Source organism: Variovorax sp. Varisp41, assembly GCF_047325085.1.
In the GTDB taxonomy this organism is placed as follows: Bacteria; Pseudomonadota; Gammaproteobacteria; order Burkholderiales; family Burkholderiaceae_C; genus Variovorax.
In genome coordinates this window covers 166,077-392,700 of sequence record NZ_CP168540.1, presented here as the reverse complement: position 1 = coordinate 392,700, position 226,624 = coordinate 166,077, and the positions used below count along the sequence as shown (strand labels likewise).

The window sequence follows — 226,624 nt, the reverse complement described above, 5'->3', positions numbered from 1 at the left end:
ACGTGGCGCTGCTGTCGCCGGTGGCGATGCATCCCAAGCACGGCGCGATGAGCTTCGAGCACCACGAGGCCGCGATCGCGCGCGCCATGGCCGAGCAGGCGCAGCAGCTCGTGATCCTGGCCGACCACGCCAAGATCGGCCAGGCCAGCCGCGTCACCTATGCGCGCAGCGCCGACATCGACGTGGTCGTCACCGATGCGGCCTCGCGCGACATGCCGGCGCTGCCGGCCCTGCGCCGCGCCTGCGAGCGCGTGGTGCTGGCCTGAGGCTTTGGCATCATCGCGGGATGGAAATCCAATCCCGTCCCCTGGTCATCGTCAAGCTCGGCGACACCTTCGACGCCCTGCGCGAGACGCACGGCGACTTCGAGCACTGGATCGCCGACGGCCTGGCCAGCGACACGCTGCCCATCGCCGTGATCGATCCGCGCCGCGGCGACACGCTGCCCGATCCCGCCGCCATCGCGGGCGCGGTGCTGACCGGCTCGCATGCGATGGTGTCGCACCGCGAGGACTGGAGCGAACGCACCGCCGGCTGGCTCGCGCGCGCCGTGGCGCAGGGCACGCCGGTGCTCGGCATCTGCTATGGCCACCAGTTGCTCGCGCATGCGCTCGGCGGCGAGGCCGGCGACCATCCGCGCGGCCCGGAGATCGGCACGGTCAGCGTCGTGCTCGAGGAGACCGCCGCCGCCGACCCGCTGCTGGGCGGCCTGCCGGCGCGCTTCGCGGCCCACGCGGTGCACTGGCAGAGCGCGCTGCGCCTGCCCGAGGGCGCGGTGCGGCTGGCCGGCAGCGCGCACGACCCGGTGCATGCCTTCCGCGTCGGCGACAGTGCCTGGGGCGTGCAGTTCCATCCCGAGTTCGATGCCCACGCGATGCGCGACTACATCGATCGCCTGGCCGGCCCGCTGAAGACGGCCGGGCTCGACCCCGAGGCGCTGCGCGAGCGCGTGCAGGCCACCGGCGATTGCGCGCAACTGCTCGGTCGCTTCGCGCGCATCGCCGAGGCGCGACAGGGCCTCTGAGCCTGGCCGCGCCTCAGTACTGCACGCGCAGCGACAGCGTCGCGTTGCGCGGCGACCCGTACCAGCCCTGGTTGAAGAACGCCACCTGCGAGTAGTACTTGCGGTCGGTCAGGTTGTTGATGTTGAGGGTCGCCGAGACGTTCTTGCGGATCTCGTAGCGCGCCATCAGGCTCACCAGCGCATAGCCCGACTGCGCGACCACGGTCGAGCGGTTGGCCGGCGGCGCCATGACGGTCTCGTAGGCGCGGCCCTGCCAGTTCACGCCCGCGCCCACGGTCAGCGCGCTCCAGGCGCCCGGCAGCCGGTAGCTGCTGAAGATCTTGAGCTGGCTGCGCGGATGCCCGGTGTTGATCGGCGTGCCGTTCGCGGCGCGGGCGCGGAAGTGGGTGTAGCCCGCGGAGAGGTTCCAGCCGCGCGCGATCTCGCCGCTGAGCTCGAGGTCCACGCCCTCCACCTTCGCGCCGGCCACCGCGCGGTAGGCCTGGGTGTTGGGCACGCCGCCCGCGGTCTGGCCGGCGATGGCCTCGGCCAGGTTGTCCTGGCGCGTCTGGAACAGCGCGAAGGCGCCGTTGAGCCGGCCGTCCGCATACGCGGCCTTGAGGCCTAGCTCGAAGCTCTTGCCGGTCACCGGGTCGAGGATCTCGCCGGCCGCGTCGCGGTTGTTCTGCGGCTTGAAGATGCTGGTGTAGCTGGCGTAGGCCGTGTAGGTTTCGTCGATGTCGTAGAGCAGGCCCGCGTAGGGCGTGATGCGGTCGCGGTGCTCGTACTTGCGGATGGCGCCGAAGTAGTTCTGGTCGGTCTTCCAGTTGCTCACGCGCGCGCCCACGATCAGGTGCAGCGGGTCGGCCAGCGAGAAGCGCCCCACGGCATAGGCGCCGTCCTGGCGCGCGCGCATGGTGTCGGCCTGCGAAGGAACGCTCGACCACAACGGCTCGGCGATGCGGTCGACGCGCCAGTCGAAGAAGCTGCCGATCGGCGGCTGGTTCAGCGCGCGGTACTGTGGCAGGTCGAGCCGGTCGTCGAAGCGCATCCAGCCGAGCGAGAACTCGTGGTCGCGGCCCAGCAGCCGGAACGGGCCGCCGAGCGTGGCATGGGCCGCGCGGCGCTTCAGTTCGCCGTCGTAATAGATATACGACGGCGCCACGCTCATCGCGCCGGTGAAGGCGTTGACCGCACCGCCGCGGTAGAGGTGCTTCATCATCATGTCGGTGCTGGCATGGCTGTAGGCCAGGCGCGCGGTCCAGCGGTTGGCGAAGCGGTGCGTGAGGTCGAGGAAGGCGGTGGTGGTGTCGGTCTCGGCCCGGGTCCATGTCGTGTTGCTGGCCACGGAGCGGTCGAAGTCGGTGCGCCGGCCATCGGTGTAGAACAGCGGGAAGCCGGCGCCGAAGCCGCGCGTCACGGTGTCCTGCCTGCTCAAGCCCAGCGTGAGCTCGGTGGCCGACGTCAGGTCGGCACTGAGCACGCCGTAGAAGGTGTTCGAGCGGTTGCCGAGGAAAGTGGTGTAGCTGTCGCCGTCCGAATGGGCCGCCACCAGGCGCGAGCGGATGCGCCCGTCCTGCGTGAGCGGGACCGAGATGTCGGCCTCGGCGCGCCGGAAATTCCAGCTGCCCACCGACACGCCGGCCGAGGCCGCGAACTCGCGCAGCGGCCGCTTGCGCACGAAGTTGATGGCGGCCGACGGATTGCCCGCGCCGGTCATCAGGCCGGTGGCGCCGCGCACCACCTCGAGCCGGTCGTAGATCGCGGTGTCGAGGTTGCTCTCGCCGAAGGCCCAGGGCGACAGCACCGGGCTCACGAGGCCGTCGAACTGGTAGGTGTCGATCGCGAAGCCGCGCGCCGACACCGAGAGCCGGTTGGCGTCGCTGCGCGTGATCGAGATGCCCGTGGCGCTGTTCAGCATGTCGCCCGTGGTCTGCAGGCCCTGGTCCTCGACGATCTGGCGCGTGACCACGCTGACCGATTGCGGCGTCTCGCGCGGCGAGAGCTGCAGGCCGGTCGCGGTGCGCGCGGCCTTCGTGGTGTACGAATTCGTGCCCTCGGTGGTGGGCGTGACCGCTGTGCCGGTGACCTCGATCGCGGGCAGCGCGGCACTCGATCCGGCATCGGGTGCCTGCGCCAGCGCGGACATCGAAGGCAGCGCCGCGCCGAACAGGAGGCTCAGGGAATGGCGCCGGAATGGCGCGGGGGAACGGAAGGCAGTCGGCATGGCGGCAGTGAGGACAAAGGGTTTAACGACAAATGAGAATTGTTACCATCTGGCGATGGACCGACCTATGCCGGAGCGCGGCAAAGCTATGCAGTACGCCGAAAGCACGGCTTTCCCCGCCCCCGCCGCGTCGACGCGCGCGTTCAGCGCCGCCGAGTTCGACCGGCTCGGCCGCGACGCGGGCTTCCGCTATCGCCTGCCCTACCTCTCGGGCGCGCCGCGCGACCCCGAGGCGCTGTGCATTGCCGAGGGCCGCGTCGAGACGCATGCGCTGGGCGCGGGCCTGACGCTGGCCGCCTCCGACATCGTGGTGCACCACCACTACGAGGCCACCTCGCAGGCGAGCCCGCGGTTCTCGGCCATCGTGGTGCTGCAGGGCCAGGCACGGGCCGCGCTCGGCCGCGGCGACAGCGTGCCGATGCGCACGCACGGCGGCCTCAGCGCCGCCTATGGCGACGGGCTGTCGATGACCGGCATTCACCCGGCCCGCCAGCGGCTGCGCAGCATCAACGTGTCGGCCGCACCGCTCGGCACGGGCGACGCGCAACTCGACGAACTGATCGCCGCCGCGCTGCGCTCGCCGGCCGGGCACCCGCGCCACTGGGCGGTGCCGCCGCACCTCGTGCAGGCCATCGAGCAGGTGCTCGGCGGCCGGTGGCAGGGCCCGCTGCAGGCGCTGCTGTGCCAGGGCGTGGGCCTGCAACTGCTCGCGCACGCACTGGCCGATGCGGCGCCTGCAACCCCACCGCAGCCCTCGGCGCGCGACCGCCAGTTGCTCGAACGCGTGCGCGAACGCCTGCACGACGCGCCCGAGGAACACCACACGCTCGAGGCACTGGCCCGCCTCGCCTGCATGAGCCAGAGCACGCTGCGCACCAAGTTCCGCGCCGCCTACCAATGCTCGGTCTTCGAGTGGCTGCACGAGCGCCGCATGGTGCTCGCGCGCGAGCGGCTGGCGCAGGGCCTGAGCGTGCAGGAGGCGGCGCGGCTGGTCGGCTACCGCCACGCGACCAACTTCGCGACCGCCTTCCGAAAACGCTTCGGCGTGGCGCCGAGCGGGCGCGAACGCCACTGACGACGTCCGCGCCCCGGCGTCGGAGCGCGACTACATCGGGGCCCCGGCGCTTCGGTTAAGGTTCGGCGCATTTCCGCAGTTCCAGAAGGTCCCATGAACCGCCCCGTCCCCGTGCGCAAGCACTTCTCGATGATCCGCGGCTTCCACCTCGCCGACGTCTTCACGCTCGGCAACGCGGCCTGCGGCGTGGGCGGCGTGTTCCTCGCGATGGCCTACATGGCGAGCCAGTCGCTCACCCACTTCTACTGGGCCGCCGCGCTCGCGCCCGCGGCCTTCGTGTTCGACGTGTTCGACGGCCGCATCGCGCGCTGGCGCCAGACCCATTCGGCGCTCGGGCGCGAGCTCGATTCGCTGGCCGACATCATCTCCTTCGGCGTGGCACCGGCCGCGCTGGGCTTCGCGGCCGGGCTCGACGGCGGCTGGGACTGCGTGGCGCTGGTCTACTTCGTCTGCTGCGGCGTGAGCCGGCTCGCGCGCTTCAACGTCACGGCCGAATCGCTCTCGGCCGGCGGCGACAAGGTCAAGTACTTCGAGGGCACGCCGATCCCGACCAGCGTGGTGCTGGTCGGCGTGCTCGCGTGGGCCGCCTCGCAGGGCCGCCTGGGCGACGCGCTGTGGGGCGGGGCCTGGAGCGTGGGCCCGTGGCAGCTGCATCCGATGGCGCTGCTGTTCGCGCTCTCGGGCACGCTGATGATCAGCAAGACGCTGCGCATCCCGAAGTTCTAAGCCAGACAAACCCAAGGAAGACACCCTCATGACGATGAAGCTGTATTTCGACCCGCACAGCCGCGCGCAGGTCGCCAAGTGGATGCTCGACGAGGCGGGCGTGGACTACGAGATCGTGCCCACGCTGCTGCGCGAGAAGGCGCACAAGACGCCCGAGTTCCGCCGGATCAACCCGGCCGGCAAGCTGCCGGCGCTGGTCGACGGCCGCACGCGGCTGTTCGAGAACGCGGCCATCTGCCTCTACATCGCCGAGAAGTACCCCGCGAAGAAGCTGGCACCGCCCGTGGGCACGCCCGAGCGCGGCCGCTTCCTGTCGCTGATGGTCTATTCGACCGCGCAGCTCGAGCCCGCGATGGGCGACAGCCTGCTCAGGCTGCGCAGCAACAACAGCGCGCGCGGCTGGACCGACTTCGAGGAGGCCAAGGACGCGGTCGAGCGCGAGCTCGGCGACGGCCCCTACCTGTTCGGCGCGCAGTTCACCGCGGCCGACGTGATGATCGGCTCGATGTTCATCTACCTGCGCGCCTTCGGCGGCCGCTCGAACCGGCCCCGGATCGACGCCTACGTCGAGCGGCTGCAGGCACGCCCGAAGGCCATGCGCTTCGGCTGAACGAACGAGACGTTCCGGCGCCGGCTGCCGCGCCGGCGACAGGTGGCGCGGCAGAGGCGGGCCTACGCTCGGTCCCCCGCTGTTTTCCAACGAAGGCTTCGCGCCGCACCACCATGCACAACACCAAGAGACAGGCAGCCACCCTTCCCCTTTCCCTGCTCGCCGCCGCGCTGCTGCTCGCGGGCTGCGCCAGCGCCCCGCCGCCCTCGGGGCGCGCGGTCACGATCGAGCGCACCACCTACGGCATCGCCCACGTCACCGCGCCCGACTACGAAGGCCTGGCCTTCGGCGCCGCCTACGCGCATGCGCAGGACAACGTCTGCCAGACCGCCGAGCACCTGGTGACGATGCGCGGCGAGCGTTCGCGTTTCTTCGGCGCGCAGGAGCGCGGCGCCTTCGGCCTGGGCCTGATGCCCAACGCGCAGATCGACCTGTTCGTGCGCTACCACATGGACGACGCCGCGCTCGCGCGCGCCGGTGCCACCACCGGCGCCGAGGTGCAGACCATGATGCGCGGCTACGTGGCCGGCTACAACCGCTACCTCCAGGACGCCGGCCCCAACGGACTGCCCGCGGCCTGCCGCGGCAAGCCCTGGGTGCGGCCGATGACCGCGGCCGACCTGGCGCGCGCCACCGAGCAGTCGATGATCCAGGGCGGCCTGGGCGCGCTCGCGGGCGCGGTGCTCGAGGCGAAGCCGCCCGCGCCGGGCGCGCGCACCGGCGCGGCGCCGGTGCCGCTCGACCAGGCCGTGGCCGAGATCGGCCGCCACAGCTTCAACGCCAACCCCGAGGGCGGCGAGCTCGGCTCCAACGGCTGGGCCTTCGGGCGCAACGCCACGCCCGACGGCCGCGGCCTGCTGCTGGGCAACCCGCACTTCCCGTGGACCGGCACCAACCGCTTCTGGCAGCTGCACCTGACGATCCCCGGCCGCGTCGACGTGATGGGCGCCACCGGCGGCCTGAGCCCGGTGGTGGCGATCGGCTTCAACAAGGACGTGGCCTGGACCCACACCGTGTCGACCGGCAAGCGCTTCACGCTCTACGAGCTGCAGCTCGATCCGGCCGACCCGACCGTCTACATCGTCGACGGCCAGCGTCGCCGCATGACGGCGCGCACCGTGACCCTGCCGGCGAGCGATGGCGCGCCGGCGCTGCAGCACACCTTCTACGAGAGCGAATGGGGCCCGCTGATCGCGCTGCCCAAGGCCGGCCTGGGCTGGACCGCGCAGCGCGCCTATGCGATCCGCGACGCCAACACGCTCAACGTGCGCTCGGCCGAGTCCTGGATGCGCATGGCGCAGGCGCGCAACGTGGCCGAGCTGCGCGCCGCGATGGGCAACCAGGGCATGCCGTGGATCAATACCATCGCGGCCGACCGCGACGGCAACGCGATGTACGCCGACCTCTCGGTGGTGCCCGACGTCTCGGCCGAGCAGCTGCGCGCCTGCGCGCCCTCGCCGGGCGCCGCGGCGCTGCTCAACGCAGCCGGTCTCGCGGTGCTCGACGGCTCGCGTGCCGCCTGCGCCTGGCAGCGCGATGCCACGGCCGCGTCGCCCGGCATCATCGCGCCCGTGCGCATGCCGGTCGTGGTCACGCCCGACTGGGTGCAGAACAGCAACGACAGCTACTGGCTCAGCAACCCGCGCATCGCGCCGATGGCGGGCGTGTCGCCGCTGGTCGGGCCGGTGGGCGTGCCGCAGCGGCTGCGCACGCGCAGCGGCATCCTCGAGATCGAGGGCCGGCTCGCGGGCGCCGACGGCCTGCCCGGCAACCGTATGGGCGCGGCCGAGCTGCGCAGCGTGATCTTCCGCGACCGCAACCTCGCGGGCCTGCTGGTGATGGACGACCTGCAGGCCGCCTGCGCGGCCGCCGGCGGCGCGCTCGATGCTGACCAGGCGCTGGGCTGCCGCGTGCTCGCGGCCTGGGACCGCACCAGCAACGCCGACGCGAAGGGCGCGGCGCTGTTCCGTGAGTTCTGGCGCAAGGCCAAGGACATCCCGAAGGTCTGGCGCCTGCCCTTCGACCCGGCGCAGCCGGTGACCACGCCGGCCGGCCTCGACATGGCCGCGCCCGCCACCCGCGCCGCGGTCTTCAAGGCCCTGGGCGACGCGGTCGGCATCCTGCGCACCGCGGGCTTCGCGGCCGACGTGCCGCTGGGCGTGCCGCAGTCGCGCGAGGTGCGCGGCCAGCGCATCGCGCTGCATGGCGGCGACGAGTTCGAGGGCGTGCTCAACAAGCTCGAGTCGCAGGGCCAGTCGCTGATCGACCCGAAGGGCTACCAGGTCAACTACGGCAGCAGCTACATCCAGGTGGTGGGCTTCGACGAGCGCGGGCCGGTGGCGCAGGGCCTGCTGACCTACGGCCAGAGCAGCGACCTCGCCTCGCCGCGCGCCTACGACCAGTTGCCGCTGTTCGCGGCCAAGCAGTGGCACGCGCTGCCCTTCCACCGCGCCGACATCGAGGCGCAGCGCGAGGGACGGCCGTTGCAGTTCGCCTACTGAGATCGAGCAAACCCGAGCCCGCCGCTGCGACACATGGATTGCGCAGAATCGACGCCATGTCCCAAACCAATGCCGCTCCTTCCGCCTCCGGCCACCGGCCCTCGGGCCTCGACCAGCTGATCGCCCTCGCCGCCGCGCAGCCGCTGGCGCCGGCCTGCGACCACTTCTACTTCCTGCGCCACGGCCAGACCGGCCGCAACGCGCAGCGCATCTTCCAGGCCACCGACGAGCCGCTGAGCGAGCTCGGCCTGCAGCAGGCCGCGCGCGCGGCCGAACTGCTGGCGGGCGAGCCGATCCGCACCATCGTCTGCTCCGATGCGCGGCGCGCCTTCGACACCGCGCACGCCGTGGGCAGCGCGCTCAAGCTGGTGCCCACGGCGCAGGCCGTGCTGCGCGAGCGCAACTTCGGCGCGCTGATCGGCACCTCCTCGGCCAACATCGACTGGGCCTGCGAGCCCGAGGGCGGCGAGACCCTGGCCCAGTTCGTCGCGCGCAAGCGCGCCGCGCTGGCCGAGGCCCTGGCCCAGCCCGCGCCGGTGCTGGTGGTGGCGCACGGCGGCACGCTCTATGCGCTGGCCGCGCTGCTGGGCGTGCCGGTCGACCTGGGGCTGCTGGGCAACGCGCAGCCATTGCGTTTCGACCGCAGCGGCCCCACATGGGCCGTGACGCCGCTGCTGCGGCATGCCGACGGCGACGCCGCGCTGGCCTAGGGTTCTCCGAGCGCCGCGCGCGAGCCGTCCCCACACCCCACACCAAGACCATGGAATTCAAGGACTACTACAGCGCCCTGGGCATCGAGCGCACCGCGTCGGACGACGAGGTGCGCAAGGCCTACCGCAAGCTCGCGCGCAAGTACCACCCCGACGTCAGCAAGGAGCCCGACGCCGAGCAGCGCATGCGCGACATCAACGAAGCCAAGGACGTGCTCGGCGACAAGGAGAAGCGCGCCGCCTACGACGCCCTGGCCGACCGCGTGGCGCGCGGCGGCCGCCCCGACGGCGACTTCCAGCCGCCGCCGGGCTGGGACACCGGCTTCGAGTTCCACCGCGGACCGCGCCAGGGCCCGGCCGACCATGCCGACTTCAGCGAGTTCTTCTCATCGATGTTCGGCGAGGCCGAGCGCCGCGGCGCCGCGCGGCAGAACTTCCGCGCGCGCGGCGAGGACCACCACGCCGCGATCGAGATCGCGCTCGAGGACGCCATCGGCGGCGCCGAGCGCGAGATCAGCCTGCGCTCGCAGGTGCTCGACGCGCAGGGCCAGCCGCGCTGGGAAACGCGCACCCTGAGCGTGAAGATCCCGCCCGGCGTGCACCCGGGCCAGTTCATCCGCCTCGCGGGCCAGGGCCTGCCGGGCCACGGCGGCGAGCCGGCCGGCGATCTCTACCTCGAGGTGCGCATCGCGCCGCACAAGCTCTACCGCGTCGAGGCGCGCGACCTCTACATGACCCTGCCGGTCACGCCCACCGAGGCCGCGCTCGGCGCGCAGGTCGAGGTGCCGCTGCCCGGCGGCGGCGCAGTCGAGGTCACGGTGCCGAAGCAGGCCAAGAGCGGCCTCAAGCTGCGCCTCAAGGGCCGCGGCCTCGCGGGCAAGACGCCCGGCGACCTCTACCTGCTGCTCGACATCGCGCTGCCGCCCGCCGACAGCGAGGCCGCGCGCGGCGCCTACGAGGCGCTCGCGAAGGCTTCGGCCTCGTTCAACCCACGCCAGCACCTGGGAGTCTGAGATGGCGACCGTTTCCATCACCACCACCGCCGTCGGCCAGTTGCATCCGCTGGCCGCGAGCGAACTCGCGCATGCCTGCGGTGCCGACACCGCATGGGTCGTGCAACTGGTCGAGGTCGGCATCGTGCGCATCGAGACCGAGGAGGCGCAGCCCGAGCGCTGGCGCTTCTCGAGCGCCGACCTGCAGCATGCGCTGGAGGCACGGCGGCTCGAGCGCGACTTCGGCGTCGGCCTCGATGCCGCGGCGCTGATCCTCGACCTGCAGCACGAGGTGCGCAGGCTCAAGACGGTGCTGCAGGCGCACGGCCTGCGATAGGCCCACGCGCCGCAAGGAAAAGCCACGCCGCGGCTTGACCTTGACACCGTGCGAGACCGAAGACTTCGGGCCTCTTCCACAGGAGGCCGCATGACCCCTCGCACCCTTCCATCGCCCGTCCACGCCGACACCGCGCCGCGGTTCGACCTCGAGGCCGCGCTCGCGCGCGCCGGCGTTTCGCAACGGCTGCTGCGCCAGTGCGAGGCGCGCGGCCTGATCGCCGCGACCGAGCCCCGCTACACGCACGCCCACGTCGCCGTGCTGCGCTTCGCGCGCCGTGCGCTGGCGCTGGGCTTCGCCATGGACGAGATCGAACGGCTGGTGGCGCTGTGGCGTGACGAGGAACGCACGAGCGCCGAGGTCAAGCGCCTCGCGCTGTGCCGCGCCGAGGCGCTCGATTCGCGCATCGAGGAACTGCAGGCGACGAAGCGCGTGCTCGAACGGCTCGCGGACCTGTGCCGGGGCGACCACCGGCCTGCGTGTCCGATCCTCGACGAGCTGGTCGAGATGCGGGGCTTTACCGCTACTGCATCTGCGGCAGGTTCCCGATCCGCACCAGCATCTCCGTGAACATCTGCATGTCCGCGTCGAGGTCGGGCACTTCCTTGTATTCCTTGGCGTTGTGCGCGGTGTACTTCTTGCCGGGCATCGCGGGGCCGAAGTTGATCGCGTTGGGCATCAGCTTGGCGGTGGTGCTGCCGGCCGTGGGCACGGGCTTGGCCTCCAGCCCGGTGGTGTCGCCGTAGATGTTCAGCAGCGTCGAGAGCCAGGCGCCCTTGGGATCGCGCGCCATCCAGTTGCCCTGGTCGTACTGGATCTCGGGCTTGACCTTGGCCGCATCGGCCCAGGCCTGCACCTTCGCGGCCACCTGGGCCTTGAGTTCGTCGGGCGTGCGGCCGCGCGGCATGCGCACGTTAACCGTGACCTCGACGCGGCCGTCGGCCCCCGCGCGCACGAGGTTCGGCGAGAAGGTCAGCGGGCCCATGAAGTCGTCGGCATAGCCCAGGCCCAGCTTCTCGCCGAGGTAGCCGGTGCCGTAGAGCGCATCGAGGTAGTCGACCGCCTGGCGAAAGCCGTTGGGCGCGAGCGCCAGGCCCGATTCCTTGAGGAACAGCGCGAGGCGCGGCACCGGGTTCACGCCCTCCTCGGGCCGCGAGCCGTGGGCCGAGACGCCGGTCACCTTGAGTTCGATGCTGTCGGCGCCGCGCGCGATGTCGATGGCGAACTTGCCGCCCTGGGCCTCGTACTCGCGCAGGAAGCCGGCCTTCGCGGCCTCGAGGGTCGCGGCCGCGGCGCCGAGGTCGCCGCCCTTGAGCGTGGCGGTGGCGGTCTGCGCGATCGCGTTGGCCGAGGCGGCGCCGGCCATCGCGACGATGGCGGTGACCGCGGGGTCAGCGGGCTGCGCGGGGAAGAACACCTTGAGCGCGCCCGAGCCCTTCTCGGCCACCACGGCCGGGTACTTGCTGTCGAGCACGATGTTGTAGGCCGGCAGCACAGTCTTGTTGCGGTAGTAGAGCATCGCGTCGCCGCCGGTCTCCTCGGTGGTCTCGATCATCAACCGGATGCCGCGCTCGATCGGCAGACCGCTGTCCTTGACCGCCTTCATCGCGTAGAGCACGGCGGCTATCGAGCCCTTGTCGTCGATGGTGCCGCGGCCGTAGAGGAAGTCGCCCACGCGGGTCATGGTGAAGGGATCGAGTCGGGTGCCGTCGTCGAGCACCCATTCGGACAGCACGGCGGGCACCACGTCGGCATGCGTGAGGATGCCGAACTCCTCGCTGCCGCGGCCCTCGAGGCTGACCTCGAAGATGCGGTTGTCGACGTTGCGCCAGTTCAGGCCGAAGTCCTTCGCCATCTTCTCGACCAGCCGGCCGAAATCGAGGATCGCGGGACTCTCGTGCGGCGGCACCTGCACGTTGCGCCCGGGCGGGAGCGCGACCATGGCGCCGAGGGTCGCGATCGCCGCCTGCTGGTTCCGCAGCCGGTTGTACAGGCCGAGCAGGCGCGCGATGTCGACCAGCGCATCGCCCGCGAGCGGCTGGCGCTGGCCATACGCGGACACGGCGGCGGCCAGTTCCTTGTTGGCCGGGTTCGCGGCGACGGCCTGGGCCAGGAAGGCATTGAAGTCCTTCGCGGTCTGGCCGGCCTGCCAGCGCGCGGCGAGCTGGTCGAGGGCGGGCTTCTTGAGCGTGTCGGCGAGGGCCGGGCCGCCGAGGGCGAGCACGGCGCAGCCGATGGACAGGGCGGGCAGCGAAAGGCGCGGAAGACGCGAAAGTCGCGATGGCATGAATGAGCTCCCTCGTGGCGGATACATCCGCCGACGATAGCCCAGCCTGCGGCACGAACCGCGTCGCCAAAGAAAAACCGGGCCACGCTCGTCGCGTGGCCCGGTTTCCCTAATCAATTCTCTTCAACAGAAGCGGCTTGCGCCGCCCGGCATCACAGGCCGGCTTGACGCGTCAGCGTGCGGGCTTGCGCGGGGATCACGCTGCCCGGGAACGATTCGCGGCGCAGGTTCTGGCCGGGAGCGTGGGCGGCTGCCACGGCTTCGCCACGGACCACGGCGCGGTCGGTGTTGCCGGCCACGACGGGTGCCAGGTTGGCGGTCGCGCCGTCGGCGTAGATGTTGCCTTCGCGGGCAGCGGCGGCGGCCTGGGGCGCCACGTCGGCGCGGCTGTAGCCGGAGGTCACCGAATGCACGCCTTCATAGGTTTCCGCGTGGGCGCCGGCAACGGCGATCAGCGACAGGGCGGCGGCAGCGAGGATGTTCGAGGTCTTCATGAGTGTCTTTCCTTTGGATGGTCTTCTTTTGGGTGAGACGGAGTTTGCCTCATCAAACCAGGGAAAACCCTTGCTCCAATGAATCACGGTGTTCACGAAATTGAAACAATGGCAGGGAACTTTCCTACGACGACGCCCAAATAGCTACATTCGATGCCGAATCGACGGGCTTTCCGCCCGCGGGCCGAATACCTTCCGCCTAGCGCGGCCAGGCGCGCAGCACCGCGCGGATCGCGCGCGTATCGCCGGCCTTGACCTCGGCGCGGTAGCTGCCGACCAGCGCCTCGCGCTCGCCATCGGCCTGCGCATCGCCGCGCCAGGCGGCCAGCGCGGCGATCTCCTCGTCGCCGAGCGCCGACAGCCAGACCAGCGTGAGCTGCCGCTCGAGCTCGCGCGCGACGGTCAGCAGGTTGCGCTGGCGCGTCGAGGTCACGCCGCGCGACCACAGCGAGTCGATGGCGCCCTCGAGCGTGGCCTCGGGCAGCGAGGTGAACTGGGCCGCGTTGCCGCGCGCCAGTTGCTTGACCACGGCGCTCATCAGCAGCTCGCTCGAGAAGTCGACCTCGCGCAGCTCGGCCACCGCCATGCGATCGAGCAGCCCGGTGCGCGCCGGCCCGGGCGGGTTGGCCTGCTGGCGCTTGATGAAGTCGGCGCGCGCCGCGTCGTCCATCGCGCCATAGTCGGCGCGGACCTTCGCGAGGTGCGCGACCGCGCCCAGCACCGCGGGCGACGGCGCCGCGCCACCCTGCCCGGCCGCCGCCACGGCCGCCTGCACCGCGGCCAGCGCGGCATGCGCGTCGAAGGCATGTGCCGAGGCGGCATCGAGCGCCTTGAGCGCGCCGCCCGCGATGGCCTCGTCGGCCGGATCGAGCTGCTGCCTGGCGCCGCGCGCCACGGCGCCGGGTGCGTAGGCGGCCTGGTAGCGCGCCGGCACGCCCTCGAACTGCAGCAGCGCCTGCGCGCGGTCCTGGGCCGCGGCGGGCGCGGCGGCCAGCAGCAGCGAGAGCGAGAGGCCGAGGGCCAGGGCGGCCAGGCAACGGGAGCGAAGGAACGACAGCATGGCGCGATTATTGGCGCCCACCCGGTCGGGCCGCGTCGGACGAGCGCCAGCCGGGCGCGCCGGAAAAATCGCGCCGCGCGCAGAACCGAACGCCGCCGCGAGGATCGCAATCCATCGCCGGTCACCGCCGCCCGCTAAAGTCCGCCCCGCTCCCGTTCAATGCCCACCGCGCCATGCGAACCCTCTTCCTCCTCCCGCTCCTGCTGACCACACTGCTCGCCCTCCCCGGCCATGCCCAGCCACGCGCCGAGGCCGCGCCGCGCCCGATCGCCGCGCGCGGCGCGCTCGGGGCCGACGAGCAGAACAACATCGCCGTGTTCAAGGCCGCCTCGCCCGCGGTGGTCAACATCACCTCGATCGGGCTGGAGCGCGGCCTGTTCTCGCTCAACGTGCAGCAGGTGCCGCAGGGCACGGGCACCGGCTTCGTCTGGGACACGCAGGGCCACGTCGTCACCAACTACCACGTGATCCAGAACGCGGCCGCCGCGCGCGTGACGCTGGCCGACCAGAGCAGCCACCGCGCGCAGCTGGTGGGCGTGTTCCCCGACCGCGACCTCGCGGTGCTGCGCATCGATGCGCCCGCGGCCAAGCTGCGGCCGCTGCCGCTGGGCACCAGCGCCGACCTGCAGGTGGGCCAGAAGGTCTACGCCATCGGCAATCCCTTCGGGCTCGACCAGACGCTGACCACCGGCATCGTGAGCGCGCTCAACCGCGAGATCGATTCGGTCAACCGGCGCACCATCCGCGGCGCGATCCAGACCGACGCCGCGATCAACCCCGGCAACTCGGGCGGCCCGCTGCTCGATTCGGCGGGCCGGCTGATCGGGGTCAACACCGCCATCTTCAGCCCCTCGGGCGCGAGCGCGGGCATCGGCTTCTCGATCCCCGTGGACGAGGTCAACCGCATCGTGCCGCGGCTGATCCGCGACGGCCGCTTCGTGCGGCCCGCGCTGGGCCTGACCTACGCGCCCAAGGAACTCAACAGCGCGCTCGACCTGCCGCGCGGCGTGGCGATCCTGCGCGTGCAGCCCGACAGCCCGGCCGCGCGCGCGGGCCTGCGCGCCTTCGCACGCGGCGAGCGCGGCATCGTGCCGGGCGACGTGATCACCGCGATCGACGGCGCGGCCGTCAGCAGCGCCGACGACGTGCTGACCGTGCTCGAGCGCCTGCAGCCCGGCGACGCGGTCGAGCTCACGCTGTGGCGCGCGGGCGCGACGCGGCGCCAGAAGGCCACGCTGGCGACCTCTGACGAATGAGCGCTAGGGCGTGGCGAGGCGCTGCAGCAGCTGCACGGTCGGATAGCCGTCGGCCGGCTCGCCCACGCTGCGCTGCCAGCGCCGGATCGCATCGCGCGTGGCCGGACCGAGCAGCCCGTCGGCCGTGCCCGCGCCGAAGCCGCGCGCATTGAGCGCCTGCTGCAGCGCGATCGTCTCGGCGCGCGACAGCGGCTGCAGGTCGCGCGGCCAGTCGGCGCGCACGCCGGGCCCGCCCGCGAGGCGCTGCGCCAGCAGGCCCACGCCCAGCGCATAGCTGGTTGCGTTGTTGTAGCGCAGGATGGTGCGGAAGTTCGGTCCGACCAGGAAGGCCGGCCCGCGCGCGCCGGCCGGCAGCAGGATCGAGGCATCGGCCAGCGCGGGCAGCGGCGTGGCGTCGTCCATCGCACGCACGCCTTCGGCCGCCCATTGGCTCGCGGACTGGCGCTGCTGCCCGTCGGCGCGCGCGAGGTCGAAGCCCGGCGGCAGCCGCACCTCCACGCCCCAGGGCTGGCCGGCCTGCCAGCCCGAATGCTGGAGGAAGTTCGCGGTCGAGGCCGTGACGTCGGCCATGCTGTCCCAGATGTCGCGCCGGCCGTCGCCGTCGGCATCGACCGCATGCGCGAGGAACACGGTCGGCAGGAACTGCGTCTGGCCCATCGCGCCGGCCCAGGAACCGATCATGCGGTCGCGCGGGATGTCGCCGCGCTGCAGGATCTTCAGCGCCGCCATCAGTTGCTCGCGCGCCCAGCCGGCGCGCCGGCCCTCGAAGCCCAGCGTGGCGAGCGCGTCGATGGTCGAGATGTCGCCGTAGTTGGCGCCGTAGTTGCTCTCCATGCCCCAGATCGCGACCACGATCTCGCCCGGCACGCCGTAGCGCGCGGCCACCGCATCGAGCTGGGGCCGCAGCGCCTGCAGCCGCTCCTGGCCGCGCGTCACGCGCTGGGCCGAGACGGCCGTGTCGAGGTAGTCCCAGACCGCGCGCACGAACTCGGCCTGGCTGCGGTCGCGCTCCACCACCTGCGGCAGGTAGCTCGCGCCGTCGAAGGCGCTGTGCAAGGTGGCCTCGTCGATGCCGGCGGCGCGCGCCTGGGTGCGGAACTGCGCGACCCAGCGTTCGAAGTCCTGCTGGATGCGGGCATCGTCGGCAGCGGGTGCGACCGGTGCAACGGGCGCAGGCGCGGCGGCACGTGGCGCGGCGGGTGCGGGCTGGGTCTGCGTGCGCGCGGGCGGCGGCGCGGCACAGCCCGCGATGAAGGCGGCGAGCAGCAGGCTCGCCGATGCGCGGTACGACAGGCGATGCGGTAGACGTGAAGTGGCATGAGGCATGCCCCCATTCTGACGATGCGCGCAAAGGCCCCGCGCCCGGCTGCGGCAACGACGTGCCGCGCGAGATGTCCTACGCCGCGACGCGGCCTGCGCGCGCCGGGCGGCCGATGCGCGGTGGCCACGCTGGTGGTTCCGAAGCAAGGAGCCAGCGATGCCGACCCGAAAGACCAAGGGCCTCTACGCCAACATCCACGCCAAGCAGGAGCGCATCAAGCACGGCAGCGGCGAGCACATGCGCAAGCCGGGCAGCGAGGGCGCGCCCAGCGACGAAGCCTTCGAGAAAGCCGAGAAGACTGCCCACAAGCGCAAACAGCGGCACTGAGGCCGCTGTCCGTCATCGAGCCGTGCCCGCTCAGGGCTTCTGGAACAGCTTCAGCACGCTCGAGAAATCGAGTGCGCCATGCCCAGCGAGGCTGTGTGCCGCATAGAGGTTGCGCGCGATGCCGCCCAGCGGCGTCGAGGCGCGCACGGCGGTCGCGTTCTCCTGCGCCAGGCCCAGGTCCTTGAGCATCAGGTCGGTGCCGAAGCCGCCCGCGTAGTTCTTCGAGGCCGGCGCGGCCTCCATCACGCCGGGCATCGGGTTGTACTTCTCGAGCGCCCAGTTGCCGCCCGAGCTGCGGCGCATGATCTCCGACAACACCTTGGGATCGAGCCCGTTGGCCACGCCGAGCGCGAGTGCCTCCGAGGTGCCGATCATCAGGATGCCGAGCAGCATGTTGTTGCAGATCTTGGCGGTCTGGCCCGCGCCCGCGGCGCCCGCATGGAAGATGTTGGCCCCCATCTTCTCGAGCACCGGCCGCGCGCGCTCGAGGTCCTTCGTCTCGCCGCCGACCATGAAGGTCAGCGTGCCCGCGATCGCACCGCCCGTGCCGCCCGACACCGGCGCATCGATCATCGCGATGCCCTTGGCGGCGGCCGCCTCGGCCACCTTGCGCGAGGTGGCGGCGGCGATGGTGCTGCTGTCGATCACGAGCGCGCCGGCCTGGATGCTCTCGAGCAGCCCGGGCTTGCCCGCGCCGCCGAGGAACAGGCCCTCGACGTGCGCGCTGGCCGGCAGCATGCTGATCACGACCTCGGCATCGGCCACGCTGTCGGCCGCCGACTTCGCGATCGGCAGGCCCTCGCCCGCGAACTTCTGGCAGGCGTCGGCCGAGAGGTCGAAGGCGCTGAGCGTGTGGCCGGCCTTGAGCAGGTTGAGGGCCATCGGGCCGCCCATGTTGCCGAGGCCGATGAATGCGATCTTCATGTGTTGTCTCCGAAGGATTGAGTGTCTTTATTTCAGCGTCGCCAGCTCCGCCGGCATCTCGCCGCGCGGGCGCAGGTGGTCGTCGATGAAAGCCTGGGTGATCTCCTCGATGCTCGCGGGCGACCACTTGGGGTTGCGGTCCTTGTCGATCAGCACCGCGCGGATGCCCTCGGCGAAGTCCTTGTGCGCGCAGAAGCCCAGCGAGGCCCAGTACTCGAGGCGGAACACCTCGGCCAGCGACATGCGGTGCACGCGCTGCCAGAGCTCGAAGCTCAACGCGGCCGAGCTCGGCGCGCCCTTGGTGAAGGTCTTGGCGGCGCCCTGCAGCCAGGCGTCGTCGCTCTGCAGCCCGCGCAGGCGCTGCGCGATGTCGAGCAGGTCGTCGCCGGCCATCAGCGCATTGATGGTGTCGTAGTGCTCGCGCACCTTCGAGGCCGGCAGTTCGGCGCCCTCGCCGGCCTTGGCCAGGATGCGCGACAGCGTGGCGCGGTCGGCCTTGCCTTCGCCGGCCCAGCTCGCGGCGGCGATGGCCTCGAGCACCTGGCCCTTGTGCTCCTGCGGCACCAGCACGTCGGCCAGGCCGCAGAAGATCGCGTCGGCGGCATTGAGGTTCGCGGCCGTGAGCGCGAGGAACAGGCCGGTGCGGCCCGGCGTGCGGCGCAGGAACCAGCTGCCGCCCACGTCGGGGTACAGGCCAATGCTGATCTCGGGCATGGCGATGCGGCTCTGCGCCGTCACCACGCGGTGCGAGCAGCCCGACATCAGGCCCACGCCGCCGCCCATCACGATGCCGTGGCCCCAGCAGAGGAAGGGCTTCGGGAAGGTGTGGATCAGGTGGTCGAGCTCGTACTCCTCGCGGAAGAAGTCCTCGGCGTAGGTGTTGCGCTCGGGGCCGCATTCGAGCAGCGTCTGGTAGAGCTGGCGCAGGTCGCCACCCGCGCAGAAGGCCTTCTCGCCCGCGGCCTGCAGCAGCACGCCGACGATGCCGTCGTCCTTCGCCCATGCGCGCAGCTGGGGCGTGAGCAGGCGCACCATGTCCACCGACAGCGCGTTGAGCGAGGCGGGTGCGTTGAGCGTGGCGACGCCGAAGCGCTGGCCGCCGGCGGTCTTGATTTCGTCGAAGAGAACTACGGAGTCGGTCATTGTCTTGAGGGGTTCCGGATGTGGGGCGTCAGCGGATATCGCTGTCCCCTTCCAGCAATTTTCGCGCAACGATCACGCGCATGATCTCGTTGGTGCCCTCGAGGATCTGGTGCACGCGGGTGTCGCGCACCAGCCGCTCGAGCGGGAACTCGCTGAGGTAGCCGTAGCCGCCGTGCAATTGCAGCGCATCGTTGCAGACATTGAAGCCCGCATCGGTCGCGAAGCGCTTGGCCATCGCGCAGTAGGTGCTGGCGTCGGCATGGCCCGCGTCGAGCTTGCTCGCTGCCAGCCGCACCATCTGGCGCGCGGCCACCAGCTCGGTCGCCATGTCGGCCAGCTTGAACTGCAGCGCCTGGAAGCTCGCGATCGGCTTGCCGAACTGCTGGCGCTCGTGCAGGTAGCGGCGCGCCGCGTCGAGCGCGCCCTGCGCCGCGCCCACCGAGCAGGTCGCGATGTTGATGCGCCCGCCATCGAGCCCCTTCATCGCGATGCGAAAGCCCTCGCCTTCCTTGCCCAGCAGGTTTGCGGCGGGGATGCGCACGTTGTCGAAATTGATGGTGCGCGTGGGCTGGCTGTTCCAGCCCATCTTGTGTTCCTTCTTGCCGTAGCTCACGCCGGGCGCGTCGGCCGGCACCGCGAAGGCCGAGATGCCGCTGGCGCCCGCGCCGCCGGTGCGCGCCATCAGCACCAGCACGTCGGTGGAACCGGCGCCCGAGATGAAGGCCTTGCCGCCGTTGATCACGTACTCGGCGCCCTGCAGCTCGGCGCGCGTCTTGAGCGAGCCCGCGTCCGAGCCGGCGCCCGGCTCGGTGAGGCAGTACGAGGCCAGCTTGCGCCCGCTCGTGAGGTCCTCGCCCCACTGCTGCGCCACCGCATCGGTGGCCCAGGTGCCGAGCATCCAGGTCGCCATGTTGTGGATGGTGATGAAGGCCGTGGTCGAGGGGTCGACCGCGGCCATCTCCTCGAACACCAGCGCCGCATCGAGCCGCGGCAGGCCGAGGCCGCCGATGCGCTCGGGCGCGTAGAGGCCGCAGAAGCCCAGCTCGCCGGCCTTGGCGATGGCCTCCTTCGGAAAGAAGGCCTCGGCGTCCCACTGCGCCGCATGGGGCGCGAATTCGGCCTGCGCGAAATCGCGCGCGGTCTGCGCAAAGGCGTTCTGCTCTTCGGACAGTTCGAAGTTCATTGTTCGCGACCCTTCCAGCGATCCAGTTCGGCGGTCCGTTTCCGGGTCGATTTCTCCAGGCATGAATTGAATACCAGCGGCCACATGGAGCCGCCCTCGTTGGCCTTCGACGCGCGCTTGCAGGCCGGGTCGCGGCCCTTGAGCCAGGCGCGCTGCTCGTTGCGCAGCGCGGTGCGCATCTGCGTCGACAGCGTCTTCATCACCTCGCCATAGCGGATGTTGAGCGCCGCGTCGGCGGCACGGAAATCGCGCGCCGCGCAGGCGTTCATCTGCTGCTGGTTCCCGTTGGGATCGCAGTCGTCCGCGCCGGCGCCGGCGTCGGCGGCCGCCCGCGCGCCGCCGGCGAGCAGCGCGAGCGTCGCCACCGCGCCCCAGGCCGCGACGCGAAGGCGCTTCCTCACTTGAGGCTGATGGTGGTGTTGACGCCGTGCGAGACGGTGCTGTCGTCGAACCAGCGTGCCGTCACGGTCTTGGTCTGCGTGTAGAACATGATGACCTGCTTGCCGTACGGGCCCAGGTCGCCGAGCTTGGAGGCGCGCGAACCGGTGAACGAGAACATCGGGACCGGCACCGGGATCGGCACGTTGATGCCGACCTGGCCCACGTCGATGTCTTCCTGGAAGCGGCGCGCCGCGGCGCCCGACTGCGTGAAGATCGCGGTGCCGTTGCCGTTCGGGTTGCTGTTGATCAGCTCGATGGCCTCGTCGATGGTCTCGGCATCGGCCACGCACAGCACCGGTCCGAAGATCTCCTGGTCATAGATGGTCATGCCGGGCTTCACGCCGGTGAAGATCGTCGGGCCGACGAAGTTGCCCTTCTCGTAGCCGGGCACGCTGGGCTTGCGGCCGTCGAGCACGAGCTCGGCGCCATCGGCCAGGCCGCGCTCGATCAGGCTGCTGACGCGGTCGTGCGCCGCGCACGAGACCAGCGGGCCCACGTCCACGCCCTTCTCGGTGCCGGCACCGATCTTCAGCGTCCTGGCCTTCTCGATCAGCTCGGGCACCCACTTGCGCGCGTCGCCCACCAGCACCGCCACCGACACCGCCATGCAGCGTTGGCCCGCGGCGCCGAAGCTCGCGCCGGCCAGCGCGTTGAGCGTCTGTTCCTTGTTGGCGTCGGGCATCACGATGGCGTGGTTCTTCGCGCCCATCATGCATTGCACGCGCTTGCCGGCCAGGGTGGCGCGGTTGTAGACGTGGGTGCCGACCTTGGTCGAGCCGACGAAGCTGATCGCCTTGATGTCCTTGTGGTCGCAGATGCCGTTGACCACCGCCTCGCCGCCGTGCACCACGTTGAGCACGCCGGCCGGGATGCCGGCCTCGAGCGCGAGCTCGCACAGGCGCATCGTGACCATCGGGTCCTGCTCGGAGGGCTTGAGCACGAAGGTGTTGCCGGTGACGATGGCCATCGGGAACATCCACAGCGGGATCATGGCCGGGAAGTTGAACGGCGTGATGCCCGCGCACACGCCCAGCGGCTGCAGCAGCGTGTAGGTGTCGACGCCGTTGGCCACGTTGTTGGCCAGCTCGCCGAGTTGCAGGTTGCCGATGTTCGAGGCGTGCTCGACCACCTCGAGGCCGCGGAACACGTCGCCCTCGGCATCGGGCAGGGTCTTGCCCTGCTCGGCCGTGAGGATCGCGGCCAGCTCGGCCATGTTCTCGCGGATCAGTTGCTGGTACTTGAGGAAGATGCGCGCGCGCGCGCCGATCGGGGTCTTGCGCCAGGTCTTGAAGGCGTCCTTGGCCGAAGCGACGGCGGCGTCGAGTTCATCCTGCGTGGCGAAGGGCACGCGGGCCAGCACCTGCTGCGTGGCCGGGTTGACGATGTCGCGCCATTCGGTGGTCTTCGACTCGACGAACTTGCCGCCGATCAAGAGCTTGACGGTGGCGATCTGGGTCGAGGGCTGGGTGCTGGCGTCCATGTGCTTGTCTCCTGTGAATGCGGTGCCGAAGGCGGCGGAACAGCGGGCATCGTAGCTTTGCAGTTTTGCTATGACAATAGACAAAATTGCGCTGGGGTTTTGCAAAAACGCAGAACACAGGAACAAGGACGCAGAGGACGCGAAGGTTCCGCGAAGAGCGCAAAACAAACGAATTCACTATTTTGATTTCTTTCGCGTCCTTCGCGGAACCTTCGCGTCCTCTGCGTCCGGTTCCCGCATTCAGAAAGAACTGATGGACTGGGACAACCTCCGCTATTTCCTCGAACTCGCGCGCTCCGGCACGCTGATGAGCGCCGCGCGCCGGCTCGAGGTCGACCACACGACGGTGGCGCGCCGCATCCAGGCGCTCGAGAAGGAGGTGGGCGCGCCGCTGTTCGCGCGCGAGGCCGGCGGGCACCGGCTCACCGAGGCCGGCCGGCGGCTGCAGCCGCAGGTGGAGGCGATGGAGAGCGCCTTCCTCGCGGTCGAGAGCACGGCGCCGGCCTCGCAGGAAGGGCTCTCGGGGCTGGTGCGCATCGGCGCCACCGAGGGCTTCGGCACCGCGGTGCTGGCGCCGCAGCTCGCGCTGTTCGCGCGCCAGCATCCGCGGCTGACCATCGACCTGCTGGCGATGCCGCGGCTGGTGCACCTGTCGCGGCGCGAGGCCGACATCGTGATCTCGCTCGAGCGGCCGGCGCGCGGGCCGGTGCTGGTCACCAAGCTCAGCGACTACACGCTGCGCCTCTACGCCTCGAAGCCCTACCTCGCGGCGCACAGGCCGATCGCCACGCGCGAGGACCTGCGCGGCCACACCTTCATCAGCTATGTCGACGACCTGCTGTTCAGCAAGGAGCTGCAGTACCTCGACGAGCTGCACCGCCCCGACAGCTTCGCGCTGCGCAGCACCAGCGTGCTGGCGCAGCACCGCGCGGTGGCCGCGGGCGCGGGCATCGCGGTGCTGCCGGCCTTCCTGGCCGAGGGCGACGGCAGCCTGCAGCCGGTGCTCGCGGGCCAGGCGAACTTCACGCGCACCTTCTGGATGTCGATGCCGGCCGAGACCAAGCACCTCGCGCGCATGAAAGCGACCTGGGAGTTTTTGCAGCAGACCGCGCAGGCGCAGCGCGACCTGCTGCTGCCCGATGCGGGCGCCTAAGCCACGCCCTCGAGGACCGGCTCGCCCTGCGCGGGCGCGTCGGCGCGCACCAGCTCGCCCAGATGGCGCCACAGCCGCTCGGCCTGCTCGGCCAGCGGCGCGCGCCGGCGCATCAGCATGAAGCGCAGCGGCACCTCGAGCGAAGTGCCGCCGGCCCGCACGAGGCGCCCGGCATCGAGGTCCTCGCGCACCAGCGCCTGCGGCAGCCAGGCCACGCCCAGCCGCGACAGCGCCATGAAGCGCAGTCCGTCGGTCAGGCTGGCCTCGTGGTGGCGCTGCAGCCGCAGTTCGGCATGGCGCTCGAGCAGCGGCGCCAGCGACCAGCCGAGGTGGCATTCCTCGGCATAGCCGAGGAAGGAAACGGGCGCACCGCCGGGATCGCGCAGGTCGAACAGCGGCCCGCCCGCGGCATTCGGCGCGCTCACCGGCACCAGCCGTTCGCGCCCCAGCTCCAGCGACAGGCAGTCGCCCGCCTCGCAGGCCGAGCCCGCGCGCGCGGCCACCGCGCCGGCCTCGTCGAACAGCGCGACCACGTAGTCGGCCGAGCCCTCGGCCAGCATCTCGAAGCACTCGGGCAGGTTGTCGGAGCTGACGCTGAACTTGGCGGTCCGGAAGTCGTTGTGCAGCCGCGGCACCCAGTCCGGGAAGAACACGGCCGACATGATGTGGGGCGCCGCGAAGCGGATGCGCAGCTGGCGGTCCTCGCCATCGGCCTTGATCGACTTGCGCAGCCCCTCCAGCGCATAGACCACCTCGGAGGAGATCGCCTGCAGCCGCTCGCCGGGCTGCGTGAGCTCGAGCGCCGCGGTGCGCCGGTCTAACAGCGGCGCACCGATCCACTGCTCGAGGCCCTGGATGCGCCGGCTCAGCCCCGACACCGACACATGGCAGCGCTCGGCGGCGCGGCTGAAGCTGCGCGTCTGGCACAGGACCAGGAAATCCTTCAGGCTGACCAGGTCGATCATTTGCGATTTCCTCAAAAGCTGGCGTCCAACCGAGTCTACTTTCGCTCGGCGTTATCCTGGACACTCCGGCATCCCGATCCTTTGCGGCTTTCGCAAAACCCGGCGCCCGATCGGCAACCCGCTGAAGGCCTCGCGCCCCAAGAATTCCGGCACCCCGAACCCTTGCTGGAATCCAGATGCCGCCCTCGACCCCCCAACGCCTTCGCGGCGTGCTCGCCCCGGTCCTCACCCCCTTCGACGCCGCGCTGAAGCCCGACGCCGCGCGCTTCCTGCGGCTGTGCCGCTGGCTGGTGGCGCAGGACTGCGGGCTCGCGATGTTCGGCACCAACTCCGAGGGCAACTCGCTCTCGGTCGACGAGCGCATCGAGCTGCTGCGGCAGGCCGTGGCCGCGGGCGTGCCCGCCGCGCGCATGCTGCCGGGCACCGGCAGCTGCTCGCTGGCCGACGCGGTGCGGCTCACGCGCTGCGCGGCCGACCACGGCTGCGCCGGCGTGCTGGCGCTGCCGCCCTTCTATTACAAGAGCGTCACCGACGACGGGCTGTTCGCCTTCTTCAGCGAAGTGATCGAGCGGGTCGGCGACAGCGGCCTGCGGCTGTACCTCTATCACATCCCGCCGGTGGCGCAGGTGGGCTTCTCCCACGCGCTGGTCGAGCGCCTGCTCAAGCGCTACCCCGGCACGGTCGCCGGCATGAAGGACACCGGCGGCGACTGGGACTACACCGCGCGCACCATCGCGCAGTTCGGTCCCGCGGGCTTCGACGTCTTCGCGGGCACCGAGACCCTCCTGCTCGACACCCTGCGCCACGGCGGCGCGGGCTGCATCTCGGCCACCGCGAACGTCAATCCCCGCGCCATCGTGCGCCTGTTCGAGACGTGGCAGGACGCGGATGCCGATGCGCGGCAGGCGGCGCTCAACGCGGTGCGCGCGAAGTTCGCGGCCCATCCGCTGATTCCCGCCATGAAGTCGGCCATCGCGATGGCCACGGGCGATGCGCAATGGGCGCGCGTTCGGCCGCCGCTCGAAGCGCTCGATGCGCAGCGGCAGGAGGCCCTGCGGCAGGCGCTGCGCGACCAGGCTTTCGATCTCGCCGCACTCGACGTCGATGCCGGCGATCGCCACTGAGCCGGTCGCGGCCGCGCCCTTCACCGAGGCCGAGCTCGCGCGCCTGCGCCGCGACACGCCCGCCTGGGGCGCCGGCGCGCACCTCGCGCATTTCGCGCATGGCTCGGCGAGCCTGCCGCCCGAGCCCGTCTACGCGCAATGGCAGGCCTGGCTCGAGGCCGAGCGCGCGCTGGGCACGCACCGCGCCGCCGAACGGCATGCGGACGCGCTGCATGCGGTGCGCGCCAGCGTGGCGCGGCTCGTCAATGCGCAACCGCACCAGGTCGCGCTGCTGGGCTCCGCGAGCCAGGCCTGGGCCGCCGCGATGAGCGCCGCCCATGCCCCTCACGTGATCACGACCCACGACGAATACGGCGCCAACGCGCTCCACCTGCTGAACGCGGCGCAACAGCGGCGGCTCGGCTTCTCGGTGATCGGCACGCGGCCCGGCGCGACGCCGCTGACGCAGCGCCTGGACCATGCGCTGCGCCACGCACCCGCCGGCCGCCGCCCCGTGGTCTCGCTCGCCGCCGTGCCGACCGCCTGGGGCGCGGCCACGCCCATGGACGGCGTGGCGCGCTGCGTGCACGCGCATGGCGGCCTGCTGTTCCTCGATGCCAGCCATGCGGTGGGCCAGGGGCCGGTCGACATGCAGGCCCTCGGCTGCGACGTGCTGGTGTTCCCCGCGCGCAAATGGCTGCGCGGCCCGCGCGGCGCGGGCGTGCTGTGCCTGTCGCAGCGCGCGCTCGAGGCGCTGGGCACGCCCGAAGCTATCGACGTGGCCGGCGCGCAGTGGCTGGAGGCCGAGCGCCTGCAGCCCTGGTCCGATGCGCGGCGCTTCGAGCGCCACGAGTTCCATCCGGGCCTGCGGCTGGCACTGGGCGCGGCCTGCGACTACGCGCTCGCGGTCGACCCGGCGCGCATCGCGCGACAGAACGCGCTGATTCGCCAGCGCCTCGTGCATGCGCTGCAGGAACGCTTCGGCTGGCAGCCGCTCGAGGCCGGCCAGCCCGATCGCAGCGCGCTGCTGACCTACCGCCTGCCCGAGGCCTTCGGCGATGGCGCGGCCTTCGTCCGCCGCCTCGCCGACGCGGGCGTCCACGCCTCCTTCATCGGCCCGCAGCACGCGCGCTGGGCGCTCGAGGCCGCGGGCCTGCCGGGCGTGCTGCGGTTCACGCCGCACTACCTCACGGACGACGACGAGATCGCGCGCCTCGTGCAGGCGATCGAGACCACGAATTCCCGCGTCCATCGCTGACGCGTTCCATCGACGAAGAACAAGGAGACACGCATGAAGACCCATCCCCTCGCCCGCCTGGCCACCGCGCTCGCGCTGTTCGCAGCCGTCGCAGCGAGCCCGCCGGCCGCCGCGCAGGCCTATCCCTCGAAGCCCATCACCGTCGTCATCCAGTACCCGGTCGGCGGTCCCTCGGACGCTCTCGCGCGCCTGCTCGCGCCGCGCCTGCAGGCCGCGCTCGGGCAGCCGCTGGTGATCGAGGCCCGGGTCGGCGCCGGCGGCAACATCGGCACCGACGTCGTGGCCAAGGCCAAGCCCGATGGCTACACGCTGCTGCTGTCCTCGAGCGGGCCGCTGGCGATCAGCCCCTGGCTCTATCCGAAGCTGCCCTATCGCCCGCTGAAGGACCTGGTGCCGGTGGTGCAGCTCGCCGCGGTGCCGCTGGTGCTCGAGGTCAACGACGCGCACCCGGCGCGCAGCGCGGCGGAGTTCCTGCGGCTCCTCAAGGCCAATCCCGGCAAGTACAGCTTCGGCTCGTCCGGCAACGGCACGCCGCAGCACCTGTCGGCGGTGCTGCTCGGTTCGATGACCGGCGTGACGCTCACGCACGTGCCCTACAAGGGCCAGGCGCCGATGGCCACCGACCTGATGGGCGGGCAGATCGACTTCGCGATCGACAGCATGGTCTCGGCCATGCCCAACCTCGCGACCGGGCGGCTGCGCGCGCTGGCCGTCACCGGCCGCCAGCGCTCGCCGCTGCTGCCCGAGGTGCCGACGCTGGAAGAGGCCGGCGTGCCCGGCTACGAGGCGCTCGCCTGGTACGGCCTGATGGCGCCCGCGGGCACGCCGCGCGCCATCGTCGAGCGGCTCAACGAGGCCGCGCGCCAGGCGCTCGACACGCCCGCCGTGCGCGAGCAGATCGCGCGGCTCGGCAGCGCGCCCGTGCACGGCACGCCCGAGCGCTTCGGCGCCTTCATCCAGGCCGAGCACGACAAGTGGGGGCCGATCGTGAAGAGCACCGGCGCGGTGATCGATTGATGCCGCACCGCCCATGAAGATCGTCAGCATCGCGGAACGCACCGTTCCCATCGCCTCCTCGCTGCGCAACGCGCGCATCGATTTCAGCGAGATCACCGCCAGCGTGGTGGCCGTCGTCACCGACCAGTTCCGCGACGGCCGCCGCGTCGTCGGCCATGCCTTCAACTCCTTCGGCCGCTACGGCTGCGGCGGACCGCTGCGCGAGCGCTTCATACCGCGCCTGCTGCGTGCCACGCCCGCGGAACTCAACGACCCCGCCAGCGGCATCGTCGACCCGCAACGCGCGCTCGACCTGATGCTGCGGCGCGAGAAGGCCGGCGCCCATGCCGAGCGCTCGATGGCGGTCGGCACGCTGGAACTCGCGCTCTGGGACATCGTCGGCAAGATGCGCGGCCTGCCGCTGTACCGGGTGCTGGCCGAGCGCATGGGCGAGCCCGGCATCGAACCCGCGCGCTCGGTGCGCTGCTACGTGGGCGGCGGCTTCTACCGCGACCACGACGACCTGGCCCGGCTCGGCGACGAGGTGCGCGGCCATCTCGATGCCGGCTACACCGAGCTCAAGATCAAGGCCGGCGGCCTGCCGCTGGCCGCCGAGCTGCGGCGCATCGAGTCGGTGCTGGCGCTGGTGGGCTCGGGCGCGCGGCTGGCGCTCGACGCGAGCTGCGCCTTCGGGCGCGACGAGGCGCTGGCCTTCGCGCGCGCCATCGCGCCCTACGGCCTGCGCTGGCTCGAGGAGCCCTGCGACCCGGCCGACTTCGAGACCTACCGCGCGGTCAGCGAGGCCTATGCGGGCACCGTCGCGGGCGGCGAGAACCTGTTCTCGCGCGAGGAGGTCGCCAACTTCCTGCGCTACGGCGGCTTCGAAGGCCGCGTCGTGCTGCAGCCCGATCCGCCGCTGGCCTACGGCCTGCTCGAGCTGCAGCGCATCGTGACGCTGGCACGGGCGCACGGCGTGGCGCGCGAGAACATCGTGCCGCACGGCGGCAACCTGATGTCGCTGCATGCGACCGCGGGGCTGGGGCTCGGCAGTGCGGAGTCCTATCCCGGGCTGTTCGGCCCCTTCGGCGGCTTCAGCCGCGAGGTCCGCATCGAGAACGGGCGCGCCACCCTGCCCGAGGCGCCGGGCATCGGCTTCGAGGAGCAGCCCGCGCTCTACCGCATCTTCCGCGAACTCGCGGCCAGCCTGGGGGTGTGAACGCGCGCGCGCCGGCCGCAGAATGCGCGGACAACGCCTGCCAGGAGACGCCCGCATGCCACGCCACCGCCCCGCCCGCCTGACCCACATCGCCGGCATCGGCGTCGACCGCATGGGCGCCATCGCCGACGACGCCGAGGGCCCGCCCTTCCTGCGGCTCGAGAACCTCGACGTCGACATCCCGCCCGATGCCGAGGCCGTGGCGCGCACCGTGCGCGCCGCCACCGAGGACGCGGACAACAGCTACCTGCCCTTCGTCGGCCAGGCGCGGCTGCGCGAGGTCGCGGCGCGCCATGTGTCCGAGCTCTCGGGCGTGGCCTACGAGGCGCGCCATTGCGTGATCTCGGCCGGCGGGCTCTCGGGCATCCTCAATGCCCTGCTGGCCACGGTGGAGGTCGGCGACGAGGTGCTGGTGACCGACCCGACCTATGCCGGCCTGCTCAACCGCATCCGGCTCGCGGGCGGCACGCCGAAGTACGTGCCGTTTCGCTTCACGCCCGGCGGCGAATGGAAGCTCGACCGCGAGGCGCTGCGCGCCGCCGTGGGCCCGCGCGTGCGCACGATGCTGCTGATGTCGCCCTCGATGCCCTCGGGCGGCTTCTTCGACGCCGACGACTGGCGCGCGATCGCCGCGCTGTGCGTGCAGCACGACCTGACGCTGATCCTCGATGCCGCGATGGAGCGGCTGCTGTTCGACGGCCGCGCGCTCATCCATCCAGCCGGGCTGCCCGGCATGGCCGAGCGCACCATCACCGTGGGCTCGTCGGCCAAGGAACTGCGCATGATCGGCTGGCGCGTGGGCTGGACCGTGGCGCCCGAGAGCTACATGCCCGACCTGGTGGCGGTGTCGCTCGCCAACGTGGTGGTGCCGGTGGGCATCGCGCAGGACGCGGTCGCCACCGCGCTCGCGCAATCGCCGCGCACGCTGGCGCCCTACGTGGCCGAGCTCGAGCGGCGGCGCGACACGCTGCTCGACGAACTGCGCGGCCTGCCCGTGGGCGTGCCGGCCGGCGGCTGGTCGATGCTGCTGCGCGCCAGCGATTTCGGCATCGACGGCCAGGCGCTGTCCGAGCGGCTGCTGAAGGCGCGCGTGTGCGCCACCGCCATGCAGGGCTGGGGCGAGACCCATGGCGCGCAGTACCTGCGCTTCGTGTTCTCGAACGAGCCGGTGGAGCGGTTGCGCGGCCTCGGCGACAAGGTGCGCGCGGCGCTCGGGGCCTAAGGCCACTGCGCCGGATGGCTGCCCGGCGGCATCGAGGGCCGCGGCCAGGCAGCCGGCGTGCGCGCGAGCAGCGCGCTGTGCCGCAGGCCTGCAAGCTCGCCGAAGCCCGAAGGCTCCGTTTCCACATAGGGCGCGATGTCGGGCCTGGGCGTGGCGAGCCCGCCGGGCACGCGGCCGAGTCCGCGCAGCCAGTGGCCGGTCTGCGCGAGCGACACCCGCACCAGCCAGCTGCCGCCCTCGCGCTGCTGGCGATGCAGCGCGGCGGCCGCGCCGAAGGCGATCAGGTAGCCCGTGGCCTCGTCGAGGATCTGCATCAGCAGCGGCCTGGGCTTGCCGTCGCCGGCCGCCTCGCCCTCGGCCTGGTTGAAGCCCATGGCGGTCTGCACCAGCGAATCGAAGCCGCGACGGCCGGCCCACGGGCCCTGCGTGCCATAGGCCGTGAGCGAGACGCAGACGATGCCCGGCCGCAGCGCCGCGAGCTGCGCCGGCCCGAAGCCCAGCGCCTCGAGGCCGCCAGGCCGGTAGCCCTGTACGAACACATGCGCATCCCCGGCCAGCCGGCGCAGCGCCGCCTGTCCTGCGTCGGTGCGCAGGTCCACGTGCGTCGAGAGCTTGCCGCGACTCGTGTCGGCGATGGCCTCGATGTTGGGCAGCCGTGGCGAGTTGACGAGCAGCACATCGGCCCCGTAGGCCGCGAGCGCGCGCCCGCCGACCGGGCCGGCCAGGATGCGCGTGAGGTCGAGCACGCGCAGGCCCGCGAGCGGCCGCTGATCCGTGCGCAGCGGCGGCAATGCAAGCGGTGCCGCGTCGCCGATGCGCTCGATGGTGAACAGCGGCTGCGCGGCGATCACGCGGCCCTGCGGCGTGGCATCCCATTCGTCGAAGCGGCGCAGCGCGGTCGCCACCAGCCCGCGCGCGGCGGCGGCCTCCTCGAAGTCGAGCGCGCGCCAGCCGGCCAGCGCGGCCTCGGCATCGGCGCGCACGGCCGTGGCCGGATCAAGGCCCAGCAGGCGCAGCGCGCCTTCGCGGTGGTGCGCGAAGTTGGCATGGATGCGCACCCAGCCGTCGGATGTTCGGTAGAGGCCCGAGAACGCGTCCCAGAGTTCGGGCACGCGGCCGTCGAGGCTGAACCAGCCGGTGCATTCGAGCGCGGCATGGCGCATGTCGACCGCGACCGCCTGGCGCGGCACGCCGCGCGCATGGCCGAGTTCGCAGGCCGCCAGCGCGGCCGCGGCAATGCTGCCCTGCGCCGCCGCGCCGACCGCGAAGGACGATGGCAGCACCGGGTCGGCGCCCGTGAGCCTTGCCAGCGGCAATGCATCGGCTGGCAGGCCAGCCTGTTGCCACAGGTCGTGGAGGATGTTGCTCGCGCTCATCTTTCGTTCGCTCCAATGAAAAAGGCAGGGCCCGCTCGCGCGGCCCTGCCCTTCGTTCGTCGTTGCGGCCTTCGCCTTACTGGATCAGCTTGGCGCCGGTCTTGGCCTGCAGCGCGTCGAAGCTCACGCCGGGCGCGAGCTCGATCACCTTGAGGCCCTCGGGCACCACGTCCATCACGGCGAGGTCGGTGATGATGCGGTCGACCACGCCCACGCCGGTCAGCGGCAGGGTGCACTTCTCGAGGATCTTGAAGTCCTCGGTGCCGTCCTTCTTCTTGGCCACGTGTTCCATCAGCACGATCACGCGCTTCACGCCGGCCACCAGGTCCATCGCGCCGCCCATGCCCTTGACCATCTTGCCGGGGATCATCCAGTTGGCGAGGTCGCCCTGGGTGCTCACCTGCATCGCGCCGAGGATCGAGAGGTTGATCTTGCCGCCGCGGATCATCGCGAAGCTGTCGTGGCTGCCGAAGATGGCCGAGCCCGGCAGTGTGGTGACGGTCTGCTTGCCGGCGTTGATCAGGTCGGCGTCGACCTGGTCCTCGGTCGGGAACGGGCCGATGCCCAGCATGCCGTTCTCGCTCTGCAGCCAGACTTCCTTGGTGCCCGTGTGGTTGGCCACCAGCGTCGGGATGCCGATGCCGAGGTTGACGTAGAAGCCGTCTTCCAGCTCTTGCGCGGCGCGCGCCGCCATCTGGTCTTGGGTCCAGGGCATCTCAGGCTCCTTCTTTCTTGTTGACGACCTTCGCGGGCACTTCGCTGCCGGCGGCGGCCTGGGCGATGGCCGTCTGGGCCTCGACCTTGGCGGCCGCGGCATCCACGCCGGCGCTCACGGTGCGCTTCTCGATGCGCTTCTCGGGCGTGGCGTTGAGCACCAGGCGGTGCACGTAGATGCCCGGCAGGTGGATGTCGTCTGGGGCCAGCTCGCCCACCTCGACGATCTTCTCGACCTCGACGATGCAGATCTTGCCGGCCATCGCGGCCGCGGGATTGAAGTTGCGCGCCGTCAGGCGGAAGCGCAGGTTGCCCGACTTGTCGGCCACGTCGGCCTTGACCAGCGCCACGTCGGGCACCAGCGAATGCTCCATCACGTAGGTCTCGCCGTCGAACTCGCGCAGTTCCTTGCCCTCGGCGACCTGCGTGCCCACGCCGGTCTTGGTGAAGAAGGCCGGGATGCCGGCGCCGCCGGCGCGCAGCTTCTCGGCCAGCGTGCCCTGGGGCGTGAATTCCAGCGCGAGCTCGCCCGCCAGGTACTGGCGTTCGAATTCCTTGTTCTCGCCCACGTAGGAGGCGATCATCTTCTTGATCTGGCGCGTCTCGAGCAGCTTGCCGAGGCCGAAGCCGTCGACGCCCGCGTTGTTCGAGATCACGGTGAGGTTCTGCGCGCCGGAATCCTTGAGCGCCTCGATGAGCGCCTCGGGAATGCCGCACAGGCCGAAGCCGCCGACCGCGAGCATCTGCCCGTCGGCCACGACCCCCTTGAGCGCCGCCTCGGCGGAGGGATAGATCTTGTTCACTCGTGCTCCTTGATTGGCTGTGTCGAGAGTGGGTGGGAAAGCCCTGAACGATACTACGTACCCGCATACGTAGTATTTCGTAATGGTGACCCCCGATGCAGGAGACGACCGATCGCAAGGCTGAGGCGGCAACGCCCGACATCGACTACCGGCTGGCCTTCGAGCACGCCCCGGTCGGGATGGTGGTGTCGCGCCACCGCGCCATCGTGGCCTGCAACCGGCGCGTGTGCGAGATCTTCGGCGCAACGCCCTCCGCGCTGGTGGGGCATTCGTTCAGCATCCTCTACCCCAGCCTCGCCGAGTTCGAGCGCATCGGCAAGCGCATGGAGCCGATCATGAATGCCAGCGGGCATTACGCCGACAACCGCATGATGCGCCGCCTCGGCAACCTGCACGGCGCGATCGCGGGCGAGACCTTCTGGTGCCATGTCACCGGCCATGCGATGAACCGCGCCATCCCGCACGAGTCGGGCATCTGGACCTTCGAGGACCTGGGCTCGCGCCGCGCGACCAAGGCCCAGCTCACGCCGCGCGAGCGCGAGGTGGCGGCCCAGGTGATGCGCGGCCTGACCTCGAAGGAGATCGGCAAGGCACTGGGCATCAGCCACCGCACGGTGGAACTGCACCGAGCGCGGCTGATGCGCAAGTACGCGGCCGCTACCACGGCGGAGCTGGTGCAGAAGCTGATCGCTGGCTGACCGGCGCGCCGCGCGGATCGCGCCGTGACCGCGGAGGTTCCCTTCGATCGTTGCCGAAACGGAAACGCCGTGTCGATGAAAGGCACGAACCACGGCGCTGTCGCAGGACTATCGTTGCAGTCATGCGGACACGGTGTCCGCGTCACTGTTCAAGGAGTCGTCTCATGACCACAGCCCTTCATTCCGAAAAGGCCCTTCTGCAATCGCGCCTGGCCGCGCATGCCCATGTGCTCGCCGTGCACAAGGCACCGGTCGCGCTGACGCTGGCCGCCGTCATCCTGTCGGTGCTCGGCGTGCGCGCCTGACCCTGGCACCCTGCCAGGGCTGAACGAGGGGCGCCGCGCCCCACGCATCGCACGATGCGCCCACGGCGTCCCTCATTCAGCGCTCATTCTTCGCTATGCTCTGCGCCCTTTGGCAGGCACGCGCATGGCGATTCCCGACGAGATCCTTCCCTTCTGGCAACGCTTCGAGGCCGCCCTCGGCAGTGAGGCCGCTTCGCGCTTCTGCGAAGCCTTCCACTTCGACGACAACGAGGCCGGCGCCACCGAGCTCGCGCAACTCGTGCTCGAGGGCCGCAAGCGCGGCACCGCGAGCCTCGAATGGTCCTTCGCCGCCACGGGCCGCCCGCGGCCGCGTCCCGGCAATCTCAGCGTGGTGACCGACTGGCACGGCCGGCCGCTGTGCGTGATCGAGACGCGCGCGGTGGTGGTGATGCCCTTCGAGGAGGTCGGCGCGGACTTCGCGGCGGTCGAGGCCGAGGGCGACGGTTCGCTGCGCTACTGGCGCGAAGGCCACTGGCAGTACTTCAGCGGCGAGTGCGAGCGCATCGACCGCACGCCAGACATGCGCATGCCGGTGCTGTGCGAGACCTTCGAGATGGTCTGGCGCGACTGAGCGATGCGCGCCGTGCGCCGCGGCACCTCAGTCGGTGCCGACCATCACGCTCGAGGCCTTGATCACCGCATAGGCCGTCTGCCCTTCGGCCAGCTTGAGCGAATCGGCCGAATTGCTGGTGATCGTCGAGACGATCTGGATGCCCGGCGCGATCTCGAGCGTGACCTCGGTGCTGACGGGGCCGCGGACGATGGAAATGACCTTGCCCGAAAGGACGTTGCGTGCGCTGATCTTCATGAATGCTCCTGGTTGGGTGTGAAAGCCCCCGGGGCGGCCGCGATGCGCGTCGCCGGGGCGCGAGGCATGGTAGCGTGCCCGTCCTCGGCCCGGCACCGACCGGTACGCCGCGCGCTTCAGGAGGCCGGCAGCGCGCCGAGCAACCCGTCGACCCACCCCTGCAGGTCGAGGTCGCGAAAGCTGCGCAGCGCGGCATCGAGCACCGCTCCATGCGGCTGCTGCGCCAGCACCACCAGGCCGATGTCGCGCTGCAGTTGCGGCGACATCGGCCGCCAGCGCAGCTGCTCGGCGCCCTCGGCCAGGCACAGCACGCTGTGCGGCAGGATGCCGCAGAGGCCGGCCTGGCGCACGTGCGCGTAGAGCACCGTCATCGAGTCGGTCTCGACCTGCGGCACGGCCTTCACGCCCGCGGCGGCGAAGGCCGCGTCCATGCCGCGGCGGCACTGCATGTTGGTGGTGAACAGGCACAGCGGCAGGCTCGCGGCGTCGGCCCACGACATCGAGGCCGCGCCCTCGAACATGGCTTCGTCGGCCGCCACCAGCACATAGCGCTCGCGGAACACGGGCAGGGTCTGGAAGGCACCGAGCCGGTCGTCGTCGAGGTAGCTCAGGCCGATGTCGAGCTCGAAGTCGGCGATCTTGCGCAGGATCTCGGCGGCCGACAGCGTGTAGACCTCGTGCTTGAGCCGCGGATGCCGGCGCAGGCAGTCCTGCGTAAGCCGCGGCACCAGCGGCAGCGCGGCCGGGATCGCGCCCATGCGCAGCACGCCCACGGGATCGTTGCCGCCGGCGCGCGCCTCCTGCCGCAGGCCCTCGCAGTCGGCGAGCACGCGGCGCGCCCAGGCCAGCACGCGCTCGCCGTCGGCCGTGAAGCCCTCGAAGCGCCGGCCGCGCTGCACGATGACCACGCCCAGCTCTTCCTCGATGCTGCGGATGGCGCCCGAGAGCGCGGGCTGCGAGACGTTGCAGGCGGCGGCGGCGCGGCCGAAGTGCTGTTCGCGCGCGAGCGCGACGACGTAGTTCAGCTGGCGGATGAACATCGGGGCGAGGCGCGCGCCCGGCTCAGCCGTGCCGCGGGCAGATCGGCGACGTGCCGGACGGCCCGTCCTCCCTGCCCTCGCCCTGTGCCTGCGTGCCTTCCGCCGGCCCCGAGAAGGCCGCGGCGAAGCAGCCGATGCCCGCGCTGCGCAGCGGCAGGTAGCGCACCTGCTGGCGCGTGCACAGCCGCTTGAGGTTGTCCACCGATTCGTGGTCGATGCAGTCGACCGGAAAGACCACCACGTGGGCCCAGGACACGGCCGCGGCCAGCAGGCCCGCGCGGTCCTCGAGGCCGCCGCCGTGGCGCCGGAATTCCCCGCCATGGCGCAACACGAGGTCGCGGATCGCCGGATAGGTGCTGGGCCGGCCGCCCACGTAGAGGATGCGGCGACCCTGCAGCTGCGCGTCGAGCTGCACCGACTGGTCGTTGCGCCCGCCATCGTCCGCGTTGAGCCGCAACTGCAGCTCGGCGGCCCCGAGCTCGCGGCCCAGCGCCTGGGTGTGGCGGCGCAGATGCTCGAGCGTCTCGGCGAGCTGCGCCGCCTCGGCCTGCGCGGCGGCGGCGGTCTGCTCGGCACGTTCGCGGCGCGCGGTCTGCAGCGCGATCAGCGCGGCCGCCTTCTCGCTCCGGTCGGTCTCCTCCACCCGCTCCTGCCGGTCGGGGGCCGCGGCGGCCGTGGCCTCGATCAGCTCGCGCCGCAGCGCCGCGATCTGCCGGTCCCGCTCCTCCACCAGTTCCTGCGAGCGCAGCTGCTGGCGGTCGAGCTTCTCGCGCAGCTCGGCGTTGTCGCGCTCCAGCGCCACCAGCCGGCGGATGTCGGCGCGATTGGCCGCGCCGACCAGGTGCGAGAGCATGTGGACGTCGCCGAACACGCGCTGGCGCAGCGCGGGCGTGGTCTTGCGGTGCGTCAGCACGGCCCAGTAGGCGCCGGGCACCTCGCCCTGGTGCAGCGACTCGTCCCAGTAGGCGGTCAGGGCTTCGGCATCGGCCAGCTTCGCGGTGCGCTGCAGCGCCGGCGCATGCCGGTGGTCGAGCGCCTTCTGCAGCGCCTTCGCGACCTGCGGCTCGTGCGAGGTCAGCCGCACCGCGTCGTGGTGGATGTCGAGGTCGCTGGCGCCCTTCACGTCGGCGAAGCGCGCCATCAGCTTGCGCAGCTCGGCGGTGCTCAGGCAGGTGCCGATCACCGAGCAATGGAGGTGGTGGTCGAGGTCCGCCAGCCTCGCACGGCCGGCCACGGCGGCCTCCGGCGCCTCGGGTTCGGGCGTGGCGCAGCATTCCACGGCGGCATAGCGCAGCGGCGAATCGGCGCGATCGACGCGCGTGAGCGCGGCATCGGCGGCGGCGAGAAGGCGGAAAGGCGGCTGCTGCATCGGCGGGGCGCGCGAAGGCGCGGTCTGGCGAAAACGACACCGCAATATACGACGCAACATAACGAAAGCCAAGCGGCGGGCTTTTCGCCCGCCGGAAGGCTGCCGCGGCGCGGGCAGGCTCAGGTCTTGACGCCGTCGCGCTCGCGCGCCTCGAGCACGGCCCATTCCTCGTCGGTGAACAGCCGCGAGCGGGTCAGGAAGCGCACGCCCTCGGGCCCCTCGAGCGAGAACATGCCGCCGCGCCCCGGCACCACGTCGATGATCAGCTGCGTGTGCTGCCAGTACTCGAACTGCGGTCCGCTGATGTAGAACGGCATGCCGCCGATGTGGCCCAGCAGCCGGTCGTAGTCGCCGACGATGAACTCGCCCTGGGCATAGCACATGGGCGCGCTGCCGTCGCAGCAGCCGCCCGACTGGTGGAACATCAGCGCGCCGTGCTTCGCGGCAAGCCTGTCGATCAGCGCCAGCGCCGCGTCGGTCGCGGTCACGCGCGGGACTTCTTGTGTCATGGAAAGCCTTCCTTCGGGGATGCACGAACGCCCCGCGCGTCCCGTCTCGGGCCGCGCGGGGCGTGCCTTGCGGCAGGGATCAGAAGAAGCCGAGCTTGTTCTCGCTGTAGCTCACCAGCAGGTTCTTGGTCTGCTGGTAGTGGTCGAGCATCATGCGGTGGTTCTCGCGGCCGATGCCCGACTGCTTGTAGCCGCCGAAGGCCGCATGCGCCGGGTAGTGGTGGTAGCAGTTGGTCCACACGCGGCCGGCCTGGATGCCGCGGCCCATGCGGAAGGCGCGGTTCATGTCGCGGCTCCAGACGCCGGCGCCCAGGCCGTAGAGCGTGTCGTTGGCGATCGCCAGTGCCTCCTCCTCGTCCTTGAAGGTGGTGACCGAGACCACCGGGCCGAAGATCTCCTCCTGGAAGATGCGCATCTTGTTGTGGCCCTTGAACACGGTCGGCTTCACGTAGTAGCCGTCCTTGAGGTCGCCCCCGAGCGCGTTGCGTTCGCCGCCGATCAGCACCTGCGCGCCCTCCTGCCGGCCGATGTCGAGGTACGAGAGGATCTTCTCGAGCTGCTCGCTCGAGGCCTGCGCGCCGATCATGGTCTCCATCTCGAGCGGACTGCCCTGGCGGATCGCGGCCACGCGCTTCAACGCGCGCTCCATGAAGCGGTCGTAGATCGACTCCTGGATCAGCGCGCGCGAGGGGCAGGTGCAGACCTCGCCCTGGTTGAGCGCGAACATCGCGAAGCCCTCGAGCGCCTTGTCGAAGAAGGCGTCGTCCTTCTCCATCACGTCCTCGAAGAAGATGTTGGGCGACTTGCCGCCGAGCTCGAGCGTGACGGGGATCAGGTTCTGGCTCGCGTACTGCGAGATCAGCCGGCCCGTGGTGGTTTCGCCGGTGAAGGCGATCTTGCCGATGCGGTTGCTCGAGGCCAGCGGCTTGCCAGCTTCCACGCCGAAGCCGTTGACCACGTTGACCACGCCCGGCGGCAGCAGGTCGCCGACGATCTCCATCAGCACCAGGATCGACACCGGCGTCTGCTCGGCCGGCTTGATTACCACGCAGTTGCCGGCCGCGAGCGCGGGCGCGAGCTTCCACACCGCCATCAGGATCGGGAAGTTCCACGGGATGATCTGGCCGACCACGCCGATCGGCTCGTGGAAGTGGTAGGCGAAGGTCTCGTGGTCGATCTCGCTGATGCCGCCTTCCTGCGAGCGGATGCAGGAGGCGAAGTAGCGGAAGTGGTCGACCGCCAGCGGCAGATCGGCCGCGGTGGTCTCGCGGATCGGCTTGCCGTTGTCCCAGGTCTCGGCGGCCGCGAGCACGGCCAGGTTCTCCTGCATGCGGTCGGCGATGCGGTTGAGGATGTTCGCGCGCTCGGTGGTCGAGGTGCGGCCCCAGGCGGTCTTGGCCTTGTGCGCCGCGTCGAGCGCGCGGTCGATGTCGGCGGCGCTCGAGCGCGGCACCTCGCAGAAGACCTGGCCGGTCACCGGCGTGATGTTCTCGAAGTACTGGTTGTCCACCGGCGCGACCCATTCGCCGCCGATGTAGTTGCCATAGCGCTTTTTGAACGGCACCGTGGTACCGAATTTGCCCGGTTCGAGCATGTCCATGCGTGTCTCCATTGCGTTGACGGCGCCGCGACATGCGGCGTCCCGCACGAAGATCTGCAAGGCCCGTACCCGCCGGCCTCGGTGAAATCCCCAGCATGCCGGCCCAGGGCAAGGCCCTGTCGCAAGGGTTTTCTTTCGCAATCTGCGACATATCCGTGCGAACACGACGGTTAGCATGTCGCGAAAAGCGAACCGGTGCGAACCGGCGCGCACCCCGAACCGACTGGAGCCGTGGATGACCGACTCGCAATCGCCCTCGTCGCAGGTGGAACAGGCCCGGGAGCTCTTCTTCGTGCAGGGCCGCGACCCGGAGCCCTGGATCGCGCCGCACATCTCGCGTTCGTGGCGCCGCAGCCGGCCGGTCGATCCGCGCGGCGGCGACTGCGAGCCGATGGCGCTGGCGCTGCTGCGCGAGCGGCGCGAGCAGGCGATGCGGCTGCTCGACTGCGCCCAGCCCGAGCTCGACGGACTGGCCGAGCACGCCACCGGCAACGGCTGCGTGGTGGTGCTGTCGGACGCCAGCGGCCTGATCCTCGACGAGATCGGCAGCCCCGACTTCCTGCCCAAGGCCGAGCGCCTCGCGCTGCGGCCGGGCGCCGGCTGGTCGGAGCATCAGCGCGGCACCAACGCCATCGGCACCGCGCTGGCCGAGCGCGAGGCGCTGATGGTGCTCGGCGGCGAGCACTACCTGGCGCGCAACGGCACGCTGGGCTGCGCGGCGGCGCCGATCTTCACCGGCCGCGGCGAGGTGGCGGGCGCGCTCGATATCTCGGGCGAGACGGTGCGCGTCAACAGCCATGCGCTCGGGCTGGTGCGCATGGCGGCGCAGCAGGTCGGCCACCGCATGATGCTCAGCGAGGCCAGCGGCCACCTGCTGCGCTTCCATCCGCGGCCCTCGCTGATCGGCACCGCGCGCGAAGGCCTGATGGTGATCGCCGACGGCCGCATCGTCGCGGCCAACCACGTGGCCCTCGAGCTGTTCGGGCGCTCGTGGCAGGAGCTGCTCGACCTCGATGCCGCCACCTTCCTCGGCCGCGACTGGGCACGCATGGAGCGCCGCCGCAGCCTGCTCACGCTGCCGGGCGGCCGCCAGATCGCGACCGTGCTCGAACGCTCGACCCGGCCCGGCGAAACGCTGTCGCGCGGCGCGCGGCGCCAATGCACGCCCGAGGATTCGGCCGCCGCGCCGCCGCCCGACGACGTGCAGCCGCTGCTCGAGCGCGCGGTACGGGTGCTGAACCAGGGCGTGCCGGTGCTGGTGAACGGCGAGACCGGCAGCGGCAAGGAGGTGTTCGCGCGCCGGCTGCATGCCGCGAGCCGGCGCAGCGCGGGGCCCTTCGTCGCGGTCGACTGCGCCTCGCTGCCCGAGACCCTGATCGAGGCCGAGCTGTTCGGCTACGAGGACGGCGCCTTCACGGGCGCCCGCCGCCGCGGCGCGCCGGGCCGCATCCGCGAGGCGCATGGCGGCATGCTGTTCCTCGACGAGATCGCGGAGATGCCGCTGGCACTGCAGACGCGGCTGTTGCGCGTGCTCGAGGAGCGCACGGTGCGCCCGCTCGGCGGCGGCCAGGGCGTGGCGGTGGATTTCGACCTGGCCTGCGCCACGCACGGCGACCTGCCGGCGCTGGTGGCGGCCGGTCGCTTTCGCGCCGACCTGATGTACCGCGTGGCCGGCTTCACCGTGGCGCTGCCGCCGCTGCGCGAGCGCGCCGACCGGCATGCGCTGATCGCGCGGCTGTTCCTCGAGTCGGGCGGCGCCGCGCGCGAGCTGCGGCTGGAGGACGAGGCGCTCGAGGCGCTCGCGGCCTGCCCCTGGCCCGGCAACGTGCGCGAACTGCGCAGCGTGCTGCGCTCGATGGTCGCGCTGGCCGAGCCCGGCGACGCGGTCGGGGTCGATGCGCTGCCGGCGAGCCTGCGCGCGATGCCCGCGACGGCGGCCGCCTCCGTCCGGGACGGTGCGAACCCCGCCTTCGGCAGCCCACCGCCGCTCGTGACCATCACGCGCCAGGCGATCGCGCAGGCGCTGCAGGACTGCGGGCACGACGTGGCCGAGGCCTCGCGCCGGCTCGGCATCCACCGCAGCACGGTCTACCGGCACCTGGCGCGCGAGCGCGGCCGGCGGCCGGCGGACTGAACGGCGGCAGGTAGATTCCCCGCGCGCGCCACGCCTTTCGTTATGTTTTTTAAAATATAGCGTATCGCTCGCTGTCCATCCGCTGCCCCCTCCACGCTTCCGTGTTCCCCATGATCAGCACCACCCCTCTCCACGGCCTGCTCGCGCTCGCCGACGAGCGCCACCTGGGCCGCGCGGCCCCGGCCCGCCCCATGTCGCCGGCCGAGTTCGCGCAGGCCCTCCAGGCGCTCGAGGCCGAGTACGGCCATGCCTTGCTGCGCACCTCCGAGCCGTCCGTCGAGCGCAGCCAGCGCTTCGAGGGCTTCACGCCGCAGGGCGAGCAGGTGCTGGCCTGGGCGCGCGGCTTTCTCGCGCAGAGCGAGGCCCTGCGGCAAGAACTCCAGGCCTCGCGCACCGAGGCCGCGCTGGCGCCGCTGCTCGAGCGCCGCTCGGTCTCGCCCAAGCGGCTGCGCCCGCCCGCGCCCACGGCCGAGCACATCGACGCGATGCTGCAGGCGGCATTGCGCGCGCCCGACCATGGCGGCCTGCATCCCTGGCGCGTGATCGAGTTCCGCGAGGCGCAGCGCGCCGCGCTGGCCGAGCGCTTCGAGGCCGAGAAGCTGCGCCGCGATCCGCTGGCCTCTGCCTCCGACCGGCGCCGCGCGCGCGAGCATGCGACGCGCCCGCCCGCGCTGCTGGCCTTCGTGGTCGTGCCGCGCGCGCGCAGCAGGGTGCCGGCGCGCGAGCAGTGGCTGGCCGCCGGCGCCGCGCTCGGCAACCTGCTGAATGCCGCGCACCAGCTGGGCTTCGGCGCGATCGTGCTGAGCGGCGAGCGCTGCTTCGATCCGGTGCTGGCCACCGAACTCGGCGTGCGTCCCGAGGAGTTCCTCGCGGGCTTCGTGAGCATCGGCAGCGTGGCCGAGGCACCGCCCGCGCGCGATCACGCGCTGCCGGGCGAGGTCTGGTCGGCCTGGACGCCGCCAGGCGTGCCCACGCCCTCCCCCGACGTCACCCACTCCGACCCGTCACGATGAGCACCCTCCCGACAAGCCGCACCGAAGCCACTGGCACGAACTTCTCGCTGGCCGCCATGCAGCGCGCACGCGCGCTGTCGCAGCTCGCGGTGCGCCGCATCGCCTCGGCCGTGCGGCCGGGCATGACGCAGCGGCAGGCCTGCGATCTCGCCACCGCCACCCTGCAGAAGCTGGAGATCGAGCGCAACTGGCATCCGGTCATCGTGCGCTTCGGCGAGGACACGCTCAAGACCTTCCGCGAGGCATCGGATCCGGCGCGCGTGCTCGGCGAGCGCGACATCTTCTTCATCGACATCGGTCCGGTCTGGGACGGCCACGAGGGCGACGCGGGCGACAGCTTCGTGGTCGGCGACGACGCGCGGATGGCGGCCTGCGCCGAGGCCGCGCGCACGCTGTGGCACGAGGTCGCCGCGCGCTGGCGCGCCGACCGGCTCAGCGGCCAGGCGCTCTATGCCTTCGCCGCCGAGCGCGCGCAGGCCATGGGCTGGCGCCTCAATCTCGACATCAAGGGCCATCGCGTCTGCGACTTCCCGCATGCGATCTACCAGGCCGGGCGGCTCGGCGATTTCGGCCTCTGTCCCGCGACCGGGTTGTGGATCCTCGAGATCCAGATCGCGCATCCCGCGCTGCCCTTCGGCGCCTTCTACGAAGACCTGCTGATCGCCGACGACGCGGCACGGCCGGCCGCGGGCGGGGCAGCCACGGAGCAACTGTTCTCGTACGGCACGCTGCAGCTGCAATCGGTGCAGATGGCCACCTTCGGCCGGCTGCTGGCCGGCCGGCTCGACCAGTTGCCCGGCTACCGCCTGGAGCGGCTCGCGATCCGCGATCCGGCCGTGGTCGCGACCAGCGGCAAGAGCCATCATCCGATCGTGGTGCCCACGGGCCGCGCCGAGGACGGCGTCGACGGCGCGGTGTTCGCGATCACGCCGGCCGAGCTCGCGCTGTCGGATGCCTACGAGGTCGAGGACTACCGGCGCGAGCGGGTGCGGCTCGCTTCGGGCCTCGAGGCCTGGGCCTATGTCGACGCGCGCGGCCAGCCCCGCTGAGGCTGGCGCGCGCGCGGCTGCCGCTCAGGGCGTGTCCGCCGCGAACACCTCGATCGCGACCAGGTTCGACACCGAGCGACCCTGCTTGACCTCGCCCGGCACCACGAGGCGCGCGACGCCGTTCGCGCCGAGCCCCGCGCCGTTCATGTCGTAGGCGATGAGCGCGCCCTTGTTGCCGAAGCCCGGATCGATCTCGCCGAGCGAAACCGCGGCGCGGTAGCCGTCGCTGCCGGTGGCCACGGCATACATCGACAGGCTGGGGTTCTTGCCCGCGGGCAGGCGCAGGCCCAGGCTGTTGAGCAGCGTCCAGAGGCTGACGCCGGTGTAGACGTTGGCGCCCACGGTCTGGGTGACCGGCACCATCGCCTGCAGCGCCTTGAGGTCGAAGCTCAGCGGCGTGGTGACCGCGCCCGACACCGCGAAGCTCGCGGACACCCCGCCGCCCGTGCCGGCGGCGGTGGCGGCCGAGGGCTGCACCCGCAGCCGCACGAGTTGGGAGACGTAGCGCCCGCCCTTGATGTCGCCCGGCGCGGTGACGCGGAACGGCCCGTCGGCCGCGGCCAGCGGCCCCGAGCCGGCGCCGGTGGTTTCGGCATAGGCCACGATCGCCGGCTTGTTGCCGAAGTCGGGGCTCAGCTCGCCGAGCGCGAACACCACGCGGTAGCCGTCGGCGCCGGTGGCCAGCACGTGGCGGCTCAACAGGTCGTTCTTGCGCGTGGCGTCGACCTGGAGGCCCGCGTCGGACAGCAGCGACCATAGGCTGGTGCCGGTGTAGGTGCGGGTCTGCGGCGTGCTGCCGCTGTTGAAGTTCACCGTCTGCGTGAGGGCGGCGCGCGCGGCGAGGTCGGCCTCGGCGTAGTCGGCGGGACGGTCGATGGCGCCCTCGAGCTTGACCGTGGGCGCCGGCGGCGCGGGCGGCGGCGGCGGAGGGGGAGATGGCGGTGCCGGCGCGGGCGCGGGAGGCGGCACGGTCGGCAGGAACACCGCGCCATCGCCACCACCGCCGCAGCCGGCGACCACGACCACCACCAGACCGGACATCACGCCCGCGGACCAATGTTTCATATCCACCTCGTCTCCATGTTTTTCGATATGTTTATTCTTACATAGCGAATTCATTCGAATCCAATAGCTCTATTCGTATGCGATTCATCACTGTGCATGTATGGATACGGCGAAGGGCCGATCTCCGCCGCGACTGAACAGCGTGCGCCCTTGCCCGTCCCTTCATCAGGCGAGAGACTTCGCCCTTGCCCTCACTTCCGGTCCCCGCATGCCCTCCGACGCCGCCCTGCCCGCTTCCGGCCTCTCGGCCGTGCCCTCCACATTGCGCATCCCGCTGGCCGCGCGCGCCTTCGGCGATGCGATGTTTCCGCGCCTGGCGATCGGCGACGCGAGCGCGGCGCGCCTGCTGGCCACGCTCGAGGACCAGGCTCCGCCGCTGCCGCGCGACCGCGCCACGGTCTACGGCGTGCTGGCACGCACGCGCTGCTTCCGCGCGCTCGCGCGCGACTTCCTCCAGGCGCATGCCGGTGGCCATGTGGTCAACCTCGGTTGCGGCCTGAGCCACTACTTCCAATGGCTCGACGACGGCCGCTCGCGCATGACCGACGCCGACCTGCCCGAGGTGCTCGCGGTGCGCCGCGCGCTGATGGCCGACGACGAGCCGCGCCACGAGGTGCGGCCGCTCGACCTCACCGCCCCCGGCTGGTGGGACGGCCTCGGCCTGCCCGCGCGCGACGGGCCGCCGGTGTTCCTGTTCTCGGAGGGCGTGCTGATGTACCTCGAGCCCGCGCAGGTCGAGGCCGTGTTCGCGACCTTCGGCGAGCGCGCGCCCGCGGGGTCGGTGCTGGCCTTCGATGCCATGTGCTGGCTCGCCACCGGCCGCGCGCACCGGCATCCCTCGGTGCGGCCCACGGGCGCGCAGTTCCGCTGGGGCCTGCGCCGGCCGGCCGAGCTGGCGCGCGCGCATCCGCGGCTGCGGCTCGCGGGCATCCATCAGGTGATGGCCGGCTATGGCTTTCCGCACGGAATGCTGTCGCGTGCGATCGGCGCCGTCTTCGGCGTGCCGATGTATGCGGTGTATGCGCTGCATGCGGCGGGCTGAGCGCGACCCGATACACAAACGCACAATTTCGTCGCATCGCCGGCCTTGTCCGGCGGCGTTTGCGCGGAATGGCTGACGCGCCGCGGGCCGCCGCGCGGGCAAGCTCCAGTCTCGTCCCGCCCACCGAACCTGCGCTTCCCGGCACAGGCCGGTGCCTTCACGACGGAGGAGTTTCGCGCTGCATTAGGATCGCCCGGCCGTCGCGCCGGCGCCTGCTCTCCTTCGTCCACTCCCCGGAGTTCGCCCGAACTCGCCAAAGCCATCGCAACCCTCAAGAAAACAATGCTTGATCGCCGATCCTTCCTTGCCGCCGGCAGCGCCGCCGCCGCCCTCGCCGCCCTCGGGCTGCCCGCCGAAGCGCTGGCCGCCAACGGGCTGCAGCTGAGCCAGCCCCGGCCCTTCTCGTTCGACAACCTGATCGCGGAGGCCAAATCCCTCGCCGGCAGGCCTTATGCCGCGCCGGCGCCGCTCGCGCCGCAGGTGCTCGACAAGATCGACTACGACGCGCACGGTAAGCTCAAGTTCGACCCGGCCAACGCCCTGTTCCGCGACGGTCCGGGCGCCTTCCCCGTCACCTTCTTCCACCTCGGCCGCTTCTTCCAGACGCCGGTGCGCATGCACGTGCTCGAGAGCTCCGACGGCGACGGCTTCGCGCGCGAGGTGCTCTACAGCCCGTCGTACTTCTCGATGCCGGCCGACAGCCCGGCGCGCGCGCTGCCCGAGGGCGCCGGCTTCGCGGGCTTCCGCCTGCAGGAAAGCCGCCTGGGCGACCAGAGCAAGCTCGACTGGCAGAAGAACGACTGGGTCGCCTTCCTCGGCGCCTCCTACTTCCGCGCGATCGGCGAGCTCTACCAGTACGGCCTGTCGGCGCGCGGCATCGCGCTCGAGGTGGCCGTGCCCGACCGGCCCGAGGAATTCCCGGCCTTCACACGCTTCTATTTCGAGACGCCCGCGCCCGGCAACACGACTTCGATGACGGTCTATGCGCTGCTCGAGGGACCGAGCGTCACCGGCGTGTTCAAGTTCGTGATGCAGCGCGGCAAGGCCGTGATCATGGACATCGACTCGCGCCTGTTCCTGCGCCGCGACGTGGCGCGCCTGGGCCTGGTGCCGCTGACCTCGATGTACTGGTATTCCGAGACCGCCAAGCCCACCGCGATCGACTGGCGCCCCGAGGTGCACGACTCCGACGGCCTCGCGATCTGGAACGGCGCGGGCGAGCGCATCTGGCGCCCGCTCAACAACCCGACGCAGACGCGCGCCTCGGCCTTCGCCGACACCGCGCCCAAGGGCTTCGGCCTGCTGCAGCGCGACCGTTCCTTCGATCACTACCAGGATGGCGTCTACTACGAGAAGCGCCCGAGCCTGTGGGTCGAGCCGCTGGGCAACTGGGGCGAGGGCTCGGTGCAGCTGATCGAGATCCCGACCGACGACGAGATCCACGACAACATCGTGGCCTTCTGGGTGCCCAAGGCCGATGCCAAGGCCGGCGCCAGCTACAACCTCAAGTACCGCCTGCACTGGACCGACCAGGAGCCCTATCCCTCGCCGCTGGCGCGCTGCGTGGCGACGCGCATCGGGCGCGGCGGCCAGCCGGGCCAGCCGCGGCCGCCGGGCGTGCGCAAGTTCATGGTCGAGTTCATCGGCGCGCCGCTCGCCAACATCCCGTTCGGCGTCAAGCCCGAGCTGGTGCTCACGGCCTCGCGCGGCAAGTTCTCCTACATATTCGCGGAGGCCGTGCCCAACGGCGTCACCGGCCACTGGCGCGCGCAGTTCGACTTCACGGCCGAGGGCAACGAGCCGGTCGACATGCGGCTGTACCTGAAGAACGGCGACCAGACGCTGACCGAGACCTGGCTGTACCAGTACCAGCCGGGCTGAGGCCATCCGCCTTCGATCGGCGGCACGCGTGGCAGCGCTCGGGGCCATCGGCCGATTGTTGGCGATTCGTGAATAAACAAGTGACGCGCGGCATCTTGGTCCGCGCGGGGGTGGCACCCAAACTTCCTTGCGTTGTCAACGCCGCGTCGCGGCATCACCCAAGGAAAGAAGTCATGTCCACCTCTTCGCTCAAGCTCGATGGAAAGATCGCCCTCGTCACCGGCGGCACCAGCGGCATCGGCCTGGCCACCGCGCAACGCTTCGTGGCCGAAGGCGCCCACGTCTTCGTCACCGGCCGCCGCCAGGCCGAGCTCGACGCGGCCGTGAAAGCCATCGGCCGCAACGTCACGGGCGTGCTCGGCGACGTCTCGAAGCTCGACGACCTCGACCGCCTCTACGACACCATCCGCGCGCAGAAGGGCCGGCTCGACGTGCTGTTCGCCAACGCGGGCGGCGGCAGCCTGGTGCCGCTGGGCCAGATCACCGAGGAGCATTTCGACAAGACCTTCGGCATCAACGTGCGCGGCCTGCTGTTCACCGTGCAGAAGGCGCTGCCGCTGATGGGCAAGGGGTCGTCGATCGTGCTGAACGCCTCGATCACCAGCATCAAGGGCACGCCGGCCTTCAGCGTCTACAGCGCGACCAAGGCCGCAGTGCGCAGCTTCGCGCGCAGTTGGGCCGTGGACCTGAAGGACGCCGGCATCCGTGTCAACGCGGTCAGCCCGGGCGTGGTGCCGACCCCGGCCTACGAGCTGCTGGGCCTCACACCCGAACAGGTCGAGGGCTTCATCGAATCGCAGGCCCAGGCCATTCCGCTGGGCCGCGTCGGCACGCCCGACGAGATCGCCAAGGCCGTGGTGTTCCTGGCCTCGGACGACAGCAGCTTCGTCAATGCCACCGAGTTGTTCGTCGATGGCGGCATGGCACAGATCTGAAGCTCAGCGCTTGGTCACCGAGATCAGCTCGATCTCGAAGTTCAGCGTGGCATTGGGCGGAATCACGCCGCCCGCGCCGCGCGAACCGTAGGCGATCGACGGCGGGCAGGTCAGCTTGGCCTTGCCGCCCGGCTTCATCTTCTGCACGCCCTCGGTCCAGCACGGGATCACGCCGTTGAGCGGGAACTCGGTGGGCTCGTTGCGCTTGTAGGAGCTGTCGAACTCCTTGCCCGAATCGGGGAAGGTGCCGCGGTAGTGCACCTTGACCACGTCGGTCGCGGCCGGCGAGGCGCCCGTGCCTTCCTTGAGCGACTGGTAGATCAGGCCGCTGGCCGTGGTGACGGGCGCGGACTGGGCCCACGCGGCGGACACGGCGCAGAAGGACACGAGAGCGGCACAGAACAGGGACTTCACGGGATACCTCGAGGGAATGGTGGGAAAGGGCCGATTATGGCCAGCGCGCATGAAGCGCCAGCGCCCCCGGTGGAACGGCCCTTGCTTCGCGGCGGGGGTACTGTCAACATCCCCCGAGAGAGGAACTCCCATGCCTTCCACCGAAGCGAGTTCGGCGATGCCCGCCCACGGCGGCACCGGCCACCTGAAGAAAGTGCTCGGCCCGCTGCAACTGTGGGGCATCGCGGTCGGCCTCGTGATCTCGGGCGAATACTTTGGTTGGAGCTACGGCTGGAACACCGCCGGCACGCTGGGCTTCCTGGTCGCCACGGTGCTGGTGGCGACGATGTACACCACCTTCATCTTCAGCTTCACCGAACTCTCGACCGCCATCCCGCATGCCGGCGGTCCTTTCGCCTACGCGCGCCGTGCCTTCGGCCCGCATGGCGGCTTCGTGGCCGGCTTCGCCACGCTGATCGAGTTCGTGTTCGCGCCGCCGGCCATCGCGCTGGCGATCGGCGCCTACCTCAACGTGCAGTTCCCGGGCATCAACCCGAAGTGGTTCGCGCTCGGCGCCTACGTGATCTTCATCGGCCTCAACTGGATCGGCATCGGCATCGCCGCGGCCTTCGAGCTGTTCGTCACCGTGCTCGCGATCTTCGAGCTCTTGGTGTTCATGGGCGTGGTCACGCCGGGCTGGTCGATGGCCAACTTCGTGGCCAACGGCTGGGCCGGCGGCAGCGTGCTGAACGGCGCGGCCATCGCGGGCATCTTCGCCTCGATCCCGTTCGCGATCTGGTTCTTCCTCGCGATCGAGGGCGCGGCCATGGCGGCCGAGGAAGCGCGCGATCCGCACCGCACGATCCCGATCGCCTACACCACCGGCATCGTCACGCTGGTGGTGCTGGCCTTCGGCGTGATGATCTTCGCGGGCGGCGTGGGCGACTGGCGCAAGCTCGCCAACATCAACGACCCGCTGCCGCAGGCCATGAAGGCCGTGGTGGGCGACAACAGCGGCTGGCTGCACATGCTGGTGTGGATCGGCCTGTTCGGGCTGATCGCCTCCTTCCACGGGATCATCATGGGCTACTCGCGCCAGATCTTCGCGCTGGCGCGCGCCGGTTACCTGCCGCGCTACTTCGCAGGCCTGAGCCCGCGCTTCGACACGCCGCACCGCGCGCTGCTGGCCGGCGGCGTCGTCGGCGTGGTGGCAATCTTCAGCGACGAATGGGTGCAGTTCGGCGGCCAGACGCTCACGGCCAACATCGTGACCATGGCCGTGCTCGGCGCGATCGTGATGTACCTGGTCTCGATGGCCGCGCTGTTCAGGCTGCGCCGCACCGAGCCCGCGCTGCCGCGCAGCTACCGCGCGCCCTTCTACCCGGTGTTTCCCGCCATCGCGCTGGGCCTGGGCCTGGTGTGCCTCGGCGCGATGGTGTGGTTCAACCCGATGCTCACCCTGCTGTTCCTCGTGCTGATGGCGCTGGCCTACGGCTACTTCCTCGCGACCTCGGCGCAGCGCCGCGCGGCCGCGCCCGACGAGATGCTGTCGGCGCCGGCCTCCACGCCCGCCGCCTGATCGAACGATGCGCTACCGCACCACCATCGCCGGCCAGGGCTTTTCCTTCGACGACCTGCGCCAGGTCATGGCCGCGGCCAGCCCCGCGCGCTCGGGCGACTACCTCGCGGGCATCGGCGCGGCCACCGCGCAGCAGCGCATGGCCGCGCGCCACGTGCTGGCCGACACGCCGCTCGCGCAGTTCCTCAACGAGGCGCTGATCCCCTACGAGAGCGACAACATCACGCGGCTGATCATCGACGGGCACGATGCGCAGGCCTTCGCGCCGGTCTCGCACCTCACGGTCGGCGACCTCCGCAACTGGCTGCTGTCGGAGCAGGCGGACACCGCGGCGCTCACGGCCCTCGCGCCGGGCCTCACGCCCGAGATGGTGGCGGCGGTGTCGAAGCTCATGCGCAACCAGGACCTGGTCTCGGTCGCGAAGAAGTGCAACGTGGTCACGCGCTTTCGCGACACCATCGGCCTGCCCGGCCACCTCGCGGTGCGGCTGCAGCCCAACCATCCCACCGACGACCTGCGCGGCGTGGCCGCCTCCACGCTCGACGGCCTGCTCTACGGCGCGGGCGACGCGGTGATCGGCCTGAACCCGGTGTCCGACAGCCTGCCGGTGCTCGGCCGCCTCCTGCACATGCTCGACGAACTGATCCAGCGCTTCGAGATCCCCACCCAGAGCTGCGTGCTCACGCACGTCACCAACACGCTGCGGCTGGCCGAGGCCGGCGCGCCGGTCGACCTCGTGTTCCAGTCGATCGCGGGCACCGAGAAGGCCAACCTCTCGTTCGGCGTCACGCCCGAGCTGCTGGCCGAGGCCCACGACGCCGCGCAGTCGCTCCAGCGCGGTACCGTCGGCGACAACCTCATGTACTTCGAGACCGGCCAGGGCAGCGCGCTGTCGGCCAACGCCAACTTCGGCGTCGACCAGCAGACCTGCGAGGCGCGCGCCTATGCGCTGGCGCGCCGCTACAAGCCGCTGCTCATCAACACCGTGGTCGGCTTCATCGGCCCCGAGTACCTGTACGACGGCAAGCAGATCATCCGCGCCGGCCTCGAGGACCACTTCTGCGGCAAGCTCATGGGCCTGCCGATCGGCTGCGACATCTGCTACACCAACCATGCCGAGGCCGACCAGGACGACATGGACAACCTGCTGGTGCTGCTGGGCACCGCAGGCATCAACTTCATCATGGGCATCCCGGGCGCCGACGACGTGATGCTCAACTACCAGAGCACCTCCTTCCACGACGCGCTGTTCCTGCGCCAGACCCTGGGCCTGAAGCGCGCGCCAGAGTTCGAGGCCTGGCTGCAGCGCATGCAGATCACCGATGCGGCCGGGCGGATCGCGCCGCCCTCCTCCAACCGGCTGCTGGCCGGCATGGGGGCCCTGTCGGCGCTGTCTTCATGAGCGACGCTGTCACGCCCAACCCCTGGGGCCAGTGGCGCTCGGCCACGCCCGCACGGCTCGCGCTGGGCCGCGCCGGCGCCGGCATGCCGACCGACGAGACCCTGCGCTTCGGCTGGGCCCATGCGATGGCGCGCGACGCGATCCATGCGGCGCTCGACGTCGATGCGCTCGAAGCCGCGCTGCGGCACGACGGCTGGCGGACCGTGCGTGCCCGCAGCCGCGCCGAGGACCGCGCCACCTACCTGCGGCGGCCGGACCTGGGACGGCAGCTCGATGCCGGCGACGCGGACCGGCTGCGCGCCGGCGCGAATGCGCCGGTCGACGTCTGCATCGTGATCGGCGACGGCCTGTCCTCGCTCGCGGTCGCGCGCCACGCGGCGCCGCTGCTCGCGGCGCTGCGCCCTCACCTGCCGCCCGATACCCGCTTCGCCCCCGTCGTCATCGCGACCCAGGCGCGCGTCGCGCTCGCCGACGAGGCAGCCGAGCTGTTCGGCGCCACGCTCTCCGTGATGCTGATCGGCGAACGGCCCGGCCTCAGCTCGCCCGACAGCCTCGGCATCTACCTGACCCACGCGCCGCGCAAGGGCCGCCACGATGCCGAGCGCAACTGCATCTCGAACGTGCGGCCCGAAGGCCTGTCGTACGAGCTCGCCGCCTTCAAGCTGACCTGGCTGATGCGCGAGGCGCTGCGGCGCGGGCTCAGCGGCGTGGGGCTCAAGGACGAGAGCGATCTGGCGGTGCTGGAGGCGGGTGGTGGGTCGCAGGCGCTGCCAGGCGCGTAGCCACCGGGCCGGCGTGCCTATGATGGCGCGCAGAACCACCCGGAGACACCATGACCACCCGCTACCCCCTCGCCGAACTCGCCGACCTGCCCGAGGACATCCGCACCGCCATCCTCGCGGTGCAGGAAAAGGCCGGCTTCGTGCCCAACGTGTTCCTCGCGCTCGCGCGCCGGCCCGCCGAATGGCGCGCCTTCTTCGCCTACCACGACGCGCTGATGCTCAAGGAGGAAGGCTCGCTGACCAAGGGCGACCGCGAGATGATCGTGACCACCACCAGCGCGGCCAACCAGTGCCTCTACTGCGTGGTGGCGCACGGCGCGCTGCTGCGCATCTACGAGAAGAAGCCGCTGGTGGCCGACCAGGTGGCCGTGAACTACCGCAAGGCCGACATCACGCCGCGCCAGCGCGCGATGCTCGACTTCGCGATGAAGGTCTGCGAACGCTCGCACGAGATCGACGACAGCGACTTCGCACCGCTGCACGCGCACGGCTTCGACGACGAGGACATCTGGGACATCGCGGCGATCACCGCTTTCTTCGGCCTGAGCAACCGGCTCGCGAGCTTCAGCGGCATGCAGCCGAATCCCGAGTTCTTCCTGATGGGGCGACTGCCGCGCGAGAAAAAGTAGATCGGGATCGAAGGCCCGATCCCGAATCCGTTACCCCTTCTTGCCGCGGCACGACGCCAGCATGTCGAGCCCCGGCTTGTAGGTCGGCGTATTCACGTCCATCACACCGAGCACCGTGTGGTAAAGGTTGTCGTGCGTCAACGGCGTGTCGAGCCCGGCTTCCATGCACGAACGCGAGAGCTGGCGCCGCGCATCGAGCCCCTCGCTGAACCAGGTGACCATCGGCACATGCTTCTGCGCCTCGGGCGCGAAGCTGTAGGGCACGCCGTGCAGGAACAGGCCGAACTCGCCCAGCGATTCGCCGTGGTCGCTCACGTAGAGCAGGCCCGGGTCGTACTGCTTCGACTGGCCCTTGAGCCAGTCGATGGTGCGGCCGAGGAAGCGATCGGTCTGCGCGATCGAGTTGTCGTAGACGTTCATCAGTTCGGTGTGGCCGCACTCGGCGAGCGCATTGGTCTTGCACTCGGGCTGGAAGCGCTTCATGTCGGCGCCCGAGCGCTTGTAGTAGGCGGGCCCGTGGCTGCCCATCTGGTGCATCACCAGCACGACGCCCTTGGCGCGGCGCTCGGCCGGCAGCGCGGCGATGCGCGCATCGAGGCCCTCGAGCATCACGTCGTCGAGGCACTCCTCGCCGTCGCACAGCGCGCTCTTGGTGGCGGGCGGCAGGTTGTCGAAGGCCGAGGCATTGGGAATGCGGGCACAGACGCCCTTGCAGCCGGCCTGGTTGTCGAGCCAGAACACGGCCAGCCCGGCGGCCTGCAGCACGTCGACCAGGTTCTCGTAGTCGTCCTTGCGCGATTCGTAGCCCTGCTTGCCCAGCGGCGAGAACATGCAGGGCACCGAGGCCAGCGTGTTGGTGCCGCAGGAATAGACCTCGCGGTAGCTCAGCACGCCGCGCTTCGCGAGCTCGGGCGTGGTGTCGCGCGCATAGCCGTTAAGGCCGAAGTGATCGGCGCGCGCGGTCTCGCCCACCACCACCACGAACAGCGGCGGCTTCTGCTGGGCCGCGTAGCTCGCGCCCAGCGTGGTGCCCGCGGTGATCGGGATCAGCTTGCCGCTGCGCTTGAACAGCGGCTTGATGAACACCGCGCCGGTCGAATAGAGGCTGGCGATCGGGTTCATCATGTAGCGCAGGTGCACGTTGTTGCGCATCAGGGGCGCCAGCTGCCGGTTCATGGCGACGGCCGCGACCAGCGCGACGACCACCATGAGCAGCAGCAGCACGGCGTTGCGCCAGAGCTGCGACAGCCAGCGCATCGGCACGATGCGCGCGAACCACAGCACGACGCCGACCGGCGCGATCACCACCAGCAGGTTGAAGCCCATGCGCCAGCTCAGCAGGTCGCGCGCCTCGTTGGGATCGGTCTGCAGCACGTTGGCGATCATGGTCGGATCCATGACCACGCGGTACTCGAGCATGTAGTGCTGCACCAGCGCCGCCAGCACGGCCACCGCGAACCACAGGGGCTTCATCCAGCGCGACCAGGCGGTGAACGAGAGCATGGCCACCGTGCCGCAGAAGCTCAGCAGGCTCATCGCGGCGATGGTCGGCAGGTAGGTGCTGGGGGCGCCGCCGATACGGGCCAGCTCGTTCCACAGCGGCCAGTTGGCGGCCACGCCCAGGTACAGGGCCAGCCACAGCACCAGTTGCCGGGCCGATCGCGGCCGCTCCAGCCATTGCCGCACCGTCTCCCACGAGGATGCGGGCGCGGGGCCCGGCGAGGGTTCGGAGATCGATGGGATGCCGGACCGGAGCGGCGCGGGCTCTATGCGCGTGACAGACATGCGACAAATATAGGAAGCGGGCCTGAAAGGAGCCTGAACTCGAAGTTCAGACGGCGTTCAGGCCTGCTGCAATGCAACAACGTCCGCGGAGCGGCGGGCGCGACGGACCATGGTGTCGATGGCGAGGCCCACGGTCCAGCAGACCCAGCCGCTCCAGAGGGTATGGCTCATGTAGTGGGCGCCGCGCAACTGCTGCGTCACGCCGAGCAGCAGGCCGCCGATCAGCGCGACGGCCAGCCATGTCGAGGCGATTCGAGGGGAGACGCGCCGCAGCACGAAGTAGCCCCCCAGGTAGGCGAAGGCGGTGGAGGCGTGGCCGGCGGGGAAGCAGCCGCCCGGGCCGCCGTCGCGCACGCCCCAGGACCAGTGCGAGACGTAGTGCGCCATGCCGCCGAACTCCTGCAGGTCCCAGGGGCAGCTCGTATGGCTCGCATGCTTGAACAGGCTGACAGCGAGCACCGAGGCCAGCACCGTCAGCGCGAGCTGCGCCCGGCTGGCGCGGTCGAGGCGCCGCAGGAAACCCACGGGCCAGCGGATCGCGAGGAACAGCCCGATCACCAGCGCCCAGCTCAGGTTCTTGGCGCCGGTGTGCATCACCTGGACCAGGAACGGGTTCTCGCGCAGCGGAAAACCCATCGGCGTGCCCATCCAGCGCGCCAGCGGCAGGTCGGCGCCGCTGGCGTCCCAGAGCAGCAGCAGTGCGAACGAGATCAGGGTCCAGGCGCCGAGGCGGAGGTTCGGAAAGCGGCGAGTCATCGAGGAAAAAGCGGCCATCGGCAAAAATGGGTGCCAGCCTAGGCCGCGCGAATGAACCAGGGCTGAAGCCACATGAACCGAAGCTGAAGCCATCTGAGCGCCAGCTGACCGCGTCCCGGACGCTAGACTGCGGCTTTCCCACCGAATCCGAGGAGTGCCACCGCGTGCGCATACTGCTGGTCGAAGACGATGTGGCGCTGGCGGACGCGGTCTGCGGCTACCTGCTGGCCAAGGCCTTCGTGGTCGACGTGGCGCCGAGCCTGGCCGATGCGCGCGGCGCGCTGCTCTCGGTGCAGTACGCGGCCGTGCTGCTCGATCTGCACCTGGGCGACGGCGACGGCCTGTCGCTGCTGCCGCAGGTGCGCGCGCTGCGCGAGCCGCCGATCGTCATCGTGCTGACCGCGCGCGACCAGGTCACCGACCGCATCCGCGGGCTCGATGCCGGCGCCGACGACTACCTGATCAAGCCCTACGACCCGGCCGAGCTGCTGGCGCGGCTGCGCGCGGTGGAACGCCGGCGCAGCGCCAGCAACTCGCCCGTGCTGCAGCTGGGCACGCTCGAGATCGACATCGCGCACGACCGCGTGCGCCGCGACGGCCAGCCCGTCACGCTGACGCAGAAGGAGTGGGCACTGCTGCGCGTGATGGCCACGCGGCCCGAGCGCATCCACACGCGCGAGAACCTCGCCGATGCGCTCTACGGTTTCGGCGACGAAGCCGACAGCAACACGCTCGAGGTCTTCATCAGCCGGCTGCGGCGCAAGCTCGGCCGCAGCCACATCCAGACCCTGCGCGGGCTCGGCTACCGGCTTTCGGCCGACGAGGAGGAATAGCCGATGACCGAAGCGGCGCGACCTCGCGCGCGCAGCGAGCGCGACACCCTGGCCGGCCGGCTCACCCGCACGCTGATCCTGTGGGTCGGCGGCGTCTGGCTGCTGTGCGTGTTCGCGGTGGTCTGGTATGTGGACCGCGAGATCAACCACAACTTCGACAACGAACTGGTCGAGGTCTCGCACCGCATGTTCGCGATGGCGGTGCAGGAACTCGAGAAGCTGCAGCACCCCGGCGAGGAGGCGCCGCGCGCGCCGCTGATCGCGCCCAAGCAGCTGTTCTCGGAGGACGCGGTGATCTACCAGATCGTGGACCTGCACGAGCACGTGCTGCTGCGCTCGGCCGAGGCCCCCGAGGACACCTTTGACGTCCCGCTCGCGGCCGGTTTCGCGAACAACCCGAACTGGCGCATCTACACGGTGCGCCATCCCACGCTGGGCCTGTTCTTCCAGGTGGCCGATCCGCTCGACGAGCGCCGCCGCGCGCTCAACCGCACGCTGTTCGGGCTGATCATCCCTTTCGGCGCGGTGCTGCCGCTCTTGGCGCTGGTGCTGCGCAACGTGGCGCGCACCGAGCTGCGCGTGCTGCAGCAGCTCACCGGCGAGATCGAGAAGCGCAGCGGCGCCGACCTGCGCCCGATCGCCCTGCCGAACCTGCCGCGCGAGCTGCGCACCGTCGGCGACCACGTCAACCTGCTGCTGCAGCGCCTGTCGCATTCGCTCGACGTCGAGCGTGCGCTGGCGGCCAATGCCGCGCACGAGCTGCGCACGCCGCTGGCGGCCGCGCGGCTGCGGCTGCAGACCGCGCTCGAACACGACCTGCAGCGCAACGACGTGCAGGCCGCGCTCGACGCGCTGCGCACCCTGAGCCACCGCGCCGAGAAGCTGCTGCAGCTCTCGCGCGCCGAGTCGGGCGCCTCGTTCGCGCGCGAGCGGGTCGACCTGGTGCAACTGGCCGGCACGGTGGCCCAGGAGTTCTGGCAGGACCCTCAGCATGCCGAGCGCCTCGCGCTCAAGGTGCCCGACAGCGTGGCGCCGGTGGCCCTGGGCGACGTCGACGCGCTCGCGATCGCGCTGCGCAACCTGGCGGAGAACGCGCTGCGCTACGGCGGCGACGGCCGCGTCGTGATCGAGGTGATGGCGCCCTGCGTGCTCGCGGTGCGCGATGCCGGCCCGGGCGTCAACGCCGAGCAGCTCGCGACCTTGCGCGAACGCCATGTGCGCCACAGCTCCGACCGCGCCGGCTACGGCCTGGGCATCTCGATCGTGAGCACCATCGTCGAGAAGCACGGCGCGAAGCTCGAGCTGGCTTCACCGCCGGCGGGCGCGGCCCACGGCTTCGAGGCGCGGATCGTGCTGCGGCCGGCCAGAGGGCCGGCGCCGGCCCTCAGTCGCTCACCAGCGCGCGCAGCCAGTCGGGCAGCGCCAGCGCCTTCTGCTTCGGGAAGTCGACCCAGATCGTGGTCGCCCCTCCGGCCGCGCAGATCACCTCGGGCTGGTCGGCGCGCGCCATCGTGGCCCAGCTCTCGAAGGTGGTGCGGCCCGGGTCGCTCACGTACATCCTGAGCAGCACGTTGCCCGGGTACTCGATCTGGCGGTAGAAGTTGCAGAAGGCATTCACGATCACCATGCCCTCGCCGCCGGGCTCGGGTTCGAAGCCGATCGAATGCATCCAGTCGATGCGCGCGGTCTCGAGGTAGCGGAAGTAGCTGGCATTGTTGAGATGGCCCATCGCGTCCATGTCGCCCCAGCGGATCGGGATCGACATTTCGTAGACCAGTTTCTTCTTCTCGGGGATTTCGATTCTCATCGGTGGGCCTTGATCGAGGCGAGGATGCCGAGGACGAACAGCAGCGCCGCCACCAGCTCGGTGGCCTGCGGCCAGCGGCCGTCCCAGACGAAGGAATAGACCAGCGCGAACAGCGTCTCGCTCACGATGAGCTGGCCGCAGAGGCTGGCCGACAGCCGCTGGCTCGCGAGGTTCCAGAGGATGGTGGCGAGCCACGAGGAGCCGAAGCCGCCCGCGAGCGCCAGCACGACGAACAGCAGGCCATCGGGCTGGGCCCGCAGCGCCGCGAGCTCGCTGCCGGCCACGAGCCAGAGGCCGATGGCGCCCAGGCCGGTGGCGATGCCGAGCCAGTTGGCCCAGTCGGCCGCGTGGATCTCGGTGTGGCGCTGCAGCCAGGCCGCGTTGAGCAGGCCGTAGACGGTCCAGCTCGCCATCGCGCCGAGCGAGAGCACGATGCCCCAGGCGAAATGCCCGCCGCCGTGCGCACCGCCCTGCCGGGCCGACCATGCGCCCCAGATCATCAGCGCGATGCCGGCGCCGGTGAGCAGCAGGCCGGGCAGCAGCGCGGCCATGCGCAGCCCCGGCGGGCGGCCCAGCAGCATCATCCAGACCGGGATGGTGCCGATGATGAGGCTCGGCGCCTCGGTACCCGCGGCCACGATGCCGAAGGCCAGCAGCAGGTAGTAGCCGCTGAAGCCCAGCACGCTGAGGCCGAGCGCGGCCAGCGCCTGGCGCCCCGTGGGCCAGCGCCGCGCCGCGGGCCGCGCGAACACGGCCAGCGCCGACACGGCACCGAAGACGGCGAAGCGCGCCGAGACGATGTCGACCATGGCGAAGTGCCCGACCATGCGCGGCACGACGAACACCAGCCCCCAGAGCGCGCCCGCGCCCAGGCCGGCCGCGATGCCGATCCAGGCGCGCGGGCTCAGAGCGCGAACCCGTCGTCGGCCGCGATCACGGCGCCGTTCACGAAATGGCTCTGGCCGCTGGCCAGCAGCACGATCAGGCCGTCGAGATCCTCGGGCTTGCCCACGCGCTTGCGCGGCAGCATGCTCACGAGCTTGGCGCCGCCCTCGGTGCTCCAGTGCGATTCGTTGATCTCGGTCTCGATGTAGCCCGGGCACAGCGCGTTGACGTTGATGCCGAAGCGGCCCCATTCGAGCGCCATGGCCTTGGTCATCTGGATCAGCGCGGCCTTGCTCATGGCGTAGACGCCGATCTGCGGCAGCACCTTGAGCCCGGCCACCGAGGCGATGTTGACGATGCGCCCGCCGATGTAGGTGCCCGGCGCCGCGCCCTTGGCGCGCGCCAGCATGCGCTTGCCGACCTCCTGCGCGACGAAGAACGAACCCTTGAGGTTGGCGTCGAAGATGAAGTCGTAATCTTCAGGCGTCACGTCCTGCAGCCGCTGGGTGGTGCTCACGCCCGAGTTGTTGACCAGCACGTCGATGGCGCCGACCTCGGTCTCGGCGCGCGCCACCGCGGCCTTGATGCTGGCCATGTCGGTCACGTCGAGCTCGACCACGTGGGCGTCGCCGCCCTCGCCCTGGATGCGCGCGCGCAGCTCCTTGAGCTTGTCGACGCGCCGGCTCGCGAGCACCACGGCGACACCCGCGCGCGCCAGCGTTTTCGCGAACTGCGCGCCGAGGCCGCTCGAGGCGCCGGTGACGAAGGCCACGCGGCCCGAGAGATCGATGCTGTACGCCATGGAGTGCTGTTCCTGTGGAGTCGCCAAGGCGACGTGAAAACACGGGCGACACGCCCCGCGGGGCGGCCCGTGGCGCCCGCATAAAATGCCCGGCAGCCACGAAGCGCCAGTGCCTCCCATCATATCGACGAGACCCCCATGACCCACGACGAAATCCTTGCCCAGTACGGTCCCCGCGAAGCCATGGAGTACGACGTCGTCGTCGTCGGTGGCGGGCCGGCCGGCCTTTCGACCGCGATTCGCCTGAAGCAGCTCGCCGCCCAGCACGAGAAGGAGATCTCGGTCGTGGTGCTCGAGAAGGGCTCGGAGCCCGGCGCCCACATCCTGTCGGGCGCCATCATGGACCCGCGCGCGCTCAACGAGCTGCTGCCCGACTGGAAGGAACTCGGCGCGCCGCTGAACCAGCCCGTGACCGACGACGCGATGGTGTTCCTCGGCGAGAAGGCCAGCCTGCGCACGCCCAACGCCTTCCTGCCCGACTGCTTCCAGAACCACGGCAACTACATCATCAGCCTCGGTGCCTTCACCAAGTGGCTGGCGCAGCAGGCCGAGAACCTCGGCGTCGAGATCTTCCCGGGCTTCCCGGCCGCCGAGGTGCTCTACGACGAGAAGGGGGCCGTGCGCGGCGTCGCCACCGGCAACATGGGCGTCGGCAAGGACGGCGAGCCGACCGAGAACTTCCAGCTCGGCATGGAGCTGCTGGGCAAGTACACGGTGTTCGCCGAGGGCGCGCGCGGCCACCTGGGCCGCCAGCTGATCGCCAGGTTCAAGCTCGACGAGGGCAAGGACCCGCAGACCTACGGCCTGGGCGTCAAGGAGGTCTGGGAGATCGATCCCAAGCGCCACGAGCCCGGCTTCGTGCTGCACACGGCCGGCTGGCCGATGAAGAGCGACACCTACGGCGGCGCCTTCCTCTATCACATGGAGGACAACAAGGTCACCATGGGCTTCATCACGGGCCTGGACTACAGCAACCCGTACCTGAGCCCGTTCGAGGAAATGCAGCGCTGGAAGCTGCACCCCAACATCCGCTGGTACCTCGAGGGCGACGAGGCCAAGGGCATCAAGCCGGCCAAGCGCATCGGCTATGGCGCGCGCGCGATCACGGCCGGCGGCCTGCAATCGCTGCCCAAGACGGTGTTCCCGGGCGGCGCGCTGGTCGGCTGCGAGGCCGGCTACCTCAACGTGAGCCGCATCAAGGGCAGCCACGCCGCGATCAAGACCGGCATGCTGTGCGCCGAGGCTGCCTTCGACGCAGTGCAGGCCGGCCGCCAGCACGACGAGCTCACGGCCTACCCGGCGGCCTTCGAGAAGAGCTGGCTGCATGCCGAACTCAAGAAGGCGCGCAACTTCAAGGCCTGGTTCAAGAAGGGCCTGCTGGTCGCGACGCTGATGAACGGCATCGAGCAATGGCTGCTCAAGGGCAACATCCCCTGGACCCTGCGCCGCACCAAGCCCGACCACCAGTACCTGAAGCCGGCTTCGGAATGCCAGCCGATCGCCTACCCCAAGCCCGACGGCAAGCTCACCTTCGACCGGCTCTCGAGCGTGTTCATCAGCAACACCAACCACGAGGAACAGCAGCCGGCCCACCTGACGCTGAAGGACGCGTCGGTGCCGGTCAACGTCAACCTCGCGAAGTTCGCGGGCCCCGAAAGCCGCTACTGCCCGGCGGGCGTGTACGAGTTCGTGCCCGACGAGGCCAGCGCGGGCAAGCAACGGCTGCAGATCAATGCGCAGAACTGCGTGCACTGCAAGACCTGCGATATCAAGGATCCGACGCAGAACATCGTGTGGGTCACGCCTGAAGGGGGCGGCGGGCCCAACTACGTGGGGATGTAAGGTCTGTTCTTCTGGGGCCCTCTTCGGAGGGCCTTCTTGTTTTCGTTCGGGGCGCGTGCACAGGACAGCGGGTACTTCCCTCCGCGAATGTCCCCCGGCCTTCGGCCTCCTCCTTGATTTCGCTGCGGGGGTCAGGCGAAGTAGGTGGCTACCTCGTCGGCCGTGAGGAAGCGCACTACCGTCACCTGTGGCTTCTGCTCCGAATGGAAGGCCTGGTTGAAACCGTTCCAGCCGCGCGCGGGCTTGTCCTCGGTCTCCAGCGCGACGAGCACCAGCCTTCCCTGCCGGCGCGCGTTCTCGCGCAAAGTCCCCTCGCCCCAGGCCCAGGCCATGCGGTCGACGAGTTCACCACCGGCATAGGCCTTGGCCTGCAGCCAGAGGTACTGCGCCGAATCGCTGTCGCGCGGCTCGTCGTCGGCACCGAGACGATCGGCCAGCGGCTGCCGGATGCCCAGGGTCTTCGCATGCACGCTGAACAGGTCCTGCAGCAGCGAGAAGGCGTGGAAGTTGTTGTTGATGCCGTGGGCACGCACGATCATCCCCGCGTTCGAGGCCGGCAGCAGCACGACCAGCTCGTCCTCGTAGGCCATCTGGGCGGTGCGGTGCAGGAAGTGCAGTTCCTCGAAGGGCAAGGTGCCGTTGACCGACAACGCCTCGATGCGCGCGCACAGTGCCTCGTCGGCCAGCAGCTCGCGATGGTTGCGGACATCGCGCATCAGCATCGCCATCAGCGGCAGCACCAGCAGGTCGACCGCCTGCCGGCTCGCTTCGACCTGCAGGCGCTCGGCCGGCGGCAGTGCTTCGAGCGCGGCTTCGGCGGCGCGCCAGGCGAGGACGTCGGCCGGCTCCTCCTCGGACGCTTCTTCTTCGTCGTCCTCCATCGGCTCCGCGGCGCAATAGGGTGCGAGCGATTCGAGCAGTCGGGCCAGGCGTCGCAGCGCCGCCGGAAACAGCAACCGCGGATCGGCGCCGTTCTCCACCAGCCCGCCGCAAAGAATCGCGAACAGCGCGGCACGCAGCGGATGCAGGTCGGGCAGCAGCGCGGTCGCGGCCTCCAGCACCTCGTCGCCCGTGCCCTCCTTCACCGTCGCGCGGTAGAAGTCGGACACCGCATCGCGATCGAAGAAGGTCGCCTGGGCATCGAGGTCGTCCTCGTGCTGCACGGGCAGGCGCAGGGTCGCGAGAAAATCTGGGGGCAGCGCTTTCATGCGCGAGAGGGTAGCGCAGGCTCCTGTGCCTATCCGATGCGTTCGTGCTTGGTCACGCCTTTCTTGTTACCGGGGGCGCTGCGCTGGTGCCGGCGGCCCAACAACCATTGCGTCCAGGCGCGTGTCGATGGGGTACTCCCCGCAGCGAAATAAAGGAGGAGGCCGCAGGCCGGGGGACATTCGCGGAGGGGAGTACCCCGTCGGCGCGCGCCCGCCCCAGACCTCAAGGCCTCAACCCTGAACAGCGCCCCACCCACCCCCACCAGGCGTCTCGATCACGAACACATCCCCCGCCCCCATCTGCACCTGCCCGATGTGATCCAGAGGCTCGACCGTTCCATCGGCCCGCTCCACACGATTGATCCCCACCGCGCCCGCTTCGCCACCCGAACCACCGAACGCACCATGGTGCCGCCCATTGCTGAGGATCGACGCCGTCATCGGTGCCAGGAACCGAACCCGCCGCACACCGCCGTCACCACCACGCCAGCGCCCCGCACCACCCGACCCCGAACGCAGGCTGTAGCTGTCGAGACGCACCGGGTAACGGAACTCCAGCACCTCCGGATCGGTGAGCCGCGAATTGGTCATGTGGGTCTGGACCACGCTCGTGCCGTCGAAGCCCTCGCCCGCGCCCGAACCGCCCGAGATGGTCTCGTAGTACTGGTGCGCGCCATCGCCGAAGGTGAAGTTGTTCATCGTGCACTGGCTCGCCGCCATCACGCCCAGCGCACCATAGAGCGCATTGGTCACGCAGCTCGAGGTTTCGACATTGCCGGCCACCACCGCCGCGGGCGGCAACGGGTTCAGCATGCAGCCGCTGGGCACGATCACCTCGATCGGCTTGAGGCAACCCGCGTTGAGCGGAATGTCGTCGTCGACCAGCGTGCGGAACACGTACAGTACCGCCGCCATCGTGATCGCGCGCGGCGCATTGAAGTTGTTCGGCAACTGCGCGCTCGTACCGCTGAAGTCCACCGTCGCCGAGCGCGCGGCCGCATCGACCTTCACGCGCACCTGGATGCGCGCGCCGTTGTCCAGCGGCAGCACGAACTCGCCGTCCTTGAGCGCCGTGATCACGCGACGCACCGACTCCTCGGCGTTGTCCTGCACATGGCCCATGTAGGCCGCGACCGTCTCGCGGCCGAACTGCGCCACCATGGCCTGCAGCTCCTGCACACCCTTCTCGTTGGCCGCGATCTGCGCGCGCAGGTCGGCCAGGTTCTGTTCGATGTTGCGCGAGGGATGCGCGCCGCCGCCGAGCAATGCGCGGAGTTCGACCTCGCGCAGCCGGCCGCCCGCCACCAGCTTGAAGTTGTCGATCAGCACGCCCTCCTCGCCGATGGTCTTCGAGAACGGCGGCATCGAGCCCGGCGTGATGCCACCCACGTCGGCATGGTGGCCGCGCGAGGCCACGTAGAACGAGGGCCGCGCATCGGCCGTGTCGAGGTAGACGGGCGTCACCACCGTGATGTCGGGCAGGTGCGTGCCGCCGTGGTAGGGGTCGTTGAGCACGAACACGTCGCCAGGCTTCATGTCGGGGTTGCAGGCGATCACGGTCTTGATCGACTCGCTCATCGAGCCCAGGTGCACCGGCATGTGCGGTGCATTGGCGATCAGGTTGCCCTCGACGTCGAACAGCGCGCACGAGAAGTCCAGCCGCTCCTTGATGTTGACCGAGTAGGCCGTGTTCTGCAGCCGCAGCCCCATCTGCTCGGCGATGTTCATGAAGAGGTTGTTGAAGACCTCGAGCATCACCGGGTCGGCGCGCGTGCCGATCGCATGGCTGGTGGCGCGCTCGCGCACGCGATGCAGCTCCACGCCGTCGGCCGTGGCGCGTGCCTGCCAGCCGGGTTCGACCACGGTGGTGGCGTTGCGCCCGGCCAGGATCGCCGGGCCGTCGACCACCGCGCCGGGGCGCAGCGCGGCCTCGTCGAACAGCGCGGCATCGCGCCAGCCCGCGGCGGCTTCGTCGGCCTCGCAGTACATGCGCACGGCCGCGAGCGACTCGGGCACATGCGACTCGGCCTTGCCGGTCGTGGCCGCGGCGCGCGTGCGCTCGCCCGCGCCGACGGCCTCGACCGCCCCCGCCTCGATAACCAGCGCGCGCTCGCTCATCAGGAACGCGAAGCGCCGGCGGTAGGCCTGCTCGAACTCGTCGCGCATCGCGGCGATGGCCTCGGCGGCCGGCGTGTCCATCGGCAGCGCGCAGGGCAGCGCGGTGTCGGTGCCTTCGTAGCGCAGCTGCACGCGATGCAGCACCTCGATCGCGGCTTCGGCCACGCCCTGCCCGCGCAATTCCTCCACCGCCTGCCCGGCCAGGCCGATCGCGGCCTCGCGCGCCTCGGCCAGGCCCGACGCGTCGAGCCGGCGCTCGAGCGCGCGCTCGCGCAGCGCCAGCTGGTCGGCCAGCCCCATGCCGAAGGCCGAGAGCACGCCCGCCAGCGGATGCAGGTAGACGCTGCGCATGCCCAGCGCATCGGCCACCAGGCAGGCATGCTGGCCGCCCGCGCCGCCGAAGCACTGCAGCGTGTATTGCGTGACGTCGTAGCCGCGCGCCACCGAGATCCGCTTGATCGCATTGGCCATGCTCGCCACCGCGATGCGCAGCGCGCCGCTCGCGACCTCCTCGGCACCGACCGCGCGGCCCGTGGCCTCGGTCATGCGCCGTGCCATCGCGGCGAAGCCGCGCTCGGCCGCGTCGCGGTCCAGCGGCTGGTCGGCGCCCGGGCCGAACACCCGCGGGAAGTGCGCGGGCTGGATCTTGCCGAGCAGCACGTTGGCGTCGGTGGTGGTCAGCGGGCCGCCGCGGCGATAGCTCGCGGGACCGGGATTGGCGCCGGCCGACTCGGGCCCGACGCGCAGCCGCGCGCCGTCGAAGGAGACGATCGAGCCGCCGCCGGCCGCCACCGTGTGGATGCTCATCATCGGCGCGCGCATGCGCACGCCGGCCACCTGGGTCTCGAACGAGCGCTCGAACTCGCCCGCGTAGTGCGACACGTCGGTGGAAGTGCCGCCCATGTCGAAGCCGATCACGCGCGCATGGCCGGCATCGAGCGCCGTGCGCACCATGCCGACGATGCCGCCGGCCGGGCCCGAGAGGATCGCGTCCTTGCCCTGGAAGCGGTGCGCCTGCGTGAGCCCGCCCGAGCTCTGCATGAAGAACAGCGGCACGCCCGGCATCTGCTGCGACACCTGTTCGACATAGCGGCGCAGGATCGGGCTCAGGTAGGCGTCGACCACCGTCGTGTCGCCGCGCGGCACCAGCTTCATCAGCGGGCTGGTCTTGTGCGACACCGACACCTGCGTGAAGCCGATGGCGCGCGCGATGCCTTCGGCCGCGAGTTCGTGCGCCGTGTGGCGCCAGCCGTGCATGAAGACGATCGCACAGGCGCGCAGGCCCTCGTCGAAGGCGGACTGCAGCTGCGCGCGCAGCGGCGCCTCGTCGAGCGCCTGCACGGTGCCGCCCTGCGCGTCGATGCGCTCGTCGGCCTCGATCACGCGCCGGTACAGCAGCTCGGGCAGCACGATGCGGCGGTCGAACAGGCGCGGCCGCGCCTGGGTGGCGATGCGCAGCGCATCGCGGAAGCCCTTCGTCGTGACCAGCACCGTGGGCTCGCCCTTGCGCTCGAGCAGCGCGTTGGTGGCCACCGTGGTGCCCATCTTCACGCACTCCACGCGCTCGGGCGTCACGGCCTCGCCCGGTGCCAGCTTCAGCAGCCGGCGGATTCCCTCGACGGCCGCGTCGCGGTACTGCTCGGGGTTTTCCGACAGCAGCTTGAGCGTGTGCAGGCCGCCCTCGGGATCGCGGCCCACGAGGTCGGTGAAGGTGCCGCCGCGGTCGATCCAGAACTGCCAGCGGGACGGGGGAAGGGTTTGCGTGGTCATGGGGAACAAGGATAGGTCTTCGCGAGAAAAGGGAGCGGAATCGGGTCAGTTCTGGCGCAGGTCGCGGCCGCGGGTCTCGGGCAGGCACAGCGCCACCACCACCACGATCGCATAGGCTACCGCCGCGCAGATGCCGATGGCCGTGCCCAGCGGCAGGTGCATGCGGTCGCTCAGCACGCCGACCAGCGCCGGAAAGGTGGCGCCGATGCCGCGCCCGAAGTTGTAGCAAAAGCCTTGCCCGGAGCCGCGCAGCTCGTTGGGGAACAGCTCGGCCAGGAAGGCGCCCGCGCCGCTGAAGATGCCCGACATGAAGAAACCGAGCGGGAAGCCCAGCAGCAGCATCAGGCCGTCGGTGATCGGCAGCAGCGTGTAGGCATAGACCAGCAGGCCCGCGCCGATGGCGAACAGGATGAAGGCGCGGCGGCGGCCCAGGCGGTCCGACAGGTAGGCGCCGCAGAGGTAGCCGACGAAGGCGCCGACGATGAACATGAACTGGTAGCCGCCCGAGCCCAGCACCGTCAGGTGGCGCTCGTTCTTCAGGAAGGTCGGCAGCCACACGCCGATGGCGTAGTAGCCGCCCTGCATGCCGGTGAATAGCAGGCTCGCGAGCACCGTGGTGCCGAGCACGCCGGGCTTGAAGATCGCGAGGAAATTGCCGCTGCGCTCGCCGCGCGCCACGGCGGCGCGGGTCTGCACGTAGATCTCGGGATCGCTGATCGAGCGCCGGATGAAGACGATCAGCAGCGCCGGCAGCAGGCCCAGCAGGAACATCACGCGCCACGAGACCTCGGGCGGCAGGAACGAGAACAGCGCCATCGACACCAGCACCGCCGCGCCCCAGCCCACGGCCCAGCTGCTCTGCACCAGCCCGACCGCCTTGCCGCGATAAGCCGGCCGGATCATCTCGGCGATCAGCACCGAACCCACGGCCCATTCGCCGCCGAAGCCCAGACCCTGCAGCGTGCGCGCCACCAGCAGCTGCCCGGGCGTCTGGGCCAGGCCGCAGGCGAAGGTGAAGATCGCGAACACCAGGATCGTGAGCTGCAGGATGCGCACCCGGCCATAGCGGTCGGCCAGGATGCCCGCGGCCCAGCCGCCGAGCGCCGAGGCCACCAGGGTCGCGGTGCCGATCAGGCCGACCTCGGTCTTGCTCATGCCCCACAGCGACAGCAGGATCGGCGTGACCAGCGGCAGCGTGTAGTAGTCGAAGGCATCGACCGCGTAGCCGCTGAACGAGGCCGCGAGCGTGCGCTTCTCGTTCGGGTTCAGGGTGCGCAGCCAGTTGGCGTCGCCGGCCTCCGCCGTGCCGTCGCCGGGCGTCGGCGCGGTGGCCTCGAGGGTGCTGTTTTTCATGGTGTCTTCTCCAGGGTGGGTCGGGGCGGCACCGGCGCCGCGCGGTCCCTGCCCAGGGGACCGGCGGCGATCGGAACCAGGGGCGGCGCGCTACAGCGCGGCGAGCCGGTGGTGCGGCAGGTCGGTGACCAGCATCGCGCCCGGCGCATGCGTGATCGCCAGCGGCAGCCGCGCGGCCGCGAGCGCGGCCTGGGGCGTCACGCCGCAGGCCCAGAACACGGGCAGCTCGTCGGGCATCGTCTCGACGGCATCGCCGTACTCGGGGCGGCCGATGTCGCGGATGCCGATCAGCGCGGGATCGCCCAGGTGCACCGGCGCGCCGTGCACGGCCGGAAAGCGCGAGGTGATCTGCACCGCGCGGATCGCATCGGCCGCGCGCAGCGGCCGCATCGACACCACCAGGGGCCCACTGAACGGACCGGCCGGCACCGTCTGCAGCCCGGTGCGGTACATCGCGACGTTGCGGCCGTGCGCCACGTGGCGCAGCGCGATGCCCTCGGCCAGCAGCGCATGCTCGAAGGTGAACGAGCAGCCGATGACGAAGCCGACCATGTCGTCGCGCCACAGCGTGCGCACGTCGGTGGGCTCGTCGACCAGTTCGCCCCCGCGCCAGACGCGGTAGCGCGGCAGGTCGCTGCGCAGGTCGATGTCCTCGCCGAGCGCGGGGAGCGAAGGATCGCCGGCCTCGGTCACGCCGAGCAGCGGACAGGGCTTGGGGTTGGCCTGGCAGAAGCGCAGGAAGTCGCCCGCGTACGCCTGCGGCAGGATCACGAGGTTGCCCTGCACGTGGGCGCTCGCCAGGCCGCTGGTGTGGCCGCTCAGGCGGCCGGCTCGGGCGGCTTGCCGCACTTCGCGTGCGCTGCTCGCGCCGGTGGGCAGGGAGATCGATTCGTCGTTGGCTGGCATGGCGTTGGCGAGCGGCTGCATGTCTCTTCGTTGTGGTGGGCGGATTGTGGGAATCCGCGCGCCCGAACGCCAACGCAAAGTTTCTTGCTCAGCTCATCGATTTTTTCGATGACCCAGCGCGGTGCGAGCCGTGCACCACGGCGGAACTCACGGCGGCCTCCAGCAGCAGCGAAGACGGGTCGTCTCGGTAACTCGCATAGATCGGCAATGGCTCCAGCGTGCCTTCGCTGGGCAGCACCCGCAGCGGCAGCCGCCTTGCCAGGCCATCGACCACCGCGCGCGGCAAGGTGGCCACGCCGAAGCCCGCCTCCACCAGCTGCGCCATCGCCGAGATCGAGGAGATCGCATGCACGCGCGGCGCCGCGCCGCCGGCCTCGCGGAAGAACTCGAGCAGCGCCACGTGCGGCTGCGAGCCGCGCTGGAAGGTCAGCAGGTCGAGCGACAGCAGGTCGGCGATGCGGTAGCGCCGCCGCAGGTGCAGCTCGCGGTGGCCGACGAAGCACATGGCCATCGGCGGCACCGCGCGCGTGCGCACGCCGTCGCCCACCGCGGGCAGCGCGGCGAACACCAGGTCCTGCTTGCCGCGCTGCAGCTGGTCGACCAGCACCGGCGTGGTTTCGACCGTGAGCTCGAGCTCGAAGTCCGGGTAGGTGGACTGCATGTGCTTGAGCCAGCCGGTGAGCCAGCTGTGCACCACCGATTCGATCGCGCCCACGCGCAGCACCGTCTCGCGCACCGCGCCCGAGCCCATCTCGGCCTTGATGTGCATCTGCATCTCGAGCAGCTTCTGCGCGAAGGCATGGAAGCGCTGGCCCGCCACCGTGAGGCGGAACTGCTTGTCGCGGCGGTCGAGCAGCAAGGTGCCGAGCTCGCGCTCGAGCGCGGCGATGCGGCTGGACAGCGCGGACTGCGTGAGGTGCAGCTTCTCGGCGGCGCGCGTCACGCTCTTGAGGGCCACGGCCCAGTGGAAGGCTTCCACGAATCGGAGGTTCATCGTTCGGTTCGACGGACTGGCGAAGGCCCCGAGTGTCGCGCCGGTCGCGCTTATCCTCGAACCCTCGACAAGGAGACAAGGACCGACATGCAGATCGTCATCACCGGCGGCGCCGGCTTTCTGGGCGCCCGCCTCGCCCGCACGCTGCTCGCGCAAGGCAGCCTCTCGCTCGCGGGCGCGGCGCCCGCCCCCATCGCCAGGATCACCCTGGTCGACCGCGCGCCGCCGCCGGCCGACCTCGCGGCCGACCCGCGTGTCGCCTTCGTGACCGGCGACCTCAACGACCAGCTCGGCGCCGATGCCGACGCCACGCCCTGGCGCGAGGCCGCAGCCGTGTTCCACCTCGCGGCCGCGGTCAGCGGCGAGTGCGAGGCCGACTTCGACCTCGGCATGCGCAGCAACTTCGCCGCCACCCACGCCCTGCTCGAACGCCTGCGCGCGCTCGGCACGCGGCCGGTGCTGGTGTTCTCGAGCTCGCTCGCGGTGTTCGGCGATTCGCCCGAGCAGCCGCTGCCGCCGGTGATCGACGACCGCACGCTGCCCACGCCGCAGACCAGCTACGGGATCCAGAAGTTCATCGGCGAGCAGCTGGTGGCCGACTTCACGCGCAAGGGCTTCATCCGCGGGCGCAGCGTGCGCCTGATGACGGTGAGCGTGCGCCCGGGCAAGCCCAACGGCGCGGCCTCGGGCTTCTTCAGCGGCATGATCCGCGAGCCGCTGGCCGGGCTGCGCGCGGCCTGCCCGGTGCCCGACGAGACGCCGGTGGCCGTCGCCTCGCCGGCGCGCACCATCGAGGGGCTGATCCGCGCGGCCGAGGCGAGCGAGGCCGAATGGGGTCCGCGCACCGCCGTGAACCTGCCCTCGCTGTCCACGACCGTCGGCGAGATGGCCGCGGCCCTCGAACGCGTGGCCGGCCCGGCCGCGACCGAGCTGCTCGACCGCACGCCCGAGCCGACGATCCGGCGCATCGTGAAGTCCTGGCCCGGGCGCTTCGACACGCCGCGCGCCCGCGCGCTCGGGCTGGGTTCGGACGACAGCTTCGACGCGGTGATTCGCGAGTACGTCCGTGAAAATCCCGACGCGGTGAAGCTACCGCTTGTTGCATAGTCATGCCTTTGCGGCATGGCGCACCCCGCGCCGCCCGCTTCCCATAAATCCCAGGAGACTCCGAATGAAATTGACCCGACTGGCCGCTGGCCTGGTGCTGGGCATGGGCATGGCATGCGCGGCTTTCGCGCAGACGACCATGAAGATCAGTATCTCCGTGGCGCAGAACTCCCACCAGGGCGTGGCGATCGACACCTTCGCGAAGGAAGTCGAGAAGCGCACCGGCGGCCGCTACAAGGTCCAGACCTTCTACAACGGCTCGCTCGGCGGCGAGCGCGAGTCGATCGAGGCGGTGCAGCTGGGCACGCAGGAGCTGGCCTTCTCCTCCACCGGCCCGATCCCCAACTTCGTTCCCGAGACCAAGATCCTCGACGTGCCCTTCCTGTTCCGCGACAAGGCGCATGCGCGCGCGGTGCTCGACGGCCCGATCGGCCAGGACCTGCTGACCAAGTTCGACGCCAAGGGCTTCAAGGCGCTCGCGTGGGCCGAGAACGGCTTCCGCCACATGACCAACAGCAAGCGCGACGTGAAGGCGCCCGAGGACCTCAAGGGCCTGAAGATGCGCACCATGGAGAACCCGGTGCACATCGCGGCCTACAAGGGCTTTGGCATCATCACCACGCCCATGGCCTTCCCCGAGGTGTTCACCGCGCTCCAGCAGGGCACGGTCGACGGCCAGGAGAATCCGCTGCCGGTGATCATCTCGGCCAAGTTCGACCAGGTGCAGAAGCACCTGACGCTGACCGGCCACGTCTACTCGCCCTGCATCTTCGTGATGAACAAGGCGGTATTCGACAAGCTCAGCGCCGCCGACAAGCAGGCCTTCATCGATGCCGCCAAGGAAGGCACCAAGGCCAACCGCGCGCGCGTGGACGAGGACGACGCCAAGGGCGTGGCCGACCTGCGCGCCAAGGGCATGACGGTGATCGACAACGTCGACAAGGCCAGGTTCGTGGCGGCGATCGCGCCGGTCAACGCCCAGTTCGAGAAGGACTTCGGCAAGGCCAACCTCGACAAGATCCGCGACTTCAAGTGAGAGCGATGGCCCGCGCCGCGTGACCGTCGAACCCATCGACCGGCGCCCGGCCGAAGCCGCGCCCGCCAGGCACGACGCCCGGCGGGCGTTCCTGTTTTTGACTTCCCTCCCGGGACATTCCTGATGAAAAACAAGTTCCTCGGCCTGGAACGATGGACCACGATGGTGTCCATGGTCCTGGCCTGCGCGATGCTGGTGGTGGCCGCCTCGCTCGGCATGTTCCAGATCGTCACCCGCTTCGTGCTCGAGCAGCCCGCAGAGTGGAGCGAGATCCTGATCCGCGTGAGCCTGATCTGGATGGTCTTCCTCGGCATCCCGATGGCCTTCCGCCAGGGCGCCATGGTCAGCGTCGACGTGCTGTACCGCTGGAGCTCGCCGCGCACGCGCCGCATCCTCGACGCGGTGGTGAGCGTGGCCGCGCTCGCGCTCATGCTGGTCGTGCTGTGGTGGGGCTGGGACTACGCGATCCGCGGCCGCGTGCAGAGCATGGCCGGGCTCGAGAGCCTCTCGATGATCTGGGCCTACATGGCGCTGCCGGTCGGCGCGGTGTTCTCGCTGTTCGGCATCGTGGGCAACTACCTCGATCCCAAGCGCCTCGAACTGGAGACCGCGCAATGACCACGACCATGATCGCGACGATGGTGCTGTGCTTCGCACTGTCGGTATCGGTGGCCGTCTCGATCGGCCTGGCCTCGATCCTGGGCATCCAGGTCACGAACGCCAACATGCTGATCTCCGCCAAGGAGATGTTCAACTCGATCAACAAGTTTCCGCTCGCGGCGATCCCCTTCTTCATCCTGGCCGGCAACCTGATGGAAACGGGCGGCATCTCGCGCCGACTGGTGGAGTTCGCCAAGAGCATCGTGGGCGGCATCCAGGGCGGGCTGCCGATGACCTGCGTGCTGACCTGCATGATCTTCGCGGCGGTCTCGGGCTCCTCGGTGGCCACCACCTTCGCGATCGGCGCCATCCTGATCCCCGCGCTCATCAAGCACGGCTACCCGACCTCCTACGCGGCCGCGCTGCAGGCCACCAGCGCCGAGCTCGGCGTGATCATCCCGCCCTCGATCCCGATGATCCTGTACGGCGTGAGCGCCGAGGTGTCGATCGGCGAGCTGTTCATCGCGGGCTTCGGCCCCGGCATCCTGATCAGCCTCGCGCTCATGCTGTTCGTGTGGGTCTACTGCAAATGGAAGGGCTGGGGCAAGAACGACGGCGAGGGCCGCATGCCCTTCGGCCGCGCGCTGTGGCAGGCCGGCTGGGCACTGCTGATGCCCGTCATCATCCTCGGCGGCATCTACGGCGGCATCTTCACGCCGACCGAGGCCTCGGCGGTGGCGGTCTTCTACGCGCTGATCGTGGGCATGGTGATCTACCGCGAGATCAAGTTCGCCGACCTGTTCGCGATCCTGCGCAAGTCGGTGCTGTCCTCGGCGGTGATCATGTTCATCATCGCCAACGCGGGGCTGTTCGCGTTCCTGATCACGCGCGCGGGCGTGCCCGACGCCATCGGCCACTGGCTGCAGGAAGTGCTGCAGTCGCCCGCGATGTTCCTGCTGGGCGTGAACGCGGCGCTGTTCGTGATCGGCATGTTCATCGAGACCAGCGCGGCGATCATCGTGCTCGCGCCCATCCTCGCGCCGGTGGCGCAGCACTTCGGCATCGACCCGGTGCACTTCGGCCTGATCATGGTGGTGAACCTGGCGCTGGGCATGATCACCCCGCCCTTCGGCGTGAACCTGTTCGCGGCCTGCACGGTGGCGCGCATCTCGCTCGACCGGATCGTGAAGCACCTGGTGCCCTTCGTGCTCGTGATCCTGGCCTGCCTGATGGTGATCACCTACGTGCCCTGGGTCTCGCTCGCGCTGCGCGACCTCGTGTACGCGCGCTGAGCGGGATCGCTCATCCGGCCCCCTCGGCGGGGCCGGGTGCCTGCAGGTACTGGCTCGGCGGCATGCCCAGCGTGCGCCGGAACATCGCGGCGTAGGCGCTCGGACTCTCGTAGCCGTGCGCCAGCGCCACCTCGAGGATCGAGGCCCCGGCCGCCAGCCGCGGCAGGCTGAGCAGCAGCCGCGCCTGCCGGCACCAGGCGCCGAAGTTCATGCCGGTCTCGCGCTGGAACAGCCGCGCCAGCGTGCGCTCATTCATGTGCAGCCGCTTCGCCCAGGCCTCGAGCGTGGCCGGCAGCGCGGGATCGCGCACCAGCTCCTCGCACAGCGCCGAAAGGCGCGCATGGCGCGGCATCGGCACGTGCAGCGAGAGCGCGGGCGCGCGCTCGATCTCGTCGAGGATCAGCTCCATCACGCGCTCGTCGCGCCCGCCGCGCGCGTAGTCCAGCGGCAGCGCGATCGCGCTCACGATGAGCTCGCGCAGCAGCGCGTCGACCGCGATCACGCGGCAGTCGGCGCCCAGGCCGGCGCGCGTGCCGGGCTCGACGAAGACGGTGCGCATGCGCACGTCGCCCGCCATGCGGATGCCATGGACCATGCCGGGCGGCACCCAGGCGCCGCGCCCCGGCGGCACCACCCAGCTGCCGGCCTCGGCGCGCACGATCATCACGCCCGAGATCGCATGGATCAGCTGGCCGCGCCGGTGGCTGTGCGGCGGGATTTCCGAATCGCCCACGGCATCGGTGGCCAGCACCGCGACGGCACGCGGCGTCGACTCGCCGTGCTCGGGACGCAGGTCGAAGGCGGCGGGCGGCTGCAGTTTGTCCATTTCTCGACGATCCTTGTTCATTCGTAGCGAGATCATCTTCGCATGGCTTCCTAGCATGGCCCGGCCTCGACACGAGGTTCCACCGAAAGGACTGATCGAATGCCATGCAATCCGCCACCCGCCACTCCGGGAGGCCACCGATGAACAAGGGCCGCCTCGGGCTTCTCACCGGCACCCACGCCGTCAACGATCTCTACCAGGGCCTGGTGCCCGCGCTGCTGCCGCTGATGGTGCTGGAGCGCGGCTACAGCTACACGGCCGTGAGCGGGCTGATGCTCGCGGCCACCGGGCTGTCGAGCGTGGTGCAGCCGCTGTTCGGCCTCTATGCCGACCGCCATCCGCGGCCCTGGCTGGTGCCGGTGGGCTTCCTGGTGGCGGCGCTGGGGCTGGTGCTCGCGGGCCTGGGCCCGAACTACCTCTGGACCTGGCTCGCGACCGTGCTGTGCGGCCTCGGCATCGCGGCCTATCACCCGAGCGCCACCGTGGCCGCGCGCGCGGCCGGCGGCGCCTCGCAGAAGGCGATGAGCGTGTTCTCGGTCGGCGGCACCATCGGCGCCGCGTTCGCGCCGGTGCTCGCCACCACCGTGGTCGGCGGCGGCGCGCTGTCGCGCAGCTACCTGCTCGGTCTGCCGGCGCTGGCGATGGGCGCCGTGTGGCTGCTGGCCAACCGCGGCCAGGGCGCGGCGAACGCGGCGCGAGCCGGTGCGGCCCGGCGCGCGCAGGCCGCGGTGCAGCGAGCGCCGAACGACTGGCGCGCCTTCGCGCTGCTGGTGGCCACCATCGTCGGCTGGTCGATCCCCTACGTGACGGTGCTGTCGATGCTCTCGCTGCGCATCACGCGCGACCTGCACGGCTCGGCCTTCCAGGGCGCGGTGGCGCTGACCGGCTTCACCGCCGCCGGTGCCGTGGGCACCCTGCTGGGTGGCTGGCTCGGCGACCGCATCGGGCGCATGGGCACGATCCGCGCGGGCTACCTGCTCGCGGTGCCGGCCATGGCCGGGCTGGTGCTCGCATCCTCGCCCGCCTGGGCGCTGGCCTGCACGGCGCTGCTGGGGTTGTGCATGTTCCTGCCCTTCGCGGCGCAGGTGACGCTGGCGCAGGACTACCTGCCGCGCAACCCGGCCACGGCCAGCGGCATCACGCTGGGACTCGCGCTCTCGGTGGGCGGCCTGGTGTCGCCGCTGTTCGGCCTGCTGTCCGATGCGCGCGGATTGGGCGTGACCTTGAGCGCGGTGCTGTGCGTGCTGTGCGTGGCGGCGCTGCTGTCGCTGCGCATGCGCAACCGCACGCCCGACGCGGCCGCGATCTCGCCGCGCCCCACGAGCGCCGCCTGAACCACGGGAACCGGTGAGTGCGCGAGCACCGGTCGTTGCGGCCACCGTACAGACGGGACGATCCGACACATGCGGGCCGGGTTTCACTGCCAGAATCGAAAATCGCCCCGGCGACCGGTTCCGACATCAACACCACCAGGACACGCGCATGAATCGATTCCTCCCCCGTCTCTCCGCAGGTGCCGTGCTCGCGGCGGCAGCGCTGGCCGCGATGGCACCGGCCTTCGCGGCCGATGCGCCCGCGAAAGCGCCCGCACCTGCGGCTGCCGCCTCCGCCGCGGCGCCCGCGGCAGCCCCGGCCGCACCCGCTCCCGCCGCGGCCAGCGCCGCGCCGGCCGAGGTCGAGGCCGCCGTGCTCGCCTGGGCCTCCGCCTGGGCCTCGAAGGACGTGGACAAGTACCTCGCGAGCTACGCGAGCGACTTCCAGCCCGCCAAGGGCGCCAGCCACAAGGCCTGGGAAGAGCAACGCCGCAAGCGCATCGGCAACAAGTCGAGCATCAGCGTGAAGGTCGACAACCTGGTGGTCAGCGTCAACGGCAACACGGCGACCGCGAAGTTCAAGCAGAGCTACGCCGCCGACAAGATCAAGGAAAGCGGCCGCAAGACGCTCGAGCTGCAGCGTGTCGACGGCCGCTGGCTGATCCGCAAGGAAAGCGCGGGCGGCTGAACGCCGCCGCCGTGCATCACCAGCGGTAGACGGCGCGCGCCTGCAGCGTGCGCCGCTGCCCGAAGGCCTGGCCGAGGTTCGACACGTACGTACGGTCGAACAGGTTGGTGGCATTGAGCGAATAGCTCCAGGGTCCGCGGTCGTGGCGCAACGCCACGTCGACCAGCGTGTAGGCCGGGTTGTGGAAGGCGTTGTCCGCGCGCGCGGGCACGCGTCCCACGTAGCGCACGCCGGCACCCAGGCTCCAGCCCGCGAGCGCCTCCCCCGCGAAACGGTAGTCCAGCCACAGCGAGGCGCTGTGGCGCGCCGACTGGCGCGGCCGCTTGCCGACCTGCGCGGTGTCGATGCTCTCGAGCACGCGCGCATCCAGCCAGGTGTAGCTCGCGAGCGCGCGCAGCCGCGCGCCGAGCGCGAGGCGCGCCTCGAACTCGAGGCCGCGCGCACGCACCACCGCCGGCACGATCTCGAGGCCGAGGTAGTTGCGCTGGTCACCGGTGAAACTGCTGCGCCGCGTGAGCTCGAAGGCCGAGACCGTGTAGAGCGAGCGCGTACCCGGTGGCTGGTACTTGAGGCCGAGCTCGAACTGCCGGCCCGTGTCGATGCGCAGCGGCGCCGCGTTGAAGTCCGCGCCGAGCACCGGCATGAACGAGCTCGACTGGTTGAGATAGGGCGACCAGCCGCCGGCACCGCGGTACAGCACGCCGACGTTGTAGCTGGTGTGGCTGCGGGTGCTCAGTTGCGTGGTGTTGTAGTCGTCGTAGCGGCTGCTGCCGCGGTCGTGGCGCAGCGCGAGGTCGAGCGTCCAGCGCTCGGAGCGCATCTGGTCCTGCACGTAGAAGCCGTTGATGCGCAGGCGCCGGGTCTTCGCGCTGGTGCGCGGCAGGTCCACGGGCGCGCCGTACACCGGCGAGAAAGCATCGATGGACGGCGCCGCGACCGCGCCGAACTCGTCGCTGCCGCGGAAGTACTGCTGGTCGGCGCCGAACTGCAGCACATGCGACCAGTCGCCGTGCCGCAGGCGCCCCTCGATGCTGTTGTCGAAGGCGATGGCGCGGCCGCGCGAGCGCGACAGCAGCGTGCTGCGCTCCACCGTGCGCCGGTCGGCCGCGAAGCCGGTGCCGCGCACCTGCGCATAGTCGAGCGCGGAGTGCGACAAGCGGGCCTTCTGGTGGAAGCTCCAGCGTGCGTCGATGCGGTGCTCGAGCAGGTAGCCCAGCGAGGCCGTGTCGCGGTCGTAGCGGTCGATGGCCGGCTCGCCGATCGAGCGGCTCGGCGGGATGCGGCCGTGGGGATTGGGCACGACGAGCGCGTAGTCGGGCCACCAGCTCTTGGGCGTGACGCGGTCGCGCGTGATGTCGGCCAGCAGCGTGAGGCTGGTGTCGGCCGAGGGCTTCCAGCGCAGCGCGGGCGCGAGAAACTGGCGGTCGTCGCGCGAGAAGTCGGTCTGGCCGCCGCTGTCGCGCAGCAGGCCGTTGAGCCGGTAGGTCCAGCGCCCGTCCTCGTCGATCGCGCCGCCGAGGTCGACGCTGCCCTGCCTGCGCGCATGGCTGCCCAGCGTCAGGCCCACCTCGCGCACCGCGTCGGCCGTGGGCCGCTTCGACACCAGGTTGAGCACGCCGCCGGGCGCGCCCTGACCGTAGAGCGCGGAGCCCGGCCCCTTGAGCAGCTCGACGCGCTCCAGCCCCTGCGGCTCGACCTGCCAGCCCGCGTAGTCGCCCGAGGCGAAGAGCCGGAAGCCATCGAGGAGCTCGGCCGGCGAGAAGCCGCGCACCGTGATCGCCGAGGTGCTCGGGTCGTAGCCCGCGACCTCGGTCAGCACGCCCGCCGTGTAGCGCAGCGACTGGCCCACGGTCTGCGCGCCCTGGTCCTCGATCTGCGCGCGCGACACCACGCTGACCGCGCGCGGCGTCTCGGCCAGCGCGGTGTCGATGCGGTTCGCGGTGGCGCTGCGCCGGGCCGCGTAGCCGTTCACCGGGCCCTCCGCGCGCTCCGCTTCGGCCTCGACCGTCACGGGGGCGAGTTGCCCTTCCTGCGCCTGCTGCGCCGGCTGCGGCGTGCCGGGCCGCACCAGGTAGCCGCCCGCCTCGCTGCGCTGCGCCTGCAGGCCATGCGGCGCGAGCAGCGCGGCCAGCCCCTCGGCGGGCGCGCTCGCCACCGAGCGCGCGGCGCTCGCGCGGCCGCGCACCAGCGCGGGATCGAAGGACAGCGTGATGCCCGCGCGGCGCGCGAAGGCATTGAGCGCGTCCTCGAGCGTGCCGGCCGGCAGCTCGATGCGTTCCCGCGCCATGCCGTCGGCCGGCTGCGCGGCGGCCTGGCCGCACAGCGCGAGCCCGAGGCAGAGCGCCAGCACGCCCTGGCGGGCCTGCAGCCGCCGCGAACGGATCGGCACGCGCATGCTCAGCGCCGCACCACCGTCAGGGCATCGCCGGCGCCGCGCTCCACCTTCACGGGCAGGGTGCGCACCAGCGCGTCGAGCGCGCGGCCCACCGGATCGGCGCCGCCGAGCTGGAACACGCCCGACACGCGCAGCGACGCGGCTTCGGCATCGCAGGCCAGCGGCGCCTGGCGGTAGCGCGCGAGCTCGGCCACGAAGGCATCGAGCCGCATCTGCCGCGCGACCAGCGCGCCATCGGTCCAGGCATCGGCCTCGAAGCCGGCCTCGGCGGCGCGCTCGGGCGCCGCGCCGTTCGCGCGCACCACGAAGCGGTCGCCGGCCTGCGCGAGCACGGGTGGCGCGTCGCCCGCGTGGATCGCGACCTGGCCCTCGCTCATCGACAGCCGTGTCTCGCTCCCGGCCTGGCGCACGCCGAAGCGCGTGCCGATGGCCTCGAAGCGGGCCTGCGCCGCATGCACCCAGAAGCTGCGGCGGCCGACCAGCGAGCCGGCGTCGGCGCCGGTGCGCACGAACAGCTCGCCGCGCCGCAGCACGATCAGCCGGCGCAGCGGCGAGAACAGCACCTCGGCCTCGGAACCGGTGTTGAGGCTCAGCTCGGTACCGTCGGCCAGCACGACGCGGCGGCGTTCGCCGATCGCCGTGAGGTACTCGGTGCGCTGCAGCCAGGGCGCCTCGCGCCACAGCCAGGCGCCGAACACGCCGCCGGCCGCGACCAGCCCCAGCAGCCGGATCGCGCGACGCCGGCCGCGGGCCTGCAGGCCGGCGGCCGACTGCAGCGCGCCATGGGCCAGCGAGGCCGTGCCCGACGGCACCTGGCGGAAGGCCTCCTCGACCGACTGCACCTGCCTCCAGGCCTGCTCGTGCAGAGGATCGGCCGCGCGCCAGGCCTCGCAGGCGGCCTGGACCTCGGCGCCGGCGCTGCCCGAGCCCAGGCGCACCGCCCAGGCGATGGCCTCGTCGAGCACCTCGGGTGGAGCGCCGCCCTCCGGCGCCGCGCGGCCGCTCATCGCAGCGACAGGCAGTGGCGGATCGCGGTCGCCATGTATTTCTCGACCGAGCTCAGGCTCACGCCGAGCTGCCGCGCGATCTCGTTGTAGCCCAGGCCCTCGAGCCGCGACAGCAGGAAGGCGCTGCGGGCCTTGGGCGCGAGCCCGTCGAGCATGGCGTCGATGCGCACCAGCGCCTCGACCAGCATCAGCTGCGCCTCGGGCGACGGCGCCTGCGGCTCGGGCAGGTGGGCGATGGCGTCGAGGCAGGCGCGCTCGAGCGCCTTGCGCCGCACGTGGTCGACCGCGAGGCCGTGCGCGATGGTCGTGAGCCAGGCGCGCGGCTCGCGCAGCTCGGCGAGCTCGCGCGGCCGGCCGAGCACGCGCATGAAGGTGTCCTGCGCCAGGTCGGCCGCATCGCAGGCATTGCCGAGCTTGCGGCGCAGCCAGCCCTGCAGCCACGCATGGTGGTCGCCGTAGAGCGTTTCGACGCTGGGGGTGGAGACGAGATCCGTCATGGCTGGCACGGGAAGAAGGCGCCCCGCCGGCCGCGGGGCGCCCGATTATCGGCGAGCCCGCGGCGCGGTCCGGCGCCCGGGGCAAAGGGTGGAGAACGGTGCATCGGTGTCTGTCGCATCCCCCGTTTGACGAACGGCGCCGCAAAACCCGCAATGCCCGATTGCAACAATGTGCTTCAGAAATGCCTGGCTCAGGGCGGCGGGCCGCGCAGCAGCACCTCGTCGAGCCAGTCCGCATGCGCGCGCGTGAAGGCCGGCCGCAGGTGCTGCTCGTCGATGAAGGCCGGGCTGCCGTCCGGCAGGGTGCGGTCGCACCGGCCGCCGCGGCACATCCGGCGCGTGACGTCGATGGCCTCGGCGCCGCTGGCCGCCGCGATGCGCAGCAGCTGGTCGTTGAGCGCGGCCTGCGACAGCGGCTGCGGCGCCGTGACCTCGCGCGACACCCGCAACGAACCGAGCCGGCTGCCCTCGAGCATGCGCGCCGGGTCGAACCCGCTGCCGCCCGGGTTGTCGAGCAGCAGGTAGACCTTCTTGCCGCGTTGCACCAGCGCTGCCAGCAGGCCCTCGAGCGCGGCCAGCGCGCGCGCCTCCCCTTCCCTGCGCTCGATCGGATAGGCGGCCTCGCCCTCGCGCAGGTCGAAGCCCATCGGCAGGCCCAGGGTCTCGGTGAAGTAGCAGTTCCAGCAGGCGCCGACCAGCACCGTCTCGAACGGTCCCTCGAGCGCCATGCGCAGCCCTTCGTCGCGCCGCGCGCCGCACTCGATGCCCTGGCGCGCGAACACGCCGGGGATCGGCGGGCAGGCCAGGAACACCGTGAAGTACGAGCTCGCCATGCGCTCGGGCGCGCGCTGTGCCAGCGCCGCGGCGCGCGGCGCGTACTGCATCACGTGGCTGTCGCCGATCAGCAGCACCTTGTGCGCGCCCTCGCCGATGCGGTAGGTGACGAAGGGTCCGAGTTCGCCGGTGGTCGGTCCGTCGTGGTAGTCGCGGTCGGCCGCCGCATCGGCCATGCGCTGCAGCGCCGGCCCGTGCAGCCGCGCCGGCAGCCCGGCCTGCACCGCGCAACCCGCGAGCGCGACCAGCACCATGCCGGCGCCAAGCCAGCGCACGGTGGCGCCGCCCGCGCGAGCGCGCAGCCGGCGCTCGAGCCAGCCATGGGTCGCGGCGGCCAGCAACAGGCTCGCGGCCAGCGCCGCCACGCGCACCGAGGCGGCCAGACCCGTGAGCTCGTGCGGCTCGCGCGGCAGCACGATGCGCAGGAAGCTCAGCACCGGCCAGTGCCAGAGGTACAGCGGATAGCTCAGCAGGCCGATCCACACCAGCACGCGGTTCGACAGCAGGCGCCGGTTCAGCACGCCGCCGCCGCCGGCCGCGATGCAGCAGGCCGCGCCCGCCACCGGCAGCAGCGCCCACCCACCCGGAAAGGCCTTGTCGGCGCGCACCGTTGCCAGGCCGAGCGCGATCAGCGCCACGCCCGCCAGCGACAGCAGGTGGGCACGCCAGCCCGCGGGCGGCGCGTGGCCCGGCCGCAGCTGCAGGCAGGCCACGATGCCGCCGGCCGCGAGTTCCCAGGCGCGCGACAGCGGCGAATAGAACGAGGCCCCGCGATGCGAATGGATGCCCAGCACGTTGATCGCGAAGGAGGCGATCGCCACCAGCCACAGCACGCGCAGCAGCGGCCAGCGCCGGCGCCAGCTCAGCGCGATCAGCACCGGCCACAGGAGGTAGAACTGCTCCTCGATGCCCAGTGACCACAGGTGCAGCAGCGGCTTGAGCTCGGCCGCGGCGTCGAAGTAGCCGGCCTCGCGCCAGAAGACCAGATTGGCCACGAAGAAGGCGCCGCCGCCCGCCTGCCGCCCGAGCGCCCTGAACTCGTCGTCGAGCAGCACCCACCAGCCGAAGGCCAGCACCGTGGCGAGCACCAGCAGCAGCGCCGGGAAGATGCGCCGCACGCGCCGCGCATAGAAGTCGCGATAACTGAAGCGGCCCTCGGCCTGCGCGCGCAGCAGGATCGAGGTGATCAGGAAGCCCGAGATCACGAAGAAGACATCGACGCCGATGAAGCCGCCGGGCACCGCGCGCGGAAAGGCGTGGAAGAACACCACCGCGAGCACCGCGACGGCGCGCAGGCCGTCGATGTCGGCGCGATAGGCTTCGGCCCGCGCGGCGGTGTTCGCCGCAATGGCCGGCGCGCGCATCGGCAGGTCGCGAAAGGTCGGGCTCGTGCTCATCGGGGTCGGCAACATCCGGTGCAGCCCGCGCCGTCCGGAGCGCGTTCCGGTCTTGTCGCGAGGGCTTGCCGGGTTGCCGAACGGAAGCGCGAAACCCGCAGCGCACGCACGGGCGATGCTTAAGCCTTTGGTGTTCCGCGCTTCATGAAGATGTCACGCGCATCCGCGATGCTCGGGCTCCATCCCGGACCCGGCGGCACCGCATGTTTCCCACCAAGACCGACAAGGCGCGCGACGAACTCCAGGGCGGACAGCGCACCCTGAGCCAGCGCGAACGGGCCTTGCTGCTGATGGCCGACGGCCGCCGCTCGCTGACCGACTTCAGCCCGCTGTTCGCGAGCCGCGGCGATGCCGAGCAGGCCCTGATGACGCTGGTGGAGCGCGGCTACCTGCACGACCCGCGCACGGTGGCCGTGGTGGAGGCGGTGGAGGCCGCGGCGCCGGAACCGCAGCCCGCGCCGGCCGCCGAACCCATCCACGTCTCGACCGCCGCCGACGCCTTCGACGGCAAGCGCTCGCTGGCCACCACGCGCATGTTCCTGTTCGACATCTGCGAGCGCATGTTCGTGCGCCGCGATCCGCACTTCGCGCTGCAGATGCGCGACGCGCTGCGCGAGGCGCGCGACCGCGAGGCCATGCTGACCATCGCCGCGCTGATGCTGACCGAGGTCGAGAAGACGGCCGGCGCCGAGCGCGCGGAGTCATTGCGCGAGCGCATCGAGCGGCTGCTGCCGCCGGCCGAAGTGATGCACTGAACCGGCGCCGCAATCCACTACACTCGCCCGGGTCAGGAGAGAGCCCCGCACGGGGCCGCCGAAGGCGCAGGGAACCCCCGAACGCTCAGGCAAAAGGACTGACACAGCGCCGGCCCTCGCGGGGCGGCGTTTCCTTGCTGGAGAGAGGCCGGTGCCGTAGGCGCCAGGCCCACCGAAGGAGCAAACCCCGATCGTGGGGCGAATCTCTCAGGTAAAGCGGACAGCAGGGGTGGCCCCATGGCGCGAGCCATGGCATTCGATTGCTGCCCCCAGGAGTGCCCCGTGGCTGCTTCCGCCCCCGAATCCGAACTGCTCAAGACCCCGCTGCACGCATTGCACCTGGAACTCGGCGCCCGCATGGTGCCCTTCGCCGGCTACTCGATGCCGGTCCAGTACCCCGCCGGCCTGATGGCCGAGCACAGGCATACACGCGAGGCCGCGGGCCTGTTCGACATCTCCCACATGGGCCAGCTGCGTCTGTCCGGCCCCGATGCCGCGGCCGCCTTCGAGACCCTGATGCCGGTCGACGTGATCGACCTGCCCGCGGGCAAGCAGCGCTACGGCCTGCTGCTCGACGACCAGGGCGGCATCCTCGACGACCTGATGTTCTTCAACGAAGGCAACGGCTCGCTGTTCGTGATCGTCAACGGCGCCTGCAAGGTGGCCGACATCGCCCACATCCAGCAGAAGATCGGCCAGCGCTGCCAGGTGCAGCCGCTGCCCGAGCAGGCGCTGCTCGCGCTGCAGGGACCGCAGGCCGCGGCCACGCTGGCGCGGCTGTCTCCCGGCATCGAACGCTTCGTGTTCATGACCGGCGGCGCGGTGCAGATCGGCGGCATAGCCGCCTTCGTCACGCGCAGCGGCTACACCGGCGAGGACGGCTTCGAGATCTCGGTCGCCGCGAAGGACGCCGAGGCGCTGGCCCGGCTGCTGCTGGCCCAGCCCGAGGTCAAGCCCATCGGCCTGGGCGCGCGCAACTCGCTGCGGCTCGAAGCCGGCCTGTGCCTCTACGGCAGCGACATCGACACCAGCACCACGCCGGTCGAGGCCTCGCTCAACTGGGCGATCCAGAAGGTGCGCCGCACGGGCGGCGCGCGCGCGGGCGGCTTCCCCGGCGCCGAGAAGATCCTGGCCCAGCTCACCGCCGCCACCGGCGCGGCCGGCCATCTCGACCACGACACGCTCAAGCGCCGCCGCGTCGGCCTGGTCGCGCTCGAGCGCATCCCGGTGCGCGACGGCACGCCGCTGCAGTCCTTCGAGGGCCAGGACATCGGCCAGGTCACCAGCGGCCTGCTGGGCCCGACGGCCGACCGGCCGGTCGCCATGGGCTACGTGGCCACCGCCTTCGCCGAGCCCGGCACCCGGGTGCAGGCCATCGTGCGCGGCAAGCCGGTGCCGATGGAGGTCTCGACGCTGCCTTTCGTGCCGACCCGCTACTACCGCGGCTAACCTACGCCCCGGCATCGGCCACTTTTTATCCACGAGGAGTTTTTCGACATGAGCATCAAGTACACCAAGGACCACGAATGGGTGCAGGCCGAGGGCGGCAACGCCACGGTCGGCATCACCGTCCATGCGCAGGACGCGCTGGGCGACGTGGTCTTCGTCGACCTGCCCGAGGTCGGCAAGAGCTTCGCCCAGGGCGATGTCGCCGGCGTCGTCGAATCGGTGAAGGCCGCGGCCGACGTGTTCATGCCCGTCTCGGGCGAGATCACCGAAGTCAACGAGGCCCTGCGCGCCGATCCCTCGCTCGCCAACAGCGCGCCGCTGGCCGAAGGCTGGTTCTTCAAGGTCAAGCTGTCCGAACCGGCGCAGCTCGACGCGCTGATGGACGAAACCGCCTACGGCAAGTTCGCCGAGGAATCCTGACCCCCTGAAACCGGATGGCCGGACGCGAAGGCTCGCGTCCGGAAGTCCGCTCCCCTTCTCTTCCCCCGCCCGCCATGCCCACCCCCGCCGCCCTGCCCACCCTGCAAGAACTCGAGAACGCCGAGGAATTCATCGCCCGCCACATCGGCATCGATGCCGACGACGAGGCGCGCATGCTGCCCGTGATCGGGTCGGCCACGCGCGCCGAACTCATCGACGGCATCGTGCCCGCGGCGATCCGGCGCAGCAAGCCGATGCGGCTGCCGGCACCGGCCACCGAGGCCGATGCGCTGGCCGAGCTCAAGGCGATCGCGGCGAAGAACAAGGTGTTCCGCAACTTCATCGGCCAGGGCTACTACGGCACCCACACGCCGGGCGTGATCCTGCGCAACATCCTCGAGAACCCGGCCTGGTACACGGCCTACACGCCCTACCAGGCCGAGATCTCGCAGGGCCGCATGGAGGCGCTGGTCAACTTCCAGACCATGGTGTGCGACCTCACGGGCATGGCGATCGCCAATGCCTCGATGCTCGACGAGGCCACCGCGGCCGCCGAGGCGATGACGCTGGCCAAGCGCAGCGTGAAGAGCAAGAGCAACGTGTTCCTGGTCTCGGGCGACTGCCATCCGCAGACCATCGAGGTGGTGAAGACCCGCGCCGCGCCGCTGGGCATCGAGGTCAAGATCAGCACCGCTTCCGAAACCCTGCCGCACCTGATGGCCAGCGGCGAATTCTTCGGCGTGCTGGCGCAGTACCCGGCCACCACCGGTCACGTGCACGACCTGCGCCCGCTCGCGGGCCACGCGCATCAGTACGGCGCGGCCTTCTGCGTCGCGGCCGACCTGCTGGCGCTGACCCTGCTCGCGCCGCCCGGCGAATGGGATGCCGACATCGTCTGCGGCACCACCCAGCGCTTCGGCATGCCGCTGTGCAACGGCGGCCCGCACGCGGCCTACCTGGCCTGCCGCGACGACTTCAAGCGCTCGCTGCCGGGCCGCCTGGTCGGCGTGAGCGTCGACACCCATGGCCGCCCTGCCTACCGCCTCGCGCTGCAGACGCGCGAGCAGCACATCCGGCGCGAGAAGGCGACCTCGAACATCTGCACCGCGCAGGTGCTGCCCGCCGTGGTCGCGAGCATGTACGCGGTCTACCACGGCCCCGACGGCCTCACGCGCATCGCGCAGCGCGTGGCCGCGCTCACCGCGATCCTCGCGCGCGGCCTGGCCCAGATGGGCCGCGAGCCGGTCAACGAGACCGCCTTCGATTCGCTGACCATCCGCACCGGCGACGACACCGCGAAGATCCTCGAGCGCGCGCTGGCCGCCAACGTGAACCTGCGCCAGCGGCTGCAGCAGCACCTGGGCATCTCGCTCGACGAGACCAGCACGCGCGCCGACGTCGAGACCCTGTGGGCGCTGTTCGTGCCCGCCGGCACGCCGATGCCGCGCTTCGAGGAGCTGGCCGCCAACACCGCACCGCGCATTCCGCAGGAACTGCGCCGCGCGAGCGCCTTCCTCTCGCATCCGGTGTTCAACACCCACAAGAGCGAGACCGCGATGCTGCGCTACATCCGCAGCCTGTCGGACAAGGACCTCGCGCTCGACCGCAGCATGATCCCGCTGGGCAGCTGCACCATGAAGCTCAACGCGACCAGCGAGATGATCCCGATCACCTGGCCCGAGTTCGCGAACATCCATCCCTTCGCGCCGGCCGAGCAGCTGCAGGGCTATGCCCAGCTCGACGCCCAGCTGCGCGCCTGGCTCTGCGAAGCCACCGGCTACGCGGGCATCAGCCTGCAGCCCAATGCCGGCTCGCAGGGCGAGTACGCGGGCCTGCTGGCGATCCGCGCCTTCCACGAGGCCAAGGGCGAGGGCCACCGCAACATCTGCCTGATCCCCTCGTCGGCGCACGGCACCAATCCCGCGAGCGCGCAGATGGTGGGCCTGCAGGTGGTGGTGACGGCCTGCGACGCGCAGGGCAACGTCGACCTCGACGACCTGAAGCGCGCCTGCGAGAAGCACGGCAAGAACCTGGCCGCGGTGATGATCACCTACCCGAGCACGCACGGCGTGTTCGAGACCCGCGTGAAGGAGCTGTGCGAGCTGGTGCATGCGCACGGCGGGCGCGTGTATGTGGACGGCGCCAACATGAACGCGCTGGTGGGCGTGGCCGCGCCGGGCGAGTTCGGCGGCGACGTGAGCCACCTGAACCTGCACAAGACCTTCTGCATCCCGCACGGCGGCGGCGGCCCGGGCGTGGGCCCGGTCTGCGTGGTCGAGGACCTCGTGCCCTACCTGCCGGGCCATGCGACCGCGGGCGTGTCGGGCCATGGCGTGGGTGCCGTGTCGGCCGCGCCGCTGGGCAATGCGGCCGTGCTGCCGATCAGCTGGATGTACTGCCGCATGATGGGCGCGAAGGGCCTGCAGGCCGCGACTGAGACCGCGATCCTCAGCGCCAACTACATCAGCGCGCGGCTCAAGGACCACTACCCCACGCTGTACGCGAGCCCCAACGGCCACGTCGCGCACGAGTGCATCCTCGACCTGCGCCCGCTCAAGGACACCAGCGGCGTCACCGCCGAGGACGTCGCCAAGCGCCTGATCGACTACGGCTTCCATGCGCCCACGCTGAGCTTCCCGGTGCCCGGCACGCTGATGGTGGAGCCGACCGAGAGCGAGCCGCTGGCCGAGCTCGACCGCTTCATCGAGGCGATGATCGCCATCCGTGGCGAGATCCGCCGCATCGAGGAAGGCGTCTGGCCGAAGGACGACAACCCGCTCAAGCACGCACCGCACACGGCCGCGAGCCTGCTCGGCAGCGAATGGGGCCATCCCTATGCGCGCGAGCTCGGCGCCTTCCCGCTGGCCGGGCTCAAGGACGCCAAGTACTGGCCGCCGATCGGCCGCGTCGACAACGTCTACGGCGACCGCAACCTGTTCTGCAGCTGCGTGCCCGTGGGCGAGTACCAGGAAACCGAAGCGGCCTGAGCCGCATGGACCCCGGCGAGATCGCCTCGCTCAAGTCGCGCTGGCGCGGCTGCGTCTGGGCCCACACGCTGAGCGACGACGAGGCCGAAGTGCTGCTGCCGCAGCTGCGCTTCGTCGAACTCGCCGCGGGCCAGGCCATCTGGCACCGCGGCGATCCGGCCGAGCACTGGGTCGGCATGGGGCGCGGCAGCATGAAGCTGTGCACCACCTCGGCCTCGGGCAAGCCGGTCACCTTCATGGGCCAGGCCTTCAGCTGGGTCGGCGAGGTCGAGCTGATCCGCAACGAACCGCGCTTCTGCGATGCGGTCGCGCTGTCCGACGCGGTGATCATCAAGATGCCGAAGGCGGCCTTCTTCCACCTGCTCGAGGGCAACCGTGCCTTCAACCGCTTCGTGCTGCAGCTGCTGAGCGAGCGGCTCACGCAGTCGATGGCCGTCACGCTGTCGGACCGCACGCTCGACCCGGTCGCCAAGGTCGCGCAGAGCCTGGCCTCGCTGTTCAGTCCCGCGGGCTTTCCGCCGCGCTCGCTCGAGCTGCAGGTGTCGCAGGCCGAGCTCGCGCTCTACTGCAACATGTCGCGCCCGCGGCTCAACGCGGCGCTGCGGCGGCTCGAGGCCGAGGGCCTGCTGACGCTGGGCTACCAGGTCGTGACCTTGCGCGACCTCGATGCGCTGCGCGCCTACCGCGCCGCGCCCTCGTCCGCGAGCGGCAGCCACACGCGGCCCGAGACCGCATAGGCGTTGTCGCCGGCGATGCCGGCCACCGGCGCGCCCGACGCGGGCGCCCAGACGTACTGCGCATGGGTGGCGAACAGCGCCACGCCGAGCTCGTCGCCGGGCCGCAGGCGCGCGGCCACGCCGCCGAGCGCGATGCGCTGCCGCCCCGGCGGCGCGGGCACCACCTGGTCCGACAGCAGCATCAGCTCGCCATTGCGGCGCAGCGCGAGCCCCACCAGGGCCACGCCGGGTCCGCCGGCCGCCCGCACGTCGAGCTCGGCCTCGGGCACGCCGGCCAGCACTGCGCCGCGTGGCACATCGGTGGGCAAGGGAACGAAGACCGGTGCCGGCGAACCGGCGCGCACCTCGGTCCGCGCGAGTGCCGCGCCGAACTGCGCCGCGATCGGCGCCGTGCCCTCGAAGGCCGTGCCGTCGTCGAGCGCGATGCACAGCTGGGGCACCGAAAGCGCGGACGGCTCGATGTCGCGCAGCTTGGCATCGAGCCAGCCGAGCATCGCGTCCATGGCATCGACGCTGCCGCAGCGCGCGGGCTTGTCGCGCTGCCCCGCGCGCGGATTCACATGGCCCGAGCGCAGCACCATGAGCCGCACGTCGCCGCCGCCGGCCTTCAGCTGGCGCCAGTTGCGCAGGCCCTCGTTCATGTCGAACAGCACGTCCTCGCTGGCCTGCACCACCAGCGCATCGACGCGGCGCGACGGCTGCCCGGACCAGCTCAGGCCCGAGGGCCCGTGCGCCTGGTAGGCATCGCGCAGCCGCTGCGCATCGGCGCCCATGTCGTTCCAGGCCCAGGCTGCGGGCTTCGGCGCCGTCTCGCACAGCGGCCGCAGCAGGCCGCCGTCGCGCACCTTGCCGCGCTGCGCCATGAAGCATTCGAACTGCACGAAGCCCTGCTTGAGCACGCCCTGCGGCGCCAGCGAACGCTGCAGGTCGTACCAGGTCATCGAGGGGATCGCGGTCGCGATGCGCGGCTCGAGTTGCGCGAGCTGCATCTGGTAGCCGCCACCGTACGAGCCGCCGATGCTGCCGATGCGCGGCTTGCCGTCGGCGCCCTTGCGCAGCGGCAGCTCGCGCTCGGCCCAGTCGATCAGGCTGCGGATGTCGGCGATCTCGGCCCGCGGATCCATGATGCGGCTGTCGCCGCCGCTGTCGCCATGGCCGCGGTGGTCGAAGCTGATCACCGCATAGCCGCGCTCGACCAGCGTGGGCACGAGGCGGTCGACGCGCGACCAGTAGCTCGCGCCCGGGTCCGTGTCGCGCGGCGGCAGTTCGCGCAGCCGGCCGAGGCCGAAGCCGCTCGCATGCAGCACCAGCGGATAGCCGCCCTCGGGCCTCGCAGCGGGCAGGAACAGCGTGAACGCGACCTTCGTGCCCCTGGCCGCGTCGGCGCCCGCGAGCGGATCGGGCACCGTCGATTGCAGCGCGTGCTGTTGCACCGTGGCCGCGTGCGCAGCCGGCAAGGCCATGCAGGCGGCGGCGCACAGCGCGATGGCGTGGATCAGGGTCTTCATGTCTCGTTCGTTCCTCGTCGTGTCTTTCGAAGCACGCGACTCTAGGAACGAGGCCCGCCGCTGTTTGTCCCCGCGGGAACAGATGCAACACGGTGGCTTCTGGCGGTTCTAGTGGTTAACACCGCCTCGAATCACATTCATTGACGGATTGAAAACTTCGCACTTAGAATTTCGGCGCAGGTTCAGATTTAAAGACCATCTGTGAGATGGCTTTGTCGCGCCTGCATGGTTTGCATCGTCTTCTTGCGGATTATTCCAATGGAGACAACTGTGCAACCCAACGCGCTCAAGATCCGCGGCATCGACGATGTCATCGCCTACCTGGATTCACGCCAGGGCATCAAGGGCCGGGCCGCCGTCATCTGGTGGCTCGCACTCGGCGGACTGTTCCTCGACGCCTTTTCCAATTCCGCACTGAGCGCGGGCCTCGGGCCCATGACGCGCAACCTCTCGCTGAGCGCCGCGCAGGTCGCGCTGATGACCTCGATGGCCTCGTGGGTCGCGATCGCCTTCAATCCCATCGGCGGCTGGATGGCCGACCGCTGGGGCCGCATCCGGCCGCTGATCCTCGCCAAGGTGCTGGCCGTCACGGGCGCCGTGATCGTGGTGTTCGCGCCGGGCTTCGAGACGATCCTGGTCGGCCGCTTCTTCGTGGGCGCGGCCTACGGCATCGACTTCGCGATCGCGATGGCGGTGCTGGCCGAGTTCACGCCGGCGCGCTTCAAGAGCCGGCTCAACACCTGGCAGGGCATGTGGTACCTGGCCGTGTGCAGCAACCTGCTGCTGGCGCTGATGTTCTATTCGTGGAACGTGGGCGATTCGATCTGGCGCTACTCGGTGGCCGCCACCGCGGTGTTCGGCCTCGCGATCCTGCTGCTGCAGTTCGCGCTGCTGGTCGAGAGCCCGGTCTGGCTCGCGCGCAAGGAACGGCTCGACGAGGCCGCCGCCGCCATGAGCCGCATCTATGCCGAGCGCTTCGCCGCCGCGCCACGCCATGAGCGCGTGCCGGTCACGAACCAGGCCCGCCGCGGCGCGGCCAACGTGCTGCTGATCTTCCGCGGCGTCTACCTGCCGCGCACCATCCTCGCGGCCACGGTGCAGATCGGCCAGTCGATCCAGTACTTCGCGGTCGGCTGGTACCTGCCGCTGATCAGCGCCACGCTGTTCGGCAAGGACTTCGCGCAGGCCACCATCGGCGCGCTGGCCTTCAACGTGTTCGGCATCTTCGGCGGCTTCCTCTCGCCGTGGATCGGCCGCAAGCTCGGCCTGCGCCGCGCCTCGGCCTTCGGCTTCGCGATGGTGTTCCTCATGCTGCTGACGCTGGGCCTGTTCCATGGCCGCATGCCGCTGTGGCTGGCGGTGGCGGTGCCCTCGCTGTTCATCCTGTTCCATTCGGGCGGACCGGGCGCCAACGGCAAGAGCCTGTCCTCGCTGTCCTTCCGCAGCGAGCTGCGCGCGGGGGCCAACGGCATCATCGGCGCGCTCGGCTCCATCGGCGCGGCGCTGGGCCTGCTGGTGTTCCCGCTGTTCCGCGAGAAGTACGGGCTCGAGCACACCTTCCTGATCCTCTCGGTGGTGCCGCTGGTCGCGAGCGCGATCTGCTTCGCGATCCGCTGGGACCCGACCCGTACCGGAATCAATCCCGACAACGAAGCCGGCGCGCCGCAGTTCCAGGACGACACGCGCGCCGCCACCGAATCGCTCCAACCCGCCATGGGAAAAATGAACCGATGACATCCCGCACCGAGGACGTGATCCTCTCCATCGACGAAGGCACCTCGGGCACGCGCGCCGCGGTCGTCGGCCGCGACGGCCATGTCTCCTGCCTCGAGTACGCGCCCCTTTCGGTCGACACGCCGCGCCCCGGCGTGGTCGAGCAGGACGCCGACGCGATCCTCGCGAAGACCCTGGCCGTGTGCCGCGCCAGCGTGGCGCGCGCGCAGGCCGAGGGCAAGCGCATCGCCGCGCTCGCCATCGCCACCCAGCGCTGCTCGGCCGTGCTGTGGGACACCCGCACGGGCCGCGCGCTGGTGCCCGTGATGGTCTGGCAGGACACGCGCCATGTCGACGAACTGACGCGCCTCGCGCCCGAATGGGACGCGCCGCTGATGCGCCAGCTCGGCCGCCCGGTCGGCGTGCGCTCGCCCTACCTCTGGGCCACGCACCACCTGCGCGACACGCCGGCCGTGGCGCACGCCTTCGAGCAAGGCCGGCTCGGCTTCGGCACCATCGACAGCTGGCTGCTGTGGCACCTGTCGGAGCGGCGCGAATGCGTGACCACGCCGACCAACGTGACCTCGGGCAATGCCTACGTGCTGGCCGAGCACCGCTACCAGCTCGAGTGGATCGACACCCTGGGCTTTCCGCGCGCGCTGCTGCCCGCGCTGCGCGAGGATGCCGGCGACCTGGGCCGCACGCGCGCCGAGCTGCTCGGCATCGCGGTGCCGATCCTCGCCTGCGCGGGCGACCAGCATGCGGGCGCCGTCGGCCTGGGCTGTCTCGACCGCGCGCAGGCCATGTGCGTGCACGGCACCGGCAGCTTCGTCGACGTGATCACCGGCACCGTGCCGCCCCTCGACGCGGGCCTGCATCCGGGCACGCTCGCCATGACGGCGCGGCGCTCGGGCGGCGTCTCGCACTTCGCGGTCGAGACCTACGTGGCCACCACCGGCTCCGCGCTCAACTGGGTCTGCGAGAAGCTGCAGTGGTTCGAGAACGCGGCGCAGATCGGCGCGCTGGCGGCCGAGGCCGCGAGCGCGAACGGCGTCAGCTTCGTTCCCGCCCTCACGGGCCTGCGCGTGCCCGCGATGGAGCCGGCCGCGCGCGCCTCGCTCACCGGCATCTCGATGGCGACCACGCGCGCCGCGGTGGCGCGCGCGGTGCTCGAGGGCATTGCGCATTCGGTGGCCGCGTGCATCGCGGCCAACGAGCAGGTCTCGGGCCTGCAGGTGTCCGAACTCGTGGTCGGCGGCGGCCTGTCGGGCAGCTCGACCCTGCTGCAGATCCAGGCCGACCTCAGCGGCATGCCGGTGCGCCGCATGGCCGAGACCGAGCGCGCGAGCCTGCGCGGCGCCGCCTTCCTCGCGGGTGCCTCGGGCCTGCTGTGGCCCTCGCTGCAGGAGGCCCGCACCACGCTGGCCACCGACGCGGTGTTCGAACCCGCGATCGGCGCCGACGAGCGCGAGGCCCGGCGCGCGCAATGGCAGGCACGGGTCGACTCCGAGCTCGCGCATGCGCAGCGCTTCAAGAACGCACCACTTTCCACCACGCCAGGAGAACTTCCACGATGAGGGTCCTGCCATCCCTTCGACCGGCCAGGGACCGCGCCGAGATGACGGCCACCGAGCCCCTGCGCCTGCACCGCCCCGACCTGCTCGCGCGCCTGGGCGACGAGCATTTCGACATGCTGATCGTCGGCGGCGGCATCACCGGCGCCTATGCCGCGCTCGATGCCAGCCTGCGCGGCTACCGCGTCGCGCTGGTCGAGAAGGACGACTTCGCCTTCGGCACCTCGTCGAAGTCCTCGAAGATGGTGCACGGCGGCCTGCGCTACATCGAGCAGGGCAACCTGGGCCTGGTGCGGCACTCGCTGCTCGAGCGCCAGCGCCTGCGCCGCAACGCGCGCCACCTGGTGCAGCGCCTGCCCTTCCTGTTCCCGGTGATGGAGCGCGAGGGCGTGTTCGACAAGCGCCTGGCCAAGGCCTTCGAGAGCCTGCTGTGGACCTACGACATCGCGGGCGGCTGGCGCGAGGGCATCCTGCACCAGAAGCTCAGCAAGGCCGAGGTGCTGTCGCACTGCCCCACCTTCCGCGAGGAGCACCTGACCGGCGGCTTCATGTACTTCGACGCGCGCGTGGACGACGCGCGCCTCACGCTCAACGTGGCGCGCACCGCCGCCTTCCACGGTGCCGCGGTGCTCAACCACGCGAAGGCGATCGAGATCACGCGCGACGCGCACGGCAAGGTCGACGGCGCGATCGTGCAGGCCGACGGCCGCGAGATCCGCGCGCGCGCCCGCGTCGTGGTGATGGCCACCGGCGTCTGGCTGCGCGACTGGGACGGTCGGCGCAAGAACGAGGAGAAGACGCTCAACGTGCGCCCGGCCAAGGGCGTGCACGTGGCGATCCCCTGGCTCAAGATCCGCAACGACTGCACCGTGACCATCCCGGTGCCGGGCCGCAACCGGCGCGCGACCATCACGCGCTGGGGCAACGTCTCCTACCTCGGCACCACCGACGAGGACTACGAGGGCAACCTCGACGACGTCTGCTGCACGCGCGAGGAGCTCGACTTCCTGCTCGAGGGCGCACGCTCGGCGCTCAAGACCGACCTGCGCGCCGAGGACGTGGTCGGCAGCATCGCGGGCTGCCGTCCGCTGGTGGCGCCGCCCGGCGGCAAGACGCTCGAGATCAAGCGCAACCACGAGATCCGCACCGCCTCCGACGGGCTGCTGACCATCGTCGGCGGCAAGCTCACCACCTCGCGCCACATGGCCGAGCAGACCATCGATGCCGCGCAGAAGGTGCTGGGCCGGCGCGCCGGCTGCAAGACCAAGTCGGCCTTCCTGCTCGGCGCGGCCGGCTACGACGCGCAGGCGATCACCGCCTCGGGCGGGCTCTCGGCCCACCTGGGCGAGCGCTACGGCACCGAGGCGCGCTTCGTCAGCGACATCCTGCAGGACGACCCCGGCCTGCAGAAGCCGATCGTCGAAGGCCTGCCCTACAGCGAGGCCGAGATCGTCTACGCGGTGCGCCACGAACTCGCCCGCACCGTCGACGACGTGCTGTCGCGGCGCATCCGCGCGCGCCTGATGGCGCGCGACGCCTCGGGCCGCGCCGCGGACCGCGTGGGCGAAATCCTCCAGGCCGAACTCGGCCTGTCCCCCGCCGAGACGGCGCAGCAGGTCACCAGCTACCGCGCCGCCCTCGCACACGAAAAATCCATCCTCATGGGAGAAAGCAGATGATCAGCAAGGACGCCATCCAGCGCGGCTACAACCGCCGCAACTACATCGTCGGTGCGCACACGCCACCGGCCTATGCGAAGACCATCGCGGCCACCGACGGCCCGGCGGGCCTGCAGCGCGCGCCGATCGCGGTGCCGCCCGCGCAGCTCGAGGCGCTGCGCCAGGCCGCCGACGAGGTGCTCACCGCCACCGCCGACGTGGTGGCCTGGACCCGCGACTGGTGGGCCGGCTCCATGGTCAGCGAGACCGGTGGCCGCCCCGCCACGCCGCAGGCCGCGATCGTGCGCGTGTCGAGCGTCGAGCAGATCCAGGCCGTGATGCGCATCGCGCACGCGGCATCGATTCCAGTCACCGTATCGGCCGGCCGCAGCAACGTGACCGGCGCGGCGCTGCCGGTGCGCGGCGGCATCGTGCTCGACGTCTGCGAGCTCAACAGCTTCATCGGCTTCGATGCCGAGAGCCAGATCGTGGAGGTCGAGGCCGGCATGTTCGGCGACGTGTTCGAGGAGACCATCCAGCGCGACCATCGGATGACCATGGGCCACTGGCCCTCGTCCTTCGGCATCAGCACGGTCGGCGGCTGGGTCGCCTGCCGCGGCGCGGGCCAGCTCTCGACGCGCTACGGCAAGATCGAGGACATGGTGTTCGGCATGGACGTGGTGCTGGCCGACGGCAGCCTCGTCACCGTGGGCGGCTACTCGCGCGCCGCGGTCGGCGCCGACCTGCAGCAGCTGTTCATCGGCTCCGAGGGCACGCTCGGCGTGATCGTGCGCGTGCGGCTCAAGCTGCACCGCCTGCCCGACTACGGCCGCGCCATCGCCTTCGGCTTCGACAGCTTCGCCACCGGCCTCGAGGCCTGCCGCCAGATCATGCAGCGCGGCGCCAATCCGGCCGCGCTGCGGCTGTACGACGCGCTCGAGAGCAAGGTGCAGTTCGAGCTGACCGACACGCATGTCCTGCTGATCGCCGACGAGGGCGCGCCCGAGATGGTCGACGCGGTCATGGCGATCAGCGAGCGCGCCTGCCGCGAGCTGGGCCGCGAGCTCGACGGGCCGGTGATCTTCGAGCGCTGGCTCGACACCCGCTACCTCACGGGCAAGAGCGCCGAGGGCTTCAAGCGCAGCCCGGGCTTCGTGGCCGACACGCTCGAGATGAGCGGCCGCTGGAGCGACCTGAGCGCGATCTACGACGAGGTGGTGGCCGCGATCAACGCCGTGCCCGGCACGCTGGCCGGCTCGGCCCACCAGTCGCACGCCTACGTGGACGGCGCCTGCCTCTACTTCTCGCTGCGTGGCGAGGTCGAGGTGGCGGACCGCGCGCGCTGGTACCGCGCGGCCTGGGACGCGGCCAACGCGGTGCTGGTGCGCCACAATGCCGCGTTGAGCCATCACCATGGCGTCGGGCTGCTGCGCGCACCCTACATGGCCGACTCGCTGGGCAGCGCCTTCCCGGTGCTGCAGGCGATCAAGCGCACGCTGGACCCGAAGAACATCCTGAACCCGGGCAAGCTCGGCCTCACCGACGAGCTGCCCCCTTCCGCAGACTGAGCCCCATCGAATGGACCGTTCCCTCGGCGCGCGCCTCGCGCGGCACCCGATCATCGCGACGCTCTACGGCGCGGAGCAGATCGACAGCTTCGTCGACAGCGCGAGCGAGATCGCCATCGTCGCGAACGTGGAGCTGCGCCGGTTGCAGGCCGTGGTCGCGACCATCACGCGCGCGGACAAGATCGCCATCGTCAACATCGACAGCTGCGAGGGCATCTCGCCCGACAAGGGCGGCGTGGAGTACCTGGCCGAGATCGGCGCGACCAGCCTGGTGTCCACGCGCGTGGCGACCATCCAGCGCGCCAACCGCGCCGGCCTGCTGACCATGCAGAAGGTGTTCGTGACCGACCGCTCGACCTGGCCGCGCAGCGTGAAGGCGCTCGAGCAGAGCGACCCGAACCTGGTCCAGCTGATGCCCGCGCCGATGCTGCCGCACATCTCGATCAAGGAGCGCAACGCGCTGCCGCCGATCGTCGCCTCGGGCTTCGTGATCACCACCAACGACGTGCGCAGCGCGCTCGCGGCCGGCGCGGTGGCGGTGTCGACCAGCGACACCGCGATGTGGAGCCTCGACATCCAGGCGCCGAAGACCGGCGCGGCGGGCTAGGATTTCTTCTTCGCGACCTCGCCCGTGGCGATCTGCTGGCGCAGCGCGCGCAGGCTGGCCTTGAGCTTGCGCTCGTTCTCCGGGCCCATGCGCACCATGATCTTCTGGCCCGCGCTGAGCGACTCGAGCTGGGGATCGACGTACTCGTAGCGCGTCCACGGGCGCTGCGAGGGATAGTCGCCCTTGACCTCGACCAGGCGCACCTGCACCGGCCCCTTGGGCTCGGGCGCGGCCAGCAGGTGGTCGATGACGGCGATCAGCCGGTCGTTGAAATAGCGGCCCGGATAGCCGAGCTCTTCATAGGCCTGCTGGAACAGCGGATAGAGCCGCGCATACACGCTCGCGGCCTTGGCCGGATCGACCGATTCGGCGAGCAGCACGAAGCCGTTGTAGCGCGCGGCATTGTTGGCCGCGATGGTCTGGTTGGCCCCCTGCCCTTCGGTGATGAAGCGCTGGCCCGTGGGCTGCACCGGCCAGGCGCTGGCGGGCGCCTGCTCGCGCGCGAGGTTGTCGACCGTGGCGACGAAGCGCCGCACCACGCCGTCGGGGCGCAGGAAGGCATTGGCGTTCTTGCCGCCGAGCAGTTCGGCCAGCGCCTTCAGCACGCGCGAGTCGGAATCGGCCAGCGAGGGCAGCGCGGCATCGGGCGGCGCGAGCGCGTCGACCGGATTCTGCGGCCCCGAGGCCACGGGGGCCGGCGCGGGTGCGGGCGGTGCGTCCTCGGGCGTGGTGGCGGCCACCGGCGGAGCCACGGGCTGTTGCTGCTGCTGGTACCAGCGCCAGCCGAAGTAGCCGGCCACCAGCAGCACCAGCACGAGCAGTGCCCACGGCAGCATGGAGCGTTCGCGGCGCGGTGCGTAGTCGCGGGTCTCGCCCGCGGTGCTCATGTCGCGTTCGGCACGGAAGTCGTTGTTGTCGTTCTCGGGCATGGCGGCGTGTCTCTCCTGTGGCGTGCGGTGCGTGATGACGTACCGTCATGTTGCACGAACAAGAGGACCGGAACGCGCCGGTCCTCGTAACCCCGTGTGACGCCCTCGCCACACGGAAGTTCAGCCCACCTTCGACACGCCTGCGGCGCCACCGGTTTCCGGGGCGCGCGCTCGGCGCTCAGTGCGCGGCCGTGAGCGACTGCAGCCAGGCCAGCGTGCCCTGCAGCTCGGCCGGCCGGATCTCGTGGCCGCCGGGGAAATCGCTGCCCGCGAGCGCGAGCGGCAGGCCGCGCGCCAGTTCGCGCGTGGCCTGCGCGGCCGCGGGCGGAATCACGTTGTCGGCGCTGCCATGGCTCACCCACAGCGACTTGCCCTCGAAGGCCTCGGGCGCGGCCACCTGGGGCAGCACCTGCGGCAGCAGCCGGCTGTGCCAGACCATCGCGGCGCGCATCGACGCGGGCCTGGTCAGCAGCAGCGACAGCGCCATGATCCCGCCCTGGCTGAAGCCGCCGACCACCACGCGCTCGGGTGGAATGCCCAGTTGCGCCGAGGCCGAGGCCAGCATCTCGCCGACCAGGAAGCGGCTCTCGCGCTCCTGGTCCTCGTCGATGCGGCGCTGGCCGTCCGGCAGCACCTCGAACTCGAACCAGGCATAGGAGCCCGGCGTGAGCACGTAGGGCGCGCGCAGGCTCAGCACATGGAACTGCGGCGGCATCAGGCGCGCGAGGCCGAACAGGTCCTGCTCGTTGCTGCCCACGCCATGCATCAGCACCAGCAGCCAGGGATCGCGCGTGCCGGCGGCGGTCGGTTGTTCGAGGAATTGGAGCGGCAGTTGGAGCGTGGTCATGTCGATGGAAGAGGAAAGCGGAAGGTCCTGTCAGCGCACCGAGGCCTTGAAGCCTTCGGCGAGCGAGCGCGTGATATCGGCGGTGGGCAGCTCGCGGCAGCCGCTCGCGTTCTGGCCCGACCACAGCGGCGAGAAGTCGCCGCTGCCCTGGGCCTCGGCCTTGGCACGCAGCGGCGCGATCGCCGAGGTGGCGAGCGGGAACTCGGGCGCGGGGCCGATCGGGCCCAGCTCGCGGATCACGCGATTGACGATGCCGCGCGCGGGCCGGCCGGTGAACAGGTTGGTCAGCGCGGTGTGGCGCGCGGCCTCGCTCTTGAGCGCGCCGCGGTGCATGGCGCTGGTGGTGGCCTCATTGGCCAGCAGGTAGGCCGTGCCCACCTGCACGCCCGCTGCGCCCAGCGCCATCGCGGCCGCCACGCCCTGCGCATCGGCGATGCCGCCCGCGGCGATCACCGGCACGCGCAGCGTCTGCGTCAGTTGCGGCAGCAGCGCGAAGGTGCCCAGCTGCGCCGTGAGGTCGTGCGACAGGAAATGGCCGCGGTGCCCGCCGGCCTCGAGGCCCTGCGCGATCACCGCGTCGGCGCCGTTCGCCGCGAGCCAGCGGCCCTCCTCGACCGTGGTGGCCGAGGCCAGCACCTTGGCGCCCCAGCCCTTCACGCGCGCGAGCAGCTCGGCCGAGGGCAGTCCGAAATGGAAGCTCACCACCGGCGGGCGGAATTCGGCCAGCAGCTCGGCGATCTCGGCGCTGAACGGATTGCGGCCCGGGCCGGCCGCGATGCCCGCGGGGTCGATGCCGAACTCGGCGTAGTAGGGACCGAGCGCGGCGCGCCAGGTGGCCTCGCGCTCGGCACTCGGCACCGGCGGCTGGTGGCAGAAGAAGTTGAGGTTGTAGGGCTTCGTCGTGCCCGCGCGGATCGCCGCGACTTCGGTGCGGATCGCGTCGTTCGAGAGCATCGCGCAGGGCAGCGAGCCCAGCGCGCCCGCATTGCTCGCGGCGATCGCCATCGCGCTGCCCTGCACGCCCGCCATGGGAGCCTGGATCAGCGGCAGTTCGGTGCCCAGCAGTTGCAACAGCGTCGAGGTGGTGGTCATGAAAGAGGCTCCAGTGCGAACGGGGATTCTTCGGAAGGGGCGGCGTGCCGATGCGCGCGCCGCACGCCCGATTCTGAAGGGAAGCGCGGTCGCGCCGCCCGCGCGGGGTCATCGGCGCGGCTTGAGCAACAATGCCCGCATGCGCACAACGACCCCGTCGAACCGCCCTGTTCCGCACCGCCGGCCCCTTGCATCGCTCGCGGGGCTCGCCGTTAGTACCGTGATGTTCATGCTGCTCGCGGGTTGCACGAAGAACGAATCCGAAAGTGCGACTTCGGCACAGGACACGGCCGCCGCGGAGGCCATGCCCGCCGCCACGGACCCGGCGCCGCCTGCCACGCCCCGGCCCGAATTCTCGGCCACGCTGCAGCGCGATGCGCTGATGGCGCTGCTGTTCGAGCCGCCGCCCGCCGGCGAGACCGCGAGCCGCACCGACAGCGTGCAGCTGCCCGAGATCGGCAACGACGGCAAGCCGATGACCGAGGGCTTCTCTCCGACCCGTGCGCAGGTCTCGGCGCGCGAGGTGGTCCGGCTCGACGACACGCATGCCGTGCTGCTCACTGAGACCGTGCCGGTGGACGACCGCGGCCAGCCGATGGATGCCCATGTGGCCGGCGCATGGCTCGGTGCCTATTTCTTCGAGCACGGCGACGCGGGCTGGAAGCTCGCGGGCCGCAACGACGGCGTCGACTACCTCGGCTTCTCGGGCAACATCGGCCTCACGCGCGTGGAGCGCATCGCGCCGCAGCGCTTCGTGCTGACCGTCACGAGCGGCAGCTGCTGGCAGGGCTACTGCGGCAGCTGGCTCTCGGTCTACGAGATCGGCGCGGCCGAGGTGCGCCAACTGATCGAGGGCGTGCCGCTGGGCGCCGACAACGGCGGTGCCGACGGCGCCTGCGAGTCGGTGCTGCAGGCCACGCGCCCCGAGGAAGCGCCGCGCGGCGCCTGCTTCCGCATCGACGGCAAGCCCGAGTTCGCGCTCGGCACGCAGGACGATCCGGGCGAGCTGCAGATCGTCTTCAAGGGCGCGCGCACGCGCGATGCGAACGACCTGCGCGTGCAGACCGTCGACGAGCAGCTGGTCTACAGCCTGCGCAACGGCGCCTATGCGCTGGTGCAGGGCCGCAATCCCGTGCCCTCGTTCTGAGACGGGCGCCGAGCGATGGGCTTCATCCCCGACCGCCGCATCGAAGCCGAGGCCACCGAGGCCGCGGCCGAGATGATCGAGCGCGCGCGCCGCAACTTCGACGTGGCGCTCGACTTCACCGATGCCAGCATCCGCAAGGTCGAGGCGCTGCTGCAGCAACTGCACCTGCGCGCGCGCAACGACAAGCCCAGCGACGCGCAGGTCTTCGACTATGCCAAGGGCCTGGGCAGCTACGTGGGCGAGGTATTCCGCCGCAACCATGGCGCCGAATGGGGCGTGGTCGCGCTCGGCGACGACAGCTACCCCGGCATGCGCAGCGCCCAGCGCGAGCAGCTGTTCTGGCCCTGGCGCCGCGCCTACAACCGCATCGTCAACGGCCCCGAGGACAACGTCTGGCACTACTACCAGCTGCTGGTGGAACGCGCGGGCGGCACCCTGGCCGTGCACGACGACGGCATGCCGTCGAACTTCGCGCCACCGACGATGAACTACGGCCGTGCGCGCGCCGCCGCCACCGCGAAGGCTTCGCCGAGCGTGCGCTTCAGCGCGAATGCGCTGGGCGGCGTGCCCGCGCGCGCGCAGCGGCCCGCAACCTCGGCCGCGCCCGCGCCGGTGCGCAGGCCCTGGTGGAAGTTCTGGTGAGCCTCACACCAGCTTCAGGTCCTTCGGCGTCACGCCGTCGAACACCTTCGCGACCTGCGCGGGCGAGAGCCCGTACATGCGCTGGAACAGACCGCCGAGCACCGCGCGGTATTCGTTGAGCACCGGATAGTCGCGGTTCTGGAACAGCGTGGTGGCCGTCAGCGCCTGCTGCTCGCCGACCACGCGGCCGCCGGCCTGCGCCGAGAGGCCGCCGCCGAGCACCCAGTAGACCGTGCCATGGCCATGGTCGGTGCCCTTGTTGCCGTTCTCGCGGAAGGTACGGCCGAACTCGCTGATGACCACCACCACGGTCTGGCGCCAGTTCTCGGGCTCCATCTCCTGCGCGAAGGCCGCAAGGCCGCGGCCCAGTTCCTCGAAGCGGTTCGCGAGGTAGCCGGTGGCCGCCCCCTGCCCCACGTGGGTGTCCCAGCCGCCGACATCGACGAAGCCGAGGTCGTAGCGCTCGCGCATCAGCGCGGCCATGCGGCGTGCCACCAGTTCGAAGCCCTTGGCTGTCATCGCGTTGCGGCTCGCGGCATCCATCTCGGCCTGCATCGCGCGCCGCACCTCGTCGCGCACCTGGAAGCCCTCGGCCACGGTCTGCGCGAGCGGGGTGTCGCGGTACATCGAGGCGATGAGCTGGCTCTGGCGCGCATCGAGGGTGGGCCGCGCATTGCCCGCGAGCGCCATGTTGGCGGCCCTCGCATCGCCACGCAGCGAGATCGGCAACTGGTCGGTGAAGGCCATCGGCGAGACGTCGGCGAGCGGCCCCGCGCCGAGCACGCCGGCGAGGCGGTTGAGGAAGCCCGAGCGGTAGTCGCGCCGGCGGTCGAGTGCCTGGCCCAGCTCGATGCCGTCCTGCGTCTCGAAGTGGCTGCGCGTGAGGTCGTCGGTGCCGGCGAAGGCGATGAACGCGGCCTGCTTCTGCTGGAACAGGGGCATCACGCTCTGCGCGAGCGCGGGATGCAGGCCCCAGTCGGCATCGAGCGGCAGCGCGCCGCCGCTGGCGCCCGGTCGCCCGATCGCGATGCCGGGCCGCGAGGCGTAGTAGAAATCGCTCGAGGTGGGCACCAGCAGGCTGGTGCTGTCGTAGGCACCGCGCAGGAACACGACCAGCAGCTTGGCGCCCTCGGCGGCCGGCGCGGCGATCAAGCGGGCGGCGGCGCCGGCCAGCGGCGCGGCGGCGGCGAAACGGAGCAGTTCTCGGCGTTGCATCGGCTTGTCCTTCTTCAAGGGGGCGCTAGCGGCGCATCAGCTCGGGCGCGGCCAGCAGCAGCGTGTTCCATTCGGGCGGGTTCTTCGCCTGCGCGAGCACCTCGCGCGTGCCGGCACCGAAGCCGGTCTGCATCTCGCGCACCGCGGGCGACTCGGCCAGCGGCGGGAAGGCCGGGCTCTCGAGCGGCGCCTTGGCATCGGTGCGGAACAGCACGGCACCGTTCGCACCGAGGATGCGCGCGATCTCGAAGCGCGTGTTCATCTGCCCCGCGCTGGCCCAGGCCGCCTCGTGCAGCGGATAGCCGTCGGGCGTCTCATGGCCGTAGAGCGGCTGGCCCATGCGGTCGATCCAGTTGAGCAACGGGCCGACGTTCGCCGCCACGCGGCCGTCGTAGGCCAGCCGCACGCCCGCGATCGCGTAGTGCACCGGATCGCGGAACTTGCGGCCCAGCGAGGCCGTGAACTCGGGCGACTCGAACAGCGTGCGCAGGGTGGCGGCGATATCGCCGTCGCTGCGCGTGAAGCTCGCGGCCATGCGCTCGACCAGCGCGTTCGATGGATCGTCGGCCACGAAATAGACGGCGAGCTTGCGCGAGACGAAGCGCGCGGTGGCCGGCGCGCGCGCGAGGCGGTCGAGCGCCTCGTCGACCTCGGCCAGGCCGCGGCCGCGGATCGGCTCGCCCAGCAGCGTCTTGGGGCCGTAGTCGTGGCGGTTGGGATTGAACTCGAACAGGCCCTGGCGCCGGTAGTCGGCGGCGATCGCGGGCCTGAGCTTGGGCGGCGGCGCATCGGCCGGCTGCAGGCTCACGCCCACGCCGGTGAGCACGCGCGCGAGTTCCTGCACGTCGGCCTGCGAATAGCCGCTGCCCACGCCCAGCGTGTGCAGTTCCATCAGCTCGCGCGCGTAGTTCTCGTTGATGCGATTGGCGGCGTTCTGCGCGTTGTCGAGGTAGCGCAGCATCGCGGGATGGCGCAGCGTGGCGCCGAGCAGGTCGCGGAAGCGACCCAACGCATGCGGGCGGATCGCGTTCTCTTCGTAGTCGCCGATCAGCGCGCGCATGTTGCCGCCCTTGCGCGAGCTGATGTTGAAGTGGTTCATCCAGAACCAGGTCATCTGCTCCTGCAGCTGGTTCGGCGAATAGAGCGCGCGCAGCACGAAGCGCTGCTGCGCCTCGCGCGCGAGCCGGTTCAGGTGCTGCTGGTAGGCCTGGCGCGCGGCCTTCTTCTGGTCTTCGTCGGCCAGCGCATCGGCGGACTTGCGCTCGGCATCGAGCGCGATCGCGAGCGTGTCCACGGGCGTGCGCGCGATCTCCATCGTGTCGATCTGCGCCTGGGCTTCTGCCGGCAGCGGCTGCGGCGCGGGCTTCAGTTGCCGGCCCATCCACACCGCGAGGCCCTGCTTCTCGACTTCGGCCTGGCCGCTCGCGTTCGCGCCCCAGCTCACGCGGTCGAGCCAGCGCAGCTGGGTCAGTGCATCGGGCGGTGCGCCGCGCAAAGCGAGCGGCGTCGCGTCGGGCCGCGTGCCGAGCGCGCAGCCCGCGAGCCACAGCGCGGCGGCTGCCATCCATGCGCCCCGTGCGAGGCGCGACCGGATCGAAGAGATGTGCATGGTGGGTTCAACCCGCGCCGTCGGTGCGCGGTTGACCCAGGATGCCAGCGCCGTGTAAAGCTGCCGGTCAGCTTCGTTTCAAGGCGAAACGCCCCCGTGGCTCAGGCCGACGCCACCGCGCTGGGCTGCGCGCCCGCGATCTGCCGCAGCGCGCGCTCGAACACCTCCACCGGCTGGCCGCCCGAGATCAGGTGCTGGTCGTTGATGATGATCGCGGGCACCGAGTGGATGCCCGCGTCGGTGTACATGCGCTCGCGCGCGCGGGTCTCGGCCGCGTATTCGTCGCTGGCCAGGATCTCGCGCGCCCGTGCCGGATCGAGACCCGCCGCTGCCGCGAGCCGCACCAGCACCTCGGGGTCGGAAGGATTCTCGGCATCGGTGAAGTAGGCCTTGAGCAGCGACTTCTTCAGCGCGACCTGCTTGGCCGCGTCCTCGAGCTCGGCCCAGTGCAGCAGCCGGTGCGCGTCGAAGGTGTTGTAGATGCGCGGCCGGCCCTCGGGATTGAAGACGAAGCCGACGGCCTCGCCGCGCTGGCGGATGGCCTCGCGCATCTGCGCCTGCTGCTCGCGCGTGGAACCGTATTTCTGGTTCAGGTGCTCGAAGGTGTCCTGGCCCTCGGGCGGCATCTGCGGGTTGAGCTCGAAGGGCTGGAAGTGCAGCTCGGCCGTCACCCCGGGCGCCACGCGGGCGATCGCGGCCTCCAGCGAGCCCAGGCCGACGGCGCACCAGGGGCAGGAGACGTCCGAGACGAAATCGATCTTGAGGTGGGAGGAGGATGGGCTGGTCATGGCCGCCATTCTTCCGCGCGGCGGCGGCCTTGTCAGGTGCAAGGTCTTCCGCCGCCCCACCCCTGCGGCGTCAGGCCGTGGCGCGCGCCGTCACTGGGCTCGCGCCCAGGGTCTGGGCCCGCAGGCGGTCGTACTCGGCCTTGTCGACCGGCACGGCATCCGGATCGCCGAGGTCGTTCATGTGCACGCGGTAGGTTTCGCGCGCGCTGATCGCGGCCAGCGCGGCCAGCACGGTCACGGCGAAGGTGATGCTGCCCACGGTGAGCCAGATGTTGCTGGAGCCGGGCGGCGCGACCGCGGCGAACAGCGCGGGCAGCAGGGCCGTGAAGGTGGTGCCGATGTTCTGCGAGATGGCCATGGCCGACACCCGGTTGCGGGTGCGGAACAGCTCGGGATAGAAGCTCGGGAAGGTGGCGTTGTAGCCCTGGTAGACGATGCCCCACATCAGCAACGACATGCAGATCGCGAGCGGCACGTTGCGCACGCTGATGGCATAGAGGTAGGCGAACGAGAGCAGGCCCGAGGCCAGCGCGCCGACGATGATCGGCGGCTTGCGGCCGATGCGGTCCGAGAGGTTGCCCACGAACGGGATCACCAGCACCGCGAGGATGTTGCCGAGCACCGGGATCCACAGGTAGACGTCCTTCTGGAAGCCGATGCCGTAGGCCGACTGCACCGCGTAGGCGGCGCCGAAGATGGTGGCGACCACCGGGATCACGTTCATCAGCGCCATGCAGACCACGCGCAGCATGTCGGCCCAGCTGTCGGTGAAGGCCTGCACGATCGGCGAGCGCGGCACCTCGCCCTTCTTGTCGGCCTCGGCGAAGGCCGGGGTCTCGTCGACCTCGCGGCGGATGATGTAGCCCGCGATGATGACGACGAAGCTCAGCAGGAAGGGAATGCGCCAGCCCCACGAGTTGAAGGCCTCTTCCGGCATGTAGTGCGCGAGCGGCAGGAACACGGCGGCCGCCATGATCTGGCCGGCCTGCACGCCCTGCAGCGTGAAGCTCGCGAAAAAGCCGCGCCGGCCGAAGGGCGCGTGCTCGAGGATCATCGAGCTCGCGCCCGAGATCTCGCCGGCCACCGCGAAGCCCTGGATCAGCCGCAGGATCACCAGCAGCGCGGGCGCCGCCAGGCCGATCTGGTCGTAGGTGGGCAGCAGGCCCACGGCCACGGTCGAGAAGCCCATGAGGAACATGCACAGGATCAGCACCTGCTTGCGCCCGTGCGTGTCGCCCCAGTGGCCGAGCACGAAGGCGCCGATGGGCCGCGCGACATAGCCCACGCCGTAGGTCGCGAGCGAGGCGATGATGGCCGTGGTCGGGTCGCCCTTGGGAAAGAAGATCTGCGGAAAGATCAGCGCCGCGGCGGTGGCGTAGATGAAGAAGTCGTAGTACTCGAGCGCCGAGCCGATCCAGCCGCTGGCGGCGGCCTTCTTCGACTGGTGCTTGCCTTGTGGCTCGTGAGCCTTGGTGTTCGCCATGGGTTGTCTCCGGTGTGGACGAGGATGAGCGGGTGAATGGATGAACGAAAGGGAAATCAGTCCTGGGCCTGCGAGGCCATGCGCGCCGGCGCGTTGAGCGCGCCGTAGGCGTCGTAGCCGCCGATGCGCTGCGCCACCTCGAAGAACAGGCCGTCCCCGAAGCTCTCGGTGTAGATGTGCAGGTAGTCGCCGGCCGGCGAGCGGTCGAACAGCACGCCCGCCGCGCGCATGCGTTCGAGCAGCGCGGCATCGAGCGCGATGCGCGTGGCGAGGTCGTCGTAGTAGTTGTCCGAGATCGGCACGAAGCGCACGCCGTTGGCACGCAGCCGCGCCACCGACGAGAAGATGTCGTCGCTGCGCAGCGCCACGTGGTGCACCGCGCCGCCGCCCTGCGCATGCACGGTGCGCGCGGTGCGCGTGCGCTGGCTCAGCGAGACGTTGAGCACGAGGCGCAGGCTGCGCGCGGCATCGGCCACGCCGCGGCTCTTGATCAGGCCGAAGGGATCGGCCAGCTCAAGGCTCTCGCCGACCTCGAGCCCGAGCACGGCGCGCGAGAACAGCACCCAGGTGTCGAGCTGGTCGAGCGCGAGGCCGAGCGCGACGTGGTCGATGGCACGCAGGCCGGCGCCATCGCCCTCCTCTTCGCCCTGCGCTTCGCCAGGCTCGAGGATGAAGTCGGCCTCGTAGAGCCCCGTGGCGCCGAGCGACGACGGAATGAAATGCAGCAGGTTGCCGCCCGGCACCACGATCGCGGGCACGGCCTGCTCGCCGGGACCGACCGGGCTGTCGTGCCGCTGCGAGCACAGCGCGGTGGCGCGCGCCACCGCGGCCTGCGGATCGTCGGTGCGCACGCCCAGCGCGCAGACCGAGGTGCCGTGCGCCTCGAAGCGCGTGCGCGCAAAGCTCTCGGGCTGCGCATTCACGACCATGTGGATGTCGCCCTGGCGGTAGAGCGTGACGGCCTTCGAGCGATGGCGGCCCGCGCGGCGAAAGCCCAGTTGCTGCAGCAGCGTGCCGAGCGCGCCGGCCGAAGACTCGTCGGCCGCGAACTCGATGAAGGACAGTCCGCGAAAGGCCGGCGCATTCGGCGGATCGAACAACAAGGGCCGTGCCGAGGGAACGGACTCGCGCACCTGGCTCTCGAGGTACAGCAGCGAGCGCATCGCATCGACCGCGGTGCGGCGGTTCGGCGTCTCACGGAACAGGTCGTTGAAGATCTCGAGCGACAGCGGCCCGGTGTAGCCGGCGCGCAGCACCTGCGCATAGAAGCCCGCCACGTCGAAGTCGCCCTGCCCCGGGAACACGCGGTGGTGGCGCGCCCACTGCAGCACGTCCATCGAGAGCTGCGGCGCATCGGCCATCTGCAGGAAGAAGATCTTCTCGCCCGGGATGTCGGCGATGCCGGCCGGATCGTCGCGCAGCGACAGCGTGTGGAAGCTGTCGAGGATCAGGCCCAGCGCGGGATGGCCGGCGCGCCGCACGAGGTCCCAGGCCTGGCAATAGCGCGAGGTGAAGCGGCCCCAGGCCAGCGCCTCGAAGCCCACGCGCAGGCCATGGGCCGCGGCGCGTTCGGCCAGCGCATGCAGCTGCGCGGCGGCGCGCGCGGGATCGTCGAGCGCGAGCGGCGAGGTGTTCGAGCAGCACAGCATCAGCGGCACGCCCAGCGCGGCCATCAGCTCGAACTTGCGCTCGGCGCGCTCCAGGCCGCGGCGGAACTGCGGCTCGGGCATGCCTTCGAAGTCGCGGAACGGCTGGTAGAGGTCGATCGCCAGGCCCAGGTCGGCCGCGAGGCCGCGCAGCTCGACGGCCGTGCCCTTGAAGTTGACGAAGTCGCTCTCGAACAGCTCGATGCCGTCGAAGCCCGCTGCGGCGATCGCCTCGAGCTTCTGGCGCAGCGTGCCGCTGAGCGAGACGGTGGCGATCGAGCGGTGCATGCGCGGCGCGGCGCGCTGCGAAAGGTCGGCGGAGGGCTGGTGCGTGTTCACGGGAGCGACTTTAGGAACGCCGGCCCGTGCCCACAACCATTTAGCGTAGCTTTTGATCGATCATCGAACGCCATCGTGCGAATTTCGCACGAATCAGGGGTTACACCTAGGTCCGATGGACCGCCGATGACCCCGCCGAATCAGAGACTGCGCCAGTAATCGATCAGCAGCTGCGCGAATTCGACCGGCCGCTCGACCGCGCTCACGTGCGCGGCATCGATGCTGGCGAGCCGCGCGTGGGGGATCGCCGCGGCGATGGCTTCCGACATCGCGAACGGCGTGGCCTCGTCCTGCAGGCCGCCGATCACCAGCGTGGGCACCGCGACGCGGCGGTTGCTGTCGCGGAAATCGATGGCCGCCACCGCGTTGCAGCTCTCGATGTAGGCCTGCGGATCGTTGGCCAGCAACACCGCCTGCAGCTGCTGGGCCGCCACCTGGCCCTCGGGCGTGGCCGCGAAGGCCGGCGTGAGCCAGCGCGACACCGCGCCCGGCGCGATCGCGGCCACGCCGCGCGCGGCCACGGTCTCGGCGCGCGCGCGCCAGGGTGCCTGGTCGGGATAGTGGGCCGAGGAGTTCGCGATGGTCACGGTGCGCAGCAGCTCGGGATGGCGCACGGCCAGCGCCTGCGCCGTCATGCCGCCCATCGACAGGCCGACGAAGTGCACCGGCTCGCCGCCGGCCTCGCGCTGGATCAGCTCGGCCGCGTCCTGCGCCAGCGTCTCGATGCGCAAAGCGCCCGGCACGCGCTCCGAGGCGCCGTGGTTGCGGTGGTCGTAGCGCAGCACGGTGTGGGCACGCGCGAGCTGCGCGGCCACGCCGTCCCACATGCGGAGGTCGCAGCCGAGCGCATGGCTCAGCACGACGATCGGGCCATTGCCTTCGCGGACGAGGTTCAGACGGGTCATGGTGCGGGTTCCTTCGAGAGGGGATGAAGACGGGGGAGCCAGAAGAAGGCGATGGTCAGCAGCGAGCAGGCGGCGGCGACCATGGGGATCACCATCGGCCAGGCGCCGTTCGAATAGTCGGCATCGACGAACAGCGCGGCGAACTGCCCGACGCAGAAGGCGACCATCATCATGCCGAAGCCCGACCACGAGACGGCGCGGCCCGCGAGCTGCGGCAGGTCGCCCACCGCGCCGGCCTGGCCGCAGGGCTGGTGGATGCCGTGGCCCAGGCAATAGACCGCATGGCCCGCCAGCAGCGGCACCGCGCTCAGCGGCGCGAGCCAGCAGCCCAGCACCTGGATCGCGGCGCCCGCCATGCTCAGCGAGGCGCCCAGTTGCACGGTGCGCACCGGCCCGTGGCGGCGCAGCAGCCGGCGGCACATGGTGGTGCTGAAGATATAGACCAGCGAACCGCCGGCCGGGATCCAGCCGTACCAGGCGGGCGACCAGCCGAGGTAGCCTATGTAGACCATCGGCGACAGCAGCAGGAAGCAGAACAGCCCGCCATAGGTCGAGGCCGCCACCGAGGCCCAGGCGCGGAAGGCGCGGCTCGCGAACACCACGCGCGTGCTGCCGCGCGGCGCCGAGGGCGTGTCGACGAAGCTCGGCCGGGTCTCGCCGAAGGAGCGCCAGCACAGCGCGAACAGCACCAGCGCATAGAGCGCCATCGCGCCCATCACCCAGCGCCAGCCCGCGCCCTGCACCAGCCAGGCGCCGAGCAGCGGCGCCACCAGCCCGACCACGCCCAGCCCCGTGAGCCCGCGCGCCATGACGTGCGGGCCCTCGTGGGCCGGATACAGATCGCGCACCGCCGCGCGCGCGCAGACCAGGATCGCCGCCATCGAGAAGCCCTGCAAGGTGCGCCAGCCGGCCAGCATGAACACGCTGCCCGCGAAGGCGCCGCCGAGCGCGGCCAGCGCATAGCAGCCCAGGCCCGCCAGCAGCACCGGCCGGCGCCCGAATCGGTCGGCCAGCGGTCCGCACAGCAGTTGCGCGAAGCCGAAGGCCAGCACGAACAGCGTGAGGCTGGTGCTGGCCGAACCGAGCTCCTTGGCGATCGCGGGCAGCGCCGGCAGGTAGCTGTCGGTGGCCACGGGCTGGGCCGCGAGCAGCAACGGCAGCAGCAGCGCGAAGCCGGCGTGCCAGCGGCCCTTCAGGTTTGCTGGTGGTCCTTGCGGCGCGCTCACTGCGCCGCCGCAGGCAGCAGGCCCTTCTCGCGCAGGATGCCGGTGGCGATGCCGAAGGCGTGGTTGGCGACCGGCACGCCGCAGTAGATGGCGGCCATCATGATCACTTCCTTGATGTCCTCGGGCGTGAGCCGCGACTCGGGCGGGCCGTCGAGCGCCGCGCGCACGTGCATCGCGAATTCCTCGTAGGCGTGGATGCCGAGCATCATCGACAGCACCATGAAACGGCGCGTCTTGTCGCCCAGCGCGGGGCGGCCCCAGATGTCGTTCCACGCATGGCGCGTGATCAGTTCCTGGAACTCGGCATTGAAGCTGTTGCGGTTGGCCAGCGAGCGGTCGACCCAGGCGTCGCCGAGCACGCGGCGGCGGTTGAGCAGGCCCGATTCGTAGCCGTCGGCGGGGGTGTCGGAAGAGGAAGTCATGTCCGGGAATCCTTGTTCGTGTGTTCTTGCGAATCTCAGGTGGGCAGCAGTTGCGCGCGCAGTGCCTTCACCTCGGCCAGCGCGATCTCGCCGGCGCGCACGGCCAGCGCGGGATCGAACCATTCGTCGGCCGCGTCGCGCGGCAGCTCGGCGCGCAGCCGGTCGATGTTGGCGCGCATGCGCGCGGCATCCACCTGCAGGCCCGGCAGCGCCGCCGCCATGGCGCGCACGCTGCCGTGCGCAGACATCAGCAGCTGCGGCCATTCGCCGAGCTCGGCCTGCCAGGCGCCGAGCGCGCGCTCGTGCTGTTGCGGCATGGCGCCGAGCAAGGCCGCCACGCGCTGCGGCGCGCGATGCGCGGCGGCGATCGCCACCATCGACGCCACCGGGTTGCGCTTGTGCGGCATGGCCGACGAGCCGCCGCGCCCGGGCTCGCTGGGCTCGGCCACCTCGGCCACCTCGTACTGGCCCAGCAGCGAGACGTCGACCGCGATCTTGCCGAGGCTGCCGGTCAGCAGACCGAGCTCGCAACCCAGCGCCACCCATTCGTCGCGCTGCGTGTGCCAGGTCGCGCCGGGGTCGGCCAGGCCCAGTTCCTTCGCCATGCGTGCGCGCACCGCGCCCGCCTGCGGCCCCATCTGCGCCAGCGTGCCGACCGCGCCGCCGAGCTGCAACTGCAGCGCGTGGCGCGCGGCCTCGCGCAACCGCAACCGGCTGCGTACCAGCGGCGCGGCCCAGCCCGCGCACTTGAAGCCGAAGCTGGTGACCGAGGCCGGCTGCATCAGCGTGCGCGCGAGCATCGGCGTGGCGGCATGCTGCACCGCGAGCTGCAGCAGCGCCTCGGCCGCCTTGGCGAGGTCGGTCTCGATCAGCGCCACCGCCTCGCGCGTGACCAGCGACATCGCGCTGTCGATCACGTCCTGGCTGGTGCTGCCGAAGTGCACGAAGGGCGCCGCCTCGGCATTGAAGAGCCCGACCGCTTCGCGCAGCGCCTTCACCAGCGGGATCGCCACGCTGCCCGCGCGGCCGCTCTCGCGCACGATCTTGGCCACGTCGAACAGCTCGACCTTGCAGCTGCCGACGATCGAGTGCGCCGCGCTCTCGGGAATCAGCCCCTCGGCTGCCTGCGCGCGCGCGAGCGCGGCCTCGAAGCGCAGCATCGCATCGACGAAGGCACGGTCGCTGAAGGCGCCCAGGGTTTCGGAAGTGGAGAGAAAGCCTTCGAAGATGCTCATGTCAGGGGGCGATGTGGGGGGTCGAATACGGGAGCGGACTTCCGGACGCAGAGGACGCGAAGGTTCCGCGAAGGTCGCGAAAGAAGGTCTCAAAAATTTTCTTGAATCCCTTTTGCGTTCTTCGCGAAACCTTCGCGTCCTCTGCGTCCGGCTGTTTGTCTTTCATCTCAGTAGCTCAGCCGCGCGCTGGCGCGCAACTCGTCGGCCGTCGCGCTGCCGAAGCCGAAGAACTCGAGGTAGGCCGGGATCATCTCGAACAGCATGTCGGTGCCGACCTGCACCGCGCAGCCCCTGGCGCGCGCCGCCTCGAGCAGCGGCGTGTACTCGGTCTTCATCACGACCTCGCCGACGAAAGTGCCGGCGTCGATGCGCTCGATGTCGAAGGGCAGCGGATCGTCGGCCTTCATGCCCAGCGGCGTGGCATTGACGATCACGTCGAAGCCCGCCGGGTCCTTCGAGCCGGTGGCCACCTTCAGTTGCGGATAGTGTTCACGCAGCCGCCCCGCCAGCGCCTCGGCCGAGGCCGCATGCGCATCGAACAGCATCAGCTCGGCCGCGCCCGCCGCCGCGATCGAGGCCGCGAAGGCCGAGCCCACCCCGCCCGCGCCCGACACCAGCACGCGCGTGCCCCGGAAAGGCCGGCCCTTGCGCTCCACGCCGCGCACGAAGCCCGCGCCGTCGAACTGGTCGCCCAGCAGCGTGCCGTCGGCCCGCTTGAGGATCGCGTTGCAGGCACCCGCGATGCGCGCGGTGGGCGTGACCTCGTCGACCAGCGACATCGTCGTGACCTTGTGCGGCATCGTCACCAGCGCGCCGCGCAGGTTGCTGAAGCGGAAGATCTGCGCGAGGGAGGCCGCGTAGTCCTCGGGCTTCACGCCCATCGGCACCACCACCGCGTCGATGCCCTGCTGCTCGAACCAGGGGTTGTAGATCATCGGGGCCTTGAAGGCCTCGGTGGGATAGCCCAGGTGGGCGATGAGCGTGGTCTTGCCGGAAATCATGCGCGAAGCCAAATAAAAAAAGAGGTTCAGGCCGCGCCGTAACGCAACGGCGTGGCGATCTCGGCGCGCATCGCGTCGGGATAGACGATCTCGCGCAGGAAGTCCGAGTCGGCACGCAGCGCCGCGGCCGCATCGGCATGGCCGAAGTAGTCGAAGTAGTGCGGCATCTGCTGGATCAGCATCTCGAAGCCGGCCTGCGCGTTGAGGCCGCGTGCACGCGCCGCGCGCACCAGCGGCGTGGGCTGGTTGCGCAGCAGGATGTCGAACAGCGCCGCGTGGCCGTCCATGCGCGCCACGTCGACCGGCGCTGCATCGTCGTCGGCCAGGCCCAGCGGCGTGGCATTGACGACCAGGTCGTAGCCCTCGGGCGCGTTGCTGTCCACCGCCACCACGCGGGCGTCGAAGAAGGCATCGAGCTTGGCGGCCACGCCCGCGGCCTTGCCCGCGGAGCTGTCGTAGAAGGCGATGTACTCGGCGCCATCGACCGTGCCGCCCTCGGCCAGCGCCACGCCGATGGCAGCGGCGCTCACGCCCGCGCCGAGGATCAGCACGCGCTTGCCGCGAAACGGAATCGCGAAGCGGTCGAGCGCGCCGATCAGGCCTTCGCCGTCGAACAGATCGCCCTCGAGCTGGCCGGCCTCGGTGCGGCGCACCACGTTGACCGACCCGGCCACGCGGCCGAACAGGCCCGCGCCCTCGAGCAGGTCGACCACCAGCGGCTTGTGCGGCGGCGCGATCACCATGCCGCGCACATTGCGCGCGAGAAAGGCCGACTTGAAGAACACCGCGAAGTCGCGCACCGGCACCTGCACCGGCAGCAGCACCGCGTCGATGCCGAAGCGCTCGAAGGCGGCGTTGAACATGCGCGGCAGCCGCACATTGCGCACCGGGTCGCCGGGAATCAGGTAGGCCTGCGTGCTGCCGCTGATGGGGAGGCTCATGGGCGTCTTTCCGTTCGTCAATCGCTCGTTTCGAGGCTGGATGCCCGGCTTTATAGTCCTTTCGTCCCGAGCTTGCTGGCGCCAAATCACCGTTTCGTTCGATCATCGATCTTTTTAGATCGTCAATCGTTCAAACCTAGGGTTTTTGCCCATCCATCGGGCGCTGCGGCCGGCCGGCGGCGCAGGCACACTCCCCGGTCATGAGCAACGATGACCCACCCGCACCGCCCGGCCTCGACAAGCGCGACTGGATCGCCGGCCTGGAGCGCGGCGTGAGCATCATCGAGGCCTTCGACGACGCCAACCCGCGCCTCACGGCGAGCCAGGCCGGCCAGCGCACGAACATGACGCGCACGGCCGCGCGCCGCTACCTGCTGACCCTGCAGCACATGGGCTATGTGGCGAGCGACGGCAAGCTGTTCTGGCTCACGCCGCGTGTGTTGCGGCTGGGCCAGTCCTACCTCGAATCGGCGCGGTTGCCGCGCGTGGTGCAGCCCTTTTTGCAGCGCGTGGCCGCGGGCACCAACGAGATCGCCTACCTCAGCGTGATGGACGGCGACGAGGTGGTCTACATCGCGCGCAACGGCCCCAACCGCAGCATGAGCACCGGCTACGTGCTCGGCGCGCGCGTGCCCGCGCAGGTCACGGCCTCGGGCATGCTGATGCTCGCGCTGCGCGGCGACACCGAGCTCAACGAATGGCTCGCCACGCGCCAGCTCACCGTCTTCACCTCGCACACCATCGCCAGCATGGAACGCATGAAGCTCGAGCTCGCGCGCATCCGCGCCCAGGGCTGGGCGCTGTCCGAGCAGCAGCTCGACCTCAACTCGCGAGGCATCGCGGTGCCGCTGCGCGACCGCCACGGCACGCTGGTGGGCGCGCTCAACATCACGATGCCGATGGGGCACGAAAGCTCGGAGGACGCGGTGGCGCGGGTGTTGCCGGTGTTGCGGGAGACGGCGCAGGCGATGCGCAACTTGATCTAGACCACTGCCCGCAGCGCGCGCCGCGAGCTGCTCACGCCGGTCAGCACCTCTTGCCCCGCACTCTCCGCGCAATAGTCCAGCGCCTGCCGCAACGCCGTATCCACGCTGCGCAACGACAGTTCGAATCGCGCCGCCGCTTCCACCCGCGTCATCTCATCGATGCGCAACGCGATCAGCACCGCGCGATGGCGCCGCGGCAACCGCTCGATCGCACGCTCCACCGCCGCCACATCGGAACGCGCTTCCGCAATCGACTCAGGCCCGGGCGCCCGGTCCACCAATTCATCGAGCGCAACCTGCTCCTCCCCCGCGTACTGCCACGGCCGATGGCTGCGCAGCCGGTCCACGGCGAGGTTGCTCGCCATGCGGTGGATGTAGGCCAGCGGGTTCTGCACATCGTGCGCCAAGCCCAGGTCGCCGAGCCGCAGCCAGGCCTCGTGCAGGCATTCGCTCGCGAGGTCGGGGCAGCCCAGGTGGCGCAGCAGCCGGCGCCGCAGGTGCTCGTAGTTCGCGACCAGGATGGCCTGCAGCGCGGCGCAACGTGGCGCGGAATCGGACGGCTCGCCACATGAAGCGTCGTCCAAGGAATGGTCTGCAGTGCGGCACGGGATGTTCAGGCTCATGACGGCTCCGTCTCGGTAGGCATCGGCTGACGAAAAAGGGGCACGCTGCCGCCCCGCCCCCGGTTCACGGGAGCCGGGACGCTGGCAGCGGATGGCGTGGGGCCTACCGGCCCTGCAAGGCGCGGCGTTCCTCGTCGGTCAGCCGGGCCACCTGCCGGGCATCGAACTGCCGGCCATTGCCCACGAGCTGCACGGGGTTCGCGGGGTCGTAGCGCACCGCGCTGTCGCCCGCGCGTCCGGCCGCGGGCGGCGGCGGGTTGCGGCTGCCGCCTTCGGCCGGCTCGTTGCCGAAGCCGAGCACGCGCACGGTGAACACCGAGGGCAATGCCTGGCGCGCCGCGGCGCGGTCGCGCTGCAGGCTCTCCTGCGCGGCCACCGCGGCCTGGGCCGCGGCCGCGCTGGCATTGGTCAGCGCGCCGACGTTCACGGCCGCGACCACCGGCAGGCCCTTGGTCTCGCCCTTGACCTGGATGTTGTCGGCATTGAGCACCTGCAGCGCGGCGATGTTGAGGTTGCCCGCCACGCGCAGCCCGGCATCGCCGGCATTCACGGTGCCGCTGGGCGCGACCAGGTCGACGTCGCCGTCGCCCACGGTGCCGATGCCGCTGCCGCTCATGTCCGACTTCTCGCGAACCACGGTCACGCCGTCGAGGTCGGTGACGACCTCGGGCGCCGAGGGCACGCGCAATGTTTTCGCGCCGCGGCCGGCGTCGATGTTGCCGACCGTGGACCAGATGATCTGGTCGCTGCCCTGCTTCGTCACCTCGGGCACGAAGGACAGGATGCGCGACTGGTTCACCGTGACATCGTCCTTGGCGAAGATGTCGATGTGGCCCGAGGCCAGCGTGACCAGGCCGTAGCCGGCCGGCACGGTGGCACCGAGCGCCGCCACCTGCAGTCCGCCGCCCGGCGTGAGCACGTTGATGTCGCCGCCGGCCATGGTGCGCAGCATCAGCGTGTTGGCCGCCACGTCGCCCTTCCAGTCCTTGCCCGGAAACAGCGTGTCGATCGCCGCGTAGCCGCGGTTGTAGCCGCCGTTGCGCGGCAGGCCGCCCGTGCCCGGCTCGTTCTGGTCGCGGCCGGCCTCGCGCAGCTCGAGCAGGAAGGCCTGGCGCAGGAACTGCTGGCGCGCCGGCTCGGGCAGCGCCTGGAAGCGGGTCCAGGCCTCGAGCGGCGCGAGCGTCTCGCCGGTCATGTCCAACATGTACGACACCAGGCCGCGGCGCACGGTCTTCTCCTGACCGCCGGGGCGCGTCTCGACCTGGTCCACCAGGTAGATCGGCACCTGCGTGCCGTCGGGCGCGCGGGTCTTCAGGTAGTCGGGCATCGAGGCCACGCGGGCCGGATCGAGGTAGGCGGCGGCGAAGGCGTCGTAGCCCACGGCGCCGTTGAGCCCGGCCATGGCGGTGATCGCCGCGCCGTTCGCGGGCAGGCCGTTGACCTGGGTATCGGGCACCGGCCGGTTGTTGCGGTCGTAGCGCTGGTTGGCCAGCGTGCGCACCTGCAGGTTGTCGGCGTAGATGTCGCGCCCGGCCGCCAGCGTCAGCGTGCCCGGGCCCTGCATCTCGATGTTGCCGGTCAGGCCGGTGCCGGTGCCGTTGTCGCGATCGAGCGCCGCCACCCGCACGGTGGCCAGGATGTCGTTGCCCGCCTCCAGCAAGGTGGTGTCGGAGGCGCGCAGGTTGCGCCCCGCCACGCGCACGCCGCGGATGTCGGTGCCCGCGCGCACCCAGGTCTGCTCGTTGGCCTTGAGGTCGAGCCCGAAGATCGAACCCTCCGCGGCATAGATGCGGCTGGGCTCGTAGTCGCCGGCCAGCGGCAGCACGGAGGGATTGCTGACGCTGCGCAGGTAGGGGTCCTTGATGAAGGAGGCGCCCGACCAGTTGATCATGTTGTCGAGCATGTCCTCCATGTTCATCTGGCTGAAGGGCGAACCGGCACCGGCGGGCATGGTCGGCGAGGGCATCATCGCCGGCGTGGCATAGGCCATCGCGAGCGGCGCGGCGAAGCGGATGTCGTTCTTCGCCGCCAGCGAGACGTCGTTGGTGGTGCCCGGCAGCACGTACAGCGGCCCCTCGATCGACAGCCCGCCATTGAGCGCCACCGCCGACAGCCGCGCCGGATAGCGGTTGCCGCCGAAGCCGACCAGCGTGTCGCGGTCGAAGCTGCGCAGCAGCACGTCGCGGAAGATGAACTCGTCGCGGTTGACGAAATGGATGTCGCCGCCGGTGGAGACCAGCTTCAGCGCGCTGCGGTCGGTGTAGCCGCTCATGTAGGCGCCGTAGTTGAGCTGCTGCCCGTCGGCGCGCAGGCCCTCGCCGTAGGTGACCAGCAGCGGATCGACCACCGTCTGCAGCACCAGGTCGCCCGCGGTGCGCAGGCTCAGGGTGGCATCGCCGAGCGCGAGCACCGGCGCCACGCCGTAGCTGGTGCGCGTGATGCCGCCGACGCTGTCGTCGCGGCTCAGGGTCACGGTGCGCCCGACGGCGGTCTCGCCCGCGCGGATCTCGCCCGCGCCGCGCGCCACGTAGTACTGGCCGCCACGGATCGCGCCGCCGGCCTCGACCTGCATCGCGCCGCCGTTGCGCATCTCGACGCTCATCGCCTCGCCCGCCGAGAGCCCGCCGCGCACGCGCATGTTGGTGGGCAGCGCGACCAGCAGGTTGCGCAGGTCGCCGCCGGCATGCACCGTCACGTTGCCGCCGCCGAGCGCGCCCACGCCCTGCTGGAAGCGGCCGTAGTCGATCCACCAGCTCGACTGCTCGGTCGGATGGATCACGGGCCCGTACACGCCGTCGGGGCCCACGGCGTTCTCGCCGTTGGTGTACGGGCCGAAGTAGCGCTGCGCGTTCAGCGTGCCCTGCCGGTTGAGCCACTCGGTGAAGCGCTGCCCCGCGGGCGCGGCGTCGATGCTGCCCTGCACGCCGATGTCGAGGTGGCCACCGTCGACGCCGTAGCTCGCGTTCGGGTTGGCGGTGGTGAAGTCGCTCCACGCCGTCGTGTCCTTGCGGCCCGCGGTGTAGATCGCCGACTCCTTGTGCGCCAGCGTGAGGTCGCGCCCCGCGCGCAGCTCGAGGTCGCCGGTGCCGGTGCGCACCAGCTTGCCGGCGCCGTTGTCGGGTGCGGGATCGCTGTCGCTGGGCTGCGCCGTGTTGGCGGTGCCGATCACGACCGAGCCCTTGCCTTCGGCCTGCGCGGCCAGCGGCTTGAGCGCGAGCACGTTGGCCGAATCGAGGTCGCCGCCCGCCACCAGCCGCAGGTTCCACGAGGCACCGGGCCGCAGCACGCCGCCGCGGTCCGCCTTGTCGAAGCCGTCGCTCAGGTGGCCGTTGATCAGCAGGTTGCCGCCGGCGCGCAGGGTCAGCGTGCCGTCGCGCGCGCCCGGCAGATCGGCGAACAGGTTCCAGTCGCCGTTGAGCGCGAGGTCGCCGGCGCTGCGGATCTCGATGCCCGGCATGACCGCGAGCCCGGTGCCCAGGCGCCCGGCGATCGCGCCGGCGGCGGCGCTGAAGCGGCGCGCATCGGCGATCGCCTCGGCCTTGATCGCATCGACCGTGCCGTCCTGCGCCTCGTAGCTGCTCGTGCCCTCGAGCACCGCCGAGCGCGCGCCCGTGACCGCGACGTTCAGTGCGCCGACCTCGATCTCGTCGTGGCCCGCGTTCTGCCGCGCGCGCAGGCGCACCTTGCCGCCCTCGTTGCCCGCCACGTCGATCTGGCCGCCGCGCAGCTCGAGCCGGCCGCCGGCCGCCTCGAGCGTGACGCGGCCGCTGCCGAGTTCGCCGGTCGCGCCGGCCAGCAGCTTCGCGCCCTCGCGCATCGCCACGCCGTTGCCGCCGGTGATGCGGATCGTGCCGCCATAGGCCGAGCGCGCGTCCACGGTGCCGGCGATGTCGATGCTGCCGCGGTCGGCAGTGAGGCCGAAGTCCTCGACCGTCGTGAGCCCGCCGAGCACCACGTCGCCCTGGCGGATGCGGAACTGGCGCGAGCGGTTGAAGCCGGCGTCGTTCAGGCGCTGGCTGAAGCCCGCGAAGTCGGGCAGCGCCTCGATGTCGAGCGAGAAGCTGCCGGCCTTGCCGCCGGCGCCGGCCTGCGCGGCGATGGTGCCGTCGAGCACCACGGTGCCGCCGTTCGACGCGGCCAGGCCCAGGGTGCCGGCGCTGCCGCCGCCCGCGTGTGCCGCCAGGCCGAGCCGGCTGCCGGCCTCGAGCCGGACGTCGCCGCCCACGGCCGCGAGGTCGATGCGGCCCGCGTCGGCGTATTCGGCCAGGTCGAAGAAGCGCTTGGCGAAACCGCCCACGTCGATCAGCGCGCCCTCGCCCAGCACCAGGCTGCCGCCGGTCGCCGTCATGCCGATGCTGCCGCCGAGCGCGACCGCGCGGCCGCCGAAGTCGATGCTCTTGCCGCTGAGCGTCAGGCGCGCACCCAGGCTGTCCTGCAGGTCGGAAGGCGTCGCCGTCCCCGCACCGCCGCCCGTCACGCGCAGCGCGCCCTGGGTGGCGATGGTCTGGGCCGCGCCGCCGCGGCCGGTCAAGAGCGGCGTGGCCAGGGTCAGCGCCGCGGCGCCGGTGTCCACCGCACCCGCGCTCGCGCCGACGATCTGGTCGCGCCCCGCCAGCGTGACCGCGCCGAAGCCGGTGAAGTCCTTGCGGCCCGCGCCCAGCACCAGCGTGCCGGCATCGAGCGCGAAGGCGCCGTTGCCGGTGCCGCTGCCACCGGTGCCGCCGCCGCTGTTGATCAGCGTGACCGCATCGCCGCGGATCGTCACGTCGCCCGCGCCGCGGCCGACGAAGGCGGCGCCGTCGAAGGTCAGCGAGCGCAGGCCGGCCGCGCCGAGGTCGAGCGAACGGTAGAGGTCGAAGTCCGAATAGCTGCGCAGGGTCAGGCGCTGCGAGTTGGCGAGCTGCGCCAGCGCGCCGCTGTCGAGCACCATGCCCTCGGTGCCGCCGCCGAAGCCGATGCGGCCGGCCGCCACCGATAGGTCGGCGCCGGCGATCCGCGCCGAGCTCGCGAGCTCGGTGGTGCGCGTCGCGTCGATCAGCAGCGCGGCGCCGCCATCGACCAGCGCGCCCGCGCCGATCGTGACCAGGCCGCCGCGCGTGGTGTCCACGTTCTGGCGCAGCACCTGCACCGCGTCGCCGGTGGCCAGGCGCACCAGCGCGCCCCAGTCCTTCGTCGGCGAGGTGAGCACGTCGTCGGCCGCGTCCCTGGCGTCGATCACGCCGTCGCCGTTGTCGTCGAGGTTGCCGTCGGGATCGGTGTAGACCGCCGGCGCCTTCGGCTTCATCACCAGGTTGCCCGAGCCGCGGCCGCCCGCGCCCTTGGCACGCACCCGGCTGCCGCCCTCGATCGCCACCTGCTCGCTGGCCGCGAGGATGATCTCGGGCCCGCTGAGCTCGGAGCCCTCGCCGTTGCGCACCACGATGTCGGTGGCCGTCACGTCGATCTCGAGGCCGAGCGCATTGCCCTGGCGCTTGCCGCCCACCAGCAGGCTGCCGGCGCCGAAGTTCGACAGGCTCGCCGAGTCGATCACGAGGTAGCCGTCGGCCTGCAGGCCGGCCGCGTCCAGGCCGGCGCCGACGATCGCGATCTTGCCGCCCGCGATGTCGACCAGCCCGCCGCGGCCGCCCGCATCGGGCGCCGAGCGCAGCGTGCCGTCGAGCGTGAGCCGCTTGCCGGCATCGAACACCACGGCGCCGCCGTCGCGCGGCAGCCGCGGCGTGACGACGTTCTGGCCGGTCAGCCGGTACTGCGTGAGCTTGAAGGCGTCGGACGAGAAGAAGTCGTTGGCCGTGGCTTCGTTGTATTCGGTGTACTTGCGCAGCGTGCCGCCCGACATCACGCGCCAGGCCGAGGCCTGCGCGTCCTGCTGGCCGCTCAAGGCATTGCCGCCGCGGCCCTGCATCACCAGGCTGCCGTCCGAGGCCAGCGTGGCCGGCGCCAGCGCGCCGCCCCAGGCCTTGCCGGTGGCCTGCACCGCGAAGGCGCCGGGCAGGAGCGCGAAGCGCGCGGGCAGCAGGTTGTACCAGCCGGCCGCCAGGCCCGGCCCGCCCGCGAGCCACACGCGCTGGCCCGCTTCGGCGGCGCTCGCCGGCGCGGTGGCGGTCTGGCCCGGCAGGATCGCGTAGGTGCCGGGCCGGTTCAGCACGTCGTACGAGCCGCCCGGCCCGGGCACGAACTCCCAGGCATAGAGATCGCCGCCACCCGCGATGTCCACGGTCGCGCCGCGCGCCAGCGCCACGTCGGGCGACTTCAGCGTGATGCGTTTCTCCGGCGGCGCGGCCAGCGAGCCGGCCGAGGGATTGGCCGCGTCCACCGCCTTGGTGGGATCGTGCCAGTGCTCGTCGTTGAGCAGGGTGCCATAGGGCACGACCACGCCGGCGCCCGACACCGAGGTCAGGCTGTCGGCGCCCAGCGCGAGACGCTCGCTCGCGGCCAGTTCGATCTGGCCATGCGGCGCGCGCAGCACGCCGTTCTGCGCGATGGTCGGTGCCTCCAGGCGCAGGGTGCCGCCGGCCGACAGCGGCGCGTCGCCAGGCTCGCCGAGCCGCTCGACCGCGATCGAACCGGTGGCGCGGATCACGCCGGTCATGCCGGTGCTCGGATAGACCTGGCCGGCCGCGAGCACCAGTTGCCCGTCGACGTCGAGGTTCAGCTGCAACCGGGTGTCGTCGTTGATCTGCTCGGGCAGCGCGCCGCCGATGCGGATCTCGCCGGCCTCGAGCCGCGTACGGCCGAAGCCGCCGATGCGCGCCGTGCCTTCGGGCGACACGCCCGCCTCGTTGCCCGAGACGATCTCGATCAACCGGCCCGCGAGCTTCAGTTCGCCCTGGGCCTCGGGCACCTCGGCCACGAGCGAGGCCGAGGCTGGCCCCGGCACGGTCAGCAGCGTGAGGTGCGGCGCGCTCAGCGACGACGAGGTGCCGGCGTGTCCGAGGATCCGGCCCTGCAGCGAGATCGCCCGGCCCATCCTGATGTGCGCGTCGTCGAGGCGGATCGACCCCTGCGAGGAATTCACCAGCGCGAGGTCGGCGAAGCCGCCGTTCGCGAAGGACCGCGGGCGCAGCGTCAGCGCGAAGGCCTGGCCCGGCTTCTGCATGATCTCGCGCAGCAGGTCGCCGCCGAACATGGCGTCGCGGAACAGGTCGAGCGCGGCCGGCGTCAGCCCGAACTGCGCCGGATCGAGCGCCCCGACCGGGCCGGGCGCCGGCAGGCGGTCGGACAGCACCAGCTCCTTGCTCTCCGAGAGCCGCGCCAGCAGGCTCGACGGAATGATCATCGTGCCCTCGACCTCGTAGCCGAAGCTGCGCAGGCCCGGCGCCCAGTCGTAGTCCAGGCCCTGGCGCCAGTTGTTGCAGGCGCCGTCGACGAAGAAGCCGAAGCAGTCCGGGTCCTGCAGCGTCTGGCTCAGGCGCTCCAGCGGCGAACCGCCGGGCGCGACGGGCACATCCATGTTGATCCGGATGCGTCCGCCGATACCGCCGGGGCCGCCCGCGTGGCCCACCAGCGTGCTCTCGATCAGGCCCTGGCCCTTGACCTGAATCAGGCCGCCGTCGCTGTCGAGCCGGATCTTCGGCGCCGGCTTCGGCAGCTGCGTGCCGTTGCGGCCGGTGTCGGCCACGCCGTCGATCTCGCCGGTGGCGCCCGACACGTCGATCAGCGCGTCCCGCTCGAGCCGCACCTCGCCGGCCTGGATGTCGACCGTGCCGCCGTCGCGCACCTCCCCCACCTGGCGGCCGCGGCTGTCGGTGGAGATCAGCGGCACGCCGCGCGCCAGCAGTTCGCCGCCGGAGCGCAGCGTGACCTGGCCGCCCGACAGCGAGATGCCGCCGGCCGGCGCGTCGAGGCGCCCGGCCACGTCGACCGTGCCGAGTTGGCCACCGGCGCCGAGCGACAGGCTGCCGCCGATGTCGGTGCGCACCACCGCACCCGCCCCGACCGAGATCGGGCCGTTGGCGGTGCCCAGCGACAGCGCCGCGTTCTTGCGCGCCGCGCGCTCCTCGGGCCGCAGCACGCCGATGGGCGCGGCCTCGGCCAGGCTGGCGCCGCCGGGCAGCTGGCGCCAGTCGAAGTTCGAGAGATCGAGGCTCACGGCCTGCTGCGACACCGTCACGCCCTCAGGCACCGCGATGCCGCCCTCGCCACGCACCGCGACCGTGACGCGGCCGAAGCCGCGCTCGCCGTAGAGCGTGGGCGGCAGCAGCGTCACGAGCGGCTTGCCGGTCTCGGCATCGGTGGCGGCGCTGCCGCCGATCTGCACCGGCGACAGCACGTCGAGCACCAGGCTGCCCGCGGAACCGGCCGCGAAGGCGCGCAGGTTGAGCGCGCCCAGGTCGAGCTCGGGCGTCACGCCCACCAGCGTGATCGACCCTGCGTCGCCCACGCGCAACGTGGGCAGGCCGTTCTTCGCGACGTCGACACGGCCGCCGCCCGAGACGTCGAAGACCGCCGCCGGGTCGGCCGCGATCTTCGCCACGCCGAGCGAGATCGCGCCGCCGTCGATGGCCCAGGCACCGCTGGCCGGGCCTTCGCGCCAGGTGTTGAGCCACTGGCCGCTGGCATCGAGCCGGCCCTGCGCGCCGATCTCGAGCGCGCCGTTGCTCGACGACAGCCCGATGCGCCCGCCGGGCGCGCGGATCTGGCCGAAGATGCGGATGTCCCGGGTCGAGCCCTCGGTGCCCGCCACCGTCAGCGAGGCGCCCGGCGAGAGCTGCAGCGCCGCGCCGGCCGCGAGTTCGAAGTCGCCGTTGATGGTGTTGAGCACGATGCTGCCCATGCCCGAACGGCTGAGCATGTCGTCCGACAGGAAGCTCAGCTTGCGCGAGCCCTGCTCGTCGGGCTTGAGTTGCACGTAGAAATCGTCGCCGAGCGTGGTGAGCGCGCCGAAGTCCTTGGCCAGCCGCTTCGGATCGTGGCTCACGATGATGGTGCCCGGCGACCAGGGCCGGCCGTCGGGCGTGTTCTCGCCGAGCTCGAGGCGGCCGCCGAGGCTGGCCGCGGCCTTGGCCTGCGGCCGGTCGCCCGCCACCACGCCGCCGAGCATGTCGCCCTCGAGCACCATCGCGTCGCCCGCGTAGATGCGCAGGTCGCCGGCCTTGCGACCTTCTGTGTAGCCGGCTTCCTTGTAGTTGGCGCCGATCAGCGGCGAGCGCCAGCTCTCCTTCACGCCCCAGCGCGCGTGCTCGCTCGCGTACTCGCCCGCGATGCCGGTGTAGGTGATGTCGGGCAGGGCCTTGTCCATCGTGTGCACGCGGCCATCGGCGCCCATGAGCTTGGTCGCGGTGTTCATGCCGTCGGAATAGCGCACCGAGCCGCCCGACACGTCGAGCACCGAGCCCGCGCGCGTGATCACCGCACCGCCCGCGCGCAGGTTGATGCTGCCCGCGCTCGCCGACAGCTCGGCGAGGTCGGTCTTGCCCACGCCGACCCAGCCCGACACGTCGGCCAGCGGCGTGCCGACCCAGGCGCCCGGCACCAGCGTCTTGCCGTCGGGCCCGGTCACCCATTGCACGCCCGTCATCGGGCCGGCGTCGAACATGCCGTTGGCGCGCCGGTCGACGATCACCTTCTTGCCGCGCAGCCAGGAGTCGAGCAGCAGCGGCGAATCGCGCAGCTCGTTGATGCGCAGCTCGGCCTCGACGAAGTTGCGCGACATGTCGACCTGCATGCCTTGCAGCCCGGCCACGCTCAGGAAGGCATCGCTGTCGATGTAGATGCGGCTGGCGTCGCCGAGGCTGCCGGGCTTGAAATACGGCAGTTGCGTGAACATCGGGTTGACCGCCGACTCGGCCGCGATGGTGCCCGCGGGCACCAGCACGCCCGCCTTCGGCCGCACGTCGATCAGCTGGCCGTACAGGGCCACGCGGCCCGGCTGGTAGCGCGTGGCGAGCGCCGAGGCCTCGATCTCGCTGCGGTCGCCCGCATCGGGCAGCACCTGCGCGAGACTGCCCTCGCCCAGCGTGAGCGTGCCGGCCGACCAGTTGACCAGGTCGTCGACGCCGTCCGAGTACATGTGCGTGCCCAGGCCCCAGGCACGCAGCAGGATCGAGCCGCTGCGGTTGTTGAGCGCGGTGGTCGCGGCCAGCACGCCCGACTGCCGCACGTCCTGCGCCTGCAGCGTGATGTTGCCGCGGTCGGACTGCACGGTGCCGGTGTTCACCACCTCGTAGCCCACGGACTTGGCGCGCGCGGCCATCTCGGGCATCACCACGTCGCGCAGGCTGTTGACGAAGTTCGCGTCGCCATACACCGGCACGAGCTTCAGCGCGCCCTGCACCTGACCGCCGGTGAAGGCCCAGCCCGGCACGGCCGACACCGCCACGTCGAGGCCGCGCGGCGCGTTCGGGTCCTGGGTCGAGGGCGTCTTGAGGTAGACGTTCTCGCCGGCCGCCAGGATCACCTGGCCGTCGGGCGCCGTGATGTGGCCCGCGTTGCGCACCTTGGGCGCGAACAGCATGACCTTGCCGCCCGACTCGACCGCCAGCCGCGCGCCGGCGTCCACGCGCACCTCGCCCGGCGCCGCGCCGGGATCGAAGCGGTCCACGCCGCCCATGCGGTCGGGCGCGCCGCCCTCGCCGGGTACGAAGCCCGAGGGGCCGTAGACATCGGGCTTGATCGCGGTGAACAGGCCGAACTGCGGGATCGCGAAGTCGTTGCCCTGGCCGTCGAACTTCTGCGGGTTGTTGATGCCGAGCTTGAACTGCTGGTCCGACAGCGCGAGGCTCGAGGCGACCAGCGAGCGCGTGTTGACCTGGCTGGTGCCGTTGAAGACGATGCCGTTGCGGTTGATCAGGTAGACCGAGCCGTCGGCCTTGATCCGGCCCGCGATCTGGCTCGGCCGGCCGCTCGGGTCGTTGATGCGGTTCAGCGCGATCCATGCATTGCTGCCGTCGGGCAACGCACCGCCGGCCTGGTCGAAGCGCACCGTGGTGTTGCGGCCCACGTTGAAGCTCTCCCAGTTGAGGATCGCCTTGTCCGCCGTCTGCTTGATGTCGACCTGGGTGCGTCCGCCCGCGGCCGTCTGCACCGGCGCGTTGGCGTTGAGCCAGCCGGCGGTCAGGCTGTTGGTGTCGACCGCGAGCCCGCCGGGCGCGAGGCCCTCGGGGATGTCTGTGCCGTCGTTCTGCGCCGCCTGGCGCGCGGCCGCCTGCGCCGCCTGCTGGGCGGCGATGGTGCGCGCCGCCATGTCGAGGTTGCCGATCGAGCGCCGCAGCTCGTCGCTGGCGCGCTGCTGTCCGGCCGGGTTCGTCAGCATCGACGCGGGCATGCCGTTGGGCAGCCGGCCCGTGGCCGCGGCCGCGCCCTGCACGGTGGTCTTGTTGGCGAACCAGGCGCCGCTGAAGGCGCGCTGCGCCTGCGCATCGGCGAGCGCGCCATTGGCGACCAGCGTCACGGCAATGGCGCGCGCGATCGGTGCCATGCGAAAGCGCCTCCGGGCCGGCTGGTTGGTCGATGGGGTGCTTGCGCCCAGGGATCCGCGTGTGCTCATGAGAAGTGCTTGCCCGAAAGTGGAGGTCGTGGAGTTCCGCGCACCGGGGGCGGCGCGCTGAATTTCCGGTGCGCTAAGACGAACGGGCCGCGCGCAAACCCCCAACTTTTTTTGGGCCGCTGTTTCAGCTCAGCAGCAGCAGCCCGCCGGGCAGCGATCGCGCGCGCAGGCCGAAGGTGTGCTCGAGCTGCGCCAGCGCCGAATCGAGCGAGGCCAATCGGAAGCGGCCGCTGACGCGCTTCTCGCCCGCGGCGGCGTTCACCAGCAGCACGCGGCCCGCGCGGTAGCGATCGATCTCGGCCAGCACCTCGGCCAGCCGCGTCTGGTCGAACACCAGCTCGCCGCGCCGCCAGGCCGACACCTTGTCGAGCGCGACGCGCGCGATGCCGCTGAGCGAGCGCGCGTCGTACACCGCCTGCTGGCCGGCCTGCAGCGCGCGCACGCCGGCCGGATGCTCGATGCGCAGCGCGCCCTCGATGCAGGTCACGCAGACCTTGCCGTCGAGGTGCCGCACCTCGAAGCGCCCCGCGTGCGCGAGGCTGCGCCCGGCGCCGGCCACCACGCCGAACGGGCCGCCCTCGGCCAGCAGGTCGATCGCGGCCTCGCCCGACAGCAGGTCGATGCCGGTGAACTGTCCCGCGACACGCTCGCGACGGATCCGGGTCTGGGTGTTGAGCGTCACCTGCACCCGCGAGGCCAGCGCCAGCGTGCGCTGCTCACCGACACCGGTGCGCTCGTCGGCCACGTCCTCGCCCGCTGCGGGCCAGAGCCCGCCCGACGGATAGGCCACCACCGCCACGCCGGCCACCGCGGCGGCGCTCACGGCAGCGCCGAGAAAGGCGCGACGCCCGAAGCTCCGGCCCTGCCGCGCGCGCTCGTGCGCCGCGGCCGCCGCCGGGCGGGTGCGCAGGTACTCGCCGCTCACGGGCCGCAGCGCCGCCCAGCGCTGCTTGACCTCCTGGAAGGCCGCGCGATGCGCCTCGCTGGTATGGAGCCAGCGCTGGAAGGCCTCGGCGTCCGAGGCCTTGACCTCGCCCGAAGCGAGCAGGCGCAGCCAGACGCGCGCCTGCGCCGGCAGCGCGTCGCCCGATGTGTCGCGGTCGTCGGCCGATGCCCTCATGGCTTCATGCGGGCCAAGGCCGGTGCGCCGTGGAAACGATGGAAAAGTGCTTCACCCATCCAGACGAACGGCGCCACGCCAAACCCCCAACTATTTTTTGTCATGGTTCATCCGCGCATCGAGGAAGTCGTGGGCGCGCTTGAGTTCGTGCTCGACCACGCGCACCGAGAGTCCCAGCCGCGCCGCCACCTCCTTCTGCGGCAGCCCTTCCCAGCGCACCAGCATCAGGATCGTGCGGCGGCGCTCGGGCATGCGGTCGATCAGCTGCAGCAGGCTCGTCACCTCGGAGCGCAGTTCGGCGGTGCGCGCCGGGCCCGGCGCCGGGTCCGACAGCTCCATCAGCGACTGCACCTCGTCGATCGACAGCGAGCGGCTCTGGCGGCGCTGGATGTCCATCGCGATGTTGACGGCCACGCGCACCAGGTAGCTGCCCGGGCTCTGGATCGCGTCTTCTTCCTCGCGACTCTGCAGCCGCAGCCAGGTGTCCTGCAGCGCGTCGCCGGCCAGGTCGCCGTTGCCCAAAAGCCGCGTCACGCGCCGCTTGAGGCTGGCGTAGTGCCGCGACAGGTAGTCCGACAGGATCGGGCGTGCATCCTCGGTCATGGCCGGTTCCCGCAGCGCGGCGCGTCGGGGTCGGCGGGGTCGCGCGGCAGCAGCACCAGGGTCAGCGGCTGCGCCATCGCGGGCGGCGGTGCGCGGCCCACGCGCACGCGCTGCAGAGCCTCGCGCACCGCCGCGTCGCGGCGCGCATTGCCGGTCGAGGTCAGGAGGCGCGGCTTCTGCAGCGCACCGGTGGCGTCGATTTCGAAGCGCAGCAGGGTGCGGTAGCCGCCGGGCGCGGTGCGCGCATCGGCGCACAGCGCTTCCCAGACGCGTGCCTGCACCCAGGCGCCGTAGTCGGTGTCCACGCCCTCCGCGGGCTGGCGCGCCGCCAGCGCGCGCGCATCGACCGGCCTCAGCACGAAGGCATCGGCCGGCCCGTCGCGCGTGCGTTCGGCGGCCAGGCCCGTGCCTTCGAGCAGCAGGCGCAGCGCGGTTTCGGGCGCGTGGTGGCCGTGCACGGCGGCCGAGGTGCGGCCGCTCACGGCCGCGCTGTCGAACAGCGCCGGGCGGCCCGACTGCATGGCATAGCGCTGCAGCGCGGCGGCCAGGGGCTGCGCCGCGATGTCGAAGTCGACGCCGCTCGCTGCGGCCTCGGGCAGGGCGGCCGCGTCATCCACGCGCGCCGCGTCGCCATCGGCGGTCGAGGCCCACGCGGGCAGCCAGAACCCGCACAGCAGCGACAGCGCCAGGGCATGGCGCCGCCCACGGGCGGCGAGCGGGCGCACCCTGCGAGGAGACGAATCGGGCCGGCAAGGTGGGTGCGCCATTCTGGAAGCCCGCCATCGTGGCGTCCGAATATGACGTCGGTGCTACACCAAAGCATTCCTGCCGCCCGGCAGCGCAGGCGCGGATCGGGCAATATCGCCGGCTCGCCCCGAGGGGCCGGCCGCCGGGTCGAAGCGCCCTCTTCCCGTATTCCAAGCAAGAAAGGCCCTCGCCATGACCTCCCTCGCCGACTTCCCGATCACCCAGAAGTGGCCCGCCCAGCACCCCGAGCGGCTGCAGCTCTATTCGCTGCCCACGCCCAACGGCGTGAAGGTCTCGATCATGCTCGAGGAGATCGGCCTGCCCTACGAGCCGCACCTCGTGAGCTTCGGCAGCAACGACCAGATGTCGAGCGAGTTCCTCTCGCTGAACCCCAACAACAAGATCCCCGCGATCATCGATCCCGACGGCCCGGGCGGACAGCCGCTGCCGCTGTTCGAGTCGGGCGCGATCCTGTTCTATCTGGCCGAGAAGACCGGCAAGCTGCTGAGCACCGACCCCGCGAAGCGCTACGAGACCCTGCAGTGGGTGATGTTCCAGATGGGCGGCATCGGCCCGATGTTCGGCCAGCTCGGCTTCTTCCACAAATTCGCCGGCAAGGAGTTCGAGGACAAGCGCCCGCGCGACCGCTACGTGGCCGAATCGAAGCGCCTGCTCGGCGTGCTCGACAAGCACCTGGCCGGCCGCGAATGGATCATGGGCGACGACTACAGCATCGCCGACATCGCGAGCTTCCCGTGGATTCGCAACCTGATCGGCTTCTACGAGGCGCGCGAGCTGGTCGGCTTCGACAGCTTCCCGAACGTGGCCCGCGTGCTCGAGCGCTTCGTGGCGCGGCCCGCGGTCATCGCGGGGCTGACGATTCCGAAGGCCGCCTGAGGCCGGCTCCCGCCATCGCCGCCGGGTCGACGAGCCGGTCGTATGCGTCGCCGTCGATCAGTCCCAGCGCGATGGCCGCCGCGCGCGGCGCGATGCCGCGCGCGAGCGCCTCGCGCGTGATGCTCGCCACGCGGTCGTAGCCCAGCACCGGGTTCAGCGCCGTCACGGCCAGCAGCGCGTTGTCGACGTTCGCCGCGAGCCGCTCGCGCTCGGGCTCGATGTCCTTCACCAGCCGCTCGGCGAACACGCGCGAGGCATCGGCCAGCACGCGGATCGACTGCAGCAGGTTCTGGATGATCAGCGGCTTGGCCACGTTGAGCTCGAAGCTGCCCGAGGCGCCCGCCATGGTGATGGTGAGGTGGTTGCCCATGGCCTGCAGCCCGGCCTGCACCACCACCTCGGCGATGGTCGGGTTGCGCTTGCCGGGCATGATCGAGCTCGTGAGCCCGTCGTCGGGAATGCGCAGCTCGCCCAGGCCGCAGCGCGGGCCCGAGCCCAAGAGCCGCAGGTCGTTGGCCATTTTCACGAGCGAGGCCGCGAGCACGTTGAGCGCGCCCGACACCTCCACCAGTGCGTCGTGCGAGGCCATGCCTTCGAACTTGCTGGGATTGGGCGCGAAGGCGATGCCGCAGAGCGCGCCCAGTTCCTCGCAGAAGGCGGCATCGAAGCCCGGCGGCGCATTGAGCCCGGTGCCCGCCGCGGTGCCGCCCTGCGCCAGCAGTTGCAGGCGCGCGAAGGTGGCGTCGATGCGGTCGATGCCGTGGCCGACCTGGCGCGCGAAGGCATCGAAGCTCTGCCCCAGCGTCATCGGCACCGCGTCCATCAGGTGGGTGCGCGCGATCTTGAGCACGTCCGCGAAAGCCTCGGCGCGTTCCTGCAGGCGCTGGCGCAGCAGTTGCAGCGCGGGCCGCAGGCGCTCGCGCAACTCGAGTGCGGTCGCGATGTGCATCACGGTCGGAAAGCTGTCGTTCGACGACTGCGAGGCGTTCACGTGGTCGTTGGGATGCACCGGCGACTTGGTACCGAGCGGCTGCCCCAGCAGCTCGTTCGCGCGGTTGGCGATGACCTCGTTCGCGTTCATGTTGGTCTGCGTGCCCGAGCCCGTCTGCCACACCGTGAGCGGAAAGTGGCCGTCGAAGCGGCCGTCGCGCAGCTCGGCCGCGGCCTCGACGATCGGCGCCGCCTGGGCCGCGTCGAGCGCGCCGCAGCGCAGGTTGGCGCGCGCCGCCGCCATCTTCTGCAGGCCGAAGGCGTGGATCAGGCAGGCCGGAAAACGCTCCTCGCCGATCTCGAAGACCCCCAGCGCGCGCTGGGTCTGCGCGCCCCAGTAGCGGTCGGCCGGAATCTCGACGGGGCCGAAGGCGTCGCGTTCGATGCGCATGGCGGTCATGGCATCAAGCCCGCGCGGGATGGGCGTCGACGGGCGCCACGCCGTCGTCGAGGTCCTGGTCGGCCCGTGCGGTGTCGGGGTAGCGCTCGGGGTAGAGATGGCGCTCGGCCTGCTGCGCGTCGAAGGTGCCCGACCATTTGGCGACCACCACGGTGGCCACGCTGTTGCCGATCACGTTGCAGGTCGAGATGGCCATCGACAGGAAGCGGTAGACGCCGAAGATCACCGCCAGGCCCTCGACCGGCAGCAGCCCGGTCGAGGTGACGGTGGCCGCGAACACCACGAACGAGCCGCCCGAGACCGTGGCCGCGCCCTTCGAGGTCAGCAGCATCAGCAGCAGGATGCCGATCTGGTGGTCGAGCGTGAGCGGCACGCCGTAGGCATGGGCGATGAACATCACGCCCATGGCCATGAAGATCGAGGTGCCGTCGAGGTTGAAGGCATAGCCCGTGGGCAGCACCAGGCCCACGGTCTGCTTGGCGCAGCCCAGGCGCTCGAGCTTCACGAGCAGGCGCGGCAGCGCGCTCTCCGAGGAGGCGGTGCCCAGCACGATCAGGATCTCGTCCTTGATGTAGCGCAGGAAGCGCCACAGGCTGAAGCCCGCGAACTTCGCGACCAGCCCCAGCACCACCGCGATGAACAGCACGATCACCGCGTAGAAGCTCAGCACCAGCTGCGCCAGCGCCACCAGCACCGCGGAGCCGTTGCTGCCCACCGAGTAGGCCACCGCGCCGAAGGTGCCGATGGGCGCGAGCTTCATCACCAGGTTGATGAAGGAGAACAGCACCTCCGAGACGATGTCGAGGCCGCCGTTGATCTTCTCGCGCCGGCTCTCGGGAATCGCGAGGATGCCGATGCCCACCATCACCGCCAGCACCACCACCTGCAGCAGCTCGCCCTTGGCGAAGGCGCCGACGAAGTTGTCGGGCACGATGTGCGCCATGAACTCGAGGAAGCCCTGCGGCGCGGCGGCCTTCACCGCCGGTGCCGCGGCCGCGCCGGCCACCGAGGTCATGCCCTTGCCGGTCTGCAGCAGGTTGCCCGCGAGCAGGCCGATGACCAGCGCGATGGTCGAGATCACCTCGAAGTACACCAGCGAGCGCCAGCCCACGCGCCCCGCGCTGCGCACGTCGCCGGCCGAGGCGATGCCGTGCACGATGGTGAGGAACACCAGCGGCGCCACGCCCGCCTTGATGAGCGAGAGGAACATGTCGCCGAGCAGCTTGAGCTGCCCCGCGAACTTCGGGAACAGGAAGCCGACCGCGATGCCCAGCAGCAGCGCGACCAGCACCTGCATGCCGAGCCTTCGGTACCAGGGCTGCTTCTTCGGCGGTGCGACCAGGGTGGAATCGTTGAGCATGGTTGTCTCCTTGGGTGCCCGGGCTCAGCCCCGGACCTGCGCGGACAGCGCCAGCGCGCGGTCCACCATCCGGGGCGCGAGGCCCAGGTAGTTGGCGGGATCGGTCAGGCGATCGATGGCCGCGCGGTCGAAATGCGCCGTGACCTCGGGCAACGCGGCCAGCGCCTCGGCCAGCGTGCCGCCCTTCTCGTTGACAGTGCGGCAGGCGTCGTAGACCACATCGTGCGCCTGCTGGCGGCCGATGTGCGGCGCCATGCCCATCATCACGGCCTCGGCCACGATCAGGCCGCGGCTGATGCCCAGGTTGTGCTTCATGCGCGCCTCGTCGACGATCAGTCCGCCGAGCGCGAACCTGGCTTGGTGCAGCGCGCCGGCCGTGAGGATGAAGCTCTCGGGGATCGCGATCCACTCGGCATGCCAGGGGCCGGTGGCGCGCTCGAAGTCCTGCACCATCGCATCGACCATCAGGCCCGCATGCTGGCGCACCGCCTTCGAGGCCGCGAGCATCAGCTCGCTCGAGATCGGGTTGCGCTTCTGCGGCATGGTGCTGCTCGCGCCGCGTCCCTTGACGAAGGGCTCGTAGACCTCGGCGAACTCGGTCGAGGCCATGATCATGATGTCGAGCGCGATCTTGCCGAGCGAGCCGGTGACCAGCGCCAGCAGGTTCACCGCCTCGGCGAAGCCGTCGCGCGCCACGTGCCAGGTGGTCGCGGGCACGCCGAGCTTGAGTTCCTCGGCCATCGCCGCCTGCACCTCGAAGCCCTTGTCGCCCAGCGAGGCCAGCGTGCCGGCCGCGCCCGCGAACTCGACCACGGCCACGCGCGGGCGCAGTTCGGCCAGGCGCTGCTGGTGGCGGTCGAACATGGCGAGCCAGATCGCGACCTTGTAGCCGAAGGTCACGGGCAGCGCCTGCTGCAGGTGCGTGCGCCCGGCCATCGGCGTGTCGCGGTGCTTGCGCGCGAGGTCGGCCAGGATGCCGCGCAGCTCGCGGATCTCGGCGTCGACCAGGTCGAGCGCGTCGCGCACCTGCAGCGCGACGGCCGTGTCCATGATGTCCTGCGTGGTCGCGCCCCAGTGCACGTAGCGGCCCGCGTCGCCGCACATGGCCACCAGCTGGTGCACCAGCGGCAGGATCGGGTAGCCCACGATGTCGGTCTCGTGGCGCATGTGGTCGAAGTCGATGCGCTCGATGCGCGACTCGCGCGCGATGACCTCGGCCGCGTCGGCCGGGATCACGCCCACCTTCGCCTCGGCGCGCGCCAGCGCGATCTCGGCGTCGATGTAGCGCTGGATCAGCGCCACGTCGGAGAACAGCGCGCGCATAGCCGCCGTGCCGAAGGCATCGCGGAAAAGGATCGAATCGACGACGGTGCTGGCCATCGGAAGGGAGGCGGAGGACATGGACGGGCCTTGATATGTTCGGACATATTTAATTTAATATGTCCGGACATATGAATGAATAGGGTTTACCCTTAGGTCAAAATCGGGGCCACCATGAACAAGCCGCGCTTCACCGACATCGCCCAGGAACTGAAGGAAGGCATCGCCTCGGGACGCTTCCCGCTGGGCTCGCTGCTGCCGACCGAACTCGAGCTGCGCGATCACTACGGGATCAGCCGCCACACGGTGCGCATGGCGCTGCAGGAGCTGCAGGACGCGGGCCTGGTGTCGCGGCGCAAGAACGTGGGCACGCGCGTCGAATCGACGGTGGCGCGCATGGGCTTCCAGCAGTCGCTGGCCTCGGTGGAGGACCTCATGCAGTACGGCGCCGCCCACCTGCGCCTGGCGCCCGAGATCGACACCATCGCGAGCAATGCAACGCTGTCGCGCCTGCTCGGTTGCGAGGAAGGCACGCGCTGGCTGCGCATCTCGAGCCTGCGCATGGAGGAAGGTCCGCAGGGCCTGCCGCTGGGCTGGACCGACATCTACGTCGACACCCAGTACGCCGCGCTGGAGGCGCTGGTGCGCGCCGCGCCCGACACGCTGGTCAGCGCGCTGCTCGAGCAGCACTACGGCCTGCGCATGGCCGAGATCGTGCAGCAGGTGCGCGCGGTCGATGCCTCGGCGACGATGGCGCGCAAGCTGCGCATCGAGCCCGGCAGCGCGACCTTGCAGATCCTGCGGCGCTACCTCGATGCCGAGGGCGAGGTGCTCGTGAGCTCGGTCGCCACGCACCCGGGCGAGCGATTCTTCATCACCACGCGCCTGCAACGCGCGAAGGGTTGAGCCCGCGTCGTCGGCGGCTCAGTGCGCGGCCAGCTCGGGTTCCGTAGCGGGCTCGCGCGGCACTTCGTAGAGATGGAACGGCGGCACGTCGGGCCGGCTGCGCTGCAGCAGCGGCTTGGCGACGTTGTAGACCGGCGTGCCGTTGATGGTGCGGCCCTCGAGCGTGCCGCGGTGCGCATGGCCGTGGAACACGGCATCGATCGGGTAGCGCAGCAGCGGCTCCTCGAGCCGGCTGCTGCCCAGGAAGGCGAAGATCTCGCTCGGCTCGCCCTGCACCGTGCCCACGATCGGCGCGTAATGCAGCATCGCGATGCGGCGCCGGGTGCGCAGCTTGGCGAGCGCCGACTCGAGCTTCATCGCCTCGTTGAGCGCCTCCTGCACGAACATCTTGATCGCGGGCTCGCCCCAGGCGCCGAGCGAGGCGCGGCCGAAGCCGCCCGCGAAGCCCTTGACGCCCGCGATGCCCACGCCCTCGATCTCGCAGGCCGAGCCGTCGAGCATGCGCACGCCGATCCGCGTCAGCGCCTCGTTCACCACCTCGGGCGTGCCCGACTCGAAGTCGTGGTTGCCCAGCACGGCGACGATGGGAATCGAGAGGCCGCCGAGTTCCTCGGCCAGCACCCGGGCCTCTTCGGCGGTGCCGTAGTCGGTCAGGTCGCCGCACAGCAGCAGCGCGTCGGCCTCGTCGGCGGCCTGCGCGAAGAAGTCGCGCAGCGAACCCGCGGAGTCCTTCTGCACATGGATGTCGCCGACGGCGGCGAAACGGACGTGGGTGGATGATCTGGGGGTAGGCATGCAATGCACCGTGCGCCCCGCCGCCGGGCGCCGTCATCGGCCTCATCCCGCTGCGCTTGTAGGCGCCCGTCTGACATTCGATGGGGTCCTTTGCCCCTGCCCTGCCGTCGGCGCGGCGGCATTCACTGCGTGCATGACGCCCTCCACCATGCTCGCGCCCTCGCTCGAAGACGAAGTCGAGCCGCGGGTGGCCGATTTCTACCGGCGCGCGCTGCGTGCGCTCGACGAGGCCGGCGTTCCGTTCCTCGTCGGTGGCGCGTTCGCGCAGGCCTGCTACACGGGCATCCGCCGCTCGACCAAGGACCTCGACCTCTTCATCCGCCGCGAGGACTACGAGCGCATCGCGCAGGTCGCGCTCGCGCATGGCTGGCGCACCGAGATGACTTTTCCGCATTGGCTCGGCAAGGTCTACGACGGCCAGGAGTTCATCGACCTGATCTTCAATTCGGGCAACGGCCTCATGCCCGTGGACGCGCGCTGGTTCCACGGCAACTGCCGCGCCGACGTGCTCGGCGTTTCCGTGTGCGTCGCCAACGTGGAGGACTGCCTGGTGTCGAAGGCCTTCATCATGGAGCGCGAGCGCTACGACGGCGGCGACATCGCGCACCTGCTGCAGGTCAACGCGCAGCGGCTCGACTGGCCCGGGCTGCTCGAGCGCTTCGGCGCGCACTGGCGCGTGCTGCTCGCGCACCTCACGCTGTTCGGCTACATCTATCCCGCCGAGCGCGACCACGTGCCCGGCTGGGTGATGACGCTGCTGATGAGCCGCCTCGCCGGCGAGCTGCGCGCGACGGCGGCCCCGGGGGACAACGTGTGCGCTGGCACCCTGCTCTCGCGCGAGCAGTTCCTGCACGACATCGAGCGGCTTGGCTATGTCGACGGACGCCTCACGCCCGCGAGCACGATGACGCCCGAGGACATCGCGGTGTGGACCGAGGCGATTCCCGCGCGGGCCGAGGCCCAGGGCGGGAAGCCTCCGGACTGACAAGGTGTGAAGAAACCGTGGCGAGCGCCCCGAGGTCGCGAGGGAGGACCGGAACCACAAAGTCGGCTGTAAGCCGCATGAATACTGGAGTTTTTCTTTCGTGCTAAAGAGTCCGCCCTGAACAACTCGCAAGCCGTTGATCTGGTTCGCGGTTCTTCGGGTTGATGGGCGCAGGATTTGCAAGGTATGTTTTTGCCAGTACCTGTTTTCTTGCAAATTCCTACGGAGAGTCCGATGGGTCCGAAGCCTTCGCAGCCGCAAACGGTCGAGCTGTTCCGTCCAAGGCTGGACGAGCAGATCAACATGCAGCACCCGCTGGTCCGACTGGCAGCGCTCATCGATTGGGCACAGATCGAGCGCACGTTCGCGGTGTCGTTCACCTCGGGCCGTGGCCGCCCAGCGTTGCCGGCGCGCCTGGTCGCCGGGCTGCTGTACCTGTAGCACACCTTCGATGCCTCCGACGAGGCAGTGGTCAACACCTGGGTGGAGAACCCGTACTGGCAGTTCTTCTGCGGCGAGACTTACCTGCAGACCGAACTGCCCATCGACCCGTCCAGCCTGACGCGCTGGAGAACGCGCGTTGGAGAAGAAGGGGTTGAGACGCTGCTGGCGGCCAGCATCGATGCCGCCCGGCGTGGCGGCGTGATCCAGAAGACGAGCACACAGCAGGTGATCGTGGACACCACCGTCATGCCCAAGGCCATCGCCCATCCCACCGACAGCCGGCTGCTGGACAAGAGCCGCCAGCACTTGGTCAAGGCGGCCGAGGACAACGGGCTGCAGCTGCGCCAGAACTACAACCGCGTGGCACCGCGACTGGCCGCGCAGATCGGGCGCTACGCGCACGCCAAACAGTTCAAGCGCATGCGCCGGGCGGTGCGCACGCTGCGCACCCGCGTGGGCCGGGTGCACCGCGAGGTACAGCGCCAACTGCACCTGTTGCCCGAAGCGGCCAAGGCCAAGGTGCAGGACCTGCTGCAGCGCACCGGCCGCATCCTGACCCAGCGCACCAAGGACAAGAACAAGCTGTACGCTCTGCACGCGCCCGAGGTGGAGTGCATCAGCAAGGGCAAAGCAAGGACACCGTACGAGTTCGGCGTAAAGGTCAGCATCGCCACCACGTTGAAGGAAGGCCTGGTGGTGAGCATGCGCTCGATGCCGGGCAACCCCTACGACGGCCACACGCTGGCCGAGACGCTGGAGCAGGTGGGCATCCTCACCGGCACGGACAGGCCGCCGGCCACGGCCATCGTGGACAAGGGCTACCGGGGCGTGGAGATCGCAGGCGTGCGCATCCTGCGCTCTGGCCAGCGGCGGGGCGTCAGCAGGACGCTGAAGGCCATGATCCGGCGGCGCAGCGCCATCGAGCCGGCCATTGGGCACATGAAGATGGACGGGCAGCTGGGCCGCAATCCATTGAAGGGCGCGCTGGGCGATGCGTTGCACGCGGTGATGTGCGGCGCCGGGCACACCCTGCGACTGATCCTGGCCGCGCTGCGGCTTTATTGCGCCCGCTTCGGGCTGTCGATGCGGGCGGCCATCGCTTCTCTGATTGCCGCTTCGGTCAAGCACCGACCGACCTGCGGTTGAGAACCGAATTGTTCAGGGCGGACTTAGTAGTGCTTGGGAATGTCGAGACGACCCTTGGTGAGTCGATCAAAAAAACCAAGGACACATTCACCAACAAGCTTTTCGGCACCGTCTGGGCCTCTGCTCTTCAACTCTTCGAAGCTCATCTCAACAGAAAAATCCGCTGTCTCTGGCGAATGCTCGCCATGCTTTTTCGACAAGAAGAATACGAAACGCTCTGAGTTTTCATCCAACTGAATGACGAGATTAGATCGAACTTCGGACATGAGCGAACGTGCGCATCATTTGGGTTTAACGTTTCAGCTTTTGCTCAAGCCGAGGACGAACCAATATCCAGACCTCATCCTGATACTTAACTGCTTCAGGATATCCGGCATGAACTGCTTGCTTCAAATGGACTTCGCCCTGCTCAACTTCTGCCCAACTGTTGTTGGCGATGCCGTTGCCAATCAGGCTAACGGCTAGCTCATAGAGCGCCTCGGGTGTCCTGGCTTCAGCTTTCACATGAAGCTGTGCAAAGTACTCCTTGTCAGCCAATTTTTCATATTCCAGATCACGGGGAAGGTTCAGGCCTTTGGAACTCCTTGAGTTCAAAAATGACAGCACCAAACGGCCGAGTGTGCGTTCGATTTCTGCCGGCTCGCGTGCTCGCACGTTATCAAGCGGCAAGTTCAAAATCTCCTCCGAAAGGTGTTCGGCTACCCCTTGCGATGGATTCTCATAGGCCAGCAACGAGTCGGTCATTTCATCAAATAAAAACTCGATCGAGGCGGCTCTGGTGGTTGGTTTCATCGACATTGTTCCTTGCATGCTTTAAGGCGCGTTACGTACTTGCTGAATGCCTTTTCCTCGCAGGCCTTTCTGGTTCGAAAATCACCGTAGGTCTTACCGAGGGCTTCACAGTATGCGTAATCGCGACCCAGCTGGTCTTCAGCATCCTGCTCGCATTCCTGGATGGCACTTTTTGGAAGAATATTCTTCAACCAAGACGGAGGCGATAGATTTAGGTTCGGTAAGTATGGTGAACCATCGGCAGAAGATGGGTAATCTGGATTGATCGGTGGTGGATTGGTATCCACGCAACCGCCAGGAACAACGCAGACCTTGATGAGTCCCTTCGGATCAGTCGCACCCAACGGGTTCGCGTCCACGTAGCTGAACCGATTCCATCCCCCGCCAAGCCCAATGGAGTCACCCTGCGGATAGCGGCCAGTTCTGGGATCGTACGAGCGAAAGTAGTTATAGAACAGCCCGCTCTCGACATCCGCGTACTGACCCGGATAGCGCAGGTTGAACTTCACCTCCGAGATCCCCGTAGCGCCAGTGCTCGGCACCGTCTCCGGTCCCGTGAACCGCTTCGCCGCCGTTGTCGGCTCCTCCTCCCCGAACGCGCTATAGCGCCATTGCCAGACCGCTTGCCCACTCACGTCGGTGAGCTTGCGCGGCGTGTTCAGGTGGTCGCTGTGCACAGCGTAGGTCGCACCGTTAATCACCGCCGCGATCGGCATCGGACCATTGGCCGTCGGCAGGTAGATGTAGCTGGCTTGGCCTGAGCTGTTCGTCCCCCCGCTACCGATCTCCGCCACCAGCGTGCCCTGCTCGTCGTAGACATACGCATAGCCCAGTTGCTCCGCCTGGCTCGTGCTCGGACTCCACATCTTCGTAAAGAACGCCACCAGACTGCTCCAGAACCCCGGATCGCTCTCGTCCCCCTGGCTCGGCGGATACAGCGGCTCCGTCTTGAACACCCGCTGCCCCAGCGCGTTGTGCGCATAGCGCGTCGTCGGACTGCTGTCCGTCGCGCCCGTGGTCGCCGTGCTCAGTCGACCCTCGGCGTCGTAGCCGTAGCTGCGCAGGCCATCGCCCGTGAGGTCGCCGTTGGCGTTGTAGCCATAGGTCACGCTGGTGGTCGCGCCGCCCGTGGTCTGGCTGAAGCCCGTGAGGCGGTTTCCGTTGGTCGGGACGGTGTAGGTGCGGCTCGTGCTCAGCCCGTTGACCACCCGCGTGCTGCTCGAGCGGTTGCCGTTCGCGTCGTAGCCGAAGCCTGCCGTGTTGCTGCCGCTCCCCGTCACGTTGAAGCTCGTGATGCGCCCGACGCTGTCGTAGCCCACGTTCCAGGTGGTGTTGGCGCTCGCGATGGTGTCGTGCGTGGGGTCGGTGTCCGCCGGACCGTAGAGGTTCTGCGTCAGGCTCGTGATGCGACCCGCGGCGTCGTAGACGTAGCTGCCGAACTCGGTGGCGGTCATGCGCCCGGCCGTGTCGTAGCTGCGCGTGGCCTTGAGCTTCGGGTCGGTGCTCGTGAAGGCCCAGGTCCAGCCCGTGGGCTGGCCCAGCGGATTCCAGGTGATGTTGCTCACCAGTGGGGTGCTGTTCCAGTTCAGGCCGGTGAGGCGGCCGGTCGAATCGTAGACGTGGCTCAGCGTGGCGCCCGTCGGGTACGCGATGCTTCCCAGCGTGCCGTTGAGGTTGTAGGCGTAGCCAATCTGCTGGACGCTGCCATTGGCCAAGGTCTGCTTCTTGAGCACCACGCGCCCGAAGGCATCGCGCGTGTACTCGGTGGTGCCGCTGCGGTCCACGATCTCCGACAGGTAGCCCTTGCTGGTGGCCGTGAGGTCGTAGCGCAGAGTGGTGGTCTTGCCGTCGGCGAAGACGAGGCTCATGGGCCGGCCCAGAGGATCGCGTTGGATGGTGGTGGTCTGGCCCAGCGCATCGACGATCTGGCTGGGCAGGCCCAGGTTGTCGTACTGGGTGGTCGCTCCGCCCGTGTCTGCGCTGCTCTCGGCGGTGGCGTTGCCCTGGGCGTCGCGGGTGTAGCCGGTGGCCACGCCCTTGAAGTCCTTGGCTTCGGTGACGGCATCGAGGGCGTTGTACTTGAGGGTGGCCGTGGCATTGGCCGCGTTGGTCACCGAAGCCACGCGGCGCAGGTTGTCCAGGCCCAGTTGCGTGCTCTGGTTCAGGCCGTTGGTGCTGCGGGTAAGGTCGCCGTTGGCGTCGTAGCCGAAGGAACTGGTCTGGTTCGGCCCTTCGGTCTTGCCCGAGACGCGGTTGATGTTGTTGATGGTGCGTGCGGCGTTCCAGGCCACTGCACCGCTGCTGTCCTTGATCTGCTCGGCCGTGCGGTTGCCCATGCCGTCGAGCGTGAAGCTGCCGCTCTCGCCGCGGTTGTTGCTCCAGCCGGTGAGGCGATGGGCAGGGTCGTAGGTGTAGGTCAGCACCAAGCCCGTGGGCAGCGTGATGGTCTCGACGCTGCCATAGGGCTTGTAGGTCAGCGTGGTGGTCTGCTGGCCGCCGACGGTCTGGGTCAGCAGGCGGTCGCGGGCGTCATAGGTGTAAGTAGTGACGAGGCCATTGGGTTCGGTCTGGCTGGTAACGCGATTGGCGAGGTCGTAGGCATAGCTGGTGACGTGGCCCAGGGCGTTGGTGCTGGTGAGGACGTTGCCTCGGGGGTCGTAGGTGTAGCTCGTGACTGCGCCGTTGGGCTCCGTGGCCGTCTGGACCAACTGAGAAGCGTTGTAGGTCCACCGCCAGGTCTGGGCCTTGTTGGTGGCGGTGTCGGTGACGGTGCGGGTCAGGACGTTGCCGACGGTGTCGTGGGTGAAGGCAGTCTTGCGACCCGCTTCGGTAATCAGCGCAGGCAAGCTGAAGGTGGGGTGCCACTGGGTCGTGGTGGTCTGGGCTTCAGGTCTACCAGACGCGCGGGTCACCGTGAGCGGAAGACGGCGGGAAACGTCCCAGGCAGTGGTGGTGAGTACGCCACTGAAGTCAGTCTTGCCGGTAATGAGGCCATTGGCGTCTTGCACTCGGCTGGACGCATCACTGTTGCCTTCCCCTGAGGGTAAGGAGCCGCCCGTAACGGCGAGCTTGCCCTTGGTGGCGGCGTAGCTGTAGTTGCGACTCGTACCCAGTGGGTCGACAACCGTAGCCAAGCCTGTTGACGGATATCTGACTTGGTAGGCGGCCACGTCACCCGCAAGACTAGAAGTGGTAGCACGTCCCGCACTGTCATAAGCGAAGGTCCCCCAGCGTTGCCCCGCCTCGTCGATGATGCCGGTCAGGGCTTGAAGAAACGATGAGTTCTCGTAGACAAAGCTGCGACCCTTGCCGTCAGGGTATAGAACCGACGACAAGCGACCAGAGCCATCGTAGGTGTATGAGACGACGCGCGTATCCGGGGTTGTGACGGTGATCAGTTGACCAGCGCCGTTATATCTAAGAGCGAGCGTGCGACCGAAGTTGTTCGTGATGGAGGCTAGTTGCCCGGCACTGTTATAGGTATACACAGTGACCCATCCATAGCGATTTGTCTCGGTTTGCAGTTTGCCAGCGCTGTCGAATGTCAGCGTGGTGTCATCGTCGGCACGGAAATAGCTCCAGGCACCAGAGGACAGTTGCGCCAAGGTGTCGGCACTGTTGTCGGCGCGCCAGCCGGCGACTCCAGCAGTCTGGTTGAAGGTCCGAACATAACCTTCGCCAGTTGTAATGTTTACGCTTGATTTCCAAGATCTGGGGAAAAATTCCAGCTTGGTGCTGAAGTTGTGTGACCAAGATTGACCGAGTGGATTACTAGTCCGGTTCGGGTCACTGGCCCAGTTGCTGCGATATGTACGCATGAAAGACAAGGCACCGGAACCAGAGTCGGACCAGTCTGTCTCGGAGCGGTACTTCTCAGCCGATGCGGGCAAGATTGGCTGCGGGGTTTGACCGCCATCTTGGCGCTGGCAGGACTGCGGCTCAGGAGGTGGGGGGACCCAATTCTCAAAGCCGGCGGGCAGACAATACTTGTACTTTGCACTCCATACAGGCGTCAGCGAATCTTCCGAACCGCAACCGCAAGAAAGCGTGCCTTTATATGCCCTGCCAGCCACAGAGGGGCCAAAAATGGGAGGGGAGGTCGACGGAGTTGCAATGGCTCTGGGAAGACCACCCTGATACTTCAAATAGGTTGAGTCAACACCTAAAGCGGAGAGTTGTTCCTGCATAACAGGAGAGATCGGCGCTCCACCACCTTGGACACCAACCCCACCCGCCGGGCACTTATATGAAAAACCCACCGCCTGATTGGTCTCGCTTGTCGGATTGCTGCCGGTCCATTGGGCGTACGAAGTACCAGTGCAAAAAACCTCTGCTAACGTTGGGGTGTTGTCCGGCACTCTGACATATGACCCTCCGTCTTCAACAAACCACTGACGATATGAACCGATAGTACCGCCGTCAATAGTTGTTCCCGCAACGCAAACATCAATCCCATTCTTACTCTGCGCAATGACTGTATTGGCCGAGTTAATAATTTCAGCTGACAATTGGGCATGCGAAGCAGATTGACCAAGAAAAAACAATCCCAACGCAATCCAGATTTTTTTCGCTTTTAGCCTGGATATCATTTTTATCAATATCCGAGGCACAGATGCATTTTTCATGATTCCCCTCCCAAGGCAGTGACGTCCCTCATTCAGCCGCAATTCGGAGCGGCGGAACATGACGTTATGCGAGCTGCTGTGGCTCGTCAACATTGATCTGTACTGGATAAATACCACGCACGCAGGGACGAGCCTGGAGATGAAAGTTCGCAGTTCTCCTCCTCGGGAGACTTTTGAGGACCGCTCTCCATGGGGGGGTCTTACGGCAAGCCACGAAACCCCAAGCAACGCTGGAGCCGTTGCGCCAAGTCGGGCGAGACCGTCCACGCGTCGCCCCCGGCCCTGCGAGGCGCCGCACTACCGGGTGCCGATTCCGCCGCTTAGGTGGGGGTATTCCAGACGCGCGCGCCGGCTATCGTCCTCGCGGTCACGCCGCACGAGTTTGTCGACCAGTGCTTGGGCGTCGGCCAGGCTCAGCCCTCGGCTCACGAACAGGTCGATCCAACTCAGCATTCGCTCGGTCTGGCTGGCGTTCATCGCATCGGAATGCGGCGAGCAGTCTCGGTCGGGATCGGCGCGGCCACCAACATTCCCCAGTCTGCCGATCCAGCGTTGCGGATGCCGCAGCGAGTCTCATCAGGGTGGTCGGACTCATGCCTTCGTGGCCGGTGACATGGTGGCGCTCGATCCAGGCAGCCACGGCGGCATCGGCAACGTGATCGGTGTCGTTGACAGCCACCAAGTAGTCGGCCAGCTCAGCTTTGTGAACTCGGATCAGGCCAAGCAGGGCCTCGGTCAGCCGACTGGCGGGGGTGACCTTTACGCCGTGCTCGGGGCACGCAGTAGGTTTATTCACACCTTTTGAGACCTCACCACTTCACGCGCACGCCCACCCCCGCATTGACCGAACTGCCCACGCGCGCCGCACCGCCCGAAGCCCACTGCTTGCCAAGCTCGCCATACAGGCTCGTGCGCTGGTTTACCGCCAGCGTGAAACCTGCCGCCAGCTCGGTGCTCGTGCCGCCGATCGGCGCGCCCACCGGCGTGATCGCCGCCGGGTTCACGAAGCGCGCGACGTCGTTGCCCTTCGAGCTGCGATAGACGTTCAGGCGCGCATAGGGCTGCAGCGTGCCCGCGCCCGTCGCGAAGCTGCCCTTGATGCGCACGCCCGCGCGCGCGGTCCAGCTGCTGTCGGCATCCTGCTGCACCAGCGCACCGGGGATCGCCACGTCGTCCAGGCGCAGGCGCTGATGGATCAGCTGCAGCTGCGGCTCCACCGACCAGCCGCCCGTGCCGAGCGCGAAGGCCTTGCCGATCTCGATCGAGGCCAGGAAGCTGTTGCCCTTGCCCGTCACGCCCGCGCTCAGTTGCGGTTGCACCGTGTAGCGATGGCGGCCGGCCTGCAGCACCGTGTCGGCATAGAAGCCGTCGTCGCTCGTGAACGTGCCGTACAGGCCCAGGTACTGGCTGCGCAGGTCGTTGCGGCCTGCGGCGCCGTTCAGGAGGCCGCTGCTGAAGCCGCTGACGCGCGTATCGCCCTCGAGCTGGCCCACGTAGATGCCCGCGCTCCAGTTCGCATTGGCCCACAGGTCGGTGCCCGCCTGCAGCCCGCTCACGCGGCCCTCGGCATGCGGCGACACGGTGCCGCCCTGGCGGATGTCCATGTCGGTGGAGATCAGGCGGCCCCAGGCCCGGCGGTTGCTGCCGTCCACGCTCGTGCTCGCGCCACCGCTGCCGCGCACGTCGTCGTCGCCGATGCGCTGGCTCAGGCTCGAGAGCATGGCCAGGTTGCTTTGGCGCAGCTGGTTCGGCAGCGCGGCGAACAGCGAGGCTTCGGCGCGGTAGGTCGGCAGCGAGGCTCCAGGTTCTGCTTCGGTGCGCAGGTACCAGTTCTCGCCCTCGCCGCCTGCGTCGCCCGCGTACAGGCGGTACTCGTAGGCACCAGCGTCGACACGGCCGCCCGAGAGCACGAAGGCGTCCTTGCTGGTTTGCGCGGTGGTGGTTGCGCCGTTTTTCGCGCTGATCAGCTCGATGCCCGCGCCGCTGGTGCGTGCGCCCAGGCCGCCGAGGTTGGTGACCTGCACCGTCGTCTTGCCGCTCGCGCTGGCCGATGCACCGTCGAGCACCAGGCGGTCGGCGATGCCCGGGTTGTCGAGCTTGGCGCCGAGGCGCAGCACGCCGTTGTTGCCGACGTAGGGGCCGGTCAAGGTGAGCGTCGTGCCTGGGACGGTGCCCAGCAGGGAGACCGTGCCGGCGTTGGTCAGGCCGGCCATCTTCTGGCTGAAGCCCGCGAGGTCGAGCGTGGCGCCGCTGGCGACCACAGCACTCGATGCTGCGCTGAAGGCGTTGGTGGCGCCGGCCTTGAGAGTGCCTGCGGTCACGCGGGTCTCGCCTGCGTAGTTGGCGGTGCCTGCGAGCGTGAGCGTGCCTGCGCCGACCTTGACGAGCGAGCCCGTGGTGCCGGTGATGGCGCCCGAGATCGTGTTGTCAGTGCCAAGCGCACCGGTGGTCAGCGCCTTGGTGCCGAGCACCACATCGCCTGCTCCGCCGAGCGAGCCGATGCTCGTGCCGGTGGTCGTCAGATCGATGCGCACCTGTCCACCCGCTGCATTGGTCACCGTGGCGCTTGCAGCGCTCGCGGTGTCCTGCAGGCTCAAGGCGCCTGCGTTGGCGATCGCGAGCTTGCCCGCATCGGCCTTGCCGCCGAACTGCAGCGTCGCGCCAGAGGCAATGCTGGCAGGCCCCGTGCCCAACGCACCCGTGGTGTCAGTCGTCAACGTGCCCGCATCGACCAACGTGCCGCCGCTGTAGCTGTTGGCGCTGCTCAGCGTCAGCGTGCCCGTTCCGATCTTGCGCAGCTTGCCGGTGCCGCTCATCGTGCCCGCATAGGTGCCGGCCGTCTTGCCCTGGTCGAAGGCGACTTCGGCGTTGTTGACGATATTGCCCTGCAGGCTCGTCGCACTGCCCTGCAGCACGCCGCCCTTGACGGTGGTGCCGCCGGTGTAGGTGTTGGTGCCGCCCAGGATCAACCGGCCGGCATCCTCCTTCGAGATCCCGCCCGTGCCGCTGAGCGCCACATTGAGTGTCGCGGTCATGGTCGCACCTGCGGCCGTCCCATCGCCCACACGGATCACCGAGTTGGCGTTGTCCACCACGATGCCATCGCCCTGCACCACATAGCCATCGGTGGCGAACTGCGCACCGGCGATGCGCACCGCGCCGCCAGCCGCATCGACCGTCACGGTGCCGGCCTTGCCGCCGAACACCGCGAATTGGCCCTGCGCCCAGTTGGCGTTGACCTTGCCGTCCATGTCGGTCCAGGCATCCATCGAAGGCTGCGGGTTGCCCACGCGCCAGGTGCCCGAGCCGCCGGCGATCTGGCCGTCGTTGTACTTGGTGCTGTCGCCGCCATCCCAGAAGTTCAGCGACAGCCCAGCCTTGTTCACCAGGTTGACCTGGTTCGCCACCGAGGTCTGCACCTGCAGGTCCGCCGCCTTGGCCGAGCCCGGCACCGTGCCGATGTCCAGACCGTTGTCGGTGAAGCTGCCGCCGTAGCTCATCAAGCGATACAAGCCGGGGCCGAAGCTACCGCCAGCCGACTGCGCGATGTTCAGCGTGCCGTCGAGGTTCAGGTCGCCGGTGACGTTGATCAGGTCGTTCAGCGCACCGCCGGGAACACCGGCCTGCCCGAGCTCGTAGTTGAGCGTGGAGCCACCCGCGAGCGTGAGCGCACCAAGCGTCAGCGTGCCGGGGCTATTGCCCGCCGCGAGGATGCCGCCCTTGTCGATCGTGACCGCGCCCGCGATGCTGCCGCTGCCAGCCAACGTCGCGCCCGATTGCACCTGCACCGCGCCCGTGCCCGTCGCACTGCCGCTCTTGTTGTTCACGCTAAGCGTGCCCGCACCGACGGTGGTGCCGCCTGTGTAGGTGTTCGCGCCTGTCAGGGTGAGCGTGCCGCTACCGACCTTGACGATCGAACCGCCATTGCCATCGATCGTTCCCGACAAGGTCGCATTGCCATTCAACCCGCCGAGCGTGAGCGCCTTCGCACCAAGTGCGATGTCGCCCGCGCCATCGAGGGTGCCGATGCTCACGCCCGTCGTGGCCTGGTCGATGCGCACCTGCGCGCCGGCCACGTTGCTCACCGTGGCCTTGTCGGCCGTGGCGTCGTCCGCGAAAGCCAGCACGGCTCCCGAAGCATTGACGAGGCTGGCGCTGCCAGCGCTTGCGTTGCCTTGCAGGCGCACCGTGCCGCTGTTGGCAACCGACATGCTGCCGAGTTCGGCCTTGCCGCCGAACTGCAGCGTCGCGCCCGAAGCCACGCTCGCCGCGCCGCTGCCGAGGGCACCGGTGACGTCGGTGGCCAGCGTGCCGGCATCGACGAAAGTGCCGCCTGCGTAGCTGTTCGCACTGGTCAGCGTCAGCGTACCCGCGCCGATCTTGCGCAGCTTGCCCGAACCGCTCATCGCGCCTGCATAGGTGCCAGTCTTATCTTGGTCGAACACGACCTCGGCGTCATTGACGATGCCGCCTTGCAAGCTTGCGGTGTTACCTTGCAGCACGCCGGCCTTGACCGTGGTGCCGCCGGTGTAGGTGTTGGTTCCGCCGAGGACCAGACGTCCCACGTCGTCCTTCACCAGGCCACCCGCGCCGGTCAGCGCGACATTCACCGTGGCCGTGCGATCGACGTCCGTTCCCGAGCCATCACCCACGCGCACCACCGTGCCCGAAGCACCGAGCTCGATCGCATCGCCCTGCAGCACATAGCCATCGGCCGCGAACTGCGCGCCGTTGATGCGCACCGTGCCGCCCGCATTGCTGACCGTGACCGTGCCGCCCGTGCCGCTGAACACCGCGAACTGGTCCTGTGCCCAGGCCGCATTGATCTTGCCGTCCGCGCCGGTCCAGCCATCCCCCGGCACGCCGACACGCCAGGTGCCCGTGCCGCCCGCGATCTTGCCGTCGTTGTACTTGGTGTTGTCGCCGCCATCCCAGAAGTTCAGCGACAGACCCGTGCGGTTCACCAGATTGACCTGCTGCGCCACCGAGGTCTGCACCTGCAGGTCCTTGGCCGCGACCGGCGCGCTGCCGATGTCCAGGCCGTTGTCGGTCAGGCGGCCGGTGTAGTCGATGAGGCGATAGATGCCCGCGCCGAACACGCCGCCCTTCGATTGGGCCACGTTGAGCGTGCCGTCGAGTTGCAGATTGCCATTGACCTGCACGCGGTCGTTGAGTGCGCCACCGGCCGTATTGGCCTGGCCCAGGTCGTAGTTGAGCACCGAGCCTTCGGCGAGGTTCAGGCCGCCCAACGTCAGCGTGCCGACGCCTGCGTTGCCCGCCGACAGCACGCCGCCCTTGGCGATGCTGACCGCACCGCTCACACTGCCGTTGCCCGCGAGCATGGCGCCGGACTGGACTTGCACGCCGCCAGTGCCCGTTGCGCTGCCGCTCGCGTTGTTCACGGCCAGCGTGCCGCCCATCACCGTGGTGCCACCGGTATAGGTGTTGGCGCCACTCAGATCGAGCGTGCCGCCGCCCACCTTGACGACCGAACCACCGGCACCGCCGATCGTCCCCGACACTGCCGTGCTGGTGTTCAGTCCACCCGTGGTCAGAGCCTTCGCTCCCAGCAGCACGTCGCCCGCGCCGCCAAGAGCGCCAACATTCACGCCAGTGCTCGCCTGGTCGATGCGCACCTGCGCCCCAGCCTGGTTCAGCACCGTGGCCTTGGTGGCCGATGCATCGTCCGCGAAGGCCAGCACGCCGCCCGCGGCGTTGGTGATGGTCGACGTGCCCGCGCTCGCCTTGCCCTGGAAGCGCACCGTGCCCTGGTTGCCGATGGCCGTGGTGCCGGCATCGAAGCCGCCACCCAGTTGCAGCGTCGCACCCGAGGCCACGCTCGCCGCGCCGCCGCCGAGCGCGCCGGTCACATCGGTGAGCAAGGTACCCGCGTCGACGAACGTGCCGCCGGCATAGGCATTGGCCGCGCCGAGCCGCAAGCTGCCCACGCCGAGCTTGCGCAGGCTGCCCGCGCCGCTCACGCTGCCGTTGAGCGCCAGCGTGCGGGCCGCGTCGATGTCGAAGCGGTTGTTGCCCGCCCCCAGGCTCACCGCACGCGCACTGGCGGTGTCGCCCGTCACGCGCAAGGTCGTGCCTTCGAGCGCGAGGCCGCCCGCCGCGGCGCCGAGATTGGCATCCGAGGCGATCTGCAGGATGCCGCCCTTGATGGTCGTGCCGCCGCTGTAGCTGTTGCTGCCATCGAGCACCAGCGTGCCAAGGTCTTCCTTGACCAGGCCGCCCGTGCCGGTCAGCGACGACGCAATGGTCGCGGTCATGCCCGTACCGGCCACACTGCCGTCGCCGACACGCACGGTCGTCGCGGCATTGCCCAGTTCGATCGCGTCGCCCTGAACGCGGTAGCCGTTGGTCGCGAACTGCGCACCGGTGATGCGCACGATGCCCTTGTCGTCGTTGACGTCGACGGTGCCGGCGCTGCCGCCGAACACCGCGAACTGCCCTTGCACCCAGGCCGCGTTGATCTTGCCGTCGGCGCCGGTCCAGCCGTCGCCCGGCACGCCCACGCGCCAGGTGCCCGAACCACCGGCCACCAGGCCGTCGTTGTACTTGCTCGCGTCGCTGCCATCCCAGAAGTTCAAAGACAGGCCCGCGCGATTGACCAGGTTGACCTGCTGTGCCACCGAGGTCTGCACCTGCAGGTCGGCTGCGGCACCCGGCGCGGTGCCGATGTCGAGGCCGTTGTCCGTCAGGCTGCCCGTGTAGCTGATGAGTCGGTACAGGCCCGCGCCGAAGCTGCCGCCCGCGGACTGCGCCACGTTGAGCGTGCCGTCCAGGCGCAGGTCGCCGTTGACGTTGACGAGGTCGTTGAGCGGGCCACCCACCGTGTTGGCCTGGCCCAGGTCGTAGTTCAGTACCGCGCCGTCGGCCAGGCTCAGGCTGCCGAGCGTCAGCGTGCCCACGCCCCCATTGCCCGCCGACAGCACACCGCCCTTGGCGATGTTCACGGAACCGGCGATGCTGCCATTGCCGGCCAGCGTCGCACCGCCCTGGATCTGCACGGCGCCCGAGCCGGTCGCGCTACCGCTCTTGTTGTTGGCCGCGAGCGTGCCGCCCGCCACTGTGGTGCCACCGGTGTAGGTGTTGGCACCGCTGAGTTCGAGCGTGCCGCTGCCCACCTTCACGACCGAGCCACCGCTGCCGGCGATCGTGCCCGACACCGTCGTGCTGGTATTCAGGCCGCCCGTGGTCAGCGCCTTCGCGCCGAGGAACACCTCACCCGCGCCTTCGAGCGAGCCGATGCCCACGCCCGCGTTGGTGAGGCTGCCGATGCGCAGCTGCCCACCCGCGCCGTTCACCACCGTCGCCTGGTCCGCGCTCACGCGATCGGCCAGGTTGATCACCCCGCCGCTCTCGTTGACCAGGCGTGCCTGGCCCGCGCTCGCGTCGTCGAGCAGGTCGACGCGACCGCCCGCGAAGTTCGTGATCCGGGCCTTGCCGCCCTCCGCGTTGAACCACAGCGTGGTCGAGCCGCCCCGGTTCTCGATCACCGAACTGCCGGCGCTCGCGCTGTCGCGGAACTCGACCGAGGCGTCCTGGTTCGCCGTGATGGTCGCGTCGCCCGCCGAGCTGCTGTCGCGGAACGCGAGGAAGCCGCCGTTGTCGGTCGGCGCACTGCCGCGCGCGGCCACCGTGATCGCGAGCTTGCCCGCGTCGGCCGTGTTGGTGAAGGCCAGCGAGGCATTGCCCGCCACCGATACCGCTCCCGTGCCCAGCGCGTCCGTGACCAGGGCCTCGACCGAGCCCGCGGCCACATCGGTGCCGCCGACGTATGCATTGGCCGCGCCGAGCTGCAGGGTGCCGGCGCCGGTCTTGCGCAGGCTGCCCGTACCACTGACCGCACCGTTCAGCGCGACGGTCTTGTCGATGTCGAAGCTGTTGACACCCGTGCCCAGGGTCACGACACGCTTGCTCGCGGTGTCGCCGGTCACATGCAGCGTGGTGCCTTCGAGTGCGAGGCCGCCCGCGGCCGCACCGAGGTTCGCATCCGATGCGATCTGCAGGATGCCGCCCCTGATGGTGGTGCCGCCGCTGTAGCTGCTGCTGCCATCGAGCACCAGCGTGCCGAGGTCTTCCTTGACCAGGCCGCCCGTGCCGGTCAGCGACGACGCAATGGTCGCGGTCATGCCGGCACCAGCCGCACTGCCGTCGCCCACGCGCACGGTGGTCGCCGCAGCGCCCAGCTCGATCGCGTCGTCCTGCACGCGGTAGCCGTTGGTGGCGAACTGCGCACCGGTGATGCGCACGATGCCCTTGTCGTCGTTGACGTCGACGGTGCCGGCGCTGCCGCCGAACACCGCGAACTGCCCCTGCACCCAGGCCGCGTTGATCTTGCCGTCGGCACCGGTCCAGCCATCGCCCGGCACGCCCACGCGCCAGGTGCCCGAACCACCGGCCACCTGGCCGTCGTTGTACTTGCTGTTGTCGCCGCCATCCCAGAAGTTCAGCGACAGGCCCGCGCGATTGACCAGGTTGACCTGTTGGGCCACCGAGGTCTGCACCTGCAGATCGGCCTTGGCGCTCGGCGCCGTACCGATGTCGAGACCGTTGTCGGTCAGGCCACCGGTGTAGTTCATCAGCCGGTAGATGCCCGCGCCGAACTTGCCGCCAGCTGTCTCGCTCACATTGAGCGTTCCGTCGAGCTGCAGGTTGCCGTTGACGTTGACGAGGTCGTTAAGGGCACCGCCGGCAACACCGGCCTGGCCCAGGTCGTAGTTGAGCACCGCGCCATCGGCCAGGCTCAGACTGCCAACCGTCAGCGTGCCCGCACCGCCATTGCCCGCGGAAAGCACACCGCCCTTGGCAACGTTCACCGCACCCGCGATGCTGCCCGTGCCCGCGAGCGTGGCACCCGACTGCACCAGCACCGCACCCGCACCGGTCGCGCTCCCGCTGGCGTTGTTAGCGCTCAGCGTGCCACCCGTCACCGTCGTGCCACCGGTGTAGCTGTTGGCACCTGTGAGCGTCAGCGTTCCGCTGCCCACCTTGACCACCGAACCGCCCGCGCCGCCGATCGTTCCCGATACCGTCGTGCTGGTGTTCAGTCCACCGGTGGTCAGTGCCTTCGCGCCCAGCAGCACGTTGCCCGCGCCATCGAGTGCGCCGACGTTCACGCCCGTGGTCGCCTGGTCGATGCGCAGTTGCGCGCCGGCCTGGTTGAGCACCTTGGCCTTGGTGGCCGAGGCGTCGTCCGCGAAGGCCAGAACGCCGCCCGCGGCATTCGTGATGGTCGACGTTCCCGCGCTTGCCTTGTCCTGGAAGCGAACGGTTCCCTGGTTGCCGATCGCGGTGGTGCCGGCGTCGAAGCCGCCATCCAGTTGCAGCGTGGCACCCGAAGCCACGCTCGCCGCGCCGCTGCCGAGTGAACCGGTCACACCGGTGGCCAGCGTGCCGACGTCGACGAAGGTGCCGCCCGCGTAGTTGTTGGCCGCCCCGAGCCGCAAGGTGCCCGCGCCGATCTTGCGCAGGCTGCCCGCGCCGCCGATCGTGCCGTTCAGCGCGACGGTCTTGTCGATGTCGAAGCTGTTGCTGCCCGCGCCCAGGCTCACGGTGCGCGTGCCGGCGGTGTCGCCCGTCACATGCAGCGTGGTGCCTTCGAGCGCGAGCCCGCCCGTGGCCGCGCCGAGATTCGCATCCGATGCGATCTGCAGGATGCCGCCCTTGATGGTGGTTCCGCCCGCATAGCTGTTGCTGCCGCCGAGCACCAGCGTGCCCAGGTCTTCCTTGACCAGGCCGCCCGCGCCGCTCAGTGAAGACGCGATGGTCGCGGTCATGCCAGCACCGGCGTTCGTGCCATCGCCCACGCGCACGGTGGTGGCCGCGCCGCCGAGTTCGATCGCATCGCCCTGCAGCCGGTAGCCACTGGTGGCGAACTGCGCGCCGGTGATGCGCACCGTGCCGTTGCCATCGTCCACGTCGACGGTGCCCGCGACGCCGCCGAACACCGCGAACTGGTTCTGTGCCCAGGCCGCGTTGATCTTGCCGTCCGCACCGGTCCACCCGTCGCCCGGCACGCCCACGCGCCAGGTGCCCGAGCCACCGGCGATCTGGCCGTCGTTGTATTTGCTCGCGTCGCTGCCGTCCCAGAAATTCAGGGACAGGCCCGCGCGATTGACGAGATTCACCTGCTGCGCCACCGAAGTCTGCACCTGCAGGTCGGCCGCCACGCCAGGCGTCGTGCCGATGTCGAGACCGTTGTCGGTCAGGCCACCCGTGTAGTTGATGAGCCGATAGATGCCCGCGCCGAAAACGCCACCCTTCGACTGCGCCACATTGAGCGTGCCATCGAGCTGCAGGTTGCCGTTGACGTTGACCAGGTCGTTGAGTGCCCCACCGGCCACGCCCGCCTGGCCCAGGTCGTAGTTCAACACCGCGCCATTGGCGAGACTCAGGCTGCCAACGGTCAGCGTGCCAGCGCCGCCATTGCCGGCCGACAGCACACCACCCTTGGCAATGTTCACCGGGCCCGCGATGCTGCCGGTGCCGGCCAGCGTCGCACCCGATTGCACCTGCACACCGCCCGTGCCCGTCGCGCTGCCGCTCGCATTGTTCGCGGCCAGCGTGCCACCCGTCACCGTGGTGCCGCCCGTGTAGGTGTTGGCACCGCTCAGCGTCAACGTGCCGCCGCCGACCTTGACGAGCGAGCCGCCTGCACCGCCGATCGTGCCCGACACGCTCGTGCTCGTGTTCAATCCGCCCGTGGTCAGCGCCTTCGCGCCCAGCAGCACGTCGCCCGCGCCGCCGAGCGAACCGATGCTCGCACCGCTGGCGACCTGGTCGATGCGCACCTGCGCGCCCGTCGCATTGCTCACCGTGGCCTTGCCGGCCGAGGCATTGTCCGCGAAGGCCAGCACCGCGCCCGCGGCGTTGGTGATCGTCGACGTGCCCGCGCTCGCGTTGTCCTGGAAGCGCACCGTGCCCTGGTTGCCGATGGCCGCGCCGCTGGTGGCAAAACTGCCACCCAGTTGCAACGTGGCGCCCGAAGCCACGGCGGCAGCGCCGCTGCCGATCGCACCGCTCACATCGGTGGTCAAGGTGCCCGCATCGATGAAGGTGCCGCCTGTGTAGCCATTGGCCGCGCCGAGCCGCAAGGTACCCGCGCCGATCTTGCGCAGGCTGCCCGCTCCGCTCACGGTGCCGACGAGCGCCAGCGTGCGAGCGGTGTCGATATCGAAGCGGTTGTCGCCGGCGCCCAGGCTCACGGCACGCGCACTCGAGGTGTCGCTCGTCACGCGCAAGGTGCTGCCTTCGAGCGCGAGACCGCCCGAGGCCGCGCCGAGGTTCGCATCCGAGGCGATCTGCAGGATGCCGCCCTTGATGGTGGTGCCGCCCGCATAGCTGTTGCTGCCGTCGAGCACCAGCGTGCCCAGGTCTTCCTTCACGAGGCCGCCCGCGCCGGTCAGCGAGGACGCAATGGTCGCGGTCATGCCCGCGCCCGCCGCGCTCCCATCGCCGACGCGCACCGTGGTCGCCGCGTTGCCCAACTCGATCGCGTTGCCCTGCACACGGTAACCACCGGTGGCGAACTGCGCACCGGCGATGCGCACCGTGCCGCCGGCGGCGCTGACCGTGACAGTGCCGGCCTTGCCGCCGAACACCGCGAACTGGTCCTGCGCCCAGGCCGCATTGATCTTGCCGTCCGCGCCGGTCCAGCTGTCGCCCGGAATCCCCACGCGCCAGGTGCCGCTGCCCCCCGCGATCTGCGCGTCGTTGTACTTGCTCGCGTCGCTGCCGTCCCAGAAGTTCAGCGACAGGCCCGAGCGATTGACCAGGTTGACCTGCTGCGCCACCGAGGTCTGCACTTGCAGGTCGGTCTTGGCGCCCGGCGCCGTGCCGATGTCCAGACCGTTGTCGGTCAGCCCGCCCGTGTAGTTGATCAGCCGGTAGATGCCCGCGCCGAACTTGCCGCCGGCCGTCTCGGCCACATTGAGCGTGCCGTCGAGCTGCAGATTGCCGTTGACATTGACGAGGTCGTTGAGCGCGCCGCCGGCCACGCCCGCCTGACCCAGGTCGTAGTTGAGCACCGCGCCATCGGCCAGGCTCAGGCCGCCCAGCGTCAGCGTGCCCGCGCCGCCATTGCCCGCCGACAGCACACCGCCCTTGGCAATGCTCACCGCGCCCGCGATGCTGCCGGTGCCCGCGAGCGTCGCACCCAACTGCACCTGCACGGCGCCCGTGCCGGTCGCGCTGCCGCTCGCGTTGTTCGCGGCCAGCGTGCCGCCCGTCACCGTGGTGCCGCCGGTGTAGCTGTTGGCGCCCGTGAGCGTCAGCGTGCCGCTGCCCACCTTGACCACCGAGCCACCCGCGCCGCTGATCGTGCCCGACACCGTCGTACTCGTGTTCAGCCCGCCCGTGGTCAGCGCCTTCGCGCCCAGCAGCACATTGCCCGCGCCGCCGAGCGCACCGACGTTCACGCCGGTCGTCGACTGGTCGATGCGCACCTGCGCGCCGGCCGCGTTGCTCACCGAGGCCTTGCTGGCCGACGCGGCATCCGCGAAGACCAGCACGCCGCCGGTGGCATTGGTGATGGCCGACGTACCCGCGCTCGCGGTGTCCTGGAAGCGCACCGTGCCCTGGTTGCCGATGGCCGCGCCGCCGGCGGCAAAACCGCCACCCAGTCGCAAGGTCGCACCCGCAGCCACGCTCGCCGCGCCGCTGCCGAGCGCACCGGTCACGTCGGTGGCCAGGGTGCCCGCATCGACGAAGGTGCCGCCGGCATACGCATTGGCCGCGCCGAGCCGCAAGGTGCCCGCGCCGATCTTGCGCAGGCTGCCCGCTCCGCTCACGGCACCGTTCAATGCCAGCGTGCGCGCCGCGTCGACGTCGAGGCGGTTGTTGCCCGCGCCCAGGCTCACGGCGCGCGCGCTCGCGATATCGCCCGTCGCATGCAGCGTCGCGCCAGCGAGCGCGAGGCCACCCGCGGCCGCGCCGAGGTTGGCGTCCGAAGCGATCTGCAGGATGCCGCCCTTGACCGTGGTGCCGCCCGCATAGCTGTTGACGCCGCCGAGCACCAGCGTGCCCAGGTCGTCCTTCACGAGGCCGCCGGTGCCCGTGATCGCCGCGTCGATGGTCGCGCTCATGCCCGCGCCCGCGGCGGTGCCATCGCCGACGCGGATGACCGAGCCCGCCGTGTTCATCGTGAGCGCATCGCCGCCGATGGTGTAGCCGTCGACCGCGAACTGCGCGCCGCCGATGCGCACCGCGCCGCCCACGCCCTTGTTGTCGACCGTGACGGTGCCGGCCTTGCCGCTGAAGATCGCGAAGCCGTCCTGCACCCAGGTTCCGTTGGCCAGGCCATTGGCATCGGTCCAGTTGTCGCCCGGCCCGCCCGCGCGCCAGGTACCGCCGCCGCCGGCGATCTTGCCGTCGTTGACGTTGGCGGCGTTGCCGCCGTCCCAGAGGTTGAGCACCAGCCCGTCGGTGTTCAGCAGGTTGACCTGGTTGGCCACCGAGGTCTGCAACCAGAGCTTGCTCGCATCGGTGGGCGCCGTGCCGATCACCAGCCCGTTGTCGGTCAGCGTGCCGGTGTAGTTGATGAGGCGGTACAGCCCCGCGCCGAACTTGCCGCCCGCGGTCTCGCTCACGTTGAGCGTGCCGTCGAGCCGCAGGTTGCCGTTGACGTTGATCAGGTCGTTGAGCGATCCGCCCGCCACGCCGGCCTGGCCCAGCTGGTAGTTCAGCACCGACCCCGCATTGAGGGCCAGGCCGCCCACGGTCAGCGTGCCCGCGCCGTTGCCGGGGTTCACCGCGCCGCCGTTCGCCACGGTGACCGTGCCCGCGATGGTTCCCGTGCCGGCCAGCGTCGCGCCCGACTGCACCTGCACCGCGCCCGTGCCGGTGGCGCTGCCGCTCTTGTTGGTCACGCTCAGCGTGCCCGCGGCCACCGTCGTGCCGCCGGTGTAGGTGTTGGCGCCGCTCAGCGTGAGCGTGCCGGCGCCGACCTTGACGATCGAGCCGCCGGTGCCCGATCCCGGCTGCGCGAAGACGCTGCCCTTGTCGCTGACGACACCCGAGAGCGTGTCGTTGCCGCCGAAGCCTCCCACCGTGAGACGCGTGGCACCGAGCACCACCGCGCCCGAGCCCGAGAGCGAGCCGAGTTCGACGCCGGTCTTGGCGGTCGAGCCCGAGACATCGACCGTGCCCGTCGACTTGACGACGGTGCTCGTGGTGCCGGTCGCGGTGTCGGCGAACTGCAGCATGCCGCCCTGGTTGTCGATCGCCGCCTTGGCCGCCGAGGACGCGCCGATGAAGGACAGCAGGCTGTTGGCGCCGTTGGTGATCGTCGCGCTGCCCGCGCTCGACTTCGCCGCGAAGACGACCGCCGCGCCCTTGTTGTTGATGGTGGCATTGGCGCCGACGGCGCCGTCGAGGAACTGCAGCGAGTTCCGGTCCGGGTCCTGCCAGCCCGCGCCGAACAGCGCGATCTTCGCCGCGGCGGCGGTCGCGTTCTGCGCGAAGGCCAGCGTGTTGTTGGCCGAGACGCCGGCCGTGCCGACGATGTAGTTGTTCGAACCGGCGCCGCCGCCGGTCGAGAAGAGCAGCGTCGTGTCGCTGTCGACCTGCCGCACGTCGCCGCTGCCCAGCGCGCCGGCGGCAAAGGCCGTGATGCTGGCGCCGCCGCGCAGCGAGGTGCCGCCCGCGAAGCTGTTGGCCTTGGAGAGCAGCAGCGTGCCACCCTTGCCGGTGACGGTGAGCGCGCCCTTGCCGCTGAGCACGCCATCGACCTCGTAGGCGTTGTTCGCCAGGTCCAGCGTGCCGCCGCCCGTGCCGAGCGCGATGTCGCGCGCGGTGCCCAGCGGACCCGAGCCCGCGGCGATGGCCAGCGTGCCGCCGTCGAGCGCGAGATCGCCGGCCGCGGCACCGAGGTTGGCATCGGAGGAGATCCGCAGCACGCCGGCCTTCACCGTGGTGCCGCCCGCATAGCTGTTCTTGCCGCTGAGCACCAGCGTGCCGCCATCGTCCTTCACCAGGCCGCCGGCACCGCCGATCGCGGCGGCGATGGTGGCGCTCATGCCCGTGCTCGCCGCGGTGCCGTCGCCCACGCGCACCACCGTGGCGGGCGCATCGATGGCGAGCGCGCTGCCATTCACCGTGTAGCCGCTGACGGCGAACTGCGCGCCGCCCATGCGCACCGCGCCGCCGGGGCCGGTGTTGTCGACCGTGACGGTGCCGGGCGCGCCCGCGAAGATCGCGAAGCCGCCCTGCTGCCAGCTCGCATTGAGCTTGCCGTCGACGCCGGTCCAGTTGGTCGACGGGCCGCCCGCGCGCCAGGTGCCGCTGCCGCCGCTGACCTTGCCGTCGTTGATGTTGGCGCTGCCCGCGCCGTCCCACATGTTGAGCGCGAGGCCGCTGGCGTTCAGCAGGTTGACCTGGTTCGCGATCGAGGTCTGCACCTGCAGGTTGGCGGCGCTCGTGGGCGCGGTGCCGATGTCCAGGCCGTTGTCGGTCAGCGTGCCGGTGTAGTTGATGAGGCGGTACAGCCCCGCGCCGAACTTGCCGCCGGCCGTCTGCGCCACGTTGAGCGTGCCGTCGAGCTGCAGGTTGCCGTTGACGTTGATCAGGTCGTTGAGCGAACCGCCCGCCACGCCGGCCTGGCCCAGGTCGTAGTCGAGCACCGCGCCGCTGGCCAGGCTCAGCCCCCCGAGCGTCAGCGTGCCGGCCCCCCCATTGCCGGCCGACAGCACGCCGCCCTTGGCCACGCTCACCGTGCCCGTGATGCTGCCCGTGCCCGCGAGCGTGGCGCCCAATTGCACCTGCACCGCGCCCGTGCCCGTGGCGCTGCCGCTCGCGTTGTTCGCGGCCAGCGTGCCGGCCGTCACCGTGGTGCCGCCGGTGTAGGTATTGGCGCCCGTCAGCGCGAGCGTGCCCGTGCCGACCTTGACCACCGCGCCGCCCGTGCCCGCGCCCGGCTGCGCGAAGGCGCTGCCCTTGTCGCTCACGATGCCCGAGATCGTGCCGCTGGCGTTCAGGCCGCCCAGCGTGAGCCGCGTGGCGCCCAGCACCACGTTGCCCGCGCCCGAGAGCGCGCCGAGCGAGAGGCCGGTCTTGGCGGTCACGCCCGACACGTCGACCACGCCACCCGCGGCATTGGTCAGCGTCGCGTTCGCGCCCGTCGAACTCTCGGCGAAGTAGACCGTGCCGCCCTTCGCATTGGCGATCTTCGAGCTGCCTGCCGTGGCCGAGTCGGCGAAGCTCACGAGGCTGTTGGCGCCGTTCGAGATCGTCGCGCTGCCCGCGCTCGCGCTCTGCTGGAACGAGACCGCGCCGCCCAGGTTGCCGATGGTGGACGTGCCGGCGCTGGAGGTGTCGCCGAACTGCACGGTGTTCGCCGTGGCCGATTGGCCGCCGCTGCCGTTCACGTCGATGTCCGCGCTGCCGGCCGTCGCGTTCTGCGCGAAGACCAGTCGGTTGTCGCTGTCGGACGTGCCCGCGCGCCCGACGGTGTAGCTGTTGGCGCCGGCGCTGGCCGCGTTGAACAGCGTCACCCGCGAGCCGCTGCCCTGTTGCCGCACCGGGCCACTGCCAAAGGCACCGCTCACGCCGGCGGTCACGCCCGCGGCGCCCTGAACCACGGTGCCGCCCTTGTAACTGCTGGCCACCGCCAAGTTCAGCACGCCACCCTTGCCGGTGACGCTCAGCGCGCCATTGCCACTGATGGCACCGCCGAAGCCCCAGGTCGAATTGCCGAGGTCGATGCTGCCGCCGCCCGCGCCCAGCGCCAGCGCGCGCGCGCTGGCGAGCGACCCGCTGCCGGTCGCGATGCGCAGCGTGCCGCCGTCGAGCGCGAGGCCCTTGCCGGCCGCGCCGAGGTTGTTGTCGGCCGAGAACTGCAGGATGCCGCCCTTGACCGTGGTGCCGCCCGTGTAGCTGTTCTTGCCGCTGACGATCAGCACGCCGCCGTCGTCCTTGACCAGCCCGCCGGTGCCGCCGATCGCGGCCGCGATGGTCGCGGTCATGCCCGCGCTCGCGGCCGTGCCGTCGCCCACGCGCACCACGGTGTTCGCCGCGTTGATGGTGAGCGGGTCGCCGTTGATCGTGTAGCCGTCGACCGCGAACTGCGCGCCGCCGATGCGCACCGCGCCGCCCGCGCCGTTGTTGGCGACCGTGACGGTGCCGGCCTTGCCGCTGAACACCGCGAAGCCGTCCTGCACCCAGGTGCCGTTGGCCAGGCCGTTGGCATCGGTCCAGTTGTCGCCGGGCGCGCCGGCGCGCCAGGTGCCGCTGCCGCCCTCGACCTGGCCGTTGTTGAAGGCCGCGGCATTGCTGCCGTCCCACAGGTTGAGCGTGAGCCCGCCGGTATTGACCAGGTTGACCTGGTTGGCCGTATTCGTCTGCAGCGTGAGGTAGCTCAGCGGGGTCGGCGCGCTGCCGATCGTCATCGCATTGGCGGTGAGCGTTCCCGTGTAGTTGATGAGCCGGTAGATGCCGGCGCTGAAGCTGCCGCCGGCCGACTGGGCGAGGTTGAGGGTGCCCGCCAGCGAGAGATTGCCGTTGACGGTCAGCAGGTCGTTGAACGCACCGCCGACCACGCCCGCCTTGCCGAGCTGCATCTCGAGCGTCGAGCCCGCGGCGAGCGTGAGCGCGCCGGTGGTCAGCGCGCCCACGCCGCCGTTGCCGACCGACAGGCGCGCACCGAGCGCCACGTTCACGGGACCGGCGATCGCGCCGCTGCCCATGAGCGTGGCGCCCGTCTGCACCTGCACCGCGCCCGTGCCCGTGGCGCTGCCGCTCGCGTTGTTGATGCTCAAGGTGCCCGCGGTCACCGTGGTGCCGCCGGTGTAGGTGCTCGCGCCGCCCAGCGTGAGCGTGGCGGTGCCCTGCTTCACGATGCTGCCGGCGCCCGAGATCTGCCCATTGAGCGTGAGGCTCGGCCCGGAGATCGCCAGCGAGTTCGACTTGCCGATGGCGAAGGCATTGCCCAGCGTCAGCGCCGCGTTGCCCGACAGCGCCGTGTCGCCCTCGATCGACACCGCGCCCGTACCCAGCGCGGTGTTGCTGCCGAGCACGACCGTGTTGTCGGCGAAGCTCGTGCCGCCCGCATAGCTGTTCGCGCCGAGCAGCGAGACCTTGCCGCCGATGCCGCGCAGGTCGAGCGAACCCGCGCCCGACACCGTGCCGTTGAAGCTCACCGCGCCCGGCGTCTGCACGCTGAGCACGCCGGCACCGGTGCTGGTGCTCAGGCCGACCGCGTTGAGCGCGAGCGCGCCCGGACTCATGAGCGTGACGGCTCCGCCGATGTCGAGCGCGGCACCGCCGATCGCCTTCGCGCTCGCGGCCAGCAGCGAGCCGGCGTTGGCCGTGAAGCTGCCGGTGAAGGCGCTGTTGTTGCCGCTCAGCGTGAGCGTGCCGCTGCCGCTCTTGATCAGCGTGCCGTCGCCGCTGAAGTCGCTCGCGATCGTGGTGCTGGTGCCGTCGGCCATGCGCAGCGACGAACCGGCCGCGAGCGCGATCTTGCTGCCCGCCACGCCCGAGAGGTTGCCCACGGCGGCGTTGCCCGAATCGGTGTGCAGCAGCGTGCCCGCGGCGGCCAGGCTCAGCGCGGTGCCGGCGCCGAAGGTGCCGCCCGAGGCGAAGCCCAGCGCGCCCGCGTTGACCGTCGCGGTGCGCGGTGCCATCGAGCGGTTGATCACCCAGTCGCCGCTGTCCTCCTTGAACAGGTCGCCGCCGAAGGTGGTGGTGCCCGTGGCCGCCTGCGAATAGATCTGCGTGCCCGCGCCCGCCAGCGTCAGCGTCGATCCGGTCTTGGAGCCGATGCTGAGGTCGCCCACGATCCGGCTGCCCACGCGCAAGGTGACCCGTTGCACCAGCCCGCCGTCGAAGATGGCGCTGCCTTGCAGCAGGCCGCCGTTGTCGAGCGTGAGCGAGGTCGCTTGGCCGTAGATGCTGGCAGCGGCACCCGAGATGGTGGAGCCCAGCGTATTGGTGATGCTCGCGCTGCCGCCGCCGAAACCCAGCCCGAGGTAGTTGCCCGTGCTGGTGATGCGGCTGTTGCCGGTGTTGACGATGGTGCCGCCGCCGTAGATCAGCGCGCCCGCGAGGCCCTCGATGATGCCGCCGTTCGAATTGGTCAGCGTGACCGGCCCGCCCGTCACCTGGATCGCGCGGTCGGTGCTGCGGATGATGCCGCCGTTGTTGTTGATGACCGCGTTGCCGCCGAGCACCACGCCCGACGTGCCGCTGATGGTGCCGGTGTTGTTGACCGTGATGTTGGCGCCCGTGTAGATGCCCCAGGTGCCGTCGCCGAGCTTGGCGATCTCGCCGCTGTTGTTGATCGTGCCGCCGTTCGAAACGCCGACCCAGCCCGGCGTGGTACCCGTGCAGGTGAGCACGTTGCCCGCGAGCGTGCAGACCGCCGAAGCCGTTCCGCTCAACAGGAAGAGCGGCACGCCCAGCAGCGGCGCCACCAGGCTCGCGCCGCTCAACGCGCGCCGGCCACCGCTGCGCTTGCCGCGCGCGCGCGCCGTCTCGCAGACGGCCACCCAGGCTCCGAGCGCTGCGTTCCAGATGGTTTTGTAGACGACGTTCATCGGCGGTTCTCCATGGGCCGCGCATGCAAGGCGTCGCGGCGGAAATCGGGTCGGGCGCGGCAGGCGATGCATGAGGAAGCGGGCACGGTCGATGCAGCCGACGACCGCGGGTCGATGGCTGGCGTGCTGCTTTTCATGGGATCTCCTCCTGCCATGCAAGCGCGAATGCGCATGGCGCGTGCGGCATCACTGCGTTGCCGCTTGGAGGGAAATTCTCAAAGGCCGATGTCCGATTTGCACCTTACTTTTTCTTGCAACGGACACCCCAAACACCCCCGGGAAACCGTGGTTCCGGGAGCAAAGGAATGCATTGGTTCTCGCATCGCGCGTGGCCGTGCGCGCGCTGCTCAAGGCTCGATGCGCGCGTCCCCCTGGAAGCTGTAGCCCTCGCCGCGCACCGCGACGATCGGCAGCTTCTCGCCGCAGGCCTGCTCGGCCTTGCGGCGCAGCCGCGAGACCGTGACATCGAGGTTGCGCTCGTAAGCTTCGAGCCCGGGGCGCCCCATCGCCGCGAGCAGCGTGCCGCGGTCCACCACTTCGCGCGGCTGCTCGATCAGGCATTGCAGAAGCCGTGCTTCCGCGTTCGACAGCTGCACGCGCTCGCCGGCCGGCGACAGCAGCAGCCAGGTGGTGTAGTGATAGCGCCAGGGCACGTGCGCGGCGAGCTCGCCGGCCTGCGCGGCACTGGGCTCGCGCGCGCCCTGCCCCGGCGTCTCCTGGCTGCGTTGCAGCAGGTTGTGCAGCACCATCTCGAGCTCGCGCAGGTTCACCGGCTTCACGAGGTAGTAGTCGGCGCCCAGACCCAGACCATGCAGCCGGTCGTTGAGCATGCCGCGCGCGGTCAGCATCACGATGCGCATGGCGCTGCGCGAGCGCAGGCGCGCCAGCACGCTGAAGCCGTCCTCGCCCGGCAGGTTGACGTCGCACACCACGGCATCGAAGTCCTGCCGCTCGAGCTCCGCGTCGAGCTTCTCGGCGCTCTCCACGCCGTACGCGAGCATGCCCACGCCGCGCAGGTAGCGCAGCACCGTGTCGCGCAGGTCGTCGTCATCCTCGATGACCAGGACGCGGGTCGCGGCGCTCACCGGCGGCCTCCGTGCACGGCCATCGGCAGCGCGACCGCGTCGCGCGCTGGCGCCGGCTCGGCGCTGCCGAGCAGCGGCAGCGTCAGCGTCAGCACGGCCCCCTCGCTGGCGCCGTTGGCGGCGACCACGCTGCCGCCATGGACCGTGGCGATGCGGTGCACCATGTGCAGGCCCAGCCCGATGCCCGGGATGCGCCGCACGCCGGCCGCGCGGTAGAAGCGCTCGAACACATGCGTCAGGTCCTGCGGCATGAAGCCCGGGCCTTCGTCGCACACCTGGATGCAGACGCCCGGTATCGCATCGCCTTCGGGAAAGCCGTCGGCACGGCAGCGGCGGATGCCGGCGCGCACGCGCACCGGCGAATGCGGCGGCGCGTACTTGATGGCGTTGGTCAGCAGGTTGTCCATCGCGATGTGCATCAGCGTCTCGTCCGCCAGCACCGGCAGCTCGCGCGCATCGAGCTGCAGCGAGATGCGCCCGCCGGCCATGCCCTCGTTGTGCTCCTCGATCTTCTCGCGCAGGAACACCGCGAGCTCGAGCGGCGCCAGGTGCAGGTTGTTGCTCGAGGCATCGAGCCATTCGTCGGCCAGCAGGGTGTCGACCAGGTCGCGCATGCGAAAGACCGTGCGGCCGATCTTCTCGGCTTCCCTCTTGACCTCCTCGCGCGCCAGGCCGAGCCGTTCGTCCGAGAGGATCTGCGCCGAGCCGCCGATCGTGCCGAGCGGCGTGCGGAACTCGTGCGACACCATGGCCAGCAGGCCGCGCTGCTCGCGCAGCGCCAGCGCCAGCTGGTCGTGCGTGCGATGGTGCTGGGCGATCTCCTGGCGCAGGTCGTGGGTGCGCTCGTTCACGCGCCGCGCCAGGCGCGCGCGGTGCCGCAGCGACAGCGAGAGCGCCCGCCGCTCGCGCTGGCGCACGCGCCAGCCCAGCGCGAAGAAGAAGGCCATGATGTGGAGGATGCTGCCGATCGCGTAGCTGGACTGGGTGACCAGCGTGTAGGGCAGCCACTGCAGGTTCTTGGCGAAGTGCATCGCGCCCATCATCAGGTAGACCGCATAGCCGATCAGTCCCGGCCAGGCCTGGAGGTTGCGGCGCAGCGCCACCGCGCACATCGGCACGATGCAGACGGCGAACAGCACCCAGGCCATGTTCAGCGGGCGCGCGACACGACCGTAGCCGCCGGCGATGGCGATCGCGCAGCCTGCGAGGCACAGCAAGGTCATGACCTGGAACACGCGATTCATGCGCGGGAACTGCCGGTCCATGTCCAGCAGCACGCGGGCGAATGCGAAGGCGGCGGCCGTGTGCAGGCAGACCGCAAAGTTGTGCAGGCGGACGGCGGCCCGCGGGTCGTCCTGCAGCCACAGCGCCGCCGGCAGGCCCTCCGAGCTCGCGAACAACAGCGCCAGCGTGAACAGGTAGCCGGCATAGGCGAGGAAGCGCCGGTCGGGCAGCGCGATGCCCATCATCAGGCTGACCACCGCCATCAGCAGGGCCATGCCGGTGACCGCCGCATCGACGTAGTTGAGCTCCTGCTGCACCACCGCCTGCTCGCGCAGCGGCGACACCCCGCCCGCGAGGCTCAGCGAACGGTCGCCCGCGAGGCGCACCCAGACCCAGCGCGGCTCGGTGTCGCGCAGCTCGGGCAGCCGCGTCGCGGGGATCGACCAGGGCAGCTCGCGCTGCGAGCCGGCACGCATCCCGCCGAGTTCGCGGTGGACGAAGCCGCCGCCCGCGCCGCCTTCGGCATCGGGCCACCACACGTCGATGTAGTCCGCGTAGGGTGCGTTGAGCCGCAGCCACCAGCCGCCCTCGAGCGGACGCGCCACCTCCTCGGGCGAGGCCTGGATCCGGAAGCGCACCCACCACGCGCCCCGGGCGTAGCCGCCGTTGAAGACATTCGCGAGCGTCTCGAACTGCTGCTGATAGGGCGGCGCGGCGACCTGTTCGCGCGTGAGCAGGCCGGTCTTGTCGTGGAAGGCCTCCAGATGCCCGATGAAGTTGCGCTCGCGGATGCTCAATGCGGTGTCGAGCCGCAGCGGCTCCACCTGCGCATGGCTCGGCAGTGCCAGGCAGGCCAGCAGCAAGAGGGCAAGCCATGTCCCGAGATGCTTCAGGCGTGGGGCAATGAACAAAGTGGCCGTCCGGGTCCTCGAATTCATGCAGGGGGCTTCGCGAGAATGGATGTGCTCGTCCGTGGGTGCTGCGTCTACCGATATCCGTGGCACCCGCTCGCCGCCCTCGGGATCGCGCGACCTGGGTGCCGTCGCCGCGCCGGATTCTGGGGCGCGGGTCCCGAGTTTGCACCTTACTTTTTCTTTCATGCGCCCGATCGCGGGCACTGACAGCATTCCGACAGCCGGCCCCAGGCACCATGCGGCCTTCTGGAAAAACACGGAGACAAGACCGATGCGCCTCGACCTTCCCCATCACCTGGGTTCGCCCACCCGCCGCCAATGGTTGCAATCGGGCAGCGCGCTCGCTCTCGGCGGCCTGCTGCCGGGCTTCGCGGGCCTCGCCCGCGCCGACGACACCTGGCCCAACAAGGCCGTGCGCTTCGTCGTGCCCTTCGCGCCGGGCGGCAGCTCGGAGATCGTGGCGCGCTCGACCGCGGTCGAGCTGTCGCGCACGCTGGGCCAGAACGTGTTCGTCGACAACAAGCCCGGCGCGGCCGGCAACATCGCCATGAGCGAGGTGGCGCGCAGCACCGACCAGCACACGCTGATCCTCGGCCACATCGGCACGCTGGCGGTCAACCCGTACATCTTCGCCAAGCTGCCCTACGACGCGAACAAGGACTTCAAGCCCGTGAGCCTGCTGGCCAAGGTGCCCAGCCTCTACGTGGTGCACCCCGACGTGCCCGCGAAGAACCTCAAGGAGTTCATCGCCTATGCCAAGAGCAAGCCCGGCAAGCTCAGCTACGGCTCGGCCGGCAACGGCAGCGCGGGCCACCTCGCCTTCGAGTACCTGAAGATGACTTCCGAGGTCTTCATGCTGCACGTGCCCTACCGCGGCACCGGCCCGATGGTGACCGACCTGCTCTCGGGCCGGCTCGATGCCTCGGCCATCGGCGCGGCCGCGGTCATCCCCTTCATCAAGGCCGGCAAGGTGCGCTGCATCGCCACCGGCTCGGCCAAGCGGCTGGCCCAGCTGCCCGACGTGCCGACCGTGGCCGAGCAGGGCTTCCCGGGCTTCGAGATGACGCAGTGGTACGGCATGCTCGCGCCGGCCAGCATCACGCCGGCCCAGCTCGCCAAGCTCTCGGCCGAAACCATGAACGCCGTGAAGGCGCCCGAGTCGATGCGCCGCCTGACCGGCGACGCGGCCGAGGCCGTGGGCGGCACGCCCGAGCAGTTCGCGCAGTTCATCGCGAGCGAGCAGGCGCGCTGGCAGAAGGTGATCGCGCGGGCGGGCATCAAGCCCGATTGAGCGCGGACCTGCGGGAAAGCCGCCTGGGCGGCGGCACCGCCGCGCCCTACAGTCGCCCCATGCGCATCCTGCTGGCCGAAGACGAACACACCCTGGGCACCTGGCTCAGCAAGGCGCTCGAGCATGCGGGCATCCAGGTCGAATGGGTGGACGACGGCCGGCTGGCCGACCGCGCGCTGCAGCAGCGCGACCACGATGCGCTGGTGCTCGACCTCGGCCTGCCCGGGCTCGACGGCCACGCGGTGCTGCAGCGGCTGCGCGAACGCGACCAGCGGCTGCCCGCGCTGATCCTCACGGCGCGCGACTCGCTCGACGAGCGCGTGAGCGCGCTCAATGCCGGCGCCGACGACTTCCTCGCCAAGCCCTTCGCGCTGGCCGAGCTCGAGGCTCGGCTGCATGCGCTGGTGCGCCGCGCGCGCGGCGTCGAGCATCCGCGGCTGGCCTGCGGGCCGCTGGTGTACGACGGCGCACGGCGCCAGTTCACGCTGGCCGGCGAGGCGCTCGCGCTGTCGCCGCGCGAGCTCGCGGTGCTGCGCGTGCTGGTGCAGCGCAGCGGCGAGCCGCTGTCGAAGCAGCAGATCCTCGAGCGCGTGTTCTCCGACGACGAGGAGGTGCATCCCGAGGCCGTCGAGGTGCTGGTCTACCGGCTGCGCAAGCGCCTGGACGGCAGCGGCGTGCGCATCGTCACGCTGCGCGGCCTGGGCTACGTGCTCGAGGCGGACTGAAGACGGCATGGTGCGTTCCTCGGTCGCCTGGCTGCGCCGCGCCAGCCTGTGGCAGCGGCTCGCGCTGCTGCTGCTGCCCGCGCTGATCGCCGTCACCGGCATCGAGCTGTGGCGCACGCGGCACGATGCGCTCGCGTCGGCCAACGCGGCCTACGACCGCTCGCTGCTCGGCGCGCTCAAGTCCATCGACGCCAACATCTCGACCGCCTCGGGCGGGCTCTCGGTCGAGCTGCCCTACACCATGTTCGAGTTCTTCGAGCTCACGGCCAGCGGCCAGGTGTTCTTTCGCGTGGCCACCTCCGACGGGTTGGTGGAGCTCGGCAGCGCCGACCTGCCCGCGCCGCCCGCCTCGCTGGCGCTCGGCGTGCCTGCCTTCTACGACGCCGAGTACTTCGGCGAGGCCGTGCGGCTCGCGGCCTACCGGCGCGAGCTCGACCGCGCGCCCGCGGGCAGCGCCGGGCGCAGCGTGTTGATCCAGGTCGGCGAGAGCACGCGCTCGCGCCAGGCATTCAGCGCGCGCTTCGTGCGCAGCGCCGCGCTGCGCGACGCGCTGGTGCTCGCGCTGCTGGTGTTCGGCACCGGTGCCGCGCTGGCGGCGGCGCTGCGGCCGCTGTCGCGCCTCGCGCGCGAGGTCGAGGCGCGCAAGCCCGACGACCTCACGCGCATCGCCGACACCGACCTGCCCGCCGACGTGCGGCCGCTGGTGGCCGCGGTCAACCGCCAGATGTCGCGCACGCAGGACCTGGTGGCGCAGCAGCGGCAGTTCCTCGACGATGCCTCGCACCAGCTGCGCACCCACCTGACCACCTTGCAGATGCAGGCCGACTACGCGCAGCGCCAGCACGATCCGCTGCAGGTGCGCGCCGCGCTCGACGCGCTGGGCACCGAGATCGGCCGCGCCACGCGCAGCGCGCAGCAGTTGCTGGCGCTGGGCCGCAGCGACACCGTGGCCGTGGCGCCGATGGCGTTCGAACTCGCCGGCCTGCTGCGCGAGGTGGCCGTCGACCTGCTGCCGCAGGCGCGCGCCAAGCGCATCGACCTCGGCATCCAGGCGCCCGACGAAGCCGCGGAGCACGCGCACCTCGCCATCGCCGACCGCGCGCTGCTGCGCGAGGCGCTCACCAACCTCGTCGCCAACGCGATCGCCTACACGCCGGCCGAAGGCACCATCACCGTGTTCGCGGCCGGCGACGCGGCCGGCTGGAGCCTCAATGTCGAGGACGACGGCCCCGGCCTCGGCGAGGAGGAACGTGCCCAACTGGGCCAGCGCTTCCGGCGCGGCGCGCGCGCGGGCAAGGGCGGCTTCGGGCTCGGCCTGGCCATCGCACGCTCGATCGCGCAGCGCCATGGCGGCGAGCTGCGGCTCGAGGCGCGCGAGAGCGGCAGCGGGCTGCATGCCATCATCTGGTGGCCGAAGCCGGGCACGGCCTGAGCGCCGTCGCTCCTCGTTTCGCGGCCAGAATCCCCGCCATGCCGATCCGCATCGATCACCCTCGACGCCACGCTCTGCGCGCGCTCTCGGCGCTGCTGCTGCCCGGCGGCGCGATGCGCGCCTTCGCGGCGCCGCAACTCGATCCGGCCGATCCGTCGCAGGCCGCGGCCGAATGCATCATCCCCGCCAAGGCCGGCGGCGGCTTCGCCCTCACCTGCGCGCTCGCGCGCGACGCGCTGCAGGCCGTGCGCCCCGCGCGCGCGCCGCTCGCTCAGCGCTTCCTGCCGGGCGGCATCGGCGCCCTTGCGTTCGACCGCATCGCCACGGGCCGCCTCGGCGGTCCCGGCACGCTGGTCGCGTTCTCGAGCGGCTCGCTGCTCAACCTCGCGCAGGGCCGCTTCGGCCCGCATCCGACCAGTTCCGTGCGCTGGGTCGCCGCGCTCGGCACCGACTACGGCGTGGTCGTGGTGCACCGCGACTCGCCCTGGCGCAGCCTGCGCGAGCTGATGGCCGCGCTGCGCCAGTCGCCGTCGCGCATCGTGTTTGGCGCCGGCGGCACCGTCGGTAGCCAGGACTGGGTGAAGGCCGCGCTGCTGGTGCGCGCCGCCGGCGGCGACCACCGCGCGATGCGCTTCGTCTCCTTCGAAGGCGGCGGCGATGCGCTCGGCGCGCTGCAGGGCCGGCATGTCGACGTGTTCGCGGGCGACGCCGCCGAGGCACTGCAGGCCATGGCCGGCGGCACCGCCGTGCGCCTGCTCGCGGTGCTGTCGGAAGCGCGGCTCGGCGGCGCGCTCGCGGGCGTGCCGACCGCGCGCGAACAGGGCGTGGACCTCGTGTGGCCCACCGTGCGCGGCCTCTACATCAGCGCCGACGTGCCCGACGCCGCGCTGCGCGCCTGGACCACCGCTTTCGAGGAGGCCATGGCCGCGCCCGGCTATGCTGCGCTGCGCGAGCGGCATGGGCTCTATCCCTTCGCGCTCACGGGCGCCGCGCTCGATGCCTATGTACGGGAACGCATCCAGGCGTATAGGCAGCAGGCGGAAGCACTGGGGCTGCGACGGTGGAATCCTTGAGGCGGATCGCCAACGGCAACGGCGACACGAGATGAAGCGCTACTTTCATTCGAAGCTCGACGCGGCCTTGCAGCTGCTCGAAACCCTCATCGGCTTCGGCCTGGTGTCCGGCGCCGCGGTGGCCGCGGCGCTGGGGCAATTCATCCTCGGCGGAATCCTGGCGGCGCTGGCGATCGGGGTGTTCCTGCGCTTCAAGCGGGGACGGGTGCGCAAGTAGATGCATCGGCCCCTGTTTTCCCGGCCAGGTCTCGCGGCGAATCGGTCGATGCCGTATCGCATCGCGGCCGCCCTGAGCCTCGTCCTGCTGCATTCGATGTCCGTCGCCGCGCCACGCCTGTTCGACGTTCCGCTGGCAGCCGTCACGCCGGCCCTGCTGGCCGAAGCCGCCAATCACTATGTGGCGCTGGGCGAAACGGAAGCCATGAAGGAACTTGGAGGACTGGCCCGGTCGAGTTCCCCACTCGCTCGCGGTTTTTTCGATGGCAACGACATCCGGATCGGCTGGTTGTGCCGGATTCTTTTCGAGCAAGGTTGCGGTTCTCCGTCCTCGAGGCCACCCGGATTCGGTGGACTGACCGATTTTCCCGAGCGGAACATGCGCCCCGACCACTGGCCGCTCTTTCCGCTGGCGCGCTCCGGCACGAGCCATTTCGTCCTCGGCCACTCCTACCTGATCGGAGGCCTGCCGGAATTCGCCTCCCAGTACCTCGACTACTCGCGGCAGCATGGCACTTTCAGACAGAGGCCCTTGCCCGTTCCCACGCGCGGACAGGCCATCAAGGATGCCTTGGCGCTGCGCGCTTCCACGGAATGGCAATCCCTGCGATGGAAGGACAGCGGCGAAGGATGGTCCTACACGCTCAGCGAAACCGGTGCATGGCACGCCGTGCTGGACCAGGCGATCGCCATCGAGGAACAGCCGCACGCACCTGCAACACGGCGACCCTGAACAGCCGACGGCTTTGCCATGCTCGACACACTGATCTTTCTAGCCGGACTCCTGAACGCCGCCAGCCTCTGGCGTACCTGCGTCTGCCTGCTCCCGGGCTTCGCGCTGGGCGTCTGGCTCTGGCAGATCGGTGACGCCCCATTCGGACCCGGATGGCTCTGGGCCGTCCTGGCCGTGCTGTCGAGTGCCGCACTGGGCATCGCCTGGGAGCTCCGCGCCACGCGCCGAGCCCGGAGAATGCGGCGTCCCCGGCCGGTTCCAGAATGATCGGCGGACCCAAGCACATGCTCGAAGCCCTGATCTCCCCCACCTCCTGCGTCGGCGCAGCGGCAGGCCTGCTCGTCGGCCTCGCGGTCCACTGGTTCGCACCGGCCGACATCGACACCGTACAGCTCGGTGCCTGGCTCGTGGGCATCGGCTGGTCCGCGGGCCTGGCGTGGGACCTCATGCACACGCGCCGGCCGAAGTAGCACGACACACACATCCCAAAGAGACCACCGCATTGAACCCCGCAGACCTGGAGCACTACCTCCACGACCACATCCCGCTCTCGAAGGCGATGGCCGTGTCCGTCGCCTCGGTGGCGCCGCATGAAGTGGTGCTGCGCGCACCGCTCGCGCCCAACATCAACCACCGCGACACCGTGTTCGGCGGCAGCGCCTCGGCGGTCGCGATCCTCGCGGCCTGGTCGCTGCTCAACACGCGGCTGACGGCCGAGGGCCTGGCCAGTCGGCTCGTGATCCAGCGCAACACCATGGCCTACGAGCTGCCGATCGAGGGCGACTTCATCGCGCGCTCGGCCTTCGACGAACCCGCGCAGTGGCTGCCGTTCGCGCGCATGCTGGCGCGCAAGGGCAAGGCCCGCATCTCGGTGTCGTCGCAGCTCGAATACGGCGGGCAGGTCGTGGGGCGGCTGACAGGCGAATTCGTGGCGCTGCGCCCGCCGCCCGAACCGACCGCGTAGCAACGGCCATGCAGAACACTCTCGTGAAATCCGCGGTGCGGGTCTTCGAACTGCTCGAGCTGTTCGAGGCCGAGCAGCGGCCGCTGCGCGTGGCGGAGATCGTGCAGAAGCTGGGCGCGCCGCAATCGAGCGTCTCGATGCTGCTCAAGACCCTGGCCAGCCAGGGCTACATGGAGTACGAGCGCGCGACGCGCAGCTACTGCCCGTCGGTGCGCGTCGCGTTCCTCTGCGAATGGGCCACGCGCATGCCGGGCCAGCGCGAGACGATCCACGACACGCTGCGCCGCCTGGCCAGCGAGACCGGCGAGTCGGTGCTGCTCGGGCGCAAGAGCGGCCTCTCGCTGCAGTACATCTCGGTGATCCAGTCGCAGCATGCGCTGCGCTTCTCGCCGTCACCGGGCGTGAAGCGGCCCATGCACCACGCCGCCATCGGCATCATGCTGCTGAGCGAGATGAAGGACGAGCAGATCGAGCTGCTGCTGCGGCGCTACAACGCCGAGCGCGGCAAGGGCGGCCCGATCGCACGGATCGCGCAGACCCTGCGCGCGGTCGAGCAGGCGCGCGAACAGGGCTGGTACGAATCGGCCAATCTCGCGACCTCGGGCGCGGGCGTGATCGCCACCCTGATTCCCACCAAGATCCGCAGCCAGCGGCTGGCGATCGGGATCGGTGCGCCGGTCGATCGGCTGCACCAGCGGCGCAAGCAACTGCTGCCCGCGCTGCTGGCCGCCGCGGGAAATTGCTGAGCGCGGCGCTCAGCGGCCTTGGTCGCGCGCCTCGATCGCCGCCTGCATTGCCAGCAGGCGCCGCGCCTGCGCAAGATGCAGCCGCTCGACCATCCGGCCTTCGAGGTTGATGACGCCCGCGCCCGCATGGCGGGGCAGCTCGAAGGCCGCGACGATCGCCCGCGCCTCCTCGAGCGCCGCCGCCGAAGGAGAGAAGGCCGCGTTCGCCGGCGCGATCTGCGACGGATGGATCAGCGTCTTGCCGTCGAAGGCCATGCGCGCCGACTGCAGGGCCTCCGCATCGAAGCCCGCGGTGTCGGCGAATTCGTTCCAGACGCCGTCGAGCACGCAGATGCCGTGCCGCCTCGCATTGAGCACGACATTCATCAGCCAGGGCATCAGGTAGCGCCGCCCATCGCCCGCGAACACGCCCGTTTCCTTCGCGAGATCGTTGGTGCCGACCACGAGCGCCTCGAGCCGCGGTCGCGCGCCAAGGCCGGCACGCACGATATCGTCGAGCGCCGCGAGCGCATCGGCCGTCTCGACCATCAGCCATAGCCGCAGTTCAGCGCCGAGACCATGGCGCAGCGCCGCCTCCGACAGGAAGCGCACGTCGTTCGCGCTGCCGATCTTGGGCACCAGCAGCGCATCGGGGCGGCAGCGCGCCACGGTGCGCATGTCGGCATCGAAGTCCGCGCTGCCGATGGCATTGATGCGCACCACCCTGTAGTGCGGCCCGGGCCATCCGGCCTCGAAGACCTGCAGCAAGTGGCCGCGCGCCGCCTCCTTCATCTCGGGAGCGACGGCATCTTCGAGGTCGAAGACCACGGCATCGGCATCGAGGCCGCCGACCTTGGCGAGGGCGCGTGGATTGGAGGCCGGAACGTAGAGCGCCGAACGGCGCGGTGGGTTCTGAAGTGCATTCATGGGCGTGCAGTCTGCCGCTTCGCTCGCATGCCCTCCATCGCATATGTGATGGTTCTCGCGCGTCTTCAACCATCACATCCATGATGCTTTTCGCCGACGCACGCCCGGATACTTCAGCGAACGAGACAACCAGACGGCAGGAAAAAAATGAGCGAAGCGCACACCGGCGTGACGAAGGACGTGGAGGCCACGCGGCTGCTGGCCGAATGGATCGGCGGCGGCGCGCAGCAGGCGATCACGCCGCTGGCGCTCGAATGGGCGCGGCACGCGATGCTCGACTGGCTCGCCGTGACCATCGCGGGCAGCAGCGAACCGCTGGTGCGGATACTCGCGGAAGAATATGGCGGCAGCGCCGGCGAAGCCTCCTCGCTGATCGCAAGCGGCCGCCGTGCGCGGCCGCTGGACGCGGCGCTGATCAACGGCGCCGCCGGCCATGCGCTCGACTTCGACGACGTGGCCTCGCGCATGTTCGGCCACCCCAGCGTGCCGGTGGTGCCCGCGGCGCTGGCGCTGGCACAGGCGCGCGGCGCTTCCGGCCTCGCGCTGCTGCGCGCCGTGGTGGTCGGCCACGAGATCGAGAGCCGCGTCGGCGAGATGGTGGGTCCGAGCCACTACCGCCACGGCTTCCATGCGACCGGCACCGTCGGCACGCTGGGCGCCGCCGCGGCCTGTGCCCACCTGCAAGGGCTCGACCCGTCGCGGACCGCGCATGCGCTGGGCCTCGCGGCCACCCAGGCCGCCGGACTCAAGTCGATGTTCGGCACCATGGCCAAGCCGCTGCACGCGGGCAAGGCCGCGATGAACGGGCTGATGGCCGCGCAGCTCGCGGCGCGCGGCTTCACCGCCAACGAGCAGGCGATCGAGGGCGCGCAGGGTTTCGCGCGCACGCTGGCACCGGAGCTCAACCCCTTCCCCGCCACCATCGACACCACGTCCGGCTTCGCGATCGAGCGCACGCTGTTCAAGTACCACGCCGCCTGCTACCTCACGCACTCGTCGATCGAGGCCATCCGCGAACTGCGCGCGCGCCACGGCGTCGGCCTCGACGACCTGGAGACGCTGACGCTGACGGTCTCGGGCGAAGGCAACCACCGCGGCGTCTGCGACATCGAGGCCCCGGCGACCGGGCTCGAAGTCAAGTTCTCGATCCGCCACCTGGCCGCGCTGGCTTTGGACGGCGCCGACACCGCCGCGCTCGGTCTCTACACCGACGAGACGGCAAGCGATCCGCGCTGGCGCCGGGCGCGCGAGCGCGTGACGCTCGAGGTCGCCGACACGCAGCAGCGCGACACCGCGACCGCCACCCTGCGCACGCGCGATGGCCGCGTGCTGAGCGCGCAGGTCAATGTCGCCATTCCCGCCACCGACCTCGATGCGCAATGGCAACGCCTGCATGCCAAGGCGCGCGCGATCGCCGAGCCGGTGATCGGCGCCGCGCGCTTCGAGCGGCTGGCGCAGGCGGTCGCGGCGCTCCCCACCTCCCCCCACCTCCACTCCCTGATCGAAGCGATTCAATGACGCCCAACGACATCACGGTCCAACGCCTGAAGGCCGAGGCCAGGCCCAGGACACGCGGCAACCGGTACGAGGATTTCGACATCGGCCGCCGCTTCGCGCACCACTGGGGCCGCACGGTCACGGCCGCGGACAACACGCTGTTCTCCACGCTGACGCTGCACTACAACCCGCACTACACCAACGAGGCCTTCGCCCAGGCCCATGGACACCCGACCACGCCGGTCAATCCGCTGCTGGTGTTCAACACGGTGTTCGGCCTGTCGGTGGAAGACCTGTCCGAGGGCGGCGGTCCCTTCCTGGGCGTGGACGAGCTCAGCTACCTGCGGCCCGTCTATCCGGGCGACACGCTCGAGGCCCGCTCCGAAGTGGTGGCCGCGCGCCTGGCGAGCAACCGCCCGGGCTACGGCATCGTCACCTGGCACACGCGCGGCAGCAACCAACGCGGCGAGGAGGTCATCGCCTTCAAGCGCACGAACCTGGTCAAAACGAGGAACTGAAACGATGTCGGAAGATGGTCTGGGCTACATGACGCAAGAGCGTCGCATGATCCGCGACGCGGCGCGCGAATTCACGATGAAGGAGGTGCTGCCGGTCGCCAACAGGCTCGACGGTCCGGAGGGCGAGATCCCGATGGAACTGCGCCAGAAGATCGCCGACATGGGCTACTTCGGGATCATGATTCCCGAGCAGTACGGCGGCCTCGGCCTCGGCTATTTCGAGTACTGCCTGATCTGCGAGGAACTGGCACGCGGCTGGATGTCGGTCGCCTCGATCGTCGCGCGCGCCCAGGGCGGCTGGATCAAGGCCGCCATGCCCGAGGAGATGCGCGCCAGGTACCTGCCGCGCGTGGTGCGCGGCGAGTTCCTCAACGCGAGCGCGCTGTCCGAGCCCGATACCGGCTCCGACCTGGCCTCGATCTCCTGCCGCGCGGTGCGCGACGGCGACGAGTGGGTGATCACCGGCAACAAGTACTGGTGCACCTTCGCGGACGGCGCCGACTACATCACGCTGTTCGCCCGCACCGCGCCGCCGCCCAATTCCGACAAGCGCTGGCTCGGCATCTCCTGCTTCCTGATCGAGAAGGAGCGCGGCAGCTTTCCGAAGGGCATGACCGGCGCGCCGATCCCCAAGATCGGCTACTTCGGCTGGAAGACATTCGAGCTCGCGCTCGACGGCCTGCGCGTGCCGGCGGACTGCCTGATCGGCGAGGAAGGCAAGGCCTTCCACCTGATGACCAAGGGCCTGGAAGGCGCGCGCGCCCACACGGCCGCGCGTGCCATCGGCCTGGCCCAGGGTGCGCTCGAGGACGCCATCGCCTACGCGGGCGAGCGCAAGCAGTTCGGCATGCCGATCGCCGAGTACCAGGCGATCCGCTTCAAGATCGCCACCATGGCGACCGAGATCGAGGCGGCGCGCCAGCTCATGCACTTCGTCTGCAGCGCGATCGACAGCGGCCGGCGCTGCGACAAGGAAGCCTCGATGGCGAAGTACTTCGCCTCCGAGATGGCCGAGCGCGTGACCTCCGAGGCGATGCAGATCTTCGGCGGCGCGGGCTACACCAGGCTGTTCCCGGTCGAACGCTACTGGCGCGACGCGCGGCTCACGAAGATCTTCGAGGGCACCTCGGAGATCCAGCAGCGCATCATCGCGACCAGCCTGCTGGGCAAGTCGGAGGTCGAGGCCATGATCGCCGGGCGCGCCTTCGCGGCCGTGGCGCAGAAAGGCGGCGCGGCATGAGAAGCGCCGAACTCACCAGCGCCGACAACTACTTCGAGGACTTCGAGGTCGGCCTGCTGCTGCGCCACCACCGCGGCAAGACCGTGACCGAGATGGACAACGTGCTGCTCACCAACCTGGTGATGAACACCGCCGAGGGCCATTTCAACGAGGACGCGATGAAGAAGCAGGATGCGCGCGGCATCTTCGCGCAGCGCGTGGTGTTCGGCGGCATCAACCTGTCGATGGTGCTCGGGCTCGCGGCCCAGGACACGGCCGAGCAATGCCTGCAGGAACTGGCGCTCGACCGGATCCGCCTGTCGCATCCGGTGTTCCATGGCGACACCCTCTATGCCTACAGCGAGGTGCTGGAAGCGCGCGCGGCCGACCGCGACGACGCCGGCATCGTGCGCTTCCGGCACTACGGCCTGAACCAGGACGACAAGCTCTGCGTCGAGGCCGAGCGCACCGTGCTGCTCAAGCGCAAGAGCCATTGGGCGGGCCGGTGACGCAGGCTGCCCCCGCCGCCGGCGCGCTCGACGGCCTGGTCGTGCTCGACCTCACGCGCATGCTGGCCGGTCCCTACGCCACCATGATGCTGGCCGACCAGGGCGCGCGCGTGGTGAAGATCGAGCCGCCCGGCGGCGACCCCACGCGCCGGACCGGCCCGCACCTGCCCGGCGCGCTGACCATCGCCGAAGGCGGCTTCGGTGGCTACTTCGCCTCGATCAACCGCAACAAGCAGTCGCTCGCGCTCGACCTCAAGCAGCCCGCCGGCAAGGCCGCGCTGCTGCGCATGGTGCGCGGCGCCGACGTGCTGGTCGAGAACTACCGCTGCGGCGTGATGGAACGGCTGGGCCTGGGCTACGAGGCGCTGATCGCCGAGAACCCGCGCCTGGTGTATGCCGCGATGCGCGGCTTCGGCGACCCGCGCAGCGGCCGCAGCCCCTACGCCGACTGGCCGGCCTACGACCCGGTCGCGCAGGCGATGGGCGGCATCATGGGCATCACCGGCCCGGTGCCCGCGGGTGCGCCGACCAAGATCGGCCCGGGCGTCGGCGACCTGGTGCCCGCCACCTTCCTCGCCTTCGGCATCGCCTCGGCCTGCTGGCGCGCGCAGCGCACCGGGCGCGGCCAGTTCGTCGACGTGTCGATGGTCGATGCGGTGCTGGCGATCTGCGAGCGGCTGGTCTACCAGTACAGCGCCTCGCACGAGTCGCCGGGCCCCGAGGGCAACGGCCACCCGCTGCTGTGTCCCTTCGGACTGTTCCCCGCGAAGGACGGCCACGTGAGCCTCGGCGTGCCCAACGACCGCTTCTGGGTGCCGCTGGTGCAGCGCATGGGCCGGCCCGAGCTCGCGGGCGATCCGCGCTACGCGAGCAACGAGGCGCGCATGGCGCACCGCGCCGAGGTCGAGGCCCTGGTCGGCGAATGGACCGCTCGCCACACCAAGGCCGAGCTGTCGTCGCTGCTCGGCGCGGAGATTCCGTTCGGCCCGGTGTTCGATGCGCAGGACATCTTCGAGGACGCGCATTTCCGCGCGCGCGGGATGCTGGTGGAGACCGAGCAGCCGGGCGCCGCGCGCGCGCTGACCGTGGCCGGCACGCCCGTCCACATGAGCGACACGCCCGGCGGCGTGCACCGGCGCGCGCCGCTCACCGGCGAGCACAGCGACGCGGTGCTCCAGGGCTTCGGCTTCGCGCCGGCCGAGATCGCGGCGCTGCGCGCCGACCACGTCATCCACTGAAACCACTGCCTGAAGGAAACGAGTTCCATGCAAGAACGACCCCAGAGACTGCGCCGCTGCCAGCTGTCCGTGCCCGGCTCGAGCGAGAAGATGATGCAGAAAGCCGCCGGCATGGACGTCGATTTCGTCTTCCTCGATCTCGAGGATGCGGTCGCGCCGTCGGAGAAACGCCCCGCGCGCGCGAAGATCGTGCACGCGCTCAACGGCCTCGACTGGGGCCGCACCACGCGCTGCGTGCGCATCAACGACCTGACGACCGAGTACGCCTACGAGGACATCATCGAGGTGGTCGAGGGCGCGCGCGAGAACCTCGACGTGATCATGCTGCCCAAGGCGATGAGCGCGGCCGACGTGCAGTTCGTCGACAAGCTGCTGTCGATGATGGAGAAGAAGCTGGGCCTCAAGAAACGCATCGGCATCGACGTGCTGATCGAGGAGGTCGAGGCCATGATGCGGGTCGAGGAGATCGCGGCCTCCACGCCGCGGCTCGAATGCCTGATCTTCGGCATGGGCGACTACTCGGCGAGCCAGGGCATCTCGCTGCGCGACATCGGCGGCGCCAGCGGCTACCCCGGCGACATCTGGCACTACCAGCGCCACAAGCTGACCATTGCCGCGCGCGCGCACCGCATCGATGCGGTCGACGGCCCCTTCGCAGACTTCAGGGACCCCGACGCCTTCCGCGAGGAATGCCGGCGCTCGATGATCCTCGGCATGGTCGGCAAGTGGGCCATCCATCCCTCGCAGGTCGCGCTCGCGCAGGAAGCCTTCTCGCCGCCGGCCGCCGATGTGGCGCGCGCGCGCGACATGATCCAGGCCTACGACCAGGCCCTCGCGCAGGGCCTCGGCGCCGTGCAGTACGACGGAAAGATGATCGACATCGCGTCGGTGCGCATCGTGCGCAACCTGGTCGAGCGGGCCGACCGCATCGGCATGTAGGCGCGCGTGCCCGTGGACGCGCTGCCGCCGGCAGCCGCGTCACCTGAAGCGACCCGAAGGAGACAAAGCAATGCAACGAGACAAGATCGAACCGTTCCTGCCCCTGGATGCCGCCCGCCGGCGCCAACTGCTCGCGGCCGGCCTGGCGCTGGGCACCGGCGCACTGCCGCGGCTGGCCTTCGCGCAGGACTGGCCCACCAAGCCGGTGCGGCTGGTGGCCGCGCAGGCGCCCGGCTCGTCCAACGACGCCACCGCGCGCGCGGTGGCCGAGTACATGACCTCGAGCCTGGGCCAGGCGGTGGTGGTGGAGAACAAGCCCGGCGGCATCGGCATGATCGCGGCGGACAACGTGGCGCGCTCCCCCGCGGACGGCTACACCCTGCTCATCACGCTGCACAGCCAGCTCGCACAGGCACCGGTGATGCTCAAGAAGGTGCCGCTCGACACCTCGAAGGACCTGGTGCCGATCGCGGCCTTCAGCACCGGCGTGTCGCCGATGGTGGTGAAGAAGGACCTGCCGGTGAAGAACTTCAAGGAACTGCTCGCGCTCGCGCTCGCGCGCCAGCGGCCGGTGTCGGTGGGCAACTACGGCATCGGCTCGGGCTGGCAGATCATGATGACCCAGCTCGCCAAGCAGACCGGCGCCAGGTTCGACATCGTGAACTACAAGGGCACGGGCCCGATGGTGTTCGACCTGATGGCGGGCAACATCGACATCGGCGCGGGCTCGCTGGCGGGCCTGGGCCCCGGGATCCAGAAAGGCAGCTTCCGGCCGGTGCTGGTGATCTCGGGCGGGCGCTCGGAGAAGCTGCTGCCCGGCATTCCGACCTGGGCCGACGAGGGCTTCACCGGGCCCGCGTTCGAGAACCTCACCGAGTGCAACATGATCCTGGGCCCCGCGGGTCTTCCGGCCGACGTGGTGCGCCGCGTCGCCGATGCCTGCCGCGAATCGGCGTCCAGGTCGGAGGCCGTCAAGAATGTGCTGGCGCAGCTCGGCGTGGAGGAAGCGCCGCTGACGGGCGCCGAGCTGCAGCGCTTCATCCAGCGCACCTGGCCCACCTACCAGGCGATGACGAAGGAGCTGGGGCTGCAGGCGCAGTAGCCGCGCGCTGCGCGGGAAGCGGAGGGAACGCCGCGGGCAGCGGCCGGACCGGGATTACCCCCCGGTGACTGGCCCGGAAAATGCATGAGAATTCGCGCACTTTCGACTGCCTCGGCGCTCGCCGCCCCTTCCCGAACGCACCTCATGCTGCCCCTGCGCGACCTCAACGACATGGAAGACCTGTGGGGCCTGCGCAGCGCCGGTGCGCTGATGAACCTGCCGTCGACCGGGGTGTCGGTGCTGCGCTGGACGCGCAAGACGGCCGGGCCCTTCCAGTTCGACATCGAGACCTCGCAGGACTTCATGATGTTCTCGATGGTGCTGCTGCCGATGGACGCCTGCTCGCGCGTGGACGACACGGTGATCTGGGACGGCCCGATCGAAGGCGGCAGCGTGCGGCTGATCGACTCGCGCACCATCGAGCGCACGGGCTTCGAATCGCCCAGTCCCTTCGACCTGCTGCACATCCATTTCTCGCTCGGCGAGCTGCGCGCGACCGCGCGCCGCTTTGGCATCGACTTCGAGGACTTCGAGCCGCGCGACGGCCCGCTGTACCGCGACGACCACGTGGGCCGGCTGCTCGGCGCGCAACTCGTGGCGGCGCTCGATGCCGATGGCGCGGCCGGGCGCATGTATGCCGACGGCATCGCGCAATCGCTGGTGGCGCACCTGCTGCGCAGCTACGGGCGCGTGGTCCATGCCGAGGCGCCGCCGGCGCACGAAGGCCTGCAGGCGGCCTTCGACCACGTGGAGCGCCATCCGCACGAGCCGCTGAGCGTGGCGCGGCTCGCGCGCCTGGCCGAGATGAGCGAATTCCATTTCGCGCGCCGCTTCAAGCAGCGCTACGGGCTCACGCCGCACGCGCACCTGGTGGCGGCGCGGCTGCGGCTGGCCAAGGCCGACCTGGCCTTCTCGGACAAGAACATCCTGCAGATCGCCATGGACTGCGGCTTCTCCGACTCCAGCCATCTCGCGCGGCTGTTCCGCCGCACCGAGGGCATGACGCCGCAGGTCTACCGGCAGGCCCGGCGCCAGTAGCGGACCGCGCCACCGCGCCCTCGCGCCGGCCCGGCAGCAAGAACATGCTGTCCGCCGCGCAGGATTGACCGAGACGGCCTGCCCCCTCGCTCGAAAGAATCGCCCTCGCCATCCGGCTTCTCCGGGTGATGTTCGAGGAGATTCGAGTGACAGCAGCAACTGCGATGCAGGACAGCATGCCGGGCGTCGAGGCCGGCGACGAGATCGCGGCCGGACTCCGGCTGCGCGGCGGCACCGAGAAGGCGCGCGCCACGCGACGCGACCGCGGCGAAGGGCCGTTCGAGCGCCTGGTGCTGCGCGGCGCCACCGTGATCGACGGCACCGGTGCGCCGCCCTGGGGGCCGGTTGACATCGTGATCGAGCGCGACCGCATCGTCGAGATGCGCAGCGTGGGCGCACCGCGCCTCGCCATCGATCCGGCCGGGCGCCCCGCCGCGGGCCGGCACGAGATCGACTGCCACGGCAAGTTCGTCACGCCGGGCTTCGTCGATGCCCATGCCCACATCGGCTCGCCCTTCGTCAGCCGCGATGCGCCGCCGGCCGACTACGTCTACAAGCTGTGGCTGGCGCATGGCGTGACCACGGTGCGCGAGATGGGCTGCTTCAACGGCCTGGGCTGGACCCTGGACCAGCGCGAGCGCGCGGCCGCCGGCACCATCGCGGCGCCGCGCATCCTCGCGCACGCCTACTTCCCGGCCGTCAACGACATCCTCAAGACCCTGCACACGCCGGCGCAGGCGCGCGACTGGCTGGGCCGGCTCAAGGCGCGCGGCGCCGACGGCGTGAAGTTCTTCGGCGCGCCGCCGGCCCTCATGCAGGCCGCGCTGGCCGAGTGCGCGAGCCTGGGCCTGCGCAGCGGCTGCCACCATGCGCAGATGGCCGTGACGCGCATGAACGCGCTGACCACCGCGCAGTGGGGCCTGACCAGCGCCGAGCACTACTACGGCCTGCCCGAGGCGCTGTTCGAAGAACGCGTGGTGCAGAACTACCCGGCCGACTACGACTATGGCGACGAGTACTTCCGCTTCTCGGTCGCGGGCCAGACCTTCGGCCAGGCCGCGCAGCCCGGCAGCGCCACCTGGCGCAACGCGATGGACCGCTTCCTCGAACTCGGCTTCGCCTTCGTGCCCACCTTCGGCATCTACGACGCCAACCGCGACCTGATGCGCACGCGCCGCGCCGACTGGCACGACGACTACACCTGGCCGGCCTACTGGGACAACTTCCAGCCCTACCGCGGCGGCCACGGCTCGTACTGGTACCGCTGGTCGACGAAGAACGAGATCGAGTGGAAGGAGAACTACCGGCTCTGGATGCGCTTCATCAACGAGTACAAGAACCGCGGCGGCCGCGTCTGCGCGGGCAGCGACTCGGGCTTCATCTTCCAGCTGTTCGGCTTCGGCTTCGTGCGCGAGCTCGAGATGCTGCAGGAGGCCGGCTTCCATCCGCTCGAGGTGATCCGCGCCGCTTCGCTCGAGGGCGCGCACCTGCTGGGCATCGAGGCCGACTGCGGCAGCCTCGAGGTCGGCAAGCGCGCCGACCTGCTGGTGCACGACCAGAACCCGCTCGAGGACTTCAAGCTGCTCTACGGCACCGGCGCGATGCGCCTGAACGACGACAGCCGGCGCGTGGAGTGGCAGCGCGGCCTGAGCCGCACCATCGCGGGCGGCATCTGCTACGACACGGCCGAGCTGCTGGCCGACGTGCGCGCGATGGTCGCGGCCAACCGCACCGAGGCGGCCACGGCATGAATCCGGCGAGCGACTTCCATCCGGTGCCGATCGAGCTGACCGTGCTCACCGGCTTCCTCGGCAGCGGCAAGACCACGTTGCTGTCGAGCTACCTGCGACTGCCGCAGGCGGCCGACACGGCCGTGATCGTCAACGAGATCGGCGAGGTCGACCTCGACGGCGCGGTGCTCGCCGCCACCGCCGCCAAGGTGCCGATGGCCTTGCTGAGCAACGGCTGCGTGTGCTGCGCGATGGGCGGCGACCTGCCCGGCACCATCGCGGCGCTGATCGAGGAGCGCGAGACGCGCGGCCTGCCGCCGCTCGCGCGCATCGTGCTCGAGACCACCGGCCTCGCGCGGCCCGGCCCCGTGCTGCGCAGCCTCGGTCCGCTGGCCGCGCACCTGCGCGCGCAGGTGGTCGCCACCTTCGACTGCGTGCGCGGCGAGTCCCTGCTCGCGCTGCCCGAGGCGGCCGCGCAGATCGCGGGCGCGCAGCGCATCGTGCTGACGCGGCAGGACCTCGCGCCCGCGGGCGCCACCGAGGCGGCACGCGCACTGCTCGCGCGGGTCAATCCACTGGCCGAACTGGTGGCCGAGCCGACGGCGGCAGCGCGCGCACTGGCCGCGCTCGCACCGCCGGCCGCGCGTTCGCCGATGCCCGAACTGGCCGTGTCGGACGACGCGCCCGCGCACAGCGACATCCGCACCGCGCTGTGCCGCTTCGCCGCGCCGGTGGAACGCGACGCGCTCGCCGAATGGCTCGACAACCTCGCGGGCCTGTGCGGCGAGCGTCTGCTGCGCGTCAAGGGCTTGGTCGCGGTGCGCGGCGAGCGGCTGCCGCTGCTGGTGCAGTGCGTGGGCACGCTGTTCGCCCCGCTGCTGCCGTTCGCGGGCACGGCGAACGGCTCCTTCCTGGTCGTGATCGTGCGCGGCACGCGGCTCGACGAACTGCGCGAGCTGCAGCCGCCGCTGCCAATCGCCGTGCACGCGGCCACGCGGCCGAATGCGATCGGCCGGCCGCTGTCGGCCGTGCTCGAGGAAAGCTGCGCATGAGGCCCACCACCGTCGCGCGCCGGTTGCTGGTGGGCGCCACCTATGCCGCGATGCTGCTGCCGCTGGTCACCGTGGCCTGGCTCAGCGTGTTCGCGCAGCCGATCATGAGCTTCCCGCCCGAGGGCTATTCGCTGCACTGGTACGCCAATGCCTGGAGCAAGCCGCAGTTCGCAAGCAGCTTCGTGCTGTCGTTGCAGCTCGCGGCGATCTCGGCGCTGCTCGGCGTGGGCACCGGCACGGCGGCAGCCTATGCGATCGAGCGCGGCCGGTTCCGCGGCCGGCGCGCGCTGTCGGCGCTGCTGCTGTCGCCGCTGGCCTTTCCGGGCGTGGTGCTGGGCACCGGCATCTACGTGTTCTTCGTGCGCGTGGACAACGCCATCGACCTGCAGATCGTCGCCACGCTGCCGGGCCTGATCGCCGCGCATGCGCTGCTGGCGATTCCGTGGACGGTGCGCCTGGTCTCGGCCAGCCTGCAAGGCCTGGGCCGCGCGCCCGAGGAGGCCGCGGCCAACCTGGGCGCGCGCCCGCTCACGGTGTTCCTGCGCGTCACGCTGCCTTCGATGCGCGCCGGCATCGTGGCCGCGGCGGTGTTCAGCTTCATCGCCAGTTTCGAGAACCTCGAGATGACGATGATGCTCACGGGCCCCGGGTACGCCACCCTGCCGGTGGAAATGCTGAGCTACCTCAACTTCAACATGGACCCGACGCTGGCCGCGGTCGGCACGGTGCAGACCGTGCTGATCGCCGTGCTGCTGCTGGTCGCCGATCGTTTCGTCAGTCTGTCCCGGGTGACCTCTTGAGCCATCTCCATCTCGACAACCTCCAGTGCACCTACGACCGCACGGTCGCGGTGCGCCATCTCGACCTGCGCGTGGCCCAGGGCGAACTGCTCGCGCTGCTCGGCCCCTCGGGCTGCGGCAAGAGCACCACGCTGCGCATGGTGGCCGGCTTCGTGCCGCCGAGCGCGGGCCGCATCCTGTTCGGCGAACGCGACGTGACGCATGCGCCGCCGCATGCGCGCGACACCGGCATGGTGTTCCAGGGCTATGCGCTGTTCATGCACATGAGCGTGGCCGAGAACGTGGCCTTCGGGCTGCAGATGCGCAAGGTGCCGCGCGCCGAGCAGGCCGCGCGCGTGAAGGAAGCGCTGCGGCTGGTGCAGCTCGAGCACCTGGCCGAGCGCCGGCCCGCCGCGCTCTCGGGCGGCCAGCAGCAACGCGTGGCGCTGGCGCGCGCGCTGGTGGTGCGGCCCGCGGTGTTCCTGCTCGACGAGCCGATGTCGAACCTCGACGCGCGGCTGCGCACCGAGGTGCGGCTCGAGATCCGCGCGCTGCAGCAGCGCCTGGGCCTCACCACGCTGCTGGTGACGCACGACCAGGAAGAAGCGCTCACCACCGCCGACCGGCTGGCCGTGATGGACCATGGCCGGGTGCGGCAGGTCGGCACGCCGCAGCAGGTGTACGAGCAGCCGGTCGACCAGTTCGTCGCCAACTTCATCGGGCGCTGCAACCTGGTGCCGGGACGGCTCGAGGCGCCCGGTGCTTTCCGCGCGGGCGCGCAGCTGCTGCCCTGCGCCACCGCGGCGACGCAGCCGCGCGCGACCGGCGAGCTCGCGCTGATGGTGCGGCCCGACCGCATCCGCATCGCCGAGGCCGGCGCGCCCGGCCTGCCGGCGCGCGTGAAGCTCGGCACCTACCTGGGCGGCACGACCGAGTGGCACTTCGAGACCGAGGTCGGCCCGGTCTCGGTCGCGCAGCCCAGCGTGCCGGCACGGAGCGCTCCCGCGATCGGCGAGCGCGTGAGCCTGCAGTGGTCGGCGGAGCACGCGCTGCCCCTGCCCGCGGATGCCACGGCTTCCTGAGCTTCCCTTTCCCTCTCTCCACTCCGATCATGTCCATGCATTCCACACGCCGTTCCCTGCTGCTGGCCGCAGCCTCGCTGCCGCTGGCCACGGCCCGCCCCGCCCTGGCCGCCGTCGGCGGCCGCGTCGTCGTCGCCACCTGGGGCGGCGACTACGGCGACCTGCTCGGCAAGCATGTCGAGCAGCCGCTGCTCAAGCCGCTGGGCATCGAGGCGGTGCAGAGCGTGGACGACGGCCCGCCGCGCAAGGCCAAGCTGCTGGCCGAGCGCAACGGCCGCCGCGGCAGCCTCGACGTGGTGTCGATGGTCGACTTCGAGGCCAGCGGCCTCGCGCAGCTGGGCCTGTTCGAGACGCTGACCGAGGCCAACGTGCCGAACGCGAGGAACGCCATCGCCGCGCTGCGCCAGCCGCAGGCGCTGCCGCACATCTACTCGGGCCTGGTCATCGCCTACAACCCCGCGAAGATCAAGGCGGCGCCGAAGTCGCTCGCCGACCTCTGGGACCCGAAGTACAAGGGCCGCGTCGGCTTCGCCGACATCCTGTTCCCCTACAACATCGCCGCCGCCTCGCTCGCGGCCGGCGGTACGCTGGGCGACCTCGCGCCCGGCATGGCCAAGCTCGGCGAGATGAAGGCGCTGGCGCCCAAGATCTTCGCCACCAACGAGGCGGTGGCGCAGGCGCTCAAGGCCGAGGACATCTGGATCACCCTGGCCTGGCGCGCCCGCGTCCACCAGTGGCGGCGCGCCGGCGTGAGCGTGGCGGCGGCCGTGCCGGCCGAGGGCATCGTGCCGACCACCTTCACCGCCTCGGTGCCGAGGAACAGCCAGCAGAAGGACAACGCCTTCGCCTACCTGAACGCCATGCTCGATGCCGGCGCGCAGTCGGCCTTCGCCGAGCGCATGGGCTACGTGCCCACCGTCACCAATGCGAAGCTGCCGCCCGAGCTGGCCGCGCAGATCGCCTTCACGCCCGAGGAGCAGTCGCGCTTCAAGGTGCCCGATTTCGGCTACTTCGCGCAGGCGATGCCGGCGCTGCAGCAGTACTGGTCGCGCGACTTCAAGGCGGCCTGAGCGATGCGTCTTTTGACCCTGCCCGCCATCGCGATCGTGCTGGCGCTGATGGTGGCCCCGATGGCGATGCTGCTGCGCTACTCGCTCAACCTCTACACGCCGACCGAGCTGATGGTCGAGGCCTTCACGGCGCGCAACTACGTGCAGCTGTTCGCCGACCCGTACTTTCGCGAGGTGCTGGGGGTGACGCTGAAGGTGGCCGCGCTGACCACGGGCATCGCCCTGCTGCTCGGCCTGCCCGCGGGCTACACGCTGGCGCGCATGCCGCGGCGCTGGAAGATGTGGCTCACGCTGGCCACCATCCTGCCGCTGATGGTGGGCAACGTGGTGCGTTCGGCCGGCTGGATGGCGCTGCTGGGCAACAGCGGACTGTTCAATGCGCTGGCGCAATGGAGCGGACTGGCGCGCGAGCCGCTGCAGCTGATGTTCCACCAGCCCGCGGTGGTGGGCGTGATGGTCACGATCGTGCTGCCGCTGATGGTGATGACGCTGGCCAGCGTGATCGAGGGCATTCCGCGCAACGTCGAGGAGGCCGCGGCCAACCTCGGCGCGCGGCCCTTCACCGCCTTTCGCCGCGTGGTGCTGCCGCAGGCCATGCCGGGCGTGATCGCGGGCATGTCGCTGGTGTTCATCCTCTGCATGAACGCCTATGCCACGCCGGTGCTGATCGGCGGGCCGCGCTTTCGCATGATGACGCCCGAGATCTACCAGCAGTTCGTCGGGCTCAACAACTGGCCCTTCGGCGCGGCGCTGGCCTTCATGCTGCTGGCGGTGACGCTGGTCGCGGTGCTCGGGATCGGGATGGCGCTGCAGGCCGGCCTCAGGCCCGCAAGGCCGACAGCGCCCGCAGGCGCCGATGCGCCTCGCCCTGCGCATCGATCGGCGACTGGTTCTTCGCCTGCAGGTAGTGGTGGGTGAAGACCGCGAGGTAGGCGTCGAGGATCTGCGCGGCCAGCGCGTCGCCGGCCAGTTCCATGCACAGGCTCGCGACCTCGCTGGTGCAGAGGTGGTCGTCGCGGCCCGACTGGCGCAGCCGGTACTGCGTGCTGCGCGCGAGCACCGGGCTCAGCACCGGCAGCTGCGCGAGGTAGGCGCTGCGCCGGAACATCTTGCGCCCCTCGGCCCAGGTGCCGTCGAGCAGCACGAACAGCGGGCGCTTCGCGGGGCCGCCTGGCGATGCCTCGGGCGGCGCGACGGTCTGCACCACCCGCCCGGGCGCGGCGTACTGCCCCGGAAACACCACGTACGGCTGCCATCGCGGATCGGCCAGCAGGGCCAGCAGCGCGGGATCGGCGTCGGTGCGCGACCAGCCGAAGGCGAAGGTGTCCTCGACCACGTCGGCGATCAGCCAGCCGGTGTTGCTGGGCTTGAGCGCCTCGATGTCGCCCATGATCAGGCAGACGCCCGCGCGCGTGGTCATCGAGGGCCGCAGCGCGCACAGGCAATGGCTGGGCGCGAGCCGGCAGCCGGCGCAACGTTCGCGCTTGAAGCCGCCACGGGCCAGGAAGGGTTTGACGCTGCGCGCGAGGCGTTCGGCGCGCAGCAGGGAGACGGCGTGGGGCATGCGCCGATTCTCGGGCATGCCCGCCTGCCGGCCGGTCTTCAACCGGCCTTGAGGAACACGTCGTGATCGGGCGCGAAGTTGGCGTGCAGCGGCAGCATCGCGCCGCCCAGCGCGCAGGCCTGCGCGCCGACGCGCCCGCCATGCAGCTGCGGGCGCCACAGGCCCTCCCAGTTGCAGCCGTCGAGCGCGGCGCGCGTGGCCTCGAGCAGCGCCTGCTGCAGCGGGCGCGACATCGAGCCGTCCATCACCACGTCGGCCAGGTCGAGCATCGCGGTGCCGCTCGCGATCGCATGGGCCAGCGCCTCGGCGGCCGAGGCGAGCCAGGCCGCGGTGGCGTCGGCGAACGGCGGCTGCAGCGCGCGCTCGTCGTAAGCTGCGTCGGGGTCGACGCCCTCGCGCTGCAGCCGCTGCTCGAGCTCCCACAGCGAGGCCTCGGCGATCAGCTGCGGCGGCGCCGCGTCGGCATCGCCATCACGCTTGGCGCCGCGCACGCGCTGCATCGGCAGCGAGGCGAGCGCGCCGGCATTGCCGTGCGCGCCGCCATGCAGGTGAGAGTTGAGCACCAGGCCGCCGCCGACGAAGGTGTCGACGAACACGTAGAGAAAGCTCTTCAGGTCGTGGCCGCGCCCGCTCACCAGCTCGGCCACGCAGGCCGCGACGGTGTCGCGCGCGAAGATCACCGGCAGGTCAGTGCGCTGTCGCACCTCGGCGCCCAGATCCATGCCGTTCCACAGGTCGGACTGCGCCTTCGACAGCCCGAGCGTGCGGTGCCAGCCGCCGAGCAGGAACGGCGCGGCGAGCCCCACGCCGACGGTGCGCGCGGCCAGCGGCCCGAGGCCGTCGCGCAACCGGTGGGTGTGCTGCGCGATCGCGGGCAGCAGCGCTTCGGCGTCGGGAAAGTCGTAGGCCATCGCATGGCGCTCGCGCACCCGGGCCGTGAAGTCGATCAGCAGCCATTCGGCGCCGCGCCGACCGACCTTGACGCCGATCGCGAAGGCGCCGTCGGGGTTGAGCGCGAGCGGCACGGAGGGCTGGCCGATGCGGCCGCGCACGCGGCTCTGCTTGACGATGAGCCCGTCCTCCTCGAGCCGCGCGGTGATCAGCCCGATGGTCTGCGCGCTCAGGCCGGTGAGGCGCGCGAGGTCGGCCTTGGGCAGGCTGCCGTGCACGCGCAGCGCCTGCAGCACGGTGCGCTCGTTGAACTGGCGCATGCCGACCTGGTTCGAGCCGCGCGGGCGCAGCAGGTCGGGCATGCGCACGGCGGGCGCGGCATCAGGCATGCGCCTCCGCGGGCAAGGCGCTCGGCAGCATGGCACCGGTCATCACGGCCACGGTGTCGCTCATGCTGATCTTCTTCGGATCGAGCACGGCGGCGCGCTTGCCCAGGCGCGCGACGTGGATGCGATCGGCGACCTCGAACACGTGCGGCATGTTGTGGCTGATCAACACCACGGGCAGGCCGCGGTCGCGCACGCGGCGGATCAGTTCGAGCACCATGTTGCCCTCCTTCACGCCGAGCGCGGCGGTGGGCTCGTCCATGATGACCACGTGGCGCGCGAAGGCCGCGCTGCGCGCCACCGCCACGCACTGGCGCTGGCCGCCCGAGAGGGTCTCGACGGCCTGCGTCATCGACTGGATGCCGACCTTGAGGTCCGCCATGCGCGCCGCGCTCTCCAGCAGCATCTTCTTCTTGTCGAGCATGCGCAGCACGTTGCCGAGGAAGCCGGGACGGCGCAGCTCGCGGCCGAGGAACAGGTTCTCGTAGATGGTCATCGCGGGCGCGACGGCCAGGTCCTGGTAGACGGTCTCGATGCCGGCCCGCCGCGCGTCGAGCGGATTGCGGAACTGCACCGGCTGGCCGTCGAGCAGGATCCGGCCCTCGTCGGGCACGATCGCGCCCGACAGTGCCTTGATGAGCGAGGACTTGCCCGCGCCGTTGTCGCCGATCACCGCGAGGATCTCGCCCTCGCGCAGCTCGAAGTCGACGCCGTCGAGCGCGGTGACCTGGCCGTAGCGCTTCACCAGGCCCTGGGCCTGCATCACCACCTTGGGGTTCGTCACGGCGTTCATCAGCGGGCCCCCTTGCGCGAGAGCTGGTCGGCCGCCACCGCGAGGATCACGAGCACGCCTGTCACCAGCACCTGGTAGATCGACGACACGCCCATCAGGGTGAGCCCGTTGCGGAACACGCCCACGATCAGCACGCCGATCAGCGAGCCCAGCACGATGCCGCGGCCGCCGAACAGGCTGGTGCCGCCCAGCACCACCGCCGTGATGGCGTCGAGGTTCTCGGTCTGGCCCGCGTTCGGGTCGCCCACGCCGGTGCGCGCCACCGACAGCAGCGAGGCGATGCCGTAGAGCACGCCCGCGGCCACGTACACGCCCAGCAGCACGCGCTGCGTCGGGATGCCGACCAGCCGCGTGGCCTCGGCGTTGTTGCCCACCGCGTAGACGTGGCGGCCGGCGCCGGTCTCGCGCAGCACGAACCAGACGAGGCCGTAGAGCGCCACCATCAGCACCGAGCCCCACGCCACCTCGGCGCTGCCGATGGTGAAGGTGGTGCCCAGGCCCGTGAGGCCGGCCGGCAGGTCGGTGATGGTCTGCGAGGACGAATACAGCTGCGTGATCGCGAAGGCGATGTTGAGCGTGCCCAGCGTCACGATGAAGGGCGGCAGCTTGATGCGCGTGACCAGCAGGCCGTTGAGCAGGCCGAACAGCGTGGTCACGCCGATGCCGCAGAGGATGGCCACCGGCACCGGCAGGCCGAGCTCGGTGGCGAACTTGCTCATGATGATGCCGCCCAGCGCCATCACCATGCCGCACGACAGGTCGATGCCGGCCGTGAGGATGATCAGCGTCTGGCCGATCGCGATCACGCCGACCACCATCACCTGCTGCAGGATCAGCGAGAGGTTGCCGCCGGTGAGAAAGCGGTCGGACTGGGTCGCGAAGAAGATGCAGGCACCCAGCAGGGCCAGCCACGGCCCGAGGGCGCCCCACGGGATGTGGTGCGTTGCGGATTTCGCCATCGATGTGCCTCCCCGGGGCGGGCTGGTTACTTCTTGCCCCAGCACAGCTCGGCGCCGGTCTTGGTGTCCTTGCTCTCGACGCCGGCCACGCTCTTGCCCGCGATCAGGGTCACGCCGGTGTCGACGTAGCCCGAGGCCTTCTTGCCGGTCTTCGCGAATTCGACGCCCGCGGCCACGCCCATCGCGGCCATCTTCAGCGGGTACTGCTGCGAGGTCGCGGCGATGATGCCGGCGTTGGTGTCCTTGATGCCCTGGCAGCCGCCGTCGACCGAGACGATCAGCACGCCCTTCTCCTTGCCCGCGCGCTTGAGCGCGTTGTAGGCACCGGCCGCGGCGGGCTCGTTGATGGTGTAGACCAGGTTCACGTCGGGCGCCTTCTGCAGGCAGTTCTCCATCACGGTCTGGGCCTTGGCCTGGTCGCCGAAGCTGTCGGCCATGCAGACGATCTCGGGCGCCTTCGAGAGCTCGTTCGACTTGGCGTCGTTGGCCGGCAGGCCGAAGCCCTTCATGAAGCCGTTGTGGCGCTGCGCGCCCACGGGGTGGCCCGGCAGCAGGTCGAGCGCGACGATCTTCGGCGTCTTGCCGGCCATCGCGGCCTTGGCGTATTCGCCGATCAGCACGCCGGCCGTGTAGTTGTTGGTGGCGAACAGCGCGTCGGTGGCCTCGGGCGGATCGGCCGGGCTGTCGAGCGCGATCACCATGATCCCCTTGTCGCGCGCCTTCTTGATCGCCGGCACGATGGCCTTGGCGTCGCTCGGCGTGATCAGGATGGTCTTGGCGCCGGCCGCGATCATGTTCTCCATGGCCGTGATCTGCCCCGCGTTGTCGCCGTCGGCCTTGCCCGCGCCCGACAGCAGCTTGGCGCCGAGCTTCTTGGCCTCTTCCTGCGCGCCCTCCTTCATCTTCACGAAGAAGGGGTTGGTCTCGGTCTTGGTGACGAGGCCGATCACGGGTTCGCCGGCGGCGAAGGCGGTAGAGGCGGCGACGGACGCGGCCGCCAGGGCCAGGATGCAGCGGATGCGGGGCATGGTTGTCTCTCCTTGGGCGGGCGGCTGGATCGGACCGCCCCGTGGTTCTCGGGATCCGGCCCGTTCGCCATGCGGATGGCGTCGCCGGGCCGGGCGCCAGCGGACTATCGGCCAAGGAAACGACTAAATCAAGTTGGTTTAGTTATCGAAAACCCGCACAGGAAGCATCAAGGATTCGGCTCGCGGCGCGGGATCTGGACGCCTGTCAAACAAAACAGTTACTTGCATTTACTCACATTACCGACAGAATGAGCCAGCACTTGGAGGTCAAGCACGCGTGAGTGGCGAGGTCGTCGAACTGCTGAGAACCCAGCCCGAAATCGCGCTGTTCCTCGTGCTCGCCATCGGCCATGCCGTCGGCGCCATCCGCTTCGGACCGATCCAGCTCGGCGGCATCTGCGGCACCCTGATCGCCGCGCTGGTGGTCGGCCAGCTCGGCATCCGGGTCGACGACAGCGTGAAGAACGTGTTCTTCATGCTCTTCATCTTCGCGCTCGGCTACGCGGGCGGCCCGCAGTTCTTCGCCAACCTCGACGCCAAGGGCCTGCGCCTGGGCCTGTTGTGCCTTGTCGAGGTGGTGGCGGTGCTGGCGCTGGTGCTGGGCGCCACCGTGCTGCTGTCGCTCGACCAGGGCACGGCCGCCGGGCTGATGGCCGGCGCGGCCACCGAGTCGGCGGTGGTGGGCACGGCCACCGACGCGATCTCCAAGCTGGGCCTGCCGGCCGCGGACATGCAGCAGCTGCAGGCCAACGTGGTCACGGCCTACTCCATCACCTACGTGTTCGGGCTGATCGCGATCGTGGTCTTCACGAGCCAGATATTTCCGCTGCTGCTGCGCGTGGACCTGCGCGCCGAGGCCGATCGCCTGTGGAAGACCATGGGCGGCGGCGATGATCCCGGCGCCGCGAGCGCGGTGCCCGAGATGGTCGGCCGCGTGTTCGAGGTGACGACCGGACGCGGCCGCTCGATCGGCGAGCTGGCCACGATCCTCGGCGGCCAGGCCCACGTCGAGCGCGTGCTGCGCGCCGGCCAGAGCCTGGCGGTGGAGCCCGCGCTTCGGCTGCGCGCCCACGACCGGGTGCTGGCCATCGGCCGGCGCGCGGCGCTGGTCAACGTGGCCGAGCTGCTGGGCCGCGAATTCGCCGACACCACGGCCTTCGACGCGGTGGTCGAGACCACCGAGGCGGTGCTGAGCCGGCGCGAATGGTTCGGCCGCGAGCTGCGCGAGCTGGCCGCGGCGCTGCCGCCCTCGGTGCAGGTCACGGGCGTGGCGCGCGACCGCCATGCGATGCCGCTGCTCGGCGAGCTGCGGCTCGCGCGCGGCGACGTGCTCCAGCTCTACGGGCCGGTCGACGAAGTGGCGCGCGCGCTGCCGCTGGCCGGCGACCGGGTGCTGGCCTCGACGCGCAGCAACATCAGCTTCGCGGCCGCGGGCATCCTGCTCGGCGTCTTCATCGGCGGCTTCAGCGTCAAGCTCGGCGGCATCCCGTTCTCGCTCGGCACCGGCGGCGGCGCGCTGCTCACCGGCCTGGGCTTCGGCTGGTACCAGGCGAAGAACCCGCACCGGCTCAGCGTGCCGCCAGATGCACTGGCGCTGATGAAAGACCTGGGCCTGGCCACCTTCATCGCCTGCGTCGGCCTGGCCTCGGGGCCGCAGGCGCTGGCGCTGATCAAGAAATTCGGCGTGGCGCTGCCGCTGGTCGGCGTGGCCGTGGCGGTGGTGCCGGCGAGCCTGTCGCTGTTCGTCGGCCACCGGCTGCTGAAGCTCGAGGCGCCGGTGCTGCTGGGCGCGATCGCGGGCCAGCAGTGCAGCACGCCGGCCCTCAGCGCGGTGCAGAACGCGGCCGGCAACGCCACGCCGCTGCTGGGCTACACCATCACCTATGCGATCTCGAACGTGGTGCTGCCGCTGATGGGACCGCTGATCGTCGCGCTGGCCGGGCTGGTTCACCACGTGGCGAAATGAATTCGAAACCTCGAAGGAGCTGATCCATGGAATGGCTGCACGAAACATTCAAGAAGTCGCCCGAGATGGCGCTCTTTCTCTCGCTGGCGGTCGGCTACTGGATCGGCAAGATCAAGTTCGGCAAGTTCCAGCTCGGCGGCGTGGCCGGCTCGCTGCTGGTGGCGGTGATCGTGAGCCAGGTCGGCGTGCAGGTCGACGCCGGCGTGAAGGCGGTGCTGTTCGCGCTCTTCATCTATGCGGTGGGCTTCGAGAGCGGCCCGCAGTTCTTCAGCTCGCTGGGGCGGCAATCGATCAAGGAGATCGTCCTGGCCGCGGTCATGGCGGCCACCGGCCTGGCCACGGTGGTGGTCATGGCCAAGTGGTTCGGGCTCGACAAGGGCCTGGCGGCCGGCGTGGCGGCCGGCGGCCTCACGCAGTCGGCCATCATCGGCACGGCCGGCGACGCGATCGCCAAGCTCGGCCTCGACGCGGCCGAGACCGCGCGGCTGCAGGCCAACGTGGCGATCGGCTATGCCGTGACCTACGTGTTCGGGTCCTTCGGCGCGATCATCGTCTGCGTCAACCTGCTGCCCAAGTTCATGGGCCGCACCATCCGCGACGACGCGATCGCGGCCGAGACCGCGATGCAGGCCGGCGTGAAGGTGCTCGGTGCCGACCAGGAGGAAGCCGCGCCCTCGCTGGTGGGCCGCATCTACGAGCTCACGGCCGATCCGCAGCGCACCGTGGCCGACATCGAGAACGCCGACCCGGCCACCACCATCACCATCGAGCGCGTCAAGCGCGACGGCCGCTTCGTCGAGGTCAGCCCCACGCTCGCGCTGCGCCGCGGCGACATCGTGCTGGCCGTCGGCCGGCGCGACGCGGTGGTGGCGAGCGCGCCGCTGCTGGGCAAGGAGGTCTACGCGGTCGAGGGCATGGAGCTCACCATGCACAAGCGCGACATCGTGCTGACCAACAAGGACTTCGAGCGCAAGACCGTGGCGCAGATCCGCGAGGCCACCGCGGGCGGCGTGCGCCACGGCATCTTCGTGGTGCAGCTGAGCCGCATGGGCCAGGTGCTGCCGATGCAGCCCGACACCGTGGTGCAGGCCGGCGACGTGGTCACGATCTTCGGCGCCGAGCAGGACGTCAAGCGCGTGGCCGCGATCGTCGGCGACGTGATCGTGCCGAGCGCCAAGACCGACTTCGTCTACCTCGGCGCGGGCCTGGTGGTCGGCCTGCTGGTGGGCCTCTTGAGCGTGAAGATCGGCAGCATCCCGCTCACGCTCGGCGCCGGCGGCGGCGCCCTGCTCTCGGGCCTGCTGTTCGGCTGGTACCGCGCGCGGCGCCAGACCTTCGGCGCGCTGCCGACCAGCGCCGTGCAACTGCTCAAGGACCTGGGCCTGGCCGGCTTCGTGGTGGTGGTGGGGCTGTCGTCGGGCTTGCAGGCGGTGCAGACCGTCAAGGAGCACGGGCTCACGATCTTCGGCGTGGGCGTGGTCGTGACCATCGTGCCGATGATCCTCACGATGCTGTTCGGCCGCTACGTGCTGCGCTATGCCAACACCGCGATCTTCGCGGGCGCGCTCAGCGGCTCGCGCAGCGCCAACCCGGCCTTCGGCGAGGTGCTCGACAAGGCCGAGAACGCCATTCCCACCGTGCCCTTCGCGATCACCTACGCGCTGGCCAACGTGTTCCTCACGCTGCTCGGGCCGCTGATCGTCGCGCTGGTCTGAGCACGCCTTCCCTCTTCTTCCTTTCCTGCCTTACCCACAACCAAGGAGCCTTTCCATGGATTTCGGCGACGTGAAAAAACTCAGCGGCCTGAGCCCCTTCGAACTCAAGGACGCGCTGATCCAGGTGGCCAGCCAGGGCGACCGCCTGATGCTCAACGCGGGGCGCGGCAATCCGAACTTCCTCGCGACCACGCCGCGCCACGGCTTCTTCGCGTTCGGCGAATTCGCCATGACCGAGAGCGAGCGCTCCTTCGTCTACATGGAAGGCGTGGGCGGCTTCCCGCAGCGCGAGGGCATCGAGGCGCGCTTCGAGATCTTCACCAAGGCCAACGCGGGCCGGCCCGGCGTGCGCTTCATCGAGGCGGCGGTGTCGTACGTGCGCGACCAGCTCGGCCTGTCGGCCGGCGACTTCATCTACGAGATGTGCGAGGCGATCCTGGGCTGCAACTACCCGGTGCCCGACCGCATGCTGCGGCTCAGCGAGATCATCGTGGGCCAGTACATCCACAAGGAGATGATCGGCACCCATCCCTTCGTCGGCAGGTTCGACATGTACGCGGTGGAAGGCGGCACCGCCGCCATGACCTACCTGTTCAACAGCCTGCGCGAGAACGGGCTGCTCGAGCCCGGCGACACCATCGCGCTGGGCATGCCGATCTTCACGCCCTACATCGAGATCCCGCACCTCAACGACTACCAACTGATCGAGGCGCTGATCGACGCGCCGTCCGAGAACGGCTGGCAGTACACGAAGAAGGAACTGCAGAAGCTGCTCGACCCGAAGGTCAAGGCCTTCTTCCTGTGCAACCCGAGCAACCCGCCCTCGGTGAAGATCAGCGACGAGGTGCTGGGCTACATCGCCGACATCGTCAAGCAGCGGCCCGACCTGATCATCCTGACCGACGACGTCTACGGCACCTTCGCCGACGACTTCCGCTCGCTGTTCGCGATCTGCCCGCGCAACACCATCCTCGTGTATTCGTTCTCGAAGTACTTCGGCGCCACCGGCTGGCGCATGGGCGTGGTGGCCACGCACGAGGACAACGTGCTCGACCACCAGATCGCGGCCCTGCCCGAGGCGGCGCTGAAGGAACTCGACGCGCGCTACAGCTCGATCACCACCGAGCCGCGCCGGCTCAAGTTCATCGACCGGCTGGTGGCCGACAGCCGCACCGTGGCGCTCAACCACACGGCCGGCCTGTCGACGCCGGTGCAGGCGCAGATGGTGATGTTCTCGCTGTTCTGCCTGATGGACGAACCCGAGGCCTACAAGCACGCGATGAAGCGCATCGTGAAGCGGCGCAAGGAGGCGCTCTACCGCGAGCTCGGGCTGCCGCTGTCGGCCGACCCGAACTCGGTGAGCTACTACCACCTGCTCGACCTGCAGGAGATCGCCACCCAGATGTACGGCGAGCGCTTCGGCGCCTGGATCGTGACCCAGCTGCAGCCCAACGAGGCGCTGTTCCGCATCGCCGAGGAGACCGGCATCGTGCTGCTGCCGGGCCGCGGCTTCGGCGGCAAGCATGCCTCGGGCCGGGTCTCGCTGGCCAACCTCAACGAGTACGACTACGCCAACATCGGGCGCTCGCTGCGCAAGCTGGCGTCGGAGTACTTCGCGCGCTTCGAGCAGCAGTCGGGCAAGGCCAGGCGCAGCAGCGATCCGGCGGTGTCGGCGGTGGTGGTGAAGCCGCGGAAGGCGGCGAAGGGCGGCAAGAAGAAGTAGGCCCCGCGCGGTCCGCGCCCCTTCGCGGACATCCGGCCCAGGTGCCCTTCGCATACGATGGCGGGAAACAGAAGAGGGGCCCGCGAAGGGGCGAGAAGAATGATCGTTGGAATTGACCTGGGCACTACCAACAGCCTGGCGGCGGTGTGGCGGGATGGCGCTTCCGTGCTGGTGCCCAACGGGCTCGGCGAGTACCTGACGCCCTCTTGCGTCAGCATCGACGAGGACGATTCGGTGCTGGTCGGCAAGGCGGCGCGCGAGCGGCTGCAGACGCATCCCGAGCGCACGGCCGCGGTGTTCAAGCGCTACATGGGCAGCAACAAGACGGTGCGGCTGGGCAAGCGCGAGTTCCGGCCCGAGGAGCTGTCGGCGCTGGTGCTGCGCTCGCTCAAGGCCGATGCCGAGGCGATGCTCGGCGAGCCGGTCACCGAGGCCGTGATCACCGTGCCGGCCTACTTCTCCGATGCCCAGCGCAAGGCCACGCGCGCCGCGGGCGAGCTCGCGGGCCTGAAGGTCGAGCGGCTGCTCAACGAGCCGACCGCCGCCGCGCTGGCCTACGGCATGCACGACATGCGCGCCGAAACCCGCTTCCTGGTGTTCGACCTCGGCGGCGGCACCTTCGACGTGTCGATCCTCGAGATGTTCGAGGGCGTGATGGAGGTGCGTGCCTCGGCGGGCGACAACTTCCTGGGCGGCGAGGACTTCGTCGAGGCGCTGATCGCGCTCTTCTTCGAGCGCAACAAGCTGCCGGCCAGCCTGCGCACCGATGCCCACTTCATGCAGCGCCTGGCCGCCCAGACCGAGGCCGCCAAGCGCGCGCTGAGCACGCAGCCGACGGCCGAGATCGTGGTCGCGCACGAGGCGGCGCAGCACCGGCTGTCGCTCGACGAAGGCACGCTCGAGCAGGCCTGCGCCGCACTGCTCAAGCGGCTGCGCGCACCCGTCGAGCGCGCGCTGCGCGACGCCAACCTGCGCGCCGGCGAGCTCGACGCGGTGGTGCTGGCCGGCGGTGCCACCCGCATGCCGGTGGTGCGGCGCCTGGCCACCACCATGTTCGGCCGCTTCCCCTCGATCGACTTCAACCCCGACGAGGTGGTGGCGCTCGGCGCCGCCGTGCAGGCCGGCCTGAAGGCGCGCGACGCGGCGCTCAAGGAAGTGGTGATGACCGACGTGGCGCCCTACTCGCTGGGCGTGGCGGTCAGCCGCTGGCTCAGCGACACCACGGTGACGCACGGCCACTTCGACCCGATCATCGAGCGCAACAGCACGGTGCCCGTGAGCCGCTCGAAGAGCTACGTGCCGAACTCGGGCAGCCAGACCTCGGTCGACCTGCACGTGTTCCAGGGCGAGTCGCGCATGGTGCGCGACAACGTGCACCTGGGCACCCTGCACGTGCCGCTGCCGAGCCTGGGAGCGGGAGCGTCCCCGGGCGACGCCGCGGTCGAGGTGCGCTTCACCTACGACGTCAACGGCCTGCTGCAGGTCGAGGCCACGGTGCAGAAGACGCAGGAGACCTTCAGCCTGCTGATCGAGGGCAACCCGGGCCTGCTGAGCGAGGCCGAGATCAAGGAACGGCTGGCGGCACTGAGCGCGCTCAAGATCCATCCGCGCGACCGCATCGAGAACCGCACCCTGCTGGCGCGCGCCGAACGCATCTACCAGCAGCTGCGCGGCGACGTGCGCGAGTGGCTGGGCATCCGCATCGCCGAATTCGAACGCGTGCTGGCGCTGCAGGACAAGCGGCAGATCGCGGCGATGCAGCGCCAGTTCCAGGAGCAGTTGGAGCAGATCGAGCGCGACGGCCCGCTGGCCGATTGAGACGGGGCGACGACCATGACCGAGGTCCCCGGCTTCCTGCTCGAGCTCGGCCTGCGCGCCGATGCCGACGAGCGCGCCGTGCGGCGCGCCTATGCGGTGCAGCTCAAGCAGATCGACCAGGCGGCGCAGCCGCTGCAGTTCCAGCAGTTGCGCGAGGCTTACGAGGCCGCGTTGCACTGGGCGCGGCAAGCGCGGGACGTGCAGCAGGCCGAGGCGGTGCCCCCGCCGCCCTCCCCGCCCGAAGCCGTGGTCGAGGTCGCCCCCGAACCGGCGCCACCCCCGGCCCCCGCCGAACCGCGTCCCGACCCCGTGCGCGACATCCTCGTCGCGCTCGACACCCGGTTGCAGCAGGAGCCGCTGCGCAGCGTCCCCGAAGCCACCGCGCTGCTCGAACACACGCTCGAGGACCCGCGCCTGCTCGACATGGATGCGCGCTTCCTGTTCGAGGCCAACATCGCTCACCTGCTGGCCTGCGGCTGGCGGCCCGGCCACGAACACCTGTTCGAGGCCGCGCTCGTTCTCTTCGATTGGCGCACCGACTCGGCGCGGCTGCTGCGGCTGGGACAGGCCGGGCAGGTGGTGGACCGCGCGATCGTCGAGCAGGATGCGCAGGGGCAGCAGGCGCCGCTCGCACGCGACAGCCAGCTGGAGTACCTGGAACTGCTGCGGCGCACGGCACGGCCCGAGCCGCGGATGCTGGCGCTGGGGCTCGGACCGGTCATGCACGCCGCGGCCCACTACCCGACCTGGCTGCGCCTGACCTCGAACACCGCGAACATCGAGGCCTGGAACGAACGCAACGCGGACTTGACGCGCACCAACCCGAAGGCGCCCGTCTACGACGACTCGGTCAGCACCTCGCAGATGGTGACCTGGTTCGTTGCTTTCTGCGGCGTGGTGCTGCTGATCGTGCTGCTGAAGGCCGCACCCTCGGGGCAGCCTGCGTCGCCGACCGAGCAGGCCGCGCAGCGTGCAGGAGCAGCCGCCGTCCAGGAGCTCTTGCGCAATGCACGCGCCCGGCAGTCCTCGCAACCGTCGCCTGCTGCACAGGCAGGGGCTTCCGACACCCCCGCCATCCCGGCACCCCAGCGCCCGTCGATCGAACCCGATCCTCCGGCCGCCAGGTACACGACCGCCCCGCGCCCGATCTATCCCGCCCTGTCGAAGCGGCTCGGCGAGCAAGGGACCGTCACGCTCAAGGTCCGGGCCGATGCCCAAGGCGCGGTGAGCGATGCCGTGGTGCTGCAGGGCTCGGGTCACGCGCGCCTGGACAACGCCGCCATCGACGCGGTGCGCGAGGCCCGGGTCGTTCCGAGGAAGGGTACGGACGGTCGCGGCGTAGGTGCCTGGTACAAGGCCTCGATCCAGTTCACGCTGAACGATGCCGACCGGCCGCCGGGCACGGCAACGCCGCCCGCGCCGCGCCGCAGCTATGGCGACAGGGTCACGGCGGCGGTCCGCCCGAACATCGTGTTCTCCAACAACGTGCCGGGCAATCCGGCGGTCGAATACACGCTGGCGCTGCGACCCGACGGCCGGATCATGGACGCCAGGCTATCGAAAGCCAGCGGCGTTCCCGAATGGGATGCCGCCGCGCTGCGCGCGATCCTCAGGACCGACCGCATGCCGCTGACCGACGACGGTACCGTGCCGTCGACGATGGTGCTGGTGCTGCGGCCGAAGCTGCAATGAAGCGCCGCACCGCCTGGCACGCCCGCCTTCGATAGACCGCATGGCCTGGATCCTGGTCGCCGCCGCTCTCTGCACCGCCCTCCACCTGGGCGCCATCGCGCTGGCGGCGATGCGCTTCGGCATCCCGATCCGCGAGATCCACTACGGCTGGGGCCCGACGCTGCTGCGCATCGGCCCGCTGCGGATCAAGCCGCTGGTGTTCGCGGGCTCGGTCGTGCTCAAGGACGGCGGGGCCGAAGGGCTCGAGGGCGATGCCAAGCGCGATGCCTTCGACAGCCAGCCACGCACGACGCGGCTGCTGATCGGCTGCGCCGGGCCGTTCGCGCTGCTGACGCTCGCGCTGCTGGTGTCGCCCTTCGACGGCCTCGGGCAGGTCGGCAGCGGTTTCGTGCAGTACGTCGAGGGCGCGCTGTCGCCATTCGGGCAGGCGCAGCGGCTGCTGCGGCTCGCGGCCGAGGCGGCCGGCGGCCTGGACTTCGTGCCGCTGCTCGGCCTGGTCGCGGCGAAGACCGCCGCCTTCAACCTGCTGCCGCTGCCCGGCAGCAACGGCGGGTTCCTGCTGCAGGCCCTGTTCGAGCGCACGGCACTGGCGCGGCGCTGGCCGCCGCAGGCCACGCAGGCGACGCTGCTGGTGTTCCTGGGCTCGATGCTGTCGTGGCTGCTGGCCCTGGCGATCTACCTCGGGCCCTTGCTGGTTTGACCGCGCATCACGCCGGGCTGGCAGCCCGCCGCGCCCCAGCCTCCAGCCGCATCACCTTCCACGCGCACAAGGTCCCCGCCACCGCGAGCAGCGCCGCCAGCGCGAACATCGTGCGGTAGCCGAAGGCCTGCGCCACCGCACCGCCCAGCAGCACGCCGAGCACGCCGCCGAAGCCGTAGCCGATGACGGTGAACAGCGCCTGGCCGCGTCCGCGCAGCCGGCCCGGGAAGCGGCGCGACACCACGGCGATGCAGGTGGTGTGGTGGGCCGCGAAGCTCAGCGCGTGCAGCCACTGGGCCACGACCAGCGCGGCGATCCAGCCGCCGAGGCCGGCGGTCAGGCCCAGCCGCGCGACGGCCGCGATGCCGCACACCAGCATCCAGCGCGGCATCGGCAGCAGGCCGATCAGCCGGCCCTGCAGGAAGAACCAGACGATCTCGGCCACCACCGACAGCGCCCACAGCAGGCCGATGGTGCTCTTGCCGTACCCGAGCGAATCGAGGTAGAGCGAGAAGAAGGCATAGACCGAGAAGTGCGACATCACCTGGAAGAACAGCGCGGCGAAGAACCACTGCACGACGCGGTTGCGCAGCACCGGGCCGATGGGTTCGCCGGGTGCGTCGTGCGCGGCCACGGGCTCGCGGCTGTCGGGCAGGCGCAGGGTGGCGAGCAGCACCACGGCCAGGGTGCCGGCGGCCCAGGCCGGGAAGTGCTTCATGCCGAAGCGGTCGAACCACTCGCCCGCGACGAACACCGTGACCAGGAAGCCGGCCGAGCCGCACAGCCGGATGCGCCCGTAGCGGCCCCAGTCGCCGGCCACGAGGTGCGCCATGGCGGCCTCGGTCAGCGACATCATCGAGCTGGTGTGGGTGAACATCAGCAGCAGCACCAGCGCGAGCCACCACGCGCCGCCGTTCCACCACAGGCCGAAGGAACTGAGCAGCGCGATCGCCGCGCTGATGCGCAGCAGCAGCACGCGCTGGCCCGTGTGGTCGCTGAGCGCCCCCCAGGCATAGGGCGCGAACACGCGCGTGACCGACTGCACCGAGGCCAGCAGGCTGATGGTGAAGATCGGCAGCCCCAGGTCCTTGAGCCACAGCGGCAGGTAGGGATTGAAGAAGCCGATGTGCGCGAAATAGCTGGCCGACAGGCCAGCGAACGCCAACAGGTGGCCGCGCCCGGCCACGGGCGGCGGCGTGGACACTAGAGGAAGGACGCCTGCGGCGACGTGGCCTGGGTCTTCTCGTTGTCGCCCTGCACGTCACCGCATTGAGCACGGTGGCGCAGCGCATGGTCCATCACCACCAGCGCGAGCAGCGCCTCGGCGATCGGCGTCGCGCGGATGCCCACGCAGGGATCGTGGCGGCCCTTGGTGACCACCTCGACCGGGTTGTTGTTCACGTCGATCGACTGGCGCGGGCTGATGATCGAGCTGGTGGGCTTGATCGCGATGCTGACCTCGAGGTCCTGCCCCGAGCTGATGCCGCCGAGGATGCCGCCCGCGTTGTTGCTCAGGAAGCCGGTCGGCGTGATCGAGTCGCCATGGGTGGTGCCGCGCTGCGTCACGCTGTCCCAGCCGGCGCCGATCTCGACCGCCTTCACGGCATTGAGGCCCATCATCGCGTAGGCGATGTCGGCATCGAGCTTGTCGTAGAGCGGCTCGCCGAGGCCGACGGGCACGCGGGTGGCCGTCACGCGCACGCGCGCGCCGCAGGAGTCGCCGGCCTTGCGCAGCCGGTCCATGTAGTCCTCGAGCGCGCTCACGTCGGCGATCGGCGCGAAGAAGGGATTGTTCGGCACGTGGTCCCAGCTCTCGAAGGGGATCGCGATCTCGCCGATCTGCGTCATGCAGCCGCGGAACACCATGCCGAATTTCTCGGCCAACCACTTCTTGGCGACCGCGCCGGCCGCGACCGTGGGCGCGGTGAGCCGGGCCGAGGAGCGCCCGCCGCCGCGCGGGTCGCGAATGCCGTACTTCCTGTGGTACGTGAAGTCGGCGTGGCCCGGGCGGAACTGCTGGGCGATCTGGCCGTAGTCCTTGCTGCGCTGGTCGGTGTTCTGGATCAGCAGCGCGATCGGGGTGCCCGTGGTCTTGCCTTCGTACACGCCCGAGAGGATCTGCACCGCGTCGGGCTCGTTGCGCTGGGTGACGTGGCGGCTGGTGCCGGGACGGCGGCGGTCGAGGTCGGCCTGGATGTCGGCTTCGCTCAGTGCCATGCCCGGGGGGCAGCCGTCGATCACGCAGCCGATGGCCGGGCCGTGGGATTCCCCGAAATTGGTGACCGCGAAGAGATGTCCGAAGGTGTTGCCGCTCATGGGCGGGGATTATCCCCCGCAAAGCGGGGCCGGACGGCGCGGCGCCCGAATGCCCGAGGGCAACGCCCGCGCGGCCTATTCGGTGGCGCCCTCGAGCCGACGCGCCAGCGCGCCGAGCTGAAGCTCGATCGAGAACAGCCGCTCGTTGAGCACCGCGGTCTGCAGCCGGATCGCCTCGACGATCGCACGGGCCTGCGGATCGGGCGTGTTGTCGACCAACTCCGCGAGGTCGTGCAGCTTCTTGCGCAGTTCGTTGCTCATGGACTCTCCGTGGGGTTCGTTCGGTGACGCGGCCAGTATGGGCCCGGCCCGGCCTCAGGGCAACGCATCGGCCGCGGCGGGCCGGGTTTGTCCCGAGCGGCGCATGACCACGGCCAGCAGCCCCGCGATGGCCAGCAGCACCACCACGCCGATGCCGGCCATCAGGTGCAAGCCGCGCAGCAGCGCCGTGCGCGCATCGGCCAGCAGTTCGGCACCGGCCGCGCCGCCGAGCTGCCCGGCCAGCGCCACGGCACCGCCGAGCGTGCTGCGCGCGGCCTCGACCGCGGCGGCATCGCCGAGCGAGGCCGGCACGGCGTCGGCCATCATGGCGCGGTAGACCGCCGCGCCCACGCTCCCAAGGATGGCGATGCCCAGCGCGCCGCCGAATTCGGAACTCGTTTCCGAAATCGCCGAGGCCACGCCCGCGCGCTCGGGCGGCGCGCTGCCGACCACCAGGTCGGTCGACAGCGTGAACACCACCGCCACACCGAGCGAGGACACGACTATGCTGCCCACCAGCAACGCCAGGCCGCCCTGCACCGGCAGCGCGACCAGCAGCGCGAAGCCCAGCGCCGCGACCACCAGTCCGCCGGTCATCGCATGCACCGGCCGCACGCGCCGCGTGAGCGCGGGCGCGGCCATCGAGCCCACGATGAAGGCGCCCGCGCTGGGCACGCTCCACAGGCCGGCCTGCAGCGGCGACAGCCCGAGCACCATCTGCAGGTACTGGGCCTCGTAGAGGAACAGCCCGAACATCACGAAGCACGACAGCATGTAGGCGCCCAGCGCCACGCTGAAGGCCGGCGCGCGGAACAGCCGCAGGTCGATCATCGGATCGGCCAGCCGCCGCTGGCGCCGCACGAACAGCCAGCCGATGGCCAGCCCCACCACGATGGCGGCGAGCGACAGCGCGCTCGCGCCGTGCTCGGCCGTCTGCTTCACGCCGTAGATGGCCGGCAGCACCGCGCCCAGCGAAAGCGCCACGCTCGCGAGGTCGAGCCGCGCGGCCTCGGGGTCGCGGTACTCGGGCAGCAGCACGGGGCCGAGCACCAGCAGCAGCACCATCACCGGCACGCCGACCAGGAACACCGAGCCCCACCAGAAGTATTCGAGCAGCACGCCGCCGACCACCGGGCCGATGACCGCGCCCGCCGAGAAGCTCGAGATCCAGACGCCGATGGCCAGCGTGCGCTGACCGGGATCGAGGAACATGTTGCGGATCAGCGAGAGCGTGGACGGCGCCAGCGTCGCGCCGGCCACGCCGAGCAGCGCGCGGGTGGCGATCAGCATGTTGGCGCTGTTCGAGAAGGCCGCCAGCACCGAGGCCAGGCCGAAGGCCACGGCACCGATCAGCAGCAGCCGGCGCCGCCCGATGCGGTCGCCCAGCGTGCCCATGGTGACCAGCAGGCCCGCGACCAGGAAGCCGTAGATGTCGACGATCCACAGCAGTTGCGCCGCCGTCGGCTTGAGTGCCTCGCTGATCGCGGGGATCGCGAGGTTCAGCACCGTGAGGTCCATCGAATAGAGCATGCACGGCAGCGCGATGACGGCCAGGCCGGTCCATTCGCGCACCGTGGCGCGCGGCGGCGCGGCGCCGCTCATCGAGGGCCCTCGGGGCCGGGGCCGAACGAGAGGATCGGCCGCAGCTCGATGCTGCCGTTGCGCGCGGACGGGATGCCGGCCGCGATCCGCAGCGCTTCCTCCTCGCTGCCGGCCTCGACCAGGTAGAAGCCGCCGAGCTGTTCGCTGGTCTCGGCGAAGGGGCCGTCGGTCACGGACAGCCGGCCGCGGCGCATACGCACGGTGGTGGCGGTCTCGGCCGGCTGCAGGGCCTCGGCCTCGACCAGCTGGCCGCGCGCGCGCAACTGCGCGTCGTAGTCGATGTGTTCCTGGATGTAGTGCGCCATGTCGAGCGGCGGAGCCTCGGTTTCGTAGATCAGGCAAAGGTACTTCATGCGGCATTCCCCTCGGCGGCGTCCATGCTCTGGATCGGACGGACTTCGATGCTGCCGTGGCGCGCCATGGGGATGTGGCCCGCGAGCTGGATCGCGACGTTGAGGTCGCGCGCCTCGATCAGGATGAAGCCGCAGAGCTGCTCGCGCACCTCCGCGAACGGCCCGTCGACGTGCGAGGCCTTGCCGTCGCGCACGCGCACGACCTTGGCGGACCTGGCGCTCGCCAGCACGTCGGCGGCGATGAAGTGGCCGTTCTTCTCGAGCTCGCGGTCGTAGGCCATCGAGTCTTCGTCGAGCGCGCGCCGCTCGTCGGGCGACAGGGTGGCGAACAGGGCCGGGTCGCAGTGGACGAGGCAGAGGTATTTCATGCGGAATCTCCTTTCGGATGGAATGAGGACACCACTGGTCGATCGGCGAGGCGCCGGATCGACATGCGGGCGCAACAAACTGCAAATATTTCTAGCCGGGCAAGGACGCCAGTTGCCGCGCGAGGAACTGCCGTTCGGGCTGCTGCCGGGCCAGCGCGAGCGCGCGCTCGTAGGCGCCGCGCGCCTCGCCGAGCCGGCCAAGGCGGCGGCACAACTCGGCCCGTGCGCCATGCGCGAGGTGGTAGTCGGCCAGCTCGCCGCGCGCGAACAGCGCATCGACCAGCGCCAGGCCCGCGGCCGGGCCGTCGCGCATCGCGATCGCGGCCGCGCGGTTGAGTTCGGCCACGGGCGAGGGATCGAGCCGCAGCAGCACGTCGTAGAGACCGACGATCTGCGGCCAGTCGGTGGCCTCGGCACGCTCGGCCTCGGCATGGACCGCGGCGATCGCCGCCTGCAGCGCATAGGGGCCGAAGCGGCGCGAGCGCAGCGCGCGCTCGACCAGCGCGGCGCCCTCCTCGATCTGCGCGCGGTGCCAGAGGCCGCGGTCCTGCCGGTCGAGCAGCACGATCTCGCCCTGCGCCGAGGTGCGCGCGGCACGGCGCGCATCGTGCAGCAGCATCAGCGCCAGCAGGCCCAGCGCCTCGGGCGCGGCCTCGGCGTCGGGCAGCAGCTCGACCAGCAGCCGGCCGAGCCGGATCGCCTCGGCCGAGAGGTCGGCGCGCGTCAGGCTCTGGCCCGAGGAGGCGGCATAGCCTTCGTTGAAGACCAGGTAGACCACGCGCAGCACCGCGTCGAGCCGTTCGGGCAGCTCGGTGCGCGTGGGCACCTGGTAGGGAATGCGCGCGTCGCGGATGCGGGCCTTGGCGCGCACGATGCGCTGCGCGATGGTCGGCGCGGGCACCATGAAGGCGCGCGCGATCTCCTCGGTCGCGAGTCCGCAGACCTCGCGCAGCGTGAGCGCCACCTGGGCATCGGGCGAAAGGGCCGGATGGCAGCAGGTGAAGACCAGGCGCAGGCGGTCGTCCTCGAGTTCGTCGGTGTCGGCGTCCCAGCCCGGCGCGGGATCGGCCAGCGCCTCGGCGCGTTCGGCCGATTCGTCCCAGGGCGAGAAGCGCGCCTGGCGCCGGATGGCGTCGATCGCCTTGAAGCGCCCGGCCGACACCAGCCACGCGCGCGGATTCGCGGGCACGCCCTGCGCCGGCCACTGCTCGAGCGCGGCGCGGAAGGCCTCGTGCAGCGCCTCCTCGGCGCGGTCGAAATCGCCGAGCAGGCGCACCAGCGTGGCGAAGATGCGGCGCGATTCGCCGCGGTAGACCGCCTCGAGCGTGGCGCGCACCGGGTCCGTCATGCGGCGGGTTCCGGCCTGCCCAGCCAGCGCTCGAGCCGCAGCATCGAACCGGTCCAGCCATGCTCGTGGCCCTCGCGCGCGGCCTGGTCGAAGAACTGCTCGTGCAGCAGCTCGAGCTCGCAGCCGGTGCCGGCCGCATCGGGCTCGATGCGCACCGTGACGCGCGATTCGCGCTCGGGCGTGCTGCGCCAGGCCCAGCTGAAGACCAGCCGGCGCTGCGGCACGATCTCGAGGTAGGTGCCGCTGACGTCGTGCGTCTCGCCGTCGGCCGCGAGCATCGCCACGCGGAAGCGCCCGCCCACGCGCAGGTCGACCTCGGCATGCGGCACCGCGACGATCTCCTCGGGGCCGAACCAGTGCTTCAGCGCCTGCGGGTCGGTCCACGCGCGCCAGACCTTGTCGGGCGCGACGGCGTAGTGGCGGCGGAGGGTGAGGGAGGGACGTCCGGTGTTGGGGCTGGCAGGTTCCGCCATTCGGTTTGCTCCTGGTGGTAGAGAAAGCGCGCCAAGGCATCGAGGCGCCCGGTCCAGAACTTCTCGTAGCGCGACAGCCACACGGCGGCCTCCTGCATCGGCCGCGGCGAGAGCTCGCAGCGCACGACCCGGCCTTCCTTCGTGCGCGAGATCAGCCCCGCGTCCTCGAGCACGCGCAGGTGCTTCATGAAGCCCGTGAGCGACATCGCATGCGGCGCGGCCAGCTCGGTCACGCTGAGGCTGCGCTCGCCCAGGGTCTCGAGCACCGCGCGGCGCGTCGAGTCGGCGAGCGCGGCGAACACGGCATCGAGGGCAACGGGCGCGGGCGGCGCGGCGGCATCTGAGTGAACCATGCGGTTGAGTATCTGGAGCCCGCGCGCCAGCGTCAAGGCATGGGGATATTCGCGGGCGATCCGGGAACGCTTTATGCGTGCTGCGGCGCAGCATCCCCACCCCACTCGCCGCAAAGGAGCTTCCATGCTGGACCGTACCGCCACCCAGTTCTCCCACGTCAAGCCGGGCGACACCGAATTCGTCTCGGGCGGACTGCGCGACTTCTTCCTCTACCGCGACCTCGGCGTTGCCGCCGCCACCAACGGCAAGGTGATCGCGCACCTCGTCAAGGCCAACATGGCACCGGAAGCGGGCACCGGCTGGCATCGCCACGAGGCCGACTTCCAGATCGTGATCATGGTCAAGGGCTGGGCCCGCTTCATGTACGAGGACAAGGAAACCCTGGTCGAGGCCGGCGACGTGGTGCACCAGCGCCCCGGCATCCGGCACTACCTGTTCGACTACTCGCCCGACATGGAGTACCTGGAGATCGTCTCGCCGGCCGATTTCAAGAGCGTGGACGTGGAGCCGGTGTGCGAGATCCCGCCGCCGACGCCCTGGGCCTGAGCCCCCGGAAACCGGCTTTCGCCGCCGTCCTACGGACGGCGCGCGAACCTGCCCGATAGACTGCGCCCTCGTCTCGCAAAACCGATAACAACCGAGGAGAGAGAGCATGAGGATCCCCATGGCCCGCCTGTCGGCGGGCGTCCTGTTCGCGTTCGCCGTCCTGGCCGCCGGCCCCGCCGCCGCCGCGCCGCCTTCCAATCCCCCCAGTTCCGCCGCCGTGCCGGCCAACTCGCTCGAAGCCGAGCAGGAGGCCGCCTTCAAGGCCGCGCGCGCGGTGCAGAAGACCGGCCCGGCCGACATCGCCCTGCGCGACCAGGCCCACCTGAAGCTGCCGCCCGGCTATGTCTGGGTGCCCACGCCGGCCGCGGCGCAGCTCATGCGCAGCATGGGCAACCGGGTCGACGACAGCTTCCTCGGCGCGGTGTTCCCGAACAACGACGCCGACTGGTTCGCCGTGGTGAAGTTCGTCAAGGAGGGCTACATCAAGGACGACGACGCCAAGGACTGGAACGCCGACGACCTGCTCAAGAGCCTCAAGGAAGGCACCGAGGCCGCGAACGAGGAGCGCGCCAAGCGCGGCATCCCGGCGATCGAGGTCACGGGCTGGGCACAGAAGCCGCAGTACGACGCCTCCGTGCACCGCCTCGTGTGGTCGGCGCTGTCGAAGCACAAGGACGAGCCCTCGGGCAGCCAGGGCGTCAACTACAACACCTATGCGCTGGGACGCGAGGGCTACATCAGCCTGAACCTCGTGACCAACGCCAACGACCTCGAGAAGTACAAGCCCGACGCGACCCAGTTGCTGGCGGCGCTGCAGTACGACGACGGCAAGCGCTATGCCGACTTCGATGCCTCCACCGACAAGGTCGCGGCCTATGGCCTCGCGGCGCTGGTGGCTGGCGCGGCGGTCAAGAAGCTCGGCCTGTTCGCGGTGATCGCGGCCTTCCTGGCCAAGTTCGCCAAGATCATCGCGGTGGCGGTGGGCGGCGCACTGTGGGGCGCGGGCAAGCTGTTCCGGCGCAAGGAGAAGGCGCCGGTGGCGAGCGAGACGCCGGCCGGCGGGCTGCCGCCGACGAATCCGCCCGCGGCCTGAGCGCGCGCGGGCCGTGGTCAAGCTGCTGCTCCTGCTGCTGAGCGCGGGCAAGCTCGGCAAGCTGCTGCTCACCGGCGGCACCATGCTGCTGTCGGTGGTCGCCTATGCCTTCGTCTTCGGCTGGCGCTACGCGGCGGGCTTCGTGGCGCTGATCTTCATCCACGAGATGGGCCACTTCCTCGCGGCGCGCCAGCGCGGCCTGGACGTGGGCGCGCCCACCTTCATTCCCTTCGTGGGCGCCTGGGTCGAGCTCAAGGACCAGCCGCACGACGTCGAGACCGAGGCCTGGGTGGGCTTCGCCGGGCCGCTGCTCGGCAGCCTGGCCTCGCTGGCCTGCTACTTCCTCGCGCGCGAGAGCGACAGCCGGCTGCTGCTGGCGCTCGCCTATGCGGGCTTCTTCATCAACCTGTTCAACCTGATCCCGCTCTCGCCCTTCGATGGCGGCCGCATCACCGCGGTGCTCACGCCGCGCGTCTGGCTGCTCGGGGTGCCGGTGCTGGTCGCCCTCTTCTTCTGGCGGCCGAGCCCGATGCTGGTGCTGGTGGCCGTGCTGGCGGCGCCGCAGGTGATGCGGGCCTGGAAGTACGACCCCGAGGATCCGGCCAACCGGCAGTACTACGCGGTGTCGGCCGAGACGCGGCTGACCTACGCCGTCTACTACATCGGGCTGGTGGCCTTTCTCGCGGTGATGGCGCACGACACGCACGAGATGCTCGGCCCGGCGCGCCTGGCGGGCGGCTGAGCGCCGCCGCGTCTCAGGACGCGCCGAAACGCGGCGCGCGCTTCTGCAGGAAGGCCGCCACGCCCTCGCGCGCATCGGCGCTGCCGGCGCGCTCGCGCAGCAGGCGGTGCTCGAGCGCCAGGTGCGCCTCGAGCGTGCGGCCCGGCGCCTCCGCGCACAGCGCCTTGATCGCGGCGAAGGACCCGGACGCGCCCGCGGCCAGCCGTCGGGCCAGCGCTTCGCCGGCCGCGGCCAGTTCGGCGTCGGGATGCAGCGCATCGACCGCGCCGGCCGCCAGGCAGCGCTGGCTGTCGATGGGCTCGCTGAGCATCAGCCACTGCTGCGCGCGCAGCACCCCGATGCGCCGCGCGAGGAACCACGAGCTGCCCGCGTCGGGCGACAGGCCGATGGCCGCGTAGCCGGTGCGCAGCTTCATCGACTCGGCCGCGAGCACGAAGTCGCCGGCCAGCGCGAGCCCCACGCCCGCGCCGCCGACCGCGCCGTTGAGCACGGTCACGAGCGGCGCCGGGCCGTTCACCAGCCGCAGCAGCGCCGGATGCAGGGGATCGAGGATTTCATCGACCAGCGCGGGCAGGTCGTCCCCGGCCGCAACGAACTCCTCGATATCGCCGCCGGCGCAGAACACGCGGCCCTCGCCGGTCAGCAGCACCACGCGCGGCGCGGCCGCCAGCACCTCGTCGATCGCGCGCACCAGCGCGCGGCTGCTCGCGGCGCCGATCGCGTTGGCGCGCTCGGGACGGCGCAGCACGATGCGGCCGATGCCCTCCTCCACCGACCAGGCGATGCCCTGCTCGAGCGGCATCTCAGATGCCCGTGAGGCCGCCGGTGCACATCAGCGTCTGGCCGCTGACGTAGTCCGACTCGGGAATGCACAGCAGGTAGACCGCGCCGGCAGCCTCCTCGGGCGTGCCGCCGCGGCCCAGCGGAATGGTCTGCTCCATCATCGACAGCAGGCCGGGGTTGATGCCGACCTTGATCTCGCGGCCGTCGATGTGGGCGGTGGTGGCGTCCGCCGCGCTCGCGGTCAACCGGGTCTGGATGAAGCCGAAGGCCACGCAGTTCACGGTGACGTTCATGCGGCCCCATTCCTTGGCCAGCGTCTGCGTCATGCCGACGATGCCGGCCTTGGCGGTCGCGTAGTTGGCCTGGCCCGCGTTGCCGAACAGCCCCGCCACCGAGGAGATGTTGACCACCTTGCGCACGGTGCGCCGGCCGGCCTCGGTCTCGGTCTTCGAGAGCTGGCGGATCACCGGCTGCGCCGCGCGCAGGATGCGGAACGGCGCCGTGAGGTGCACGTCGAGCATGGCGTACCACTGCTCGTCGGTCATCTTCTGCACCACGCTGTCCCAGGTGTAGCCGGCGTTGTTGACGATGATGTCGAGGCCCTGGAACTCGCTGACCGCGGTGCCGACGAAGCGCTCGGCGAAGTCGGGCGCGGCCACGCTGCCGTTGCAGGCCACGGCCTGGCCGCCGGCGGCGCGGATGGCCTGCACGGTCTCGTCCGCGGGGCCGGCGTCGAGATCGTTGACCACCACGCGCGCGCCCTCCGAGGCGAGCTTGAGCGCGATCGAGCGGCCGATGCCGCGGCCCGAGCCGGTGATGAGGGCGACCTTGCCTTCGAGTCTGGATGTCATGTCTGGGTGTCTTTCTTCGTTGGGTCTTCAGGCGAGCGCCACCAGCGCTTCGCCCGCGATGCGCACCTGGCCATGCTGGTTGGTGCTGCTGACTTCCACGCGCACGCAGCGCTCGCCGTCGCGCTCGAGCTTCTCGACCACGCGGCCCGTGCAACGCACCGCATGGCCCAGGTGGGTCACGCCCTGGAAGCGCACGTCGAAGCGGCGCAGCTTCGACTGCGGCGCCCACTGCGTGAGCAGCCGGCCGAGCCAGGCCATGCCCAGCATGCCCTGCGCGAACACGTCGGGCATGCCGGCGCGGCGCGCGAAGTCGATGTCGATGTGGATCGGGTTGTGGTCGCCCGAGGCGCCCGCGAACAGCGCGAGCGTGGTGCGGTCGACCGGCGGCAGTTGCAGCGGCGGCAGTTCGTCGCCGACCTGCACGGTGTCGTGGTTGGGTGCGGTCATGGGGTTCCTCGGGCTCAATGCCGGCAGACGATCACGGTGCGCAGCTCGGCCACCAGTTCGTCGCGCTGGTTGGTGGCGCGCGAGCTCTTCACCACGAACTCGAGCGCGCCGTTCTTCTTGTCGTAGATGTCGGTGATGGTCGAGCGCACCGTCACGGTATCGCCCGCGCAGGCCGCGCGGTGGTAGCTGAAGCCCTGCTCGCCGTGCAGCAGCTTGGCCAGCGGTATGCCCAGGTCGGCCAGCAGCCGGTTGGACGCGCCCGAGTCGAGCTCGGCCGCGAACAGGAAGGTGGGCGGCGCGGGCAGGTCGGCATAGCCGGCATCGCGCGCGGCGGCGGGGTCGGTGTAGACCGGATCGGTCTCGCCGATCGCCTTGGCGAAGAACTGCAGCCGCGTGCGCTCCAGCGGCAGCACCGAGGGCGGCAGCGCATGGCCGATCCATTTCCTGTCGATCATGGCAAGGCTCCCTTTCTTCAGACGCGTTCGTAGAGCGTGACCACGCAGGCGCCGCCCAGGCCCAGGTTGTGCTGGAGCGCGAGCCGCGCGCCCTCGACCTGGCGCTTGTCGGCCGTGCCGCGCAGCTGCTGGACCAGCTCGGTGCATTGCGCGAGGCCGGTGGCGCCCAGCGGATGGCCCTTGGACAGCAGGCCGCCCGAGGGGTTGGTGACGACCTTGCCGCCGTAGGTGTTGTCGCCGTCGACCACGAACTTCTCGGCCCCGCCCTCGGGGCACAGGCCCAGCGCCTCGTAGCTGATCAGCTCGTTGTGCGCGAAGCAGTCGTGCAGCTCGACCACGTCGATGTCCTGCGGGCCGACGCCCGCCGCCTCGTAGACCTTCTGCGCCGCCTCGCGCGCCATGCTGAAGCCGACCACCTCGCGCATGTCGCGCGCCTCGAAGCTCACGGGGCGGTCGGTGGTCATGGCCTGGGCCTTGATGCGCACGCCGCGGTCCAGGCCGTGGCGCTGCGCGAACCCGGCCGAGCAGACGATGGCGGCGGCCGCGCCGCAGGTCGGCGGGCAGGCCATCAGCCGCGTCATCACGCCGGGCCACATCACGGGCGTGGCCAGCACCTCGTCCTCGGTCACGACGGTGCGGAACAGCGCCACCGGGTTGTTCGATGCATGGCGGCTGGCCTTGGCGCGGATCTTCGCGAAGGTCGACAGCTGCGTGCCGTACTGCTGCATGTGGGCCAGCCCCGCGCCGCCGAAGTAGCGCAGCGCCAGCGGCACCTGCTCGTTGCCGACCAGCTCGTCGGTGATGGCCTCGAATCGGTCGAAGGGGCTGGGCCGGTCATCGAACACCGCGCCCAGCGCGCCTGGGCTCATGTGCTCGAAGCCGAGCGCGAGCACGCAGTCGGCCGCGCCGCTGGCCACGGCCTGGCGCGCGAGGAACAGCGCGGTCGAGCCGGTCGAGCAGTTGTTGTTGACGTTGACCACCGGGATGCCGGTCATGCCGACCTCGTAGAGCGCGCGCTGGCCGGCCGTGGAGTCGCCGTAGACATAGCCCACGTAGGCCTGCTGCACCTGCTCGTAGCCGATGCCGGCATCGGCCAGCGCCGCGTTGAGGGCCTGCGCCGCCATCTGCGGATAGGGCAGGTTCGCGCCGGGCTTGGTGAAGGGGATCATGCCGACGCCGACGACATGCACATCCTGGGTCATGGGAATTCCTCTCTGGGTGTTGAAGCGAAACGAAGAAATCAGGCGATCGCGCGCTGGCGATCCTTCCAGAACGGCTCGCGCAGCTTGGTCTTGAGCACCTTGCCGGCGCCCGAGAGCGGCAGCGCCTCGACCAGCGCCACGCTGCGCGGGCACTTGTAGCCCGCGATCAGGGTCTTGCAGTGCGCGATCAGCTCGTCGGCCGTGACCGGCTGCCCCGGCTTGGCGACCAGCACCGCATGCACGGCCTCGCCCCACTCCTCGCTCGGGATGCCGATGACCGCGCAGGCCGCGACCGCCGGATGCTGGGCGATGGCATTCTCGACCTCGGCCGAGTAGATGTTCTCGCCGCCGCTGATGATCATGTCCTTCATGCGGTCGACCACGAAGATGAAGCCGTCGTCGTCCATGTAGGCGCCGTCGCCGGTGTGCATCCAGCCCTCGCGCACCGCGGCGGCCGTCTGCTCGGGCTTGTTCCAGTAGCCGAGCATCACGTTCGGCCCGCGCACCGCCACCTCGCCCACCGTGCCGCGCGGCACCTCGGCGCCCTCGGCATCGACGATGCGCACCTCCATGCAGAAGCTCGCGCGGCCGGCCGAGCGCAGCTTGCCGGCCTTGCGGCCCTCGACCGTGTGGTACCAGGCGGGGTTGATGGTGGCCACCGGCGACAGCTCGGTCATGCCGTAGGCCTGCACGAAGTCCACGCCCGGCAGCGCCGCCATCGCGCGGTTGAGCACGGCCTCGGAGATCGGCGAGGCGCCATAGGCGATGCCGCGCAGGCTGCCGAGCTCGCGCGGCCTGTCGCGCATGGCGGGATGGTCGACCAGCATCTGGATCATGGTCGGCACCAGCAGCGTGTGGGTCACGCGCTCGCGCTCGATCGCGTCGAGCACGGCCTCGGGGTTGAACATCGGGATCACCACGTGCGTGTTGCCCTGGAACCAGTGCGGCCCCGAGATGCCCATGTCGGCCAGGTGGAACATCGGCGCGGCATGCAGGTAGCAGCCCTCGGCCGGCGCCATGCCCTCGGCCTGGGCGGCCAGCGCCGAGGCGCAGAGGTTGGCGTGGCTCAGCATCACGCCCTTGGGAAAACCCGTGGTGCCGCCGGTGTAGAAGATGCCGGCGAGGTCGTCGCCATGGCGGTAGGCGTCGGGCACGGGCGCCGCGCTGTCGAGCAGTGCCTCGTAGCCGAGCATGCCGGCGGGAACCGCGCCGTCGCCGCAGTAGATCAGCTCGCGCAGGGTGGTGGACTGGCCGCGCAGTTGCTCGGCCGCCGCGCGGAAGGCGTCGTCGACCAGCAGGATCTGCGAGCCCGAGTCCTCGAGCGAATAGAGGATCTCGGCCGGCGACCAGCGGATGTTGCAGGGGTTGAGCACGCCGCCGCCCCAGGGCACGGCCATCTGGTATTCGAGGTAGCGGTCGGAGTTGAGCGACAGCATCGCGACCCGGTCGCCGTTCTTCATGCCGAGCTTCTGCAGCGCGCCGGCCAGCCGCGCGATGCGCTCGCCGAAGGTGCGGAAGCTGGTGCTGCGGCTGCCGAAGCGCACCGCGGTCTTGTCCGGTTTCTGCTGCATCGCGCGGTGCAGCGCCTGGGTCAGGTACATGGTGGCTCGTCTCCTAATCGTTGATCTTGTCGGCACGCCTTTGCAGGTCTTTTTCTGGCGTGAGCGCATGGTAGAAATCCGGGCCCGGGCCGGCGATTGCGCTTCGCTTCGTTCGCATTGCAGAAAACGTCAATCGACGGCCCGCCGCGTCCCGTGTACGGTCGAATCGCCCTCTCCCATGCTGCAACCGCCCGTCACCATCCCGATCGCCTTCGTCGAAGGCATGCTTTCCGGCATCCGTGCCCGCGGCGCCGCCGCGCCCATCGACATCGATCGGGCGCTGGAAGACGCGGGCGTGCCGCCGCCGCTGCTGGCCGAGCCGGGCGCGCGCGTCACGGCCGAGCAGTACGTGGCGCTGTTCGCGCTCTTGATGGACCGGCTCGACGACGAGTCGCTGTGTTTCCTCACGCGCCGGATGCGCCGCGGCAGCCTGGCGCTGATCGCGCGCTCCACGCTCGGCGCCCCCGATTTCGGCCATGCGCTGCGCCGCGTGGCCCACACCTTCAGCCTGCTGCAGGACGACCTGCGGCTGGTGCTGCTGCGCGAGGGCGAGCTCGCGGGCTTCGGCATCGCGATCGAGAACCCCGCGATCGGCCACCAGAACTTCCTGCACGAGCTGATGCTGCGCGTGTACTGGCGCCTGCTGGCCTGGCTGCATGGCGGACGGCTGGCGGCGCGGCGCTTCGACTTCGGCTTCGCGCTGCCGCCCTACGCGGCCGGCTATGCCAAGGTGTTCCCCGGCACCTTGCGCTTCGGCCAGCCCTGCTCGGCCGTGTGGTTCGACGCCGAGGCGCTGCGCACGCCGATGCACCGCGACGCGCATGCGATCCGCGACTTCCTCGCGGCCTCGCCCGGCAACGTGATCCTGCCGCGGCTGGCCGAGCAGCCCGTCAGCGCCAAGGTGCGCGAGATCCTGCAGCAGAAGCGCCCGGCCTGGGCCGACCTCGCGACCGTGGCCGCCTGCCTGCACATGTCGGTCAGCACCCTGCAGCGCCACCTGGCGACCGAGAGCACCTCGTTCCAGGCACTCAAGGACCAACTGCGGCGCGACGTGGCGATCGTGCGGCTGGCCACCAGCGCCGTGCCGCTGGCGGCGCTGGCCGCGGAACTGGGCTTTGCCGACAGCGCGGCCTTCCAGCGCGCCTTCAAGACCTGGACCGGTGGCGCGCCGGGTTCGTACCGGCGCCGCGTGGCCGCGGCCGGCGGTGGCGATTCCCTGCCGGCGCCCTGAGTTTTCAGAAGCTTCCGGAACGGCCGCAAGGCCCGGGCGACAATCGCCCCATGCCTCCCACCTCCGACCTGCCCCCGCTCAACCGCCAGTTCGTCGCCCATTTCGGCGAGATGGGCAGCAAGTGGGGCATCAACCGCACCGTCGGCCAGATCTACGCGCTGATCTTTCTCTCGGAACGTCCGCTCAATGCCGACGAGATCGCCGAGCTGCTGGAGTTCTCGCGCTCCAACGTGAGCATGGGCCTGAAGGAGCTGCAGGCCTGGCGCCTGGTGCGCCTGCGCCACCAGCCCGGCGACCGGCGCGAATACTTCGAGGCGCCGTCGGACGTGTGGGAGATCTTCCGCGTGCTGGCCGAGGAGCGCCGCCGCCGCGAGATCGAACCCACGCTCTCGATGCTGCGCAATGCCCTGCTCGAGTCGCCCCACAGCGAGGCCGAGCGTCATGCGCAGGAGCGCATGCGCGAGATGCACGACCTGATCGACCGGCTCATGAAGTGGTTCGACGACGTGCAGCGGCTGTCGCCCGAGACCGCGATGCAGCTCATGGGCATGGGCTCGACCGTGACCAAGGTGCTGACGCTCAAGGACCGGATCACGGGGGGTGCATCGAGGAAGAAGAAGCCTGCGACGGATTGAGGCTGTCAATACGGGGACAAGGACGCGAAGGACGCAAAGATTCCGCGAAGGTCGCGAAAGAAGACATTTGAAATTTCTTCCTTGACCCTTTTGCGTTCTTCGCGAAACCTTCGCGCCCTCTGCGTCCGGCTGTCCGCTTTCAGAGCCTTTCCTGCCCCTCCGGCGTTTCAGGCATCTCGAATTTCTCCTTGCGGATGGCGTCGTCGGCCATCAGCTCGAACCACATCGCGTTGAGCACCGCGAAGGCGGCCGCCAGCGGCAGGCCGAGGATCCAGGCGAAGTACCACATCGTTCTATTCCTTTCTTGCGATCAGTACGCGTGACCGCGTTCCTCGCGGATCGCCTTCTCGTCGACCTTGCCCCACAGCACGTGGTAGACCCAGGTCGTGTAGGCCACGATCAGCGGGATGAAGATGGCCGTGACCACCAGCATGATGAACAGCGTGAGGTGGCTCGAGGACGAGTCCCACACGGTGAGGCTGGCGCGCGGATCGATGGAGGACGGCAGGATGAACGGGAACATCGAGGCGCCCACGCTCAGGATGATGCCGGCGATGCCGAGCGCGCCGGCCAGCAGCGCGAGCAGTTCGCGCCGCAGCGCGAGCCCCATCAGCGCCAGCAGCGCGCCCGCGAAGCCGGCCACCGGCGCGGCCAGGGTCCAGGGGTGGGCCGCGTAGTTCGCGAACCAGGCACCGGCCTGCAGCTCGACCGTCTTGAGCAGCGGATTCGACGGCCCCACGGTATCGACCGCGCTGGTGATGCGGTAGCCGCCGATGGCCGAGGCCATCCAGAAGCCCGCCGCCGCATAGAGCACGATGGTGGCGGCGGCCGCGACCATGCCGTAGCGGCGCGAGCGCTCGGCCACGGGTCCGGCGGTCTTCAGCTGCAGCCAGGCCGCGCCATGCATCGCCATCATCGCCACCGACACCAGCCCGCACAGCAGCGCGAAGGGGTTGAGCAGGCCGAGGAAGCTGCCGTCGTAGTGGATGTGCATGTCGGTCGCGAAGCGGAACGGCACGCCCTGCAGCACGTTGCCCACCGCCACGCCGAAGATCAGCGCGGGCACCAGGCCGCTGAAGAACAGCACGCCGTCCCAGCGCGCGCGCCATTGCGGCGACTCGCGCTTGCTGCGGAACTTGAAGGCCACCGGCCGCAGGATCAGCGCCGAGAGCACGACGAACATCGCAAGGTAGAAGCCGGAGAACGAGACGGCGTAGAGCTGCGGCCAGGCCGCGAACACCGCGCCGCCGCCGAGGATCAGCCAGACCTGGTTGCCTTCCCAGACCGGGCCCACGCTGTTGATGACGAGCCGGCGTTCGATGTCGTTGCGCGCCGCGAACGGCAGCAGCATGCCGCTGCCGAGGTCGAAGCCGTCGGTGACGGCGAAGCCGACCAGCAGCACGCCGATCAGTGCCCACCAGATGAAGCGCAGGGTGTCGTAGTCGAGGAGTGTGTGGAGGATCATGCGGCGCTCCCGGTGGTCGAGACGGCGTGGGCGGGCGGAACGTGCGAGCGCGCGTCGCCCTCGTCGGGCGAGTGCTCGGCGACCGGCCCCTTGCGGATCGCCTTGACCATCAGCTTGAGCTCGATGACCAGCAGCACGGTGTAGATGGCGACGAAGCCCGCGAGCGTGAACAGCACCGACTTGATGCCGATGTTCGAGACCGCCACCGCGGTCGGCAGCACGCCCTCGATCACCCAGGGCTGGCGTCCGAACTCGGCCACCAGCCAGCCGGCCTCGGCCGCGATCCACGGCAGCGGGATCGCGATCACCGCGGCATTGAGCAGCCAGCGGTGGCGGTCCAGCGTGCGGCGCGCCGACAGCACGAAGAAGGTGCCGGTCAAGAGGATCAGCAGCATGCCGATGCCCACCATGATGCGGAACAGCCAGAACAGCGGTGCCACCTGCGGCACCGTGTCCCAGGCCGCCTTGGCGATCTGCTCGTCGGTGGCCTGGCGCGGATCGTCCACGTAGCGCTTGAGCAGCAGCGCGTAGCCCATGTCGACGCCGTTGTTCTCGAAGGCGTCGCGCACGCCCTGCGTGACCGGCTTGCCGCCGGCCTCGCGGATCTTCTGCAGCGCGTCGTAGGCCTTGATGCCCTCGCGGATGCGCGCCTCGGCGCGCTTCACGAGCTCGTCGATGCCCGGGATCACGGTGCTGAGCGAGCGCGTGCCGATCAGCCCCATCACGCCCGGGATGTGGATCGCGTAGTGGGTCTCGCGCGCGGCCTGGTCGGGAAAGCCGAAGGCGGTGAAGGCCGCGGGCGCGGGCTGGGTCTCCCACATGGCCTCGATGGCCGCGAGCTTCATCTTCTGGTGCTCGGTCGAGAGGTAGCCGCTCTCGTCGCCCAGCACCACCACCGACAGCGAGGCCGCGAGGCCGAAGGAGGCAGCCACCGTCATCGAGCGCTTGGCGAGCTCGATGTGGCGGCCCTTGAGCAGGTACCAGGCCGAGATGCCCAGCACGAACACCGCCGCGCAGACATAGCCGGCCGACACCGTGTGCACGAACTTGGCCTGCGCCACCGGGTTGGTCAGCACGGCGGCGAAATCGGTGACCTCCATGCGCATGGTCTGCGGATTGAAGGCCGCGCCCACCGGGTTCTGCATCCAGCCGTTGGCGATCAGGATCCACAGCGCCGAGAAGTTGGAGCCGATGGCCACGGCCCAGGTGGTGGCGAGGTGGCCGACCTTGGAGAGCCGGTCCCAGCCGAAGAAGAACAGGCCGACGAAGGTCGCCTCCATGAAGAAGGCCATCAGGCCCTCGATGGCCAGCGGCGCGCCGAAGATGTCGCCCACGTAGTGGCTGTAGTAGCTCCAGTTCATGCCGAACTGGAACTCCATCACCACGCCGGTGGCGACGCCCATCGCGAAGTTGATGCCGAACAGCACGCCCCAGAATTTCGTCATGTCGCGCCAGATCACGCGGCCGGTCATGACGTAGACGGTCTCCATGATCGCGATGACGACCGAGAGGCCCAGCGTCAGCGGGACGAAGAGGAAGTGGTAGAGCGCCGTGACGGCGAATTGCAATCGCGACAAGGCGACGATGTCGAGGTCCATGGTGGCTTCCTTTGTGTTCCCTGTGTTCTTCGTGGTGGAGTGGTTGGCGTTGCTTCGGTGTCGTTCAATCGGCGCGCAGTTGCCGCAGCGCGTGTTCGAAGGCCTCGCTGCCGCTGCGCAGGTCGGCGACGACGCGGCCGTCCTCGATGCGCAGCAGCCGGTCGGCGAGCGCGGCCTCGCGGCGCAGGTGGGTGGCGATCACGAGCGTGCGGCCCTCGGCATGGCGCGCGAGGCGCTGCAGCACGTCGTGCGCGACCGCGGCATCGAGCGCCTCGGTGGGCTCGTCGAGCAGCCACAGCGGCACCGGGCGGAGAAAGAGGCGCGCGAGCGCGAGGCGGCGCGACTGGCCGCCCGAGAGGCCGAGGCCGCCTTCGCCGAGGCGCGTGGACAGGCCGGACGACAGATGGCGCACGTCGTCGGCCAGGCCCGCGGCCTGCAGCACGGCCCACAGTTGTTCGTCGTCGGCGGCGGGATCGGCCAGCCGCAGGTTGTCGCGCAGCGTATCCTCGAACAGCTCGGTGCGCTGGGTCAGCAGGCAGCAGGGCAGCGCGGCCACCTCGCCACGGCGCGGCGCGAGTTCGCCCGCGATCACCGAGAGCAGCGTGGACTTGCCGCTGCCGCTCGGGCCGACGATGGCGACACGCTCGCCTTCGGCGATGGTCAGCGAGAGGTCTTCGAGCGCGGGCACGGTGCTGGCGCGATGGAAGGCATCGATCGTCGTGAGGCGCAGCGCGAGCGATGCGTCTTCGGGAAGCCGGGGCGCGGTGGGCGTGTCGTCCTGCGCCATGCGCGGCGCCAGGCGACGCACCGCGAGCCAGGTGCGGCCCGCGTCGAGCGCGCCGCGGCGCAGCGCGGCGAAGGGTTCGAGCGCGGTGAGCGCCACCAGCAGCGCGAGCGCGGCGGCGGGTGCGCCGATCGCGCCCTCGCCCACCAGCGCCGCCACCGCGAGCAGCACCGCCACCAGCGTGAGCGTGCCCGCGCCGCCATAGGCCAGGCCGGCCGTGCTCTCGAGGCGGTTGAGCGCGAGGTCGGCGCGCGCCAGCCGGCGGTCGGCCGCGGCCAGCGCCTCGCGCTGCGCATCGAGGCGGCCGGCCATCGCCAGTTCGGTCTGGCCGGCCACCAGGTCGGCCGCGCGCTCGCGCAGCGTCTCGATGGCGCGCGCGCGCC

The 226,624-nt window shown here is 70.6% G+C and carries 183 protein-coding genes, 3 pseudogenes and 2 riboswitches (2 of these 188 only partly in view); of the genes and pseudogenes, 92 read left to right on the top strand and 94 right to left on the bottom strand.

Annotated features, from left to right (window positions below; all coding sequences use genetic code 11):
• Nucleotides 1-266, top strand: partial view of a DeoR/GlpR family DNA-binding transcription regulator gene (locus ACEN9J_RS01690; protein ID WP_203201563.1) — the final stretch only. 511 nt of this gene lie to the left of the window's left edge; only the last 266 of its 777 coding nucleotides appear in the window; the start codon falls outside the window, past its left edge; the stop codon is at nt 264-266.
• Nucleotides 267-286: 20 nt separating this feature from the next.
• Nucleotides 287-1,024 carry a glutamine amidotransferase gene (locus tag ACEN9J_RS01685; protein WP_413763117.1) on the top strand — a complete coding sequence of 246 codons (738 nt, stop codon included), beginning with the start codon at nt 287-289 and terminating at the stop codon, nt 1,022-1,024.
• Nucleotides 1,025-1,037: 13 nt separating this feature from the next.
• On the opposite strand, the gene ACEN9J_RS01680 is transcribed toward ACEN9J_RS01685, so the two are convergent.
• The gene (locus ACEN9J_RS01680; RefSeq protein WP_413763116.1) at nt 1,038-3,230 is read right to left on the bottom strand and encodes a TonB-dependent siderophore receptor; all 2,193 of its coding nucleotides are present in this window, start codon (nt 3,228-3,230) and stop codon (nt 1,038-1,040) included.
• Between the two features lie 88 nt (nt 3,231-3,318).
• Here ACEN9J_RS01680 and ACEN9J_RS01675 point away from each other — a divergent pair, with 88 nt between their 5' ends.
• The 8 genes from ACEN9J_RS01675 (at nt 3,319) to ACEN9J_RS01640 (ending at nt 10,751) form a co-directional block, all read left to right on the top strand.
• The gene (locus tag ACEN9J_RS01675; RefSeq protein ID WP_413763115.1) at nt 3,319-4,305 is read left to right on the top strand and encodes a helix-turn-helix transcriptional regulator; all 987 of its coding nucleotides are present in this window, start codon (nt 3,319-3,321) and stop codon (nt 4,303-4,305) included.
• 93 nt (nt 4,306-4,398) lie between these two features.
• Complete coding sequence (locus tag ACEN9J_RS01670) at nt 4,399-5,031, top strand: CDP-alcohol phosphatidyltransferase family protein (protein WP_413763114.1); 633 nt, start codon at nt 4,399-4,401, stop codon at nt 5,029-5,031.
• A 28-nt stretch (nt 5,032-5,059) separates the two neighbouring features.
• Complete coding sequence (locus ACEN9J_RS01665; RefSeq protein ID WP_413763113.1) at nt 5,060-5,641, top strand: glutathione S-transferase family protein; 582 nt, start codon at nt 5,060-5,062, stop codon at nt 5,639-5,641.
• 113 nt (nt 5,642-5,754) lie between these two features.
• Entirely contained in the window at nt 5,755-8,142 is a 2,388-nt protein-coding gene (locus ACEN9J_RS01660) for a penicillin acylase family protein (RefSeq protein ID WP_413763112.1), read from the top strand.
• Nucleotides 8,143-8,198: 56 nt separating this feature from the next.
• Nucleotides 8,199-8,852 carry a histidine phosphatase family protein gene (locus ACEN9J_RS01655; RefSeq protein WP_413763111.1) on the top strand — a complete coding sequence of 218 codons (654 nt, stop codon included), beginning with the start codon at nt 8,199-8,201 and terminating at the stop codon, nt 8,850-8,852.
• 50 nt (nt 8,853-8,902) lie between these two features.
• Nucleotides 8,903-9,865 carry a DnaJ C-terminal domain-containing protein gene (locus tag ACEN9J_RS01650; RefSeq protein WP_413763110.1) on the top strand — a complete coding sequence of 321 codons (963 nt, stop codon included), beginning with the start codon at nt 8,903-8,905 and terminating at the stop codon, nt 9,863-9,865.
• Between the two features lies 1 nt (nt 9,866).
• Nucleotides 9,867-10,181 (top strand): chaperone modulator CbpM, encoded by a 315-nt coding sequence (locus ACEN9J_RS01645; protein WP_057595067.1) that lies wholly within the window; start codon nt 9,867-9,869, stop codon nt 10,179-10,181.
• A gap of 90 nt (nt 10,182-10,271) precedes the next feature.
• The gene (locus ACEN9J_RS01640) at nt 10,272-10,751 is read left to right on the top strand and encodes a MerR family DNA-binding protein (protein ID WP_413763109.1); all 480 of its coding nucleotides are present in this window, start codon (nt 10,272-10,274) and stop codon (nt 10,749-10,751) included.
• Here the strand turns inward: ACEN9J_RS01640 and ACEN9J_RS01635 are convergent.
• The 3 genes from ACEN9J_RS01635 to ACEN9J_RS01625 form a co-directional block, all read right to left on the bottom strand.
• Entirely contained in the window at nt 10,705-12,468 is a 1,764-nt protein-coding gene (locus tag ACEN9J_RS01635) for a dipeptidase (RefSeq protein ID WP_413763108.1), read from the bottom strand. The genes ACEN9J_RS01640 and ACEN9J_RS01635 overlap by 47 nt on opposite strands.
• Nucleotides 12,469-12,620: 152 nt before the next feature.
• Entirely contained in the window at nt 12,621-12,962 is a 342-nt protein-coding gene (locus tag ACEN9J_RS01630) for a hypothetical protein (RefSeq protein WP_057595065.1), read from the bottom strand.
• Nucleotides 12,963-13,161: 199 nt separating this feature from the next.
• Nucleotides 13,162-14,022, bottom strand: coding sequence for a hypothetical protein (locus ACEN9J_RS01625; RefSeq protein WP_261206803.1), 861 nt, complete (start codon nt 14,020-14,022; stop codon nt 13,162-13,164).
• Between the two features lie 173 nt (nt 14,023-14,195).
• Between ACEN9J_RS01625 and ACEN9J_RS01620 the strand changes: the two genes are divergently transcribed.
• Nucleotides 14,196-15,278: a S1C family serine protease gene (locus tag ACEN9J_RS01620; protein WP_261206801.1), complete on the top strand. Its 1,083-nt coding sequence runs from the start codon at nt 14,196-14,198 to the stop codon at nt 15,276-15,278.
• 3 nt (nt 15,279-15,281) lie between these two features.
• On the opposite strand, the gene ACEN9J_RS01615 is transcribed toward ACEN9J_RS01620, so the two are convergent.
• The gene (locus ACEN9J_RS01615; RefSeq protein WP_413763107.1) at nt 15,282-16,604 is read right to left on the bottom strand and encodes a lytic murein transglycosylase; all 1,323 of its coding nucleotides are present in this window, start codon (nt 16,602-16,604) and stop codon (nt 15,282-15,284) included.
• A gap of 151 nt (nt 16,605-16,755) precedes the next feature.
• Here ACEN9J_RS01615 and ACEN9J_RS01610 point away from each other — a divergent pair, with 151 nt between their 5' ends.
• Entirely contained in the window at nt 16,756-16,926 is a 171-nt protein-coding gene (locus tag ACEN9J_RS01610) for a hypothetical protein (protein WP_172705438.1), read from the top strand.
• Nucleotides 16,927-16,956: 30 nt separating this feature from the next.
• Here ACEN9J_RS01610 and mmsB read toward each other — a convergent pair whose 3' ends face one another.
• From mmsB to ACEN9J_RS01585, 5 genes are read right to left on the bottom strand one after another with little or no spacing between them, the layout of a single operon-like run.
• Nucleotides 16,957-17,850, bottom strand: a complete 894-nt coding sequence (gene mmsB / locus ACEN9J_RS01605) for a 3-hydroxyisobutyrate dehydrogenase (protein ID WP_203201580.1) — start codon at nt 17,848-17,850, stop codon at nt 16,957-16,959.
• A 27-nt stretch (nt 17,851-17,877) separates the two neighbouring features.
• The gene (locus ACEN9J_RS01600; RefSeq protein WP_413763106.1) at nt 17,878-18,993 is read right to left on the bottom strand and encodes an enoyl-CoA hydratase/isomerase family protein; all 1,116 of its coding nucleotides are present in this window, start codon (nt 18,991-18,993) and stop codon (nt 17,878-17,880) included.
• Between the two features lie 28 nt (nt 18,994-19,021).
• Nucleotides 19,022-20,176, bottom strand: coding sequence for an acyl-CoA dehydrogenase family protein (locus ACEN9J_RS01595; protein ID WP_057595060.1), 1,155 nt, complete (start codon nt 20,174-20,176; stop codon nt 19,022-19,024).
• Nucleotides 20,173-20,541 (bottom strand): lysozyme inhibitor LprI family protein, encoded by a 369-nt coding sequence (locus tag ACEN9J_RS01590; protein ID WP_413763105.1) that lies wholly within the window; start codon nt 20,539-20,541, stop codon nt 20,173-20,175. The genes ACEN9J_RS01595 and ACEN9J_RS01590 overlap by 4 nt, the downstream gene beginning before the upstream one ends.
• Before the next feature lie 32 nt (nt 20,542-20,573).
• Nucleotides 20,574-22,097 carry a CoA-acylating methylmalonate-semialdehyde dehydrogenase gene (locus ACEN9J_RS01585; protein ID WP_261206788.1) on the bottom strand — a complete coding sequence of 508 codons (1,524 nt, stop codon included), beginning with the start codon at nt 22,095-22,097 and terminating at the stop codon, nt 20,574-20,576.
• 253 nt (nt 22,098-22,350) lie between these two features.
• Between ACEN9J_RS01585 and ACEN9J_RS01580 the strand changes: the two genes are divergently transcribed.
• Nucleotides 22,351-23,250 (top strand): LysR family transcriptional regulator, encoded by a 900-nt coding sequence (locus ACEN9J_RS01580; RefSeq protein WP_057595057.1) that lies wholly within the window; start codon nt 22,351-22,353, stop codon nt 23,248-23,250.
• On the opposite strand, the gene ACEN9J_RS01575 is transcribed toward ACEN9J_RS01580, so the two are convergent.
• The gene (locus ACEN9J_RS01575) at nt 23,247-24,215 is read right to left on the bottom strand and encodes a LysR substrate-binding domain-containing protein (protein WP_413763104.1); all 969 of its coding nucleotides are present in this window, start codon (nt 24,213-24,215) and stop codon (nt 23,247-23,249) included. The genes ACEN9J_RS01580 and ACEN9J_RS01575 overlap by 4 nt on opposite strands.
• 176 nt (nt 24,216-24,391) lie before the next feature.
• On the opposite strand from ACEN9J_RS01575, the gene ACEN9J_RS01570 reads away from it, so the two are divergent.
• Genes ACEN9J_RS01570 through ACEN9J_RS01550 form a run of 5 tightly spaced genes read left to right on the top strand, consistent with a single transcriptional unit; the run spans nt 24,392 to nt 30,010 of the window.
• Complete coding sequence (locus ACEN9J_RS01570) at nt 24,392-25,339, top strand: dihydrodipicolinate synthase family protein (RefSeq protein WP_261206782.1); 948 nt, start codon at nt 24,392-24,394, stop codon at nt 25,337-25,339.
• On the top strand, nt 25,320-26,576 hold the full coding sequence (locus ACEN9J_RS01565; RefSeq protein ID WP_413763103.1) for an aminotransferase class V-fold PLP-dependent enzyme: 1,257 nt from the start codon (nt 25,320-25,322) through the stop codon (nt 26,574-26,576). Before ACEN9J_RS01570 ends, ACEN9J_RS01565 begins: the two co-directional genes overlap by 20 nt.
• A gap of 33 nt (nt 26,577-26,609) precedes the next feature.
• The gene (locus ACEN9J_RS01560) at nt 26,610-27,593 is read left to right on the top strand and encodes a Bug family tripartite tricarboxylate transporter substrate binding protein (RefSeq protein WP_413763102.1); all 984 of its coding nucleotides are present in this window, start codon (nt 26,610-26,612) and stop codon (nt 27,591-27,593) included.
• A gap of 13 nt (nt 27,594-27,606) precedes the next feature.
• Nucleotides 27,607-28,788: an enolase C-terminal domain-like protein gene (locus ACEN9J_RS01555; RefSeq protein ID WP_413763101.1), complete on the top strand. Its 1,182-nt coding sequence runs from the start codon at nt 27,607-27,609 to the stop codon at nt 28,786-28,788.
• Nucleotides 28,789-28,843: 55 nt separating this feature from the next.
• The gene (locus ACEN9J_RS01550; protein ID WP_413763100.1) at nt 28,844-30,010 is read left to right on the top strand and encodes a pyridoxal phosphate-dependent aminotransferase; all 1,167 of its coding nucleotides are present in this window, start codon (nt 28,844-28,846) and stop codon (nt 30,008-30,010) included.
• On the opposite strand, the gene ACEN9J_RS01545 is transcribed toward ACEN9J_RS01550, so the two are convergent.
• The 3 genes from ACEN9J_RS01545 to ACEN9J_RS01535 form a co-directional block, all read right to left on the bottom strand.
• Entirely contained in the window at nt 30,007-31,386 is a 1,380-nt protein-coding gene (locus ACEN9J_RS01545) for a CoA transferase (protein WP_413763099.1), read from the bottom strand. The genes ACEN9J_RS01550 and ACEN9J_RS01545 overlap by 4 nt on opposite strands.
• A gap of 76 nt (nt 31,387-31,462) precedes the next feature.
• Nucleotides 31,463-32,101 carry a 3-oxoacid CoA-transferase subunit B gene (locus tag ACEN9J_RS01540; protein ID WP_057595049.1) on the bottom strand — a complete coding sequence of 213 codons (639 nt, stop codon included), beginning with the start codon at nt 32,099-32,101 and terminating at the stop codon, nt 31,463-31,465.
• Between the two features lies 1 nt (nt 32,102).
• A complete protein-coding gene (locus tag ACEN9J_RS01535; RefSeq protein WP_093344776.1) occupies nt 32,103-32,903 on the bottom strand; it encodes a CoA transferase subunit A in 801 nt (266 codons plus the stop codon).
• A 95-nt stretch (nt 32,904-32,998) separates the two neighbouring features.
• On the opposite strand from ACEN9J_RS01535, the gene ACEN9J_RS01530 reads away from it, so the two are divergent.
• The 3 genes from ACEN9J_RS01530 to ACEN9J_RS01520 all read left to right on the top strand — a co-directional run bounded on the left by ACEN9J_RS01530 (nt 32,999) and on the right by ACEN9J_RS01520 (nt 34,498).
• Nucleotides 32,999-33,601, top strand: coding sequence for a LuxR C-terminal-related transcriptional regulator (locus ACEN9J_RS01530; RefSeq protein ID WP_413763098.1), 603 nt, complete (start codon nt 32,999-33,001; stop codon nt 33,599-33,601).
• Nucleotides 33,602-33,765: 164 nt separating this feature from the next.
• The gene (locus ACEN9J_RS01525) at nt 33,766-33,906 is read left to right on the top strand and encodes a hypothetical protein (protein ID WP_172705439.1); all 141 of its coding nucleotides are present in this window, start codon (nt 33,766-33,768) and stop codon (nt 33,904-33,906) included.
• Nucleotides 33,907-34,030: 124 nt separating this feature from the next.
• Complete coding sequence (locus ACEN9J_RS01520; protein WP_413763097.1) at nt 34,031-34,498, top strand: ASCH domain-containing protein; 468 nt, start codon at nt 34,031-34,033, stop codon at nt 34,496-34,498.
• A gap of 27 nt (nt 34,499-34,525) precedes the next feature.
• Here the strand turns inward: ACEN9J_RS01520 and ACEN9J_RS01515 are convergent, their stop codons facing one another.
• From ACEN9J_RS01515 to adh, 5 genes are all read right to left on the bottom strand, one after another.
• Nucleotides 34,526-34,735, bottom strand: a complete 210-nt coding sequence (locus tag ACEN9J_RS01515) for a TOBE domain-containing protein (protein ID WP_057597434.1) — start codon at nt 34,733-34,735, stop codon at nt 34,526-34,528.
• 116 nt (nt 34,736-34,851) lie between these two features.
• On the bottom strand, nt 34,852-35,775 hold the full coding sequence (locus ACEN9J_RS01510) for a LysR family transcriptional regulator (protein WP_057597435.1): 924 nt from the start codon (nt 35,773-35,775) through the stop codon (nt 34,852-34,854).
• A gap of 22 nt (nt 35,776-35,797) precedes the next feature.
• Entirely contained in the window at nt 35,798-37,144 is a 1,347-nt protein-coding gene (locus ACEN9J_RS01505; protein WP_413763096.1) for a DUF2325 domain-containing protein, read from the bottom strand.
• A 119-nt stretch (nt 37,145-37,263) separates the two neighbouring features.
• Nucleotides 37,264-37,653, bottom strand: a complete 390-nt coding sequence (locus ACEN9J_RS01500; protein ID WP_057597437.1) for a DUF779 domain-containing protein — start codon at nt 37,651-37,653, stop codon at nt 37,264-37,266.
• Between the two features lie 79 nt (nt 37,654-37,732).
• Nucleotides 37,733-39,253 (bottom strand): aldehyde dehydrogenase, encoded by a 1,521-nt coding sequence (adh, locus tag ACEN9J_RS01495; RefSeq protein WP_413763095.1) that lies wholly within the window; start codon nt 39,251-39,253, stop codon nt 37,733-37,735.
• A 235-nt stretch (nt 39,254-39,488) separates the two neighbouring features.
• On the opposite strand from adh, the gene ACEN9J_RS01490 reads away from it, so the two are divergent.
• From ACEN9J_RS01490 to ACEN9J_RS01480, 3 genes are all read left to right on the top strand, one after another.
• Nucleotides 39,489-41,387 (top strand): sigma-54-dependent Fis family transcriptional regulator, encoded by a 1,899-nt coding sequence (locus tag ACEN9J_RS01490; RefSeq protein WP_413763094.1) that lies wholly within the window; start codon nt 39,489-39,491, stop codon nt 41,385-41,387.
• Nucleotides 41,388-41,497: 110 nt separating this feature from the next.
• The gene (locus ACEN9J_RS01485) at nt 41,498-42,400 is read left to right on the top strand and encodes a nitroreductase family protein (RefSeq protein ID WP_413763093.1); all 903 of its coding nucleotides are present in this window, start codon (nt 41,498-41,500) and stop codon (nt 42,398-42,400) included.
• Complete coding sequence (locus ACEN9J_RS01480; RefSeq protein ID WP_413763092.1) at nt 42,397-43,449, top strand: M24 family metallopeptidase; 1,053 nt, start codon at nt 42,397-42,399, stop codon at nt 43,447-43,449. The genes ACEN9J_RS01485 and ACEN9J_RS01480 overlap by 4 nt, the downstream gene beginning before the upstream one ends.
• 24 nt (nt 43,450-43,473) lie before the next feature.
• On the opposite strand, the gene ACEN9J_RS01475 is transcribed toward ACEN9J_RS01480, so the two are convergent.
• Complete coding sequence (locus ACEN9J_RS01475; RefSeq protein WP_413763091.1) at nt 43,474-44,514, bottom strand: molybdopterin-dependent oxidoreductase; 1,041 nt, start codon at nt 44,512-44,514, stop codon at nt 43,474-43,476.
• Nucleotides 44,515-44,722: 208 nt separating this feature from the next.
• Here ACEN9J_RS01475 and ACEN9J_RS01470 point away from each other — a divergent pair, with 208 nt between their 5' ends.
• From ACEN9J_RS01470 to ACEN9J_RS01460, 3 genes are all read left to right on the top strand, one after another.
• Complete coding sequence (locus tag ACEN9J_RS01470) at nt 44,723-45,556, top strand: class I SAM-dependent methyltransferase (protein WP_413763090.1); 834 nt, start codon at nt 44,723-44,725, stop codon at nt 45,554-45,556.
• Nucleotides 45,557-45,838: 282 nt separating this feature from the next.
• Nucleotides 45,839-47,437: a glucan biosynthesis protein gene (locus tag ACEN9J_RS01465; RefSeq protein WP_413763089.1), complete on the top strand. Its 1,599-nt coding sequence runs from the start codon at nt 45,839-45,841 to the stop codon at nt 47,435-47,437.
• Between the two features lie 173 nt (nt 47,438-47,610).
• Nucleotides 47,611-48,372, top strand: a complete 762-nt coding sequence (locus ACEN9J_RS01460; protein ID WP_093344831.1) for a glucose 1-dehydrogenase — start codon at nt 47,611-47,613, stop codon at nt 48,370-48,372.
• Between the two features lie 3 nt (nt 48,373-48,375).
• Here ACEN9J_RS01460 and ACEN9J_RS01455 read toward each other — a convergent pair whose 3' ends face one another.
• Complete coding sequence (locus ACEN9J_RS01455) at nt 48,376-48,786, bottom strand: FKBP-type peptidyl-prolyl cis-trans isomerase (protein WP_057597061.1); 411 nt, start codon at nt 48,784-48,786, stop codon at nt 48,376-48,378.
• Nucleotides 48,787-48,916: 130 nt separating this feature from the next.
• Here ACEN9J_RS01455 and eat point away from each other — a divergent pair, with 130 nt between their 5' ends.
• Genes eat through ACEN9J_RS01435 form a run of 4 tightly spaced genes read left to right on the top strand, consistent with a single transcriptional unit; the run spans nt 48,917 to nt 53,157 of the window.
• Nucleotides 48,917-50,344, top strand: coding sequence for an ethanolamine permease (gene eat / locus ACEN9J_RS01450; protein WP_057597062.1), 1,428 nt, complete (start codon nt 48,917-48,919; stop codon nt 50,342-50,344).
• A gap of 7 nt (nt 50,345-50,351) precedes the next feature.
• Nucleotides 50,352-51,746, top strand: a complete 1,395-nt coding sequence (locus ACEN9J_RS01445; RefSeq protein WP_413763088.1) for an ethanolamine ammonia-lyase subunit EutB — start codon at nt 50,352-50,354, stop codon at nt 51,744-51,746.
• The gene (gene eutC, locus ACEN9J_RS01440) at nt 51,743-52,528 is read left to right on the top strand and encodes an ethanolamine ammonia-lyase subunit EutC (protein WP_413763087.1); all 786 of its coding nucleotides are present in this window, start codon (nt 51,743-51,745) and stop codon (nt 52,526-52,528) included. The genes ACEN9J_RS01445 and eutC overlap by 4 nt, the downstream gene beginning before the upstream one ends.
• A gap of 50 nt (nt 52,529-52,578) precedes the next feature.
• Nucleotides 52,579-53,157 carry a peroxidase-related enzyme gene (locus tag ACEN9J_RS01435; RefSeq protein WP_093344841.1) on the top strand — a complete coding sequence of 193 codons (579 nt, stop codon included), beginning with the start codon at nt 52,579-52,581 and terminating at the stop codon, nt 53,155-53,157.
• 30 nt (nt 53,158-53,187) lie between these two features.
• Here the strand turns inward: ACEN9J_RS01435 and ACEN9J_RS01430 are convergent, their stop codons facing one another.
• Nucleotides 53,188-54,942: a phosphoethanolamine transferase gene (locus ACEN9J_RS01430; protein WP_413763086.1), complete on the bottom strand. Its 1,755-nt coding sequence runs from the start codon at nt 54,940-54,942 to the stop codon at nt 53,188-53,190.
• Nucleotides 54,943-54,999: 57 nt separating this feature from the next.
• Complete coding sequence (locus tag ACEN9J_RS01425) at nt 55,000-55,716, bottom strand: phosphatase PAP2 family protein (RefSeq protein ID WP_296737125.1); 717 nt, start codon at nt 55,714-55,716, stop codon at nt 55,000-55,002.
• 146 nt (nt 55,717-55,862) lie between these two features.
• Between ACEN9J_RS01425 and ACEN9J_RS01420 the strand changes: the two genes are divergently transcribed.
• Together ACEN9J_RS01420 and ACEN9J_RS01415 are read left to right on the top strand one after the other, a co-directional pair.
• Nucleotides 55,863-56,531: a response regulator transcription factor gene (locus tag ACEN9J_RS01420; protein WP_057597068.1), complete on the top strand. Its 669-nt coding sequence runs from the start codon at nt 55,863-55,865 to the stop codon at nt 56,529-56,531.
• Nucleotides 56,532-56,534: 3 nt separating this feature from the next.
• Nucleotides 56,535-57,896, top strand: a pseudogene (locus tag ACEN9J_RS01415) (sensor histidine kinase); the annotation flags it as partial.
• Nucleotides 57,897-57,915: 19 nt separating this feature from the next.
• Here ACEN9J_RS01415 and ACEN9J_RS01410 read toward each other — a convergent pair.
• From ACEN9J_RS01410 to ACEN9J_RS01400, 3 genes are all read right to left on the bottom strand, one after another.
• Nucleotides 57,916-58,338, bottom strand: coding sequence for an acyl-CoA thioesterase (locus tag ACEN9J_RS01410; RefSeq protein WP_057597070.1), 423 nt, complete (start codon nt 58,336-58,338; stop codon nt 57,916-57,918).
• On the bottom strand, nt 58,335-59,165 hold the full coding sequence (locus ACEN9J_RS01405) for a DMT family transporter (protein WP_413764530.1): 831 nt from the start codon (nt 59,163-59,165) through the stop codon (nt 58,335-58,337). The genes ACEN9J_RS01410 and ACEN9J_RS01405 overlap by 4 nt, the downstream gene beginning before the upstream one ends.
• Before the next feature lie 77 nt (nt 59,166-59,242).
• Nucleotides 59,243-60,025, bottom strand: a complete 783-nt coding sequence (locus tag ACEN9J_RS01400) for an SDR family oxidoreductase (RefSeq protein ID WP_413763085.1) — start codon at nt 60,023-60,025, stop codon at nt 59,243-59,245.
• Nucleotides 60,026-60,163: 138 nt separating this feature from the next.
• Between ACEN9J_RS01400 and ACEN9J_RS01395 the strand changes: the two genes are divergently transcribed.
• Nucleotides 60,164-61,867, top strand: a complete 1,704-nt coding sequence (locus ACEN9J_RS01395; RefSeq protein ID WP_057597073.1) for an electron transfer flavoprotein-ubiquinone oxidoreductase — start codon at nt 60,164-60,166, stop codon at nt 61,865-61,867.
• A 131-nt stretch (nt 61,868-61,998) separates the two neighbouring features.
• Here the strand turns inward: ACEN9J_RS01395 and ACEN9J_RS01390 are convergent, their stop codons facing one another.
• The 5 genes from ACEN9J_RS01390 to ACEN9J_RS01370 form a co-directional block, all read right to left on the bottom strand.
• Nucleotides 61,999-63,075, bottom strand: coding sequence for a hypothetical protein (locus ACEN9J_RS01390; protein WP_413763084.1), 1,077 nt, complete (start codon nt 63,073-63,075; stop codon nt 61,999-62,001).
• Nucleotides 63,076-63,306: 231 nt separating this feature from the next.
• Nucleotides 63,307-66,963 (bottom strand): hydantoinase B/oxoprolinase family protein, encoded by a 3,657-nt coding sequence (locus ACEN9J_RS01385; protein WP_413763083.1) that lies wholly within the window; start codon nt 66,961-66,963, stop codon nt 63,307-63,309.
• Nucleotides 66,964-67,008: 45 nt separating this feature from the next.
• Nucleotides 67,009-68,316, bottom strand: a complete 1,308-nt coding sequence (locus ACEN9J_RS01380) for an MFS transporter (protein WP_413763082.1) — start codon at nt 68,314-68,316, stop codon at nt 67,009-67,011.
• A 90-nt stretch (nt 68,317-68,406) separates the two neighbouring features.
• On the bottom strand, nt 68,407-69,222 hold the full coding sequence (locus ACEN9J_RS01375) for a putative hydro-lyase (RefSeq protein ID WP_413764529.1): 816 nt from the start codon (nt 69,220-69,222) through the stop codon (nt 68,407-68,409).
• Nucleotides 69,223-69,310: 88 nt separating this feature from the next.
• Complete coding sequence (locus ACEN9J_RS01370; protein WP_413763081.1) at nt 69,311-70,216, bottom strand: LysR family transcriptional regulator; 906 nt, start codon at nt 70,214-70,216, stop codon at nt 69,311-69,313.
• 87 nt (nt 70,217-70,303) lie between these two features.
• Here ACEN9J_RS01370 and denD point away from each other — a divergent pair, with 87 nt between their 5' ends.
• The 4 genes from denD (at nt 70,304) to ACEN9J_RS01350 (ending at nt 74,251) form a co-directional block, all read left to right on the top strand.
• Entirely contained in the window at nt 70,304-71,323 is a 1,020-nt protein-coding gene (gene denD / locus ACEN9J_RS01365) for a D-erythronate dehydrogenase (RefSeq protein WP_413763080.1), read from the top strand.
• 64 nt (nt 71,324-71,387) lie between these two features.
• Nucleotides 71,388-72,359 (top strand): TRAP transporter substrate-binding protein, encoded by a 972-nt coding sequence (locus ACEN9J_RS01360; protein ID WP_057597664.1) that lies wholly within the window; start codon nt 71,388-71,390, stop codon nt 72,357-72,359.
• A 123-nt stretch (nt 72,360-72,482) separates the two neighbouring features.
• A complete protein-coding gene (locus ACEN9J_RS01355) occupies nt 72,483-72,977 on the top strand; it encodes a TRAP transporter small permease (protein ID WP_057597665.1) in 495 nt (164 codons plus the stop codon).
• Entirely contained in the window at nt 72,974-74,251 is a 1,278-nt protein-coding gene (locus tag ACEN9J_RS01350; RefSeq protein ID WP_057597666.1) for a TRAP transporter large permease, read from the top strand. Before ACEN9J_RS01355 ends, ACEN9J_RS01350 begins: the two co-directional genes overlap by 4 nt.
• 10 nt (nt 74,252-74,261) lie before the next feature.
• Here the strand turns inward: ACEN9J_RS01350 and ACEN9J_RS01345 are convergent, their stop codons facing one another.
• Nucleotides 74,262-75,077, bottom strand: coding sequence for an AraC family transcriptional regulator (locus ACEN9J_RS01345; RefSeq protein ID WP_057597667.1), 816 nt, complete (start codon nt 75,075-75,077; stop codon nt 74,262-74,264).
• Nucleotides 75,078-75,217: 140 nt separating this feature from the next.
• Here ACEN9J_RS01345 and ACEN9J_RS01340 point away from each other — a divergent pair, with 140 nt between their 5' ends.
• Together ACEN9J_RS01340 and ACEN9J_RS01335 are read left to right on the top strand one after the other, a co-directional pair.
• The gene (locus tag ACEN9J_RS01340) at nt 75,218-76,411 is read left to right on the top strand and encodes an MFS transporter (RefSeq protein WP_413763079.1); all 1,194 of its coding nucleotides are present in this window, start codon (nt 75,218-75,220) and stop codon (nt 76,409-76,411) included.
• A 148-nt stretch (nt 76,412-76,559) separates the two neighbouring features.
• Nucleotides 76,560-77,078: a YybH family protein gene (locus tag ACEN9J_RS01335; protein ID WP_082322233.1), complete on the top strand. Its 519-nt coding sequence runs from the start codon at nt 76,560-76,562 to the stop codon at nt 77,076-77,078.
• 16 nt (nt 77,079-77,094) lie between these two features.
• Here the strand turns inward: ACEN9J_RS01335 and ACEN9J_RS01330 are convergent, their stop codons facing one another.
• The 4 genes from ACEN9J_RS01330 to ACEN9J_RS01315 form a co-directional block, all read right to left on the bottom strand.
• Nucleotides 77,095-79,473: a TonB-dependent siderophore receptor gene (locus tag ACEN9J_RS01330; protein ID WP_413763078.1), complete on the bottom strand. Its 2,379-nt coding sequence runs from the start codon at nt 79,471-79,473 to the stop codon at nt 77,095-77,097.
• A 2-nt stretch (nt 79,474-79,475) separates the two neighbouring features.
• A complete protein-coding gene (locus ACEN9J_RS01325) occupies nt 79,476-80,480 on the bottom strand; it encodes a DUF4880 domain-containing protein (protein ID WP_057597613.1) in 1,005 nt (334 codons plus the stop codon).
• Nucleotides 80,477-80,977 carry a sigma-70 family RNA polymerase sigma factor gene (locus tag ACEN9J_RS01320; RefSeq protein WP_413763077.1) on the bottom strand — a complete coding sequence of 167 codons (501 nt, stop codon included), beginning with the start codon at nt 80,975-80,977 and terminating at the stop codon, nt 80,477-80,479. The genes ACEN9J_RS01325 and ACEN9J_RS01320 overlap by 4 nt, the downstream gene beginning before the upstream one ends.
• A 191-nt stretch (nt 80,978-81,168) precedes the next feature.
• A complete protein-coding gene (locus tag ACEN9J_RS01315) occupies nt 81,169-83,208 on the bottom strand; it encodes an acyltransferase family protein (RefSeq protein WP_413763076.1) in 2,040 nt (679 codons plus the stop codon).
• Nucleotides 83,209-83,411: 203 nt separating this feature from the next.
• Between ACEN9J_RS01315 and ACEN9J_RS01310 the strand changes: the two genes are divergently transcribed.
• From ACEN9J_RS01310 to ACEN9J_RS01290, 5 genes are all read left to right on the top strand, one after another.
• Nucleotides 83,412-83,963, top strand: a complete 552-nt coding sequence (locus ACEN9J_RS01310; RefSeq protein ID WP_413763075.1) for a hypothetical protein — start codon at nt 83,412-83,414, stop codon at nt 83,961-83,963.
• A gap of 23 nt (nt 83,964-83,986) precedes the next feature.
• Nucleotides 83,987-84,070: riboswitch (glycine riboswitch) on the top strand.
• A gap of 20 nt (nt 84,071-84,090) precedes the next feature.
• Nucleotides 84,091-84,197: riboswitch (glycine riboswitch) on the top strand.
• A 15-nt stretch (nt 84,198-84,212) separates the two neighbouring features.
• Entirely contained in the window at nt 84,213-85,412 is a 1,200-nt protein-coding gene (gene gcvT, locus ACEN9J_RS01305) for a glycine cleavage system aminomethyltransferase GcvT (protein WP_413763074.1), read from the top strand.
• Nucleotides 85,413-85,460: 48 nt separating this feature from the next.
• The gene (gcvH, locus tag ACEN9J_RS01300; protein WP_093344930.1) at nt 85,461-85,832 is read left to right on the top strand and encodes a glycine cleavage system protein GcvH; all 372 of its coding nucleotides are present in this window, start codon (nt 85,461-85,463) and stop codon (nt 85,830-85,832) included.
• A 74-nt stretch (nt 85,833-85,906) separates the two neighbouring features.
• Nucleotides 85,907-88,819: an aminomethyl-transferring glycine dehydrogenase gene (gcvP, locus tag ACEN9J_RS01295; RefSeq protein WP_413763073.1), complete on the top strand. Its 2,913-nt coding sequence runs from the start codon at nt 85,907-85,909 to the stop codon at nt 88,817-88,819.
• A 5-nt stretch (nt 88,820-88,824) separates the two neighbouring features.
• Entirely contained in the window at nt 88,825-89,556 is a 732-nt protein-coding gene (locus tag ACEN9J_RS01290) for a Crp/Fnr family transcriptional regulator (protein ID WP_413763072.1), read from the top strand.
• Here ACEN9J_RS01290 and ACEN9J_RS01285 read toward each other — a convergent pair.
• A complete protein-coding gene (locus ACEN9J_RS01285) occupies nt 89,499-91,064 on the bottom strand; it encodes an alpha/beta fold hydrolase (protein ID WP_413763071.1) in 1,566 nt (521 codons plus the stop codon). The two genes, ACEN9J_RS01290 and ACEN9J_RS01285, sit on opposite strands and share 58 nt — an antisense overlap.
• Before the next feature lie 270 nt (nt 91,065-91,334).
• Here ACEN9J_RS01285 and ACEN9J_RS01280 point away from each other — a divergent pair, with 270 nt between their 5' ends.
• Genes ACEN9J_RS01280 through ACEN9J_RS01260 form a run of 5 tightly spaced genes read left to right on the top strand, consistent with a single transcriptional unit; the run spans nt 91,335 to nt 98,184 of the window.
• Nucleotides 91,335-92,798 carry an MFS transporter gene (locus ACEN9J_RS01280; protein ID WP_413763070.1) on the top strand — a complete coding sequence of 488 codons (1,464 nt, stop codon included), beginning with the start codon at nt 91,335-91,337 and terminating at the stop codon, nt 92,796-92,798.
• Nucleotides 92,795-94,354 carry an FGGY family carbohydrate kinase gene (locus ACEN9J_RS01275; protein ID WP_413763069.1) on the top strand — a complete coding sequence of 520 codons (1,560 nt, stop codon included), beginning with the start codon at nt 92,795-92,797 and terminating at the stop codon, nt 94,352-94,354. The genes ACEN9J_RS01280 and ACEN9J_RS01275 overlap by 4 nt, the downstream gene beginning before the upstream one ends.
• Entirely contained in the window at nt 94,351-96,030 is a 1,680-nt protein-coding gene (locus ACEN9J_RS01270; RefSeq protein ID WP_208510386.1) for a glycerol-3-phosphate dehydrogenase/oxidase, read from the top strand. Before ACEN9J_RS01275 ends, ACEN9J_RS01270 begins: the two co-directional genes overlap by 4 nt.
• The gene (locus tag ACEN9J_RS01265) at nt 96,027-97,577 is read left to right on the top strand and encodes an FAD-binding oxidoreductase (protein WP_413763068.1); all 1,551 of its coding nucleotides are present in this window, start codon (nt 96,027-96,029) and stop codon (nt 97,575-97,577) included. The genes ACEN9J_RS01270 and ACEN9J_RS01265 overlap by 4 nt, the downstream gene beginning before the upstream one ends.
• 10 nt (nt 97,578-97,587) lie before the next feature.
• Nucleotides 97,588-98,184 (top strand): glycerol-3-phosphate responsive antiterminator, encoded by a 597-nt coding sequence (locus ACEN9J_RS01260; protein ID WP_057596439.1) that lies wholly within the window; start codon nt 97,588-97,590, stop codon nt 98,182-98,184.
• Here the strand turns inward: ACEN9J_RS01260 and ACEN9J_RS01255 are convergent.
• The 3 genes from ACEN9J_RS01255 to ACEN9J_RS01245 all read right to left on the bottom strand — a co-directional run bounded on the left by ACEN9J_RS01255 (nt 98,181) and on the right by ACEN9J_RS01245 (nt 101,052).
• Nucleotides 98,181-99,113, bottom strand: a complete 933-nt coding sequence (locus ACEN9J_RS01255) for a DUF3014 domain-containing protein (RefSeq protein WP_057596438.1) — start codon at nt 99,111-99,113, stop codon at nt 98,181-98,183. The genes ACEN9J_RS01260 and ACEN9J_RS01255 overlap by 4 nt on opposite strands.
• 178 nt (nt 99,114-99,291) lie before the next feature.
• Nucleotides 99,292-99,960, bottom strand: coding sequence for an alpha/beta hydrolase (locus ACEN9J_RS01250; protein WP_057596437.1), 669 nt, complete (start codon nt 99,958-99,960; stop codon nt 99,292-99,294).
• A gap of 30 nt (nt 99,961-99,990) precedes the next feature.
• Nucleotides 99,991-101,052 (bottom strand): NAD(P)H-dependent flavin oxidoreductase, encoded by a 1,062-nt coding sequence (locus ACEN9J_RS01245; protein WP_413763067.1) that lies wholly within the window; start codon nt 101,050-101,052, stop codon nt 99,991-99,993.
• Between the two features lie 139 nt (nt 101,053-101,191).
• On the opposite strand from ACEN9J_RS01245, the gene ACEN9J_RS01240 reads away from it, so the two are divergent.
• Complete coding sequence (locus ACEN9J_RS01240) at nt 101,192-102,199, top strand: hypothetical protein (protein WP_413763066.1); 1,008 nt, start codon at nt 101,192-101,194, stop codon at nt 102,197-102,199.
• A gap of 15 nt (nt 102,200-102,214) precedes the next feature.
• The gene (locus ACEN9J_RS01235) at nt 102,215-102,841 is read left to right on the top strand and encodes a hypothetical protein (protein ID WP_057596434.1); all 627 of its coding nucleotides are present in this window, start codon (nt 102,215-102,217) and stop codon (nt 102,839-102,841) included.
• Nucleotides 102,842-102,844: 3 nt separating this feature from the next.
• Here ACEN9J_RS01235 and ACEN9J_RS01230 read toward each other — a convergent pair whose 3' ends face one another.
• The 11 genes from ACEN9J_RS01230 to ACEN9J_RS01180 all read right to left on the bottom strand — a co-directional run bounded on the left by ACEN9J_RS01230 (nt 102,845) and on the right by ACEN9J_RS01180 (nt 115,651).
• Nucleotides 102,845-104,056: a DUF1501 domain-containing protein gene (locus ACEN9J_RS01230; RefSeq protein ID WP_413763065.1), complete on the bottom strand. Its 1,212-nt coding sequence runs from the start codon at nt 104,054-104,056 to the stop codon at nt 102,845-102,847.
• A 25-nt stretch (nt 104,057-104,081) separates the two neighbouring features.
• Nucleotides 104,082-105,665: a DUF1800 domain-containing protein gene (locus ACEN9J_RS01225; RefSeq protein WP_413763064.1), complete on the bottom strand. Its 1,584-nt coding sequence runs from the start codon at nt 105,663-105,665 to the stop codon at nt 104,082-104,084.
• 101 nt (nt 105,666-105,766) lie between these two features.
• Nucleotides 105,767-106,462 (bottom strand): DsbA family oxidoreductase, encoded by a 696-nt coding sequence (locus ACEN9J_RS01220; RefSeq protein WP_057596432.1) that lies wholly within the window; start codon nt 106,460-106,462, stop codon nt 105,767-105,769.
• A gap of 61 nt (nt 106,463-106,523) precedes the next feature.
• On the bottom strand, nt 106,524-107,936 hold the full coding sequence (locus tag ACEN9J_RS01215) for an MFS transporter (protein WP_261206643.1): 1,413 nt from the start codon (nt 107,934-107,936) through the stop codon (nt 106,524-106,526).
• 56 nt (nt 107,937-107,992) lie between these two features.
• On the bottom strand, nt 107,993-109,870 hold the full coding sequence (locus tag ACEN9J_RS01210; protein WP_413764657.1) for a bifunctional sugar phosphate isomerase/epimerase/4-hydroxyphenylpyruvate dioxygenase family protein: 1,878 nt from the start codon (nt 109,868-109,870) through the stop codon (nt 107,993-107,995).
• A 191-nt stretch (nt 109,871-110,061) separates the two neighbouring features.
• Nucleotides 110,062-110,826, bottom strand: coding sequence for an alpha/beta fold hydrolase (locus tag ACEN9J_RS01205; protein WP_413763063.1), 765 nt, complete (start codon nt 110,824-110,826; stop codon nt 110,062-110,064).
• The gene (locus ACEN9J_RS01200; protein WP_413763062.1) at nt 110,823-112,052 is read right to left on the bottom strand and encodes an MFS transporter; all 1,230 of its coding nucleotides are present in this window, start codon (nt 112,050-112,052) and stop codon (nt 110,823-110,825) included. The genes ACEN9J_RS01205 and ACEN9J_RS01200 overlap by 4 nt, the downstream gene beginning before the upstream one ends.
• Complete coding sequence (locus tag ACEN9J_RS01195; protein ID WP_057596430.1) at nt 112,049-112,474, bottom strand: carboxymuconolactone decarboxylase family protein; 426 nt, start codon at nt 112,472-112,474, stop codon at nt 112,049-112,051. The genes ACEN9J_RS01200 and ACEN9J_RS01195 overlap by 4 nt, the downstream gene beginning before the upstream one ends.
• Nucleotides 112,475-112,509: 35 nt before the next feature.
• The gene (gene pcaB, locus ACEN9J_RS01190) at nt 112,510-113,709 is read right to left on the bottom strand and encodes a 3-carboxy-cis,cis-muconate cycloisomerase (protein WP_057596429.1); all 1,200 of its coding nucleotides are present in this window, start codon (nt 113,707-113,709) and stop codon (nt 112,510-112,512) included.
• 167 nt (nt 113,710-113,876) lie between these two features.
• The gene (locus ACEN9J_RS01185) at nt 113,877-114,710 is read right to left on the bottom strand and encodes a shikimate dehydrogenase family protein (protein ID WP_413763061.1); all 834 of its coding nucleotides are present in this window, start codon (nt 114,708-114,710) and stop codon (nt 113,877-113,879) included.
• A gap of 26 nt (nt 114,711-114,736) precedes the next feature.
• Entirely contained in the window at nt 114,737-115,651 is a 915-nt protein-coding gene (locus tag ACEN9J_RS01180) for a shikimate dehydrogenase family protein (protein WP_413763060.1), read from the bottom strand.
• Between the two features lie 200 nt (nt 115,652-115,851).
• Here ACEN9J_RS01180 and ACEN9J_RS01175 point away from each other — a divergent pair, with 200 nt between their 5' ends.
• Complete coding sequence (locus ACEN9J_RS01175; RefSeq protein ID WP_296782130.1) at nt 115,852-116,637, top strand: IclR family transcriptional regulator C-terminal domain-containing protein; 786 nt, start codon at nt 115,852-115,854, stop codon at nt 116,635-116,637.
• On the opposite strand, the gene ACEN9J_RS01170 is transcribed toward ACEN9J_RS01175, so the two are convergent.
• The 5 genes from ACEN9J_RS01170 to ACEN9J_RS01150 form a co-directional block, all read right to left on the bottom strand.
• The gene (locus tag ACEN9J_RS01170) at nt 116,634-117,260 is read right to left on the bottom strand and encodes an RNA polymerase sigma factor (RefSeq protein ID WP_413763059.1); all 627 of its coding nucleotides are present in this window, start codon (nt 117,258-117,260) and stop codon (nt 116,634-116,636) included. The two genes, ACEN9J_RS01175 and ACEN9J_RS01170, sit on opposite strands and share 4 nt — an antisense overlap.
• A 103-nt stretch (nt 117,261-117,363) precedes the next feature.
• A complete protein-coding gene (locus ACEN9J_RS01165; protein WP_413763058.1) occupies nt 117,364-128,676 on the bottom strand; it encodes a filamentous haemagglutinin family protein in 11,313 nt (3,770 codons plus the stop codon).
• A 193-nt stretch (nt 128,677-128,869) separates the two neighbouring features.
• Nucleotides 128,870-129,865 carry a FecR family protein gene (locus tag ACEN9J_RS01160; protein ID WP_413763057.1) on the bottom strand — a complete coding sequence of 332 codons (996 nt, stop codon included), beginning with the start codon at nt 129,863-129,865 and terminating at the stop codon, nt 128,870-128,872.
• Between the two features lie 90 nt (nt 129,866-129,955).
• Nucleotides 129,956-130,468 (bottom strand): RNA polymerase sigma factor, encoded by a 513-nt coding sequence (locus ACEN9J_RS01155; RefSeq protein ID WP_057597401.1) that lies wholly within the window; start codon nt 130,466-130,468, stop codon nt 129,956-129,958.
• Complete coding sequence (locus ACEN9J_RS01150) at nt 130,465-131,193, bottom strand: secretin and TonB N-terminal domain-containing protein (protein ID WP_413763056.1); 729 nt, start codon at nt 131,191-131,193, stop codon at nt 130,465-130,467. Before ACEN9J_RS01150 ends, ACEN9J_RS01155 begins: the two co-directional genes overlap by 4 nt.
• Nucleotides 131,194-131,407: 214 nt before the next feature.
• On the opposite strand from ACEN9J_RS01150, the gene ACEN9J_RS01145 reads away from it, so the two are divergent.
• A complete protein-coding gene (locus tag ACEN9J_RS01145) occupies nt 131,408-132,112 on the top strand; it encodes a glutathione binding-like protein (protein WP_296733929.1) in 705 nt (234 codons plus the stop codon).
• On the opposite strand, the gene ACEN9J_RS01140 is transcribed toward ACEN9J_RS01145, so the two are convergent.
• The 3 genes from ACEN9J_RS01140 to pcaB (ACEN9J_RS01130) are packed head-to-tail and all read right to left on the bottom strand — an operon-like array spanning nt 132,078 to nt 136,263.
• The gene (locus tag ACEN9J_RS01140; RefSeq protein WP_057597398.1) at nt 132,078-133,502 is read right to left on the bottom strand and encodes a class II fumarate hydratase; all 1,425 of its coding nucleotides are present in this window, start codon (nt 133,500-133,502) and stop codon (nt 132,078-132,080) included. The two genes, ACEN9J_RS01145 and ACEN9J_RS01140, sit on opposite strands and share 35 nt — an antisense overlap.
• A gap of 4 nt (nt 133,503-133,506) precedes the next feature.
• Entirely contained in the window at nt 133,507-134,862 is a 1,356-nt protein-coding gene (locus ACEN9J_RS01135; protein WP_057597397.1) for a cation:dicarboxylate symporter family transporter, read from the bottom strand.
• A 24-nt stretch (nt 134,863-134,886) separates the two neighbouring features.
• Nucleotides 134,887-136,263 carry a 3-carboxy-cis,cis-muconate cycloisomerase gene (gene pcaB / locus ACEN9J_RS01130; protein ID WP_413763055.1) on the bottom strand — a complete coding sequence of 459 codons (1,377 nt, stop codon included), beginning with the start codon at nt 136,261-136,263 and terminating at the stop codon, nt 134,887-134,889.
• A gap of 93 nt (nt 136,264-136,356) precedes the next feature.
• Between pcaB (ACEN9J_RS01130) and ACEN9J_RS01125 the strand changes: the two genes are divergently transcribed.
• On the top strand, nt 136,357-137,088 hold the full coding sequence (locus ACEN9J_RS01125; protein WP_413763054.1) for a GntR family transcriptional regulator: 732 nt from the start codon (nt 136,357-136,359) through the stop codon (nt 137,086-137,088).
• Between the two features lie 18 nt (nt 137,089-137,106).
• On the opposite strand, the gene ACEN9J_RS01120 is transcribed toward ACEN9J_RS01125, so the two are convergent.
• On the bottom strand, nt 137,107-137,883 hold the full coding sequence (locus ACEN9J_RS01120) for a metallophosphoesterase family protein (RefSeq protein WP_413763053.1): 777 nt from the start codon (nt 137,881-137,883) through the stop codon (nt 137,107-137,109).
• Between the two features lie 133 nt (nt 137,884-138,016).
• Between ACEN9J_RS01120 and ACEN9J_RS01115 the strand changes: the two genes are divergently transcribed.
• Together ACEN9J_RS01115 and ACEN9J_RS01110 are read left to right on the top strand one after the other, a co-directional pair.
• The gene (locus tag ACEN9J_RS01115) at nt 138,017-138,868 is read left to right on the top strand and encodes a nucleotidyltransferase (protein WP_413763052.1); all 852 of its coding nucleotides are present in this window, start codon (nt 138,017-138,019) and stop codon (nt 138,866-138,868) included.
• Nucleotides 138,869-139,102: 234 nt separating this feature from the next.
• A pseudogene (locus tag ACEN9J_RS01110) lies at nt 139,103-140,458 on the top strand (IS5 family transposase).
• A 23-nt stretch (nt 140,459-140,481) separates the two neighbouring features.
• Here the strand turns inward: ACEN9J_RS01110 and ACEN9J_RS01105 are convergent.
• The 5 genes and pseudogenes from ACEN9J_RS01105 to ACEN9J_RS01085 form a co-directional block, all read right to left on the bottom strand.
• Complete coding sequence (locus tag ACEN9J_RS01105; protein ID WP_413763051.1) at nt 140,482-140,724, bottom strand: hypothetical protein; 243 nt, start codon at nt 140,722-140,724, stop codon at nt 140,482-140,484.
• A 25-nt stretch (nt 140,725-140,749) separates the two neighbouring features.
• Nucleotides 140,750-141,250: a hypothetical protein gene (locus ACEN9J_RS01100; protein WP_413763050.1), complete on the bottom strand. Its 501-nt coding sequence runs from the start codon at nt 141,248-141,250 to the stop codon at nt 140,750-140,752.
• Nucleotides 141,247-144,855, bottom strand: coding sequence for an RHS repeat-associated core domain-containing protein (locus ACEN9J_RS01095; protein ID WP_413764655.1), 3,609 nt, complete (start codon nt 144,853-144,855; stop codon nt 141,247-141,249). Before ACEN9J_RS01095 ends, ACEN9J_RS01100 begins: the two co-directional genes overlap by 4 nt.
• A gap of 63 nt (nt 144,856-144,918) precedes the next feature.
• Nucleotides 144,919-145,437: pseudogene (locus tag ACEN9J_RS01090) on the bottom strand (DUF6531 domain-containing protein); the annotation flags it as partial.
• 735 nt (nt 145,438-146,172) lie between these two features.
• Complete coding sequence (locus ACEN9J_RS01085; RefSeq protein WP_413763049.1) at nt 146,173-146,352, bottom strand: hypothetical protein; 180 nt, start codon at nt 146,350-146,352, stop codon at nt 146,173-146,175.
• A 136-nt stretch (nt 146,353-146,488) separates the two neighbouring features.
• Between ACEN9J_RS01085 and ACEN9J_RS01080 the strand changes: the two genes are divergently transcribed.
• Nucleotides 146,489-146,680, top strand: a complete 192-nt coding sequence (locus ACEN9J_RS01080; RefSeq protein ID WP_413763048.1) for a hypothetical protein — start codon at nt 146,489-146,491, stop codon at nt 146,678-146,680.
• Between the two features lie 4 nt (nt 146,681-146,684).
• Here ACEN9J_RS01080 and ACEN9J_RS01075 read toward each other — a convergent pair whose 3' ends face one another.
• The 4 genes from ACEN9J_RS01075 to ACEN9J_RS01060 all read right to left on the bottom strand — a co-directional run bounded on the left by ACEN9J_RS01075 (nt 146,685) and on the right by ACEN9J_RS01060 (nt 168,588).
• Complete coding sequence (locus ACEN9J_RS01075; protein ID WP_413763047.1) at nt 146,685-165,416, bottom strand: autotransporter-associated beta strand repeat-containing protein; 18,732 nt, start codon at nt 165,414-165,416, stop codon at nt 146,685-146,687.
• A complete protein-coding gene (locus ACEN9J_RS01070; RefSeq protein ID WP_261216540.1) occupies nt 165,413-165,553 on the bottom strand; it encodes a hypothetical protein in 141 nt (46 codons plus the stop codon). Before ACEN9J_RS01070 ends, ACEN9J_RS01075 begins: the two co-directional genes overlap by 4 nt.
• 210 nt (nt 165,554-165,763) lie before the next feature.
• On the bottom strand, nt 165,764-166,501 hold the full coding sequence (locus ACEN9J_RS01065; RefSeq protein ID WP_057593621.1) for a response regulator transcription factor: 738 nt from the start codon (nt 166,499-166,501) through the stop codon (nt 165,764-165,766).
• Complete coding sequence (locus ACEN9J_RS01060) at nt 166,498-168,588, bottom strand: 7TM diverse intracellular signaling domain-containing protein (protein ID WP_413763046.1); 2,091 nt, start codon at nt 168,586-168,588, stop codon at nt 166,498-166,500. The genes ACEN9J_RS01065 and ACEN9J_RS01060 overlap by 4 nt, the downstream gene beginning before the upstream one ends.
• Before the next feature lie 322 nt (nt 168,589-168,910).
• Between ACEN9J_RS01060 and ACEN9J_RS01055 the strand changes: the two genes are divergently transcribed.
• The 9 genes from ACEN9J_RS01055 to ACEN9J_RS01015 all read left to right on the top strand — a co-directional run bounded on the left by ACEN9J_RS01055 (nt 168,911) and on the right by ACEN9J_RS01015 (nt 175,819).
• Entirely contained in the window at nt 168,911-169,930 is a 1,020-nt protein-coding gene (locus tag ACEN9J_RS01055) for a Bug family tripartite tricarboxylate transporter substrate binding protein (protein ID WP_413763045.1), read from the top strand.
• Between the two features lie 59 nt (nt 169,931-169,989).
• Nucleotides 169,990-170,655, top strand: a complete 666-nt coding sequence (locus tag ACEN9J_RS01050; RefSeq protein WP_296739584.1) for a response regulator — start codon at nt 169,990-169,992, stop codon at nt 170,653-170,655.
• Nucleotides 170,656-170,662: 7 nt separating this feature from the next.
• Nucleotides 170,663-172,087, top strand: a complete 1,425-nt coding sequence (locus ACEN9J_RS01045; RefSeq protein ID WP_413763044.1) for a sensor histidine kinase — start codon at nt 170,663-170,665, stop codon at nt 172,085-172,087.
• A 38-nt stretch (nt 172,088-172,125) separates the two neighbouring features.
• On the top strand, nt 172,126-173,160 hold the full coding sequence (locus tag ACEN9J_RS01040) for a tripartite tricarboxylate transporter substrate binding protein (RefSeq protein ID WP_413763043.1): 1,035 nt from the start codon (nt 172,126-172,128) through the stop codon (nt 173,158-173,160).
• A 31-nt stretch (nt 173,161-173,191) separates the two neighbouring features.
• Nucleotides 173,192-173,377 (top strand): hypothetical protein, encoded by a 186-nt coding sequence (locus ACEN9J_RS01035; protein WP_057593617.1) that lies wholly within the window; start codon nt 173,192-173,194, stop codon nt 173,375-173,377.
• 48 nt (nt 173,378-173,425) lie between these two features.
• A complete protein-coding gene (locus ACEN9J_RS01030; RefSeq protein ID WP_413763042.1) occupies nt 173,426-174,109 on the top strand; it encodes a hypothetical protein in 684 nt (227 codons plus the stop codon).
• Between the two features lie 263 nt (nt 174,110-174,372).
• Nucleotides 174,373-174,579, top strand: a complete 207-nt coding sequence (locus ACEN9J_RS01025; RefSeq protein ID WP_413763041.1) for a hypothetical protein — start codon at nt 174,373-174,375, stop codon at nt 174,577-174,579.
• 32 nt (nt 174,580-174,611) lie between these two features.
• Complete coding sequence (locus ACEN9J_RS01020; protein ID WP_057593613.1) at nt 174,612-175,073, top strand: YiiD C-terminal domain-containing protein; 462 nt, start codon at nt 174,612-174,614, stop codon at nt 175,071-175,073.
• Between the two features lie 8 nt (nt 175,074-175,081).
• Complete coding sequence (locus tag ACEN9J_RS01015; RefSeq protein WP_057593612.1) at nt 175,082-175,819, top strand: IclR family transcriptional regulator; 738 nt, start codon at nt 175,082-175,084, stop codon at nt 175,817-175,819.
• Between the two features lie 9 nt (nt 175,820-175,828).
• On the opposite strand, the gene ACEN9J_RS01010 is transcribed toward ACEN9J_RS01015, so the two are convergent.
• Nucleotides 175,829-176,725: an HpcH/HpaI aldolase/citrate lyase family protein gene (locus tag ACEN9J_RS01010; RefSeq protein ID WP_413763040.1), complete on the bottom strand. Its 897-nt coding sequence runs from the start codon at nt 176,723-176,725 to the stop codon at nt 175,829-175,831.
• A gap of 147 nt (nt 176,726-176,872) precedes the next feature.
• On the opposite strand from ACEN9J_RS01010, the gene ACEN9J_RS01005 reads away from it, so the two are divergent.
• The 14 genes from ACEN9J_RS01005 to ACEN9J_RS00940 all read left to right on the top strand — a co-directional run bounded on the left by ACEN9J_RS01005 (nt 176,873) and on the right by ACEN9J_RS00940 (nt 191,416).
• Nucleotides 176,873-178,243 carry an MmgE/PrpD family protein gene (locus ACEN9J_RS01005; protein ID WP_413763039.1) on the top strand — a complete coding sequence of 457 codons (1,371 nt, stop codon included), beginning with the start codon at nt 176,873-176,875 and terminating at the stop codon, nt 178,241-178,243.
• Nucleotides 178,240-178,740 (top strand): MaoC family dehydratase, encoded by a 501-nt coding sequence (locus ACEN9J_RS01000; protein ID WP_057593609.1) that lies wholly within the window; start codon nt 178,240-178,242, stop codon nt 178,738-178,740. The genes ACEN9J_RS01005 and ACEN9J_RS01000 overlap by 4 nt, the downstream gene beginning before the upstream one ends.
• Before the next feature lie 4 nt (nt 178,741-178,744).
• Nucleotides 178,745-179,980 (top strand): acyl-CoA dehydrogenase family protein, encoded by a 1,236-nt coding sequence (locus tag ACEN9J_RS00995; protein WP_057593608.1) that lies wholly within the window; start codon nt 178,745-178,747, stop codon nt 179,978-179,980.
• Nucleotides 179,977-180,468, top strand: a complete 492-nt coding sequence (locus ACEN9J_RS00990; RefSeq protein ID WP_203201675.1) for a MaoC family dehydratase — start codon at nt 179,977-179,979, stop codon at nt 180,466-180,468. Before ACEN9J_RS00995 ends, ACEN9J_RS00990 begins: the two co-directional genes overlap by 4 nt.
• Nucleotides 180,465-181,706: a CaiB/BaiF CoA transferase family protein gene (locus tag ACEN9J_RS00985; RefSeq protein WP_413763038.1), complete on the top strand. Its 1,242-nt coding sequence runs from the start codon at nt 180,465-180,467 to the stop codon at nt 181,704-181,706. Before ACEN9J_RS00990 ends, ACEN9J_RS00985 begins: the two co-directional genes overlap by 4 nt.
• Before the next feature lie 27 nt (nt 181,707-181,733).
• Nucleotides 181,734-182,645 carry an HpcH/HpaI aldolase/citrate lyase family protein gene (locus ACEN9J_RS00980; protein WP_261216515.1) on the top strand — a complete coding sequence of 304 codons (912 nt, stop codon included), beginning with the start codon at nt 181,734-181,736 and terminating at the stop codon, nt 182,643-182,645.
• Between the two features lie 70 nt (nt 182,646-182,715).
• Nucleotides 182,716-183,747: a Bug family tripartite tricarboxylate transporter substrate binding protein gene (locus ACEN9J_RS00975; RefSeq protein WP_413763037.1), complete on the top strand. Its 1,032-nt coding sequence runs from the start codon at nt 182,716-182,718 to the stop codon at nt 183,745-183,747.
• Between the two features lie 144 nt (nt 183,748-183,891).
• On the top strand, nt 183,892-184,785 hold the full coding sequence (locus ACEN9J_RS00970; protein WP_057593603.1) for a helix-turn-helix domain-containing protein: 894 nt from the start codon (nt 183,892-183,894) through the stop codon (nt 184,783-184,785).
• A gap of 146 nt (nt 184,786-184,931) precedes the next feature.
• On the top strand, nt 184,932-186,536 hold the full coding sequence (locus ACEN9J_RS00965; protein ID WP_413763036.1) for an amidohydrolase family protein: 1,605 nt from the start codon (nt 184,932-184,934) through the stop codon (nt 186,534-186,536).
• Complete coding sequence (locus ACEN9J_RS00960; RefSeq protein WP_057593601.1) at nt 186,533-187,567, top strand: CobW family GTP-binding protein; 1,035 nt, start codon at nt 186,533-186,535, stop codon at nt 187,565-187,567. The genes ACEN9J_RS00965 and ACEN9J_RS00960 overlap by 4 nt, the downstream gene beginning before the upstream one ends.
• A complete protein-coding gene (locus tag ACEN9J_RS00955) occupies nt 187,564-188,367 on the top strand; it encodes an ABC transporter permease (RefSeq protein WP_057593600.1) in 804 nt (267 codons plus the stop codon). The genes ACEN9J_RS00960 and ACEN9J_RS00955 overlap by 4 nt, the downstream gene beginning before the upstream one ends.
• Entirely contained in the window at nt 188,364-189,428 is a 1,065-nt protein-coding gene (locus ACEN9J_RS00950) for an ABC transporter ATP-binding protein (protein ID WP_413763035.1), read from the top strand. The genes ACEN9J_RS00955 and ACEN9J_RS00950 overlap by 4 nt, the downstream gene beginning before the upstream one ends.
• A 35-nt stretch (nt 189,429-189,463) precedes the next feature.
• Entirely contained in the window at nt 189,464-190,498 is a 1,035-nt protein-coding gene (locus ACEN9J_RS00945; protein WP_057593625.1) for an extracellular solute-binding protein, read from the top strand.
• Between the two features lie 3 nt (nt 190,499-190,501).
• Nucleotides 190,502-191,416 (top strand): ABC transporter permease, encoded by a 915-nt coding sequence (locus ACEN9J_RS00940; protein ID WP_413763034.1) that lies wholly within the window; start codon nt 190,502-190,504, stop codon nt 191,414-191,416.
• On the opposite strand, the gene ACEN9J_RS00935 is transcribed toward ACEN9J_RS00940, so the two are convergent.
• From ACEN9J_RS00935 to ACEN9J_RS00915, 5 genes are read right to left on the bottom strand one after another with little or no spacing between them, the layout of a single operon-like run.
• Nucleotides 191,319-192,062, bottom strand: a complete 744-nt coding sequence (locus tag ACEN9J_RS00935; protein ID WP_413763033.1) for a tRNA-uridine aminocarboxypropyltransferase — start codon at nt 192,060-192,062, stop codon at nt 191,319-191,321. The two genes, ACEN9J_RS00940 and ACEN9J_RS00935, sit on opposite strands and share 98 nt — an antisense overlap.
• A gap of 38 nt (nt 192,063-192,100) precedes the next feature.
• Entirely contained in the window at nt 192,101-193,342 is a 1,242-nt protein-coding gene (locus ACEN9J_RS00930) for an ROK family transcriptional regulator (RefSeq protein ID WP_413763032.1), read from the bottom strand.
• Nucleotides 193,335-194,132, bottom strand: coding sequence for an ATP-binding cassette domain-containing protein (locus ACEN9J_RS00925; protein WP_413763031.1), 798 nt, complete (start codon nt 194,130-194,132; stop codon nt 193,335-193,337). The genes ACEN9J_RS00930 and ACEN9J_RS00925 overlap by 8 nt, the downstream gene beginning before the upstream one ends.
• Nucleotides 194,132-195,091, bottom strand: coding sequence for an ABC transporter permease (locus ACEN9J_RS00920; RefSeq protein ID WP_413763030.1), 960 nt, complete (start codon nt 195,089-195,091; stop codon nt 194,132-194,134). Before ACEN9J_RS00920 ends, ACEN9J_RS00925 begins: the two co-directional genes overlap by 1 nt.
• Nucleotides 195,092-195,117: 26 nt before the next feature.
• Nucleotides 195,118-196,119 carry a sugar ABC transporter substrate-binding protein gene (locus ACEN9J_RS00915; RefSeq protein WP_057593595.1) on the bottom strand — a complete coding sequence of 334 codons (1,002 nt, stop codon included), beginning with the start codon at nt 196,117-196,119 and terminating at the stop codon, nt 195,118-195,120.
• Between the two features lie 277 nt (nt 196,120-196,396).
• On the opposite strand from ACEN9J_RS00915, the gene aspT (ACEN9J_RS00910) reads away from it, so the two are divergent.
• The 6 genes from aspT (ACEN9J_RS00910) (at nt 196,397) to ACEN9J_RS00885 (ending at nt 205,733) form a co-directional block, all read left to right on the top strand.
• Complete coding sequence (gene aspT, locus ACEN9J_RS00910; RefSeq protein WP_413763029.1) at nt 196,397-198,085, top strand: aspartate-alanine antiporter; 1,689 nt, start codon at nt 196,397-196,399, stop codon at nt 198,083-198,085.
• 26 nt (nt 198,086-198,111) lie between these two features.
• On the top strand, nt 198,112-199,800 hold the full coding sequence (gene aspT / locus ACEN9J_RS00905) for an aspartate-alanine antiporter (protein ID WP_413763028.1): 1,689 nt from the start codon (nt 198,112-198,114) through the stop codon (nt 199,798-199,800).
• Between the two features lie 55 nt (nt 199,801-199,855).
• Nucleotides 199,856-201,523: a bifunctional aspartate transaminase/aspartate 4-decarboxylase gene (locus ACEN9J_RS00900; RefSeq protein WP_413763027.1), complete on the top strand. Its 1,668-nt coding sequence runs from the start codon at nt 199,856-199,858 to the stop codon at nt 201,521-201,523.
• A 99-nt stretch (nt 201,524-201,622) separates the two neighbouring features.
• Nucleotides 201,623-203,341, top strand: coding sequence for an Hsp70 family protein (locus ACEN9J_RS00895; protein WP_057593591.1), 1,719 nt, complete (start codon nt 201,623-201,625; stop codon nt 203,339-203,341).
• Between the two features lie 15 nt (nt 203,342-203,356).
• Complete coding sequence (locus ACEN9J_RS00890; protein ID WP_413763026.1) at nt 203,357-205,033, top strand: TonB family protein; 1,677 nt, start codon at nt 203,357-203,359, stop codon at nt 205,031-205,033.
• A gap of 40 nt (nt 205,034-205,073) precedes the next feature.
• A complete protein-coding gene (locus tag ACEN9J_RS00885; RefSeq protein ID WP_413763025.1) occupies nt 205,074-205,733 on the top strand; it encodes a site-2 protease family protein in 660 nt (219 codons plus the stop codon).
• Between the two features lie 7 nt (nt 205,734-205,740).
• Here the strand turns inward: ACEN9J_RS00885 and ACEN9J_RS00880 are convergent, their stop codons facing one another.
• From ACEN9J_RS00880 to ACEN9J_RS00840, 9 genes are all read right to left on the bottom strand, one after another.
• Nucleotides 205,741-206,937: an MFS transporter gene (locus ACEN9J_RS00880; protein WP_057595785.1), complete on the bottom strand. Its 1,197-nt coding sequence runs from the start codon at nt 206,935-206,937 to the stop codon at nt 205,741-205,743.
• Complete coding sequence (gene aroC / locus ACEN9J_RS00875) at nt 206,937-208,049, bottom strand: chorismate synthase (protein ID WP_057595786.1); 1,113 nt, start codon at nt 208,047-208,049, stop codon at nt 206,937-206,939. The genes ACEN9J_RS00880 and aroC overlap by 1 nt, the downstream gene beginning before the upstream one ends.
• A 75-nt stretch (nt 208,050-208,124) precedes the next feature.
• Nucleotides 208,125-208,310, bottom strand: a complete 186-nt coding sequence (locus tag ACEN9J_RS00870) for a hypothetical protein (protein ID WP_093355843.1) — start codon at nt 208,308-208,310, stop codon at nt 208,125-208,127.
• Nucleotides 208,311-208,364: 54 nt separating this feature from the next.
• Entirely contained in the window at nt 208,365-209,912 is a 1,548-nt protein-coding gene (locus tag ACEN9J_RS00865; RefSeq protein WP_413763024.1) for an MFS transporter, read from the bottom strand.
• The gene (locus tag ACEN9J_RS00860; protein WP_261216487.1) at nt 209,909-210,265 is read right to left on the bottom strand and encodes a YciI family protein; all 357 of its coding nucleotides are present in this window, start codon (nt 210,263-210,265) and stop codon (nt 209,909-209,911) included. The genes ACEN9J_RS00865 and ACEN9J_RS00860 overlap by 4 nt, the downstream gene beginning before the upstream one ends.
• A complete protein-coding gene (locus ACEN9J_RS00855; protein ID WP_093355834.1) occupies nt 210,262-210,633 on the bottom strand; it encodes a YciI family protein in 372 nt (123 codons plus the stop codon). The genes ACEN9J_RS00860 and ACEN9J_RS00855 overlap by 4 nt, the downstream gene beginning before the upstream one ends.
• 91 nt (nt 210,634-210,724) lie before the next feature.
• Nucleotides 210,725-211,981, bottom strand: coding sequence for an RNA polymerase sigma factor (locus ACEN9J_RS00850; RefSeq protein WP_413763023.1), 1,257 nt, complete (start codon nt 211,979-211,981; stop codon nt 210,725-210,727).
• Nucleotides 211,978-212,454: an SRPBCC family protein gene (locus tag ACEN9J_RS00845; RefSeq protein ID WP_413763022.1), complete on the bottom strand. Its 477-nt coding sequence runs from the start codon at nt 212,452-212,454 to the stop codon at nt 211,978-211,980. Before ACEN9J_RS00845 ends, ACEN9J_RS00850 begins: the two co-directional genes overlap by 4 nt.
• The gene (locus ACEN9J_RS00840) at nt 212,343-212,807 is read right to left on the bottom strand and encodes an ArsR/SmtB family transcription factor (RefSeq protein ID WP_057595811.1); all 465 of its coding nucleotides are present in this window, start codon (nt 212,805-212,807) and stop codon (nt 212,343-212,345) included. The genes ACEN9J_RS00845 and ACEN9J_RS00840 overlap by 112 nt, the downstream gene beginning before the upstream one ends.
• A gap of 124 nt (nt 212,808-212,931) precedes the next feature.
• On the opposite strand from ACEN9J_RS00840, the gene ACEN9J_RS00835 reads away from it, so the two are divergent.
• The 3 genes from ACEN9J_RS00835 to ACEN9J_RS00825 all read left to right on the top strand — a co-directional run bounded on the left by ACEN9J_RS00835 (nt 212,932) and on the right by ACEN9J_RS00825 (nt 215,189).
• Nucleotides 212,932-213,354, top strand: coding sequence for a cupin domain-containing protein (locus tag ACEN9J_RS00835; protein WP_057595793.1), 423 nt, complete (start codon nt 212,932-212,934; stop codon nt 213,352-213,354).
• Nucleotides 213,355-213,460: 106 nt separating this feature from the next.
• Nucleotides 213,461-214,447 (top strand): DUF2167 domain-containing protein, encoded by a 987-nt coding sequence (locus ACEN9J_RS00830; protein ID WP_413763021.1) that lies wholly within the window; start codon nt 213,461-213,463, stop codon nt 214,445-214,447.
• Between the two features lie 13 nt (nt 214,448-214,460).
• Nucleotides 214,461-215,189: a site-2 protease family protein gene (locus ACEN9J_RS00825; RefSeq protein WP_413763020.1), complete on the top strand. Its 729-nt coding sequence runs from the start codon at nt 214,461-214,463 to the stop codon at nt 215,187-215,189.
• A gap of 13 nt (nt 215,190-215,202) precedes the next feature.
• Here the strand turns inward: ACEN9J_RS00825 and ACEN9J_RS00820 are convergent, their stop codons facing one another.
• From ACEN9J_RS00820 to ACEN9J_RS00795, 6 genes are read right to left on the bottom strand one after another with little or no spacing between them, the layout of a single operon-like run.
• Nucleotides 215,203-215,991: an enoyl-CoA hydratase-related protein gene (locus ACEN9J_RS00820; RefSeq protein ID WP_413763019.1), complete on the bottom strand. Its 789-nt coding sequence runs from the start codon at nt 215,989-215,991 to the stop codon at nt 215,203-215,205.
• 1 nt (nt 215,992) lies between these two features.
• A complete protein-coding gene (locus ACEN9J_RS00815; RefSeq protein ID WP_057595796.1) occupies nt 215,993-216,823 on the bottom strand; it encodes an SDR family NAD(P)-dependent oxidoreductase in 831 nt (276 codons plus the stop codon).
• Between the two features lie 27 nt (nt 216,824-216,850).
• Complete coding sequence (locus ACEN9J_RS00810) at nt 216,851-217,270, bottom strand: MaoC family dehydratase (protein ID WP_261216469.1); 420 nt, start codon at nt 217,268-217,270, stop codon at nt 216,851-216,853.
• A gap of 14 nt (nt 217,271-217,284) precedes the next feature.
• The gene (locus ACEN9J_RS00805; RefSeq protein WP_413763018.1) at nt 217,285-217,725 is read right to left on the bottom strand and encodes a MaoC family dehydratase N-terminal domain-containing protein; all 441 of its coding nucleotides are present in this window, start codon (nt 217,723-217,725) and stop codon (nt 217,285-217,287) included.
• Nucleotides 217,726-217,742: 17 nt separating this feature from the next.
• Nucleotides 217,743-218,927: a lipid-transfer protein gene (locus tag ACEN9J_RS00800; RefSeq protein WP_413763017.1), complete on the bottom strand. Its 1,185-nt coding sequence runs from the start codon at nt 218,925-218,927 to the stop codon at nt 217,743-217,745.
• A 38-nt stretch (nt 218,928-218,965) separates the two neighbouring features.
• Nucleotides 218,966-220,528 (bottom strand): long-chain-fatty-acid--CoA ligase, encoded by a 1,563-nt coding sequence (locus tag ACEN9J_RS00795; RefSeq protein WP_413763016.1) that lies wholly within the window; start codon nt 220,526-220,528, stop codon nt 218,966-218,968.
• Nucleotides 220,529-220,706: 178 nt separating this feature from the next.
• Between ACEN9J_RS00795 and ACEN9J_RS00790 the strand changes: the two genes are divergently transcribed.
• Together ACEN9J_RS00790 and ACEN9J_RS00785 are read left to right on the top strand one after the other, a co-directional pair.
• Complete coding sequence (locus tag ACEN9J_RS00790) at nt 220,707-221,759, top strand: AraC family transcriptional regulator (protein WP_413763015.1); 1,053 nt, start codon at nt 220,707-220,709, stop codon at nt 221,757-221,759.
• Nucleotides 221,760-221,809: 50 nt separating this feature from the next.
• On the top strand, nt 221,810-222,394 hold the full coding sequence (locus ACEN9J_RS00785; protein ID WP_057595802.1) for a GbsR/MarR family transcriptional regulator: 585 nt from the start codon (nt 221,810-221,812) through the stop codon (nt 222,392-222,394).
• 139 nt (nt 222,395-222,533) lie between these two features.
• Here the strand turns inward: ACEN9J_RS00785 and cydX are convergent, their stop codons facing one another.
• The 4 genes from cydX to ACEN9J_RS00765 all read right to left on the bottom strand — a co-directional run.
• Entirely contained in the window at nt 222,534-222,683 is a 150-nt protein-coding gene (cydX, locus tag ACEN9J_RS00780) for a cytochrome bd-I oxidase subunit CydX (protein ID WP_057595803.1), read from the bottom strand.
• Nucleotides 222,684-222,704: 21 nt separating this feature from the next.
• Nucleotides 222,705-223,859 carry a cytochrome d ubiquinol oxidase subunit II gene (gene cydB, locus ACEN9J_RS00775; RefSeq protein ID WP_413763014.1) on the bottom strand — a complete coding sequence of 385 codons (1,155 nt, stop codon included), beginning with the start codon at nt 223,857-223,859 and terminating at the stop codon, nt 222,705-222,707.
• On the bottom strand, nt 223,856-225,457 hold the full coding sequence (locus ACEN9J_RS00770) for a cytochrome ubiquinol oxidase subunit I (RefSeq protein ID WP_413763013.1): 1,602 nt from the start codon (nt 225,455-225,457) through the stop codon (nt 223,856-223,858). The genes cydB and ACEN9J_RS00770 overlap by 4 nt, the downstream gene beginning before the upstream one ends.
• A 64-nt stretch (nt 225,458-225,521) precedes the next feature.
• Nucleotides 225,522-226,624, bottom strand: the 3' portion of a protein-coding gene (locus ACEN9J_RS00765) for an amino acid ABC transporter ATP-binding/permease protein (protein ID WP_413763012.1). Its footprint extends 604 nt past the window's final position; only the last 1,103 of its 1,707 coding nucleotides appear in the window; the start codon falls outside the window, past its right edge — the gene reads right to left on this strand; it ends in the stop codon at nt 225,522-225,524.

What these genes read in the sequence shown, in the direction of transcription:
- ACEN9J_RS01685 (WP_413763117.1), top strand. Translation starts at nt 287, where the DNA reads ATGGAAATCCAATCCCGTCCCCTGGTCATCGTCAAGCTCGGCGACACC.
- ACEN9J_RS01680 (WP_413763116.1), bottom strand. Translation starts at nt 3,230, where the DNA reads ATGCCGACTGCCTTCCGTTCCCCCGCGCCATTCCGGCGCCATTCCCTG.
- ACEN9J_RS01675 (WP_413763115.1), top strand. Translation starts at nt 3,319, where the DNA reads ATGCAGTACGCCGAAAGCACGGCTTTCCCCGCCCCCGCCGCGTCGACG.
- ACEN9J_RS01670 (WP_413763114.1), top strand. Translation starts at nt 4,399, where the DNA reads ATGAACCGCCCCGTCCCCGTGCGCAAGCACTTCTCGATGATCCGCGGC.
- ACEN9J_RS01665 (WP_413763113.1), top strand. Translation starts at nt 5,060, where the DNA reads ATGACGATGAAGCTGTATTTCGACCCGCACAGCCGCGCGCAGGTCGCC.
- ACEN9J_RS01660 (WP_413763112.1), top strand. Translation starts at nt 5,755, where the DNA reads ATGCACAACACCAAGAGACAGGCAGCCACCCTTCCCCTTTCCCTGCTC.
- ACEN9J_RS01655 (WP_413763111.1), top strand. Translation starts at nt 8,199, where the DNA reads ATGTCCCAAACCAATGCCGCTCCTTCCGCCTCCGGCCACCGGCCCTCG.
- ACEN9J_RS01650 (WP_413763110.1), top strand. Translation starts at nt 8,903, where the DNA reads ATGGAATTCAAGGACTACTACAGCGCCCTGGGCATCGAGCGCACCGCG.
- ACEN9J_RS01645 (WP_057595067.1), top strand. Translation starts at nt 9,867, where the DNA reads ATGGCGACCGTTTCCATCACCACCACCGCCGTCGGCCAGTTGCATCCG.
- ACEN9J_RS01640 (WP_413763109.1), top strand. Translation starts at nt 10,272, where the DNA reads ATGACCCCTCGCACCCTTCCATCGCCCGTCCACGCCGACACCGCGCCG.
- ACEN9J_RS01635 (WP_413763108.1), bottom strand. Translation starts at nt 12,468, where the DNA reads ATGCCATCGCGACTTTCGCGTCTTCCGCGCCTTTCGCTGCCCGCCCTG.
- ACEN9J_RS01630 (WP_057595065.1), bottom strand. Translation starts at nt 12,962, where the DNA reads ATGAAGACCTCGAACATCCTCGCTGCCGCCGCCCTGTCGCTGATCGCC.
- ACEN9J_RS01625 (WP_261206803.1), bottom strand. Translation starts at nt 14,022, where the DNA reads ATGCTGTCGTTCCTTCGCTCCCGTTGCCTGGCCGCCCTGGCCCTCGGC.
- ACEN9J_RS01620 (WP_261206801.1), top strand. Translation starts at nt 14,196, where the DNA reads ATGCGAACCCTCTTCCTCCTCCCGCTCCTGCTGACCACACTGCTCGCC.
- ACEN9J_RS01615 (WP_413763107.1), bottom strand. Translation starts at nt 16,604, where the DNA reads ATGCCTCATGCCACTTCACGTCTACCGCATCGCCTGTCGTACCGCGCA.
- ACEN9J_RS01610 (WP_172705438.1), top strand. Translation starts at nt 16,756, where the DNA reads ATGCCGACCCGAAAGACCAAGGGCCTCTACGCCAACATCCACGCCAAG.
- mmsB (WP_203201580.1), bottom strand. Translation starts at nt 17,850, where the DNA reads ATGAAGATCGCATTCATCGGCCTCGGCAACATGGGCGGCCCGATGGCC.
- ACEN9J_RS01600 (WP_413763106.1), bottom strand. Translation starts at nt 18,993, where the DNA reads ATGACCGACTCCGTAGTTCTCTTCGACGAAATCAAGACCGCCGGCGGC.
- ACEN9J_RS01595 (WP_057595060.1), bottom strand. Translation starts at nt 20,176, where the DNA reads ATGAACTTCGAACTGTCCGAAGAGCAGAACGCCTTTGCGCAGACCGCG.
- ACEN9J_RS01585 (WP_261206788.1), bottom strand. Translation starts at nt 22,097, where the DNA reads ATGGACGCCAGCACCCAGCCCTCGACCCAGATCGCCACCGTCAAGCTC.
- ACEN9J_RS01580 (WP_057595057.1), top strand. Translation starts at nt 22,351, where the DNA reads ATGGACTGGGACAACCTCCGCTATTTCCTCGAACTCGCGCGCTCCGGC.
- ACEN9J_RS01575 (WP_413763104.1), bottom strand. Translation starts at nt 24,215, where the DNA reads ATGATCGACCTGGTCAGCCTGAAGGATTTCCTGGTCCTGTGCCAGACG.
- ACEN9J_RS01570 (WP_261206782.1), top strand. Translation starts at nt 24,392, where the DNA reads ATGCCGCCCTCGACCCCCCAACGCCTTCGCGGCGTGCTCGCCCCGGTC.
- ACEN9J_RS01565 (WP_413763103.1), top strand. Translation starts at nt 25,320, where the DNA reads ATGCCGGCGATCGCCACTGAGCCGGTCGCGGCCGCGCCCTTCACCGAG.
- ACEN9J_RS01560 (WP_413763102.1), top strand. Translation starts at nt 26,610, where the DNA reads ATGAAGACCCATCCCCTCGCCCGCCTGGCCACCGCGCTCGCGCTGTTC.
- ACEN9J_RS01555 (WP_413763101.1), top strand. Translation starts at nt 27,607, where the DNA reads ATGAAGATCGTCAGCATCGCGGAACGCACCGTTCCCATCGCCTCCTCG.
- ACEN9J_RS01550 (WP_413763100.1), top strand. Translation starts at nt 28,844, where the DNA reads ATGCCACGCCACCGCCCCGCCCGCCTGACCCACATCGCCGGCATCGGC.
- ACEN9J_RS01545 (WP_413763099.1), bottom strand. Translation starts at nt 31,386, where the DNA reads ATGAGCGCGAGCAACATCCTCCACGACCTGTGGCAACAGGCTGGCCTG.
- ACEN9J_RS01540 (WP_057595049.1), bottom strand. Translation starts at nt 32,101, where the DNA reads ATGCCCTGGACCCAAGACCAGATGGCGGCGCGCGCCGCGCAAGAGCTG.
- ACEN9J_RS01530 (WP_413763098.1), top strand. Translation starts at nt 32,999, where the DNA reads ATGCAGGAGACGACCGATCGCAAGGCTGAGGCGGCAACGCCCGACATC.
- ACEN9J_RS01525 (WP_172705439.1), top strand. Translation starts at nt 33,766, where the DNA reads ATGACCACAGCCCTTCATTCCGAAAAGGCCCTTCTGCAATCGCGCCTG.
- ACEN9J_RS01520 (WP_413763097.1), top strand. Translation starts at nt 34,031, where the DNA reads ATGGCGATTCCCGACGAGATCCTTCCCTTCTGGCAACGCTTCGAGGCC.
- ACEN9J_RS01515 (WP_057597434.1), bottom strand. Translation starts at nt 34,735, where the DNA reads ATGAAGATCAGCGCACGCAACGTCCTTTCGGGCAAGGTCATTTCCATC.
- ACEN9J_RS01510 (WP_057597435.1), bottom strand. Translation starts at nt 35,775, where the DNA reads ATGTTCATCCGCCAGCTGAACTACGTCGTCGCGCTCGCGCGCGAACAG.
- ACEN9J_RS01505 (WP_413763096.1), bottom strand. Translation starts at nt 37,144, where the DNA reads ATGCAGCAGCCGCCTTTCCGCCTTCTCGCCGCCGCCGATGCCGCGCTC.
- ACEN9J_RS01500 (WP_057597437.1), bottom strand. Translation starts at nt 37,653, where the DNA reads ATGACACAAGAAGTCCCGCGCGTGACCGCGACCGACGCGGCGCTGGCG.
- adh (WP_413763095.1), bottom strand. Translation starts at nt 39,253, where the DNA reads ATGGACATGCTCGAACCGGGCAAATTCGGTACCACGGTGCCGTTCAAA.
- ACEN9J_RS01490 (WP_413763094.1), top strand. Translation starts at nt 39,489, where the DNA reads ATGACCGACTCGCAATCGCCCTCGTCGCAGGTGGAACAGGCCCGGGAG.
- ACEN9J_RS01485 (WP_413763093.1), top strand. Translation starts at nt 41,498, where the DNA reads ATGATCAGCACCACCCCTCTCCACGGCCTGCTCGCGCTCGCCGACGAG.
- ACEN9J_RS01480 (WP_413763092.1), top strand. Translation starts at nt 42,397, where the DNA reads ATGAGCACCCTCCCGACAAGCCGCACCGAAGCCACTGGCACGAACTTC.
- ACEN9J_RS01475 (WP_413763091.1), bottom strand. Translation starts at nt 44,514, where the DNA reads ATGAAACATTGGTCCGCGGGCGTGATGTCCGGTCTGGTGGTGGTCGTG.
- ACEN9J_RS01470 (WP_413763090.1), top strand. Translation starts at nt 44,723, where the DNA reads ATGCCCTCCGACGCCGCCCTGCCCGCTTCCGGCCTCTCGGCCGTGCCC.
- ACEN9J_RS01465 (WP_413763089.1), top strand. Translation starts at nt 45,839, where the DNA reads ATGCTTGATCGCCGATCCTTCCTTGCCGCCGGCAGCGCCGCCGCCGCC.
- ACEN9J_RS01460 (WP_093344831.1), top strand. Translation starts at nt 47,611, where the DNA reads ATGTCCACCTCTTCGCTCAAGCTCGATGGAAAGATCGCCCTCGTCACC.
- eat (WP_057597062.1), top strand. Translation starts at nt 48,917, where the DNA reads ATGCCTTCCACCGAAGCGAGTTCGGCGATGCCCGCCCACGGCGGCACC.
- ACEN9J_RS01445 (WP_413763088.1), top strand. Translation starts at nt 50,352, where the DNA reads ATGCGCTACCGCACCACCATCGCCGGCCAGGGCTTTTCCTTCGACGAC.
- eutC (WP_413763087.1), top strand. Translation starts at nt 51,743, where the DNA reads ATGAGCGACGCTGTCACGCCCAACCCCTGGGGCCAGTGGCGCTCGGCC.
- ACEN9J_RS01435 (WP_093344841.1), top strand. Translation starts at nt 52,579, where the DNA reads ATGACCACCCGCTACCCCCTCGCCGAACTCGCCGACCTGCCCGAGGAC.
- ACEN9J_RS01430 (WP_413763086.1), bottom strand. Translation starts at nt 54,942, where the DNA reads ATGTCTGTCACGCGCATAGAGCCCGCGCCGCTCCGGTCCGGCATCCCA.
- ACEN9J_RS01425 (WP_296737125.1), bottom strand. Translation starts at nt 55,716, where the DNA reads ATGGCCGCTTTTTCCTCGATGACTCGCCGCTTTCCGAACCTCCGCCTC.
- ACEN9J_RS01410 (WP_057597070.1), bottom strand. Translation starts at nt 58,338, where the DNA reads ATGAGAATCGAAATCCCCGAGAAGAAGAAACTGGTCTACGAAATGTCG.
- ACEN9J_RS01405 (WP_413764530.1), bottom strand. Translation starts at nt 59,165, where the DNA reads ATGGTCGGGCACTTCGCCATGGTCGACATCGTCTCGGCGCGCTTCGCC.
- ACEN9J_RS01400 (WP_413763085.1), bottom strand. Translation starts at nt 60,025, where the DNA reads ATGGCGTACAGCATCGATCTCTCGGGCCGCGTGGCCTTCGTCACCGGC.
- ACEN9J_RS01395 (WP_057597073.1), top strand. Translation starts at nt 60,164, where the DNA reads ATGACCCACGACGAAATCCTTGCCCAGTACGGTCCCCGCGAAGCCATG.
- ACEN9J_RS01390 (WP_413763084.1), bottom strand. Translation starts at nt 63,075, where the DNA reads ATGAAAGCGCTGCCCCCAGATTTTCTCGCGACCCTGCGCCTGCCCGTG.
- ACEN9J_RS01385 (WP_413763083.1), bottom strand. Translation starts at nt 66,963, where the DNA reads ATGACCACGCAAACCCTTCCCCCGTCCCGCTGGCAGTTCTGGATCGAC.
- ACEN9J_RS01380 (WP_413763082.1), bottom strand. Translation starts at nt 68,316, where the DNA reads ATGAAAAACAGCACCCTCGAGGCCACCGCGCCGACGCCCGGCGACGGC.
- ACEN9J_RS01375 (WP_413764529.1), bottom strand. Translation starts at nt 69,222, where the DNA reads ATGCCAGCCAACGACGAATCGATCTCCCTGCCCACCGGCGCGAGCAGC.
- ACEN9J_RS01370 (WP_413763081.1), bottom strand. Translation starts at nt 70,216, where the DNA reads ATGAACCTCCGATTCGTGGAAGCCTTCCACTGGGCCGTGGCCCTCAAG.
- denD (WP_413763080.1), top strand. Translation starts at nt 70,304, where the DNA reads ATGCAGATCGTCATCACCGGCGGCGCCGGCTTTCTGGGCGCCCGCCTC.
- ACEN9J_RS01360 (WP_057597664.1), top strand. Translation starts at nt 71,388, where the DNA reads ATGAAATTGACCCGACTGGCCGCTGGCCTGGTGCTGGGCATGGGCATG.
- ACEN9J_RS01355 (WP_057597665.1), top strand. Translation starts at nt 72,483, where the DNA reads ATGAAAAACAAGTTCCTCGGCCTGGAACGATGGACCACGATGGTGTCC.
- ACEN9J_RS01350 (WP_057597666.1), top strand. Translation starts at nt 72,974, where the DNA reads ATGACCACGACCATGATCGCGACGATGGTGCTGTGCTTCGCACTGTCG.
- ACEN9J_RS01345 (WP_057597667.1), bottom strand. Translation starts at nt 75,077, where the DNA reads ATGGACAAACTGCAGCCGCCCGCCGCCTTCGACCTGCGTCCCGAGCAC.
- ACEN9J_RS01340 (WP_413763079.1), top strand. Translation starts at nt 75,218, where the DNA reads ATGAACAAGGGCCGCCTCGGGCTTCTCACCGGCACCCACGCCGTCAAC.
- ACEN9J_RS01335 (WP_082322233.1), top strand. Translation starts at nt 76,560, where the DNA reads ATGAATCGATTCCTCCCCCGTCTCTCCGCAGGTGCCGTGCTCGCGGCG.
- ACEN9J_RS01330 (WP_413763078.1), bottom strand. Translation starts at nt 79,473, where the DNA reads ATGCGCGTGCCGATCCGTTCGCGGCGGCTGCAGGCCCGCCAGGGCGTG.
- ACEN9J_RS01325 (WP_057597613.1), bottom strand. Translation starts at nt 80,480, where the DNA reads ATGAGCGGCCGCGCGGCGCCGGAGGGCGGCGCTCCACCCGAGGTGCTC.
- ACEN9J_RS01320 (WP_413763077.1), bottom strand. Translation starts at nt 80,977, where the DNA reads ATGACGGATCTCGTCTCCACCCCCAGCGTCGAAACGCTCTACGGCGAC.
- ACEN9J_RS01315 (WP_413763076.1), bottom strand. Translation starts at nt 83,208, where the DNA reads ATGAGCACGAGCCCGACCTTTCGCGACCTGCCGATGCGCGCGCCGGCC.
- ACEN9J_RS01310 (WP_413763075.1), top strand. Translation starts at nt 83,412, where the DNA reads ATGTTTCCCACCAAGACCGACAAGGCGCGCGACGAACTCCAGGGCGGA.
- gcvT (WP_413763074.1), top strand. Translation starts at nt 84,213, where the DNA reads ATGGCATTCGATTGCTGCCCCCAGGAGTGCCCCGTGGCTGCTTCCGCC.
- gcvH (WP_093344930.1), top strand. Translation starts at nt 85,461, where the DNA reads ATGAGCATCAAGTACACCAAGGACCACGAATGGGTGCAGGCCGAGGGC.
- gcvP (WP_413763073.1), top strand. Translation starts at nt 85,907, where the DNA reads ATGCCCACCCCCGCCGCCCTGCCCACCCTGCAAGAACTCGAGAACGCC.
- ACEN9J_RS01290 (WP_413763072.1), top strand. Translation starts at nt 88,825, where the DNA reads ATGGACCCCGGCGAGATCGCCTCGCTCAAGTCGCGCTGGCGCGGCTGC.
- ACEN9J_RS01285 (WP_413763071.1), bottom strand. Translation starts at nt 91,064, where the DNA reads ATGAAGACCCTGATCCACGCCATCGCGCTGTGCGCCGCCGCCTGCATG.
- ACEN9J_RS01275 (WP_413763069.1), top strand. Translation starts at nt 92,795, where the DNA reads ATGACATCCCGCACCGAGGACGTGATCCTCTCCATCGACGAAGGCACC.
- ACEN9J_RS01270 (WP_208510386.1), top strand. Translation starts at nt 94,351, where the DNA reads ATGAGGGTCCTGCCATCCCTTCGACCGGCCAGGGACCGCGCCGAGATG.
- ACEN9J_RS01265 (WP_413763068.1), top strand. Translation starts at nt 96,027, where the DNA reads ATGATCAGCAAGGACGCCATCCAGCGCGGCTACAACCGCCGCAACTAC.
- ACEN9J_RS01260 (WP_057596439.1), top strand. Translation starts at nt 97,588, where the DNA reads ATGGACCGTTCCCTCGGCGCGCGCCTCGCGCGGCACCCGATCATCGCG.
- ACEN9J_RS01255 (WP_057596438.1), bottom strand. Translation starts at nt 99,113, where the DNA reads ATGCCCGAGAACGACAACAACGACTTCCGTGCCGAACGCGACATGAGC.
- ACEN9J_RS01250 (WP_057596437.1), bottom strand. Translation starts at nt 99,960, where the DNA reads ATGACCACGCTCCAACTGCCGCTCCAATTCCTCGAACAACCGACCGCC.
- ACEN9J_RS01245 (WP_413763067.1), bottom strand. Translation starts at nt 101,052, where the DNA reads ATGACCACCACCTCGACGCTGTTGCAACTGCTGGGCACCGAACTGCCG.
- ACEN9J_RS01240 (WP_413763066.1), top strand. Translation starts at nt 101,192, where the DNA reads ATGCGCACAACGACCCCGTCGAACCGCCCTGTTCCGCACCGCCGGCCC.
- ACEN9J_RS01235 (WP_057596434.1), top strand. Translation starts at nt 102,215, where the DNA reads ATGGGCTTCATCCCCGACCGCCGCATCGAAGCCGAGGCCACCGAGGCC.
- ACEN9J_RS01230 (WP_413763065.1), bottom strand. Translation starts at nt 104,056, where the DNA reads ATGCAACGCCGAGAACTGCTCCGTTTCGCCGCCGCCGCGCCGCTGGCC.
- ACEN9J_RS01225 (WP_413763064.1), bottom strand. Translation starts at nt 105,665, where the DNA reads ATGCACATCTCTTCGATCCGGTCGCGCCTCGCACGGGGCGCATGGATG.
- ACEN9J_RS01220 (WP_057596432.1), bottom strand. Translation starts at nt 106,462, where the DNA reads ATGGCGGCCATGACCAGCCCATCCTCCTCCCACCTCAAGATCGATTTC.
- ACEN9J_RS01215 (WP_261206643.1), bottom strand. Translation starts at nt 107,936, where the DNA reads ATGGCGAACACCAAGGCTCACGAGCCACAAGGCAAGCACCAGTCGAAG.
- ACEN9J_RS01210 (WP_413764657.1), bottom strand. Translation starts at nt 109,870, where the DNA reads ATGCACCGCTCGATCGCCACCGTCTCGCTCAGCGGCACGCTGCGCCAG.
- ACEN9J_RS01205 (WP_413763063.1), bottom strand. Translation starts at nt 110,826, where the DNA reads ATGACCCGTCTGAACCTCGTCCGCGAAGGCAATGGCCCGATCGTCGTG.
- ACEN9J_RS01195 (WP_057596430.1), bottom strand. Translation starts at nt 112,474, where the DNA reads ATGACTTCCTCTTCCGACACCCCCGCCGACGGCTACGAATCGGGCCTG.
- pcaB (WP_057596429.1), bottom strand. Translation starts at nt 113,709, where the DNA reads ATGAGCATCTTCGAAGGCTTTCTCTCCACTTCCGAAACCCTGGGCGCC.
- ACEN9J_RS01185 (WP_413763061.1), bottom strand. Translation starts at nt 114,710, where the DNA reads ATGATTTCCGGCAAGACCACGCTCATCGCCCACCTGGGCTATCCCACC.
- ACEN9J_RS01180 (WP_413763060.1), bottom strand. Translation starts at nt 115,651, where the DNA reads ATGAGCCTCCCCATCAGCGGCAGCACGCAGGCCTACCTGATTCCCGGC.
- ACEN9J_RS01175 (WP_296782130.1), top strand. Translation starts at nt 115,852, where the DNA reads ATGAGCAACGATGACCCACCCGCACCGCCCGGCCTCGACAAGCGCGAC.
- ACEN9J_RS01170 (WP_413763059.1), bottom strand. Translation starts at nt 117,260, where the DNA reads ATGAGCCTGAACATCCCGTGCCGCACTGCAGACCATTCCTTGGACGAC.
- ACEN9J_RS01165 (WP_413763058.1), bottom strand. Translation starts at nt 128,676, where the DNA reads ATGGCACCGATCGCGCGCGCCATTGCCGTGACGCTGGTCGCCAATGGC.
- ACEN9J_RS01160 (WP_413763057.1), bottom strand. Translation starts at nt 129,865, where the DNA reads ATGAGGGCATCGGCCGACGACCGCGACACATCGGGCGACGCGCTGCCG.
- ACEN9J_RS01155 (WP_057597401.1), bottom strand. Translation starts at nt 130,468, where the DNA reads ATGACCGAGGATGCACGCCCGATCCTGTCGGACTACCTGTCGCGGCAC.
- ACEN9J_RS01145 (WP_296733929.1), top strand. Translation starts at nt 131,408, where the DNA reads ATGACCTCCCTCGCCGACTTCCCGATCACCCAGAAGTGGCCCGCCCAG.
- ACEN9J_RS01140 (WP_057597398.1), bottom strand. Translation starts at nt 133,502, where the DNA reads ATGACCGCCATGCGCATCGAACGCGACGCCTTCGGCCCCGTCGAGATT.
- ACEN9J_RS01135 (WP_057597397.1), bottom strand. Translation starts at nt 134,862, where the DNA reads ATGCTCAACGATTCCACCCTGGTCGCACCGCCGAAGAAGCAGCCCTGG.
- pcaB (WP_413763055.1), bottom strand. Translation starts at nt 136,263, where the DNA reads ATGTCCTCCGCCTCCCTTCCGATGGCCAGCACCGTCGTCGATTCGATC.
- ACEN9J_RS01125 (WP_413763054.1), top strand. Translation starts at nt 136,357, where the DNA reads ATGAACAAGCCGCGCTTCACCGACATCGCCCAGGAACTGAAGGAAGGC.
- ACEN9J_RS01120 (WP_413763053.1), bottom strand. Translation starts at nt 137,883, where the DNA reads ATGCCTACCCCCAGATCATCCACCCACGTCCGTTTCGCCGCCGTCGGC.
- ACEN9J_RS01115 (WP_413763052.1), top strand. Translation starts at nt 138,017, where the DNA reads ATGACGCCCTCCACCATGCTCGCGCCCTCGCTCGAAGACGAAGTCGAG.
- ACEN9J_RS01105 (WP_413763051.1), bottom strand. Translation starts at nt 140,724, where the DNA reads ATGTCCGAAGTTCGATCTAATCTCGTCATTCAGTTGGATGAAAACTCA.
- ACEN9J_RS01100 (WP_413763050.1), bottom strand. Translation starts at nt 141,250, where the DNA reads ATGAAACCAACCACCAGAGCCGCCTCGATCGAGTTTTTATTTGATGAA.
- ACEN9J_RS01085 (WP_413763049.1), bottom strand. Translation starts at nt 146,352, where the DNA reads ATGAACGCCAGCCAGACCGAGCGAATGCTGAGTTGGATCGACCTGTTC.
- ACEN9J_RS01080 (WP_413763048.1), top strand. Translation starts at nt 146,489, where the DNA reads ATGGTGGCGCTCGATCCAGGCAGCCACGGCGGCATCGGCAACGTGATC.
- ACEN9J_RS01075 (WP_413763047.1), bottom strand. Translation starts at nt 165,416, where the DNA reads ATGAACGTCGTCTACAAAACCATCTGGAACGCAGCGCTCGGAGCCTGG.
- ACEN9J_RS01070 (WP_261216540.1), bottom strand. Translation starts at nt 165,553, where the DNA reads ATGAAAAGCAGCACGCCAGCCATCGACCCGCGGTCGTCGGCTGCATCG.
- ACEN9J_RS01055 (WP_413763045.1), top strand. Translation starts at nt 168,911, where the DNA reads ATGCGCCTCGACCTTCCCCATCACCTGGGTTCGCCCACCCGCCGCCAA.
- ACEN9J_RS01050 (WP_296739584.1), top strand. Translation starts at nt 169,990, where the DNA reads ATGCGCATCCTGCTGGCCGAAGACGAACACACCCTGGGCACCTGGCTC.
- ACEN9J_RS01045 (WP_413763044.1), top strand. Translation starts at nt 170,663, where the DNA reads ATGGTGCGTTCCTCGGTCGCCTGGCTGCGCCGCGCCAGCCTGTGGCAG.
- ACEN9J_RS01040 (WP_413763043.1), top strand. Translation starts at nt 172,126, where the DNA reads ATGCCGATCCGCATCGATCACCCTCGACGCCACGCTCTGCGCGCGCTC.
- ACEN9J_RS01035 (WP_057593617.1), top strand. Translation starts at nt 173,192, where the DNA reads ATGAAGCGCTACTTTCATTCGAAGCTCGACGCGGCCTTGCAGCTGCTC.
- ACEN9J_RS01030 (WP_413763042.1), top strand. Translation starts at nt 173,426, where the DNA reads ATGCCGTATCGCATCGCGGCCGCCCTGAGCCTCGTCCTGCTGCATTCG.
- ACEN9J_RS01025 (WP_413763041.1), top strand. Translation starts at nt 174,373, where the DNA reads ATGATCGGCGGACCCAAGCACATGCTCGAAGCCCTGATCTCCCCCACC.
- ACEN9J_RS01015 (WP_057593612.1), top strand. Translation starts at nt 175,082, where the DNA reads ATGCAGAACACTCTCGTGAAATCCGCGGTGCGGGTCTTCGAACTGCTC.
- ACEN9J_RS01010 (WP_413763040.1), bottom strand. Translation starts at nt 176,725, where the DNA reads ATGAATGCACTTCAGAACCCACCGCGCCGTTCGGCGCTCTACGTTCCG.
- ACEN9J_RS01005 (WP_413763039.1), top strand. Translation starts at nt 176,873, where the DNA reads ATGAGCGAAGCGCACACCGGCGTGACGAAGGACGTGGAGGCCACGCGG.
- ACEN9J_RS01000 (WP_057593609.1), top strand. Translation starts at nt 178,240, where the DNA reads ATGACGCCCAACGACATCACGGTCCAACGCCTGAAGGCCGAGGCCAGG.
- ACEN9J_RS00995 (WP_057593608.1), top strand. Translation starts at nt 178,745, where the DNA reads ATGTCGGAAGATGGTCTGGGCTACATGACGCAAGAGCGTCGCATGATC.
- ACEN9J_RS00990 (WP_203201675.1), top strand. Translation starts at nt 179,977, where the DNA reads ATGAGAAGCGCCGAACTCACCAGCGCCGACAACTACTTCGAGGACTTC.
- ACEN9J_RS00980 (WP_261216515.1), top strand. Translation starts at nt 181,734, where the DNA reads ATGCAAGAACGACCCCAGAGACTGCGCCGCTGCCAGCTGTCCGTGCCC.
- ACEN9J_RS00975 (WP_413763037.1), top strand. Translation starts at nt 182,716, where the DNA reads ATGCAACGAGACAAGATCGAACCGTTCCTGCCCCTGGATGCCGCCCGC.
- ACEN9J_RS00970 (WP_057593603.1), top strand. Translation starts at nt 183,892, where the DNA reads ATGCTGCCCCTGCGCGACCTCAACGACATGGAAGACCTGTGGGGCCTG.
- ACEN9J_RS00960 (WP_057593601.1), top strand. Translation starts at nt 186,533, where the DNA reads ATGAATCCGGCGAGCGACTTCCATCCGGTGCCGATCGAGCTGACCGTG.
- ACEN9J_RS00955 (WP_057593600.1), top strand. Translation starts at nt 187,564, where the DNA reads ATGAGGCCCACCACCGTCGCGCGCCGGTTGCTGGTGGGCGCCACCTAT.
- ACEN9J_RS00945 (WP_057593625.1), top strand. Translation starts at nt 189,464, where the DNA reads ATGCATTCCACACGCCGTTCCCTGCTGCTGGCCGCAGCCTCGCTGCCG.
- ACEN9J_RS00940 (WP_413763034.1), top strand. Translation starts at nt 190,502, where the DNA reads ATGCGTCTTTTGACCCTGCCCGCCATCGCGATCGTGCTGGCGCTGATG.
- ACEN9J_RS00935 (WP_413763033.1), bottom strand. Translation starts at nt 192,062, where the DNA reads ATGCCCCACGCCGTCTCCCTGCTGCGCGCCGAACGCCTCGCGCGCAGC.
- ACEN9J_RS00930 (WP_413763032.1), bottom strand. Translation starts at nt 193,342, where the DNA reads ATGCCTGATGCCGCGCCCGCCGTGCGCATGCCCGACCTGCTGCGCCCG.
- ACEN9J_RS00925 (WP_413763031.1), bottom strand. Translation starts at nt 194,132, where the DNA reads ATGAACGCCGTGACGAACCCCAAGGTGGTGATGCAGGCCCAGGGCCTG.
- ACEN9J_RS00920 (WP_413763030.1), bottom strand. Translation starts at nt 195,091, where the DNA reads ATGGCGAAATCCGCAACGCACCACATCCCGTGGGGCGCCCTCGGGCCG.
- ACEN9J_RS00915 (WP_057593595.1), bottom strand. Translation starts at nt 196,119, where the DNA reads ATGCCCCGCATCCGCTGCATCCTGGCCCTGGCGGCCGCGTCCGTCGCC.
- aspT (WP_413763028.1), top strand. Translation starts at nt 198,112, where the DNA reads ATGGAATGGCTGCACGAAACATTCAAGAAGTCGCCCGAGATGGCGCTC.
- ACEN9J_RS00900 (WP_413763027.1), top strand. Translation starts at nt 199,856, where the DNA reads ATGGATTTCGGCGACGTGAAAAAACTCAGCGGCCTGAGCCCCTTCGAA.
- ACEN9J_RS00895 (WP_057593591.1), top strand. Translation starts at nt 201,623, where the DNA reads ATGATCGTTGGAATTGACCTGGGCACTACCAACAGCCTGGCGGCGGTG.
- ACEN9J_RS00890 (WP_413763026.1), top strand. Translation starts at nt 203,357, where the DNA reads ATGACCGAGGTCCCCGGCTTCCTGCTCGAGCTCGGCCTGCGCGCCGAT.
- ACEN9J_RS00885 (WP_413763025.1), top strand. Translation starts at nt 205,074, where the DNA reads ATGGCCTGGATCCTGGTCGCCGCCGCTCTCTGCACCGCCCTCCACCTG.
- aroC (WP_057595786.1), bottom strand. Translation starts at nt 208,049, where the DNA reads ATGAGCGGCAACACCTTCGGACATCTCTTCGCGGTCACCAATTTCGGG.
- ACEN9J_RS00870 (WP_093355843.1), bottom strand. Translation starts at nt 208,310, where the DNA reads ATGAGCAACGAACTGCGCAAGAAGCTGCACGACCTCGCGGAGTTGGTC.
- ACEN9J_RS00865 (WP_413763024.1), bottom strand. Translation starts at nt 209,912, where the DNA reads ATGAGCGGCGCCGCGCCGCCGCGCGCCACGGTGCGCGAATGGACCGGC.
- ACEN9J_RS00860 (WP_261216487.1), bottom strand. Translation starts at nt 210,265, where the DNA reads ATGAAGTACCTTTGCCTGATCTACGAAACCGAGGCTCCGCCGCTCGAC.
- ACEN9J_RS00855 (WP_093355834.1), bottom strand. Translation starts at nt 210,633, where the DNA reads ATGAAATACCTCTGCCTCGTCCACTGCGACCCGGCCCTGTTCGCCACC.
- ACEN9J_RS00850 (WP_413763023.1), bottom strand. Translation starts at nt 211,981, where the DNA reads ATGACGGACCCGGTGCGCGCCACGCTCGAGGCGGTCTACCGCGGCGAA.
- ACEN9J_RS00845 (WP_413763022.1), bottom strand. Translation starts at nt 212,454, where the DNA reads ATGGCGGAACCTGCCAGCCCCAACACCGGACGTCCCTCCCTCACCCTC.
- ACEN9J_RS00840 (WP_057595811.1), bottom strand. Translation starts at nt 212,807, where the DNA reads ATGGTTCACTCAGATGCCGCCGCGCCGCCCGCGCCCGTTGCCCTCGAT.
- ACEN9J_RS00835 (WP_057595793.1), top strand. Translation starts at nt 212,932, where the DNA reads ATGCTGGACCGTACCGCCACCCAGTTCTCCCACGTCAAGCCGGGCGAC.
- ACEN9J_RS00830 (WP_413763021.1), top strand. Translation starts at nt 213,461, where the DNA reads ATGAGGATCCCCATGGCCCGCCTGTCGGCGGGCGTCCTGTTCGCGTTC.
- ACEN9J_RS00820 (WP_413763019.1), bottom strand. Translation starts at nt 215,991, where the DNA reads ATGCCGCTCGAGCAGGGCATCGCCTGGTCGGTGGAGGAGGGCATCGGC.
- ACEN9J_RS00815 (WP_057595796.1), bottom strand. Translation starts at nt 216,823, where the DNA reads ATGACATCCAGACTCGAAGGCAAGGTCGCCCTCATCACCGGCTCGGGC.
- ACEN9J_RS00810 (WP_261216469.1), bottom strand. Translation starts at nt 217,270, where the DNA reads ATGACCGCACCCAACCACGACACCGTGCAGGTCGGCGACGAACTGCCG.
- ACEN9J_RS00805 (WP_413763018.1), bottom strand. Translation starts at nt 217,725, where the DNA reads ATGATCGACAGGAAATGGATCGGCCATGCGCTGCCGCCCTCGGTGCTG.
- ACEN9J_RS00800 (WP_413763017.1), bottom strand. Translation starts at nt 218,927, where the DNA reads ATGACCCAGGATGTGCATGTCGTCGGCGTCGGCATGATCCCCTTCACC.
- ACEN9J_RS00795 (WP_413763016.1), bottom strand. Translation starts at nt 220,528, where the DNA reads ATGTACCTGACCCAGGCGCTGCACCGCGCGATGCAGCAGAAACCGGAC.
- ACEN9J_RS00790 (WP_413763015.1), top strand. Translation starts at nt 220,707, where the DNA reads ATGCTGCAACCGCCCGTCACCATCCCGATCGCCTTCGTCGAAGGCATG.
- ACEN9J_RS00785 (WP_057595802.1), top strand. Translation starts at nt 221,810, where the DNA reads ATGCCTCCCACCTCCGACCTGCCCCCGCTCAACCGCCAGTTCGTCGCC.
- cydX (WP_057595803.1), bottom strand. Translation starts at nt 222,683, where the DNA reads ATGTGGTACTTCGCCTGGATCCTCGGCCTGCCGCTGGCGGCCGCCTTC.
- cydB (WP_413763014.1), bottom strand. Translation starts at nt 223,859, where the DNA reads ATGATCCTCCACACACTCCTCGACTACGACACCCTGCGCTTCATCTGG.
- ACEN9J_RS00770 (WP_413763013.1), bottom strand. Translation starts at nt 225,457, where the DNA reads ATGGACCTCGACATCGTCGCCTTGTCGCGATTGCAATTCGCCGTCACG.